At 70.8% G+C, this 225325-nt stretch carries 211 protein-coding genes and 1 pseudogene (2 of these 212 only partly in view); 116 read left to right on the top strand and 96 right to left on the bottom strand.

The annotated features are described in order from the left end of the window. The 3 genes in view from hemG to KFLA_RS18505 are tightly spaced (each overlapping or abutting the next) and all read left to right on the top strand, a layout consistent with a single transcriptional unit that may run on beyond the window. On the top strand, positions 1–228 hold the 3' portion of the coding sequence (gene hemG / locus KFLA_RS18515; RefSeq protein ID WP_012921339.1) for a protoporphyrinogen oxidase. It extends 1248 nt beyond the left edge of the window; 228 of the gene's 1476 nt are visible here — the last part of the coding sequence; its start codon lies off the left edge, out of view; its stop codon occupies positions 226–228. Continuing rightward, a complete protein-coding gene (gene hemQ / locus KFLA_RS18510; RefSeq protein WP_012921338.1) occupies positions 225–959 on the top strand; it encodes a hydrogen peroxide-dependent heme synthase in 735 nt (244 codons plus the stop codon). The genes hemG and hemQ overlap by 4 nt, the downstream gene beginning before the upstream one ends. After that, positions 959–1339 carry a VOC family protein gene (locus KFLA_RS18505; RefSeq protein ID WP_012921337.1) on the top strand — a complete coding sequence of 127 codons (381 nt, stop codon included), beginning with the start codon at positions 959–961 and terminating at the stop codon, positions 1337–1339. Before hemQ ends, KFLA_RS18505 begins: the two co-directional genes overlap by 1 nt. A 210-nt stretch (positions 1340–1549) precedes the next feature. Here the strand turns inward: KFLA_RS18505 and msrB are convergent, their stop codons facing one another. The 3 genes from msrB to KFLA_RS18490 form a co-directional block, all read right to left on the bottom strand. Further along, a complete protein-coding gene (gene msrB / locus KFLA_RS18500; RefSeq protein WP_012921336.1) occupies positions 1550–1966 on the bottom strand; it encodes a peptide-methionine (R)-S-oxide reductase MsrB in 417 nt (138 codons plus the stop codon). A 134-nt stretch (positions 1967–2100) separates the two neighbouring features. Then, on the bottom strand, positions 2101–4512 hold the full coding sequence (locus KFLA_RS18495) for a lamin tail domain-containing protein (RefSeq protein ID WP_012921335.1): 2412 nt from the start codon (positions 4510–4512) through the stop codon (positions 2101–2103). Between the two features lie 215 nt (positions 4513–4727). Then, positions 4728–6320 carry a M4 family metallopeptidase gene (locus KFLA_RS18490; RefSeq protein ID WP_012921334.1) on the bottom strand — a complete coding sequence of 531 codons (1593 nt, stop codon included), beginning with the start codon at positions 6318–6320 and terminating at the stop codon, positions 4728–4730. Positions 6321–6482: 162 nt separating this feature from the next. Between KFLA_RS18490 and ligD the strand changes: the two genes are divergently transcribed. Next, entirely contained in the window at positions 6483–7541 is a 1059-nt protein-coding gene (gene ligD / locus KFLA_RS18485) for a non-homologous end-joining DNA ligase (RefSeq protein ID WP_012921333.1), read from the top strand. 11 nt (positions 7542–7552) lie between these two features. Here the strand turns inward: ligD and KFLA_RS18480 are convergent, their stop codons facing one another. The 3 genes from KFLA_RS18480 to KFLA_RS18470 form a co-directional block, all read right to left on the bottom strand. After that, positions 7553–8911: a neutral zinc metallopeptidase gene (locus KFLA_RS18480; protein ID WP_012921332.1), complete on the bottom strand. Its 1359-nt coding sequence runs from the start codon at positions 8909–8911 to the stop codon at positions 7553–7555. 60 nt (positions 8912–8971) lie between these two features. Next, positions 8972–9736: an SDR family oxidoreductase gene (locus KFLA_RS18475; protein ID WP_012921331.1), complete on the bottom strand. Its 765-nt coding sequence runs from the start codon at positions 9734–9736 to the stop codon at positions 8972–8974. Positions 9737–9913: 177 nt separating this feature from the next. Further along, a complete protein-coding gene (locus KFLA_RS18470) occupies positions 9914–10756 on the bottom strand; it encodes an SURF1 family cytochrome oxidase biogenesis protein (protein ID WP_237706536.1) in 843 nt (280 codons plus the stop codon). 67 nt (positions 10757–10823) lie between these two features. Between KFLA_RS18470 and moaA the strand changes: the two genes are divergently transcribed. Continuing rightward, the gene (gene moaA, locus KFLA_RS18465; protein WP_012921329.1) at positions 10824–11834 is read left to right on the top strand and encodes a GTP 3',8-cyclase MoaA; all 1011 of its coding nucleotides are present in this window, start codon (positions 10824–10826) and stop codon (positions 11832–11834) included. Between the two features lie 51 nt (positions 11835–11885). Here moaA and KFLA_RS18460 read toward each other — a convergent pair whose 3' ends face one another. Together KFLA_RS18460 and KFLA_RS18455 are read right to left on the bottom strand one after the other, a co-directional pair. Then, positions 11886–12176, bottom strand: coding sequence for a hypothetical protein (locus KFLA_RS18460; RefSeq protein ID WP_337466337.1), 291 nt, complete (start codon positions 12174–12176; stop codon positions 11886–11888). Between the two features lie 153 nt (positions 12177–12329). Then, positions 12330–12689, bottom strand: coding sequence for a DUF3099 domain-containing protein (locus KFLA_RS18455; protein ID WP_012921327.1), 360 nt, complete (start codon positions 12687–12689; stop codon positions 12330–12332). A gap of 67 nt (positions 12690–12756) precedes the next feature. Between KFLA_RS18455 and KFLA_RS18450 the strand changes: the two genes are divergently transcribed. The 5 genes from KFLA_RS18450 to KFLA_RS18430 all read left to right on the top strand — a co-directional run bounded on the left by KFLA_RS18450 (position 12757) and on the right by KFLA_RS18430 (position 17150). Continuing rightward, positions 12757–12969 (top strand): dodecin, encoded by a 213-nt coding sequence (locus KFLA_RS18450; RefSeq protein WP_012921326.1) that lies wholly within the window; start codon positions 12757–12759, stop codon positions 12967–12969. Between the two features lie 78 nt (positions 12970–13047). Next, complete coding sequence (gene fabG, locus KFLA_RS18445) at positions 13048–13752, top strand: 3-oxoacyl-[acyl-carrier-protein] reductase (RefSeq protein WP_012921325.1); 705 nt, start codon at positions 13048–13050, stop codon at positions 13750–13752. Positions 13753–13793: 41 nt separating this feature from the next. Then, positions 13794–14564: an enoyl-ACP reductase FabI gene (fabI, locus tag KFLA_RS18440; RefSeq protein WP_012921324.1), complete on the top strand. Its 771-nt coding sequence runs from the start codon at positions 13794–13796 to the stop codon at positions 14562–14564. Further along, positions 14564–16255 carry a Mur ligase family protein gene (locus KFLA_RS18435; RefSeq protein ID WP_012921323.1) on the top strand — a complete coding sequence of 564 codons (1692 nt, stop codon included), beginning with the start codon at positions 14564–14566 and terminating at the stop codon, positions 16253–16255. Before fabI ends, KFLA_RS18435 begins: the two co-directional genes overlap by 1 nt. Positions 16256–16289: 34 nt before the next feature. Next, a complete protein-coding gene (locus tag KFLA_RS18430) occupies positions 16290–17150 on the top strand; it encodes a hypothetical protein (RefSeq protein WP_012921322.1) in 861 nt (286 codons plus the stop codon). 31 nt (positions 17151–17181) lie between these two features. On the opposite strand, the gene KFLA_RS18425 is transcribed toward KFLA_RS18430, so the two are convergent. The 8 genes from KFLA_RS18425 to KFLA_RS18390 form a co-directional block, all read right to left on the bottom strand. Continuing rightward, on the bottom strand, positions 17182–18384 hold the full coding sequence (locus KFLA_RS18425; protein ID WP_012921321.1) for a Dyp-type peroxidase: 1203 nt from the start codon (positions 18382–18384) through the stop codon (positions 17182–17184). Then, the gene (locus tag KFLA_RS18420) at positions 18381–18923 is read right to left on the bottom strand and encodes a copper chaperone PCu(A)C (protein WP_012921320.1); all 543 of its coding nucleotides are present in this window, start codon (positions 18921–18923) and stop codon (positions 18381–18383) included. Before KFLA_RS18420 ends, KFLA_RS18425 begins: the two co-directional genes overlap by 4 nt. A 131-nt stretch (positions 18924–19054) precedes the next feature. Further along, positions 19055–21916: a cyanophycin synthetase gene (gene cphA, locus KFLA_RS18415; protein WP_012921319.1), complete on the bottom strand. Its 2862-nt coding sequence runs from the start codon at positions 21914–21916 to the stop codon at positions 19055–19057. Then, a complete protein-coding gene (locus tag KFLA_RS18410; protein ID WP_012921318.1) occupies positions 21913–22980 on the bottom strand; it encodes a cyanophycinase in 1068 nt (355 codons plus the stop codon). Before KFLA_RS18410 ends, cphA begins: the two co-directional genes overlap by 4 nt. Positions 22981–23041: 61 nt before the next feature. Continuing rightward, positions 23042–24448 (bottom strand): glycoside hydrolase family 16 protein, encoded by a 1407-nt coding sequence (locus tag KFLA_RS18405; protein WP_012921317.1) that lies wholly within the window; start codon positions 24446–24448, stop codon positions 23042–23044. 114 nt (positions 24449–24562) lie between these two features. Continuing rightward, positions 24563–25480, bottom strand: a complete 918-nt coding sequence (locus KFLA_RS18400; RefSeq protein WP_012921316.1) for a GNAT family N-acetyltransferase — start codon at positions 25478–25480, stop codon at positions 24563–24565. A 79-nt stretch (positions 25481–25559) separates the two neighbouring features. Continuing rightward, positions 25560–26771 (bottom strand): phosphoserine phosphatase SerB, encoded by a 1212-nt coding sequence (gene serB / locus KFLA_RS18395; RefSeq protein WP_012921315.1) that lies wholly within the window; start codon positions 26769–26771, stop codon positions 25560–25562. 280 nt (positions 26772–27051) lie between these two features. Further along, positions 27052–27786 carry a hypothetical protein gene (locus KFLA_RS18390; RefSeq protein WP_012921314.1) on the bottom strand — a complete coding sequence of 245 codons (735 nt, stop codon included), beginning with the start codon at positions 27784–27786 and terminating at the stop codon, positions 27052–27054. An 88-nt stretch (positions 27787–27874) separates the two neighbouring features. Between KFLA_RS18390 and KFLA_RS18385 the strand changes: the two genes are divergently transcribed. The 4 genes from KFLA_RS18385 (at position 27875) to KFLA_RS18370 (ending at position 31488) form a co-directional block, all read left to right on the top strand. Continuing rightward, complete coding sequence (locus tag KFLA_RS18385; protein ID WP_012921313.1) at positions 27875–28657, top strand: ABC transporter ATP-binding protein; 783 nt, start codon at positions 27875–27877, stop codon at positions 28655–28657. Between the two features lie 112 nt (positions 28658–28769). Further along, entirely contained in the window at positions 28770–29309 is a 540-nt protein-coding gene (locus KFLA_RS18380) for an NfeD family protein (RefSeq protein ID WP_012921312.1), read from the top strand. An 85-nt stretch (positions 29310–29394) separates the two neighbouring features. Beyond that, on the top strand, positions 29395–30540 hold the full coding sequence (locus KFLA_RS18375; protein ID WP_012921311.1) for an SPFH domain-containing protein: 1146 nt from the start codon (positions 29395–29397) through the stop codon (positions 30538–30540). Between the two features lie 201 nt (positions 30541–30741). Continuing rightward, positions 30742–31488, top strand: coding sequence for a sulfite exporter TauE/SafE family protein (locus tag KFLA_RS18370; RefSeq protein ID WP_012921310.1), 747 nt, complete (start codon positions 30742–30744; stop codon positions 31486–31488). A 39-nt stretch (positions 31489–31527) separates the two neighbouring features. Here the strand turns inward: KFLA_RS18370 and KFLA_RS18365 are convergent, their stop codons facing one another. Beyond that, positions 31528–32181 carry a TetR/AcrR family transcriptional regulator gene (locus tag KFLA_RS18365; protein WP_012921309.1) on the bottom strand — a complete coding sequence of 218 codons (654 nt, stop codon included), beginning with the start codon at positions 32179–32181 and terminating at the stop codon, positions 31528–31530. 101 nt (positions 32182–32282) lie between these two features. On the opposite strand from KFLA_RS18365, the gene KFLA_RS18360 reads away from it, so the two are divergent. Then, entirely contained in the window at positions 32283–33236 is a 954-nt protein-coding gene (locus KFLA_RS18360) for a quinone oxidoreductase family protein (RefSeq protein WP_012921308.1), read from the top strand. 29 nt (positions 33237–33265) lie between these two features. Further along, positions 33266–33697, top strand: coding sequence for an organic hydroperoxide resistance protein (locus tag KFLA_RS18355; protein ID WP_012921307.1), 432 nt, complete (start codon positions 33266–33268; stop codon positions 33695–33697). A 248-nt stretch (positions 33698–33945) separates the two neighbouring features. Here KFLA_RS18355 and KFLA_RS18350 read toward each other — a convergent pair whose 3' ends face one another. The 3 genes from KFLA_RS18350 to KFLA_RS18340 form a co-directional block, all read right to left on the bottom strand. Then, the gene (locus tag KFLA_RS18350) at positions 33946–34812 is read right to left on the bottom strand and encodes a helix-turn-helix domain-containing protein (RefSeq protein WP_012921306.1); all 867 of its coding nucleotides are present in this window, start codon (positions 34810–34812) and stop codon (positions 33946–33948) included. A gap of 124 nt (positions 34813–34936) precedes the next feature. Next, positions 34937–35473 carry a YbaK/EbsC family protein gene (locus tag KFLA_RS18345; protein WP_012921305.1) on the bottom strand — a complete coding sequence of 179 codons (537 nt, stop codon included), beginning with the start codon at positions 35471–35473 and terminating at the stop codon, positions 34937–34939. Further along, positions 35473–35772, bottom strand: coding sequence for a GNAT family N-acetyltransferase (locus KFLA_RS18340; RefSeq protein ID WP_012921304.1), 300 nt, complete (start codon positions 35770–35772; stop codon positions 35473–35475). Before KFLA_RS18340 ends, KFLA_RS18345 begins: the two co-directional genes overlap by 1 nt. A 119-nt stretch (positions 35773–35891) precedes the next feature. Between KFLA_RS18340 and KFLA_RS18335 the strand changes: the two genes are divergently transcribed. The 12 genes from KFLA_RS18335 to KFLA_RS18280 all read left to right on the top strand — a co-directional run bounded on the left by KFLA_RS18335 (position 35892) and on the right by KFLA_RS18280 (position 48285). Then, positions 35892–37496: an MFS transporter gene (locus KFLA_RS18335; protein WP_012921303.1), complete on the top strand. Its 1605-nt coding sequence runs from the start codon at positions 35892–35894 to the stop codon at positions 37494–37496. Between the two features lie 10 nt (positions 37497–37506). After that, the gene (locus KFLA_RS18330; protein ID WP_012921302.1) at positions 37507–38967 is read left to right on the top strand and encodes a cobyric acid synthase; all 1461 of its coding nucleotides are present in this window, start codon (positions 37507–37509) and stop codon (positions 38965–38967) included. 31 nt (positions 38968–38998) lie between these two features. Further along, positions 38999–39562, top strand: a complete 564-nt coding sequence (locus KFLA_RS18325; protein WP_012921301.1) for a DinB family protein — start codon at positions 38999–39001, stop codon at positions 39560–39562. Positions 39563–39613: 51 nt separating this feature from the next. Further along, on the top strand, positions 39614–40744 hold the full coding sequence (locus tag KFLA_RS18320; RefSeq protein ID WP_012921300.1) for a CaiB/BaiF CoA transferase family protein: 1131 nt from the start codon (positions 39614–39616) through the stop codon (positions 40742–40744). A gap of 11 nt (positions 40745–40755) precedes the next feature. Beyond that, positions 40756–41898 (top strand): acyl-CoA dehydrogenase family protein, encoded by a 1143-nt coding sequence (locus KFLA_RS18315; protein ID WP_012921299.1) that lies wholly within the window; start codon positions 40756–40758, stop codon positions 41896–41898. A gap of 51 nt (positions 41899–41949) precedes the next feature. Continuing rightward, positions 41950–43395 (top strand): AAA family ATPase, encoded by a 1446-nt coding sequence (locus tag KFLA_RS18310; protein ID WP_012921298.1) that lies wholly within the window; start codon positions 41950–41952, stop codon positions 43393–43395. 92 nt (positions 43396–43487) lie between these two features. Then, the gene (locus KFLA_RS18305) at positions 43488–44084 is read left to right on the top strand and encodes a sulfite oxidase-like oxidoreductase (protein WP_012921297.1); all 597 of its coding nucleotides are present in this window, start codon (positions 43488–43490) and stop codon (positions 44082–44084) included. Then, positions 44054–44806, top strand: a complete 753-nt coding sequence (locus KFLA_RS18300) for a ferredoxin reductase (protein ID WP_012921296.1) — start codon at positions 44054–44056, stop codon at positions 44804–44806. Before KFLA_RS18305 ends, KFLA_RS18300 begins: the two co-directional genes overlap by 31 nt. Next, on the top strand, positions 44803–45078 hold the full coding sequence (locus KFLA_RS18295; protein ID WP_012921295.1) for a DUF6510 family protein: 276 nt from the start codon (positions 44803–44805) through the stop codon (positions 45076–45078). Before KFLA_RS18300 ends, KFLA_RS18295 begins: the two co-directional genes overlap by 4 nt. A 140-nt stretch (positions 45079–45218) precedes the next feature. Continuing rightward, a complete protein-coding gene (locus KFLA_RS18290; protein WP_012921294.1) occupies positions 45219–46280 on the top strand; it encodes a substrate-binding domain-containing protein in 1062 nt (353 codons plus the stop codon). Continuing rightward, complete coding sequence (locus KFLA_RS18285; RefSeq protein WP_012921293.1) at positions 46280–47062, top strand: ATP-binding cassette domain-containing protein; 783 nt, start codon at positions 46280–46282, stop codon at positions 47060–47062. The genes KFLA_RS18290 and KFLA_RS18285 overlap by 1 nt, the downstream gene beginning before the upstream one ends. Next, positions 47059–48285: a sugar ABC transporter permease gene (locus tag KFLA_RS18280; protein ID WP_012921292.1), complete on the top strand. Its 1227-nt coding sequence runs from the start codon at positions 47059–47061 to the stop codon at positions 48283–48285. The genes KFLA_RS18285 and KFLA_RS18280 overlap by 4 nt, the downstream gene beginning before the upstream one ends. Positions 48286–48321: 36 nt before the next feature. Here the strand turns inward: KFLA_RS18280 and KFLA_RS18275 are convergent, their stop codons facing one another. Then, positions 48322–49083, bottom strand: coding sequence for a MerR family transcriptional regulator (locus KFLA_RS18275; RefSeq protein WP_049797595.1), 762 nt, complete (start codon positions 49081–49083; stop codon positions 48322–48324). An 87-nt stretch (positions 49084–49170) separates the two neighbouring features. Here KFLA_RS18275 and KFLA_RS18270 point away from each other — a divergent pair, with 87 nt between their 5' ends. Both KFLA_RS18270 and KFLA_RS18265 read left to right on the top strand, forming a co-directional pair. Further along, complete coding sequence (locus KFLA_RS18270) at positions 49171–50388, top strand: acetyl-CoA C-acetyltransferase (protein ID WP_012921290.1); 1218 nt, start codon at positions 49171–49173, stop codon at positions 50386–50388. After that, entirely contained in the window at positions 50385–52526 is a 2142-nt protein-coding gene (locus KFLA_RS18265; RefSeq protein ID WP_012921289.1) for a 3-hydroxyacyl-CoA dehydrogenase NAD-binding domain-containing protein, read from the top strand. Before KFLA_RS18270 ends, KFLA_RS18265 begins: the two co-directional genes overlap by 4 nt. A gap of 89 nt (positions 52527–52615) precedes the next feature. Here the strand turns inward: KFLA_RS18265 and KFLA_RS18260 are convergent, their stop codons facing one another. Beyond that, on the bottom strand, positions 52616–53146 hold the full coding sequence (locus KFLA_RS18260; protein ID WP_012921288.1) for a YbhB/YbcL family Raf kinase inhibitor-like protein: 531 nt from the start codon (positions 53144–53146) through the stop codon (positions 52616–52618). 161 nt (positions 53147–53307) lie between these two features. Here KFLA_RS18260 and cobT point away from each other — a divergent pair, with 161 nt between their 5' ends. From cobT to KFLA_RS18240, 4 genes are read left to right on the top strand one after another with little or no spacing between them, the layout of a single operon-like run. Further along, on the top strand, positions 53308–54402 hold the full coding sequence (gene cobT / locus KFLA_RS18255; RefSeq protein ID WP_012921287.1) for a nicotinate-nucleotide--dimethylbenzimidazole phosphoribosyltransferase: 1095 nt from the start codon (positions 53308–53310) through the stop codon (positions 54400–54402). Next, on the top strand, positions 54399–55643 hold the full coding sequence (gene cobA, locus KFLA_RS18250) for a uroporphyrinogen-III C-methyltransferase (RefSeq protein WP_012921286.1): 1245 nt from the start codon (positions 54399–54401) through the stop codon (positions 55641–55643). The genes cobT and cobA overlap by 4 nt, the downstream gene beginning before the upstream one ends. Continuing rightward, positions 55634–56446, top strand: coding sequence for a TrmH family RNA methyltransferase (locus KFLA_RS18245; RefSeq protein WP_148257005.1), 813 nt, complete (start codon positions 55634–55636; stop codon positions 56444–56446). The genes cobA and KFLA_RS18245 overlap by 10 nt, the downstream gene beginning before the upstream one ends. Before the next feature lie 17 nt (positions 56447–56463). Then, a complete protein-coding gene (locus tag KFLA_RS18240) occupies positions 56464–57000 on the top strand; it encodes a GNAT family N-acetyltransferase (RefSeq protein WP_012921284.1) in 537 nt (178 codons plus the stop codon). Here KFLA_RS18240 and KFLA_RS18235 read toward each other — a convergent pair. From KFLA_RS18235 to KFLA_RS18225, 3 genes are all read right to left on the bottom strand, one after another. Continuing rightward, positions 56993–58030: a LacI family DNA-binding transcriptional regulator gene (locus KFLA_RS18235; protein WP_012921283.1), complete on the bottom strand. Its 1038-nt coding sequence runs from the start codon at positions 58028–58030 to the stop codon at positions 56993–56995. The genes KFLA_RS18240 and KFLA_RS18235 overlap by 8 nt on opposite strands. Positions 58031–58330: 300 nt before the next feature. After that, the gene (def, locus tag KFLA_RS18230) at positions 58331–58936 is read right to left on the bottom strand and encodes a peptide deformylase (protein WP_012921282.1); all 606 of its coding nucleotides are present in this window, start codon (positions 58934–58936) and stop codon (positions 58331–58333) included. A 145-nt stretch (positions 58937–59081) separates the two neighbouring features. Beyond that, positions 59082–59897: an LLM class F420-dependent oxidoreductase gene (locus KFLA_RS18225; protein WP_012921281.1), complete on the bottom strand. Its 816-nt coding sequence runs from the start codon at positions 59895–59897 to the stop codon at positions 59082–59084. Positions 59898–59965: 68 nt separating this feature from the next. On the opposite strand from KFLA_RS18225, the gene KFLA_RS18220 reads away from it, so the two are divergent. Beyond that, on the top strand, positions 59966–61339 hold the full coding sequence (locus KFLA_RS18220) for an AAA family ATPase (protein ID WP_012921280.1): 1374 nt from the start codon (positions 59966–59968) through the stop codon (positions 61337–61339). A gap of 57 nt (positions 61340–61396) precedes the next feature. On the opposite strand, the gene KFLA_RS18215 is transcribed toward KFLA_RS18220, so the two are convergent. Then, positions 61397–61732: a winged helix-turn-helix transcriptional regulator gene (locus KFLA_RS18215; protein ID WP_012921279.1), complete on the bottom strand. Its 336-nt coding sequence runs from the start codon at positions 61730–61732 to the stop codon at positions 61397–61399. Positions 61733–61824: 92 nt separating this feature from the next. On the opposite strand from KFLA_RS18215, the gene KFLA_RS18210 reads away from it, so the two are divergent. Together KFLA_RS18210 and KFLA_RS18205 are read left to right on the top strand one after the other, a co-directional pair. Beyond that, positions 61825–62457: an NADPH-dependent F420 reductase gene (locus KFLA_RS18210; protein ID WP_012921278.1), complete on the top strand. Its 633-nt coding sequence runs from the start codon at positions 61825–61827 to the stop codon at positions 62455–62457. Positions 62458–62466: 9 nt separating this feature from the next. Further along, positions 62467–63453 (top strand): SMP-30/gluconolactonase/LRE family protein, encoded by a 987-nt coding sequence (locus KFLA_RS18205; protein ID WP_012921277.1) that lies wholly within the window; start codon positions 62467–62469, stop codon positions 63451–63453. A gap of 131 nt (positions 63454–63584) precedes the next feature. Here the strand turns inward: KFLA_RS18205 and KFLA_RS18200 are convergent, their stop codons facing one another. Beyond that, positions 63585–65387, bottom strand: coding sequence for a BCCT family transporter (locus tag KFLA_RS18200; protein WP_012921276.1), 1803 nt, complete (start codon positions 65385–65387; stop codon positions 63585–63587). Positions 65388–65528: 141 nt separating this feature from the next. On the opposite strand from KFLA_RS18200, the gene KFLA_RS18195 reads away from it, so the two are divergent. Then, positions 65529–66386: an LLM class flavin-dependent oxidoreductase gene (locus KFLA_RS18195; protein WP_012921275.1), complete on the top strand. Its 858-nt coding sequence runs from the start codon at positions 65529–65531 to the stop codon at positions 66384–66386. Here KFLA_RS18195 and KFLA_RS18190 read toward each other — a convergent pair. Together KFLA_RS18190 and KFLA_RS18185 are read right to left on the bottom strand one after the other, a co-directional pair. Beyond that, entirely contained in the window at positions 66364–66876 is a 513-nt protein-coding gene (locus KFLA_RS18190; protein ID WP_012921274.1) for a DUF6328 family protein, read from the bottom strand. The two genes, KFLA_RS18195 and KFLA_RS18190, sit on opposite strands and share 23 nt — an antisense overlap. Positions 66877–67028: 152 nt before the next feature. Further along, positions 67029–67232 carry a cold-shock protein gene (locus tag KFLA_RS18185; RefSeq protein WP_012921273.1) on the bottom strand — a complete coding sequence of 68 codons (204 nt, stop codon included), beginning with the start codon at positions 67230–67232 and terminating at the stop codon, positions 67029–67031. Between the two features lie 483 nt (positions 67233–67715). Here KFLA_RS18185 and KFLA_RS18180 point away from each other — a divergent pair, with 483 nt between their 5' ends. Next, a complete protein-coding gene (locus tag KFLA_RS18180) occupies positions 67716–67994 on the top strand; it encodes a protealysin inhibitor emfourin (protein WP_012921272.1) in 279 nt (92 codons plus the stop codon). Positions 67995–68049: 55 nt separating this feature from the next. Here KFLA_RS18180 and KFLA_RS18175 read toward each other — a convergent pair whose 3' ends face one another. Together KFLA_RS18175 and KFLA_RS18170 are read right to left on the bottom strand one after the other, a co-directional pair. After that, entirely contained in the window at positions 68050–69675 is a 1626-nt protein-coding gene (locus KFLA_RS18175; protein WP_012921271.1) for a beta-N-acetylhexosaminidase, read from the bottom strand. Between the two features lie 57 nt (positions 69676–69732). After that, positions 69733–70497, bottom strand: a complete 765-nt coding sequence (locus tag KFLA_RS18170; protein WP_012921270.1) for a fructosamine kinase family protein — start codon at positions 70495–70497, stop codon at positions 69733–69735. Between the two features lie 244 nt (positions 70498–70741). Here KFLA_RS18170 and KFLA_RS18165 point away from each other — a divergent pair, with 244 nt between their 5' ends. After that, the gene (locus tag KFLA_RS18165) at positions 70742–71158 is read left to right on the top strand and encodes a VOC family protein (RefSeq protein WP_012921269.1); all 417 of its coding nucleotides are present in this window, start codon (positions 70742–70744) and stop codon (positions 71156–71158) included. 109 nt (positions 71159–71267) lie between these two features. Here KFLA_RS18165 and KFLA_RS18160 read toward each other — a convergent pair whose 3' ends face one another. Beyond that, on the bottom strand, positions 71268–72059 hold the full coding sequence (locus tag KFLA_RS18160) for a phytanoyl-CoA dioxygenase family protein (protein WP_012921268.1): 792 nt from the start codon (positions 72057–72059) through the stop codon (positions 71268–71270). 93 nt (positions 72060–72152) lie between these two features. Between KFLA_RS18160 and KFLA_RS18155 the strand changes: the two genes are divergently transcribed. Both KFLA_RS18155 and KFLA_RS38915 read left to right on the top strand, forming a co-directional pair. Continuing rightward, on the top strand, positions 72153–73001 hold the full coding sequence (locus tag KFLA_RS18155; protein ID WP_012921267.1) for a helix-turn-helix transcriptional regulator: 849 nt from the start codon (positions 72153–72155) through the stop codon (positions 72999–73001). Positions 73002–73416: 415 nt separating this feature from the next. Beyond that, complete coding sequence (locus tag KFLA_RS38915) at positions 73417–75708, top strand: discoidin domain-containing protein (protein ID WP_012921266.1); 2292 nt, start codon at positions 73417–73419, stop codon at positions 75706–75708. 46 nt (positions 75709–75754) lie between these two features. Here KFLA_RS38915 and hrpA read toward each other — a convergent pair whose 3' ends face one another. Beyond that, positions 75755–79687 carry an ATP-dependent RNA helicase HrpA gene (gene hrpA / locus KFLA_RS18145; protein ID WP_012921265.1) on the bottom strand — a complete coding sequence of 1311 codons (3933 nt, stop codon included), beginning with the start codon at positions 79685–79687 and terminating at the stop codon, positions 75755–75757. 405 nt (positions 79688–80092) lie between these two features. Between hrpA and KFLA_RS18140 the strand changes: the two genes are divergently transcribed. Continuing rightward, a complete protein-coding gene (locus KFLA_RS18140) occupies positions 80093–81268 on the top strand; it encodes a hypothetical protein (RefSeq protein ID WP_012921264.1) in 1176 nt (391 codons plus the stop codon). 57 nt (positions 81269–81325) lie between these two features. Here KFLA_RS18140 and KFLA_RS18135 read toward each other — a convergent pair whose 3' ends face one another. The 4 genes from KFLA_RS18135 to KFLA_RS18120 form a co-directional block, all read right to left on the bottom strand. Next, positions 81326–81730 carry a universal stress protein gene (locus tag KFLA_RS18135; RefSeq protein WP_012921263.1) on the bottom strand — a complete coding sequence of 135 codons (405 nt, stop codon included), beginning with the start codon at positions 81728–81730 and terminating at the stop codon, positions 81326–81328. Positions 81731–81856: 126 nt separating this feature from the next. Beyond that, positions 81857–83440 (bottom strand): tripartite tricarboxylate transporter permease, encoded by a 1584-nt coding sequence (locus tag KFLA_RS18130; protein ID WP_012921262.1) that lies wholly within the window; start codon positions 83438–83440, stop codon positions 81857–81859. After that, positions 83437–84066, bottom strand: a complete 630-nt coding sequence (locus KFLA_RS18125; RefSeq protein ID WP_012921261.1) for a tripartite tricarboxylate transporter TctB family protein — start codon at positions 84064–84066, stop codon at positions 83437–83439. Before KFLA_RS18125 ends, KFLA_RS18130 begins: the two co-directional genes overlap by 4 nt. Then, positions 84063–85058 (bottom strand): Bug family tripartite tricarboxylate transporter substrate binding protein, encoded by a 996-nt coding sequence (locus KFLA_RS18120; protein WP_012921260.1) that lies wholly within the window; start codon positions 85056–85058, stop codon positions 84063–84065. The genes KFLA_RS18125 and KFLA_RS18120 overlap by 4 nt, the downstream gene beginning before the upstream one ends. A gap of 143 nt (positions 85059–85201) precedes the next feature. Between KFLA_RS18120 and KFLA_RS18115 the strand changes: the two genes are divergently transcribed. The 5 genes from KFLA_RS18115 to KFLA_RS39535 are packed head-to-tail and all read left to right on the top strand — an operon-like array spanning position 85202 to position 89157. After that, a complete protein-coding gene (locus KFLA_RS18115; RefSeq protein WP_012921259.1) occupies positions 85202–86050 on the top strand; it encodes an IclR family transcriptional regulator in 849 nt (282 codons plus the stop codon). A 55-nt stretch (positions 86051–86105) separates the two neighbouring features. Further along, the gene (locus KFLA_RS18110) at positions 86106–87437 is read left to right on the top strand and encodes a CaiB/BaiF CoA transferase family protein (RefSeq protein WP_237706535.1); all 1332 of its coding nucleotides are present in this window, start codon (positions 86106–86108) and stop codon (positions 87435–87437) included. Further along, positions 87434–88240 (top strand): citryl-CoA lyase, encoded by an 807-nt coding sequence (locus tag KFLA_RS18105; RefSeq protein WP_012921257.1) that lies wholly within the window; start codon positions 87434–87436, stop codon positions 88238–88240. Before KFLA_RS18110 ends, KFLA_RS18105 begins: the two co-directional genes overlap by 4 nt. Positions 88241–88298: 58 nt before the next feature. After that, complete coding sequence (locus KFLA_RS39540; protein WP_148256667.1) at positions 88299–88712, top strand: serine hydrolase; 414 nt, start codon at positions 88299–88301, stop codon at positions 88710–88712. Then, complete coding sequence (locus tag KFLA_RS39535; RefSeq protein ID WP_049797371.1) at positions 88645–89157, top strand: serine hydrolase; 513 nt, start codon at positions 88645–88647, stop codon at positions 89155–89157. The genes KFLA_RS39540 and KFLA_RS39535 overlap by 68 nt, the downstream gene beginning before the upstream one ends. 1 nt (position 89158) lies before the next feature. Here the strand turns inward: KFLA_RS39535 and KFLA_RS18095 are convergent, their stop codons facing one another. Genes KFLA_RS18095 through KFLA_RS18085 form a run of 3 tightly spaced genes read right to left on the bottom strand, consistent with a single transcriptional unit; the run spans position 89159 to position 92476 of the window. Next, on the bottom strand, positions 89159–90790 hold the full coding sequence (locus KFLA_RS18095; RefSeq protein ID WP_237706534.1) for an AMP-binding protein: 1632 nt from the start codon (positions 90788–90790) through the stop codon (positions 89159–89161). Continuing rightward, the gene (locus tag KFLA_RS18090; protein WP_012921255.1) at positions 90787–91662 is read right to left on the bottom strand and encodes an SDR family NAD(P)-dependent oxidoreductase; all 876 of its coding nucleotides are present in this window, start codon (positions 91660–91662) and stop codon (positions 90787–90789) included. Before KFLA_RS18090 ends, KFLA_RS18095 begins: the two co-directional genes overlap by 4 nt. Before the next feature lie 10 nt (positions 91663–91672). Further along, positions 91673–92476 (bottom strand): alpha/beta fold hydrolase, encoded by an 804-nt coding sequence (locus KFLA_RS18085; RefSeq protein ID WP_012921254.1) that lies wholly within the window; start codon positions 92474–92476, stop codon positions 91673–91675. Between the two features lie 109 nt (positions 92477–92585). Between KFLA_RS18085 and KFLA_RS18080 the strand changes: the two genes are divergently transcribed. Then, positions 92586–93713 (top strand): M24 family metallopeptidase, encoded by a 1128-nt coding sequence (locus tag KFLA_RS18080; RefSeq protein ID WP_012921253.1) that lies wholly within the window; start codon positions 92586–92588, stop codon positions 93711–93713. Here KFLA_RS18080 and KFLA_RS18075 read toward each other — a convergent pair. Then, complete coding sequence (locus KFLA_RS18075; protein ID WP_012921252.1) at positions 93710–94684, bottom strand: GlxA family transcriptional regulator; 975 nt, start codon at positions 94682–94684, stop codon at positions 93710–93712. The two genes, KFLA_RS18080 and KFLA_RS18075, sit on opposite strands and share 4 nt — an antisense overlap. Before the next feature lie 70 nt (positions 94685–94754). Between KFLA_RS18075 and KFLA_RS18070 the strand changes: the two genes are divergently transcribed. From KFLA_RS18070 to KFLA_RS18060, 3 genes are all read left to right on the top strand, one after another. Further along, the gene (locus KFLA_RS18070) at positions 94755–96029 is read left to right on the top strand and encodes an MFS transporter (protein ID WP_237706533.1); all 1275 of its coding nucleotides are present in this window, start codon (positions 94755–94757) and stop codon (positions 96027–96029) included. Between the two features lie 70 nt (positions 96030–96099). Next, complete coding sequence (gene soxR, locus KFLA_RS18065; RefSeq protein WP_012921250.1) at positions 96100–96627, top strand: redox-sensitive transcriptional activator SoxR; 528 nt, start codon at positions 96100–96102, stop codon at positions 96625–96627. Between the two features lie 89 nt (positions 96628–96716). Continuing rightward, entirely contained in the window at positions 96717–98837 is a 2121-nt protein-coding gene (locus KFLA_RS18060) for a RecQ family ATP-dependent DNA helicase (protein ID WP_012921249.1), read from the top strand. 35 nt (positions 98838–98872) lie between these two features. Here the strand turns inward: KFLA_RS18060 and KFLA_RS18055 are convergent, their stop codons facing one another. Both KFLA_RS18055 and KFLA_RS18050 read right to left on the bottom strand, forming a co-directional pair. Next, complete coding sequence (locus tag KFLA_RS18055; RefSeq protein ID WP_012921248.1) at positions 98873–99184, bottom strand: hypothetical protein; 312 nt, start codon at positions 99182–99184, stop codon at positions 98873–98875. Between the two features lie 3 nt (positions 99185–99187). Further along, positions 99188–100021, bottom strand: coding sequence for an ArsR/SmtB family transcription factor (locus KFLA_RS18050; protein WP_237706532.1), 834 nt, complete (start codon positions 100019–100021; stop codon positions 99188–99190). Between the two features lie 99 nt (positions 100022–100120). Here KFLA_RS18050 and KFLA_RS18045 point away from each other — a divergent pair, with 99 nt between their 5' ends. The 3 genes from KFLA_RS18045 to KFLA_RS18035 are packed head-to-tail and all read left to right on the top strand — an operon-like array spanning position 100121 to position 103324. Then, positions 100121–101710: an SDR family oxidoreductase gene (locus KFLA_RS18045; RefSeq protein WP_012921246.1), complete on the top strand. Its 1590-nt coding sequence runs from the start codon at positions 100121–100123 to the stop codon at positions 101708–101710. 21 nt (positions 101711–101731) lie between these two features. Next, positions 101732–102520: a GNAT family N-acetyltransferase gene (locus KFLA_RS18040; RefSeq protein WP_012921245.1), complete on the top strand. Its 789-nt coding sequence runs from the start codon at positions 101732–101734 to the stop codon at positions 102518–102520. A 54-nt stretch (positions 102521–102574) separates the two neighbouring features. Next, the gene (locus KFLA_RS18035) at positions 102575–103324 is read left to right on the top strand and encodes an SDR family NAD(P)-dependent oxidoreductase (protein ID WP_012921244.1); all 750 of its coding nucleotides are present in this window, start codon (positions 102575–102577) and stop codon (positions 103322–103324) included. Positions 103325–103368: 44 nt separating this feature from the next. On the opposite strand, the gene KFLA_RS18030 is transcribed toward KFLA_RS18035, so the two are convergent. After that, complete coding sequence (locus KFLA_RS18030) at positions 103369–104946, bottom strand: adenylate/guanylate cyclase domain-containing protein (RefSeq protein ID WP_012921243.1); 1578 nt, start codon at positions 104944–104946, stop codon at positions 103369–103371. A 218-nt stretch (positions 104947–105164) separates the two neighbouring features. Between KFLA_RS18030 and KFLA_RS37100 the strand changes: the two genes are divergently transcribed. The 3 genes from KFLA_RS37100 to KFLA_RS18020 all read left to right on the top strand — a co-directional run bounded on the left by KFLA_RS37100 (position 105165) and on the right by KFLA_RS18020 (position 107609). Next, entirely contained in the window at positions 105165–106328 is a 1164-nt protein-coding gene (locus KFLA_RS37100; protein WP_049797370.1) for a M1 family aminopeptidase/hydrolase, read from the top strand. After that, the gene (locus tag KFLA_RS38350; RefSeq protein ID WP_049797369.1) at positions 106246–106938 is read left to right on the top strand and encodes a leukotriene A4 hydrolase C-terminal domain-containing protein; all 693 of its coding nucleotides are present in this window, start codon (positions 106246–106248) and stop codon (positions 106936–106938) included. Before KFLA_RS37100 ends, KFLA_RS38350 begins: the two co-directional genes overlap by 83 nt. A 143-nt stretch (positions 106939–107081) precedes the next feature. Continuing rightward, complete coding sequence (locus KFLA_RS18020; protein ID WP_012921242.1) at positions 107082–107609, top strand: TrmH family RNA methyltransferase; 528 nt, start codon at positions 107082–107084, stop codon at positions 107607–107609. Here KFLA_RS18020 and KFLA_RS18015 read toward each other — a convergent pair. The 3 genes from KFLA_RS18015 to KFLA_RS18005 all read right to left on the bottom strand — a co-directional run bounded on the left by KFLA_RS18015 (position 107602) and on the right by KFLA_RS18005 (position 111018). Beyond that, positions 107602–108489 (bottom strand): GNAT family N-acetyltransferase, encoded by an 888-nt coding sequence (locus KFLA_RS18015; RefSeq protein WP_012921241.1) that lies wholly within the window; start codon positions 108487–108489, stop codon positions 107602–107604. The genes KFLA_RS18020 and KFLA_RS18015 overlap by 8 nt on opposite strands. 76 nt (positions 108490–108565) lie before the next feature. Then, positions 108566–110338: a gamma-glutamyltransferase family protein gene (locus KFLA_RS18010; RefSeq protein WP_012921240.1), complete on the bottom strand. Its 1773-nt coding sequence runs from the start codon at positions 110336–110338 to the stop codon at positions 108566–108568. Between the two features lie 128 nt (positions 110339–110466). Further along, positions 110467–111018, bottom strand: a complete 552-nt coding sequence (locus KFLA_RS18005) for a M15 family metallopeptidase (RefSeq protein ID WP_237706531.1) — start codon at positions 111016–111018, stop codon at positions 110467–110469. A gap of 147 nt (positions 111019–111165) precedes the next feature. Here KFLA_RS18005 and KFLA_RS18000 point away from each other — a divergent pair, with 147 nt between their 5' ends. Together KFLA_RS18000 and KFLA_RS17995 are read left to right on the top strand one after the other, a co-directional pair. Next, positions 111166–111861 (top strand): response regulator transcription factor, encoded by a 696-nt coding sequence (locus tag KFLA_RS18000; RefSeq protein ID WP_041289380.1) that lies wholly within the window; start codon positions 111166–111168, stop codon positions 111859–111861. Further along, a complete protein-coding gene (locus tag KFLA_RS17995; RefSeq protein ID WP_012921237.1) occupies positions 111854–113080 on the top strand; it encodes a sensor histidine kinase in 1227 nt (408 codons plus the stop codon). The genes KFLA_RS18000 and KFLA_RS17995 overlap by 8 nt, the downstream gene beginning before the upstream one ends. Here the strand turns inward: KFLA_RS17995 and KFLA_RS17990 are convergent. The 9 genes from KFLA_RS17990 to KFLA_RS17950 form a co-directional block, all read right to left on the bottom strand. Then, positions 113012–113488, bottom strand: coding sequence for a GNAT family N-acetyltransferase (locus KFLA_RS17990; protein ID WP_012921236.1), 477 nt, complete (start codon positions 113486–113488; stop codon positions 113012–113014). The genes KFLA_RS17995 and KFLA_RS17990 overlap by 69 nt on opposite strands. A 38-nt stretch (positions 113489–113526) precedes the next feature. After that, positions 113527–114636, bottom strand: coding sequence for an undecaprenyldiphospho-muramoylpentapeptide beta-N-acetylglucosaminyltransferase (murG, locus tag KFLA_RS17985; RefSeq protein WP_041290213.1), 1110 nt, complete (start codon positions 114634–114636; stop codon positions 113527–113529). Positions 114637–114708: 72 nt separating this feature from the next. After that, the gene (gene vanX / locus KFLA_RS17980; RefSeq protein ID WP_012921234.1) at positions 114709–115317 is read right to left on the bottom strand and encodes a D-Ala-D-Ala dipeptidase VanX; all 609 of its coding nucleotides are present in this window, start codon (positions 115315–115317) and stop codon (positions 114709–114711) included. After that, the gene (vanA, locus tag KFLA_RS17975) at positions 115314–116342 is read right to left on the bottom strand and encodes a D-alanine--(R)-lactate ligase (protein WP_012921233.1); all 1029 of its coding nucleotides are present in this window, start codon (positions 116340–116342) and stop codon (positions 115314–115316) included. Before vanA ends, vanX begins: the two co-directional genes overlap by 4 nt. After that, the gene (locus tag KFLA_RS17970; protein WP_420167154.1) at positions 116339–117391 is read right to left on the bottom strand and encodes a D-isomer specific 2-hydroxyacid dehydrogenase family protein; all 1053 of its coding nucleotides are present in this window, start codon (positions 117389–117391) and stop codon (positions 116339–116341) included. The genes vanA and KFLA_RS17970 overlap by 4 nt, the downstream gene beginning before the upstream one ends. A gap of 248 nt (positions 117392–117639) precedes the next feature. Continuing rightward, positions 117640–118146: a GNAT family N-acetyltransferase gene (locus tag KFLA_RS17965; RefSeq protein ID WP_012921231.1), complete on the bottom strand. Its 507-nt coding sequence runs from the start codon at positions 118144–118146 to the stop codon at positions 117640–117642. Positions 118147–118302: 156 nt separating this feature from the next. After that, positions 118303–119598, bottom strand: a complete 1296-nt coding sequence (locus tag KFLA_RS17960; RefSeq protein WP_012921230.1) for an SWIM zinc finger family protein — start codon at positions 119596–119598, stop codon at positions 118303–118305. Continuing rightward, positions 119595–122471: a DEAD/DEAH box helicase gene (locus tag KFLA_RS17955; protein WP_237706874.1), complete on the bottom strand. Its 2877-nt coding sequence runs from the start codon at positions 122469–122471 to the stop codon at positions 119595–119597. Before KFLA_RS17955 ends, KFLA_RS17960 begins: the two co-directional genes overlap by 4 nt. A gap of 87 nt (positions 122472–122558) precedes the next feature. Further along, positions 122559–124442, bottom strand: coding sequence for an ABC transporter ATP-binding protein (locus KFLA_RS17950; RefSeq protein WP_012921228.1), 1884 nt, complete (start codon positions 124440–124442; stop codon positions 122559–122561). 197 nt (positions 124443–124639) lie between these two features. On the opposite strand from KFLA_RS17950, the gene KFLA_RS17945 reads away from it, so the two are divergent. From KFLA_RS17945 to KFLA_RS17925, 5 genes are all read left to right on the top strand, one after another. Beyond that, positions 124640–125395 carry a TetR/AcrR family transcriptional regulator gene (locus KFLA_RS17945; protein WP_012921227.1) on the top strand — a complete coding sequence of 252 codons (756 nt, stop codon included), beginning with the start codon at positions 124640–124642 and terminating at the stop codon, positions 125393–125395. A gap of 59 nt (positions 125396–125454) precedes the next feature. Further along, a complete protein-coding gene (locus tag KFLA_RS17940; protein WP_237706530.1) occupies positions 125455–126060 on the top strand; it encodes a TetR/AcrR family transcriptional regulator in 606 nt (201 codons plus the stop codon). Then, positions 126060–127793: an ABC transporter ATP-binding protein gene (locus KFLA_RS17935; RefSeq protein ID WP_012921225.1), complete on the top strand. Its 1734-nt coding sequence runs from the start codon at positions 126060–126062 to the stop codon at positions 127791–127793. The genes KFLA_RS17940 and KFLA_RS17935 overlap by 1 nt, the downstream gene beginning before the upstream one ends. Continuing rightward, a complete protein-coding gene (locus tag KFLA_RS17930; RefSeq protein WP_012921224.1) occupies positions 127790–129847 on the top strand; it encodes an ABC transporter ATP-binding protein in 2058 nt (685 codons plus the stop codon). The genes KFLA_RS17935 and KFLA_RS17930 overlap by 4 nt, the downstream gene beginning before the upstream one ends. Positions 129848–130039: 192 nt before the next feature. Then, entirely contained in the window at positions 130040–130933 is an 894-nt protein-coding gene (locus KFLA_RS17925; protein ID WP_012921223.1) for an RNA polymerase sigma-70 factor, read from the top strand. A gap of 16 nt (positions 130934–130949) precedes the next feature. Here the strand turns inward: KFLA_RS17925 and KFLA_RS17920 are convergent, their stop codons facing one another. Beyond that, positions 130950–132155, bottom strand: a complete 1206-nt coding sequence (locus KFLA_RS17920) for a M20 metallopeptidase family protein (protein ID WP_012921222.1) — start codon at positions 132153–132155, stop codon at positions 130950–130952. A gap of 49 nt (positions 132156–132204) precedes the next feature. Next, on the bottom strand, positions 132205–133131 hold the full coding sequence (locus KFLA_RS17915; RefSeq protein WP_012921221.1) for a 5'-3' exonuclease: 927 nt from the start codon (positions 133129–133131) through the stop codon (positions 132205–132207). A gap of 83 nt (positions 133132–133214) precedes the next feature. On the opposite strand from KFLA_RS17915, the gene KFLA_RS17910 reads away from it, so the two are divergent. After that, complete coding sequence (locus KFLA_RS17910; protein WP_041290212.1) at positions 133215–133655, top strand: Lrp/AsnC family transcriptional regulator; 441 nt, start codon at positions 133215–133217, stop codon at positions 133653–133655. On the opposite strand, the gene KFLA_RS17905 is transcribed toward KFLA_RS17910, so the two are convergent. After that, positions 133652–134341 (bottom strand): class I SAM-dependent methyltransferase, encoded by a 690-nt coding sequence (locus tag KFLA_RS17905; RefSeq protein ID WP_012921219.1) that lies wholly within the window; start codon positions 134339–134341, stop codon positions 133652–133654. The two genes, KFLA_RS17910 and KFLA_RS17905, sit on opposite strands and share 4 nt — an antisense overlap. Before the next feature lie 101 nt (positions 134342–134442). After that, positions 134443–135915 carry a KamA family radical SAM protein gene (locus tag KFLA_RS17900; protein ID WP_012921218.1) on the bottom strand — a complete coding sequence of 491 codons (1473 nt, stop codon included), beginning with the start codon at positions 135913–135915 and terminating at the stop codon, positions 134443–134445. A gap of 154 nt (positions 135916–136069) precedes the next feature. On the opposite strand from KFLA_RS17900, the gene kdd reads away from it, so the two are divergent. The 7 genes from kdd to KFLA_RS17865 all read left to right on the top strand — a co-directional run bounded on the left by kdd (position 136070) and on the right by KFLA_RS17865 (position 144192). After that, positions 136070–137122: an L-erythro-3,5-diaminohexanoate dehydrogenase gene (gene kdd / locus KFLA_RS17895; RefSeq protein ID WP_012921217.1), complete on the top strand. Its 1053-nt coding sequence runs from the start codon at positions 136070–136072 to the stop codon at positions 137120–137122. Between the two features lie 3 nt (positions 137123–137125). Further along, positions 137126–138727, top strand: coding sequence for an amidohydrolase (locus tag KFLA_RS17890; RefSeq protein WP_012921216.1), 1602 nt, complete (start codon positions 137126–137128; stop codon positions 138725–138727). Further along, positions 138724–140292, top strand: coding sequence for a lysine 5,6-aminomutase subunit alpha (kamD, locus tag KFLA_RS17885; RefSeq protein WP_012921215.1), 1569 nt, complete (start codon positions 138724–138726; stop codon positions 140290–140292). Before KFLA_RS17890 ends, kamD begins: the two co-directional genes overlap by 4 nt. Beyond that, entirely contained in the window at positions 140289–141047 is a 759-nt protein-coding gene (gene kamE, locus KFLA_RS17880) for a lysine 5,6-aminomutase subunit beta (RefSeq protein ID WP_012921214.1), read from the top strand. The genes kamD and kamE overlap by 4 nt, the downstream gene beginning before the upstream one ends. After that, the gene (gene kal / locus KFLA_RS17875; RefSeq protein ID WP_012921213.1) at positions 141044–141433 is read left to right on the top strand and encodes a 3-aminobutyryl-CoA ammonia lyase; all 390 of its coding nucleotides are present in this window, start codon (positions 141044–141046) and stop codon (positions 141431–141433) included. The genes kamE and kal overlap by 4 nt, the downstream gene beginning before the upstream one ends. A 599-nt stretch (positions 141434–142032) precedes the next feature. Beyond that, positions 142033–143601, top strand: a complete 1569-nt coding sequence (gene lnt / locus KFLA_RS17870) for an apolipoprotein N-acyltransferase (protein ID WP_012921212.1) — start codon at positions 142033–142035, stop codon at positions 143599–143601. A 33-nt stretch (positions 143602–143634) separates the two neighbouring features. After that, the gene (locus tag KFLA_RS17865) at positions 143635–144192 is read left to right on the top strand and encodes an FxsA family protein (protein WP_012921211.1); all 558 of its coding nucleotides are present in this window, start codon (positions 143635–143637) and stop codon (positions 144190–144192) included. Positions 144193–144565: 373 nt separating this feature from the next. Here KFLA_RS17865 and KFLA_RS17860 read toward each other — a convergent pair whose 3' ends face one another. The 3 genes from KFLA_RS17860 to KFLA_RS17850 form a co-directional block, all read right to left on the bottom strand. After that, positions 144566–144952, bottom strand: a complete 387-nt coding sequence (locus KFLA_RS17860; protein WP_012921210.1) for an RNA polymerase-binding protein RbpA — start codon at positions 144950–144952, stop codon at positions 144566–144568. A 220-nt stretch (positions 144953–145172) separates the two neighbouring features. Beyond that, positions 145173–146546, bottom strand: a complete 1374-nt coding sequence (locus tag KFLA_RS17855; RefSeq protein ID WP_012921209.1) for an MFS transporter — start codon at positions 146544–146546, stop codon at positions 145173–145175. Positions 146547–146599: 53 nt separating this feature from the next. Then, on the bottom strand, positions 146600–147352 hold the full coding sequence (locus KFLA_RS17850) for a glycerophosphodiester phosphodiesterase family protein (protein ID WP_012921208.1): 753 nt from the start codon (positions 147350–147352) through the stop codon (positions 146600–146602). Positions 147353–147378: 26 nt separating this feature from the next. Here KFLA_RS17850 and KFLA_RS17845 point away from each other — a divergent pair, with 26 nt between their 5' ends. After that, the gene (locus tag KFLA_RS17845; RefSeq protein WP_012921207.1) at positions 147379–148512 is read left to right on the top strand and encodes an aminotransferase class V-fold PLP-dependent enzyme; all 1134 of its coding nucleotides are present in this window, start codon (positions 147379–147381) and stop codon (positions 148510–148512) included. Here the strand turns inward: KFLA_RS17845 and KFLA_RS17840 are convergent. Then, positions 148473–149156, bottom strand: coding sequence for a GntR family transcriptional regulator (locus KFLA_RS17840; RefSeq protein ID WP_012921206.1), 684 nt, complete (start codon positions 149154–149156; stop codon positions 148473–148475). The genes KFLA_RS17845 and KFLA_RS17840 overlap by 40 nt on opposite strands. Before the next feature lie 104 nt (positions 149157–149260). On the opposite strand from KFLA_RS17840, the gene KFLA_RS17835 reads away from it, so the two are divergent. From KFLA_RS17835 to KFLA_RS17795, 9 genes are all read left to right on the top strand, one after another. Next, positions 149261–150106, top strand: coding sequence for an NAD(P)-dependent oxidoreductase (locus tag KFLA_RS17835; RefSeq protein ID WP_012921205.1), 846 nt, complete (start codon positions 149261–149263; stop codon positions 150104–150106). Continuing rightward, on the top strand, positions 150103–151014 hold the full coding sequence (locus KFLA_RS17830) for a carbohydrate ABC transporter permease (protein ID WP_012921204.1): 912 nt from the start codon (positions 150103–150105) through the stop codon (positions 151012–151014). Before KFLA_RS17835 ends, KFLA_RS17830 begins: the two co-directional genes overlap by 4 nt. Further along, positions 151011–151892: a carbohydrate ABC transporter permease gene (locus KFLA_RS17825; protein WP_012921203.1), complete on the top strand. Its 882-nt coding sequence runs from the start codon at positions 151011–151013 to the stop codon at positions 151890–151892. Before KFLA_RS17830 ends, KFLA_RS17825 begins: the two co-directional genes overlap by 4 nt. A gap of 14 nt (positions 151893–151906) precedes the next feature. Beyond that, complete coding sequence (locus KFLA_RS17820; protein ID WP_012921202.1) at positions 151907–153247, top strand: ABC transporter substrate-binding protein; 1341 nt, start codon at positions 151907–151909, stop codon at positions 153245–153247. Beyond that, positions 153247–154398 carry a CaiB/BaiF CoA transferase family protein gene (locus KFLA_RS17815; RefSeq protein WP_012921201.1) on the top strand — a complete coding sequence of 384 codons (1152 nt, stop codon included), beginning with the start codon at positions 153247–153249 and terminating at the stop codon, positions 154396–154398. Before KFLA_RS17820 ends, KFLA_RS17815 begins: the two co-directional genes overlap by 1 nt. After that, positions 154395–155168 (top strand): enoyl-CoA hydratase, encoded by a 774-nt coding sequence (locus tag KFLA_RS17810; protein ID WP_012921200.1) that lies wholly within the window; start codon positions 154395–154397, stop codon positions 155166–155168. Before KFLA_RS17815 ends, KFLA_RS17810 begins: the two co-directional genes overlap by 4 nt. Further along, positions 155165–156031 carry an amidohydrolase family protein gene (locus KFLA_RS17805; RefSeq protein ID WP_012921199.1) on the top strand — a complete coding sequence of 289 codons (867 nt, stop codon included), beginning with the start codon at positions 155165–155167 and terminating at the stop codon, positions 156029–156031. The genes KFLA_RS17810 and KFLA_RS17805 overlap by 4 nt, the downstream gene beginning before the upstream one ends. After that, the gene (locus KFLA_RS17800) at positions 156028–156771 is read left to right on the top strand and encodes an RraA family protein (RefSeq protein ID WP_012921198.1); all 744 of its coding nucleotides are present in this window, start codon (positions 156028–156030) and stop codon (positions 156769–156771) included. The genes KFLA_RS17805 and KFLA_RS17800 overlap by 4 nt, the downstream gene beginning before the upstream one ends. A gap of 68 nt (positions 156772–156839) precedes the next feature. Further along, positions 156840–157478 (top strand): class I SAM-dependent DNA methyltransferase, encoded by a 639-nt coding sequence (locus KFLA_RS17795; RefSeq protein ID WP_012921197.1) that lies wholly within the window; start codon positions 156840–156842, stop codon positions 157476–157478. 40 nt (positions 157479–157518) lie between these two features. Here KFLA_RS17795 and KFLA_RS17790 read toward each other — a convergent pair whose 3' ends face one another. The 4 genes from KFLA_RS17790 to KFLA_RS17775 form a co-directional block, all read right to left on the bottom strand. Next, on the bottom strand, positions 157519–158367 hold the full coding sequence (locus KFLA_RS17790; RefSeq protein WP_012921196.1) for a carbohydrate ABC transporter permease: 849 nt from the start codon (positions 158365–158367) through the stop codon (positions 157519–157521). Between the two features lie 103 nt (positions 158368–158470). After that, on the bottom strand, positions 158471–159397 hold the full coding sequence (locus tag KFLA_RS17785; RefSeq protein WP_237706529.1) for a carbohydrate ABC transporter permease: 927 nt from the start codon (positions 159395–159397) through the stop codon (positions 158471–158473). A gap of 5 nt (positions 159398–159402) precedes the next feature. Further along, positions 159403–160725, bottom strand: a complete 1323-nt coding sequence (locus tag KFLA_RS17780; protein ID WP_012921194.1) for an ABC transporter substrate-binding protein — start codon at positions 160723–160725, stop codon at positions 159403–159405. A gap of 63 nt (positions 160726–160788) precedes the next feature. Beyond that, entirely contained in the window at positions 160789–163581 is a 2793-nt protein-coding gene (locus KFLA_RS17775) for an alpha-L-rhamnosidase (protein WP_012921193.1), read from the bottom strand. Positions 163582–163763: 182 nt separating this feature from the next. Here KFLA_RS17775 and KFLA_RS17770 point away from each other — a divergent pair, with 182 nt between their 5' ends. Then, complete coding sequence (locus KFLA_RS17770) at positions 163764–164708, top strand: helix-turn-helix transcriptional regulator (RefSeq protein ID WP_012921192.1); 945 nt, start codon at positions 163764–163766, stop codon at positions 164706–164708. On the opposite strand, the gene KFLA_RS17765 is transcribed toward KFLA_RS17770, so the two are convergent. Then, positions 164632–165333, bottom strand: a complete 702-nt coding sequence (locus tag KFLA_RS17765) for a TetR/AcrR family transcriptional regulator (protein ID WP_012921191.1) — start codon at positions 165331–165333, stop codon at positions 164632–164634. The genes KFLA_RS17770 and KFLA_RS17765 overlap by 77 nt on opposite strands. Before the next feature lie 94 nt (positions 165334–165427). Between KFLA_RS17765 and KFLA_RS17760 the strand changes: the two genes are divergently transcribed. Then, complete coding sequence (locus tag KFLA_RS17760; RefSeq protein ID WP_012921190.1) at positions 165428–166672, top strand: FAD-dependent monooxygenase; 1245 nt, start codon at positions 165428–165430, stop codon at positions 166670–166672. Here the strand turns inward: KFLA_RS17760 and KFLA_RS36250 are convergent. Beyond that, entirely contained in the window at positions 166557–167183 is a 627-nt protein-coding gene (locus tag KFLA_RS36250) for a DUF2867 domain-containing protein (RefSeq protein WP_012921189.1), read from the bottom strand. The genes KFLA_RS17760 and KFLA_RS36250 overlap by 116 nt on opposite strands. A 105-nt stretch (positions 167184–167288) precedes the next feature. Between KFLA_RS36250 and KFLA_RS17750 the strand changes: the two genes are divergently transcribed. After that, positions 167289–167846, top strand: a complete 558-nt coding sequence (locus KFLA_RS17750) for a TetR/AcrR family transcriptional regulator (RefSeq protein ID WP_012921188.1) — start codon at positions 167289–167291, stop codon at positions 167844–167846. A 2-nt stretch (positions 167847–167848) separates the two neighbouring features. Here the strand turns inward: KFLA_RS17750 and KFLA_RS17745 are convergent, their stop codons facing one another. Further along, on the bottom strand, positions 167849–168307 hold the full coding sequence (locus KFLA_RS17745) for a PGPGW domain-containing protein (RefSeq protein ID WP_237706528.1): 459 nt from the start codon (positions 168305–168307) through the stop codon (positions 167849–167851). Between the two features lie 108 nt (positions 168308–168415). Next, positions 168416–170530, bottom strand: coding sequence for a peptidoglycan DD-metalloendopeptidase family protein (locus KFLA_RS17740; RefSeq protein ID WP_012921186.1), 2115 nt, complete (start codon positions 170528–170530; stop codon positions 168416–168418). A gap of 179 nt (positions 170531–170709) precedes the next feature. On the opposite strand from KFLA_RS17740, the gene lpdA reads away from it, so the two are divergent. Next, positions 170710–172107, top strand: coding sequence for a dihydrolipoyl dehydrogenase (gene lpdA / locus KFLA_RS17735; protein WP_012921184.1), 1398 nt, complete (start codon positions 170710–170712; stop codon positions 172105–172107). 80 nt (positions 172108–172187) lie between these two features. Here the strand turns inward: lpdA and KFLA_RS17730 are convergent, their stop codons facing one another. Further along, entirely contained in the window at positions 172188–172931 is a 744-nt protein-coding gene (locus tag KFLA_RS17730; protein ID WP_237706527.1) for a metallophosphoesterase, read from the bottom strand. Between the two features lie 231 nt (positions 172932–173162). Between KFLA_RS17730 and KFLA_RS17725 the strand changes: the two genes are divergently transcribed. From KFLA_RS17725 to KFLA_RS17695, 7 genes are all read left to right on the top strand, one after another. Continuing rightward, complete coding sequence (locus KFLA_RS17725) at positions 173163–174194, top strand: energy-coupling factor ABC transporter permease (protein ID WP_012921182.1); 1032 nt, start codon at positions 173163–173165, stop codon at positions 174192–174194. A gap of 28 nt (positions 174195–174222) precedes the next feature. Continuing rightward, positions 174223–174990 (top strand): cobalt ECF transporter T component CbiQ, encoded by a 768-nt coding sequence (gene cbiQ, locus KFLA_RS17720; RefSeq protein WP_012921181.1) that lies wholly within the window; start codon positions 174223–174225, stop codon positions 174988–174990. Then, the gene (locus KFLA_RS17715; RefSeq protein WP_012921180.1) at positions 174987–175757 is read left to right on the top strand and encodes an energy-coupling factor ABC transporter ATP-binding protein; all 771 of its coding nucleotides are present in this window, start codon (positions 174987–174989) and stop codon (positions 175755–175757) included. The genes cbiQ and KFLA_RS17715 overlap by 4 nt, the downstream gene beginning before the upstream one ends. Before the next feature lie 77 nt (positions 175758–175834). After that, complete coding sequence (locus KFLA_RS17710) at positions 175835–176530, top strand: DUF998 domain-containing protein (protein ID WP_012921179.1); 696 nt, start codon at positions 175835–175837, stop codon at positions 176528–176530. Between the two features lie 141 nt (positions 176531–176671). After that, positions 176672–177460, top strand: coding sequence for an SGNH/GDSL hydrolase family protein (locus KFLA_RS17705; protein ID WP_012921178.1), 789 nt, complete (start codon positions 176672–176674; stop codon positions 177458–177460). A gap of 520 nt (positions 177461–177980) precedes the next feature. Then, entirely contained in the window at positions 177981–180287 is a 2307-nt protein-coding gene (locus tag KFLA_RS17700; protein ID WP_012921177.1) for a M4 family metallopeptidase, read from the top strand. A gap of 79 nt (positions 180288–180366) precedes the next feature. Continuing rightward, positions 180367–181194 (top strand): SRPBCC family protein, encoded by an 828-nt coding sequence (locus KFLA_RS17695; RefSeq protein WP_012921176.1) that lies wholly within the window; start codon positions 180367–180369, stop codon positions 181192–181194. A 31-nt stretch (positions 181195–181225) separates the two neighbouring features. Here the strand turns inward: KFLA_RS17695 and KFLA_RS17690 are convergent, their stop codons facing one another. Both KFLA_RS17690 and KFLA_RS17685 read right to left on the bottom strand, forming a co-directional pair. After that, positions 181226–182518, bottom strand: a complete 1293-nt coding sequence (locus KFLA_RS17690; RefSeq protein WP_012921175.1) for an MFS transporter — start codon at positions 182516–182518, stop codon at positions 181226–181228. Continuing rightward, entirely contained in the window at positions 182515–183738 is a 1224-nt protein-coding gene (locus KFLA_RS17685; protein WP_012921174.1) for an aminotransferase class V-fold PLP-dependent enzyme, read from the bottom strand. The genes KFLA_RS17690 and KFLA_RS17685 overlap by 4 nt, the downstream gene beginning before the upstream one ends. Here KFLA_RS17685 and KFLA_RS17680 point away from each other — a divergent pair. Further along, a complete protein-coding gene (locus KFLA_RS17680; protein ID WP_012921173.1) occupies positions 183737–185131 on the top strand; it encodes an aminotransferase-like domain-containing protein in 1395 nt (464 codons plus the stop codon). The two genes, KFLA_RS17685 and KFLA_RS17680, sit on opposite strands and share 2 nt — an antisense overlap. A 10-nt stretch (positions 185132–185141) precedes the next feature. On the opposite strand, the gene KFLA_RS17675 is transcribed toward KFLA_RS17680, so the two are convergent. Beyond that, entirely contained in the window at positions 185142–185957 is an 816-nt protein-coding gene (locus KFLA_RS17675) for an NAD(P)H-binding protein (protein ID WP_012921172.1), read from the bottom strand. 87 nt (positions 185958–186044) lie between these two features. Between KFLA_RS17675 and KFLA_RS17670 the strand changes: the two genes are divergently transcribed. Beyond that, a complete protein-coding gene (locus KFLA_RS17670) occupies positions 186045–186467 on the top strand; it encodes a winged helix-turn-helix transcriptional regulator (protein ID WP_012921171.1) in 423 nt (140 codons plus the stop codon). 137 nt (positions 186468–186604) lie between these two features. On the opposite strand, the gene KFLA_RS17665 is transcribed toward KFLA_RS17670, so the two are convergent. Next, entirely contained in the window at positions 186605–188902 is a 2298-nt protein-coding gene (locus KFLA_RS17665; RefSeq protein ID WP_012921170.1) for an ATP-binding cassette domain-containing protein, read from the bottom strand. Positions 188903–189010: 108 nt separating this feature from the next. Next, on the bottom strand, positions 189011–189562 hold the full coding sequence (locus KFLA_RS17660; RefSeq protein ID WP_012921169.1) for a MarR family winged helix-turn-helix transcriptional regulator: 552 nt from the start codon (positions 189560–189562) through the stop codon (positions 189011–189013). A gap of 55 nt (positions 189563–189617) precedes the next feature. On the opposite strand from KFLA_RS17660, the gene KFLA_RS17655 reads away from it, so the two are divergent. From KFLA_RS17655 to KFLA_RS17635, 5 genes are all read left to right on the top strand, one after another. Beyond that, positions 189618–190334 (top strand): SDR family NAD(P)-dependent oxidoreductase, encoded by a 717-nt coding sequence (locus tag KFLA_RS17655; protein ID WP_012921168.1) that lies wholly within the window; start codon positions 189618–189620, stop codon positions 190332–190334. A 71-nt stretch (positions 190335–190405) separates the two neighbouring features. Next, on the top strand, positions 190406–191452 hold the full coding sequence (locus KFLA_RS17650; RefSeq protein ID WP_012921167.1) for a LacI family DNA-binding transcriptional regulator: 1047 nt from the start codon (positions 190406–190408) through the stop codon (positions 191450–191452). A gap of 93 nt (positions 191453–191545) precedes the next feature. Continuing rightward, positions 191546–192847: an extracellular solute-binding protein gene (locus KFLA_RS17645; protein ID WP_012921166.1), complete on the top strand. Its 1302-nt coding sequence runs from the start codon at positions 191546–191548 to the stop codon at positions 192845–192847. Between the two features lie 21 nt (positions 192848–192868). After that, the gene (locus KFLA_RS17640; protein WP_012921165.1) at positions 192869–193813 is read left to right on the top strand and encodes a carbohydrate ABC transporter permease; all 945 of its coding nucleotides are present in this window, start codon (positions 192869–192871) and stop codon (positions 193811–193813) included. Positions 193814–193889: 76 nt separating this feature from the next. Then, complete coding sequence (locus KFLA_RS17635) at positions 193890–194795, top strand: carbohydrate ABC transporter permease (protein ID WP_012921164.1); 906 nt, start codon at positions 193890–193892, stop codon at positions 194793–194795. 597 nt (positions 194796–195392) lie between these two features. Here the strand turns inward: KFLA_RS17635 and KFLA_RS17630 are convergent. Further along, positions 195393–195734: a YciI family protein gene (locus tag KFLA_RS17630; protein WP_202797234.1), complete on the bottom strand. Its 342-nt coding sequence runs from the start codon at positions 195732–195734 to the stop codon at positions 195393–195395. Positions 195735–195849: 115 nt separating this feature from the next. Here KFLA_RS17630 and KFLA_RS17625 point away from each other — a divergent pair, with 115 nt between their 5' ends. From KFLA_RS17625 to KFLA_RS17615, 3 genes are all read left to right on the top strand, one after another. Beyond that, positions 195850–196638 carry a putative protein N(5)-glutamine methyltransferase gene (locus KFLA_RS17625; protein WP_012921162.1) on the top strand — a complete coding sequence of 263 codons (789 nt, stop codon included), beginning with the start codon at positions 195850–195852 and terminating at the stop codon, positions 196636–196638. A 26-nt stretch (positions 196639–196664) separates the two neighbouring features. After that, a complete protein-coding gene (locus tag KFLA_RS17620; RefSeq protein ID WP_012921161.1) occupies positions 196665–197141 on the top strand; it encodes a GNAT family N-acetyltransferase in 477 nt (158 codons plus the stop codon). A 64-nt stretch (positions 197142–197205) separates the two neighbouring features. Next, the gene (locus KFLA_RS17615; protein WP_337466335.1) at positions 197206–197589 is read left to right on the top strand and encodes a VOC family protein; all 384 of its coding nucleotides are present in this window, start codon (positions 197206–197208) and stop codon (positions 197587–197589) included. Positions 197590–197697: 108 nt separating this feature from the next. Here KFLA_RS17615 and KFLA_RS17610 read toward each other — a convergent pair whose 3' ends face one another. After that, positions 197698–199704, bottom strand: a complete 2007-nt coding sequence (locus KFLA_RS17610) for an elongation factor G (RefSeq protein ID WP_012921159.1) — start codon at positions 199702–199704, stop codon at positions 197698–197700. Positions 199705–199946: 242 nt separating this feature from the next. Between KFLA_RS17610 and KFLA_RS39680 the strand changes: the two are divergent. Next, a pseudogene (locus KFLA_RS39680) lies at positions 199947–200528 on the top strand (phosphotransferase); the annotation flags it as partial. Positions 200529–200657: 129 nt separating this feature from the next. Here KFLA_RS39680 and pyrH read toward each other — a convergent pair. Continuing rightward, positions 200658–201470: a UMP kinase gene (gene pyrH, locus KFLA_RS17600; protein WP_012921157.1), complete on the bottom strand. Its 813-nt coding sequence runs from the start codon at positions 201468–201470 to the stop codon at positions 200658–200660. 52 nt (positions 201471–201522) lie between these two features. After that, entirely contained in the window at positions 201523–202479 is a 957-nt protein-coding gene (locus KFLA_RS17595) for a tyrosine-type recombinase/integrase (RefSeq protein WP_012921156.1), read from the bottom strand. 489 nt (positions 202480–202968) lie between these two features. Here KFLA_RS17595 and KFLA_RS17590 point away from each other — a divergent pair, with 489 nt between their 5' ends. Further along, on the top strand, positions 202969–203472 hold the full coding sequence (locus KFLA_RS17590; protein WP_012921155.1) for a VOC family protein: 504 nt from the start codon (positions 202969–202971) through the stop codon (positions 203470–203472). A gap of 60 nt (positions 203473–203532) precedes the next feature. Here the strand turns inward: KFLA_RS17590 and KFLA_RS17585 are convergent, their stop codons facing one another. The 6 genes from KFLA_RS17585 to KFLA_RS17560 all read right to left on the bottom strand — a co-directional run bounded on the left by KFLA_RS17585 (position 203533) and on the right by KFLA_RS17560 (position 208382). Then, positions 203533–204288 (bottom strand): class I SAM-dependent methyltransferase, encoded by a 756-nt coding sequence (locus KFLA_RS17585; RefSeq protein ID WP_012921154.1) that lies wholly within the window; start codon positions 204286–204288, stop codon positions 203533–203535. Between the two features lie 190 nt (positions 204289–204478). Further along, positions 204479–205063, bottom strand: a complete 585-nt coding sequence (locus tag KFLA_RS17580; protein ID WP_012921153.1) for a GNAT family protein — start codon at positions 205061–205063, stop codon at positions 204479–204481. Between the two features lie 11 nt (positions 205064–205074). Then, positions 205075–205782 (bottom strand): VOC family protein, encoded by a 708-nt coding sequence (locus tag KFLA_RS17575; protein ID WP_012921152.1) that lies wholly within the window; start codon positions 205780–205782, stop codon positions 205075–205077. Positions 205783–205836: 54 nt separating this feature from the next. Beyond that, the gene (locus KFLA_RS17570; protein WP_012921151.1) at positions 205837–206544 is read right to left on the bottom strand and encodes a class I SAM-dependent methyltransferase; all 708 of its coding nucleotides are present in this window, start codon (positions 206542–206544) and stop codon (positions 205837–205839) included. A gap of 98 nt (positions 206545–206642) precedes the next feature. Beyond that, positions 206643–207644 carry an aldo/keto reductase gene (locus KFLA_RS17565; protein ID WP_012921150.1) on the bottom strand — a complete coding sequence of 334 codons (1002 nt, stop codon included), beginning with the start codon at positions 207642–207644 and terminating at the stop codon, positions 206643–206645. A 93-nt stretch (positions 207645–207737) separates the two neighbouring features. Further along, positions 207738–208382, bottom strand: coding sequence for a GNAT family N-acetyltransferase (locus KFLA_RS17560; protein WP_012921149.1), 645 nt, complete (start codon positions 208380–208382; stop codon positions 207738–207740). Positions 208383–208747: 365 nt separating this feature from the next. Here KFLA_RS17560 and KFLA_RS17555 point away from each other — a divergent pair, with 365 nt between their 5' ends. Together KFLA_RS17555 and KFLA_RS17550 are read left to right on the top strand one after the other, a co-directional pair. Continuing rightward, positions 208748–209467: a VOC family protein gene (locus tag KFLA_RS17555; RefSeq protein WP_012921148.1), complete on the top strand. Its 720-nt coding sequence runs from the start codon at positions 208748–208750 to the stop codon at positions 209465–209467. A 116-nt stretch (positions 209468–209583) separates the two neighbouring features. After that, a complete protein-coding gene (locus KFLA_RS17550) occupies positions 209584–209880 on the top strand; it encodes a hypothetical protein (RefSeq protein WP_012921147.1) in 297 nt (98 codons plus the stop codon). Here the strand turns inward: KFLA_RS17550 and KFLA_RS17545 are convergent. Continuing rightward, complete coding sequence (locus tag KFLA_RS17545; protein WP_012921146.1) at positions 209858–210619, bottom strand: class I SAM-dependent methyltransferase; 762 nt, start codon at positions 210617–210619, stop codon at positions 209858–209860. The two genes, KFLA_RS17550 and KFLA_RS17545, sit on opposite strands and share 23 nt — an antisense overlap. Before the next feature lie 84 nt (positions 210620–210703). Here KFLA_RS17545 and KFLA_RS17540 point away from each other — a divergent pair, with 84 nt between their 5' ends. The 3 genes from KFLA_RS17540 to KFLA_RS39350 all read left to right on the top strand — a co-directional run bounded on the left by KFLA_RS17540 (position 210704) and on the right by KFLA_RS39350 (position 213897). Beyond that, positions 210704–211834 carry a winged helix DNA-binding domain-containing protein gene (locus tag KFLA_RS17540; RefSeq protein WP_012921145.1) on the top strand — a complete coding sequence of 377 codons (1131 nt, stop codon included), beginning with the start codon at positions 210704–210706 and terminating at the stop codon, positions 211832–211834. A gap of 45 nt (positions 211835–211879) precedes the next feature. After that, complete coding sequence (locus tag KFLA_RS17535) at positions 211880–212854, top strand: helix-turn-helix transcriptional regulator (protein WP_012921144.1); 975 nt, start codon at positions 211880–211882, stop codon at positions 212852–212854. A gap of 122 nt (positions 212855–212976) precedes the next feature. Further along, positions 212977–213897 (top strand): LppU/SCO3897 family protein, encoded by a 921-nt coding sequence (locus KFLA_RS39350; RefSeq protein ID WP_012921143.1) that lies wholly within the window; start codon positions 212977–212979, stop codon positions 213895–213897. Between the two features lie 49 nt (positions 213898–213946). Here KFLA_RS39350 and KFLA_RS17525 read toward each other — a convergent pair whose 3' ends face one another. Continuing rightward, on the bottom strand, positions 213947–214378 hold the full coding sequence (locus KFLA_RS17525) for a nucleoside deaminase (protein ID WP_012921142.1): 432 nt from the start codon (positions 214376–214378) through the stop codon (positions 213947–213949). Continuing rightward, positions 214375–215232 carry an LLM class flavin-dependent oxidoreductase gene (locus KFLA_RS17520; RefSeq protein WP_012921141.1) on the bottom strand — a complete coding sequence of 286 codons (858 nt, stop codon included), beginning with the start codon at positions 215230–215232 and terminating at the stop codon, positions 214375–214377. The genes KFLA_RS17525 and KFLA_RS17520 overlap by 4 nt, the downstream gene beginning before the upstream one ends. A gap of 93 nt (positions 215233–215325) precedes the next feature. Between KFLA_RS17520 and KFLA_RS17515 the strand changes: the two genes are divergently transcribed. Beyond that, positions 215326–215784, top strand: coding sequence for an Lrp/AsnC family transcriptional regulator (locus KFLA_RS17515; protein ID WP_012921140.1), 459 nt, complete (start codon positions 215326–215328; stop codon positions 215782–215784). Further along, entirely contained in the window at positions 215784–216632 is an 849-nt protein-coding gene (locus tag KFLA_RS17510; RefSeq protein WP_012921139.1) for a hypothetical protein, read from the top strand. The genes KFLA_RS17515 and KFLA_RS17510 overlap by 1 nt, the downstream gene beginning before the upstream one ends. A gap of 220 nt (positions 216633–216852) precedes the next feature. Here the strand turns inward: KFLA_RS17510 and KFLA_RS17505 are convergent, their stop codons facing one another. Next, on the bottom strand, positions 216853–217293 hold the full coding sequence (locus tag KFLA_RS17505) for an OsmC family protein (protein ID WP_012921137.1): 441 nt from the start codon (positions 217291–217293) through the stop codon (positions 216853–216855). A 31-nt stretch (positions 217294–217324) separates the two neighbouring features. Continuing rightward, complete coding sequence (locus KFLA_RS17500; protein WP_012921136.1) at positions 217325–217975, bottom strand: SDR family oxidoreductase; 651 nt, start codon at positions 217973–217975, stop codon at positions 217325–217327. A 43-nt stretch (positions 217976–218018) separates the two neighbouring features. Here KFLA_RS17500 and KFLA_RS17495 point away from each other — a divergent pair, with 43 nt between their 5' ends. Next, positions 218019–218861, top strand: a complete 843-nt coding sequence (locus KFLA_RS17495; protein ID WP_012921135.1) for an alpha/beta fold hydrolase — start codon at positions 218019–218021, stop codon at positions 218859–218861. Positions 218862–218913: 52 nt separating this feature from the next. On the opposite strand, the gene KFLA_RS17490 is transcribed toward KFLA_RS17495, so the two are convergent. Then, entirely contained in the window at positions 218914–220116 is a 1203-nt protein-coding gene (locus tag KFLA_RS17490) for a helix-turn-helix transcriptional regulator (RefSeq protein ID WP_012921134.1), read from the bottom strand. 381 nt (positions 220117–220497) lie between these two features. Here KFLA_RS17490 and KFLA_RS17485 point away from each other — a divergent pair, with 381 nt between their 5' ends. After that, positions 220498–221418, top strand: a complete 921-nt coding sequence (locus KFLA_RS17485) for a threonine/serine dehydratase (RefSeq protein ID WP_041289373.1) — start codon at positions 220498–220500, stop codon at positions 221416–221418. Positions 221419–221547: 129 nt separating this feature from the next. Continuing rightward, on the top strand, positions 221548–221712 hold the full coding sequence (locus tag KFLA_RS37970; protein ID WP_012921132.1) for a hypothetical protein: 165 nt from the start codon (positions 221548–221550) through the stop codon (positions 221710–221712). Positions 221713–221766: 54 nt separating this feature from the next. On the opposite strand, the gene KFLA_RS17480 is transcribed toward KFLA_RS37970, so the two are convergent. Further along, a complete protein-coding gene (locus tag KFLA_RS17480; RefSeq protein WP_012921131.1) occupies positions 221767–224907 on the bottom strand; it encodes an efflux RND transporter permease subunit in 3141 nt (1046 codons plus the stop codon). Between the two features lie 24 nt (positions 224908–224931). After that, positions 224932–225325 carry the 3' portion of an efflux RND transporter periplasmic adaptor subunit gene (locus KFLA_RS17475; RefSeq protein ID WP_012921130.1) on the bottom strand. It continues 62 nt past the right edge of the window, so 394 of the gene's 456 nt are visible here — the last part of the coding sequence; its start codon lies off the right edge, out of view — the gene reads right to left on this strand; the stop codon is at positions 224932–224934.

Raw genomic sequence — 225325 nt, 5'->3', positions numbered from 1 at the left:
GTCGTCGGCGCGTTGGTGTCCCGGTGGGGTGGCGGGCTTCCGCAGTACGCCGTCGGGCACCTGGACCGGATCGACCGGGTGGAGGCCGCGGTCGCCGAGCAGCCCGGACTGGCGGTCTGCGGCGCGGCGTACCGGGGGGTCGGGATCGCGGCGTGCGTGGCCTCGGCCGGCCGGGCGGTCACCCGGGTGCGGAGCCACCTGGACGCATTGGCGACAATGGGATCGTGACCGAGACGCCAGCAGCCGATCAGGCCGAGACCACGCAGCCCGCCAAGCCCAAGGCCCGCGAGCTGAACACCGTGATCCGGTACACCATGTGGTCCGTTTTCAAGGTCGAGTCGCCGCTCGGGGACGCCGACCGCGAGGAACTGACCGCCGAGCTGACCGACCTGGTCGGCAAGCTCGCCGCCGACGACGTGGTGATCCGCGGCTGGTACGACGTGGAGGGCTTCCGCGCCGACGCCGACTTCCTGGTCTGGTGGCACGCGCCGACCTCGGACGCGCTGCAGACGGCGTACCACGCGCTGCGCCGGTCGAGGCTCGGTCGGCACCTGGCGCCGGTCTGGTCCCAGCTCGCGCTGCACCGGCCGGCCGAGTTCAACAAGAGCCACATCCCGGCGTTCCTGGCCGACGAGGAGGCCCGCGGCTACGTCTGCGTGTACCCGTTCGTGCGGTCCTACGAGTGGTACCTGCTGCCGGACGAGCAGCGCCGGTTCATGCTGGCCGAGCACGGCAAGATGGCCCGCGGCTACCCCGACGTCCGGGCCAACACGGTCGCGTCGTTCGCGCTCGGCGACTACGAGTGGATGCTGGCCTTCGAGGCCGACGAGCTGCACCGGATCGTCGACCTGATGCGCGACCTGCGCGCCTCGACCGCGCGACGGCACGTGCGCGAGGAGGTCCCGTTCTACACCGGCAAGCGGACCGAGCTCGGCGAGCTGGTCGGCAACCTGTCCTGATGGTGCAGCGCAAGGCGTTCCCGGTCCTGTACGTCGGCAACGTGCGCCGGTCGATCGCCTTCTACGGCCTGCTCGGCTACGAGGTGGTCTACCAGTTCCCGCTCGAGGGTGAGCCGCACTACGTCGGCCTGGAGCGCGGCGAATCGTCGCTCGGTCTGGCCGACACCAGCTGGCCCGAGGCACAGCTCGGCATCACCGTCGGCACCGCGCCGCGGTTCGAGCTGTTCGTGTACGTCGACGACGTGGAGGCGCAGGTGGAGCTCCTGCGCGAGGCCGGCTACCAGATCGTCCAGGAGCCGGCGAACATGCCGTGGGGCGAACGCCAGGCCTACGCCTTCGACCCCGACCACAACCCGGTCGCCCTCGCCACCCCGATCTGAGCCGCGCCCCGCACAACCTCCCGCAGCAGCCGCAGTACCGGGCCCCGCACAACCTCCCGCAGCGCGCCGCAGTACCGGCCCCGCCCCTTTCAGGGGTTAACCCGCCAGCTGCAGGGTTGGCCCGCCGAAATCCGAGGGGCCAACCCTGCACTTGGTGGGTCAACCCCTCAGATGGGGGAGCGCGGCGTGCGGCGGCGAGCCGGGGTGGGATCAGGCCGGGTCGAGCGTGAGGCTGACGGAGTTGATGCAGTAGCGCAGGTCGGTCGGGGTGCCGTAGCCCTCGCCCTCGAAGACGTGGCCGAGGTGGGAGCCGCAGTTGGCGCAGCGGACCTCGACGCGCTTCATGCCGAGCGCGGTGTCCTCGATGTACTCGACCCGGTCCTCGGCCAGCGGGGCGAAGAACGACGGCCAGCCGCAGTGCGAGTCGAACTTGGTCTCGCTGCGGAACAGCTCCGCCTCGCAGGCCCGGCAGCGGTACACGCCGACCGTCTTGGTGTCGGTGTACTCACCGGTGAACGGCCGCTCGGTGCCCGCCTTGCGCAGGACCTGGTACTCCGCCGGGGACAACTGCGCCCGCCACTGCTCGTCGGTCTTCTCGATCGCGTACTGCTTGGTGCCGTCGGTCACGTGCCTGTACCTCCTCAGGGAAAGGAGCCGGATCCGCAGGGGAACCGGCTCCTTCCCATTATCGGCGGCCGGGCAAGCGAAACCCCGCCCGGCCGCCGGACGTCACCGGCCCGTAACCGTCGCCGTGAGCGTGCTCACCGGTACCACGACGGCAGCGGCACCACCCGGACCACCTGCGGGTCGTGGTCGCTGATCTGGTCGGGGAACTCCGCGTTCATGTGCACGATGTCGTACGACGACGCCAGCCGCAGGTTCTGCGAGATCAGGATCTGGTCGAGGATCTGGCTGTTGCCCTCGAACACGTAGCTGTACCGCTCCTTGGCCGGCAGCGTGCGCGGCAGGCTGGTCAGCGTGGTCCGGCCCGAGCCGACCAGGATGTCGGTGGTCGTGCTGAACTCGAAGTCGTTGATGTCGCCGAGCACGATCACGTTGGCGCCGCGGTCCTTGGCCAGGATCTGGTCGACGAACCCGCGCACGGACCGCGCCTGCTCGTGCCGCTTCGCCGCCGAGGACTGGACCGGCGGCTGGGTGCGGCCCCAGAGCGGGTCGTCGCCGCCCTTGGAGCTGAAGTGGTTGACCACCACGAACAGGCTCTGGCCGTGCCAGCTGAACTCGCCGGCCAACGGCACCCGGGCGGACGCCCAGGCCGGGTTGGCCGGGTCGACGCGGCCGGGGGAGGCGCTCAGGTGCGGCCGGCCGAACTTGTCGGCGGTGACCGCGGTCGCGGTGGTCGAGCCGCCGCCGGGCCGGTCGACGAACTTCACCGGCCGGTCGGTGCGGTACATGAACGCGACCCGGATGTTGCCACCCGGCTCACCGCCCTCCTCGCCGTCGACCGGATCGATCTGCCGCCAGGCGTACTTCGGGCCGCCGGCCGCGCGGATCGCCGCCGCCAGGGTGTTCAGGGTGAGGTCCGCGCCGGTGCTGCCCGAGTTCGTCGCGCCGTCGTTGTCCTGCACTTCCTCGAGGGCGAGGATGTCGGGTGAGGCGAGGTTCTTCACCACCGCCTGGGCCAGCCCGTCGAACTTGGCGGGACCGTCGGACGGGTCCAGGTTCTCCACGTTGAACGTCGCCACCGAGACCTGCAACGCCGAGGAGGGAGCCGTCCTCTCGCGCGTGATGCCACCGTCGATCACGGTCGGGGTCCGCGTGACGAGGAACTTGAAGTTGCCGAAACCGTAGTCCAGAACGCCGGTCACCGTGCTGCTGTCGGGGCCGACGAGGGTGTCCCCGGTCTTCGCGTCGGGGACGGGAGCCAGCAGGTCGTCCAGCAGAACCCGCTCCGGGTTGCTGTCGGTCTTCTGCAGCACGATGCCGCCGCGGATCGTCCGGACGCCGGAACCGGCCGGCACGACCGACAGTTCACGGAACGAGCTGATCGGGCCGGTGACCTCGGGCCGGTCGATGCCGAGCCACATGCCCTCCAGCGACTCCCAGAAGTCGATGCCGTCGGTGGCGGGCTGGAAGGTGCCGGTCGTCTCCACGTCACCGGTGGAGTCGTCGTCGATCACGGTCGACGGAGGTACCCGGCCGCCCGGGCCGACGATGGTCGGAGCGGGGACGGCGCCGGCGCCCCCACCGGGCGTGGTGACGGTGACCTTCGGGTTCGTCAGCTCGGTCGTGGTCAGGTTGTCGGTGCCGCCCGAGCCGCCGGGACGGAACTCGGTGACCGTGCCCTGCACGCTCACGGCGTCACCGACCGCGACCGCCGGGGCCGAGCTGGTGAACACGAACAGGCCCTCGCTGGTCGCCGGGTCGGCGTCCGGCTGGGTGTCCTGGAACCAGAATCCGTTGCCGCTCTTCGCGGTGACCACGCCGGTGACGTCGCCGACCAGCTTGCCGTTCAGCGGGGACCGGTGCGCGGCGCCCTGGATGTCGTGGATCTTCGCCGGCACCGGGTCCGGGTCGGGCGGCGTGCTGGTGAGGGTCTTCGGCGACGGGTTGACCGCGGCGAAGTCGCTCGCGTTGTTGTCGCTGTCGGTGGTCGGCACCTTGCGGGTCACCGAGGTGGTGTTCGAGGGGCCCGGCGCGGGGGAGCCCTCGGCGTCGTTGGCGCCGCCGTAACCGACGAAGTCGACCACGCCGTTCGCGGTCGCGCAGCCCGTCGTACAGGTCAGGCTGGTGGTCGAGGTGACCAGGGCGACCTTGCCGGAGCTGGCGGACATGTTCACGCCGCCGACGACGTCGGCCTCCGGCAGCGGCTGGCCGGTGGTGCCGCCGGCCAGCCTGGCGAGGTAGACCCCGCCGGGCGCGATGGACCCGGTCAGGGCGACCTTGTTCGACCAGGAGACACCCGCGGACGACGCGTACTGGATCGACCAGCCGGTCAGGTCGACCGGGGAGGTGCTGTTGTTGGTCAGCTCGACGAAGTCGTTCTGGTACGGCGCGCCGGTGTTCCCGCCACCGCCGTACACCTCGGTGATGACCACGGTGGACGAGGCGGCCTGTGCCGAGGACGCCGCGATGGCGACCGCGCCCGGCAGGACGAGAGCGGAGGTGACCACGAGGGCGCCCAGGCGGCGCCGTGATCGGATCTGGGCAGACATGAGCCGGATTCTCACACCCGGACCGGACCGCGCCAAGGTCCAGCACATGAACACCTGGTACGCCGCCCGAACGCGAGGGTGATCCTGCGCGGCCATCCACGCCGCGCCGGTGGGGTGCTCGTTCGCCGGTCCTGTCCGCCCCAGTGGGACAGGACCGGCGAACGTCCAACGATCAGCTGATCAAGACCGTGTTGCGGATCAGTTGTCGCCGGCGATCAGTTGACGCTCACTGCCGACCAGGCGGCGGCCACCGCGGCCCGCTCGGTACTGGTCGCGCCGTACAGGTCGGTGGCCGCGTTCAGGGTCGCGGTCCGGGCCTGGGCGTAGTTGGTGCTGGTGGTCATGTAGGCGGTCAGCGCGCGATACCAGATCTTGCCGAGCTTGGCTTGGCCGATGCCGGTCAGCGTGCTGCCGTTGCAGGTGGTCGAGTCGTGCGGCAGGCCGCCGAAGTCACGAGGACCACTGCCCTCGGCCAGCAGGTACGCGAAGTGGTTCGCGACCCCGGACGAGTAGTGCACGTCGAGGTTGCCGATGCCGGCGTACCAGCAGTCCTTGGACTGGCCGTCCCGGCTCGGCTTGTCCATGTACCGCAGGGCGGGGCGGTCCTTCATGATCTCCTCGCCGATGTAGTAGTCGCCCGGGTCCTGGGCGTTGTTCGCGGCGAACTCCACCAGCGTGCCGAAGATGTCGCTGGTCGCCTCGTTCAGGCCGCCGGACTCCCCGGAGTACGTGAGGTTCGCGGTCGCCGTGGTGACGCCGTGCGACATCTCGTGGCCGGCCACGTCGATCGACACCAGCGGCCCGGCCGTCACGCCGTCGCCGTCGCCGTAGGTCATCTGCTTGCCGTCCCAGAACGCGTTCACGTAGTTGGTGCCGTAGTGCACCCGGCTCGGTACGCCCCGGCCGTCGTTGAAGATGCCGTTGCGGCCGTGGTTGAGCTTGAAGTAGTCGAACGTCTGGGCCGCGCCGTAGTGCGCGTCGACGGCGGCCGTGGCGCGATCGGCCATCGTCCCGCTGCCCCAGTGGTTGTCCGCGTCGGTGAACCGGCTGGGCGTCGGGCAACCGAAGCCGAACACCTGGCACAGGATCGAGTCCGTCTTGTTGTTCGCGTCGGCGGTGAAGCCGTTGCCACGGGCCGGGTCGGTCAGCGTGAAGCCGCCGGTCGCGGGGGTGGAGTCGATCGGCACCGTGCCGCTGTAAAGGCTCTGCCCGTCGCCGGTGGCGGTGTGGATGTGCTGCTCGGTGACGAGCTTGGCGCCGGTCAGTGCGTCCACGGTGGTGGTGAGGTGGCTCGGGGTCCCGTCGGCCTGCGTACCGCCGGAGGTGACCAGGTAGGCGAGCCGGGGTGCGCCCTTGCGGGCCTCGATCACCAGGGACGGCCTGGCCTCGGCCCGGTGGCCACGGGCCAGCGCCTTGGCGGTGGCGGTGGCCACCGAGATCTTCGGGGTGCGACCGACGGTCGCGGTGCGGTCCAGGGTCAGGCTGACGTCCTTCCAGGCGCCGTCCTTGGCCTGGTGCACGACGACGTCGCCGCCGAGCACCTTCAGGCCGCCGATGCTGCGGTCCATCCGGACGTGGCTGGTGCCGTCGGGGTCCACGATCACGTCCCGGACGGCGAAGGTGTCGGCCGTGGTGGCGCGCAGCGGGCCGAGGTGCTGGCCGATCGCGGCCTTGGCCCGGGCGACCGCGGTGGCGGGGGTCGGGGCGGGATCGGCCTGCGGGGCGCCGGTGGCGGTACCGGTTCCGAGTCCGAGAGCGGTGGCGGTCGCCAGTGCGGTGGCAGCGGCGAACAGGGCGGATCTGTTCATCCTCGCGCTCCTTCAAGAGTGTTCCCGGGGGCCTCACGCCCCAGGAACGAGGTGCAGGCACGTTACCGCTCGGTCACCGAGGGTGGCCAGAGCTCACGAAAACTTCGCCTTTCCGCGCGCTGACCACGGTTTTGGTCCGTGCCGGGCGGTAGCGTCCACGACATGGCGGCGACCAAGGCAATCGAGCTGGAGATCGCGGGACGCACGGTCCGGGTGAGCAACCCGGACAAGCCGTACTTCGCGGACCGCGGGCTGACCAAGCTGGACATCGTGAACTACTTCGTCGCGGTCGGCGACGGCATTCTCGGCGCGCTCCGGGACCGGCCGACCACGCTGGAGCGCTGGCCCGGCGGCTGGTTCGAAGGTGCGAAGTTGTCCACCCGGATGGACAACAAGGGCGACGCGTTCTACCAGAAGCGGGTCGCCAAGGGCGCGCCCGACTGGGTGGAGACCGCGACCATCACCTTCCCCAGCGGCCGGCCCGCCGACGAGGTCTGCCCGACCGAGCTGGCGGTGGTCGCCTGGGCCGTCAACCTCGGCACGCTGACGTTCCACCCGTGGCCGGTCCGGCGGCCGGAGCTGGACCACCCCGACCAGTTGCGCATCGACCTCGACCCGCAGCCGGGCACGGACTTCAAGAGCGCGGTTGCCGTCGCGCCCGCGCTGCGCGAGCTGCTCGCCGAGCACGGCCTGGAGGGTTATCCGAAGACGTCCGGCGGCCGCGGCCTGCACGTGTACGTGCCGATCGAGCCGCGCTGGACCTTCGTCGAGGCCCGGCGGGCGGTGATCGCGGTCGGCCGCGAGCTGTCCCGCCGGCTGCCCGAGCAGGTCACGGTGAACTGGTGGAAGGAAGAACGCGGCGAACGCGTCTTCATCGACTTCAACCAGATGGCGCGGGACCGGACCATCGCCTCGGCGTACTCGGTCCGGCCGAACGCGCGCGCCCGGGTGTCGGCGCCGCTGCGCTGGGAGGAGCTCGACGACGTCGTACCGGACGACTTCGACGTGCTGACCATGCCGGCCCGCTTCGCCGAGGTCGGCGACCTGCACGCCGCGGTCGGGACGCAGGCGTTCTCGCTGGAGTCCCTGCTGGAGCTGTCGGCCAAGCACGAGCGCGACCACGGCGAGGGCGACCTGCCGTACCCGCCGGAGTACCCGAAGATGCCGGGGGAGCCCAAGCGGGTGCAGCCGTCCAAGGACCGCGACCGGCCGAAGGACTGATCCCACCCGCGCTAGACGCAGCCGGAGAGGTTCTCGAACAGGCCGGTGCGCAGGGACCTGGTCCGGGCGAAGGCGCCGCCGCGGTCCATCGAGCGGGCGTCGTCGGTGAAGCTGGCCGCGACGATCGCGGTCAGCGCTTCGTCCAGATCGCCCGGCGACAGCGGCGAGCGAGCCAGGTTCTCGCCCGCGAGGGAGGCGATCCAGGCGCCGGTGAAGCAGTCGCGCTGCAGACCTGCGCGCTGCCCGGCGGTTTCCAGGCCGGCCTGGTTCTGAGCGGCTTCCGCCCAGGCGTCACCGAGAGCGGCGCCCGTGCCGAGGTCGCCGATCTGCTCGTGCACGGACAGCAGCCGCGGCACGCTCCAGTCGATCGTCGTACTGGCCGGGCAGTAGTCGGCGGCGAGTCCGGTGGGGTCTTGCCCGCTGGGGCACTCGGGTACGTCGGTGCTGTCGGCCGGCCTGACCGTCGGCGGCTGGAAGGTCCCGCCGTCGGCGAGCCGTGGCAGCACCGCCGTCCAGTACGAGTCCAGGCTGTCGGTCAGCACCTGGACCGCCTGCTCGAACGGCAGGTCGCCGCCGGTCTCCGCCTCCGCCTGCGTACGGAACGGCAGTTCGGTGGTGACCACGCCCTCGGTCGGCAGCTTGGCGCAGCGACCGGCGCCCTGCTCGTAGCCGGTCTGGAAGGCGTTGACCCGGTCGAAGCCCAGACCGTGAGCCTGCGGAGCGGTGGCCGCACGGCCAGGCTGGTCTCGCAGCGTCAGCACGGTCGCGACCGCGCTGTCCAAGGCGCCGTCGCTCAGCGAGACCGGGTCCTCGGTCGACGTCTCGGCGAAGCGCGTCCAGGAACCGGCGAAGCAGTCGGCCTGCAGTTCCTGCACCACCGACGGCGCGTCGATGCCGGCGCGGGCCTGGACGGCGTGGCCGACCTCGTGGGCGAGCACGATCGCGGGGGCGATGCCGCCGTACCGCTCGGACAGCTGGGGAAACAGGGTGGCGGCGTCCCAGGCGATGTAGTCGTCGGAGCCACCGCAGTAGAAGGCGTTGCCGCGCAGATCCTCGTACGTCTGGGTCTGACCGCCACAGCTGAACGCCGGGCTGTCGGGTGTTTTCGGCTGGAACCCACCGGCCAGCGCCTCGAAGTCCTGCTGGTAGACGGCCGGCAGCTCCCGGGCCCAGTAGCTGAGCAGGGACTGCCGAGCAGCGTCCGCGACGTCATTCGTCCGCGGTGTCGCTCGACCCAGTTGGACTTGATCGAGGGCTTCGTCATCAGGCTGGCCGATGTTGACCACCGCGACCACAGCCGCCAAGGCCAGTACGACAGCCATCAGCAAGAAAGTGCCGGCAGCACCTCGCTCGTTCCGTCCAGCGCCCACTGTCGCTCCCTCCGCCCGCCCCGACCACGGAGGTACCCGCGAAAGCCCCGCGCAACCAGCTCAGATTGTGCGCAGCGCCCCGCCGTCGACCGGAATCATCACACCGGTCAGGTACGACGCGGCCGGCGACAGCACGAACGCCGCCACCCGGCCGAACTCCTCGGGATTGCCGTAGCGGCGCAGCGGGATCGTCTTCTCCGCCGACCGGCGGGCGACCTCCGGGTCGCCCCCCTTGGAGTCCAGCTCGCGGACCCGGTCGGTGGCGATCTTGCCCGGCAGCAGGCCGTTGACGCGCACGCCGTTCGGGCCGAGCTCGTCGGCGAGGGTCTTGGCGACCATCGCCAGGCCGGGCCGCAGGCCGTTGGAGATCGCCAGCCCGGGAATCGGCGAGCGCACCGACGAGGACAGCACGAACGCGATCGAGGTGCCGTCGGCGCCGGCCCGGGCGACCGAGCGGGCGATCCGCAGACCGCCGAGAAAGACGCTGTCGAACGCGGCCCGCCAGTCGTCCTCTTCGGTGTCCAGCGCGGTGCCCGCCGGCGGTCCGCCGACGCTGATCAGCGCGCCGTGCAGCACGCCCCACTTGGCGATGGCCGTGGCGGCCAGCCGCTCGGCGCTCTCCGGGTCGGCGTTGTCGACCGGGATGCCGACGACCTGGTCGCCCAGTTCGTCGGCGGCCCGCGTGATCGCCTGCTCGTTGCGGCTGGAGATCACCAGCCGGGCGCCTTCGGCGGCGAGAACCCGCGCGGTGGCCAGTCCGAGCCCACCGCTGGCGCCGGTGACGATGTAGGTGCGATCGCGAAGTCCGAGGTCCACGGCGTCCATCCTGCCGTACTCCGCCCGGTCCTGCTGGCGGCCACCTGGCCGCAGGTGCCCCGTGTCTCAGCTCGTGGACCACCGTCTCGCCCGGTTACGGGGGTTTCGAGACCGATCAGTCCGTCCGGGGCGCCGCAGCGCCCGACACGCCGACGACCCGTTGACACTCGGTTGCGATCGGCAACCTCAGGGCGCAGGCGGTACGCCGTTGTCCTGCTCGCGATCGGCCGTGGTCCCGGCCGGCACCGGTTCGGAGTCCGGCGTACGGTCCGGCGAGCCATTCGGTGTGGCGTCGGCCGGGGCGTCGTCGCGCTGGACGTCCTGGCGCGAGAAGTAGACCAGGCCGCCGATCGCGAGCAGGGCGAAGAAGAACCACTGCAGCCCGTAGAAGAAGTGCGGCCCGTCGTCGACCTCCGGGCCGGGCAACGTGGCGAAGGCAGGATCCGCGGCCGGCTGCTGCTGCTCGACTGCGAGGTAGCCGTCGTAGAGCTTCAGGCCGAGTGCGGCGGCGTACCCGGGCCCGCTGATGAGGCGTGCGGTGCCGTCGACCGGAGTCCCGCCGCTGGTGCTTCCGCCCTGCTCGCTGCGCCGCAGCCGGCCGGTGACGGTGACCTCCCCGGCCGGCACCGGCGGGATGGTGGCCGGCGCGAGCTCGGAACCCTGGCGGGCCAGGAAGCCGCGGTTGACCAGGAGGGCGGTCCCGTCGGGCAGCACCAGCGGCGTCACGATCTCGAAACCGGGCCGGTCCCTGACGTTGCGGTACCGGACGACGACCTGCTTGGCGGCGTCGTAGCGTCCGGACACGACCGCCGTCCGCCAGTCGTGCTGCCGGCCGACCACGTGATCGGGCCCGACGATCTCGGTCAGCGGCGCCGGGGCGGCGGCCAGGTTCGTCCGGGTGACGTCGTTGCGGTCCTTGCGCTCGTCGAGGCGGTGGAACTGCCAGCGGCCGAGCTGAACGCAGGCGCCGGAGAGAACCAGGATCACCAGCGCGGTGCCGATCCAGCGGGGATTCATCAAACGACGCACCCCTCGAACTTAGGCCATGACCTGGAACACACCAGCGCCGCCACCCGCCGCACCGTACGCTGGAGGCGTGACGACAACCCCGCAGTCAGGTCTGGCCGACAACTACGGCCGGGTCGCGACGGACCTCAGGGTCTCCCTGACGGACCGCTGCAACCTGCGCTGCACCTACTGCATGCCCGAGGAGGGCCTCGACTGGCTCGCCAAACCCGAGCTGCTGACCGACGACGAAATCGTCCGGCTGGTCTCGGTGGCGGTCACCCGGCTCGGCGTCGACGAGATCCGCTTCACCGGCGGTGAGCCACTGCTGCGGCGCGGTCTGGTTGGCATCGTCGAGCGGACCACCAGCCTCCAGCCGCGGCCTCAGGTGTCTCTGACCACCAACGGCATCGGTCTGGCCCGGCAGGCCGAGGCGCTGCGCGCGGCCGGCCTGGACCGGGTCAACGTCAGTCTCGACACCATCCGGCAGGACACGTTCCAGCAGCTGACCCGCCGGGACCGGCTGAACGACGTACTGGCCGGGCTGGCGGCGGCGCACGCGGCCGGCATGGCGCCGGTGAAGGTCAACGCGGTGCTGATGCGGGGGGTGAACGACGAGCACGCCCCCGAGCTGCTGCAGTACTGCCTGGACCACGACTACGAGCTGCGGTTCATCGAGCAGATGCCACTGGACGCCCAGCACGGCTGGGACCGGTCGACGATGATCACCGCCGACGAGATCCTCGCCCGGCTGAGCGAGCAGTTCACGCTGACGCCGACCGACGCGGCGACCCGGGGCAGCGCGCCGGCCGAGTCGTTCACGGTCAACGGCGGACCGGCGACCGTGGGCATCATCGCCAGCGTCACCCGCCCGTTCTGCGGCGACTGCGACCGGGTCCGGCTGACCGCCGACGGGCAGGTCCGCGACTGCTTGTTCGCCCGCAAGGAGTCGGACCTGCGGACCGCGTTGCGGGCCGGCGCCGACGACGACGAACTGGCCGCGGCGTGGCGAACGGCAATGCGCGGCAAACTGCCCGGTCACGGGATCGCGGATCCGTCGTTCCTGCAGCCGGTCCGGCCGATGTCCGCGATCGGCGGCTAGGGCGCGGCTGCCAATCCGGGTCGGCGAAATCTGAACCGGAAATTTACTTTTTCACCCGTGATGTTCGTCGCTGTTGTTCTCACCGGTGAAAGGCTCGACCTCTCGCAGGAATGACCGGGCCCCGAGGAAGTCGCTCAACGACTGCTTGTGCTGATCGCACGCCAGCCATGTCTTGCGCCGGTCGGGGGTGTGGATCTTGGGGTTGTTCCACAGCAGGGCCCAGCGGGCCGAAGCGCCGCATCCCTTGGCAGAGCAGACGGACGCCAGTACTTGTTCGCTCATCGCCGAGATCTCCTGGAACCGGTCGTGGTGGTCACCCGGCAATTGTTCCTGACCACTCAATAATCAAAAGCGTGGGCAAAATGAAGCGACGTCGGACAGCCACGGGGGGAGCCGTCCGACGCCGCATCAAGTCCCTGAATTCCAACAGTGAACTTCAGAGCACGCGGGAGATTCTGACACGAATCACTCGTGAGAATCCAGTCCCGACGCGGATCACTTTTCGGTGTCGCCGCGTTGTCCCTGACCGGGCTGGTAATCACCCGATACGACGATGCCCGGCCGGGGGTCCAGCTCGGGCCGCGGCGGCGGCTCGTAGGCCTCGGCGCCGGCCAGTTTGCGGCCCTGGTGCGCGTTGGCCAGCACCACCGCCACCGACGGCAGGAAGACCGCGCCGACGAGGAACATCCACCGCCACGGCGACGGCGTCAGCACCGCCAGCACGAAGCAGACGATGCGCAGCGACATCATCCAGGCATAGCGGGCGATCCGGCTCTCCAGGTCCACCGAGCGGCCGGGTTGGGCACTCGTCACCGAGATCACCGTCGCGTCGGCCGGTTCACGTCGTCGGGGCATCTATTCTCCTCACCACAGACCACGGTACGCCGCAGTTCCAACGCGGCCGGCAGCGAGGGAGAACGCGATGACAGATCGGACCTACCGGGTGACCGAGATCGTCGGCACGTCCAAGGACGGCGTCGACCAGGCGATCCAGAACGCGATCGGCCGGGCCGGGGAGACGCTGCGCCACCTCGACTGGTTCGAGGTGACCCAGATCCGCGGCCACATCGTCGACAACCGCATCGACCACTACCAGGTCGGCCTCAAGGTCGGTTTCCGGCTCGAGGACTCCTGACCCGTACGCCGCCGGTCCCGGACCGGGCGATAGCGTTCGTGCCGCAGCGTGCGGTTCACCTAGTGAGGAGATGTGTTCGTGGCTAGATCGGTACTCGTCACCGGCGGCAACCGAGGGATCGGCTACTCGATCGCGAGCGCCTTCAAGGCGGCCGGCGACCAGGTCGCCGTCACCTACCGCAGCGGGGAGCCGCCGGAGGGCTTCCTGGGCGTGAAGTGCGACGTCACCGACGCCGAGCAGGTGGAGGCCGCGTTCGAGACGATCCAGGCCGAGCACGGCCCGGTCGAGGTGCTGGTCGCCAACGCCGGCATCACCCGCGACACGCTGCTGCTGCGGATGTCCGACGAGGACTGGGACGCGGTCATCGACACCAACCTGACCGGCTCCTTCCGGGTCGCCAAGCGGGCCGCCAAGGGCATGCTGCGGCTGCGCAAGGGCCGGATCGTGTTCATCTCCTCGGTGGTCGGCCTGCTCGGCTCGCCCGGCCAGGTGAACTACGCGGCCAGCAAGTCCGGCCTGATCGGCATGGCCCGGTCGATGGCGCGCGAGCTGGGCAGCCGCGGCATCACCGCGAACGTCGTCGCGCCGGGCTTCGTCGAGACCGACATGACCGCGGTGCTGCCGGAGGAGACCCAGAAGCAGTACCTGGGCCAGATCCCGCTCGGCCGGTTCGGCTCGACCGACGAGATCGCCCACGCGGTGCGCTGGATCGCCTCCGAGGAGGCCGGCTACATCACCGGTGCGGTGATCCCGGTCGACGGCGGCATCGGCATGGGCCACTGACCACTTCTCACCCCCGACCAGTCATCCAGAAAGGGACGCCGGTGGGCATCCTCGACGGCAAGCGGATCCTCGTCGCCGGAGTCACGCTCGACTCCTCGATCGGTTTCGCCACCGCCAAGGTCGCGCAGGAACAGGGCGCGACCGTGCTGATCTCGAACTTCGGCCGCGCGCTGAGCATCACCCGGCGGATCGCGAAACGCCTGCCGCAGGAACCGCCGGTGCTCGAGCTCGACGTGACCGACGCCGAGCACCTGGCCGCTCTGCCGGACCGGATCCGCGAGCACGTGGACGGCCTGGACGGCGTCGTGCACTCCATCGCGTACGGGAACCCGGAGACGATTCTCGGCGGCAAGTTCCTGGACGGCCCGTGGGACGACGTGTCCCGCGCGGTGCACGTCTCGGCGTACAGCCTCAAGGCGCTGGCGGTGACCTGCGCGCCGCTGATGAGCCGCGGCGGCAGCATCGTCGGGCTCACCTTCGACGCCACCGTGGCGTGGCCGGGCTACGACTGGATGGGGGTGGCCAAGGCCGCGCTGGAGTCCACCTCGCGCTACCTGGCGCGTGACCTCGGCCCGCAGGGGATCCGCTGCAACCTGGTCTCGGCCGGGCCGCTGAAGACGCTGGCCGCCAAGGCGATCCCGGGGTTCGAGAAGTTCGAGGAGCCGTGGCTGGACCGGGCCCCGCTGGGCTGGGACCCGTCCGACCTGGCGCCGACCGGCAGGACGATCGTCGGGCTGCTCAGCGACTTCTTCCCGGCCACCACCGGCGAGATCGTGCACGTCGACGGCGGCTACCACGCGATGGGTGCCTAGTGGCCACGTCCCTGGTGGAGCTTCGCGTCCTCGACGGCGCCAACCTCTACTTCAGCCGCGCGGCGGTCAAGCTCACGCTGGACCTGACCGCGCTGATCGACGCCCCGGCACCGACCGCGAAGGCGTACGCGTCGGCGCTCGGCCTCGGCGCCACCCGGCCGGGCCGGATCGGGTCCGGCTTCCGGCAGCGGTTCGCGATCCGGGTCGCCGGGCACGTCGTCCGGCGCATCGCCCGGGAGGCCGGCATCGGCCGGATCGGTGTCCGGGTCCGGCCCGAGACCGACGTGCACCGGCTGGTGATCGCGTTCCCGTGGGCGCACGAGCAGCGCGCCCGGGCGCTGGGCCAGGCGATCGTCGACGTGATCGACGCCTTCGGCACCGACCCCGAGCAGCTGACCGCGCTGGTCGCGGCGGTCGGTGAGCGGGTCCGCACCGAGCCGGCCGGCGACCCGCCGCCGACCCTGCGGCCCAAGGTCCCGGTGGTCGCGGTGACCGGCACCAACGGCAAGACGACGACGTCGCGGATGATCGCCCACATCGGCCGCGCGGCCGGCCTGCACGTCGGCTGGTCCAGCACCGACGGCGTGTACTTCGACGGCGAGCTGGTCGAGTACGGCGACTTCTCCGGCCCGAGCGGCGCCGGCCGGGTGCTGTCCCAGCCGGGCATCCAGCTGGCCGTCACCGAGACCGCCCGCGGCGGCATCCTGCGGCGCGGTATCGGGGTAGCCACCAACGACGTCTCGGTGGTCACCAACGTCTCCGCGGACCACCTCGGCCTGGGCGGCATCGACACCGTCGACCAGCTGGCCGAGGTGAAGGCGGTGATCACCAAGATCACCCGGCCGCGGGGCTGGTGCGTGGTGAACGGCGACGACCCGCGGACGTTCGCGATGCGGCTGGGCTCACCGGCCAAGAGCTGGGTGTTCTCCCGCGACCCCGACTCGCCGTCGATCCGGACGGTGCTGGACGAGGGCGGCCGGGCGACCACGGTGCTGGACGGGTTCGTCACCGTGCTGGACAACGCCAGCGACGCCGAGCCGCTGGTCAAGGTGGTCGACATCCCGATGACGCTGTCCGGGCTGTCCCACTACAACGTCGAGAACGCGCTGGCCGCGGCCTCGGCGGCGCTCGGCCTGGGGCTGCCGCGCGCGGCGGTGATCGAGGGCCTGACCTCGTTCTCGCCGAACGAGAACAACCCCGGCCGGATGAACATGTACTCGCTGCGCGACTTCACCGTGGTGATCGACCTGGCGCACAACGAGGCCGGGCTCGAGGCGCTGCTGGAGATCATGAACGGCGTCCGCCGGCCCGGCGGGCGGTTGCTGCTGGCGCTGGGTTCGCCGGGCGACCGGTCCGACGAGATGGTCAGCGCGATGGGCGCGATCGGTGCCCGAGGCGCCGACCGGGTGGTGATCGGCCACAAGGACACCTACCTGCGCGGCCGGCCCTCGGCCGAGCTGGACGCGGTGTTCCGGGAGGGAACGAGTTCGGTCGGCGTCGACGACGTCCCGTCGTACCCGACCGAGCTGGACGCGGCCAAGGCACTGGTCGCCGAGGCCGGTCCCGGTGACGTGGTCGCGGTGATGTCGTTGCAGGATCGGGCGAGTCTTGACGCCTGGTTGCAGGACGAGGGGGCTACGGTCGATACCCCGGAGACCTTGAAGAGCAAGGTGGAGCGGGCCCAGCACTAACCCCGACCCCCGGCCGGGGACGGAACGGGGTGCGATGCGCTATCTGTGGGCTGTCCCGGCGGCGGTGATCGGCTGGTTCGTGGCTGGTTTCGCGGCGAGCTACCTGGCCGGGTTGCCGGCCGGGGCCACCACCTTCGTCCCGGGGACCGCCGCCCGGCTGGATCTGCTCGTCCTGGGCGGGTTCGCCGGGGGAGTGGCGGCCGGGTTCCTGCTCGGCAGGCTGCGCATCGCCGGCCCGGTGGTGCTGGTCGTTGCCGCGGGCACGTGGTGGCTGAGCGGGAACTCACCGGCTGAACGCGACCTGCTGATCACGTTGCTGGTGGCAAGTGCCGTCGGCGCCTTCTTCGGTGCCCTCGGCACCCGTAGCTCGGTTGTTGCCGCAGTCGCCCTGACTCTCCCGTTCGCCTGGTACGCCGTACGCCCGGCCGCGGAGCTGGCGGAGTGGCGTTGGCTCTGGCAGCTCAACGGACTGCTGATCGCCGTCGGACTCGCGACGATCCTGTACCTGTGCTGCTGGCGACGGGGCTGGCGGTCGGCGTATTACTGGCCGCTGGTGTCAGCCGCCTTCCTGGTCTCCTTCGCCGTGGTGGATGCTGTCCGAGCGGTCGCATCCGCCGCGGGGCGGCCGGCGGACGAGGTGGCCGACGTGGGCACCGAGGGCTTCTTCCAGGCCTTCGAGCCGCTGCTGCGCGACTACTGGCCCTGGATGGTGCTCGCGGTCCTGCTGGCGATTCCGATGACCGCGCTCAAGCTGCGCGCGCTCCCGCCGGCTCCGCCTCCACCCGACCCGTACGCCGACCGCCCGAACGACGCGGTCCTGTCCAGCGACCTCGACTGGATCGACCAGCTGGACCCCGAGCCCCGGTCCCTACCCCGCCGCCAGCCCGTCGGCTGACCGGCCGGGAGTGCTCGAGCCGGCTGAGTCGTCAGCTCAGCAAGCGCTGAGCCAGCCAGCCGCCTTCGCGGAACCCCGGCGGAACCGCGAAGACGGCGGAGCCGATCGTTGTCGTCCACTCGTTCAGCGCGTCGGCGGCGTCCAGGCGGGCGAGCATCGGCAGGAACTGTCCGGCCACGTCCGCCTGGTAGCTGAGGAAGATCAGCCCGCTTTCGCGGGTCGCGCCCGTGTCGTGCACGTAGTTCAGGCCCTTGCGGAAGATACGGCGGCCGTCGTTCACGCTGTGGTGGGACAGCCGGGCGTGGGCGTTCTCGGCGATCAGCAGCCGGCCGTCCGCGTCGCGGGCCTCCAGATCGAGCTCGTCGTGCTCGGCCGTACCGTTCAGCGGGGCTCCGGTGGACAGCTTCCGGCCGACCGCGCGCTCCTGCTCGGAACGGGTCAGCTCGTCCCAGGTGTCCAGGTTCATCGTGATCCGGCGGACCACGAGCGTCGTACCGCCGGTGAACCACTCCGGTCCCGTGGCCCACACGGTGGCACCGAACTCGGGGCTGCCGGCGGCCGGGTTGCCGGTGCCGTCGACCTGGCCGAAGAGATTGCGGCCGGTCACCGGCTTGCCGTCCGGACCGGTTCCGTTCCAGAAGCCGGTCTGCCGCCACACAGCTTTTGCGAACGGCGCCGCGTCCGCCACCAGCCGCCGTACGGCGTGCACGACGCTGACCGCGTCGTCGGCGCCGACCAGGATCAGCAGGTCGCCCCCGGACCAGGCGGGCAGCAGCCGGTCGTGCCGCATCACCGGCAGAGCGTCGAGCCCGCGCGGCTTGGCCGTCGTCAGTCCCGGCAAGGTGAAGACGCGCGGGCCGAGACCGACCGTGACGGTCAGCGCGGCGTTCGGCACCGCCAGCTCGGGTGCGGTGTCGCCGGGCGCGGGCCGGCCGGCGGTCAGCGCGACGATGTCCGCGGTCCACAACCGCATCAACCGGCCGAGCGCGGCACGGTCCGTGCTGCCGAGCAGGTTCAGCGCGACGAGCTCGGCGTGCTTGGGGGTAGCCGCGGCGACGGCCGGCTGGTGGTCGCCGTACGGACTGAGGTCGCGGGCCACTACCGGCTCGGCAGCGTGCGGGGTCTCTTTGCCCAGGGCAACAGTGCCACCGGTGACGGCGGCCCCCGCGGCGGCAGCTCCGGCGTACCCGAGAAGCTGCCGCCGCGACGGCCGGCGGGAGCTCGGTCCGGTCAAGAGGAAGGAGTCGGCGTCGGGGAGGGGTGGTAGTGCTCCTCCTCCTCGGTGAAGGCCTTCACCGGCACGGTCAGGTCGTGGCTGCTGCCGTCGGAGAACTTCAGCGTGAGCGGGACCTCGTCACCCGGCCGCAACGGCTGCTTGAGCTGCATCAGCATCACGTGGTCGCCGCTCGGCGCCAGATGCGCGTGCGACCCGGCCGGTACGGCGATGCCGCCGGCTTTCTCCTGCATCGCCATCTTGCCGTCCCGCATCGCCATCTCGTGCAGCTGGACCAGCCCGGCCACCGGGGAGGTTGCCGCCGTCAACTTGATCTCGCGGTCGCCGGGATTGGTCAGCGCCATGAACGCCGCCGTCATCGTGGTGTCCTTGGCGCCGGCCGTCGCACGCACCCAGGCGTCCTCGACGAGCACGCTCGGCGTACTGGCCTGAGCCGCCGGGTTCCCCGCGGACGCCGCCGCCGGGTCACCGGAACCGCACGAGGACAGCAGGAGGGGGAGGGCGACGGCGATACACGCCGTCAGCAACTTCTTCTTCACGGACAGGCCAACGAGACGCCGCCGGGCCGAGTTCCCGGGTGAGCGGGGACACGCGGTGTGTCCCCGCTCACGCACGGTCTAGTGTGTGTCTCCCAGTTCCCCGCCTACTGCGCGGAACTGGGAGACACCCCTTAGGGCGTTGACGTCTCGGCGTCCCCGTCCGGACGGACGAAGTCGGGGTCGCCGCCCTCGTCGCCGGACCGGGCCCCGGCCTGGGCCAGGTGCGAGACGGACTCCAGCTCGGACAGCACCGACTGGTGCTGGTCGACGCAGAGCACCACGAGGTCGCCCCGGTTCGACCGGGTCAGCGCGTGCCGGACGGCGTCCAGCTCCTCGAGCACGGTCTCCACCGACCGGCACCGCGCGCCCTGGGCGATCGCGGCCCGGACGCCCTCCACGATCAGCTCTGCCGACTCACCCCGCCGGCGTCCACGCAGCCGGGTGTCCTCACGGACCAGTACGACGTCGAAGTGCTGCGCCGCCACCTCGCCCAGCTCGCGCATGTCGTCGTCGCGCCGGTCGCCGGCGGTCGCGATCACGCCGATCCGGGACGGGCGGCCGACCTCCGACGACGCGCCGAGACTCTCGCCCAGCTTGTCCACGAAGTCACCGAGCATCCGCATCGCCGGCGCGTTGTGGCAGTAGTCGACGATCACGTGCCGGCCGTCGACCTCGATCTCGTTCAGCCGGCCCGGCGACAGGTAGTACGAGGTGTTGAACGTGCGCAGGCCCTGCCGGATGTCGTGCAGCGGCGCGCCCGCCGCGAACGCCGCCGCGGCCGCGGCCATCACGTTCTGCACGTTCATCATCGCCCGGCCACCGAACGTTGCCGGCAGCAAGTGTGTCCAGGCCAGCTGCATCGACCGGCGGCCGTGCTTCATGATGATCATGTCGCCCAGCTCGGACCGCTCCAGCACGACCGCCCGGCCGCCGCGCCGGCAGTGGCCCTCGATGTACTCCCGGACCTCACTGCCCGCCTCGGCGGTGCTGAACCACACCACCTGGCCGGAGCACTTGCGGCGCATCTTGCGCACCAGCGGGTCGTCCGCGTTCAGCACGGCGAACCCGTCCCGCGGCACCGCCTCGACCAGCACCGCCTTGACGTCGGCCAGCTGCTCCAGCGTGTCGACGCCGCGCAGCCCGAGGTGGTCGGGCTGGATGTTCAGCACCACGGCGACGTCGTTGCGCTCGTAGCCGAGGCCCTCGCGCAGGATGCCGCCGCGGGCGACCTCGAACACCGCGAAGTCGACCCGCGGGTTCTGCAGCACCATCCGGGCCGACTTCGGGCCGGACGCGTCCGCCCGGATCACCAGCCGCTCGTCGATCACGACGCCGTCGGTCGAGGTCATGCCGACCTTGCGGCCGAGGCCCTTGAAGACGTGGCTGATCATCCGCGCGGTGGTGGTCTTGCCGTTCGTGCCGGTCACCGCGACGATCGGGATCCGGCTGGTCGACCCGGGCGGGAACAGCATGTCGACGACCGGCTTGGCGATGTACTGCGGTTCGCCGATCGTCGGGTTGGTGTGCATCCGGAAGCCCGGCGCCGCGTTCACCTCGCAGATCGCGCCGCCGGTCTCGCGCACCGGCTGGGTGATGTCGGGGCAGATGAAGTCGATGCCGGCGATGTCCAGCCCGATCATCCGGGCCGCCTCCTCGGCGATCTCGACGTTCTCCGGGTGCGCCTCCAGGGTGCGGTCGATCGAGATGCCGCCGGTGGACATGTTGCCGGTCAGCGTCAGCTTGACCATGGTGTCCTCGGGCGGCACGTCGTCCAGCTCGAAGCCCTGGCTGCGGACCAGCTCGCGGGCCGCGGCGTTCACCGTGATCCGGGTCAGGATCTTCTCGTGCCCGACCCCGCGCCGCGGGTCGGCGTTGGTGATCTCGACCAGCTCGGCGACCGTGTGCACGCCGTCGCCGACCACGTGCGCCGGGACGCGCTCGGCGATCGCCTCCATCCGGCCGTTGATGATCAGGCACCGGTAGTCGCGGCCGGTGACGAAGTTCTCCACGATCACCCAGCCGCGCCGGGACTGCTCGGCGGCGATCGGGAACGCCGCGCGCACGTCGTCCGGGCCCTGCAGGTTCAGGCAGACGCCGCGGCCGTGGTTGCCGTCCAGCGGCTTGCACACCACCGGGTAGCCGATCTTGTTCGCCACCGTGACGGCGTCCTCGACCGTGCGGACCGAGTCCGACCGCGGGACCGGCAGGCCGGCCGAGGCGAGCAGCCGGGTGGTCAGGTCCTTGTCGCCGGCCACGTCGACGGCGATCGAGCCGGTCTCCGAGGTCATCGTGGCGCGGATCCGCTTGGCGTACACGCCCTGGCCGAGCTGTACCAGGCTGGCCTTGTTCAGCCGGATCCACGGGATGTCGCGCGAGGTCGCCTCGTCCACGATCGCCTGCGTCGACGGGCCGAACGCGGTCCGCTCGGCCTGCTTGATGAAGCGCTCGAGCTCGGTGGTGAAGTCGAAGTCCGGGTCGGGCTGGACCAGGTGGTTGACGAACCGGACGGCGAGCTCGCCGGCGGCCAGGCCGACCGCCTCGTCGGCGTAGGCGTAGATGATGTTGTACCGGCCGGGCACACCCTTGACCTGCCGGGTCTTGCCGCGCCGCATGTCGTGGCCGGCCTCCTGCTGCAGCTGCAGGGCGACGTGCTCGGCGATGTGGCCGAGCCAGGTGCCTTCGTTCAGCCGCTCGATGAAACCGCCCTTGCGGCCGCGCGAGCAGTGGTGCTGGTCGAGCCGCGGCAGGTCGGCGAGCAGGTGCTCGGTGAAGCCGTCGATCGTGTTCGACGGGAAGTTCTCCAGCGAGCCGAGATCGACCACCAGGTGGATCGCCGGCTCGTAGCTCCAGATGTTCGCGCCGCGGTAGACCCGGGTCTCGATGATCTTGAGGTCCGGGCTGGGCGCGCCCTGCCGGCGGGCGACGTGCTGCTCGGCCAGGTCGTCGTGCTGGTCGTCGTTCTGGTGGTCGTTCCGGGCGGCGGTGTCACTCATACGGTCGTCCCACTGTCGTCTCGTGGCTCGGTGTCTGGTCGGCTGAGTTCGGCGCCCGCGCCCAGCGGCTCGGTCGCCTCCGGTCTGGACCCGGCCGCGGAGACCCGTCGGGACACCCGCTTGCCGCTGCGCCGCTTGTGCTCGGCGTAGTACCGCGGGGAGACCCCTTCGGCGGCGATGTCGCGGGCCAGTTTGCGCAGGTCGGCCTCGGCCGCCTCGATCTCGGCCAGCTCCTCGGCCGGCGGCTGCGGCCCGTACGAGAGCAGGGCCCGCGCGCGCAGGTCGAAGGTGGCGCTGGCCGGCAGCACGTGCAGCACGACACCCGAGGCGAGAATGGCCTCGGACCGCTTGGCGTAGTGCGCGTTCGAGGTGATCCGGCTGCCGTCGAAGATCGTCACCGCGCCGCGACCGACCACCTCGAGATGGGTGCCGCGGACAACTGCCGCGGTGTCCTCGTCCACGCCGATGCCGAGCAGCCCGGGGGACTGCGCGACCAACGAGAGCAGTCGGCCGTACCGGTTGCGCTGGGCGAAGTGCTGGTCGACGATCGCGCCCTGGACCAGGCCGAGCCCTCCGGCCAGCTGAGTCATCCGCTGCCGCGGGGTGGCGCCGGAGCGGCCGAAGGCGATCATGTGCTCGGCCAGGATGCTCGCGCCGGCCGACGTGCCGCCGACCGCGGCGCCCCGCTTGTGCGCGGCGGTGACGGCCCGGCCGAACGCCGTACCGGTGACCACGCCGCTGAGCTTGAGCTGGTTGCCGCCGGTCATGAAGATGCCGGTGGCGCTGTCCAGCGGCTCGATGAACGCCGGGTCGTCGGCGTCCTCGCGGTTCTCCGGCCGGACCCCGACCACACTGGCCGCGCCGAGCGCGGCGAACAGCGCGGAGTACACGTCGACGACGTCAGGCCCGAGCGCCGACGCGGTCGGCACCACGACGATCCGCGCCTTCGGCCCACCGGCCGCCTCGACGAACTCCTGCAGCACGGTGCGCTTCTTCAGCTTGTCCTCGGCGCCGCCGATCGCGAAGAGAGCACCCGGCCCGCTGCTCACCACCTGTTCAGACATAGCCGAAGAATAGGTGCTGTGGGCCCGCCGGCTGATCGACGGGCCCACCGCGGCGGTTCGGTCAGTGGCCGAAGGTGAACCAGTTGACGTTGACGAAGTCGGCCGGCTGGCCGCTGGTGAAGGTCAGGTAGACGTCGTGCACCCCGGTGACCCCGGAGATGTTGGCCGGGATCGAGCGCCAGCTCTGCCAGCCGCCGGTGTTGCCGACCGCGAAGCTGCCGATCGGCGCGCTGGTCCTGCTGCCGAGCCGGACCTCGACCAGGCCGCTGACCCCGCCGCCGGCACCCGAGGCGACTCGGGCGACGAACTGGCGGGCCGGCGTACTGCCGAAGTCGATGCCCCGGTAGAGGGCCCAGTCACCGTTGCCGAGCTGGCTCAGGTTCTGCCCGCCGCCGCTGTCGGTCGTGGTCTCCACACCGACACCGCCCTGCGCGCCGTACGCCTCGGCCTGCAGCGTCGTGTACGCCGAACTGCCGCCCGGCGGCGGGGTGGTCGGCGGGGGCGTGGTCGGCGGGTTGGTGCCGCCGCCGCGGGTGGTGACAGCGACGTAGTCGACGATCATCGGCCGGTCCGGCACGGTCTCGGGCCGGGGCGTCGGACCACCGAGCGCGTCGGGGAAGGCACCGCCCATCGCGACGTTCAGCAGGATGAAGTAGCCGGCGTGCGAGGTCATGTTGGTCCAGGTGTCCGCCGGAAGCTGGGCCTGGGTGATCTTGTGGTACTCCTGCCCGTCGACGTACCAGCGCAGCTCGTTGGGGGAGATGCTGGTGTCCCACTCGAATCGGTAGGTGTGGAACGCGGACTGGCAGCTCGCGCCCGGGCAGACCCGGCTGGCGCCGAGGCCGCTGGTCTCGTTGCACGGGCCGCCGGGGTTGACGCCGCAGTGCAGCACGGCCCAGACCGAGTTGATCCCGTTGACGTTCTCCATGATGTCGAACTCGCCGATGGCCGGCCAGTTCCAGTAGTTGCCGCGGTACGGCTGGCCGAGCGCCCAGAACGCGGGCCAGTAGCCGAGCGCCGCGTTGCCGGTGACGTTGGGCATCTGGATCCGGCCCTCGATCGCCAGGACGCCGCCGGACGGCGGCTTGAAGTTGCTGCGCTGGGTCTCGATCCGGCCCGACGTCCAGTTGCCGGCACTGTCGCGCCGCGGGGTGATCCGCAGGTTGCCGGTGCCGTCGAGGGAGACGTTGTTCGGGCTGTTGGTGTAGTTCTGGATCTCGCCGGTGCCCCAGTTGGCCGGGCCGCCGGGATAACCGTGACCGGTGTCGATGATCCAGTTCGCGCTGGACGGCAGTGAGCCGCTCGGTCCGTCGAAGTCGTCGGACCAGACGGTGGTCCAGCCGGGCGGGGGCGGTGGCACGCTGGCCTGTGCGGCGATGGTCAGCGGCACGGCGACGAGCACCGGGATGAACAGCGCGCTGAGCAGGGTGCGCAGGCGGGTGGACCGTGTGTTCGGGCGGGAACGCATCTGAACCTCCCATTCGTGGCCGGCGCCTCACCAGGAGCGGGCCGGCCGGGGCTTACGCCTATGTGAGCGCTCTCATGGCCAGGAGTCAACACCTCGTCACGATCTGGTCGCCGATCAGCCGGCGGCGCGCACCCGCCCGCGGTAGACCGTCGTACTGCGGCGGACCGACATGCCGAGGCGTTCGTACATCGCGAGGGCGCCGGTGTCCGAGTGGGTCCACAGCGTCAGGTTGTGCTTGCCCTGCGCCCGGAAACCTCGGGCGGCGATCGCCAGCAGCGCCCTCGCCAGCCCGCGTCCTCGCTGGTCCTTGCGGACAGCGACTTGCTCGACGTACCCGTCGTCGGGATCGGGCAGGTCCAGGCAGAGCGCCGCGCCCACCAGTTCCCCGCCCGCGAACGCAACCGGCGAGAGGGCCGGGGCGAAGCTCGCCCGCTCGATGCTGAGCCGCGCCCACTCCTCGTACGACTTGCGCCGCGGCTGCCACTCGTCGAAGGCGTCCTCGATCAGCTGGTACGCCGCCCGCGCTTCGTCCGGCTGGAACGGCCGGACGGTGAAACCCTCCGGCAGTTCGACGGACACCTCGGCCACGGGCATCTCCAGCTGCCAGTTCTTCGCCAGCACTTCGTACCCGCGCGAGCGCAGCAGCTCGGTCCCGGCCCGGTCCTTGTCGTCGACGTTCTGCGCCAGCCAGTCGGTGCCGACCTCCGCCGCCCTGGCTTCGGTCCAGTCCAGCAGCGCACTGCCGATCCCGTGGCCGCGGAACGCCGGGGCCACGTCGATCTGCGCCCGGCGCCCGCGGTTGATCCAGGCCCACGCAGTCAGCTGTCCGTCGGGGGCGTGCACGACCAGGCTGTCGACCGCCGCGTCCAGGCCGGGCCGGGTCAGCGACGCCTCGATGCCGTCGGCACCGGTCTCGGTCCGTCCGAGGAGCTCACGCTCCACCGCGCCGACCAGTGCGTGCACCGCCGGTACGTCGGCCGTCGTCGCCGGCCGTGCGGTGAACGGCTCCGGCAGTACGAGGTGAGGCGCCATGGACGCGATCCTGCCTGCCTTGATCGAGCGAGGGCAAACCGGTTCGGCGGAGGTTGCCGCTTCCTGCAGCGACCGCGGTTCAGTCCGGGGCGTCGGCGGCTTCGACTTCCTCGCGGGAGATGCCGAGCAGGTAGAGAATGGTGTCCAGGTAGGGCACGCTCAGGTGCGTGTCGGCGGCGTCGCGGACGACCGGCTTGGCGTTGAAGGCGACGCCGAGGCCGGCCGCGGCGAGCATGTCGAGGTCGTTGGCGCCGTCGCCGATCGCGACCGTCTGGGACAACGGCGTACTGGCCGCCGCGGCGAACCGGCGCAGCGCGACCGCCTTGCCGGCCCGGTCGACGATGTCGCCGACGACCTGGCCGGTGAGCTTGCCGTCGACGATCTCCAGCTCGTTGGCCGCCGCGTAGTCGATGCCGAGGTCGGCCGCGATCTGGTCGGTGATCTGGCTGAACCCGCCGCTGACGATGGCGAACTGGTACCCGAGCCGCTTCAAAGTGCGGACCAGCGTCCGGGCGCCGGGCGCGAGCTGGATCGCGGCGTACACCTCGTCCAGCGCGGACGCCGGCAGCCCCTCCAGGGTCGCGACCCGGTGCCGCAGGGACTCGGCGAAGTCGAGCTCACCGCGCATCGCCTGCTCAGTGACCGCGGCGACCTCCTCCAGCCGGCCGGCGTGCGCCGCGAGCATCTCGATCACCTCGCCCTGGATCAGGGTCGAGTCGACGTCCATCACGATCAGTCGCTTGGCCCGCCGGTACAGTCCGCCGGCCTGGACGGCGACGTCGAGGCCGTGCCGGACCCCTTCGAGCGCGAGCACCGGCCGCAGCGCGTCGGTGTCGGCGCCGGACACGGCGATCTCGACCGCGGTCACCGGGTAGCGCGCCATCCGGCTGATCCGGTCGATGTTCGCGCCGGTGTCGGCGATCCGGCCGGCGATGGCGGCGAAGCCCTGCGCGGTCAGCGGACTGCCGATCACGGTGACGTGGGTACGGCCCTTGCGGCGCGGCTCGTTGTCGCCGACACCTTTTTTCACGTCGATGTCGACGCCGAGCACGTCGGCGAGCTCCTTGAGCTCCTTCTTCAACTCCTTGTGGTCCCGTGGCGCGGACAGCAGGACGCCGAGCAGCAGCCGGCCCCGCAGCACGACCTGCTCGGCGTCGATCACCTCGAGCCCGCGGCCGGCGATCGTCGACAGCACGGCGGACGTCAGGCCCGGGCGGTCCGTCCCGGTCAACGTGACCAGCAGGGTCGGGCGGTCCAGCGGGGGCGTCTCGTGCTCAGCCTGTCCAGTCATCGCACCGCAGACGCTACCCAAACCCTCCCGCCGGCTGGACACGCGGTCCACATCCCGGCCCCGCTCCGCCCGACCCCTTCCACCCAGCCCTCGCCCCGGTCTCCGCCGCTGCCGCACTCTGATGGGTTAACCCGCCAAGCGCAGGGTTGGCCCACCAGAATCCGATGGGCCAACCCTGCATCTGGTGGGTTGACCCATCAGAGTGCGCGGGGCGGGGAGGGGCCGACGGGGCAGGGGGCAGGCGACGGGGCGGGGTGGCGGGGCGGGGTGACGGGGAAGGTCAGTGGGGGGCGGGCGGGGCGCAGGCGGCTACCAGGGCTCGGCGGGCGGCGGCGGCGAGTTCGGTGAGGGCGCGGCGGCGGGCGTCGGCCTCGGCGCCGGTGACCGCCGCGCCGTCGTCCTCGAGCGCGGCGTCGGCGATCGCCAGGCAGCGCCGGGCGGTGGCCGCCGCCTTCACCGCGCGGGCTTCGTAGCCGGGGGCAAGGTCGTCGCCGCGACCCTGGCCGATCTTGCGGATGTCGATCAGCGCGTCCGCGACCTCCGGCTTCCACCGCGCGACGTCCAGCGCGGCCAGCGACTCGGCCGCCTCGATCAGCGCCGCCCGCAGGCCTCGGTCGGCCTCGCCGAGGTCGGCCGGCGGCGGGGACTGCGCGGTCAGCACCGACCACTGCACCGCCGGCCCGACGTACGCCGGAACCAGCCCGATCCCCGCGCCGGACAGCACGACCGCCTCGCCCGCTTCCAGCGCGGACTCGTTGAACGCCGGCGGCCCGGCCAGCCCGATCGGATCGCCCGGGACCGGGAGGGCCAGATGGGCCTCGCGAGCACCCGCGGCGCGCAGCAGGTTCAGCGCGACCGGCAGGGTCGCGGGCGACGGGTGTGCCGGCAGACCGGCCACGTGGTGGCCGACGTCGTCGCCGAGAATCTTGTGCGCGGCGGTGTCCGGGTCGCACGCACCGGCGAGCATCGCGTTCGTCCACACGGTGAAACGCACCGAGGCGGCAGTGGTCAGCACGCCGATCAGTGTCCCATCCGGCCCACGGCGCGCCGACACCCCCAGGGTCCTCGCGGGCGGTCCGCGGCCACCCCGTAGGTTTTGCCCCATGACTGCAGTGGTGGAGCTGGCCGGCATCACGATCGTGCGGGGCGGGTCGCGTCTGCTCGACGGGATCGACTGGACCGTCGACGAGACCGACCGCTGGGTGATCATCGGCCCGAACGGCGCCGGCAAGACCACGCTGCTGCAGGTGCTGGCCGCCCAGATGCACCCGACGGCCGGCGTCGCCGGGCTGCTCGGCGAGGTGCTCGGCGCCGTCGACGTGTTCGAGCTGCGGCCGCGGATCGGCCTGACCAGCGCGGCCCTGGCCGACCGGCTGCCGAAGGGTGAGCGGGTCTCCGACGTCGTCGTCTCCGCCTCGTACGCCGTACTCGGTCGCTGGCGCGAGGAGTACGACGAGCTGGACCACCAACGGGCCAAAGAACTACTGACCGAGCTGGGCATCGGCCACCTCGCCGACCGCACCTTCGGCACGCTGTCCGAAGGAGAGCGCAAGCGGGTGCAGATCGCCCGCGCGCTGATGACCGATCCCGAGCTGATGCTGCTCGACGAGCCCGCGGCCGGTCTGGATCTGACCGGGCGCGAGCAGCTGGTCCGGTCGCTCAGCTCGATCGCGACGGCCGAGGGCGCGCCGGCGATGGTGCTGGTGACGCACCACGTCGAGGAGATTCCGCCGGGCTTCACCCACGCGCTGCTGCTCAAGCAGGGCCGGCTGGTCGCGGCCGGCCCCATCGACCAGGCCCTCACCGCGGAAACGCTGAGCGAGACCTTCGACCTCGCACTCACCCTCGAGCACAGCGACGGCCGGTACTCCGCCCGCGCCCTCTGAGCACCGGCCACCACCGCGAGCCGCCGACCACGGTCGCCGGCTGGTGCGATCGCTTTTGCGCGCGCGCCGACGGAGTACTGTCGGAGGTACCTCTCGCGGATAGGCTTGGCAAATGATGGATTGGCTGCGGGACAACGTCTGGGCGGCATGGCTCGGAATCGCCGTCGTGCTCGGCCTCGCGGAGCTGGCGACCCTCGACTTCACCTTGCTGATGCTGGCCGCCGGCGCGCTGGCCGCGACCGGTGCGGCGGCCGTCTTTCCCGGCCTGCTCTGGCTGCAGATCGTCGTCGGTCTGCTGACCGCGGCCGCGATGCTCGGCGCGATCCGTCCGCTGCTGGTGCGCAAGATCCACCACGGTGTGGAGATGAAGACCGGCTCCCAGCACGTGGTCGGGCGGACCGGCGTCGTGGTCAAGGAGATCCACCCCGACAGCGTCGGCTCGATCCGGCTCGGCGGTGAGCTGTGGACCGCGCGGCCGTTCGACGACCTGACCACGATCGCGCCCGGGACGCGGGTCGAGGTGATGCAGATCGACGGCGCGACCGCGGTGGTGTACCCGGTCGGCCTGCCGCTCGGTCACCACCAGGGCGAGCTCGACCGGCCGGACAGCCCGCAGGCGGACGCGAAGCCGGACTCCGACCCGCCGCGCTGAGGCCGGATCGTGAGGGAACCGGACTGGGCAGTGGCCCGTCGGTAGGAAAGACTGTCCGTCCTGAATCGTTCGAGTGGAGGGTCACGTGGAAGCGTTCCTCATCGTGCTGGCACTGGTAGCGCTACTGGTGGTCGTCACGCTGGTCAAGTCCGTCCGGGTCGTGCAGCAGCAGACCGTCGGCATCGTGGAACGGTTCGGGAAGTTCAAGGTCGGCCTGCAGCCCGGCCTGAACCTGCTGACCCCGTTCGTCGACAAGGTGCGCTACACGATCGACATGCGCGAGCAGGTCGTCGCGTTCCCGCCGCAGGGCGTCATCACCGAGGACAACCTGATGGTGTCGATCGACTCGGTCATCTACTTCCAGGTCAACGACCCGGTGCGCGCGACGTACGAGATCTCCAACTACATCCAGGCGATCGAGCAGCTGACGATGACGACGCTGCGCAACATCATCGGTGGCATGGACCTGGAGCAGACGCTGACGTCGCGCGAGGAGATCAACGAGAAGCTGCGGTACGTGCTGGACGAGGCGACCGGCAAGTGGGGCATCCGGGTGAACCGGGTGGAGCTGCGCTCGATCGACCCGCCGCCGTCGATCCAGGACTCGATGGAGAAGCAGATGCGCGCCGACCGCGACAAGCGGGCCGCGATCCTCACCGCCGAAGGTATGCGGCAGTCGGCCGTGCTGTCGGCCGAGGGCCAGAAGCAGTCCGCGATCCTGACCGCCCAGGGTGACAAGGAGTCCCGCATCCTGCGCGCGCAGGCCGAGCGCGAGGCCCGGATCCTCAAGGCGCAGGGTGAGGCGCAGGCCATCACCACGGTCTTCAACGCGATCCACGCCGGCAAGCCGGACCAGGGCCTGCTGGCCTACCAGTACCTGCAGATGCTGCCGTCGATCGCCCAGGGCGACTCGAACAAGCTGTGGATCATCCCGAGCGAGATCGGCAAGGCGATGGAGGGCCTCGGCAGCGCCGTCGGCCAGATCGCCGGCATCCCGCAGAAGGCCGAGGGGCCGTTCCCGGAGCCGGGCGAGGTGCAGCAGGACGAGCCGGCCGCCGAGCTGACGAGTACGCCGGACGCCGCGGTGGCCGAGGCCGACAACGCCGTGCAGGAGGCGATCGCCGCGGCACAGAACGCGGCCGTCAGCTCCCGGGCCGCGCAGCAGAGTCCGGCCGTCACCGCGACCGCCGAGCCGCAGGTCCCGCCGGCGGAGCCGCCGCCGGCCCGCTGACCCCAAGCGCCGAACGGCCCGGCGCCCTAGGGCGCCCGGCCGGCACTGTCCCGGCCCGGCACTCACCCCACGGTGAGTGCCGGGCCGCGTGACGTCACGGCGGCTCGGCGTTCTGCTGGGTGTGACCTTCACGTCAACTGAGCGCTCAGTGACCGGACGGACCAACCGGCACCAGGGTCAGGTGCGTAGAGTCGTGCAGCGATGACATGGTTCGAGGCGCTGTTCGTCCTGGTGGCGGGTGTGGGCGCGGGCACGATCAACGCGGTGGTGGGCTCGGGCACGTTGCTCACCTTCCCCGCGCTGCTGGCCGTCGGCATCCCCCCGGTGCTGGCGAACGTGAGCAACAGCGTCGGCCTGTCACCCGGTACGGCGGCCGGCGCGATCGGGTACCGCCGGGAGCTGGAGGGCCAGCGCGGGCGGATGCTCCGGCTGGTACCGGCCTCGTTGCTCGGCGGCATTCTCGGCGGAGTCCTGCTGCTGACCCTGCCGGACTCCGCGTTCGGCGCCATCGTGCCGATCCTCATCCTGCTCGGCTGCCTGCTGGTCGCCTTCCAGCCCTGGCTGTCGCAGTGGATCAGCGTGCCCGAGCACACCCATCGCGGCGCCTGGTGGGTGATCCCGGCCGTCTTCGCCACCGGCGTGTACGGCGGGTACTTCGGCGCCGCCCAGGGCGTGCTGCTGATGGCCGTGCTGGGACTCGGCCTGGACGCGAACCTGCAACGGATGAACGCGTTGAAGAACGTGCTGGCCACGGCGGTGAACACCGTCGCCGCCATCTTGTTCATCATCGTCGCCGACGTCGACTGGCTCGCAGCCGGCCTGATCGCGGTCGGCTCGACCATCGGCGGCTTCGTCGGCGCCCGCTACGGCCGCAAGCTGCCGCCGGTCGCGCTGCGCGGGCTGATCGTGGTGATCGGCATCGTCGCGATCGTCACCTTGCTGCTCTGACCCGCCGCGTCCGCGTCCGCCGGTCCGGCCCGGTGAATCTCAGCCGGCCGCCTTCGCCGCGAGGCCGGCGAGCAGCAGGTCGAGTCCGTAGTCGAACTGGTCGTCGCCGCCGGTCGTCCTGGCCAGCTCCGGCGCCAGCGCCACCACGACCGGGAACTCGGTCGCCGGCAACGCCTCCATCGTCGTCCGCAGCCGCCGCCAGGCCTCCGGGTCGCGCCGCTCGGCCGCCATTTGGATCTCCCACGAGGTCGCCCCGAGCACGAAGGTGAACAGCGTCGTGTGGGTCCGGGCGGCCGTCTCGTTGTCGAACCCGGCGTCCCGCAGTACGCCGAGCAGGCCCTCGGCGACCCGAGCCGTCTCGTGCCCGCTCAGCGGCCGGCTCGCCAGTAGTTGCGCAAGGCAAGGATGTTCCAGCATCAGCCGGCGTAGTCCCCGGCAGACCGCACGAACCTGGTCCGGCCACGAGGCGCCAGCGGGAACCGGCGGCACCAGCGCCATCAGGTGGTCGCGGACGGCGTCGTACAGGTCGTCCTTGTTGCGGAAGTAGGTGTAGAGCGCCATCGGGCCGACGCCGAGCTCAGCCGCCAGGCCGCGCAAGCTGAACGCGTCGGTGCCGCGGGCCTCCATCAGGTCCAATGCGGTCCGCACGATCAGCTCGGCGTTCAGCGTGTTACGCGGGGTTCTTGTCGCCATCGTCACGTTCTCCTCCGTTAACGTACACTGTATTGTACGGTGTAAGGAGAGCGACCGGACACACCCGGATGCCCGAGAACGACGCGGAGAGGATGCCCAGCGTGCGTGCTGTACAGATCACCGAGTTCGGCGGACCAGAGGTGCTGCGGGTCAGCGAGGTCGACGCGCCGCAGGTGGGCCGGGGGCAGGTGCTGATCACCGTCGACCGGGCCGGCATCAACTACGCCGACACCCACCAGGTGGAGAACAGCTACCTGTCCAAGACCGAGCTGCCGCTGATTCCGGGCGGCGAGGTCGTCGGCCGGACCGCCGACGGCCGCCGAGTTGTCGCGCTGCTCGGCTCGGGCGGTTATGCCGAGCAGGCGGTCGCGCACGCGCCGTACGCGTTCGACGTTCCCGACGGCGTGAGCGACGGTGACGCGCTCGCGCTCGTTCTGCAGGGCACGACGGCTTGGCACCTGTTGAAGACCTCGACTCACCTGCAAGAGGGCGAGTCCGTGCTCGTGCACGCCGGGGCCGGGGGAGTGGGGTCGCTGGCGGTCCAGCTCGCCAAGCTGTGGGGCGCCGGCCGGGTGATCGCGACGGCGTCGTCGGAGGACAAGCGCCAGCAGGTCGTGAAGCTCGGCGCGGACGTCGCCGTCGACGGCAGTCCCGAGGGGCTGAAGGACCGGATCGTCGAGGCGAACGGCGGCCGGCCGGTCGACGTCGTGCTGGAGATGGTCGGTGGCCGCACGTTCGACGAGTCGTTCGACGCGCTGGCCCGGTTCGGCCGGCTGGTCACCTTCGGTGCGGCGTCGCGGGAGTCGGCCGCCGCGATCGCGCCGAGCCGGCTGATGAAGGGTTCGAAGACGATCGCCGGGTTCTGGCTGGCGGACTGCTTCAAGACCCCGGCGCTGCTCGGCGACCCGCTGCGCGAGCTGTTCGACCTGACCGTGGCGGGCCGGTTGCGTCCGCTCGTCGGTGGCGAGTACCCGCTGTCCGAGGTCGCCACCGCGCACGAGGACCTGCGGGCCCGCCGGACCGTCGGCAAGCTCGTGCTCGACCCCACCCGCTGAATCCGCGCCACCCCGAGGAGACGTTCCGCATGACGATCGCAGTCGAGAAGGTCGTGTACACCGCCCGTGCCACCGCCGAAGGGGGCCGGGAGGGGCACACCGCCAGCGACGACGGCAAGCTCGACGTCACCGTCGCGCCGCCGAAGGAGATGGGCGGCAACGGCGAGGGCACGAATCCCGAGCAACTGTTCGCGGCGGGTTTCGCGTCCTGCTTCCACAGCGCGCTGAAGCTGGTCGCCCGCAGGGCCCGCCAGGACAGCGAGGGCTCGACGGTCACCGCCGAGGTCGGCATCGGCCCGGTCAACGGCGGCGCCGCCTACGGGCTGGAGGTCGCGCTGGTGGTCAGCCTGCCCGGCGTCGAGCGCGTGATCGCCGAGGAGCTGGTCGCCAAGGCGCACCAGGTCTGCCCGTACTCGAACGCCACCCGCGGCAACATCAAGGTCGACCTCACCCTCGCCTGAACCCCCCACCCCCGCATGCGCCACGCCCACAAGCTGGAGGGATAACCCTCCACCTTGTGGGTCTGCCGTCGGCATGCGGAGGTAGAACCCACCAGGACCCGGGATATCCCCTTGTCTGGGGAAGCGGAGGCGGGAGAGCGGGGTAGGGGCAGGGCGGCGGGAGCGGTACGCCGGCCGGCTGGGGGCTGCGTATTCTCCGGCGCCGCCGCGCACCCGGGCGAGTGCCTGCCGGGTCGCCGCGTCCTGTCTCAGGCGAGGCGTTCCAGCGCTTCGAGCAGCAGGCGCTCGGTGTCGGCCACCGGGGCCGCCGCGATGCTCAGCGCGTCCATGATCGCGGCGTACTCGTCGAGATCCTCCACCTTGTCCAGGTACAGCGCGCTCGCCGCGTGCTCGATGTACACCACGTCCGGCAGGTCGCCCTCGGGGAAGCGCAGGATGCTGAACGCGCCACCGGCGCCCGGGTAACCGACGCTGCTGAACGGCATCACCTGGAGTGTGACGTTCGGCAGCTTCGCCATCTTGATCAGGTGCTCGACCTGCTCGGCCATCGCCTGCCGGCCCCCGATCGGCCGGTGCAGCACCGCCTCGTCGATGACGACCCACAGCTTGAGCGGGTTCGACCGGGTCAGGATCTGCTGCCGGGTGACCCTCAGCGCGACCCGCTGGTCGATCTCCTCCTGCGGCAGGTAGGACTTGCCGAGCTGGACGACGGCGCGGGCGTAGTTCTCGGTCTGCAGCAGGCCCGGCACGAACAGCACCTCGTAGGTGCGGATCAGCTTGGCGGCGACCTCGAGTCCGACGTAGTTGGCGAACCAGGCCGGCATCACGTCGCCGTACCGGGACCACCAGCCGGGGTTGTTCGCGGCGCGGGCCAGGTCCATCAACCGGTCGCGCTCGCGCGTGTCGGTCAGGCCGTAGAGCTCGAGCAGGTCCTGCACGTCGCGTTCCTTGAAGCCGACCCGGCCGAGCTCCATCCGGCTCACCTTGGACTCCGACGAGCGGATCTGCCAGCCCGCCTCGGCCCGGCTGATGCCGGCGGCCTCGCGCATCCGGCGCAGGTGGCCGCCGAGCATGATGCGCAGAGCGGTCGGTCCGCCGTCGTCCCCGCCGGCCATGGTCACGCCGTCACCCCGCTCTCCCCAGCACTGCCCACGCTCTGCCCCGGGGTGGGCGGCCGCCACCGCTCATCCGGACATCCGATGGTATCGGTCCTGGACCGATCTGGCGCGCAGTTCCGGGTCAGGCCACGGGCGCGGCGAGGGCGAGCACGGTGGCGGCGGGCAGCTTGGCCAGGTCGGCGCCGTCGACCAGCAGCTTCGACCCGCGCACGCCGCTGCCGATGACGACCGGCCCGGCCTGCGCGACCGCCTCGTCGACCAGCACCGGCCAGTCGGCCGGAACGCCGATCGCGGTGATGCCGCCGTACTCCATGCCGGTCGAGCCGACGGCGTCGTCCTGCGCCGCGAAGGAGATCTTGCGGACCCCGAGGTGCTTGCGGACCACGCCGTTCACGTCGGCGCGGTGCGTCGCCAGCACCAGCACAGCGGCGTACGTCGACTCGCCGGCGCGCTTGCCGTGCACGACGACGCAGTTCGCGGACGCCGCCAGCGGTACGTCGTACTCGGCGCAGAAGGCGGCGGTGTCGGCCAGCGTCGGATCGATCGGCGCCGCGTACGCCGGCAGGTCGCCGAGCGCCGCGCGGACCGGTTCGGCCAGCAGCTCCGGGACTTCGTGCGCCGGTTGCCAGTCGAGGGTTCCGAGCTGGGGTGCCGGCATCACCGGCCCGCCTCGGCGACCAGGTCGGCGTACTCGGGGTGCTTCTCGAGGTACTGCTGGTAGTACGGGCAGGCGGGCCGGACCTGCAGGCCGGCTTGCCGCGCCTCGTCCAGCGACTGGCTCGCGATCCGGCCGGCGACGCCGTGGCCCTGGTACTCCGGCAGCGTCTCGGCGTGCAGGAAGGTGATCAGCCCTTCGGTCCGCCGGTAGTCCACGAATCCCATCAGGCCGCCGTTCGCGTCCCTGGCCTCGTACCGGTTCTGCTCCTTCGCGTCCACCACGGTGAGCTCGTTGTCCATGCCGCCACTCTATCCAGCGCCGCCGAGGTGACCGCGGGTCGACGGGGGTTTGCACCGTGCGACTGCCGGGGACCTGCCCCGACGGAAAACTGCAGACCGGCCGGGAGGAGAGGCGGGGTATGAGCGAACACGTGCTGGAGGAGGGCAAGGCGATACCGAGCCTGGTCCCGGCCCGGATGGACCGGCTGCCGTGGACCCGGTTCCACTGGATGATCGTCGTCGGTCTGGGCGTCTCCTGGATCCTGGACGGTCTGGAGATCCAGCTGGTCTCGCTGGTCGGCAACGTGCTGAAGGAGGGCGAGACGCTCGGGCTGACCACCGCGCAGGTGGGTCTGCTCGCCTCGATCTACCTGGCCGGCGAGGTGGTCGGCGCGCTGTTCTTCGGCCGGCTGACCGACCGCTGGGGCCGCCGGAACCTGTTCATCATCACCTTGATGGTCTACCTGCTCGCCTCCGGCGCGGCCGGCCTGACCTGGGACTTCTGGTCGATGGCGGTCTGCCGGTTCATCGCCGGCATGGGCATCGGCGGCGAGTACGCCGCGATCAACTCCGCGATCGACGAGCTGATCCCGTCGAAGTACCGCGGCCGGGTCGACATCGGCATCAACGGCACCTACTGGGGCGGTGCCCTGATCGGTTCGGCGATCGGCCTGGTGCTGCTCAACGACGACCTGGTGCCGATCGAGTGGGGCTGGCGGCTGTGCTTCCTGATCGGCCCGGTGCTGGGCCTGATGATCATCTACCTGCGCCGGCACATCCCGGAGAGCCCGCGCTGGCTGATGACGCACGGCCGGGTCGAGGAGGCCGAGGCCACTGTCGACCGGATCGAGCAGACCGTGCGCCGGCAGGGTGGGCAGCTGCGCGAGGTCGGCGACGACGAGGCGATCAACGTGGTCGACTACCCGCCGGTGACGTACCGCGAGATCGCCCGGGTGATGCTGCGCGACTACCGCAGCCGCTCGTTCCTCGGCTTCTCGATGATGGTCACCCAGGCCTTTCTCTACAACGCGATCTTCTTCACCTACGCGCTGGTGCTGAAGGCGTACTTCGGCTTGGACGACTCCAGCATCGCGCTGTACTTCTTCCCGTTCGCGATCGGCAACCTGGCCGGTCCGCTGCTGCTCGGCCACCTGTTCGACACCGTCGGCCGGCGCAAGATGATCCTGGCGACGTACTCGATCTCGGCGGTCGTGCTGTTCGTCACCGCGCTGCTGTTCAACGCGGGCGCGCTGACCGCGGTCACGCTGACCGGGCTGTGGTGCGTCGTGTTCTTTTTCGCCTCCGCCGGCGCCTCCTCGGCGTACCTGACGGTCAGCGAGATCTTCCCGATCGAGCTGCGCGGTCAGGCGATCTCGTTCTTCTTCGCGATCTCGCAGCTCACCGGTGGTGTGGTGGCGCCGTTCCTGTTCGCGTCGCTGATCGGCGAGGGGGAGAACCCGGCCCGCGGCCCGTTGACCGTCGGCTACGTCATCGGCGCGGCCGTGATGCTGATCGGCGGTCTGATCGCGTGGTTCTTCGGTGTCGACGCCGAGCAGCAGTCGCTGGAGAACATCGCCAAGCCGTTGTCGGCCCGCGAGCGTGCCTCGTCCACCCGGTTCCAGGGCTCGTCCCCGCGGCTGCCCAGCACCGACGCCCAGGGCCGCCGGATCACACCGGTCCTGCCGCCGGACGAGCAGGGCGACGACGACCCGGCCGGTCCCGCCGGGCGGGAGGACCGCACCTAAGCTTTGCGGGGTGAACTCGCTGCTGATCGCCGGGACGACCTCCGACGCGGGCAAGACGACCGTGGTGACGGGGTTGTGCCGGTGGTTGGCGCGGCAAGGGGTGCGGGTCGCCCCGTTCAAGGCGCAGAACATGTCGAACAACTCGATGGTCTGCGCGGACGGGGCGGAGATCGGCCGGGCGCAGTGGATCCAGGCGGTCGCGGCCGGCGCGGCGCCGGAGGCCGCGATGAACCCGGTGCTGCTGAAGCCCGGCAGCGACCGGCGCAGCCACGTCGTACTGATGGGGGAGCCGTGGGGCGAGCTGACCGCCCGCGGCTTCCTGACCGAACGGGCCGAACTGGCCAAGGCGGCGTTCGCGGCGTACGACGACCTCGCGTCCCGGTACGACGTGGTGGTCAGCGAGGGGGCGGGCAGTCCGACCGAGATCAACCTGCGGCAGTCCGACTACGTGAACATGGGGCTGGCCCGGCACGCGCAGGCGCCGGTGGTGGTGGTCGGGGACATCGATCGCGGTGGGGTGTTCGCCTCGATGTTCGGCACGGTGGCCTTGCTCTCGACCGACGACCAGCGGCTGGTCAGCGGGTTCGTGGTGAACAAGTTCCGCGGTGACGTCTCGCTGCTGCGGCCCGGCATCGACATGCTCACCGGCGTCACCGGCCGTCCGACGTACGGCGTGCTGCCGTGGCTGCCGGACCTGTGGCTGGACTCCGAGGACGCGCTGGACCTTCCGGCCCGGCGGACGAGCACCGACGGCGACGTGCTGACGATCGCGGTGGTGCGGTTCCCGCGGATCAGCAACTTCACCGACCTGGACGCGCTGGCCGTCGAGCCGACCACCAGTGTCTTCTTCACCGCCGGCCCGGCCGAGGTGCGCGACGCGGACCTGGTCGTGCTGCCGGGCTCGCGGGCGACGACCGCCGACCTGGCCTGGTTGCGGGAGCACGGGCTGGCCGACGCGGTCCAGGCCCGGGTCGCGGCGGGGCGGCCGGTGCTCGGGATCTGCGGTGGCTACCAGATGCTCGGCGGCATGATCGACGACCCGTACGGCGTCGAGAGCGGCGGGCGGCACACCGGGCTGGGGTTGTTGCCGGTAGCCACCGAGTTCGCCGCGGCCAAGGTGCTCGCCCGGCCGGCGCGGACGGCGTACGAGATCCATCACGGGGTGGTGGCGCAGACCGCCGAGGCGGACGACTTCCCGGGCGGGTGCCGCAGCGGGGTGGTGTGGGGCACGATCTGGCACGGGCTGCTGGACGACGACGCGGCCCGGCACCGGTTCCTCGGCGAGATCGCCGCGCTGACCGGCAAGCCGGCGCCGGACGGCACGGTCTCCTTCGCCGGGCTGCGGGAGCGTCGCCTGGACCGGCTGGCCGACGCGATCGACGAGCACCTGGACACCGCTGCGCTGATGACGCTGATCGAGAAGGGTGCTCCGGCCGACCTGCGGTTCGTCCCACCCGGCGCTCCCGGCTGACTTGTCGGTGGGCTGCGTTAGCGTCCCGGGCATGGATCTCAAGGCTGTGCTGCACGAGTACCTGCGGGCGTCCCGGGCGTTGATGCTCACCAAGCTCGAAGGGCTGAGCGAGTACGACATGCGCCGGCCGCTCGTGCCGTCCGCTACCAATCTGCTCGGCCTGGTGAAACACCTCGCCGGCCTCGAGTACACCTATCTCGGCACGAGCCTGGGCCGGCCGCCGGCGGAGAAGCTCGCCTGGGAGGAGGACGGCTCGATCTGGGACGGCGCCGACATGTGGGCCGCGCCGACCGAGTCGAGCGAGTACTTGACCGGTCTGTACCTGCGGGCCTGTGAGCACGGCGACCGCAGCCTCACCGAGCTGGAGCTGGACTCGCCGGCCGAGGTCGCGCACTGGCCCGAGGACCGCCGGCACACGACGCTCGGCGTGCTGCTGGTCCGGATGGTCGACGAGACAGCCCACCACGCCGGGCATGCCGACATCGTTCGCGAACTCATCGACGGCAAGGGCGGCGCGGACGCGGACATGCTCGACGACACCGGCTGGCGGGCATACCACGGCAAGGTCCAGGCGGCGGCCGACGCGTTTCGCTGACGGCTGCCGATGACTTGACGACTGTGACAGTTGAACTGTCACAATGGCGGCATGGGTCCACTCAGCGGGGTGAAGGTCGTCGAGCTGGCTGGGCTGGGCCCGGCGCCGTTCGGCTGCATGCTGCTGGCCGAGCTCGGCGCGGACGTCCTGCGGGTGGAGCGGCCGGGCGGCGGGCTCGCGATGGGGCCGCCTGAGCTGGAGCTGGTCAACCGAGGACGGCGCAGTGTAGCGCTGGATCTGAAGAAGCCTGAGGCTGTTGCCGCCGTGCTGCAGCTGGTCGCCAAGGCCGACGTGCTGGTCGAGGGATTCCGGCCGGGCGTCGCCGAGCGGCTCGGACTGGGCCCGGAGCACTGCCACGCGGTCAACCGGCGGCTGGTCTACGGGCGGATGACCGGGTGGGGCCAGGACGGTCCGCTCGCGCAGGCGGCCGGGCACGACATCGACTACCTTGCGGTGTCGGGTGCGCTGCACGCGATCGGCCGCGCCGGCGGGCCGCCGCAGGTGCCGGCCAATCTGCTCGGGGACTTCGCGGGCGGCTCGCTGTACCTCGTGGTCGGCGTGCTGGCTGCGTTGGTGGAGGCGCGGAGCAGCGGTGAGGGCCAGGTGGTCGACGCGGCGATCGTGGACGGCGCCGCCCACCTCACCACGATGCTGCTCGGCGCTCTCGCGGGCGGCGCGTGGACGCAGGATCGCGGTACGAACCTGCTGGACACCGGGGCGCCGTTCTACGACGTGTACGAGACGTCCGACGGCAAGCACGTGAGCGTCGGCGCGATCGAGCCGCAGTTCTACGACGAACTGGTCCGGTTGCTCGGCGTCGACGCGCCGGACCGGACCGATCCCGCGACGTGGCCCGAGTTGCGCGAGCTCTTCACCAAGACCTTCGCGCAACGGACACAGGCCGAGTGGATCGACATCTTCGACGGCTCGGACGCCTGCGTCGCGCCGGTGCTGCCGTTGGCCGGCGAGCACCCGCACCTGGCGGCCCGGGGGACCTTCGTGGACAAGGACGGCGTACGGCAGGCCGCCCCGGCGCCGCGGTTCTCCCGGACGCCGACCGAGCTCGGTGAACCGCCCGCCCGTCCGGGGCAGCACACCCGCGAGGCGTTGACCGAGTGGGGTCTGGCGAACGTCGACGAACTGCTGCGCTCCGGCGCCGCGGTCCAGGCCGAGACGAACTGAGGAGACCGCCCGTGCGCCGTCAGCTGTTCGACGCCGATCACGACGCCTTCCGGGAGACCGTGCGCGCGTTCTGCGCCCAGGAGATCGTGCCGCACCACGACCGCTGGGAGGAGGCCGGCATCGTGCCGCGCGAGCTGTGGACGGCCGCGGGCGCCGCGGGGCTGCTCGGGTTCATGATGCCGCCCGAGTACGGCGGGGGCGGCGTCCGGGACTTCCGGTTCAACGCCGTGCTGATCGAGGAGCTGACCCGGGCCCGCGCGAGCGGCGTCGGATTCACCATTCACACCGACATCAACTCGGCGTACCTGCTGGACTACGCCTCCGACGAGCAGAAGGCGCGCTGGTTGCCGTCGTTCTGCAGCGGCGAGACGGTGACCGCGATCGCGATGACCGAGCCCGGCGCGGGCAGCGACCTGCAGGGGATCCGGACCACCGCCGTGCGCGACGGCGACCAGTACGTGCTGAACGGGCAGAAGACGTTCATCTCCAACGGCATCCTGGCCGACCTGGTGATCGTGGTCGCCAAGACCGATCCGGAGGCCGGCTACCAGGGCATCTCGCTGCTGGTGGTGGAGCGCGGCATGGCCGGCTTCGAGCGCGGCCGGAACCTGGACAAGATCGGCCTCAAGGCGCAGGACACCGCCGAGCTGTTCTTCGACGACGTCCGGGTGCCGGCCGCGAACCTGCTCGGCGAGCAGGGCCAGGGGTTCGTCTACCTGATGGAGAAGCTGCCGCAGGAACGGCTCACCATCGCCGTCGTCGCCGCGGCCGCCTGCGAGAACGTGCTGGAGTCGACCCTGCAGTACGTCAAGGACCGCAAGGCGTTCGGCCGCCCGATCGGCTCGTTCCAGAACAGCCGCTTCGTGCTGGCCGAGCTGGCCACCGAGACCCAGATCGCCCGCGTCTTCGTCGACCGCTGCATCGAGGAGCTGACCGCCGGCACCCTCACCGTCAGCGAGGCCGCGATGGCCAAGTGGTGGACCACCGAGCTGCAGAAGAAGGTCGTCGACCGCTGCCTGCAGCTGTACGGCGGCTACGGCTTCATGACCGAGTACCCGATCGCCAAGGCCTACCTCGACACCCGCGTCCAGACCATCGACGGCGGCACCACCGAGATCATGAAAGAGATCATCGGGCGCACCCTGGGCGTGTGAGTTAATGTAGATGCAATCTACGTAGACTGCATCTACAGATAGGGGGTGCTGGTGTCCGACTTCATCGGCCGCCGCGACGAACTCGCTGTGCTGGACAAGCGACTCGCGCGCGTGATGACCGACGGCAGAGGCCTCGCGGTCGCGATCCGGGGTCGCCGCCAAGTCGGTAAGTCCCGGCTGGTGCAGGAGTTCTGCGATCGCGCGGCCAGGCCCTACGTCTTTTCGACCGCCACCAAAGGAGCCTCGCCGGTCGAGGCGGCGGACACGTTCCTGGCCGACCTGCGGGATTCGACCCTGCCGACCGATCCAGAACTGGTCCCGCGATCGGCCGCGGGCAGTTGGCCGGACGTGTGGCGCGCGCTCGCGGCGGCCGTTCCGCCGGAGCCCTGCATCGTCGTACTGGACGAAGTGCCCTGGCTCGCGGAGCAGGACGGCCTTTTCGACGGGGCGTTGCAGACCGCCTGGGACCGGTTGTTGTCCACGAAGCCCGTGCTCCTCCTCCTGCTGGGCAGCGATCTGCACATGATGGAGCGATTGACGGCGTACGACAGGCCGTTCCACGGGCGTGCGGACAATCTCGTGCTGGGACCGCTCAATCCGGCCGAGGCCGGTGCGGCGACCGGGCTCACGGGGGCCGACGCGATCGACGCCCAGTTGGTCTCGGGTGGACTGCCCGGCATTCTGCGCAGCTGGCCGGCGGGAACGCCGGCGCTCGAGTTCCTCCGGACCGAGACGGCCGACCCGGCATCCGCGGTCTTCAGCGTCCCGGAGACCGCACTGCTGGCCGAGTTCCCGAACCCGGACCTGTCCCGGCGGGTGATCGAAGCCGTCGGCTTCGGTGAGCGGACGCATCCGAACATTGCCGCGGCTGCCGGGAGCCGGGACGGCGGTCTGGCGTCCGGAACGCTCTCGCCGCTGCTCCAACGCCTGACTCGGGAGAAGCGGGTGCTGGCCGCCGATGAGCCGCTGTCGACGACACCGGGCAAGCCGACGCTCTACCGGATCGCCGACAGCAACCTTCGCCTGTACCTGGGTGTGCTTCGAGCGGCCCACGAACAGGCTCGCCGGGGCCGGCCGGAAGCGGCGTTCCGGCTGATCGAACGGCGCTGGACCAGTTGGCGCGGACGAGCGGTCGAACCAGTCGTCCGGGAAGCCCTCGAGCTGGCCGCCCTCGCCGGGGCGCTGCCCTGGCCCGATGTCGAGAGGGTCGGTGGATGGTGGAACCGCCGGTTCGATCCCGAGCTCGATCTGGTCGGCGCCGACCGTGCGCCGATCGCCCGCCGGGTCGACTTCGCCGGCTCGGTGAAGTGGCTCGGTACGCCGTACGACCGGCACGACCTGCGGGAGCTCACCCACGCGGCGCGTGCTGTTCCGGGGTTCGACGCCGGGGCCGCTGGACTTGTCGTCGTGTCGTTGAGCGGATTGTCCTCCGACCTTCGCCGGGCCGACGTGGATCTCGTCTGGACGGCCGACGACGTCGCCGCCGCGTGGGCTTAGTCGCTGCCGGTGACGTTGTCGGTGTGCTGTGCTGGGCCGCGGGTAGTCGTGCCAGACTGCGGGCAGTACTTCCAGTTCGAGGAGGTTCGCTGATGGGCATCGTGTCGCCGGGGTTCACCGGGCGTCGTCGTGGTGGGTCGGACCTGCCGCCGGGGCAGTACCTGACCCGGGATTTCCCGGTGCTGTCGGCGGGGCCGACGCCGCACGTGCTGCCGGAGCACTGGGAGTTCAGCATCACCACCGAGACCGGTGAGGTGCACAAGTGGGACTGGGCCGCGTTCCAGGCGCTGCCGAGTGAGGAGATCACCCGGGACATCCACTGCGTGACGCGGTGGTCGAAGCTGGAGACGGACTGGAAGGGCGTCTCGCTCGACACCCTGCTCGCGGACGTGGAGACCGGCGCCGACTTCGCGATGGCGCACAGCTACGGCGGCTACACCACGAACCTGCCGCTGGAGGACCTGCTCGACGGGCAGGCCTGGGTGGCGTACGAGTTCGACGGCGAGCCGCTGGGCGCCGAGCACGGTGGCCCGGCCCGGCTGCTGGTGCCGCACCTGTACTTCTGGAAGAGCGCCAAGTGGGTCCGCGGCCTGGTGCTGTCCGACACCGACGACCTCGGGTTCTGGGAGAGCGCGGGCTACCACGAGTACGGAGATCCATGGAAAGAACAGCGCTACGCCGGCGACTGACCTGGCAGACCGGCACCGTCACGCAGGTACGTGAGGAGACCTCGACCGCCCGGACGATCGTGCTCGACCTGCCGGACTGGCCGGGCCACCTGGCCGGGCAGCACCTGGACGTCCGGCTCACCGCGCCGGACGGGTACCGCGCGTCCCGGTCGTACTCGATCGCGTCCGCGTGGACCGGCGAGGGGGTCGAGCTGACCGTCGAGCAGGTCCCGGACGGAGAGGTCTCGCCGTACCTGGTGGAGGTGCTGAAGGTCGGCGACCCGCTGGAGGTCCGCGGTCCGGTCGGCGGCTGGTTCGTCTGGCGGCCCGAGGACACCGGGCCGGTGCAGCTGATCGGTGGCGGCTCGGGCGTCGTCCCGCTGATGGCGATGCTGCGCACCCACGCGCACGCCGCCAGTACGACGCCGGTCCGCCTCCTGTACTCCGTCCGCCGGCCGGCCTCGGTGATCTACCGACCGGACCTGAAGGACCTGGCCGCGTCCGACGACGTCGACGTGACCTTCGTCTACACCCGGGAGGCCCCGCCGGGCGAGCCCCGGGTCGGCCGGATCGACGCCGAGCTGCTCGCCGCGAAGGCGTTCGGGCCGGCCGACGACCCGACCACGTACGTCTGCGGGCCGACGCCGTTCGTCGAGGCGGTCGCCGATCTGCTGGTCGCCGCCGGGCACGACCCGAGCAAGGTGAGAACCGAACGTTTCGGACCGACAGGAGGACCCCGATGAGCGCCGATGTCCCGACCCACCTGGACGGCAACGCGGCCGCGGGTGCGCTGCGCGAGCTGTTCGCCGTCGACGTCACCACGGCGATCGCCCGGTGCGCCGGCTGCGGCCGCACCGGCGTCTTCGCCGAAGCCCGCCTGTACGCCGACGCGCCCGGCCTGGTCGCCCGTTGCCCAGGCTGCGAGGACGTGCTGCTGCGCGTGGTCACCACACCGAGCGACACGTACTTCGACCTGCGCGGGCTGACCTACCTCAGGCTGCCCAACACTCCCTGAGCAGCACCGAAGCGGCCCGGACGATCCTGTCCGGGCCGCTTCGTGCTGTACCGGGACCTTGACAGCTCCGTCACCCATACGCTTGGGTTCTTCACACCTAATCATGGGAAATTAACACGAGCTGGTGAGAGGCGGGCCGCATGAGGTTCCGGGTGATGGCAGCGGCGGCAGCGGTGCTGCTCACAACGACGACCGTGGCCTGCGGGGCCGAGAACGAGCCCGGCGGTGGTGGCGGCGGAGACGCGAAGATCGCCTTCTTGATGCCCGACATCGCCTCGACCCGCTACGAGCAGTTCGACGCCCCACTGTTCAAGGCGAAGATCAAGGAACTCTGTGCGGGCTGCGAGGTGCTCTACCAGAACGCCGGGGCCGACCCGGCCAAGCAGCAGCAGCAGGCCAACTCGATGCTCGCCCAAGGCGTGAAGGCACTCGTGATCGACCCGGTCGACTCCGCCGCCGCGGCCTCGATCGTGCAGGCCGCCCAGGGCCAGGGCGTGCCGGTGATCGCCTACGACCGGCCGATCCCGGACAAGAAGGCCGACTACTACGTCTCGTTCGACAACGAGAAGATCGGTCAGCTGATCGCCCAGTCGCTGGTCGACGAGCTGAAGGCGAGCAAGGCCACCGGCGGCATCCTGCAGGTCAACGGCTCACCCACCGACGCCGCGGCCGGGCTGATCAAGAAGGGCATTCACAGCGCCGTCGACCCGAGCGGGTTCAAGCTGCTGGCCGAGTTCGACACGCCGGGCTGGCAGCCGCCGAAGGCCCAGGAGTGGGTCAGCGGCCAGATCACCCGGTTCCCGCACCAGATCGCCGGCGTGGTCGCCGCCAACGACGGCACCGGCGGCGCGGCGATCGCCGCCTTCAAGGCGGCCGGCGCGAAGGTGCCGCCGGTGACCGGCAACGACGCCGAGCTCGCCGCGATCCAGCGGGTGATCGCCGGCGACCAGTTCAACACCATCTCCAAGCCGATCAAGACCGTCGCCGACGCCGCCGCGGTGGTCGCGCACGAGTTCGCCCAGGGCAAGAAGCCGGCCGGCAAGACCACACTGTTCGACACGCCCTCGGAGCTGTTCACGCCGACCGTGGTGACCCGGGCCACCGTGGCCGACGTGCTCGGGGCGCCGGACTTCGCGCTGAAGGTCGCCGACGTCTGCACGCCGGAGTACAAGGCGGCCTGCGACAAGCTCGGGATCAAGTGATGGCTGTTCTCGAGCTCCGGGGGATCAGCAAGAACTTCGGCGCCGTCGCGGCGCTGACCGACGTCGACCTGAGCGTCGACGCCGGTCAGGTGGTCGCGATCGTCGGCGACAACGGCGCCGGCAAGTCGACGCTGGTCAAGGTGCTGTCCGGCGTGCACGCGCCGGACGCCGGCACGATCCTGTTCGAGGGCCGGGAGGTGACCGTCAACGGGCCGGCCGCGGCGCACAGGCTCGGCATCGCCACCGTCTTCCAGGACCTCGCGCTGTGCGAGAACCTGAGCGTCGTCGAGAACCTCTTCCTCGGCCGCGAGCTCGGTCCGTACCGGCTGGACGACGTGGCGATGGAGGTCCGCTCCTGGGAGCTGCTGCGGCAGTTGTCGGCCAAGCTCCCGGCGGTCCGGATCCCGGTCGCGTCGCTGTCCGGCGGGCAGCGGCAGACCGTCGCGATCGCGCGGTCGCTGCTGGGCGACCCGAAAGTGGTCGTGCTCGACGAGCCGACCGCGGCGCTCGGGGTCGCGCAGACCACCGAGGTGCTCAACCTGATCGAGCGGCTGCGGGAGAACGGGCACGGCGTGGTGATGATCAGCCACAACATGGCCGACGTCCGGGCCGTCGCGGACCAGGTGGCGGTGCTGCGGCTCGGCCGGTCGAACGGCGTGTTCGACGCCCGCACCACCTCGTCGGAGCAGCTGATCGCCGCGATCACCGGTGCGTCGGACAACGTGGTGACACAGCGCGCGGCCCGGCGGCAGGACGGCGTACGGGAAGGAGCGCGGGGATGACCGCGATGGATCTGAGCGACGAGCGCCTGCGGCAACGACCGGGCCTGCGCGGGTACGGCGCGAGCCTGCTCGACCGGATCCGCTCCGGTGAGCTCGGCATGATCCCGGTCGTCGCCGGCCTGGTGGTGATCTGGACGGTGCTGCAGGTCCTCAACCCGATCTTCCTGTCCAGCACCAACCTGGTGAACCTGACGATGGAGTGCGTGCCCGTCGGCATCGTTGCGCTCGGCATCGTCTGTGTGCTGCTGGTCGGCCAGATCGACCTGTCGGTCGGCTCGATCAGCGGGTTGTCGGCGGCGATCATGGCCGTGCTGTTCGTGAACCAGAGCTGGCCGGCCTGGATCGCGGTGCTGACCGCGGTCGCGGCCGGGATCGGGATCGGGCTGCTCTACTCGCTCGTGCACAACCGGGTCGGCATCCCGAGCTTCGTGATCACGCTGGCCGGTCTGCTGTCGTTCCTCGGGCTGCAGCTGAAGGCGCTCGGCACGTCGGGATCGGTCAACCTGCCGTACGACTCGGCGCTGGTGCGGTTCGCCCAGCTCTGGTTCGTGCCGGCCTGGTTGTCGTACGTGCTGGTGGTGGCGGCGGCCGCGGGGCTGTTCGTGGTCGGGTACCTGCACGCGAGCAAGCGGCGCACGGCAGGGCTGTCGGCGCGCTCGTTGCGTTTCCTGCTCGTGCGCAGCGGGCTGCTGCTGGCCGGCCTGGGCTTCGCGGTCTGGTACCTGAACCGCACCCGCGGGGTCGGCTGGATGTTCGTGCTCTTCGTCGCGCTCGCCCTGCTGCTGCACTACGGCCTGACCTCGACCAAGTGGGGCAAGTCCCTGTACGCCGTCGGCGGCAACGTCGAGGCCGCCCGTCGGGCGGGCATCAACGTGAACCTGGTCTACACCTCGGCCTTCGTGCTCTGTACGACGCTCGCCGCGGTCGGCGGCATCCTGGCCGCGGCCCGGCTGGCAGCGGCCAACCAGAGCAGCGGCGGCGGAGACGTCAACCTGAACGCGATCGCCGCCGCGGTGATCGGCGGCACGAGCCTGTTCGGCGGCCGTGGTACGGCGTTCGCCGCGGTGCTCGGCATCCTGGTGATCCAGTCCATCTCCAGCGGCCTGACCCTGCTCAGCCTGGACTCGTCCTACCGGTTCTTCGTCACCGGCGTGGTGCTGCTGCTCGCCGTCGGCGTCGACTCGCTCGCCCGCCGCTCCCGCGCCAGCCACGGCCGGGGCTGACGGCGACCGCGCCGACCGCCGCTGGGGGAGCGGCGGTCAGCGGCGGGGCTTGGTGCGCGAGCGACGGATCGTGTCGCGCTGGGTCTCGCCGACGGCGCGCTCGTAGGCCAGCACCAGCCCCTGGATCGTCACCGGCTTGAAGCGCTCGACCAACTGGCGGATGTGCTCGGGCGGACCGCCGGAGTCGCGGTAGTGCGGCCAGACCTTGGTGCGGAACACCTCGGTCAGTTCCTCGGCGATCGCCCGGCCGTGGTCGGCGAAGATCCGGCCGGCGGCGAGCACCGCGTCGACCGGCAGGTCGAGGTCGAGCAGCTCGACGCCGAGACTGAGGTGCGCGGTCGCGACCTGGAAGACGTCCTCGTCGGGCGTCGGCTCGACCACCCCGAGCGCGACCAGCATCTCGATGTCGTCGTCGGTCAGCTCCCGCCCGGTCCGCCGGACGAGCGCCGCCCGGTCGAGCGTCTCGGGCAGGTCGCGCATCCACGGCGTGAGCAGCGTCCGGTGCAGCGCGATGTCCTGCGGCGAGGCGTCGCTGGGAATGCGGTCCAGGTAGCCCTCGATCGCGGAGAGGGTGAACCCGTGCGCCTGCAGCTCGCGGACGAGGTCCAGCCGGGCGATGTGCTCGGGGCCGTAGTAGCCGACCCGGCCGCGGCGTACCGGCGGCGGGATCAGGCCGCGGCCGGCGTAGAACCGCAGCGTCCGCACGGTCATCCCGACCCGGGCCGACAGTTCGTCGACGGTGAGCGTCGCCTCGTCCGGGCTGAGGTCCGACCTGGATTCCGCGCGTGATTCCGGCATGGCGCAGATCATAGGGGCCGGGCTTGACGATTGTGACACCATCGCTGTCACAATCGGTCTGTCCACCTCAGACGACGGGATGCCCCCATGACCGAAGCCTTCCTGTACGACGCGATCAGGACTCCCCGCGGCAAGGGCAAGCCGTCCGGCGCCCTGCACGAGGTGAAGCCGATCCAGCTGGTCACCGGCCTGCTCACGGAGCTGCGCAGCCGGCATCCCGAGCTGGACCCGGCCGCCGTCGACGACGTTGTGCTCGGTGTCGTCACGCCGATCGGCGACCAGGGCATGGACATCGCCCGAACGGCGGTCCTCGCGGCCGGCTACCCGCAGACCACCGGCGGCGTGCAGCTCAACCGGTTCTGCGCGTCCGGTCTGGAGGCGGTCAACCAGGCGGCCCAGCGGGTCCGGTCCGGCTGGGAGGACTTCATTCTCGCCGGCGGCGTCGAGTCGATGTCGCGGGTGCCGATGGGCTCCGACGGCGGTGCCTGGGCGATGGACCCGGAGACCGCGCTGCAGACCGGTTTCGTCCCGCAGGGCGTCAGTGCCGACCTGATCGCGACCATCGACGGGTTCTCCCGCACCGATGTCGACGCGTACGCCGCCGAGTCGCACGCGCGCGCCGCGAAGGCCTGGGCGAACGGCCACTTCGCCCGCTCGGTGGTCCCGGTCGCCGACCGCAACGGATTGCCGATCCTCGACCACGACCAGCTCGTCCGGCCGGGCACGACGGTCGAGACGCTGGCCGGGCTGCCGCCGTCGTTCGCGGCGATCGGGGAGCACGGCGGCTTCGACGCGGTCGCGCTGGAGAAGTACGTGACGGTGGAGCGGATCGAGCACGTGCACCACGCCGGCAACTCGTCCGGCATCGTGGACGGCGCCGCACTGGTGGCCGTGGGCAACGAGAAGGCCGGTGAGGCGCTCGGTCGGGCGCCGCGTGGACGGGTGGTGGCGACCGGGGTCAGCGGGGCCGATCCCACGATCATGCTGACCGGGCCGGCTCCGGCCGCCCGCAAGGCGCTGGCCAAGGCCGGCCTCGAGGTCGGCGACATCGACCTGTTCGAGATGAACGAGGCGTTCGCGGCGGCGGTGCTGCACTTCATGGCCGACCTGGGCGTGCCGCACGAGGTGGTGAACGTGAACGGTGGCGCGATCGCGCTCGGCCACCCGCTCGGCGCCACCGGCGCGATCCTGATCGGCACCCTGCTGGACGAGCTGGAGCGGCGCGAGCTCCGCTACGGTCTGGCGACCCTGTGCGTCGGCGGCGGGATGGGCGTCGCGACCGTCATCGAGAGGCTGGCGGCATGATCTCCTGGACGGAAGCCGACGGGATCGTCACGCTGACGATGGACGACCCGGACGCCTCGGCGAACACCATGAACGCGGCCTACGTCGCGGCGATGGGTGCCACCGTCGAGCGGCTGCAGGCCGAGAAGGACACGCTGAAGGGCGTCCTGGTCACCAGTGCCAAGCCGACCTTCTTCGCCGGGGGCAACCTGCGGATGCTGTCGCAGGTCCAGCCGGAGGACGCGGCCGAGCTGTTCGAGACGCTGGAGGAGGTCAAGCGCCAGCTCCGGGCGCTGGAGACCCTGGGCGTGCCGGTCGTCGCGGCGATCAACGGCACCGCGCTCGGCGGCGGCCTGGAGATCGCGCTCGCCTGCCACCACCGGATCGTCGCCGACGACCCGCGGATCGAGCTCGGCGTGCCGGAAGTGACACTCGGTCTGCTGCCCGGCGGAGGCGGCGTCACCCGCACGGTCCGGGTGCTCGGGCTGCAGGACGCGCTGACGAAGGTGCTGCTGCAGGGGCAGCGGATGAAGCCGGCGCACGCGCGGTCGGTCGGCGTCGTCGACGAGGTCGTGCCCGTCGACGACCTGCTGCCGGCGGCGTACCGGTTCATCGAGGCGTACGACGGCGACGCCCGGCAGCCCTGGGACCGCGACGGCCACAAGCTTCCCGGCGGTACGCCGTCCTCCCCGAAGCTGGCCGCGTTCCTGCCCGCCTTCCCGGCGAACCTGCGCAAACAGCTCAAGGGCGCGCCCTACCCGGCGCCGCGGGCGATCATGAGCGCGGCCGTCGAGGGCAGCCAGGTCGACTTCGCCACCGCGAGCCGGATCGAGTCGCGGTACTTCGTCTCGCTGGCCACCGGGCAGATCGCCAAGAACATGATCAACGCGTTCTTCTTCGAGCTGCAGGCGATCAACGCCGGCGCGTCCCGCCCGGCCGGCGTACCGCAGTACGGCGCGCGCAAGGTCGGGGTGCTCGGCGCCGGGATGATGGGCGCCGGCATCGCCTACGAGTGCGCTCGCGCCGGCCTCGAGGTGGTGCTCAAGGACGTCACGCTCCAGGCCGCCGAGCAGGGCAAGGCGTACTCCGAGAAGCTGCTCGCCGAGCAGTTGCAGAAGGGCCGCACGACCACCGAGAAGGTGGCGCAGCTGCTGAGCCGGATCACGCCGGCCGCCGACCCGAACGAGCTGGCCGGGTGCGACGTGGTGATCGAGGCGGTGTTCGAGAGCGAGGAGCTGAAGCAGCAGGTCTTCGCCGAGATCGCCGGCGTGGTGGACCCGGACGCGCTGCTGTGCTCGAACACCTCCACGCTGCCGATCACCTCGCTGGCCGGCGGGATCGACCGGCCGGAGGACTTCCTCGGCATGCACTTCTTCTCGCCGGTCGACCGGATGCCGCTGGTCGAGCTGATCGTCGGGCAGCAGACGTCGGACCGCGCGCTGGCCCGGGCGTACGACGTGGTCCGGCAGCTGCGGAAGACGCCGATCGTGGTCAACGACAGCCGCGGCTTCTTCACCTCGCGGGTGTTCGGCACGCTGGTGATGGAGGGCGCCGCGCTGGTCGGTGAAGGTGTCTCCCCGGTCACCGTCGAGCGGGCCGCGACCCAGATGGGCTTCCCGGCGCCGCCGTTGGCGCTGCTGGACGAGGTGACCCTGACGCTGCCGCAGAAGATCCGCGACGCCGCGCGGGCGGCCGGGGACAACGCCGGCGCCTTCGACGACCACCCGGGCATGGCGGTCACCGATCGGCTGGTGAACGAGTTCGACCGGCGCGGCAAGGCCGCCGGCGCGGGCTTCTACGACTACCCGGCCGACGGGCCGAAGCAGCTTTGGCCGGGCCTGCGGCAGCACTTCGGCGGCGGCACCGACGTACCGTTCGCGGACCTGCAGGAGCGGCTGACGTTCGCGATGTCGCTGGAGACGGTGAAGTGCCTCGACGAGGGCGTGCTGCGCTCGGTCGCGGACGCGAACATCGGCTCGATCCTCGGCATTGGCTTCCCGCCGTTGCACGGGGGCGCGCTGCAGTACATCACCGCGTACGCCGGTGGGCTGCCCGGCTTCGTCGCCCGCGCGCGCGAGCTGGCCGCGGCGTACGGGCCCCGCTTCTCGCCGCCCGCACTGCTCGTCCGCAAGGCGGAGGCGGGGGAGACGTTCGGCTGAGCTCGAGCGCCGGGTGCTTGGACAGCAAGCGGGGACCGTGAACAAGTTCTAACCTGTTCACGGTCCCCAGTCGGTGTCCGAGGTCGTCGCTACTCGGCGGTCTGGTAGACCGGTGTGACGATCGCCCGGGCGAGCGTGTGGAAGGCGAGGTTGAAGCTCACCACGGCCGCGCTGGCCTGCTCGTCGACGTCCAGCTTCTCGACGTCCAGGGCGTGCACCACGAAGTAGTACCGGTGCGCCGGGTCGCCGGCCGGCGGGGCCGCGCCGCCGTAGTTCTTGGTGCCGTAGTCGTTGCGGACGTGGAACGCGCCGTTGCTCAGCCGCTCGGTCGCGCCGGCGCCGGCCGGCAGCTCGGTGACGTCGGCGGGCAGGTTGACCAGCACCCAGTGCCAGAAGCCGGACGGCGTCGGCGCGTCGGGGTCGAAGCAGGTCACCACGAAGCCCTTGGTCTCGGCCGGGAAACCGGACCAGCTGAGCTGCGGCGACGTGTTGCCACCGGCAAAGACCTGGGCGTCGTCCAGCGGCTCGCCGGCGGAGAAGTCGGTGCTGGTGACGGTGAACGATCCGACCTGCGGCAGCAGGCTGTACGGGTCCGGTGCGACCGGCCGTTCGAGCGACATCGGTGATCCTCCGGGATCTCGCGTGCGGGTGGGCGGGGTGTGGTGATTCCGACATTACTGTCCACGGTGAGCGGACTCCGGCCGGGGCACCGCCGCGGAGATGCGAAGATCGGAGCTGGCCGGGGTCCAGCCGGCCGCCGACGACACGTGGAGGACCTGCGGTGGAGGAGTACCTGGCCCGGATCGGGCCGGCCGATGAGGCGGCGATGCGCGCCGCCACGCAGCGTCAGCGGCTGCTGACCAAACCGGCCGGATCGCTCGGCGTGCTGGAGGACCTGTCCGTGCGGGTCGCCGGGATGACCGGCGGCGCGGCCGGCGTACCGGCGCCGGCGGTGGTGGCGGTGTTCGCCGCCGACCACGGCGTGCACGCGCAAGGGGTCTCGCCGTGGCCGCAGGAGGTGACCGCCGCCATGCTGGCGAACTTCGCCGCGGGCGGCGCCGCGGTGAACGCGTTCGCCGCGAACAACGGGGTCGACGTCCGGGTGGTCGACGTCGGCGTGGCCACCGACGTGGACGAGCTGGACATCGTGCACGCCAAGGTCCGGGCCGGCACGCGCGACCTGTCCGTCGGTCCGGCGCTGACCGCCGACGAGGTGCTGGCCGCGGTGCGGGTCGGGTTCGAGCTGGCGGACCAGCTGGTCGCCGACGGGTACCGCTGCCTGCTGACCGGCGACATGGGCATCGCAAACACGACCGCCTCGGCCGCGCTGATCGCGACCTTCACCGGCGCCACCGCCGCCGACGTGACCGGGCGGGGGACCGGGATCGACGACGCGACACTGGCGCACAAGACCGAGGTGGTGCGGGCGGCGCTGGATCGGCACGAGGTGCCGGCGTCGGACCCGCTCAGCGCGCTCGCGGCGTACGGCGGGCTGGAGCATGCGGCGCTCGCCGGCTACATCCTGGGCGGCGCGGCGAACAAGGTGCCGGTGATCCTCGACGGCGTGATCGCCGGCGCGGCCGCGCTGGTCGCGCAGGCGCTGCACCCGGCGGTCGTCGAGTACTGCGTGGCGGGTCATCGCTCCGCGGAGCCGGGTCACGCTGTCGCCCTGAAGGCGCTGGGGCTGCAGCCGCTCGTCGACCTCGACCTGCGGCTGGGTGAGGGGACCGGCGCGGTGCTCGCCTACCCGATCCTCACCTGCGCGGTCCGCGCCCTGGCCCAGATGGCCACCTTCGAGTCGGCCGGCATCTCCTCCGGCGACGAAGACGCCGCCGAGGCCGGATCGTCGGCCGCGGAGCGGGAGGGAGACGCGTGAGCGAGCCTGCGCCGTACTTGTCGGGGCTGGTGCTGACCGGCCGTCGGGTGGTTGTCGTCGGCGGTGGCGGCGTGGCGCAGCGGCGGTTGCCGCGGCTGCTGGAGACCGGCGCGCAGATCGACGTGATCTCCCCCGCGATCACCCCGACCATCGAAGGCCTGCTGACCAACCCCGACCTGCGCTGGGTCGAGCGCGGCTACGCACCCGGCGATCTGGAAGGTGCCTGGTACGTCGTGGTCGCCACCGACGACGACGCGGTGAACGACCAGGTCTCGGCCGAGGCGGAGCAGCGGCGGATCTTCTGCGTCCGCTCCGACGACCGCTCCCGCGCGACCGCCTGGACCCCGGCGTCCGGGCAGCACGACCACGTCACCGTCGGTGTGCTCGGCGCGGGCGACCACCGCCGGTCGGCCGCCGTCCGCGACGCGATCCTGGAGGAGCTGCGGACCGGTGCGCTCGGCGCCCGCGACTCGCTGGACAAGAAGCCGGGGGTGTACCTGGTCGGCGGCGGTCCCGGTGATCCCGACCTGATCACTGTGCGCGGCCGCCGGCTGCTCGCCGAGGCGGACGTCGTCGTCGCGGACCGCCTCGCCCCGCAGCAGCTGCTCGACGAACTGCACTCCGACGTCGAGCTGATCGACGCCGCGAAACTGCCGCGCGGACGGTCGGCGCAGCAGGAGGAGATCAACCGGATCCTGGTCGAGCGCGCGCAGCAGGGCAAGCTGGTCGTTCGGCTCAAGGGCGGCGACCCGTACGTCTTCGGCCGCGGCTTCGAGGAAGCGATCGCGTGTGCCGAGGCCGGCGTGCAGTGGACGGTCGTGCCCGGCATCACCAGCTCGATCTCGGTGCCCGCGGTCTCGGGCATCCCGGTCACCCACCGCGGCGTCACCCACGAGTTCACGGTCGTCTCCGGCCACATCCCGCCGGACCACCCCGACTCCCTGGTCAACTGGCCCGCGCTCGCGCAGCTGAACGGCACGCTGGTGCTGCTGATGGCCGTCGAGAACCTGCCGAAGATCGCCGCCACGTTGACCGCTCACGGGCGGGCGTCGACCACTCCCGCCGCGGTCATCGCCGACGGCACACTGCCGGGGCAGCGCATGGTGACGGCCGACCTGGGCACCATCGCCGCGACGGTCGAGCAGGCCGGGATCGGCGCACCGGCGATCGTCGTCATCGGCAACGTCGTCGCGGTCGCGGCGTCGGTCCTGCGGGAGACCGTGGTCGAGGAATCCCGGTGATCGTCGAGGTCGACCAGGCCGACGACCCGCGGCTGGCGGACTACGTGCAGCTGCGGGAGGTCAACCTGCGCCGCCTGCTCGAGGAGGAGCACGGGCTGTTCATCGCCGAGGGCGACAAGGTGATCCGGCGGGCGGCCGACGCGGGGTACGAGCCGCGGTCGTTCCTGCTCGCGCCGCGCTGGCTCGACACGCTGGCCGACGTGCTCGAGAAGTGGCCGGAGGCACCGGTCTACCTGGTCTCGGCGGAGCTGGCCGAGCAGGTCACCGGGTTCCACGTGCACCGCGGCGCTCTGGCGTCGTACCGGCGGCAGGCTCCGGCCGACCTCGACACCCTGCTCGCGGGCGTGACCCACGGCCGGATCGCGATCTTCGACGACATCGTCGACCACACGAACGTCGGCGCGGGCTTCCGGGCCGCCGCCGCGCTGGGGGTGGACGCGGTGCTGGTCAGCCCGACCTGCGCGGATCCGCTCTACCGCCGGTCGGTGAAGGTCTCGATGGGCACGGTCTTCCAGGTGCCGTGGACCAGGGTGGCCAGCTGGCCGGGCGCGCTCGACCAGCTCCGGGAGCACGGCTTCGTCACGGCCGCCTTCGCGCTCACCGACGACTCGATCAGCCTGGACGAGCTGGCCGCCCGGCGCGACGCCAAGCTCGCGCTGATCTTCGGCACCGAAGGCCACGGCCTGAGCCCGCACGTCCTCCGGCAGACCGACCTCACCGTCAAGATCCCGATGGCCGGCGGCGTCGACTCCCTCAACGTGGCCTCGTCGGCAGCGGTAGCCTTTTACGCCACCCGGCCTTGACCCACTGTGAGGGCGCGATGCGTACGACGGACCGTCTGCTGCTGAGACCCTTCCAGGACAGCGACCTGGAGCCGTGGGCCGCCCTCAACACCGACCCCGAGGTCGTGCGCTACCTCGGCGGCGAACCACTGAGCCGGGCCCAGTCCGACCGGATCGCCGAGCAGGTGAACGCCCAGTACGCCGCCGAGGGGATCGGCTTCCTGGCCGTCGAGCGACAGTCCGACGGCGCGTTCGTCGGCGCCTGCGGCCTGACGTTCGAGCAGTGGTACCCGGAGGAACTGCAGATCGGCTGGCGACTGGCCCGGGCGTACTGGGGGCACGGCTACGCGACGGAGGCAGCCGCCGCCTGGCTCGACCACGCCTTCACCGACGTCGGCCGGGACCGGGTGCTCTCCGTCACCGACACCCCGAACGTCCGCAGCATCGCGGTGATGCGCCGCCTCGGGATGACCTTCGACCACACCGCCGTACTGGCGGAGGACGGCGTCGAGTTCGACGCGACGGTCTACTCGATCACCGCGGACGCCTGGCGCACCGCGAACAGGATCAACTGAGCAGGCGGGGCGTGCTCGCGCGGACGACCGGGTACGCCGGCACGGTGCGGCGGGTCGGTTCCGGGTCGGGCGTGGTCGCGCGGTAGACGGCTTCCTCGGCGACGGCGTCGAGGGCGACGTGCACGGTGGTCAACGCCGGTACGACGTCGCGCAGGGTGGTGATGTCGTCGAAGCCGGCGACGCCGATGTCCTCGGGGATCCGCAGGCCGCGTTCGCGCAGACCGGCCAGCGCGCCGAGCGCCATGTCGTCGGTGACGGCGAACACCAGCTGCAGGTCGCGCAGCTCGTCGTTGCTCAGCCCGAGCACGACGTCACGCGCGCCGACCCAGCTGAACTGCGGATGCCGCACCCGCGCCCCCGCGACGCCGGCGTCCGCCAGGCCGTGCACGAATCCCTCCACCCGGCGTCGCATGGACAGCAGGGGAGTGTCGCTGCCGAGCACCAGGCAGCGGCGGTAACCGATCCCCGCCAACTCGCGCGCGAGCTGCCGGGCGCCCTCGTGGTTGTCGAAGTCCACGGTGTCGAAGGGCAGGTCGCTGCGGCTGATCAGCACGACGCGCCCGCCGGTCTCCTCGTACCGGCGCAGCTCGTCGACGAGAGGCTGCTCCGACGGCGGGTCGACGGACCCGCTGCCGGCCAGGATGATCGCCCGGGGCTGCTGGCCGCGCAGCTCGCGGACCAGGTCGAGCTCGCGATCGGCCCGCCGCTCGGTGACCGCGATCGACACGTGCAGCCCGACGGCCTCGGCCTGCTTGAGGATCTCGGCCGCCAGCGCACCGAAGTACGGGTCGGAGATCAGGCTGGTCACCAGCGCGATCGTGCGGGAGGTGCCGCGGGCCATCGCCTGAGCCGGCAGGTTCGGCGTGTAGCCGAGGGCGCGAGCGGCCTCGAGCACCCGTTCGCGGTAGCTCTCGGCGACCTTGCGGGCGCTGCCGTTGAGCACCCGCGAGGCGGTCGGCTGCGACACCCCCGCCGCCCGCGCGACGTCGTCGAGCGTGACCGGCCGCTTGGGCCCGGACTCGCTGCGCATCGACGGCACCCGGGCAGCCTAGCGGCGAAAACGGCTGGACACTCCTGGTGGGATGAACGCATGCGAAAAGTCCTCGCCGCCGCCCCGCCTCCGACCTTGTGCACGGCTCGGCCATCGGCGATGTCGGTATGCGGCTGAACCGTGCACAGAGTCGGCGTGGCAGCGCAGGTGCGCCGAGATCGTGCACGGCTCAGTCGTTCGTACGGGGCGCAGGCGGCTGGACCGTGCTCGAAGTCGCGGCGGCGAGGGGCACCGACGTGATCGGGTTCGGCGAGCGAACGTCCTGCTGTTGGCGACCGGCTACTCGCTGACCGGGTCGTCCTCGTGCGACTCGGCGTTCAGCATGGGGGAGACGGGCCAGTCGGCCGGGTAGTCCGGGGCCAGTTCCTCGGCCTCGGCGAAGAGGCGCTTCTTGTACTTGCGGGAGAGGCGGTCGCCGAACACCATGCCCTGGGTGTGGTCGGTCTCGTGCTGCAGGCACCGGGCCAGCAGGCCGTTGCCCTCGTAGCTGACCGGGTTGCCGTGCTCGTCGACGCCGGTGACCTTCGCGTAGTCCGGCCGGGCGCACTTGGTGAAGGCGCCGGGCAGCGACAGGCAGCCCTCCTCGCCCTCGTCCAGGTGGCGGTCCTTGCCCTCGGGCAGTTCGAGCTTCGGGTTGCAGACCACGCCCTGGTGCCGGACGCCGTCGCGGTCCGGGCAGTCGAACACGAACAGCTGCAGGTCGACCCCGACCTGGTTCGCGGCCAGCCCGACGCCCTCGGCCGCGTTCATCGTCGCGACCATGTCGGCGACGAGCTTGTGCAGGTCGTCGCCGAAGTCGGTGACCGGCTGGTTGACCCGGTGCATGACGTCCTCACCCCAGCGGGTGATGGGCAGCACCGAACCGTTCGTAGGCAGCGTAGGCATGGCCGAAATCCTAGCGAAGCACCCGTTCCACCCAGGCGCCCGGTACGCCGTCCGCGACGACCGCACGGGGCAGCGCCGACCCGGCGGGACAGGCCGCGCCCGGGCCGCTGGAGCAGGTGCTCACGCGGCCCGGGCGGCCAGGTGGTCAGCCCTTGTTGACCTCGTCCCGCCAGGCGACCCACTCGCGGACCAGGCCGAGGTCGTAGTCCGGCCCGGACGTGCTGATCGTGAACAGCCGGGTGCCGACGTCGAGCAGCGACTTGCCGACCTCCTCGGGCGACTTGTCCCCGACCCCGGCCGAGCGCTCGATCTCGCCGGGGTCGCGGCCGATCGTGCGGCAGTGCCCGTCGAGCACCTCGTGCTTGTGCGCGATCGTCTCGGCGTCGCCGAAGCCGTGCCAGATGTTCGCGTGCTGGGCGACCAGCTTCAGCGTCTTCTTCTCGCCGCCGCCGCCGATCAGCACCGGGATGTCGCGGGTCGGTCGCGGGTTGAGCCTGGCCCACCGGCGCTCGATCCGCGGCAGTGCCTCGCCGAGCGCGTCCAGCCGGCCGCCCGCGGTGCCGAACTCGTAGCCGTACTCGTCGTAGTCCTTCTCGAACCAGCCGGACCCGATGCCGAAGATCAGTCGGCCGTCGCTGATGTGGTCGACCGTGCGGGCCATGTCGGCGAGCAGGTCGGGGTTGCGGTAGGAGTTGCAGGTCACCAGCGCGCCGAACTCGATCCGCTCGGTCGCCTCGGCCCAGGCGGCCAGCATCGTCCAGGCCTCGAAGTGCAGGCCCTCGGGCTCACCGGACAGCGGGTAGAAGTGGTCCCAGTTGAACGCCACGTCGACGCCGAGCTCCTCGACCGCGGCGACGGCGCGGCGGATGTCGGCGTACTGCGCGTGCTGGGGCTGGATCTGCACACCGATGCGGACCGGGAAGGCGGCGTAGGGGCGATCGGTGGACTCGGTCGATGTCATGCTGGAAATCCTAACGGCTGTTGCGGAGGACCCTCCGGTACGGCCGCGCTACGGACTGGGGGCCGGCGATGACCGAGCAGGACGACCAGATCTCCGAGTTCGCCCGGTTGTTCCGCGGCTTTCTCGAGCGGATGCAGGGCACCCCGGCCGGCGTCGGCCGGGAGAACCTGTACGACCGGCTCGAGGCGCACCTGGGGGCCGGGCCTCAGGACCTGCCGGTGGTCACCTCCGCGTTCCCGCCGTTCGACTTGCCGAACGTGCACGTCGCGCTGGAGCGGTGGTTCGACGAGTTCGAGGTGATCGGCATGGTCGGCACCGACCGCGGGCACCACTCGCTGGCCGAGTTGCTGGAGCTGGCCACCGCGCACCAGTTGGGCGTCGGCGCCGTGGACTACCAGCGCATCTCGGTCGACGTGGGCGTCGAGATGGACTGCGTCGCCTTCGGCTTCTACCTCGGCCGGCAGGGCGACGACCGGTACGTCGCGTTGCTGCGCGCCGCCAATCCGCAGTACGGGCGGATGACCGTGCAGCTGGAGGTGCTGGCGACGTCCAAGGAGGGGGGCGAGCGGTTCCTGTCGGCACTGCCGGAGCTGATCCGCGAGCACAACGTCTTCCGCGGCAAGGTGGTGTCGTTCGAGGGGCACGACTTCGGGCACGGAGTCGGACCGTTCCGGCTGCATCCGCGACCGGGCGTCTCGCGTGACGACGTGGTGCTGCCGGACGGAGTGCTGGAGCGGGTCGAGCGCGAGGTGATCGGGGTCGCCGAGCACCGGGAGACCCTGCTGAGCCAGGGACAGCACCTGCGTCGGGGAGTGCTGCTGTACGGGCCGCCGGGAACGGGCAAGACCCACACCGTGCGGTACCTGCTGTCCCGGCTGCCGCAGTTCACGGTGGTGCTGCTGGCCGGGCGCAGCATCATGTACATCGGTGACGCTTGCGCCCTGGCGCGCAAGCTGGAACCGGCGCTCGTCGTCCTGGAGGACTGCGACCTGATCGCCGAGTCGCGCGACATCACGCGCGGCGGGGAGAACCCGTTGCTGTTCCAGGTGCTCAACGAGATGGACGGGCTGGCCGAGGACGCGGACGTGGCGTTCCTGCTGACCACCAATCGCGCCGACATCCTGGAACCGGCGCTCGCCCAGCGTCCCGGCCGGGTCGACCTCGCCGTCGAGGTCCCGCTGCCCGACGCACCCGGCCGAAGCCGCCTGCTCGCGCTGTACGGCCCGTCGCTCGAGGTCAGCGCCGGTGTCGTCGACGAGATCGTCAGCCGGACCGAGGGCACCACCGCGTCCTTCGCCAAGGAACTCGTCCGCCGCGCCGTCCTGCTCGCCGCGGAGAACGGCACCACGCCCGGCGACGCCGAGCTGCACGCCGCCGCAACCGAGCTCCTGTCCGCCCGCGACACCCTCACCCGCCGCCTCCTCGGCACGACCGAGGGGTAGAAGGCGCCCCCCGACGCAGCGCGACCGAGGGGTGGGAGGCCGCCACCCGGTGGAGGGTCAGCCGGAGTGCTGTGCCTCCAGCACGGTCGCGGCGTGCCGGTCTGCCCACTCGCCCAACGCCCGGATCGGAACCAGGAGATCCTGGCCGGCGGAGGTCAGCGAGTACTCCACCCGCGGCGGCGCCTCGGCGTACCGGCGGCGCTCGACCACGCGATGCTGCTCGAGCCGCCGGAGCGTCTCGGTGAGCACCTTCGGGCTGATCCCGCCGATCTTCCGCCGCAGCTCGACCGGCCGGGCCGGACCGTAGGACAGCGCGTAGATGACCACCATCGGCCAGGTCCCGCTGAGCAGATCGGCAGCGACCCGCGCCTGGCAGTCTGCGTAGAACTTCACTGCTCCAGTGTGCCCGTTCCGTTCGGCACCTGAAGGTGCCTTTCGCAGTGGCTAGCGTCCATCGCTCCAGATCACCACGACGGGAGTACGACATGCGGATCGGAATTCTGGGCAACGGCCGGATGGCCGAGGCGCTGGGTGGGCAGTGGGCGAGGGCCGGGCACGAGATCGTCATCGGCGGCCGGGCGCCGCGGCGCGCGGCGGAGCTGGCGGAACGGATCGGGGCGGCAGCAGGGACGTTGCAGGAAGCAACGAGATTCGGCGCGCTGACGCTGCTCGCCGTACCGGCCGGTGCGGCGCTCGAAACGCTGCGAGTCGTGGGTGCTGCCGACGGCAGTCTGCGCGGCCGGGTGCTGGTCGACTGCACGAACGCGGTGCTGCACCGCGGCGTGGCGATGACCGTTGACGCGATGGCCGAGACGATCAGCGAGTACGCCGTGGGCGCCCGGGTGGTGAAGGCGTTCAACCTCGCGGCCGACAGCGTCTGGCGGTCGGCGCCGCACGACTTCGACGGCCGCCCACTCGGCGTGCCGCTGTGTGGCGACGACGACGTCGCGGTCGAGCAGGTCGCCGTACTGGCCCGTGACCTGGGGTGCGAGCCGGTGAAGGCGGGTGGGTTGGCACGTGCCCGGTTGCTGGAGGCAACAGCGGCGTTCGCGATCGGCGTCTGGTTCGCCGGGGCAGACACGCGCGCGCTGTTCCCGCCGCTGGAGAACGCCTTCTAGGCTCAGGGCATGAAATCGAGCATCGATCCGGTCCGCTGGACCCCTCCGCCCGCGCCGCCGGCCCGGCAGCCGCGGCACCTCGACGTCCAGACGGTCGCGCTGCCCGGCGCGGGACCCGAGGACACGCTGATCGACGAGGACGGCAGCGTGCTGACCGGTCTGCTCGACGGCCGCATCCTGCGGGTGAGCGCCGACGGCCGGACGATCAGCACGCTTGCCGACACCGGCGGCCGGCCGCTCGGGCTGGAGTGGCTCGCGGACGGCAAGGTGCTGGTCTGCGACGCCAACCGCGGCCTGCTCACGCTCGACCGCGACGGCCGGATCGCCACCTTGCTCGGCGAGGTCGACGGCCGGCCGATGCGGTTCTGCAACAACGCCGACGTCACCGACGACGGCACGATCTACTTCACCGACTCCTCGACCCGGTTCGGCATCGACGAGTGGATGGCCGACCTGCTGGAGCACTCCTGCACCGGCAGCCTCTACCGGCTCACCCCGGACGGCGAGGTGACCCGGCTCGTGTCCGGGCGCGCCTTCCCGAACGGCGTGGCGCTGAGCGGCGACCAGCAGACGCTGTTCTTCGCCGAGACCGGCGGCTACGGGCTCTACAAGCTGGACCTCACCAGCCCCGGCGCAGAGCCCGAGCTGGTGGTGGCGATCCCGGGGCTGCCGGACAACATCGCCCGCGGCTCGGACGGCCTGATCTGGGTCGCGATCGGTTCACCGCGCAACGCCCTGCTCGACCGGCTGCTGCCGAAGCCGCCGATCCTGCGCAAGGCGATCTGGGCCCTGCCGGAGGCGGTCAAACCGAAGGCGGCCGACGTGATCGAGATCCAGGCGTACGACGACGCCGGCCGCCTGGTGCACGACCTGCGCGGCACCCATCCCGACTTCCACATGCCGACCGGCGTCCGCGAACGCGACGGCAAGGTCTGGCTCAGCAGCATCGGCACCACCCGTCTCGCCACCTTCCCCACCCCACCCGTCACCACTTGAGGGGACAACCCGCCAAGTAGTGGGTTCTGCCCCCGCATGCGGAGGTAGAACCCGCCCTTCCCGGGGATATCTCCTCGAACGCCGGGGACATCTCCTCGAACGGGCGAGTACGGCGTACGCGCGCCGCCGGCTCAGCGGTCCTCGGCGGGCGGCTGCGGGCGCGGCGGCGGGACCTGACCGCGCGGCTGCGGCGGCTCGGGAATCCGAGTGCCGGCGGCGTCGTCCGTGGCGCCGGTGACCACCAGGGAGAAGTCGTCGCCGTGCGCGGTCACGCCCTCGATCACCGCCGCCTCGACCGCCTCGGTGCCGATCTCCCGGCGCAGCATCAGCGGGTCGGTGCGCAGGTCCTTGGCCAGCGCGACCGCCAGCCCGACCATCACCAGCGCGAACGGCAGCGCCGCGACGATCGTCAGGTTCTGCAGTCCCTGCAGCGCCTCCGAACCGCCTCCACCGACCAGCAGCATCACCGCCGCGACGGCACCGGTCAGCACGCCCCAGAAGATCACCAGCGGCTTCCTCGGTTCGATCGCGCCGCGCTCGGACAGCGTGCCCATCACGATCGACGCGGCGTCCGCGCCGGAGACGAAGAAGATCGCCACCAGCACGACCACCAGCACGGTGGTCACCGACGGGAGTGGGAACTGCTCAAGCATCCCGAACAGCTGACCCTCCGAGGTCGACTGCCCGGCGATGTCCACCCCGTTGCGCTGGGTGTCGATCGCTGCGCCGCCGAAGACGCAGAACCAGACCAGGCTGACCAGCGACGGGACCAGCAGGACGCCGGTGACGAACTGCCGGATGGTCCGGCCGCGGCTGATCCGGGCGATGAACATGCCGACGAACGGGGTCCAGGAGATCCACCAGGCCCAGTAGAAGACGGTCCAGCCGGACAGCCACTCGGCCATCGCGTCGCCGCCGCTGGCTTCGGTCCGGGCGGCCATGTCGGCCAGGTCGCGGAAGTAGTCGCCGATCGCGGTCGGCACCAGGTTGAGGATCAGCACCGTCGGCCCGACCACGAAGACGAAGGCGGCCAGCACGACCGCGAGCACCATGTTGATGTTCGACAGCCACTGGATGCCCTTGGCAACGCCGGACACCGCCGAGGCGACGAAGGCGGCGGTCAGTACCGCGATCACGCCGACCAGGATGCCGTTGCCGGTCCGGTCCATCCAGCCGAGGATCTGCACGCCGGAGCCGATCTGCAGCGCGCCGAGCCCGAGCGAGGCGGCTGAGCCGAACAGCGTCGCGAAGATGGCCAGGCTGTCGATCACCTTGCCGACCGGTCCCTCGGTCCGCCGTCCGAGCAGCGGCGCGAACGCCGAGCTGATCAGCTGCGAGCGGCCGCGCCGGAAGGTGCCGTAGGCAATCGCTATGCCGACCACCGCGTAGATCGCCCACGGGTGCAGGGTCCAGTGGAACAGCGTCGTCGCCATCGCGGTCTGCAGCGCCGCGGACGAGCCGGCCTGGCTGGTGCCCGGCGGGGGAGCGGTGAAGTGGGACAGCGGTTCGCTGACGCCGTAGAACATCAGGCCGATGCCCATTCCGGCGCTGAACATCATCGCCACCCAGGACACCGTCCGGAACTCGGGCTGCTCGTCGTCCGCGCCGAGCGGGATCCGTCCGTACCGGCCGGCCGCCAGCCAGATCACGTAGACGACGACGCCGGAGGCGAGAAGCACGAACAGCCAGCCGGCGTGGTGCTCGACCCAGGTGAGAGCCGAGCCGGACGCCGTACCGAGGCCGGTCGCGTCGGCGAATCCCCAGGCCACGAAGGCCAGGGCGATCACTGCGGTGACGCCGAAGACGACCCGGTCCAGGCCCGCGCCGCGACTTCGGCTGCCGGGTGGTGGCGGGGTCGCGAGCGCGGGGTGCTCGCTGCTGTGGTCCGAGGATGACTCGGGGGACACGTGCCGGCTGTCGAAATCGATCGCCACGGTTGCTCCACGCCTCGCTGCGGCGCGCCTCCTTCTCAGAGTTCTGGGGGACTGCCGTACGACCGTGCCGAAGATCGGGGCGAAATGCAACTATCGTGTGGTCGGCGCCACAGCACTGCCGGACCGGCTACTGTGCCGTGCATGCGTTTCGGAATCACGATCCTGCCGGAGTACCGCTGGTCCGAGGCGGCGCCGAGATGGCGCGGCGCCGAGCAGCTCGGCTTCGACCACGTCTGGACCTACGACCATCTCACCTGGAGCGGCCTGCAGGACTCACCCTGGTACGGCACGGTGCCCACGCTCACCGCGGCGGCGCTGGTCACCTCCCGGGTGAGGCTCGGCACGTTCGTCACCTCGCCCAACTTCCGCCACCCGCTGACGCTGACCCGGGACATCCTCGCCCTGGACGACGTGTCGGACGGGCGGTTCGTGTGCGGCATCGGCTCCGGCGGCGGCATCGACTCGACCATTCTCGGCGGTCCCGAGCTCACCCCGCGGCAGAAGGTCGACCGGCTGGCCGAGTTCACCGAGCTGCTCGACCGGCTGCTGACCACCGACCGCGTCGACTTCGACGGCGAGTACTTCCGGACCCGCAACGGCCGCACCCTGCCTGGTTGCGTCCAGCAACCGCGCGTCCCGTTCGTGATGGCCGCGAACGGACCGCGCTCCCTGCGCCTGGTGACCCGGTACGGCGCCGGATGGGTGACCACCGGCCGCAAGTCCGACGACCACGAGACCTGGTTCGCCTCGGTCGCCGAGCTCAGCCGGCGGCTGGACGACGTCCTGGCGGGCCGGCCCTTCGACCGCTACCTGTCGCTCGACTCGCACCGGTACGCGCTGAGCAGCGCCGACGCCTTCGAGGACGCGGCCGGCCGGGCCGCGGAGCTCGGCTTCACCGACGTCATCACCCACTGGCCCCGCGCCGACGGCGTCTACGCGGGCAGCGAGGCGGTGCTGGAGAAGGTGGCGAGCGAGGTCATTCCTCGTCTTCGCGCCTAGACCGGCGGACGTAGACCGGCAGCGCGTACCAGAACAGGACGAACAGCCCGAGCACGATCGCGACGGCGACGATCGCGGTCGCCCGGTCCAGCACCACGTCGAGCGCGAGCAGCACACCGCCGCACATGGACAGGATGAGGAACGCCATGCCCGCGCTGGCCAGGTGGTGGGCCATCGGCACCAGCCGGTCGCGCAGCCGTTGCTGGAAGACCATCCGGTGGAACGACACCGGCGCGAGGAACAGGCAGACGGCCAGGGCGCAGGCGAGCAGCGTGCCGGCGAAGACGTCGTGGGTGAACTCGTCGGCGTCCTGGAACCGCGGCTGGAAGGCGATGCTGAGCAGGAACGCGAACAGGATCTGGGTGCCGGTCTGGGCCAGCCGCAGCTCCTGGAGCAGTTCGTTCCAGTGCCGGTCGAGGCGTTCGCCCTCGTCCTCGTGGTCCCGGGAGTAGTTCCCGGTGGCGGTGTCAGGGCGGTTCTGCTGGGTCATCGGTCTCCTCGGACTGCGGCTGCTCCATAGGTACCCCATCCGGAGCGCCGGGGAAACCGCGCCGCACCGGCCGGGCCGGGACGGCAGAAGGGCCGCACACCGGCTGGTGTGCGGCCCTTCCGTCAGTACGAGAAGGGTCTGACCCTGACGGATCAGATCGGGCGGATGTTCTCCGCCTGCAGGCCCTTCTGGCCCTGGGTGATCTCGAACTCGACGCGCTGGTTCTCGTCCAGCGAGCGGAAGCCCGAGGTCTGGATGGCCGAGTAGTGCGCGAACACGTCCGCGCCACCGTCATCCGGGGTGATGAAGCCGAAGCCCTTGTCAGCGTTGAACCACTTGACAGTACCGACAGCCATTTGTGTCTATCTCCTTGATGGCTTGTAACAAACCGCGACCCACACCTCATGAGCCACGTGTCGCCGAAAGGCCCCAGACGACAAAACCGGCCATGCAGCACAGCGAAAGTCAATGGGAGTCCAAAACTGCAACGCGACAACTGTAGCCGATTCGGGGCCCTGGGGAAGGGGTGACCAGGAACACGTGTCGCGTAAAGTTGCCGCCTGCCACACTGCGTGACCGGACCCTGACGGCGCTGTGACGGCTCGTTGCCGGATCGTCGCGGGGCCGTGCGGCCGACGAAGCCCCCGGCGACCTGCTGATTCGTGCCTCGACCCGTTTCCGTGCGCGTTTCCGGTCCCCGGCCGGCGACGGTCCGGCCGCCTGTACGCCGGGTGATGGCGGCCGGGACGCCGTTGTTTTCTTCGGCGTGTCGCGCAGACCTGGACAGGACCGGCCGGACCGGTCAAGGTTTGGGCAGACGTCCACCCGGGGAGTGTTCGGTGTTTCTCAAAGTCAGTCGCAGCGGTGGTTTCGCCGGCATCCTGGCCGCCGGCGAGCTCGACACCACGGCCGAGCCCGACGCCGTCCGGCTGGAGCAGGTCGCGGCGCGGCTGGCCGGCCGGCCGCCAGGCACCGGACGTCCCCAGCCCGACCGGTACGTGTACCGGCTGGAGCTGCGTGAGCACGCCGAGGCCGAGCCAACCGAGTTGACGGTCGCCGAGCAGGACCTCGACCAGGACGCGGCCTGGCTGCTGGACCGGGTGCTGACGCAGGAGTAGGCCCCGGAACGCGGAGACGCGTCCGGGGCCTGATCCTGCGGCCTGTCAGGTGAGGTCAGCGCCAGGCGATCTCCGGCGCCCGGAAGAAGTTCACGCTGAGGGTGTCCCACCGCGAGCCCTGACCTGCCAGGCGGTCCTTGTAGCTGGTCCAGTCCAGCGCGGAGGCCGGCGACCAGCCGAGTTCGGCGATGCCCGGCAGCCGGGGGAACGCCATGTACTCGAGCTTGTCCAGGTCGTCCAGCGTCTCGGTCCAGATCGGCGCCTCGACGCCGGCGATCGCGCTCTCCGGCAGGTTGGGGATCAGCGTCGACGGGTTCCACTCGTACGACTTCTGCACGCTGACCAGCCCGGCCCAGGACAGCCCGTACGGCGTACTGGCGTCGTACTTCATGTCCAGGTACGCCCGGTTCGCCGGGGACAGCACGACCTGGGCGCCCTGGGCCGCGGCCTTGCGGGCGAGTTCCCGCGAGCGGGCGTCGTCGGTGCCCCAGTACTGCGCGATGCTGCCGGCCGGGAGCGGTGTCTCGGCGATCTCCTGCCAGCCCATCACCCGCTTGCCCTGCTGGGTGACCAGCGCCGCCGCCTTCGGCACGAACGTGAGGTAGTCCGAGTGCGGGGTCGAGTGCGCCTCGTCACCGCCGAGGTGCAGCACGTCACCGGGGTTCTGCTCGGCCACCTCGCGGAACACGTCGCCCAGGAAGTCGTAGGTGAGGTCCTTGCCGACGCACAGCGAGCTGAAGCCGACACTGGTCCCGGTGTAGAGCGGGGGAGCGACGCCGTCGCAGTTCAGTTCGGCGTACGAGGCTAGGGCCGCGTTGGTGTGGCCAGGGGTGTCGATCTCGGGGATGACGGTCATGTAGTGGTCGGCGGCGTACTGGACCAGGCTGGCGTACTCCGCCTTGCTGTAGGAGCCGCCGGGTGTGCCACCGACCTCCAGGCTACCGCCGTACGTCGTGAGCCGGGGCCAGCTGTCCACCTGGATCCGCCAGCCCTGGTCGTCCGACAGGTGCAGGTGGAGCTTGTTCAGCTTGTAGAGCGAGGCGAGGTCGATGTAGCGCTTCACCTCCGCCACGGAGAAGAAATGCCGGGACACGTCGAGCATCGCTCCGCGGTAGCTGTAGCGGGGCGAGTCGGCGATCGACGTGCCGCTGATCCGCCAGGGGCCGGCCTGCCGGGTCTTCGCGTCGGCCTTGGCGGGCAGGAGCTGGCGCAGGGTGGTCACGCCCCGGTAGAGACCCTCAGGAGTCGCCGCCACCACGCTCAGGACCGAGCGGTCGGCGCGCAGCCGGTAGCCCTCGGCCCCCAGTGAGGCTGGGCCGTTGGTGGAGAGCTTCACGTCGGTCAGCCCGGGCAATGCGGGCAGGACCGGCAATCGGTAGCCGGTGGAACGGCGTAGCTGAGTGGTGAGGCCGTCGGCGATCTTCTTGGCTGCTCGGCTCTCGGCGGCGCTCGACTCGAGGCCGACAACGCTCCAGGGCTGCAGTGCGAAGGTCTGACCCGGCAGAGCGTGCTGAGTGGCGGGCTTTGGAATCAGAGCGGGAGCAGAGGGCGCTCCTGCCTGCTGGCTGACGGTGGGCAGGGCTGATGCCGAGCTCGGGGCGGTGAATGGAGTCGCCAGCAGGGCGGCTGCGGCAAGACCGGCCAGGATGACCTGACGACGGGGGCGGGCGAGTCGTGTCATGACCGGAAGTGTTCGCGTGCTCACTGTCCGAGTCAAGATTTCAGACAGCACTCTGCATTAGTAGTGGTGGGCGACTGCGAGCGCCCGGGGTACGTACGCGGCGCCGAACATCACCACATGGGTCAGCAGCGGGTGGAGCCGGTGGAGGTCGACGCGCTCTCGCCAGCCGTCCGTGAGGGGGTGAACCTCGTTGTAGGCGCGCAAGACGCGCTCAAGCTGCGGCATGCCGAACAGGCCGAGCATGGCGAGGTCGGTCTCGCGGTGGCCGCCGTGGGCCGCCGGGTCGATCAGGTGGACGCCGTCGGGGCACCAGACCACGTTGCCGGACCACAGGTCGCCGTGGAGCCGGCTCGGCCGCTCCGACGCGTCGTCGTACGCGCCGCTCTCCAGCTTGGCGCACAGCCGCTCGAACACTTTCAGGCGGCGGTCGTCGATCGTGCCCGCGTCGTACGCCGACCGCAGGTACGGCCGCAGCCGCAGGTTCGCGTAGAACTCGCCCCACGCCTCCAGCGGCCGCAGGCTGTGCGGCAGCTCGATCGTGCCGATGTAGCCGTCGGTCTGCCAGCCGTCCGGCGGTACGCCGTACCAGCGGGCGCCGGCGTCGTGGGTGACCGCCAGCAGGCGACCGAACTCGTCCGCGGCCCTGCCGGTCGGTGGCACGGTCTCCAGCCGTGGCGTGGCCAGGTGGGTGGCGGAGACCTCCAGCGGCTGCACCACCGTGACGCCGCCGGGAACCGAGAGCCAGCGCAGTCCGGCGGCCTCGAAGAAGCCCGGGGGTGCGTCGAACCGTTGCTTCACGAACGCGGCGGGCGGCACGGTCATGACGGCACTCTGCCAGGTTCGGCCCGTCACCGCCGCCCGGACCCCGAGCCGGAGTCGGGTGGGAGCCGGGCGGCGGCCGGGCGGACGGGATGCGGTCCGCCGGGGCGATCGGCCTGACGCGTCAACGAGGCGTGTCGCAAGATGCGCGCGGCACCCTGGACCTGTCATCGTTGGCGGCCGGGCCTCCGACCAGGACGGGCCCGATGGCCGGGAGTTACTCCGGACAAAGGAAGCTGGAGGACAGATGACGCAGGTGGCAGAGCAGCCGGGCAGTACTGCCGGGCGGCTCGGCTCGGTGGTGCTGGACTGCCCGGACCCACTCGAGCTCGCCCGGTTCTACTCGACGCTGTTCGGTCTGGAGATCGACGAGCACGGTGACGACGACTGGCGCAGCCTCAGCACGCCCGGGTCGACGTTGGGCTTCCCGACGCTCTCCTTCCGGCGCTCGGAGGACTACGTCCCGGCCACCTGGCCGGGGACCGACGCGCAGGAGCTGCATCTCGACCTGATCGTCGAGGACCTGTCCAGCGGGCACGCGGCCGTGGTCGCGCTCGGCGCGGAGCCGCTCGACCCGGTCGACGCCCCGCCGGCGGAGAACGAGCGCGGCTGGCGGGTCTACGCCGACCCGGCGGGACACCCGTTTCGGATCTGCCTGGAGTGAGCCTGCTCCGGTGCGGCTGACCACCGCGCCACAAGCACCGCGACCGGCCGGCGTACCCCCCACGGGAACGCCGGCCGGTCGCTGTTCGGCGCGCGGCCGAGGGACGGCGTCAGATCCACTCGGAGCGCCCGGCGAAGGGGTAGTGGCGCCCTTCGACGTAGCGGGGGCGGGGCTGGTAGCTGTTGACGCCCGGCGCGCCCTGCAGATGGAAGGCGCTCGGGTACGGCACCTCCGGATCGGTGATCCGGGTCGAGGTCGGGATGTAGCGGATGGTCAACCCGCAGCGCCGGTCCGGCGAGGTGTTGGCGTTGCTGCCGTGCACGATGTTCGGGTGGTGCACCTCGACGTCGCCGGGCGCGAGCACGATGTCGACCGCCTGCGACTCGTCCACCTCGACCGCGATCTCCTTGCCGAGCACGCTCTCCACACTGGTGTTGTCGCGCATCTGCGCGACCGGGCCGAGGTGGCTGCCGGGAATCACCCGGACGCACCCGTTGCGCGGAGTCGAGTGGTCGACCGCCAGCCAGAGCGTCACCACGCTCATCGGGTCCAGCGGCCAGAACGCCGCGTCCTGGTGCCAGAGCACGGGCTGCCCGGAGTACGGCGGCTTCGAGATGTAGTGCGACGCGAACAGCGCCAGGTCGGGGCCGACGAACAGCGCGGCGATCTCCAGCAGTCGCGGATCGCTCACCAGCCGGACCCAGAACGGGTCGTCGCGCAGGAAGACGTGCCCGAGCTGCTCCGGCCGGACATCGGGATGGCGCGCCTGCAGCCAGTCCACGTGGTCGTTCACCTCGTTGATCAGGTTCCGGTCGAGCACGTCCCGGAACACGACGTACCCGTCGCGCTGGTACGCCGCCAGGGCTTGCTCGCCGACCTGCTGCTCCGCTGTTGAAGTCATCGGGATTCCCTTCGCCTGGTCCTGCCTAGATCGTCGGCGGACCGGGGGTTTCGGCACTAGCAGCTGACTGACGCGAACTTGTACTCTCTTGAGGTGGCTCAGACCCTGCGGTTCGAGTGGTCGGCGCTCGGCCGGCCGTACCACGCGGCCCGGGTCCGGTTCGCCGCGCGGGCGCGGGACTCCGAGCTGCACACCCATGCCGACTTCCACGAGCTGATGGGCGTCGTCTCCGGGCGCGGCGAGCACCTGTTGCCGACCGGCACACTGCCGTTGGACGCCGGCGACGTCGTTCTGGTTCGGCCGCGGGACCGGCACGCGATCCGCGGTGCGGCCCCGGACGGGCTGGAGTTCGTCAACGTCGCGTTCCCGAGCTCGGCGTGGCAGGGTTTTCTCAATCTGACCCGCACCAACCCGACCGGCAGCTGGGACGCCGCCCGGCAGCCGGTCACGTTTCGCCCGCACGACTCGGCGGCGGCGATCGCGGTGTTCGAGAGCGCGCTCTCCCGTTTCCAGGCCGAGCCCGCGGCCTTCGACCTGCTGCGGTTCTGGATCGACCTGCTGCCGCTGGTGTCGCCCGAGGAGTTGCCGGCTCGCCCCGGCAACGCCGCTCCCGGCTGGCTCACCGCGGCCTGCACGGCGATGCGCGCCGAGGAGAACCTGCGCGGGGGAGTGCCGCGCCTGCTGGAGCTCGCGGGGGTGAGCGCGGCCCACCTGTCCCGCTCGCTGCGCGCGGCGTACGGGACGACGCCGACCGCCTTCGTCACCGACCTCCGGCTCGAGCAGGCGGCGGCATTGCTGGCGGCAACCACCGACCCGATCGCCGAGATCGCCGCCCGGTGCGGGTTCAGCAGCCAGTCGTACTTCACCCGCTGCTTCACCGCCGCCCACCAGGTCTCCCCGCGGACCTTCCGCCACCGGGCCCAGCGCGCCTTCGTCCCGTAGCTGTTTTGCTGTTGTGGCGGCCGCTGATCCAGGGGTCGCGCCGGCCCGCTGACGCGGCCGACCCGCCGCCGCGCCGACCCGCTCACCCCCCGATCCGCTGGCCCGCTGACGCCCCGACCCGCTGACAGCCGACCCGCTGGCCCGCCGCCGCGCCGCCGTGCCGGCCCCCCGAACCCCCCGAATCCCCGACCTGCTGGCCCGCCGCCGCGCCGACCCGCTGACCCGCCGACGACCGGGCAGGCCGACTCGTCGGCGAGTTCCGGAACCACGCTCAGGGAACGTTCCCTTGACACCGCGTCCCGAGCGGTTCACTCTCTCAGAGAGCGCTCTCTCACCCCTGCAGGAAGTCAGCCCGCCGCGGTCGATCACCGCGGTGCGCGGATGCCGCCCCGTCCACTTCTTGATTGGTCACGCCATGATCTTCAGCTCGCGCGCTGGTGCGCGCTCTCCGGTGCTGCTGCGCCGGTCCCTTGCCCTTGCCTCGGCCGGTCTGCTGCTGGCCGGCGCCGTCGTCGCCTCTGGTGAAGCCGACACCGCCGAAGCCGCCACCCCGCCGACCACCCACGTCCCGACCCAGCAGCGGGCCGCCGCGGCCTGCGGTACGACGAACCTCGCCCAGGGCCGCCCGGCCACCGCCTCTTCCACCGAGAACGCCGGCCTGCCCGCCTCCGCCGCGGTCGACGGCAACCCCGGAACGCGCTGGGGGAGCGCGTTCTCGGATCCGCAGTGGCTGCAGATCGACCTCGGCGCGAGCACGCCGATCTGCCAGCTCGTGCTCAGCTGGGAGGCGGCGTACGGGCGGGCGTTCCGGGTGGAGGTCTCGGACAACGCGTCCACCTGGAGCCAGGTGTACGCGACCACTTCCGGCGCCGGCGGCACGCAGACCCTCGACGTGACCGGCACCGGCCGCTACGTCCGGATCACCGGCACCCAGCGTGGGACCGGTTACGGCTACTCGTTGTGGGAGGTCACCGTGCGCGGTTCCGACGGAGGCACCGGCCCGGTGGTGCCGCCGACCGATCCGCGGAACCCCGACTTCGGGCCGAACGTCTCGGTCTTCAGCCCGAGCACGCCGCAGGCGGAGATGCAGAACCGGCTGAACCAGATCGCCGCCGAGATGCACACCAACCAGTTCGGCACCCAGCGGTACGCCGCGCTCTGGAAGCCCGGCACCTACACCGCCGACGTGAACCTCGGCTTCTACACCCAGGTCGCCGGCCTCGGCCTGTCCCCGGACGACGTCAACCTGAACGGCCACGTGCGGGTCGAGGCCGACTGGCTGCAGCAGGGCGACAACCCGAACAACTTGGGCAACGCCACGCAGAACTTCTGGCGGTCCGCCGAGAACCTGGCCGTCACCACGCCGCCCGGCCAGATCGAGCGCTGGGCCGTTTCGCAGGCGGCGCCGTACCGGCGCATGCACCTCAAGGGCGCGCCGGAGATCCAGCTCTGGAACGGCGGCGACGGCTGGGCCAGCGGCGGCCTGTTCGCCGACACCAAGATCGACGGCCGGGTGGTCTCCGGCTCCCAGCAGCAGTGGCTGTCGCGCAACTCCGAGTTCGGCAACGGCTGGGCCGGCTCGGTCTGGAACATGGTCTTCGTCGGCACCAGGGGTGCACCGCCGCACAACTTCCCGAACCCCTCGCACACCGTGATCGGCCAGACCCCGCAGATGCGGGAGAAGCCGTTTCTGTACTTCGATGCGGCCGGCAACTACAACGTGTTCGTTCCCGCGCTGCGCAGCAACACCGTCGGTACCAGCTGGTCCAACGGCCCGGCCGCCGGCTCGTCGATCAGCCTGAGCCAGTTCTACGTGGTCAAGCCCGGCGCCTCGGTCGCCACGATCAACGCCGCGCTCGACCAGGGCAAGCACCTGCTGTTCACGCCGGGCGTGTACCACCTGAACGACACGATCCGGGTCACCCGCGCCGACACCGTCGTCCTGGGACTCGGCCTGGCCACGCTGGTTCCCGACACCGGCAAGGCGGCGATCACCGTCGCCGACGTCGGCGGCGTGAAGCTGGCCGGCGTGCTGGTCGACGCCGGCGCGGTCAACTCGCCGGTCCTGATCCAGGTCGGCCCGCGCGGCTCGTCGGCCAACCACGCCGCGAACCCGACCTCGCTGCACGACGTGTACGCCCGGATCGGCGGCGCCCACGTCGGCAGGGCGACCGTGAGCGTGGAGGTGAACAGCAACAACGTGATCGGTGACCACCTCTGGCTGTGGCGCGGCGACCACGGCGAGGGCATCGGCTGGGACCTCAACACCGCCGCCAACGGACTCGTCGTCAACGGCAACAACGTCACGATGCACGGCCTGTTCGTCGAGCACTACCAGGAGTACGAGGTGTTGTGGAACGGCAACCACGGCCGCACGTACTTCTTCCAGAACGAGTTCCCGTACGACGTCCCGAACCAGGCCTCCTGGTCGAGTGGGCCCGGCACCCAGGGCTGGGCGGCGTACAAGGTCGCGAACCACGTCACCAACCACGAGGCGTGGGGTGTCGGCAGCTACTCGTTCTTCAACACGAACCCGTCGATCGTGGCGTCTCGTTCCTTCGAGGTCCCGGACACCCCGGGGGTCCGCTTCCACAGTCTGGTCTCGGTCTCCCTCGGCGGCGTCGGCACGATCGCCAACGTCATCAACAACACCGGCGGCACCGCGAACGCCGCCACCCAGCAGCGGTACGTCACGAACTACCCGTGACGAGCGGTGGCCCGCCGGCTCGACCGGCGGGCCACGTCCGAGCAGGTCACGCCGTAGCGAGCGCCTTGCGGATCCGCTTCTCCGAGACCGGGTACGGCGTACCGATGGTCTGGGCGAACAGGCTGATCCGCAGCTCCTCGAGCATCCAGCGCACCTCGAGCAGCTCCGGGCTCGGGTACTTGCCGGCCGGTACGGCGCGCAGCCGGGCCTGGTACTCGTCGGTGAGGGTCTGCACGATCGCCATCCCGGACCGGTCGCGCATCGCGTTCGCGGCGATCTTGTCCAGCCGCTGCTCGATCCCGCGCAGGTAGCGGATCAGGTCAGGCAGCCGCTGGGCGCCGGTCTCGGTGATGAAGCCGCGGTGCACCAGCGACTCCAGCTGGCCACGCACGTCGGAGAGCGCGGCCAGCAACGCCGGGCTGGACGACCGCGAGATCTGCTTGTCGACCGTGCGCGCGTGCGCGAGCACCTGCTCGACCTGCCGCAGGATCGCCAGCACCGTGTCGGCGAGCTCGGACCGGACCGCGTCGCGCAGGATCGAGAACGCGGTCAGGTTCCATGCCGGGCCGCCGGCCGCCGCCATCAGCTGATCGATCGCCGCGGAGACGGCGTCGTCGAGCAGGTCGCCGACGTTGCGGTGCGGGCCGGCCATCAGCGTCATCTTCTGCTGGTTCGTCAGGTGGCGCTGGACCACGTCGATGACCGAGGGCATGGTGAGCAGCAGCAGCTTGCGGGTACCGTTCCACATCGCCGCGGCCTGGTCGCGTTCGGTCTCCTGCAACCGGATGGCCACCGTCTTGCCCTCGTCGACCAGCGCCGGGTAGCCGGCCACGGTGAGACCGTTGCGGTGCTCGGAGAAGCTGCGCGGCAGGTCGCCGAAGGTCCAGTCGGTCAGCCCGGCGCGTTCCAGCCCGCTGACCGCCGTGGCCGCGACCTTCGAGATCGCCGCCGTCGTCCTCGGCTTCAGCCGTTCCTTGAGCCGCGCAAGATCCTTGCCCTCGGCCACCGCCTTGCCGTGGTCGTCGACCACCCGGAAGGTCATCCGCAGGTGCTCGGGCACCCGGCTCCAGTCCCAGTCCGACGGTTCGATCACCACGTCGCGCAGGTTACGCAGCTCGCGGGCGAGCGCGTCGGTGAGCGGGCCGGACGACGGATCCAGGTGCGGCAGCACCTGGCGGGCGTGGTCCGGGGCCGGCACGATGTTGCGCCGGATGGCCTTCGGCAACGACTTGATCAGCGTGGTGACCAGTTCCTCGCGGAAGCCAGGAACGCTCCACTCGAAGCCGTCGGCGGTCACCTGGTTCAGCACCAGCAGCGGGATGTGCACGGTGACACCGTCCGCGTCGGTGCCGGGCTCGAACGCGTAGGTGAGGTCGAAGGTCATCCCGTTCTGCGTCCACCGCAGCGGGAACTCCTCCTCCTTGACCTCCGCGCCCTCGCGGACCACCAGCGACCGCTCGAAGTCGAGCAGGTCGGGGTCGCGCTGCCGCGCCTTTTTCCACCAGGTGTCGAAGTGCCGGCCGGTGACCACCTCGGCGCCGATCCGCTCGTCGTAGAACGCGAACAGCGTCTCGTCGTCGACCAGCAGGTCACGCCGCCGGGTGCGTTCCTCCAGCTCCTCGACCTCCGCGATCAGCCGGCGGTTCTCGTGCCAGAACTTGTGGTGGGTGTCCCAGTCACCCTCGACCAGCGCGTTGCGGATGAACAGCTCGCGCGACACCTCGGGATCGACCGAGCCGTAGTTGATCTTGCGCCGGGCCACGATCGGTACGCCGTACAGGGTGACCTTCTCGTAGGCCATCACCGCGCCGGCCTTGCGTTCCCAGTGCGGCTCCGAGTAGCTGCGCTTGATCAGGTGACCGGCCAGGTCCTCGGCCCACTCGGGCTCGATCTTGGCGTTCACCCGGGCCCACAGCCGCGACGTCTCGACCAACTCGGCGGCCATCACGAACTGCGGCGGCTTCTTGAACAGCCCCGAGCCGGGAAAGATCGCGAACTTGGTGCCGCGGGCCCCGAGGTACTGGTGCTGGTTGGCCGGGTCCTTCATGCCGAGGTGGGACAGCAGGCCGGCCAGCAGCGAGACGTGCACGCTCTGCGGGTCGGCCGGCTCGCCGGAGTTCAGCGTGACGCCGATCTGCCCGGCGACCTGGCGCAGCTGGGCGAAGATGTCCTGCCACTCGCGCACCCGCAGGTAGTTCAGGTACTCCGCGCGGCACATCCGGCGGAACTGGTTGCCGGACAGCTCCTTCTGCTGCTTCTTGAGGTAGTTCCAGAGGTTGAGGAAACCGAGGAAGTCCGACGTCGGGTCGCGGAAGCGGGCGTGCTGCTGGGTGGCCTGCGCCTCGGCGTCGGTCGGCCGCTCGCGCGGGTCCTGGATGGACAGCGCGGCGGCGATCACCATCACCTCGCGCACGCAGCCGTGCTTGTCCGCCTCGACCACCATCCGGGCCAGCCGCGGGTCGAGCGGGATCTGCGCCAGCTGCCGGCCGACGTCGGTGAGCCGTCGGTTGCGGTCGGTCCTGCGGGTGCTGTCGATCGCGCCGAGCTCGGTCAGCAGCTGCACGCCGTCGGTGATGCTGCGCCGGTCCGGCTCGTCGATGAACGGGAACGCGGCGATGTCGCCGAGCCCGATCGAGGTCATCTGCAGGATCACCGAGGCCAGGTTGGTGCGCAGGATCTCCGGATCGGTGAACTCCGGCCGGCTGTCGAAGTGCTCCTCGGAGTACAGCCGGATGCAGATGCCGTCGCTGGTCCGGCCGCAGCGGCCCTTGCGCTGGTTGGCGCTGGCCTGGGAGACCGGCTCGATCGGCAGGTGCTGGACCTTGGTGCGATGGCTGTAGCGGGAGATCCGGGCGGTGCCGGGATCGATCACGTACTTGATGCCGGGAACCGTCAGCGAGGTCTCGGCGACGTTCGTGGCCAGCACGATCCGGCGGTTGCCGTGCGGCTGGAAGACCCGGTGCTGCTCGGCGTTGGACAGCCGGGCGTACAGCGGCAGCACCTCCACCGCGCCGGGCCGGCCGCGCTGCTGGGCGAACTTGTCGTTCAGCGCGTCGGCGGTGTCGCGGATCTCCCGCTCACCGCTGAGGAACACCAGGATGTCGCCGGGCGCCTCGACCATCAGCTCGTCGACGGCGTCCAGGATCGCCTGGGTCTGGTCGCGGTCGAGGGTGGCCGGGTCGTCGGGGTCGTTGACCGGGCGGTACCGGACCTCGACCGGGTAGGTGCGCCCGGACACCTCGACGATCGGCGCCGGCTTGCCCTCGGCATCGCTGAAGTGCTCGGCGAAGCGCTCGGGGTCGATCGTCGCCGAGGTGATGACCACCTTGAGGTCGGGCCGGCGGGGGAGCAGCTGCTTGAGGTAGCCCAGGATGAAGTCGATGTTCAGGCTGCGCTCGTGCGCCTCGTCGATGATCAGGGTGTCGTACCGGCTGAGGTCGCGGTCGCGCTGCAGCTCGTTGAGCAGGATGCCGTCGGTCATCAGCTTCACCAGAGAGCGCTCACTGACCTTGTCGGTGAAGCGCACCGCGTAGCCGATCGTGTCGCCCAGCTCGGTACCGAGCTCTTCCGCGATCCGCTCCGCGACGGTCCGCGCCGCGAGCCGGCGGGGCTGGGTGTGCCCGATCAGGCCCTGCACCCCGCGGCCGAGCTCGAGGCAGATCTTCGGGATCTGGGTGGTCTTGCCGGAGCCGGTCTCGCCGGCGATCACGACGACCTGGTGGTCACGGATCGCGGCGGCGATGTCGTCCTTGAGCTGGCTGACCGGCAGCTCCTCGGGATAGCTGATCTCCGGTACGGCGAGCCGGCGCAACTCGACCCGGTGCTCGGCCTGCTCGATCGCGGCGAGCATGCCCTGGAGAGCCTGAGAGCGCTTCCCGGGCTCGCGCGCCGTCCGCACTCGCTCCAGCCGGCGGCCCAGCTGCTCTCGGTCGTGGACCGTCAACTGCTCCAGCCGCGGCAGCAACTCGGCCACGGTCACGCCGGCCTCGTTCTCATCCGCCTCGGGCCGTCCGCTCGACGGCCGCCCGCCCCGCCGGCGCGGTCGCCGTCGGCGAGCAGCGTCCTGGCCGGGACCGGCGGACGCAGCAGGGTTCTGGCCGGGACCGGTGGAAGCAGCGGGGTCCTGGACGGGACCGGTGGAAGTGTCAGCGGCTGGGGAAGGACTCGGGGACTCGGTCCGGGCATCAGGCATGGCACCGACCAGTTTAGGCGGCCCGCCCCACCCGCTCACGCGGATTTCGCCCGCGCCCCGCCGCCGGCCCGGTCAGGGTGCCGGCACGCCGTCACGTCAACGGTGGTAACGGTCACGGAAAGACACGCCCGGCCCGGTTGTGAAGTTGCCCTGAGCACCGCTCTACTGGGTCCCCGGCGAAGGGAGCTGGCGATGGCCACGCAGGGGATGACAGGGGACAGCGTCGGCGATCAACCGCCGACGCCGGCCGACAAGTTCGAGCAGACGCTGCTGCGGGCCGCGGCGGTCGTGCTCGGCGTGGGACTGCTGGCGGCGGTGCTGTACGCCGTACCGCGCAGTCCGGGCAGCGCGTTCGGCGTCATCGGCGCCGCGGTCGCGACGGCCGGCGCGGCCGCGGCGTGCGGCGGCGTGCTGGGCTTCCTCTTCGGAATCCCGAAAACGCTGCAGTCCGACCAGCTGGACGGCAAGGCGGTGCGCTACCTGGCCAACACCAACCTGGAGGAGATCTCCGACTGGCTGACCAAGATCATCGTCGGCGTCGGACTGATCCAGATCGCGACCCTGCCGGCCGCGCTCCGCCGGCTCGGCAACTGGCTCGGCCCGCTGTTCGGCGGCGAACCGCACAGCCCGGCCTTCGCGATCGTGTACGCCGGGTACTTCGCGGTGAGCGCGTTCCTGCTGCTCTACCTGTGGACGCGGTCGCGGCTGCGCGGTGTGCTGCAGGCCGCGGACGCCGACCTGACCGAGAAGATCGAGGGAGTGCTGACCCAGCGCGGGGACGCCAACGCGGACGCGCTCTCTCTGGTCGAGCGCCAGCTCACCGGGCAGAACCCGCCCTCGCAGCAGGAGCTCGACCAGGCGATCCGCAGGGCGACGCCGGAATGGCTGGTGCAGATCTTCCGGCTCGCCGAGGACCAGCGGCACACCACCTGGCGCAGCGACAAGGCCGCGATGGAACGCACGATCCCGGTGTTCCGTGCGCTCATCGCCCGGGACACGGCGCAGCAGTTCCCCCGGCACTTCGCCTCGCTCGGCTACGCGCTGAAGGACTCCCCGATGCCGCGGTACGCGGAGGCCGAGCAGGCGCTGAGCACGGCGATCTCGGTCCGGGACCGGCGCGGACGGTTCGGCGGGACCGGCATGATGGAGTGGAACCGCGCCGTCTGCCGGATCCTGCTCGACCCGGCGTACGCCGTCGGCAGGCCGTCGGCACCTGACGTGCAGGCCGCGATCGGCGCCGATCTGCGGGTCGCGGCCGACCGGTTGCCGAGGCACTTCCTCACCACGTCCACCGAGGCGAACGATCACCGGGCCGCCGTCAGCCGGTGGATCGAGCTGAACGGGCTGGAGGTCGCGCCCACCGGCTGATCGCGGGGCCGCGTCGTCGGTCGCGGTCCTGACCCGGCGCGGCGTTGCCCCGACAGGTCAGTCGCGGGGGCTGGGCACCTTGACGGCGAGCACGGGGACGGGGGACTCGAGCAGGACGCGTTGGGCGGTGCTGCCGAGAATGAGTTTGCCGACCGGGCTGCGGCGGCGCAGGCCGAGCACGATCAGCGCGACGTCGTCGGCCGCGGCCGCCTTCAGCAGTTCGGCCGCGACATCGCCGGAGCCGACCGCCTGCTGGATGGTCACCTCGACGCCGCGCTCCCGCAGCTTCGCCTCTGCCGCGGCCAGCTCGTCGGCGTTGGCGTACCGGTTGTCGACGTAGGCGTCGCCGCGGCTGGTGTTCAGCAGCAGCACCCCCGCCCCGCGCAGCTCGGCTTCGGCAGCGGCCGCGGTCAGCGCGGCCTCTCCTTCGGGGGTGGGCACGTAGCCGACGAGGATCTTCACAGCTCACACTCTCCCATCAGTCGGACCTGCACCACTCACCAAGCACCCGCCGGCCGTGCGAGTTCCGCTCGGTCGGCCTGACCGGACCCAGGTGAAGGGCGGTTGGTGAGTGGTGCAGGTGCGGCATCAGTCGTCCTCGCCGAAGGTGAGCCGGTCCCGGGTCGGCTGGGTGCCGCGCACCCGCGCCACCAGCCGCGGCAGGTACGGCACGAACAGCGCGAGCACGGTCAGCAGGATGATGATCAGGCTGAGCGGCCGGGTGAAGAAGACGCCGGCGTCGCCGTTGGAGATGACCAGCGCGCGCCGGAACTGCTCCTCCATCGTCGGGCCGAGGATCACCCCGAGAATGACCGGCGCGATCGGGAAGTCGAGCTTGCGCATGAAGAAGCCGGCCACCCCGATCAGCAGCGCCATCAGCACCTCGTAGCCCGACCCGGACAGCGAGTAGACGCCGAGGCAGGCGAAGACCAGGATTCCGGCGTACAGCAGCGGGCGCGGCACCTTGAGCACCTGGACCCAGATCTGGATCAGCGGCAGGTTCATGATCAGCAGGATCAGGTTGCCGATGTAGAGCGAGGCGATCAGCGTCCAGACCAGCGTGCCCTCGTCCTCGAACAGCTGCGGACCCGGCTGCACGTTGAAGATCTGGAACGCCGCGAGCATCACGGCCGCCGTCGCCGAGGTCGGCAGACCCAGCGTCAGCAGTGGCACCAGCACGCCGGAGAACGACGCGTTGTTGGCCGCCTCCGGTCCCGCGACGCCCTCGATCGCGCCGTCGCCGAACTCGTCGGGGTGCTGCCGGCCGGCCCGTCGCGCTCGCTTCCGGGCCCGCCGCCGCTCGATCGTGTACGACAGGAACGTCGGGACCTCGGCGCCGCCGGACGGGATCGCGCCGAACGGGAAGCCCAGCGCCGTACCGCGCAGCCAGGGAGCCCAGGACCGGGACCAGTCGGCCTTGTTCAGGTATCCGGTGCGCAGCCGGCCCTTCTCCAGCACGGCCGGGCGGTCCGGCGTACTGCGCAGCTTCGACGCGACGTGCAGCGTTTCCCCGATCGCGAAGAGCCCGACGATCACGATCACCACGTCGACACCGTCGAGCAGGCGCAGGGTGCCGAAGGTGTAGCGCTGGGCGCCGGACAGGCTGTCCAGACCGATCAGCCCGATGAACAGCCCGACCGTCAGCGACAGCAGGCCGCGGACCAGCGAACTGCCGACCAGCGCGGTCACCGCGACCATCGCCAGCAACGTGATCGCGAAGTAGTCGGTGGCCTGGAAGTTGCTCGCCAGGCTGCCGATCGGCTTGGCCACGAACGTCAGCAGCACGGTGGAGATGGTGCCGGCGATGAAGGACCCGATCGCCGCGGTCGCGAGTGCGGCCCGGGCCCGGCCCTTGAGCGCCATCTTGTGGCCCTCGATCGCGGTCGCCACCGAGGCCGACTCACCGGGGGTGTTGATCAGGATCGAGGTGGTCGAGCCGCCGTACATCGCGCCGTAGTAGATGCCGGCGAACATGATGAAGGCGCCGATCGGGTCGGTGAAGTTGAACGTGATCGGCAGCAGCAGCGCGATGGTCAGCGCCGGGCCGATCCCGGGCAGGATGCCGACCAGCATGCCGAGGGTGACGCCGAGCACGGCCCAGAGCAGGTTCATCGGGTCGAGCACGGTGCCGAAGCCGTTCAGCAGGTCGTTGATCACGGCGTGCGGGATCACAGGCCGAGCACCCCCTCCGGCAGCGAGATGTCGAGGAACTGGGTGAACGCGACGTAGACGACGACCGTCAGCACCACCGCGACGATCGCGTCCCGGGGCACCTGGCGGCTGCCGAGCACGCGGGCGGTGGCGAAGAACAGCAGCGCGGTCGCGATCAGGTAGCCGAGCGGGACGACGAGGAACGCGTAGAGCACGAGCAGGGCCGAGACGGCGACCGGTTCGAACCAGCTGCGCTCGGTCACCCCGGCGGTGGCCGGGTCGGCCTTGGGCACCTCGGCCGACGTTGCTTCCAGGGACTCGGCCGAGACCGGGTCGGCGGCCGGCGTACGCCGCGGCGTCCGGGGAGCGCGCAGGCCTTCGACCAGGTAGCCGATCGACAGCAGCAGCCAGGCGGACGTGACCAGCAGCGGGAAGAATCGCGGGCCCTGCGGGTCGAGTCCCTTCGGGCTGCGGATGTCGAACACGCCCACCAGGAACGTGCCGGCCAGGACGATCAGGACGACGGCCGCGACGATCCGGACCAGCCGGGACGCCTCGACCTCGACGTCGGCGGTGCGGACCGGCTCGGAAACCTGCTCGTCGTCCTGGTCGGTCCGGATCGGTTCGGACTCGGCGGCGGTGCTCATACGATCCCCAGTTCTCGCAGCAGGGCCTCGACCCGGGTGGTCTCGTCGGCGATGAACTGCTTCGCCTCGTCGCCGGTCCGAAAGAAGTCGGTCCAGCCCTGCTTCTTGCGGATCTCGGCCCACTCGGGGGAGGAGTTGACCTTGGTGACGAACTCGATCAGCCGTTGCCGGTCGGCCTCCGGGATGTCCGGCGGCGCGACGATCGCGCGCCAGTTCAGCACCTCGGTGTCGTAGCCCTCGGACTTCAGCGTCGGCAGCTGCTTGCCGCCGACCGTCATCGGCTCGGTCCCGGTGGTGGCCAGCACCCGCATCTTGCCGGCGGCGATCTGCTCCTCGAACTCGCTCAGGCCGGACACACCGACGGTGACGTCGCCGGACAGGATCGCCGCGGTCGCCTCGCCGCCGCCGGAGTAGCTGATGTACTTGACCTTCGACGGGTCCCCGCCGGCGGTCTTCACCAGGACCCCCGCGGCGATGTGGTCGGTGCCGCCGATGGTGCCGCCGCCCCAGGAGACCGAGGCGGGATCGGCCTGGTACTTCGCGACCAGATCCTTGAGCGACCTGATCGGCGAGTCGGCCTTCACCACGAAGACCTCCTGCTCGGCCGTCAGGGTGGCGATCGGCGTGGTCTCGGAGATCGTGATCTGGGACTGGTTCAGGGTCAGCGCGCCGACCATCACCAGGCCGGTGATCATCAGCGTGTGCGGGTCCTTGCGGTTCTTGGTGACCAGCCTGGAAATGCCGACGGCACCGCCGGCTCCGGTCACGTTCACCACCGACACCGAGCGGTCGGGCAGGAAGTTGTCCTCCTGGATCACGTGCTGGAACTGCCGGGCGGTCAGGTCCCAGCCGCCGCCGGGAGCGGCCGGCACCATGATCTCGACGTTGCGGGACGGGAAGTCGCCGGCCACGCTGCCGCCTTCCAGGGCGGAGCAGCCGGACAGCAGCAAGCTCACGGTCAGCCCGGTGGCGACGAGTGCCTTTCGCGACATGGGGTACCTCCTTCAGGCGCGCGGGGTGGGGTGGCCTGGATCACTGGACCGTAGCAGCATTCCACCAGGAGGTACAGAGATTCCGTTCTGCGGACCAGCGGGTTATCGTCGTGGTCAGGGCGACGACCTGCGAGAGGGGCGGCATGACGGACGCGGACGGTGTGCCTTCTCGGCGCGTCGACGACGAGGCGGGTGTCGAGCGCGACCAGCGCGAAGAAGCGGTGCGGGAGCTGCCGGGAGTCCGCAGCGTGCACCGGGCGCTGGACCTGCTGGAGCGCTTCGACGACGAGCACCCGACCTGGACGCTGGCGGAGCTGACCAACGCCAGCAAGTTGCCCAAGACAACGGTGCTGCGGCTGGTGTCGACGCTGGAGCAGCGGGGGCTGGTGGCCGCGATCGGGCCCGGGCGCTACGCGATCGGTCCTGGCTTCCTGCGCTGGTCCCGGCTGAGCAGCGCCAGCATGGAGATCCCGCCGTCCGTCCGCTCCGCAATGGGCAAGCTGGCCGCCGACACGGGGGAGACGGCCAACCTGTACATCCGGGTCGGGCGGACACGGGTCTGCCTGGCGCAGGCACCGGGCTCGTTGAGCGTGCGGCACTCGATCGCGGTCGGGTCGGCGCTGCCGCTGTGGGGCGGTGCCGCGTCGAAGGTGCTGCTCAGCGACCCGCCGGTGCTGGCGGCCGACCCGTCGGTGATCGACGAGGTGGCCGCGGAGTCGCCGTACGGCAGTGACTTCCCGAAGAAGCTGCGCGCTGCCGCGGCCGCGACCGGGGAACGCGGCTTCGCGATCACGCACGGAGAGCGCGAGCTCGGCGCGTCCGGGGTGTCCGCCCCGGTGCTGCGGCCGGACGGGCGGGTGGTCGGGGCGGTCGGGGTCGGCGGGCCGACGACGCGGTTCAACGAGGAGCGGCTGCCGGCGTACGTGCAGGCTGTCCGGCGGTGCGCACGGACCATCGCAGCCACCGGATGGAGCGGTTTCAGTGCCTCCTGAGGATGCGGAGCACGGGTGCTCAGGGGTTGCGGCCGATCTGCTCGCGGGAGTACGGGTGCTGGATCTGACGAACGTGCTCGCCGGGCCGTTCGCGGGGTATCAGCTGGGCCTCATGGGCGCCGACGTGGTGAAGGTGGAGGTGCCGGCCGGCGGTGACCTGGCCCGCAGTCTCGGCGCGGATCCGGAGCTGAGCGCGCGCGGGCTGGGCATCTCGTTCCTCGCGCAGAACGGCGGGAAGCGCTCCCTCACCCTGGATTTGAAGAAGCCGGCCGGGCGCGAGGTGTTCGAACGTCTGGTCCGCGATGCCGACGTGCTGCTGGAGAACTTCCGGCCGGGGGTGCTGTCCCGCCTCGGCTTCGGCTGGGACGTGCTGCACGCACTGAACGAGCAGCTCGTGTACTGCGCGGTGTCCGGGTTCGGGCAGACCGGGCCGATGCGCGGGCGGCCGGCGTACGACCAGATCATCCAGGGCCTGTCCGGAATCATGAGCGTGACCGGGACGCCGGAGACCGCCCCGACGCGGACCGGCTTCCCGATCGCCGACACGCTCGGTGGCTACGCGGCGGCCTTCGCGATCTCGGCGGCGCTGGTGAAACGCAGCCGGACCGGTGTCGGCAGCTACCTGGACGTGTCGATGCTGGAGACGGCCGTCGCCGCGATGGGCTGGGTGGTGTCCGACTACCTCGTCGGCGGCCGGGAACCGCGGGCCATGGGCAACGAGAACGCGACCTCGGCCCCGTCCGGCACCTTCGCCACCGCCGACGGCGAGCTCAACATCGCGGCGAACAAGCAGGAGCAGTACGTCGAGCTGTGCGGGGTCCTCGGCCGGCCGGAGCTGATCGCCGACGAACGCTTCGCGACCCGGGAGTCCCGCAAGCAGCATCGGGCCGTCCTGAAGGCCGAGCTGGAGAAGACGCTGAGAGAGCGCTCTGCCGCCGAGTGGGACGAGCTGCTGGCGACCACCGGCGTACCGGTGGCTCCGGTGCTGACCGTGCCCGCAGCCCTCGCCCTGGACCAGCTGACCGAACGCCAACTCCTGCATGAAGTTCCGATGCCACCGGCAACAAAGGTCGCCGCCAGTCCGGGACCGCCGGATCGCGCTGATCGCCAGGGCCGCGAGCGGGGGAGTGGGACGCTGGGCAGTGGTGTGCCGGGTGGCGCCGGGCGGGCCGACTCCCGGCACGAACCCGCCGAGACGGAGACGCAGCCCCGAGAGAGCGGGGAGCGCTCTCTGAGGGTGCTCGGGAGCAGTGTGCACGTGGACGGACGGCCGGTTGGGCCTGCGGGGCGGCCGCCGGCGTTGGGCGAGCACGTCGACGAGGTGCTCGGGGGCCTCGGCTACTCGGCGGAGGAGATCGCAGAGCTGCGGGTGGAAGGAGTCGTATGAACGAGTCAGTGGGGGACTGGTGGTCCACCGGCATCACCGACATTCAGCCGGGTTCCATCCGATTGCGCGGTTACCCGATCCAGGACCTGATCGGGTCGGTCAGCTACCCGCAGATGGTGTGGCTCATGGTCCGCGGCGAGCTCCCGTCCGCCGCCGAGGCCGAACTCCTGGAGCTCACCCTTGTAGCTGCCGTTGACCACGGCCCCCAAGCGCCTTCGATCGCTGCCGCCCGTATGGCCGCCTCCTGCGGTCTCGACCTCAACAACGCGATGGCCACCGGCGTGAATTTGCTCGGCGATGTCCACGGTGGTGCGGGCCAGCAGTGCCTGGAGGTCCTCCACCGACTCCGGGCCGAGGTCGAGTCCGGCGAGTCTCCGGAGTCGGCGGCCCGCGCCCTCGTCACGGAGTACAAGGCCCGCAAGGCGTTCATCCCCGGCTTCGGCCACCGCTGGCACCCCCACGACCCGCGCCGCGACCCCCTGATCACCGCCCTGGGCAGAGCAGTAGAAGCCGGCACCGTCTCCGGCACCTACCTGACCCTCGCCCTGGCCCTCGAGACGGTCCTGGCCGAAGGTTCCAAGCCCGTCCCGATGAACGTCGACGGCGCCACCGCCGCCATCTACGCCGAGCTCGGCTTCGCCCCCGAACTCGCCCGCGGCCTGTTCGTCCTGTCTCGTTCCGTAGGCCTGCTCGCCCACGCCTGGGAACAACACAACGAACCCACCCGCATCAAAGGCCCCCTGCCCAAGGGCATCAATCCGACCTACACCGGCCCGGGCCCCCGCTCCCTGCCCGAGAACTGACCAGCCACCAGCCCGCCTCGGAGCTGTCATCTGCTCGGATCTGCGGCAGAGTGTGCTGATGCCGGTCACCGAGCATCTCCAGCACGTGCTCGACGAGCTCATCGCGGCCGGCGCCGCCGGAGCCCTGCTGCACTACCGCGACCAGGACGGCTGCTGGTACGGGTCGAGCGGAGTGGCCGAACTGGGCACCGGACGTCAGGTCGACCCGGCGGGCCACTTCCGGATCGGGAGCGTCACCAAGACCTTCACCGCGACCGTCGTGCTGCAGTTGGTCGGTGAGGGCGTTCTCTCGGTGGACGACCCGATCGATCGATGGCTGCCCGGCCTGGTGCCGGATGGGGACGAAATCACCCTTGGCCAGCTCCTGAACCACACGAGCGGCATTCAACATCCTGTTCGGCCTCGTGATCGAGGCAGCCGCCCGTCAGTCGTACGGGACGGAGCTGCAGCAGCGCATCCTCGCTCCGCTTGAGCTGCGTCAGACCTACCTCCCCAACGGTGAGATGGAGCTACCCGAGCCGCACGCCCGCGGCTACCTGCCGGTCAACGGCGAGCTCGTGGACATCACCAACTTCGACCCATCCCAGGCCTGGGCAGCAGGTGCGATCGTGTCGACCGCAGCGGATCTCAACCGCTTCTACGCCGCGCTTCTCACCGGTGTGCTGCTCAGCCCGGCAGAGCTCGAAACGCTGCAGTCGACAGTGCCAACGGACGCTGCCTATCACCGTGGCGGTTGCGGTGTCAGCCGGCTGGAACTGCCTGATCTGACGGTCTGGGGACACTCCGGCGGGATCTTCGGCTATCGCACGTGGAGCTATCACTCCGGTGACGCAGCGCGGCAGCTGACGCTGTCGTTGGCGTGCGCCCACGGTGCGCCTCCCGAGACCTACGCCTTGCTCGGAGACGTTTTCCGGTGAATCAAGGCTGGGGCAGGTCGCGCTTGAGGACCTTGCCGGTGGCGGTGCGAGGGAGGCTGTCGACGACCACGATCTCGCGGGGTGCCTTGAAGCGGGCGAGGTTCCTGCGGACGTGGTCGATGAGGTCGTCGGCGATGGCCGGCGTCGGTGTGCGAAGCACGACGTACGCGATCAGGCGCTGGCCGAACTGCTCGTCCGGTACGCCGACGGCGGCGGCGTCCTCGACGGCCGGGTGGGCGAGCAGGCAGTGCTCGACCTCGGCGGGATACACGTTCTCGCCGCCGGAGACGATCATGTCGTCCTCGCGGCCGTCGACGAACAGCCGGCCGGTGGTGTCCAGATGACCGAGGTCGCCGGTGCTCATCCGGCCGTCGACCACGACTTTGCTGGTGCCGTCGGAGTAGCCGCCGAAGACCAGTCCGCCGCCGGCGAAGATTCGCCCGGTCCGGCCGGCCGGCAGCGGGCGGTTGTCGGGGTCGAGGATGCGGATGGAGCTGCCGAGACACGGCCGGCCGACGGTTCCCGGCGCTTCGAGCAGATCCGCGGACGACGCGATGGTGGCGATGCCGATCTCGCTCGACCCGTACGCGTCGCACAGCACCGGGCCGAACCGTGCGATGAACTGCCCGGCCAGCGTCGGCGGCAACGCGGAAGCGCCGGACACGACGGACCGCAGCGACGTCAGGTCGTGCTGCGCGACCTCGTCCGCGGGGATGTCGAGCATGCGTTGCAGCATCACCGGTACGGCGATCACCGAGCCGGCCCGGTTCGCGGCGACGGCGGCGAGCACCGCCGTGGCGTCGTACCGGCGGGTGAGCACGAGGGGTGAGCCGAGGAACAGCGCGAGCATCGAGTTCAGCAGTCCGAGACCGTGGAAGAGCGGCGGGCAGATCACCATCGGCTCACCCGCACGCAGGCCGAAGCGTTGCAGAGCGGTCACCGTCAGCCCGGCGAGCCCGAGCGCGGTCGGAGCGCGCGGCGCGGCCTTCGGCGTACCGGTGGTGCCGGAGGTGAGGATCGTGATGTGCCCCGGCCGATCCGGAGGCGGCGGCTCCGGAGCGTCGGGCGCGGCCAGCGCGTCGAGCCCGCTCTCGCCATCGCTCCACGCCACGACCCGCGGCACGTCGAAGTCGACGGCGAACTCCTCGTCGTGCACCAGCAGGTCCGGCCGGTGCTTGTCCAGTACGGCGGCCAGCTGCGGCCGCGCGAACTCGGTGTTCACGAACAGCACGTCCGCGCCCAGCCGGGACGCCGCCAGCGTCGCGGCCAGGAAGTACCGGTGGTTCCGGCACAGCACCGCGACCTTGCCCCCGGCAACGATCCCGTACTCCGCCCGCAGGCCGGCCGCGATCCCGGCGACCCAGCGATCCAGCTCGCGGTAGGTCAGCCGGCCCTGCTCGTCGATCACCCCCGCCCGGTCGGGGAAGCGGATCGCTGCGATCGCCCCGAGCGCGGCCATCGACTGGCCCCAGCGCCGCAGCGCCCGCTCGATCCCGGGCAGCCGCCCCGGACCGACCGACCGCCAGACCCCGGACCGGATCAACGCCGCCGACACCCCGCCTACCTCGACCGCACCCCGCACCAGCGCCTCCGGCGGTCGCCAAGGCCCGATCGGCCGGACCGGCGGCCTCACGACGGTGGCTTCCGCGTCGACGTGCGCCGGAAGTACGCCTCGAACAGGCGGTCCGTCGGCACCCGCAGGAGGTTGCCCAGCGCCTCGGCCGGCCGCACGAACGGCGGTGTGATGTTGTTCGGCCGGTCTGCGACCGCGCGGCAGACCTGGTCGGCCGCCTGCTCCGGGGTCAGCCCCGGCATCCTGTTCAGCAACGGCGTCGGCTCGCTCATCCGCGTGTGCACCAACCCCATGTACACCGTCGACGTCGTCACCCCGTCGTGCCGCAGCTCCTGCGAGATGCACCGCAACCACACGTCGAACGCGCTCTTGGACGCCAGGTACGCCGACCACCTGGCCAGCGGCGGCGTGCGCACCCCGGCGGTCGACACGTTCACGATGTGCCCCGTCCGGCGCTCGCGCATCGACGGCAGCAGTTCGAGCACGAGCTTGGCCGGGCCCAGGTAGTTGACCGAGTTCGTCCGCTCGATGTCGTGGAACCGCTGGTACGAGTCTGCGACCGACCGCCGGATCGACTTCCCGGCGTTGCTGACCAGCACGTCGACACCGCCGTGATCCCTGAGCACCTCGGTGACCAGCCGCTCGATCGCGGCCGGATCGGCCAAGTTCGCCGGGTGGACCCGCGCCCGGCCGCCCGCCGTACGGATCTCCGTCGCGACAGCCTGCAACTGAGCGGCCGTGCGCGCCACCAGCAGCACGGTCGCACCGGCCGCGGCCAACCGCTTGGCCGTCGCCTCGCCGATCCCGTACGACGCCCCGGTGACCAGGACGACCTTGTCCCGGACGGCCGTCGTGAGCCGGTCGTCGGTGACCCCGCCGCAGCCGTTGACCAGCGCGACGAGCAGTGGCCATCCCGGCGGGCGTTTGTCCATGGCACCGACATTACCGGCTGGTAGATTCCAGCGATACCCTGCGCAGCCAGTCGCGCAGCAGAACCGCGAACAGCTCCGGCTGCTCGATCTGCAAGTTGTGCCCGGCCGCGTCCAGGACGGCGTACGTCGCGCGCGGGTAGTGCGGCAGCAGCGGCCACTGGTCCTCGTACCCGGTGGAGGAGTCCTGGCGTCCGCACAGGATCAGCGTCGGCCGCTCGTACGCCGGACCGCTCTCCGGCGGCGTCGTCAGCGTCCAGTTCTGGCGGATCCTGCCCATCGCCTCGGTGTCGGCCAGCTCCAGCCCGGGCAGCACGTCGTCGAGGAAGGCGCGCAGAGTCTCCGCGGTCTGGACGACGGTGATCTCGGTGAAGTCGGCCGCGACCTGCTCGGTCAACCCGTCCAGCAACGACGCATCGGATCGCAGGACGACGTGGTCGGGCACCGTGCGCTCGGCGTGCTCGACGGCCACCCCGATCGGGCAGATCAGCCCGAGACCCAGCACCTGCTCCGGCCGGCGGGCCACCAGACCGCGCGCGAGGTAGCCGCCGTACGACTCGCCCAGCAGGAGGAACGGCTCGGTGCCGATTTCGTCGTCCACGAAAGACAGCAGCGCGTCGAGCATCCCGTCGGAGCTGTCGATCGATCCCGCCGGGCTGCGGCCCATGCCCGGTAGATCAGGGTAGATCCGCCGGTAGCCGGGCAGATCGGTGAAGACCGGCTCCAGGCATCCGCTCATCAGGCGGTGGTCGGGGGTCCAGCCGTGCACGGCCAGTACCGGCACGCCCTCGCCGCAGCTGAGGTGGTGAAGGGTCATCGCGGCCTCCTGAGATCGACGGGCTGCAGTTCTAACAGGCGGCGGGGACAGTTCCGGCGCGGCGACGGCGAAGCCGGTCCGACGGCGGCGCTGACCTAGAGTCGGTTGCATGTCACGACGCTCTCTGCACCAGAACGCTCCCGCGCCTGCCGTTCTTCGCGCCCGCCTGGACCGTGCCCGCGAGGTCGCTGCCGGGACCGGGCTGGTGATCGCGCCCGGTTCCGACCTGCGGTACCTGCTCGGCCAGGGCGGCGGTTCGTTCGAGCGGCTCACCGCGCTGGTGCTGCCGGCCGACGGCGTGCCCGCGCTCGTCGTACCGAAGCTCGAGGGTCCCGGGTACGCCGATGTGCCGCTGGCCGAGCTGGGCGTGGAAGTGCTTACCTGGGTCGACGGCGACAACGCGTACGCCCTGGTCGCCGACCGGCTGGGCAGGCCCGAGCGGGTGGCGGTCAGCGACTTCGCTCCCGCCCTGCACGTGCTGGCGTTGCGTGACGCGCTGCCGGCGGCCGAGCAGGTGCTGGCCGGTCCGATCGTCCGGGAGCTGCGGATGCGCAAGGACGCGACCGAGATCGCGGAACTCCGCGCGGCCGGCGCAGCGATCGACCGGGTGCACGCCCGCGTTCCCGAGTTTCTCCGGGCCGGCCGCACCGAGGCGGAGGTCGGCGCGGACCTCGCGGCGGCGATCGTCGAGGAAGGGCACGTGGTGGCGGACTTCGTGATCGTCGGCTCCGGGCCGAACGGCGCCAGCCCGCACCACGACGTGTCCGACCGGGTGATCGAGACCGGCGACGTGGTCGTGGTCGACATCGGGGGACCACTGGACTCCGGCTACAACTCCGACTCCACCCGGACCTACGCGGTCGGCGAGCCGCGGGACCCGGACGTGGCCGCGACGTACGCCGTACTGCAGGAAGCGCAGCAGGCGGCGGTCACCGCCGTGCGGCCCGGAGTCACGGCCGAGTCCATCGACCGGGCCGCCCGTGAGGTGATCGAGCAGGCCGGGTTCGGGCAGTACTTCATCCACCGGACCGGTCACGGCATCGGCCTCGACGTGCACGAGGAGCCGTACGTTGTCGCGGGCAACGAACTCGTGCTGGAGCCGGGCATGGCGTTCAGCGTCGAGCCCGGCATCTACCAGCCCGGGCGGTGGGGCGCGCGGATCGAGGACATCGTCATCGTCACCGACGACGGCGTGGAGTCGGTCAACCAGCGCCCGCACGACCTGGCCGTCGTCTAAGTGGCTCGGAAGGTCTTGCGGTAGGCGAGCGGCGAGACGCCCAGGTCGTTGCGCAGGTGATGGCGCAGCGAGGCGGCGGTGCCAAGTCCGGCGACCTGGGCGACCCGGTCCACGGACAGATCGGTCGTCTCCAGCAGTTGGCAGGCGTGCCGGACCCGCTGCTGGAGCAGCCAGGTGCCGGGGGACTGGCCGGTCTCGGCCTTGAAGCGACGGCTGAAGGTGCGCACGCTCATCCGCGCATAGGACGCCATCGCGCCCAGGGTGAGCTCCTCGCCGAGCCGGTCCAGTGCCCACGCCCGGGTCGGCGCGGTGCCGTCGGAGCCCTCGTCCGGTACGACGCGCTCGATGAATTGCGACTGGCCGCCGTCACGCCACGGCGGCACGACGCAGTGCCGCGCGGCGCGGTTCGCGGCCTCGCTGCCGAAGTCGCTGCGGATCAGGTGCAGGCAGAGGTCGACGCCCGCGGCCAGACCGGCCGAGGTGATCACGTCGCCGTCGTCGATGAACAGCAGGTCCTCGTCGAGCTTGACCTGAGGATAGAGGTCCCGGAACAACGCAGCGCGACACCAGTGCGTGGTGGCCGGCCGACCGTCCAGCAGACCGGCCGCGGCCAGCACGAACGCGCCCGTGCAGATCGAGGCCATCCTGGTCCCTGGACGGATCAGCGCGAGCGCCTGGGCGACGTCGGCCGGCAGGGTGCCCTCGCGCCGCGGCTGGGGGATGTACGTGCCCGGGATGATCACGGTGTCCGCCCACGCGAGCGCCTCGGCGCCGTGGTCGGGAACGAGCGTGTAGCCCGCGCTGGACCGGACCGGTTCCGGCCGGACACCGCACACCCGGACGTCGTACAGCGGCTTGCCGTCGGCCCGGCGCGCGGCGCCGAGCACGGTCGACGGGATGGTCAGGTCGAAGCCGACCACCGGTTCGAGAGCCAGGACGGCGACGCGGTGCGGAATGCTGGAAACGGCCATGGCCAGATCTTGTCACATGGTGGCAATCAGGCCACTGTTTCGGTGGTGCCGGGTCCTGCACACTCGCTGGGTGACCGAGATCCTGGAGAAGAAGACGGTCGGGCTGCACCGCGCCTGGGCCGTCGCCGCTGTCGGCTTCGTCACCCTGATCGGTGCCGCTGGATTCCGCTCGGTGCCCAGCGTGCTGCTCGACCCGCTGCACGAGGAGTTCGGCTGGTCGCACGCCACGATCTCGGCCGCGATCTCGATCAACCTGCTGCTCTACGGGCTGATCTCGCCGTTCGCGGCCGCGCTGATGGACCGGCTCGGTCTGCGGAAGGTGGTCAGCGGCGCGCTGGTGCTGATCGCGCTCGGCAGCGGGCTGACCGTGTTCATGTCGTCGTCCTGGCAACTGCTGCTGTGCTGGGGGTTTCTGGTCGGCATCGGCACCGGGTCGATGTCGCTGGCGTTCGTGGCGACGATCACCGGCCGCTGGTTCGTCCGCCGCCGCGGTCTGGTCACCGGGCTGCTGACTGCCGCGGGCGCGACCGGCCAACTGGTGTTCCTGCCGCTCATCGCGATGCTGGCCACGTCGTACGGGTGGCGGGTGCCGGCGCTGGTGGCTGCGGCGGCCGCGCTTGCGGTGGTGCCGCTGGTGCTGCTGTTCCTGCGCGACTACCCGAGTGACGTGGGACTGACGGCGTACGGGGCGCCGGAGGGGAGTACGGCCGGCCAGCGGGTCGTTGCGACCGGGAGCAGCGCGCTGCGGGCGTTGACGGCTCTTCGAACGGCGGCGCGGCGGCCGGCGTTCTGGCTGCTCGCGGGCGGCTTCGCGATCTGCGGCGCCTCGACGAACGGACTGGTCGGCACGCACTTCGTCACCGCCGCGCACGACCACGGCATGCCGGTGACCACGGCGGCGTCGCTGCTGGCGCTCGTCGGTGTCTTCGACGTCGGCGGAACGATCATCTCGGGCTGGCTGACGGACCGGTGGGACCCGCGCTTCCTGCTGATCGCGTACTACTCGCTGCGCGGGCTGTCGTTGCTGGTGCTGCCGTCGCTGCTCGGGCCGACCGCGCAGCCGAGTGTCTGGGTGTTCATCATCTTCTACGGCCTGGACTGGGTGGCGACGGTGCCGCCGACGGTCGCGCTGTGCCGCGAGTGGTTCGGGGTGGACGGGCCGATCGTGTTCGGCTGGGTGTTCGCCTCCCACCAGGTCGGGGCGGCGATCGCGGCCACCGGCGCGGGAGCGATCCGGGACGCACAGGGCGACTACAACCTGGCCTGGTACCTGGCCGGTGGGCTGTGCGCGGCGGCGGCGCTGATGTCGGCGAGCATCGGGCGCCGGCTGGAACCGGCGGTCTGAGGGACGGACCCGCTGGAGCCGGGAGCCGGTTCTCCGCTAGCCTCGACCATGGTTGAGGTAAGGAGCGGGCGTGGACATCGAACCGGGTGAGCTGACCGTCGGGCAGCTGTCCGAGCGCAGCGGCGTCGCGATCTCGGCGCTGCACTTCTACGAGCGCCAGAACCTGATCGTCAGCCGCCGCACCTCGGGCAACCAGCGGCGGTACAAGCGCGACACCTTGCGGCGGGTGGCGCTGATCCGGATCGCGCAGCGGGTCGGCATCCCGCTCGCCGAGGTGGCGGCGATCCTCGCGCTGCTGCCGGACAACCGCACGCCCACGCGGCAGGACTGGGAGCGCATCTCCGAGTGCTGGCAGGCCGAGCTGGACCGGCGGATCGTGCAACTCGAGCAGCTCCGCGACGACTTCAAGGACTGCGTCGGCTGCGGCTGCCTGTCCCTCGACCGCTGCGGCCTGGCCAACCCGTACGACGCACTTGCGGCAGCCGGAGCCGGACCCCGGCGGTTGCTCGACACGTCGGGTCAGCCGTGCCACCCGGGTGAGTCCTGTACCCCGCCGAACGGCGCCTCGCCCGACGGCGTCTGCCAGGCCAGCGCCTGACTGCTGCTTCGCCGAGCCGTCGGCCGGTTTTCCACAGCTCGGGCGTCGCCGTCGGCGCAGTGGGGGTGCGGCGGTCTAGGGTCGTCGACATGGGTGATGCGCTGAAACTGTCGGACGACCGGGCCACAACCGCCGCGCGAGTGATTCACGCGATCGCGGGCGAGGGCGCCCGGCTGCGGGACGACCAGGAGACGGCGGTCGCCGCGCTCTGCGAGCCGAACGCGCGCGTCCTCGTCGTCCAGGCGACCGGTTGGGGCAAGTCCGCGGTCTACTGGGCCGCGACCGCGATCCGCCGCTCCGAGGGCGCCGGCCCGACGCTGGTCGTCTCGCCGTTGCTCTCGCTGATGCGCGACCAGGTCGCCGCCGCGGCCCGCGCCGGGCTCCGGGGCGCCACCCTGAACTCGTCGAACGTCGACGAGTGGTCCTCGATCGAGAACGATCTGCGCACCGGCGCGATCGACGTGCTGCTCGTCTCCCCGGAGCGCCTCGCCAACCCGGGCTTCGGCCGTCGCGTGCTCGACGGACTGGCCGGCCAGATCGGCCTGCTGGTGATCGACGAGGCGCACGCGGTCTCGGACTGGGGTCACGACTTCCGGCCGGACTACCGCCGCGTGTCCGACGTACTGCAGAAGCTGAATCCGCAGACCCCGGTCCTCGCGACGACAGCGACGGCCAACGCCCGCGTGACCGACGACGTGGCTCACCAGCTCGGCGCCTCGACCCTCGTGCTGCGCGGACCGCTCGCGCGCTCGAGCCTGCAGCTGGCCGTGGTCGACGCGCTGTCGCCGCTGGACCGCTTCGCCTGGGTGGTCGACCACCTGCCGAAGCTGCCGGGCTCGGGCATCGTCTACACGCTGACCGTGTCCGACGCGCAGCGCCTGGCCGCCGCGATCCAGGAGGTGCACGGACCGACGACGCCGGTCGCGGCGTACACGGGTGGACTGGAGGCGGGGGAGCGGGAGAGCCTGGAGGACGCGCTCCGGGAGAACCGGCTGAAGGCACTGGTCGCGACCTCCGCGCTCGGCATGGGGTACGACAAGCCCGACCTCGGATTCGTCGTGCATGTGGGGTCGCCGCCGTCGCCGGTGTCGTACTACCAGCAGGTCGGCCGTGCGGGCCGAGGCATCGACCACGCGGTCGTCGCGCTGCTGCCGTCGGACGCCGACGCGGGGGTGTGGGACTACTTCGCGACCGCGACGATCCCGGTGCCGGAGCAGGTGAACCGGCTGCTCGCCGGGCTCGCGGTGTACGGGCCGGACCAGCCCGCGACCGTGCCGTCGTTGGAGGCCGAGACCGGGCTGCGCCGCGGCCGGGTGGAGCTGATGCTGAAGCAGCTGGCCGTGGACGGCGCGGTCGAGCGGGTCGAGCGCGGCTGGCTGCGGACGGAGGCCGAGTGGAGCTTCGACGCCGAGCACTACGACGGCATCGTCGCGGTACGCCGCCGGGAGGCCGACATCATGCGCGCCTACACCCGCGGCGAGCGTTGCCTGATGCAACTTCTCCAGGAGTCGCTGGACGACCCGACGGCCGAACCGTGCGGACGCTGCTCGGTGTGTCTCGGGCTGCTGCCGGAGCCGCTGACGGCCCGCCCGGACGCGGAGACCGTGCAGGCGATCACCCGGTTGCTGCGCGGGGAGACGCACGTGCTGGAGCCGCGGAAGATGTGGCCCGGCGGTGCGTTCGGTGCCAAGGGCAAGATCCCGCCCGCGCTGCTGGCCGACCCGGGCCGCACGATCGTGTACGCCGACGCGCCGGAGTGGCGCGAGGTGCTCCGGGCGACGTTCGGCGGCGATGCGCCGGACCCGGCCGCTCTGGACGCGTTGAAGGCGGGGTGTGTCGCGGCGCTGTCCCGCTGGAAGGACGCGTGGTCGCGACGGCCCGAGGTCGTGGTGCCGCTGGCGGCGGCCGGCCACCGGGAGCTCACCACCTCGGTCGCGGACCACCTCGCGGAGATCGGCCGCCTGGACCGGACCGAGCTGGCGGTGAATCCGGCCGGCTTCCGCGACGACCTGTCGTCGGCCGAGGAAGCGAAGGTCTGGCGCGATGCGATCGAGGTGGAAGGAGCGACGGCGCAGGCGGTCGCAGGCCGGTCGGTCCTGCTGGTGGTCGACGCGTCGTCCTCGCAGTGGCCGATCACCGTCGCCGCCGCCAAGCTCCGCGAGGCCGGCGCCGCCGCCGTCCTGCCGCTGCTGATCCACCGAAGGCCGTAAGTCGGGGTCCGCCCGCACCACGAAGCGGCTCCTGGTCAGCCGGGATCGGTGAACGAGATCGGCTTGCCGGTGGCGTGGGCATAGGCGATCTCCTTGCGCGTGGACTCGCCGAGGTACCCGCCGGGGTTGACGACCAGGACCCGGTCAGCCAGGTCGATCTTGCGCAGGTGGAGGGCGCCCAGCGCGGTCTTCTGCTCGTCGGTGATCTCGTGATCGTCGGCGCGCGGGAAGACGCCCGGCGCGACGACGATGACGCCTGCGAAGGTCAGATCACGGTTCGCCGCATCCATCTCGACCGCGAACCGGGTTGAGCCGCAGATGCAGACGATCTCAGGTCGGTCGGTCACGGCTCAGTGCTTCGGGTCGACCGGGAAACCGTCAGTCTGCGGTTCGGGCTTGGCCTCCAGGAGGGACTTGAGGTCGGACAGCAGCTGGGGCCAGCCCTCGTCGATCATCGCGCGGAGCTTGCTGCCGGGCTCGAAACCGGTGTGGATCACCGTCAGCTTCACCTGCTCGCCCACCGGTTCCAGGTCGAAGCTCACCTGCGACAGCGGCTCCGCACTGGTGGCTGCGAAGTCCTCGTCGCTGAGCTCGACAGCCTTCGCGAACTCCGGTGTGATCACGTGCCAGGTGTAGGCGAGTCGCCGGTACGGATCGTGCTCCAGCACTCTTTGGCCCTCGCCGGCCATCGTCACGTCGCCCATCCGCCAGGTGATCGGTGAGCCGACCCGCCAGTCGGTCTCGTGCTGCACTCCCCAGTACTGCTGGGTGAACTCCGGATCGGTCAGCGCCTGCCACAACCGCTCGGGCGTCGTCCGGATGTAGGTGGTGTAGACGAAGTCGTTGTCGCTCATGCTGCTGTGCTCCAATGCGCTCTTGAGGTCGGCGAACAGCTGGACCCGCCGACGGTCGTACCGGGTGATCCAGCGGTCGGCGATGGCGTTGATCGGCTCGGCGTTGAGGTGGTGCAACTTCTCCCGGCCGCGCCGGACGGTGGTGACGAGGTTCGCGGCCTCCAGCACGGCCAGGTGCTTGCTGACCGACTGACGGGTCATCTCCAGGCCTGCGCACAGCTCGCGCAGGGTCTGTCCGTTGCGTTCGTTGAGCCCGTCCAGCAGGCGCCGGCGACTCGGATCTGCGAGAGCCCGGAACACGTCGTCCATCGCGCTGTCCATCCTGATCATGCAACCGTGTGGCTGCATGAATGACAATAGGCAGCCGCGCGGCTGCCTGTCAAAGGCCGAGGTCGGCATGATCTCGGCGCGAACGGGCACCGCTGAGGGGTGACCCCACCGCCGCCCGCCACCGGGCCCTCCCGCTCCGCGCAACCCAAGGCCGACCCCGGTCAGAAACTCGCGCTCGTCACCGGGGTGACCGGCTACATCGGAGGACGGCTGGTGCCGGAGTTGCTGACGGCGGGTTACCGGGTCCGCGCGATGGCGCGCAATCCCCGCCGGCTGGAGGACCGCGACTGGTACGACGAGGTCGAGATCGTCGAGGCCGACGCCGGCGAGCGGTACCAGGTGCAGGCCGCGCTCGAAGGCGTCGACGTCGCGTTCTACCTGATCCACGCGCTCGGTACCGGCAAGAAGTTCGAGGCGCGTGACCGGCACACCGCGCGGACGTTCGGAGCGGCTGCCCGCCGGGCGGGCGTCGGACGGATCGTCTACCTCGGCGGCCTTTATCCCGACGGCGAGGAACTGTCGCCGCACCTGGGGTCGCGGCGCGAGGTGGGAGAGATCCTGCTCGCCTCGGGCGTTCCGACGACCGTGCTGCGGGCGGCGGTGATTCTCGGGTCGGGCTCCGCGTCGTTCGAGATGCTGCGGTACCTGACCGATCGGCTGCCGGTGATGGTGACGCCGCGCTGGCTCGCCACCCGGATCCAGCCGATCGCCGTACGGGACGTGCTGCACTACCTGGTCGGCAGCGCGTCGATGCCGACCGAGGTCAACCGCGGCTTCGACATCGGCGGACCGGACGTGCTCACCTACCGCGACATGATGCAGCGGTACGCCCACCTCGCCGGCCTCAAGCCGCGGCGAATCGTCACGCTGCCGCTGCTCACTCCGTCGCTGTCCAGCCACTGGGTCGGCCTGGTCACGCCGGTGCCGAACAGCATCGCCCGGCCGCTGGTCGACAGTCTGATCCACGAGGTGATCTGCAAGGAGCACGACATCGCGGAGTACGTGCCTGATCCGGCGCCGGGGCTGATCGGCTTCGACCAGGCCGTCGAGCTGGCGCTGAAGCGGGTGCAGGAACTCGATGTCACCACCAGTTGGGCCTCGGCGGCGATGCCGGGTGCGCCCAGTGACCCGCTGCCGAGTGATCCGGACTGGGCCGGCGGCTCCTTGTTCGTCGACGAACGGGAGAGCGTGGTCGCGGCGAGTCCGGAACGGCTCTGGACCGTGATCGAGGGCATCGGCGGCGGCAACGGCTGGTACTCGTGGCGGCTGGGCTGGTGGGCTCGGGGACTGCTCGACCGGCTCTTCGGCGGGCCGGGGCTGCGGCGTGGCCGGCGCAATCCGCGGGACCTGTCGGTGGGCGATCCGCTCGACTGGTGGCGGGTCGAGGAGCTGGTGGAGCCGAGGCTGCTGCGGCTGCGCGCGGAGATGCGGCTGCCCGGGCTCGCCTGGCTGGAGCTGATCGTGGACGAGGACGACGAGGGCCGCACGGTCTTCCGGCAGAGAGCGCTCTTCCACCCTCGCGGGTTGCCGGGCCAGCTGTACTGGTGGGCGATCAAGCCGTTCCACGGCATCGTGTTCGGCGGCATGCAGCGCAACGTCGCCCAGGCGGCGGAGCAGCCCTCGCCGGGACAGCCCTCGGCCGGGCAGCCCTCGGCGGAGCCGGCCCCGGGCGGACGGAAATCGCCTTGACGCGGTGCCGACGATGGAGACGTGCAGATCAAGAGCCTGGGCTACCGGACCGACCTGCTGCTGCTTCGGCTGAGCGGCAGCGAGCTGACCGATGCCGGCGACCACGTGGTGGTCCGGACGCCGGCCAACCCGACGTTCTGGTGGGGCAACTACCTGCTCTTCCGGTCGCCGTTCGCGCCGGGTGACCTGAGCCGCCGCCTGGAAACCTTCGAGACAGCGTTCCCCGAGGCCCGCCATGTTGCCTTCGGCATCGACTCGGTGGACGGGGTGGTCGGCGCCGACAACGAGCTGCGCGAGGCGGGGTTCGAGATCGAGCGGAGCACGGTGATGACCGCGCAGGCGGTGCTGCCTCCCGCACGGCCGAACACGACCTCGGCGTACCGGTTCCTCGACCGCGACGACGACTGGGAGCAGCTGGTCGGGCTGACGCTGGCCTGCTCGCCGATGGAGATCGAGGGGTACGAGCAGTTCAACCGGCGCAAGGTCGCGGCGGAACGGCGGTTGGTGCAGGACGGGCACGGCCAGTGGTTCGGCGCGTTCGACGGGGACCGGTTGCAGGCGTCGCTCGGGCTGGTCACGGACGGGTCCGGGGTGGCGCGGTTCCAGAACGTGCAGACGCACCCCGACGACCGCAGCCGCGGGATCGCGAGCACGCTGGTCCACCGCGCGTCGACGTACGGGCTGACGGCGCTCGGGGCCGAGACGCTGGTGATGGTGGCCGATCCGGAGTACCTGGCGATCGGTCTCTACCGCGCGCTCGGCTTCGAGGACACCGAGCAGCAGGTCCAGCTCACCCGGCCGGCTCCGTGAGCGCGCTCTTGCAGGTCCCGCCGAGACGGTCCGCGGGCGTGAAAGGGTAGGGGCATGACTGCTGCTGATGCGCGCGGGGTCGCGCTGGTGACGGGTGGAAGCCGGGGGATCGGAGCTGCCACCGCGATCGGCCTGGCCGAGGACGGCTGGGACGTCGGCATCAGCTACCGCACCCGCGCGGACGAGGCCGCCCAGGTGGTCGCGAAGTGCGAGGCTCTCGGCCGCCGGGCCGTCGCTGTTCAGGCCGACGTCGCCGAAGCCGCGGACATCGAGCGCCTCTTCGAGACGGTCGGAGCCGAGCTCGGCCCGATCGGCGCGGTGATCAACAACGCCGGCGTGGTCTCGCCGGCCGCCCGGGTCGACCAGTACGACGTGCAGCGGCTGGAGCGGGTGTTCCGCATCAATGCCATCGGCGCGTTCCTGGTCGCCGGTGCCGCCGTACGCCGGATGTCCACCGCTCACGGCGGCGCGGGCGGGGTGATCGTCAACGTCTCCTCGCGTGGCGCGGTGCTCGGCTCCGCCAACGAGTACGTCGACTACGCCGCCAGCAAGGCCGCCGTCGACACGATGACCGTCGGCCTGGCCAACGAGGTCGCCAAGGAAGGCATCCGCGTCCTCGGCATCCGCCCCGGCCTGATCGAGACCGACATCCACGAGCCCGGCCGGCTCGACCGCCTCGGCGCCACCCCGCCCCTCGGCCGCCCCGGCACGGCCGAGGAGGTCGCCGCCTTGATCGTCTTCGCCGCCTCCGACCGGGCCTCCTACCTGACCGCCTCCATGCTCGACGTCGCCGGCGGCCGCTGAACCCGAGCAGCCCCGCGACGTCGAGGTGACTGGTCGCCAGTCGTTCAGTCGGTGGGGTGGGCCAGGCGGGTGGGGGTGGGGCGGCCTCGGACGGTGACGTCCTCGCCGGGGTGCCAGTGGGTGGCTTCGGTCCGGGCTGCCTGGTCGACGGCGGTCATCGAGGCGACCAGGCGGGCGGGGGTGACCTTGGCGAGCTCGGTCAGCCGGGCCGCCTCGTTGACCGGGTCGCCGATGACGGTGTACTCGTGCCGGCGGACGTCACCGACGGTACCGGCCACGACGATGCCGGCTGTCACCCCGATCCCGGCGGTTGCCTCGGGCAACTCCTCGGCGAGCCGGCGGGCCAGCGTGCGCCCGGTGCGGAGAGCGCTCCCTGCCGCGTCCGGCAGCTCGGTCGGCGCCCCGAAGACCGCCAGCACCGCGTCCCCGGCGAACTTGTTCACGAAGCCGCCGTTGCGGTCGACCTCGTCGACGACGATGCCGAAGAACCGGTTGAGCAGCTGCACCACCTCGGCCGGCGCCCGGGTCGCCGCCAGTTCGGTGGAGCCGACCAGGTCCACGAACAGCACGGCCGTGAACCTCTCCTCACCGCCGAGGGCGTCACTGGTCAACGCCTCGCGCACCACGTCCGCCCCGACGTACCGGCCGAACAGGTCGCGGATCCGCTCGCGTTCGCGCAGCCCGGCCGCCATCTGGTTGAAGCCGGACTGCAGCGAACCCAGCTCGGTGCCGTCGAAGACCGGGATGCTGACGTCCAGGTCGCCGCCGCCGATCACGGTGAGCGCGTTCCGTACCGATCGGACCGGGGCGACGACCGACCTGGCGGAGAGCAGGGTCAGGATCCAGCCGCAGACCAGCACGATGCCGCCCAGCACGAGAATGATCACCGACAGCCGGGTCGCGGAGACGTCGCCCTCGATCAGCGCGATCACGGCGGTCAGCATCAGCCCGAGCACCGGGACCGCCGAGCCGGCCGCCCAGAAGAACACGGTGCGCGCTTTCAGCCCGGCAGCCAGCAGCCGGCGCGGCGGTGCCTGGTCGGCGAGCGCGCGAGCGGCGATCGGGCGCAGCGCGAACTCGGCGAACAGGTACGACGCGGCGCAGGTGACGACGCCGCCGTCCAGGGTGGTGACCAGAACGCGGAGAACGCTCTCTGGTTCCAGAACGAGAGTGAGCGCGGTGAAGACGATCGTCGCCAGCAGCCAGAGCAGGACCTGGATCATGGTCAGCCGCAGCGGCAGCTGCAGGGTGGCGATCTGCTCCTTCCGGGTGGCCGGCCGTTCCTCCAACACCCAGTTGGTCACCCGCAGCGCGAACCGCGTGCTCCAGACCGCGCCGACCAGCAGCGCGAGCACGAAGTACGCCGGGAACGCGATCCAGCGCACCGGCGCCAGCCCGTCGGTGGTCGCCGAGCCGTCGGTGCTCGCCGGCCCGGGCAGCACCCAGACGGCCAGCACGAACACCACCAGGGCACCGATCACGTTCGTGCCGATGGAGAAAAAGGTCAGCAGGATCTGGGCCCGCACCCGCAGCATCCGCGGGCTTTGATCGGCAGGGCCCAGCAACCAGGACCCGAACGGTCTGCGCTGCAGCACCAGCTCAGGACGACTCTCCGGCACCATGGCGACCAGTGTCCTAGGTCAGTGCCTTCCACAACCACTCACCCGCACCTCTCGGCGCGCCCGAGCCAGCCGGCTCGCGAGCGCAGGGGGCGGTTTGGCACGGTGCTGCCCGTGGCTCTAATCGGCCGCGTTGCGGGCAGCCGGCTGGGTAATGTCGTGCGGACGGCCGTCCGCGCAGCACCGCCACGGCGAACGATTCCCTGCTTCAGGAGCCCTCTGTGACCCACGACCGCCACTCCTACGCCGAACCGGGTCTGGTCCGCACCACCCATCTCGCGCTGGAGCTCGACCTCGACTTCACCGCGAAGGTGCTGGCCGGCACCGCGACCCACACACTGGCCTGGAGCGGGCCGGGCGACCGGCTGGTGCTCGACACGCGCGACCTGACCGTGCTCTCGGTCGAGGGCTCGACCGGAGTTGGTTGGGAGCCGCTGGAGCACAGCCTCGGCTACCCGGATGAGGAACTCGGCTCCGCCCTGACCATTCGGACCGCTGCGCACGAGCAGGTGCGGATCAGCTACCGGACCGCTCCGACCGCCACCGGTCTGCAGTGGCTGGAGCCGGAGATGACGGCGGGTGGAGTGCTGCCGTTCATGTTCAGCCAGTCGCAGGCGATCCACGCGCGCAGCTGGGTGCCGGTGCAGGACACTCCCGGTGTCCGGTTCAGCTATGCCGCGCACGTGACCGCTCCGCCCGAGCTGATGGTGCTGATGAGCGCCGACAACGGCACCACGTCACGCCGTACGGGCTCGTACGACGTGGTGATGCCGGAGCCGATTCCGTCGTACCTGCTGGCCATCGCTGCGGGAGACCTGGTGTTCGAGCCGATCGGTGAGCGCTCCGGGGTGTGGGCCGAGCCGGAGATGGCGAAGCGGGCGGCGACCGAGTTCGCCGATACCGAGCAGATGATGCTGGTCACCGAGGCACTGTTCGGCCCGTACCGGTGGGGCCGCTACGACATCCTCGTGCTGCCGCCCTCGTTCCCGTACGGCGGGATGGAGAACCCGCGGATGACGTTCGCGACCCCGACGGTGGTGATCGGCGACAAGTCGCTGGTGAGCGTGGTCGCGCACGAGCTGGCGCACAGCTGGTCCGGCAACCTGGTCACCCAGGACAGCTGGGACGACATCTGGCTGAACGAGGGCTTCACGTCGTACGTCGAGAACCGGATCGTCGAGGCGGTCTACGGGACCGAGCTGGCGGTGATGGAGACCGCGATCAAGCAGCACTCGACGGCGACGCTGGACCCACTCACGCCGGCCGAGCTGGCCGTCGAGCTGCCTGGACTGAACCACGGCGGTGAAGTACCGCGGCACGACCGGGCTGGGGCCGCTGAAGGGCTGCTGGTTCCTGTCCTGGCTGGAAGGGCGGTTCGGGCGTGAGGTGTTCGACCCGTTCCTGCGGGAGTACTTCGACCGGTTCGCGTTCCGCAGCATCAACTCCGCTGATTTCGTGGCGTACCTGCAGGAACGGCTGCTGGGCGTCCTGCCCGGTGTCGTGACGGCGGACGAGGTGGGTGCCTGGCTGGACGCGCCGGGCATTCCGGAGTTCGCCGAGCGCGCGGTGTCGGCCCGCTTCCAGGTCGTCGACCGGCTCAGGGACACCTGGCTGGCCACCGGCGAGGTGCCGGCGGGTGGGAAGAGTTGGACGACGCAGGAGTGGCTGCGCTTCCTCGAACCCGCTCCCGACGTGCTGAGCGTGGATCAGCTGCGGCAGCTGGATCGTGAGTTCGGCCTGACCGGTACGGCGAACGGCGAGATCGCCCGCCGCTGGTACTCGATCGTTGCCGCCAGCGCCTACACCCCGGCGTACGACGAGCTGGCCACGTTCCTGACCCGGGTGGGCCGGATGAAGCTTGTCCTGCCGGTCTATCGTGCGCTCAGCCGGACCGAAGCCGGCCGAGCCTTCGCCACCCAGGTCTTCGCGACCGCCCGCCCCGGCTACCACCCGATCACCACGGCTGCCGTCGAGAAGGTGCTCGCCACGATCTGACTCCTTGGCCCGTGCCCCGCATTCGGCCTACCCTGGTCCTCGATCCAGCTACCGGCGTCCACGACGCCGCCGTCGATGGCCGGGGTGCGCCGCGAAGCACCCGCAACGATGAAGACTTCCGGGAGGACTGTTCCCGTCCGGCGATGAGCGGGCCGCAGGTGCGGACCCGCACCCCGAAGGACCTGCGCCGGCAACGCCGACGCCGCTCGCACACCTGCTGGGACCATCTGCTGGTCGCGCCGCTGTGGCCGATGCACGACGTGAACCTCGGCACTCTGCTGCGCACCTGTGACGCCACCGGCGCCTGTCTGGCGGTGCCGAAGCTGCCGTGGGTTCCCGAGGCGCTGGCCCGCGGCAACACGCTGCGCCGCCGCGCCTGCGTGCACTGGACCGGCCACAACCCGGTGCAGTGGCTGGCCGACCAGCGCAAGCGCGACGACACCACCGTGCTCGGCATCGAGCTGGCCGAGGAGGCCGTGCGGCTGGCGGATCTGCCGCCTGCCCGCCACCGGACGGTCGCTGTGCTGGGACATGAGCGAACGGGCATCCCGCCGGAGGCGCTGGACGAGCTGGACCTGGTGGTGGAGATTCCCATGATCGGCACGGGGGCCAGCCTCAACGTTGCCGTGGCCGGGTCGCTGGTGCTCTATCGGCTGGCCGGGCTCATGTAGACGTCAGGCTGAGGTGGTGCCGGTGGATGCGGTGGATTTCTTGGTAGCCGAGATCGGTGTTCACCTGGCGCATCGCGTGATTGGTGGCGGCGGTGTCGGTGAGCAGGCCCGCGAGGTCCGGGTGGCGGACCATGGTCTGGCGGACCTGCTCGGCCTTGACCCAGCGAGCCAGTCCGTGGCCGCGGTGGCCGGACAAGACCGCCGTGCCGTAGTGCTGGGCGTCGCCGGTACGGTCACCCGGTACGACGAGCTCGGTGAACGCCACCACGTCGCCGGCCGGGTCGACTGCCGCGACGGTCTCCAAGTGATCGCCGCGCTGGGCAACCACGTCGGCGACGTACTTGGTGCGCTCGACGTCCCAGCTCTCCGGCCCGTACGAGATGTCGCCCGTCGGCGCGTCGTTCATCGCGGCGCGAGCGTGGGTGAACGACTCGAGCAGCTCGTCCGGCGGCGGGCCGACCCACGACGTCAGCCGGTACCCGGTGTACGGCCGGGCCAGCACGTCACGCAGTACGGCGCTGTCGATCTCGGCCAGCGACAGCCGCGTGTAGACCAGCTCCAGCCCGACGGTGAACCCCCGTACGGCGAGGAAGTGGTCGCCGGGTGAACCGGCCGCCGCGTCGGCCAGCACAGTCGTGGCCTCGTTCTCGCGGGCACCTCGCACGGCGGCGGCGAGCAGACCCGTGCCGACGCCCTGACGGCGTTCGGCCGGGTGCACCGCGATCTCCAGCTCGGCGAGATGCTGCTGCGTCGGCTTGCTGTTGAGCCGCAGGTACGCCGTACCGAGCGGGTGGTCGCCGGGCCCGGACGCGACCCAGGCGATGCGCCGGCTGAACGGGCGGTAGTCGGGATCGGTCAACGGCGTGATCGTGATGGACAAGGCGTCAACGTATCCAGCCGGACTGCCCTCGGCAACCGGGTTGTCCGCCCGGTCGAGGACCGAGGGGTTCGGTCGGTCACCGGCCGACGGCGTACCCCTGCATGCCGCGGGGGTTCGCTGCGGCCGACAGGACTCCACCGGGTTCACGTGCGACCGCGCACAGGCGGCCGAGGCTCCACGCGTCGGACTCCGTGACGACGTGCCCGCGACCGGCGAGCTCGTCGCGGACAGCTGCTCCGAGCCGGTTCTCGATCACCAGACCCCCCGGCTCGGTCGCTCGCGGGTAGAACGACGAGGGGAAGCCGGTGGTGTGCCAGGCGGGCGCGTCGATCGCCTCCTGCAGCTCCTGACCTCCGGTGAGGTGCCGCAGCAGGAACAGCAACTGCCACTGGTCCTGCTGGTCCCCACCCGGCGACCCACACGCCAGCACCGGTACGCCGTCCCGCAGCACCAGCGTCGGCGTCAACGTCGTGCGCGGCCGGATCCCCGGCGCGAGCGACGACGCGAGCCCTTCTTCCAGCCAGAACATCTGCAGCCGGCTGCCCAGGCAGAACCCGAGCGACGGGATTGTCGGCGACGACTGCAGCCACCCACCGCTGGGAGTGGCCGAGATGACGTTGCCCCACCGGTCGGCCACGTCGACGTGGCAGGTGTCGCCGCGGGTGCCGCCGTCCGCCGCGACGGTCGGTTCCCCGGTCGTCGCGTCGCCCAGCTCCTTGCCCGTGGCAACCGAGGCCAGGGATGGCCTGCGGCCGTCGGGGGATCCCGGCCGCAGCTCCAGCGACGCCTCCGCGCCGATCAGCGCGGCTCGGGAGGCGGCGTACGTGGGGGAGAGCAGGGTCTTGAGCGGTACGTCGGCGGCGTCGCCGTACCAGGCCTCGCGGTCGGCGTACGACAGCTTCATCACCTCGACCGTGGTGTGCACCGCCTCCGCGCTGGTCAGGTCCAGATCGGCGGGGTCGCCCAGCTCGGCCAGGACGGCGAGGGACTGGAGCAGAGCCGGGCCCTGGCCCCATGGACCCGTCTTCGCGACCGTGTGGCCGTGCCAGTCGAGCGTCGCGGCGTCCTCCCAGCTGGCGGTGAAGCCGGCCACGTCCGCGCCGGTGATCAACCCCGCGTGATCCTCTCCGCTGGAGTCGCGGTGCGGCAGCCGGGAGAACTCGTCGATCGCCTCGGCCACGAAGCCCTCACGCCAGGTCACCCGGGCCCGCTCGACCTGAGCGACCAGGTCAGGGCCGGCCCCTTCCGCCGACAGGACCAGACGCTCCAGCGTGTCAGCGTAGGCAGGGTTCTTGATCAGCTCGTTCGGCGCCGGCGGACGGCCGTTCTGCAGCCAAAGCGCGGCGGAGGTCGGCCAGTACTCGGTGAACAGCTCTTGCACGGTCGCCACGGTGTCACCGACCCGGCCGACGGCAGGGTGGCCGTTGCGCGCGTAGTCGATCGCAGGCTCGAGCACTGTGCGCAGTGGCAGAGTCCCGTGATCCCTGAGCAGCAGCAGCCACGCGTCAACCGCTCCCGGTACGGCGGCTGCCAGTGGGCCGGAGCCCGGGATGAGCGAGAGCCCCAGATCGCGGAAGTGCTGGATGGTCGCCCCGGCCGGCGCGACACCCTGTCCGCACAGCACCCGAGGCGTCGGGTCCTCCGCGGTGGCGACGATCGCCGGCACCTCGCCGCCCGGGCCGTTGAGGTGCGGTTCGACCACGTGGAGCACGAAGCCGGCACAGGCGGCCGCGTCGAACGCGTTGCCGCCGAGCTCCAGCATCCGCATCGCCGACTGCGACGCGAGCCAGTGCGTGGACGAGACCATCCCGAACGTGCCGCGCAGCGTGGGCCGGGTGGTGAACGTCATCGAGCAGCTCCTCTGTCCGTGATGCGGCCGGCGGGCCTCGTGCGTGGCGTCCCGCCGAGTGTTCCCTCCCCGACTGTTTCACGCCGACAGCTGCTCGCGTCAGCGCTCGGCGCGTTCGCGACGACGGCCTACTTGCGCATCCGCGGGTCCTGGGTCGGGTCGGCGTACATCCGCGGGCAGCCCCCATCGATCGCCTCGGTGCGCAGCTCGTAGTGCCAGGGTTCGTTCCGGTAGATCTGGCACAGTCCGTACTTCGCGCCGTGCTCGGACAGCCACGCCGTCGCGGCCGCAGGACCGAGGTCGATCGCGTGCCCGGCGACGTGCGGGGAGGTTTCCGGCGTGGCCACCCACCGGGCCGCTTTCTCCTCCGAGCCGTACTTCGCGACCGCGTCCCGCAGCAACTGCTTCTGGTACTCCGGGGACCGCCAGCCGCTGTTGACGGAGAATCTGACCCCGTCGTCCGCGGCGTCCGTCGCCGCGTCGCGCACCGCCCGGAGCAGGCCCGGGTCGAGGTTGGCCACGCCGGGGTACTGGTCGTCGAAGACGCCGGCGCCGTCGGGAAGGGCGCCGTCGTCCGTTGCCGACCCGCCACCGTGGTCGCCGGGACCGGCGTCCCTGAACAGGGGAGCGGCCGACTGGTAGCCGAGGGTGCCGATGATCGCGGCGATGGCGACGATCACACCGACGGAGTACGGTCGGAGCACCCTTCGGGACCTGGTTCCAGCTGCTGCGTGATTCATGCCGCCAGTCAAGGCAACGCGGTGTTGCCGGCCCGTATGTGGTTTTCGATACGCCGCCGATAGGTGCCGGACCGTAGCATCGGGAGCATGCGTGTGCTGGTGGTCGAGGACGAGCAGTATCTGGCAGAGGCCATCCGCGACGGGCTCCGGCTGGAAGCGATCGCGGCCGACATCGCGGGGGACGGCGACACCGCGCTGGAGCTGCTGAGCGTCAACGCCTACGACATCGCCGTGCTGGACCGCGACATTCCCGGCCCCTCCGGCGATGAGGTGGCCGCGAGCATCGTTGCCTCCGGCAGCGGAACCCCCATTCTGATGCTGACCGCCGCGGACCGGCTCGACGACAAGGTGACCGGGTTCGAGCTCGGCGCCGACGACTACCTCACCAAGCCGTTCGAGCTGCAGGAGCTCGTGCTCAGGCTCCGGGCGCTCGACCGCCGGCGGACACACAACAGGCCGCCGGTGCGGGAGATCGCGGGCCTGCGGCTGGACCCGTTCCGCCGGGAGGTCTACCGCGACGGCCGCTACGTCGCGCTGACCCGCAAGCAGTTCGCCGTGCTCGAGGTTCTGGTCGCGGCCGAGGGCGGGGTGATCAGCGCCGAGGAGTTGCTGGAGCGAGCCTGGGACGAGAACGCCGACCCGTTCACCAACGCCGTCCGCATCACGGTCTCCGCACTGCGCAAACGGCTCGGCGAACCCTGGATCATCGCCACCGTGCCCGGCGTCGGCTACCGCATCGCCACCGCACCCGGTGCGGACCGTCCAGGAGCCGAGCGTGGATAGGGAGCCGGGGTGGAGCGTTCGGCTCAAGCTCACCCTCAGCTACGCCGGGTTCCTGATGGTCGCCGGGACCTTGCTGCTCGCGACCGTCTGGGTGTTCCTGCTGCGCTACGTCCCCGAGGTGACGACGCTCTCGCCCGGCGTCCGGCGAACACCTGGTCCCTTGCCCCACATGCCGGACCGCTCGGACCTGTTCGACGCCTTCGTCTGGAAGGCCGCCGCGGCGATGGGATTCCTGCTCGTCTTCGGCCTGCTGGGCGGGTGGATCCTGGCCGGCAGCATGCTCGCGCCGTTGACCCGCATCACCGCCGCCACCCGCCAGGCGGCGAACGGTTCGCTGTCGCACCGGATCCACCTGGAAGGCCAGCAGGACGAGTTCCGCGAGCTCGCCGACGCCTTCGACACCATGCTCGCGCGGCTGGAGGCTCATGACGCCGAGCAGCGCAGGTTCGCCGCCAATGCCTCCCACGAACTGCGCACCCCGCTGGCGATCACGCAGACCTTGCTCGAGGTCGCTCGCAACGACCCCGACCGCGACACCGGCGAGCTGGTCGAACGCCTGCACCTGGTCAACAGCCGGGCGATCGACCTCACCGAAGCGATGCTGCTGCTGAGCCGTGCCAACCAGCGGTCGTTCGCGCCGGAGCACGTCGACCTGTCGCTCGCAGCGGAACAAGCCACCGAAACCCTGCTGCCGCTCGCGGAGGAACGGGGCGTCGCGCTGGAGACCTCCGGCGACATCGCCCCCACCAGCGGCTCGAAGGCGCTGCTGCTGCAGCTGACGACGAATCTCGTGCACAACGCGATCGTGCACAACCTGCCCGAGCACGGCACCGTGTGGGTGACGACCAGCGTTCGGCCCAGGACCGTGGTGCTCACCGTCGAGAACACCGGCGAAACGCTGACCCGGCAGCTGGTCTCCACCCTCACCGAACCGTTCCAGCGCGGCACCGGCCGCGTCCGCGGCGACCACGCGGGCGTCGGCCTCGGTCTGGCGATCGTCAAGAGCATCGCCGAGGCCCACAACGGGGCGCTGACCCTCGATCCCCGTCCCGGCGGCGGTCTCCGCGTCACGGTGGAACTCCCCGCCCGCCGCCGGCGGGCGACCAGCTCCGGCCTGGACCCGCGGCGAGCGGCCGGCGACGGTCGCGCGTCAACGCCGCGGCGGCAGTCGCTCTCCCCGGCGGCCGGTGCCGACGAGATCGCGGAGAAACCGCGATGAGCTGCCCACCTGGTCGAGGTAGCCCAAACGTCGGTAGAACGCGCGCGCGTCCTGGCGGCGGTCGGCGCTGGTGACCTCCATGCGCACGCAGCCACGGCGTACCGCGAAGGCTTCTGCCGCTGCGATCAGGTGACGGCCGATGCCCTGGCCGCGCGCTCGTTCGGAGACGACCAGTGCGGTGATCCGGCCCCAAGAGCCGGGGTGCTCGAAGAACGGGCAGGCGTGGATCGCGACGAGGCCGAGAAGGTTGCCGCGCGCATCGGCTGCGTAGACCGCGCTGGTGGGGTCGTCGTGCCAGATCTGGAGGCGGGCTGCTGTTGTGGCGGGATCGTCCTGGGGATAGCCCAGCTGGTGCAGCAGCTCGTTGACGGACTCGGCGTCGTCGGGCTGTGCCGGTCGGATCTGCATGCGTTCTCCTGCCCCGTCGCAGCTGGTGGGGGTGGTTGTCATGAGGCGGAGCTCCGTCGGTCGGCGATCGTGGTGAGCACGTGGCGTGCCAGCACGTTGTCGGCGTCGGGTGCGCCCGCAGCGGAGGCGCGGGCGGACATGGCCGTGAGCTGCTGAGGATCGTTCAGCAGGGGAATCAGGGTGGTCCCGATCCAGGCCGGGTCGAGGTCTGCGTCGTCGACGAGCAGTGCGCCGCCGGCGCCGACGACCGGTTCGGCGTTGAGCCGCTGCTCCCCGCCGCGCAGCGGCAGCGGGACGTACGCGGCCGGTAAGCCGACGGCGGCCAGCTCGGCGCAGGTCATCGCCCCGGAGCGGCAGATCACGAAGTCTGCCGCGGCGTAGGCGTACTGCATCTCGTCGACGTAGGGAGTCACGACGTACGGCGGCTCAGCCGGATCACCGTCCGGGACCTCGACCACGTGCTGCGACCCGGTGATGTGCAGCACCTGGATGCCGGCCGCGCGCAGCGCCGGGGCCGCGTCGGACACCGCGGCGTTGATCGTCCGCGCGCCTTGCGAACCACCGGTGACCATCAGGACCGGCCCGTCCGGGCGCAGGCCGAACCGCCGCCGAGCCGCGTCCCGCAACGCGCCCCGGTCGAGCCCGGTGATCGCAGGCCGCAGTGGGATCCCGATCGCGGTGGCGTGCGCCAGCCGGACCCCCGGCGCCGCGGTGAACACGTGCGTCGTCATCCGGGCCGCCAGCCGGTTCGCCACTCCGGGCCGGGCGTTCGCCTCGTGGACGACGATCGGCAGACCTTGCCTGCGGGCGGCCAGGTAGGCCGGTGCGGCGACGTAGCCGCCGAAACCCACCACGACCTCGGCCCGCACCCGCTCGAGCACGGCCTCGGCCGCCAGCACCGACTCGCGCAGCTTCCCCGGCGTCTGCAGCAGAGCCGGGCTCAGCGTCCGCGGTAGCGGCACCGGCGGAATGAGCTCCAGCGGGTAGCCGCGGGCCGGAATGAGCGTGGTGTCCAGACCGCGAACGGTGCCGAGGGCGGTGATCTCGGCCGTGGGCTCCAGCCGCCGCAGCGCGTCGGCGAGGTTCATCGCGGGCTCGATGTGCCCGGCCGAGTGGCCGCCGACGACCACGACGCGCGGTGCGGTCACGCCGTGCCGGGCGAGTTCTGCCTCCGCACCGGCGAAGCCGGCCGGATCGGGATGCTGTCGCGCCATGTGTCCTCAGCCGATGCGAAAGTCGAAGTAGTCGTTCGGGTACGGCTCGTCCCTGAGGGTGTAGTGCCACCACTCGGCTGCGTACGCAGCGAAGCCGCAGGACTCCATGACCGAGCGCAGGGACTCCCGGTTCTGCGCTTCGGCCGCGGTGAGGCCCGGAGCGCCGTGGTGCGAGATCGGATCCATCAGGTCGTGGTCACCGCCCATGGCGGCGAGTTCACCGGTGTTTAGGTGGTAGAGCGTCAGGTCGACGCTGCTGCCGCGGCTGTGACCCGACCGGACCGACACGTATCCCTTCGCGAACATCTCGGTCCTGTCGATGTTCGGGTAGTGCCGGAGCTTGGTCCGGCCGTCCTCCGGCTGCCTCGACCAGCGCAGAAAACAGTTCACGGCGCGTTGGGGGCGATATCCGTCCCAGAGCAACAGCCCGAAACCCAGGGACTGCGCCTTGTCCCGTGCGGTGTCCAGGGCCTCGCACAGAGCGTTCGTACCGACAATCCGATTGACCAGGTAGCCGTCGACCGGCTTGCCGGTGAAATTGTCCCAGGTCGCGTACTTGGCGTCCCAGCGCAGTCCGGGCACCACCTCGTCGACGAAAGCGAAACCGGCTCTCATCGCTTGTTGCCCGTCAGTGCCAGCGAGACGACGCGGTCGATCACTTCGCCCATCGACAGTCCTGCGGCGGCCATCATTCTCGGGTAGCGGCTGTACGACGTCAGCCCCGGCAAGGTGTTCACCTCGTTGAGCACGACCGCGCCGTCCTCGGTGAGGAACAGGTCGACGCGCGCCAGGCCGCCGCACCCGAGCGCCCGGTACACGGCCTTGGCGGTGTCCCGAACAAGCGTGCGCGACGCGGCCGGGATGTCGGCGGGAACGATGGCCGTCGAGTTGTCGGAACCGCTCTCGGGCTCACTCTCCTGATGAATCCGGAAGAAGCCGTGCGACAGCGCGATGTGGTCCACCTCGCCGACGACCAGGTCACCACCGTTGCCCAGGACCGCACAGCCGATCTCGCGGCCCACGACAGCTTGCTCGATCAGGACCTTCGAGTCGTACTGGCTCGCCACTTCGACAGCACTCGGCAGGTCGTCCGCCTGGGTCACCTTGCTGACGCCGAACGACGACCCTGACCGGGCCGGCTTCACGAAAACCGGATAGGTCAGGTCGGCGTCGGGGAGTTCCTTGGCCGCGACGGTCCAGAAGTTCGGCGTGGCGATTCCCGCGCTCCGGGCGACGACGTAAGCCAGGGACTTGTCCATGCACAGCGCGGAACTCGGGATGTCGCAGCCGACGTAGGGGATACCGGAGAGCTCCAGCAGGCCCTGGATCGCACCGTCCTCGCCGAGCCTGCCGTGCAGAACGGGCAGCACCACGTCGAGCCTGATCGTCTCGTACCGGCCCTGCTCCAGCACGAGCAGTCCGTGCACGGTGCGGTCCGGTGACAGTACGGCGGGGCGGCCCGTGCCGTTCTCCCAGTCGTCGTCCGGGCCGTCGCAGAGCATCCAGGCGCCGCCTCGGGTGATCCCGACGTAGTACGGCTCGTACCTTTCGGGGTCGAGGCTGCGGGCGACCTCGCGCGCGGACTTGAGCGAGATGGGGTGTTCCTCGGAGACGCCCCCGAACAGAATTCCGATCTTCATATCCACTGCTGCTTTCTGCTCTGGAATTTCACACAGTTGCCGAGGGAGTTCTCCACGGCGTCACTGAGGGCATGGTCGGTGTAGTAGGCGGTGTGCGGACTGATCAGCACGTTGGGCAGGCGCTGCAGCCGCAGCAACAGGTCATGGTCGATGCGGCGGCCGCTGCAGTCGGCGTAGAAGATTCCTTCTTCGCCTTCGAGCACGTCCAGGGCCGCGCCGCCCAACCTGCCGCTTTCCAAGGCCGACAGCAGCGCCTCGGTGTCGAGCAGCGCGCCGCGTCCGGTGTTGACGACGTACGCGCCTTGCTTCAGCTGCTCGATCCGCTGCCGATGCAGGAGGTGGTGGGTCTCGGCTGTCAGCGGGGTGTGCAGCGTGACGATGTCGCTGCGGTGCAGCAGGTCATCGAGAGGTACGTACTCCGCGGCGACCCCCGGGCAGTTGTCGTGGGCAAGGACCAGGCAGCCGAAGCCGCGCAGCCTGTCCACCACGGCGGCGCCGATGCGTCCCGTTCCGACGACCCCGACGGTCAGGTCGCGCAGCTCTTTCCCGCGGACGTCGTTCAACCGGTAGTCGTGGGCGTCCGCCCGGCGGATGGTGGACTTGGCGTGACGCACCGCCATCAGCATCAGCATCAGCGTGTAGTCGGCCACGCTGTCCGGCGAGTACGCGACGTTCTCGACGGTGATGCCGACGCTCTCGGCGTACGTCACGTCGAGGTGGTTGTAGCCGATGCTTCTGGTGGAGATGTAGGTCACGCCGGCCTGGCTGAGCGCATCCAGGATCCGGTGGGTGATGGGTGTCTTGTGGCCGACACTGATGCACCGGTTTCCGGCCGCCAGTTCCACCGTGGCCTCCGACACCGCCGCCTCGGTGATCGTCGGCGCGACGCCGAAGCGAGGCGCCAGTTGCCGGAACAGGACGGCCTCGTCCGGCCCGCATCCGTAGACCGTGACGCCGGTTCCGGGTACGGCCGAGGAGAGCCAGGATGCCAGCGATCGGGTGCGGCGGACCGCTGGTGCTGGTTCGCTGGAGGTCATGCCTCCAGTCAACGCAGCGGGTCGTTGCCGCTCTGTATGGGATTTTCGATATGCCGGCGATATGCCTGCGGTCGCCTATCGGCGGCGTATGGAAAACCGGATACGCGCCGGCAACATCGCGCCTCGTTGACTGCAAGCGTGATCTACTCCGTGTGCCTGCTCGTGCTCGCCGCCGTGTTCGTGATTCGCGTGCTCCGCATCCGGGCACGGCGGCGACGCGCCGACCTAGCTGGTCAGTCGGCGACTCGTTGACGGCACGCTCACTGCTGCCAGGCCGCGGGGTATCGGATCGTGCCGCGGGGGAGTGGCCGGTCCGGAACCAGACCGAGCGCCATGAAGTACGGACCGTCGTACTGGCTGTGGATGCCGAAGGTGGTCGCGGTCCGGAAGCCGAAGCGCGGGTAGTACTCGGCGTGCCCGAGCACGACGACCGTGTGCTCGCCCGCGGCCCGGCCTGCGTCGAGCACCGCCCGGACGACGGCGCCTCCGGCACCCGAGCGCTGGTACTCGGGCAGTACGGCGCAGGGACCGAGGGCGAGCACGGGCGCGTCGTCGACGTGGCAGCGGGTCAGCAGGGCGTGCGCGACGACCTCGCCGGTCGCCGTGGTGGCGACGTACGAGAGACCGGGCAGCCAGGCGACGGGGTCGCGCCGCAGGCGGCTGACGATCGCCGCCTCGTCGGGCCGGCCGAAAGCGCGCAGGTTGACCGCCTCGACAGCCGCGAGGTCAGCGGCGGTCTCGGCGCGGGGGTACCAGGAACTGGACAACGAAGAACCCTTTCGAGCAGGGGGAGTGGGGGTCGATGGAAGGCAGCACGCTGCGCACGGCAGCCGCCGACGGCGCGGTCATCAACCCAACTCCTTGCCCTGATCGAGGTCCGAGCGTCACCGTACCGCGCACCCCTGCTCGCGAGCGCGGGGTTTTCAGGAGCCGTTCGCATCCCGGCTCGTGGTCTCCAGTGCCGGTTCGGTGGCGAAGGCAACCGTCGGGTCGCGATCGGCGGGACCGGCGGGCAGCCATCTGTCGCCGACGAGGTGGTACGGATGCCACCGACCGACCCGGTCGAGCCGCAACTGCCGGCGTACTGCGGCAGCGGTGAGCTGGTTGCCGGAGATCTCCAGCTCGAGCGGCTCGTCGGCCGCCGCCTGCAGCTCCGCCCGGGCCCGCACGAGCTCGCCGCCTTCCGGGATCCACGGGTGCTCCAGGACATCGAGACCCGGCGCGCCGCCGTACCTCCACGCCTGGACGCCGACGCCGAGCTCTTCGGCCCGTCCCGTCGCGTCCACCAGTCGCGGCCGGAGCTCGGGATACTCCGCGGCGAGGCGGACGGCGTCGTGCCACTCGTCGAGGGCCCACGGCACCGGCGCACCGGACAGCAGAGCGCCGAGCTCGGCCCGCGCCCGGCGAGCAGCGTCCAACGCAAGCAGCGGTAGGGAGACCTCGCTCAGCGGCGTCGTGCCGCTCACCACCAGCTCGTCGATCCCGATCCGGCTCGGGACCTCCGGCGGCTCCGGCAGCGACGCGACCGGAGCAACGAACACCTCCGCGGCGAGCTCACCCGCTGCCGACAGCGCGCCGGCCGCATCAGCCGTCGCACCCCCAGCAGCCGCGCCCTCTGTTGTCGCACCCTCGGCCGACACGTCCTGGGCCGTCATCTGGGTCGTCCGCCGCTGCAGGTCGTCGAGCAGGTCCTCACGGGACCGGCCACGCATCAGCAGCAGGATGAACGGGTCGTCGTCGAGCAGCCACGCGACCTGGTAGCAGAGCCCGGCGGCATGCTGGCAGGGCAGCTCCCACGCGTCGCAGCTGCACGACGGGTCGAGGTCACCGATGCCGGGCAGCAGCGGTACGCCGGCATCCTCGGCCGCGGTCACCAGGTCGTGCGGCATGTCGCCGTCGAGCAGCGCGGCGATGTGACCTGCGCGCGCCCCGACCTGGTCGAGGAACCGCGTCCACTCGTCGTCGCTCAACCGGTCGACCAGCACCACCGCCTCGTACCGGTCCTCAGGTGCCTCGACGCTCGCCGCGATCCGACCCGGGCTGACCGTGATCGTGCCGACCTGCCCGGAGTTGGCGAACCGGCGGCCCTTGCGCAGCTGGTCGGAGTCCAGCGAGGTGTCCTCCATCGCCTGCACCCAGGCCTGGGCCCACCACGACCGCCCTCGCGTACTACGCCCACGCTGCGCCGGGAACGGCGCGAATCCTCTGGCGTCGCTCATCGCACCCCACCTCGCAGCTCGACCAGATCGGCCAGCTCGGCGTCGGTCAGCTCGGTGAGCGCGGCCTCGCCGGCGGTGAGCACCGAGTCCGCGAGCGCTCGCTTGCCGGCCAGCATCGCCGCGATCCGGTCCTCGATGGTGCCCTCGGCAATCAACCGGTGGACCTGGACCGGCCGGATCTGGCCGATCCGGTACGCCCGGTCGGTGGCCTGGTCCTCGACCGCCGGGTTCCACCAGCGGTCGTAGTGCACGACGTGGTCGGCCCGGGTCAGGTTCAGCCCGGTGCCGGCGGCCTTGAGCGACAGCAGGAACACCGGGATCTCGCCCGCCTGGAACCGCTCGACCATCTCCTCCCGCTTGCGGACCGGCGTTCCGCCGTGCAACAGCTGGGTCGGGACACCCCGGTCGGCCAGGTGACGTTCGAGCAGCCGCGCCATCTCGACGTACTGGGTGAACACGAGCACGGCGCCGTCCTCGGCGAGGATCGTGCCGAGCAGTTCGTCGAGCAGTTCGAGCTTGCCGGAGCGGCCGGTGAGCTTCGCGCCGGCGGGCTCTTTCAGGTACTGGACCGGGTGGTTGCAGATCTGTTTGAGGCCGGTCAGCAGCTTCACGATCAGGCCGCGGCGGGCCATCGCGTCGCTGGCCCGGACGGCGTCCATCAGCTCGCGCACGGTCGCCTCGTACAGGACCGCCTGCTCGCGGGTGAGGGAGACGGCCTGGTCGGTCTCGGTCTTCGGCGGCAGTTCGGGCGCGATGCCCGGGTCGGACTTGCGCCGGCGGAGCAGGAACGGCCGCACCAGCGTGGCCAGCCGCTCGGCGACCTCCTGGTCCTTGTCGGCCTCGATCGGTATGGCCCACCGGCTGCGGAACGTGCCGAGCCGGCCGAGCAGGCCCGGCGTCGTCCAGTCGAGAATCGCCCAGAGCTCGGACAGGTTGTTCTCGACCGGGGTGCCGGTGAGCGCGACGCGAGCCCGCGCGGGCACGGTCCGCAGCGCTTTGGCCGTGCCGGAGGCCGGGTTCTTGACGTGCTGCGCCTCGTCGGCGACCAGCAGCCCCCACTGGTGCCCGGCCAGCTTCTTCGCGTCCCGGCGCAACGTCCCGTACGTCGTGAGCACGAAGCCGGTGTCGGCGCCGTCCAGGGACCGGCTGGTGCCGTGGAACCGGCGGACCGGCGTACCGGGGGCGAATCGGTGCACCTCGCGCTCCCAGTTGCCGAGCAGGGACGCGGGGCAGACGACGAGCGTCGGGCCGGACGTCTGCTCGGCGGTCTGGCGGTGAAGGTGCAACGAGATCAGCGTGATCGTCTTGCCGAGGCCCATGTCGTCGGCGAGGCAGCCGCCGAGACCGAGCGAGGTCATCCGGACCAGCCACTGCAGGCCGCGCAGCTGGTAGTCGCGCAGGGTGGCTTGCAGGGCGGCGGGTGCCTCCAGCGGCTCGTCGGTGCGGTCGGGATCGGCGATCCGCGCGCGCAGCTCGTCCAGCCACTTGGTCGGTGTGACGGCCACCTGACGGCCGTCGATCTCGGCGGTGCCGGTGAGCGCGGCGCCGAGGGCTTCGATCGCGGTGACCGGCTTGAGGATGCGCTCCCGGGCCTTGCGGGCGAGCTCGGGATCGACCAGCATCCACTGGTCGCGCAGCCGGACCACCGGGCGGGTCGCCTCGGCCAGCTGGTCCATCTCCTGCGCGGTCAGCGGATCGTTGCCGAGGGCCACCTGCCAGCTGAAGTCGAGCGTGGCGCCGCCGCCGAAGAAGCCCGGCAGGTCCGACGGAGCGGTGTCGGGCGTGGTGGTGATCGCAGCGCGAGCGGTGAGCGCGCGACCGAGGCTGCGCGGCCAGTGCAGGTCGATGCCGGCCGCGGCGAGCCGCTGCGCACCGGTGGCGAGCAGGTCGGCGACCTCCTCGTCGGCCAGCTCCATCCGGTCCGGCACCGCCGCGTCGAGCAGCCGGTGCAACGGTGCCCACACCCGCGCCGCGCGCCGGATCGCGAGTGTCGCGTCGATCCGGGCCCGCGGCCCGAAACCCGGGACGTCCCGAGCCCACACGTCCGCGGCGTCCGCCATCACGGTCGGGTCCTTCAAGCTGTGCAACTGCACTGCGGCACGGAACGCCAACCCCTGATCGAGCCCGGTGCCCGCCCGCTGCTCGTCCGCCGGACGGCCGGTGCTCGCGTCCAGCAGATCGATCCGCAGCGAGATCCGTACGCCGGTGTCGAGTCCGGCCGACACCTCGCCGGCCCACGAACGCAATCGCGTCGCCGGCTGCGGCGCCTTCGCCGCGAACAGGCCCGTCCCGTGCGCCTTGGCAGCGGCCGGAGACCGGGGCATGCCGTCGGCCACCGCGTCCAGGAAGGCCCGGACCAGATCCTCGGCGACCGGCAACCGGAACCCGTTCGCGCCCTGGTCCGGCGAAGCGGCTGCTGGTTCGAGCGGGAGCGCCCGGGCCTCAGGCGGCATTGCCTCGGCCAGCTGCACGACGCGGTCGACGTCGGCGGGGTCGAACGGCCCGACCCGCCACGCGTCGTGGCCGGCGGGGGACACACCCGGCAGGAGCCGCCCCCGCGCGACCAGTTGCAGGGCGACGAGCGCGGCCCCGCCCCAGAACGCCGCGGCGGGGTGGGCGCCCGGGCTCTTCCGCGCCCGCCCGAGGACGGCGACCGCATCGCCCACCGGCAGCTCGATCGCGCGGACGACCTGAGCCGCGACTTGGCCGTCGACCGCCGTCACCAGCTCCAGGTCGACGTGCTCACCGACCCCCAGCGGCAACGGCCCTTGCTCCGGATCCCAGAACGCGACCACCCCGTCGCGCGGCGGGTCGGCCGGTCTGAAAACCGCCGCGTACCCCGTCAGCTCGGCCGACACCCCGCCCGCTACCACCGCTGCCAAAGCGGCACCTTCCTATCCGGGAACACCTCCGGTGCGCGGCCGCGCACCGGAGGGACTGACCTCGCTCGACGATGTACCTCAGGACGCGCCGAGCACCACCTCCGGCTCCGCGGCCGGCTGGTCGAACTGAGTCCGGTAGAGCTCCTCGTACCGCCCGCCCGCGGCGAGCAGCTCGGTGTGCGTGCCCTGCTCGACGATGCGGCCGGCCTCGATCACGAGAATCTGGTCCGCGGCCCGGATCGTCGACAACCGGTGCGCGATCACGACCGCGGTCCGGCCCGCCAGCGCCTCGGCCAGCGCCGCCTGGACCGCGGCCTCCGAGGTCGAGTCCAGCGCGGCGGTCGCCTCGTCGAGAATGACCACGCGCGGATGAGCCAGCAGCAGCCGGGCGATCGTCAGCCGTTGCCGCTCACCGCCGGACAGCCGGTAGCCGCGCTCGCCGACCACGGTGTCCAGCTCGTCCGGCAGCGACCGGATGAGGTCGCCCAGCCGGGCCCGGGTGAGCGCGTCCCACAGCTCCTCCTCGGTCGCTTCCGGACGGGCGAGCAGCAGGTTCTCCCGGATCGAGTCGTGGAAGAGGTGGCCGTCCTGGGTGACCATGCCGAGGGTTTCCCGCAGCGACTCCGCCGTCACGTCGCGGACGTCGACGCCGGCCAGCCGGACGGCGCCGGAGTCCACGTCGTACAGGCGGGGGATGAGCTGGGCGATGGTCGACTTGCCGGCGCCGGACGAACCGACCAGAGCGACCATCTGCCCGGGCTCGGCCCGGAACGACACGCCGTGGAGGACCTCCTCGCCGCCCCGGGTGTCGAGCTTGGCGACCTCTTCCAGGGAGGCCAGCGACACCTTGTCGGCCGACGGGTAGGCGAACCGGACGTCGTCGAACTCGACCGAGACCGGGCCGTCCGGCACCCTGCGGGCGTCCGGCTTGTCCTGGATCAGCGGCTTGAGGTCGAGCACCTCGAAGACCCGGTCGAAGCTGACCAGCGCGGTCATCACCTCGAGCCGGGCACTGGCCAGCGCGGTGAGCGGCGAGTACAGCCGGGTGAGCAGCAGAGCCATCGAGACGACCGCGCCGGCGTCCAGCTGACCGCGCAGCGCGTAGAAACCGCCGAGCGCGTAGACGACGGCCAGCGCGAGCGCCGACACCAAGGTGAGCGAGGTGACGAAGAGCCACTGCACCATCGCGGTCCGGACGCCGATGTCGCGCACCCGCTCGGCCCGGACGGCGAACTCGCGCGACTCGCGCACCGGCCGGCCGAACAGCTTGACCAGCGTCGCGCCCGGCGCGGAGAACCGCTCGGTCATCTGGGTGCTCATGGTGGCGTTGTAGTTCGCCGCCTCGCGTTCCAGGGCGGCCAGTTTGTTGCCCATCCGGCGGGCCGGGATCACGAACACCGGCAGCAGCACGAGCGCGAGCAGCGTGATCTGCCAGGACACGCGCAGCATCACCACGAGCGTGAGCACCAGCATGACCAGGTTGCTCACGACCCCGGACAGGGTGTCGCTGAACGCGCGCTGCGCGCCGATGACGTCGTTGTTCAGCCGGGACACCAGCGCGCCGGTCCTGGTCCGGGTGAAGAAGGCGATCGGCATCTTCTGGATGTGGTCGAACACCGCCGTGCGCAGGTCGAGGATCAGCCCCTCACCGATCCGCGCCGACAGCCAGCGGGTGAACAGGCCGATGCCCGCCTCGGCGACCGCGATCAGCGCGATCAGCCCGGCCAGCCACAGCACCGTGCTCACGGCGTTGCCGTCGACGATCGCGTTGACCACCTCACCGGCCAGCACCGGCGTGGCGACCGCGAGCACCGCCGCCACGACGCTGAGCGCGAGGAACGCGATCAGCTGCGACTTGTGCGGCCGGGCGAAGGCGAGGATGCGCCGGAGCGTCTCCTTGGAGAAGGGCCGCTTCTCGTCCTGGGCGTGCATCGCGTGGTACAGCGAGGTCCACGCGGTCATTTCCATGCTCACGGCTGTGCTCCGCAGGTCTGGTCGGAAGGTACGAGGTGTGCCGATGGTCCCGCGGACCACCGACAGTTTCCGACGGTAGAACCTCGACTTTGCTTGAGGTCAACCCGCCGGCGCCGCCGAGGCCCTACTGGGTACGCTGTACGAGGTAACCGCTGGAGTGTAGTCACCGCGGGAGGATTGCGCACATGAATTCGGACTACAGCGGGGGCGGCGACCCGGCCAAAAGCCTCGAACTGCTCTGGGGACTGCAGTCCCGGCCGACCCGCGGCCCCAAGCCCGCGCTCACCGTCGAGCGCGTGGTCGAAGCGGCGGTCCGGATCGCCGACACCGAAGGGCTCGGCGCGACGTCGATGCGCCGGGTCGCCGACGAGCTCGGCGTCGGCGCGATGACGCTGTACCGGTACGTGCCCGGCAAGGGTGAGCTGCTCGACGTGATGCTGGACAGCGTCTACGCCGAGTTCCCGCGCCGTCCGGTGGAGGGGAACTGGCGGGCCAAGCTGGAGGAGGTCGCGCTGGAGAACCGCGAGCTCTACCTGCGCCACCCGTGGATGCTGTACGTCGCGACCAGCCGGCCGCCGCTCGGTCCGGGGCTGATGGCGAAGTACGAGTACGAGCTCGAAGCGGTCGAGGGGATCGGCCTGACCGACGTCGAGATGGACGCCGCGGTCGCGCTCGTGAACGGCTACGTGCACGGCGCCGTACGGAGCGCCGTCGACGCCCAGCGAGTGATCCAGTCGTCCGGCATCACCGACAAGGAGTGGTGGCTGGCGCACGAGCCGCTGCTGGACAAGATCGGCGACGTGCACACGTTCCCGCTCGCCAGCCGGGTCGGCACGACGGTCGGGCAGGAGTTCGACGCGCCGTACGACTCCGACCACGGGTTCGCCTTCGGTCTGGCTCGTGTCCTGGACGGCATCGCGGCGCTGCTCGCGGACCGGTAGGGGCGCACCTGCAGGAAACCTGCTTGTGAGTGAGTGCTCACTCAGTTAGTGTCGCCCGGGTGAGCCCACGAGCGACCCCGATGCCTCCCGACGCCCGCCGCGCGGCGATCGTCGCTGCGGTGCTGCCGCTGCTGGAGGAGCACGGCCCTGACGTCAGCACGCGCCGGCTCGCCGCGGCGGCCGGTGTTGCCGAAGGCACGATCTTCCGTGCGTTCGGCAACAAGGACGCGCTGGTCCAGGCAGTGATGCAGACCGTCTTCGACGCGGGCCCGCTGCTGGCCCTGCTGCGCGACATCGACCCGGGCCTGCCGCTGCGGGAGCGGATGATCGCCGGGGTCGAGATCAGCCAGCGCCGGTTGCGCGCCGTCTTCAAGCTGATGTTCGCGATGCGGCTGCAGCGACCGCCCCAGCTCAAGGGCGCCGATCCCGAGGACGCCGCCCGGCGCAAGGCCGACGCCGAGGAGGTCGACCGGATCTTCGCCGACCTGCTGCGGCCGGACGCCGACCAGCTCCGGTTCACGCCCGAGGAGGTCGTGCACCGGCTCCGGCTGCTCACCTTCTCCGCCACCCACCCACTGATTTCGGACGGTCGGCCGATGACCGCCGAGGAGATCGTCGACTTCACCCTCGACGGTGTCCGCCACCACGAACCCGGGGACCACTGATGCTTCTTCGCCTGTTGCGTACGCACCTGCGTCCGTACGCCGGCAACCTGACCCTGGTGGTCGTCCTGCAGCTGATCGGGACGATCGCCTCCCTCTACCTGCCCAGCCTGAACGCCGACATCATCGACAACGGCGTGGCCAGGGGCGACACCGGCTACATCGTCGGGACCGGTGGCTGGATGCTCGGCGTCAGCCTGGTGCAGATCCTGTGCACCGTGTTCGCCGTCTACTTCGGCGCCAAGACCGCCGCGCTGTTCGGCCGCGACGTCCGGGCCGCGGTCTTCCACCAGGTCGGCAGCTTCTCCGCCCGCGAGGTGAACCAGTTCGGCGCGCCGACGCTGATCTCGCGCAGCACCAACGACGTCACCCAGGTCCAAATGCTGGTGGTCACCACCTGCACGATGCTGGTCTCCGCGCCGATCACGATGGTCGGCGGCATCGTGATGGCGGTCCGCGAGGACGTCGGGCTGTCCTGGCTGGTGGCCGTCGCCGTCCCGTTGCTGGCGGTCTCGATCGGGCTGATCGCCAGCCGGATGGTGCCGCAGTTCCGCGCGATGCAGGTCAACATCGACGGCGTGAACCGGGTGCTGCGCGAGCAGATCACCGGGATCCGGGTGGTGCGCGCGTTCGTCCGCGAGCCGCACGAGATCGAGCGGTTCGGCGCGGCGAACGCGGCGCTCACCGACACCGCCGTACGGGCCGGGCGGCTGATGGCGCTGGTCTTCCCGGTGGTGATGCTGATCCTGAACGCGTCCAGCGTGGCCGTGCTCTGGTTCGGCGCGTCCCGGGTGCAGAGCGGCGCGATGCAGGTCGGTGCCCTGACCGCGTTCATCAGCTACCTGATCCAGATCCTGTTCTCGGTGATGATGGCGACGTTCGTGATGATCATGGTGCCGCGCGCCGCGGTCTGCGCCGACCGGATCAGCGAGGTGCTGAACACCAAGTCGTCGGTCAGCCCGCCGGTCACCCCGATCACCGCCTTCACCGGCCGCGGCGAACTCGTCTTCGAGAACGCCGGCTTCCGGTACCCCGGCGCCGCCGAGCCCGTACTGCGGGATCTCAGCTTCTCCGCGTCGCCGGGGCAGACGACGGCCGTCATCGGCAGCACCGGCGCGGGCAAGACCACGCTGCTGTCGCTGGTGCCGCGCCTGATCGACGCCACTGCCGGCCGGGTCCTGGTGGACGGGGTCGATGTGCGCGACATCGAGCCCGACGCGCTGTGGCGGCGGATCGGCCTGGTGCCGCAACGGCCTTACCTGTTCTCCGGGACGGTCGCCAGCAACCTGCGGTACGGGAATCCGGACGCGACCGACGAGGAGCTGTGGCACGCGCTCGAGATCGCCCAGGGCAAGGACTTCGTCGAGGCGATGCCGGAGCAGCTGAACGCGCCGATCGCCCAGGGCGGCACCAACGTGTCCGGCGGTCAGCGGCAGCGGCTGGCGATCGCCCGGGCGCTGGTGCGCAAGCCGGAGATCTACCTGTTCGACGACTCGTTCTCGGCGCTCGACCTGTCGACCGACGCCAGGCTGCGCGCCGCCTTGGCGCCGGTCACGGCCGACGCGTGCGTGGTGATCGTGGCCCAGCGGGTGTCCACGATCATCGGCGCCGACCAGATCGTCGTTCTCGAGGACGGCGCGATCGTCGGCAAGGGCACGCACGACGAACTGCTCCGCAGCTGTCCGACGTACGTCGAGATCGTGGAGTCCCAGCGTTCCGCGGAGGAGGCAGCATGAGCGAGCAGAAGCCGCCGCCGGTGACCACCGCGGCCGCCGGCCCTACCGAGGAACAGTCCGGCGCGGCGACGGTCAAGGCGACCGAGCGGCCGGTGGCGAACCGGGGATTCGGCCCGCCGGGAGGAATCCCCGGCGACAAGTCGATGAACTTCGGGCCGTCGGCGAAGCGCCTGCTGCGCCGGCTCCGGCCGCACCGGGTGCAGGTGTTCGGCGTCATCCTGCTGGCGATCGGCAGCGTCGGCCTGTCCGTGCTCGGGCCGAAGCTGCTCGGCCGCGCGACCGACATCATCTTCGCCGGCGCCATCGGCAAGACGCTGCCGAGCGGCGCCAGCAAGCAGCAGGTCATCGACGGTCTGCGGGCCCAGGGCAACCACCGGTACGCCGACCTGCTCAGCGGCATCGACCTGATCCCCGGCGTCGGCATCGACTTCGATGCCCTGCGCAACGTGCTGCTGCTGGTGCTCGGCCTGTACGTCGGCGCCTTCCTGCTGTCCTGGCTGCAGGGCTACATCCTGAACGGCGTGGTCCAGCGCACCGTCTTCGAACTGCGGTCCGAGGTCGAGGACAAGCTGAACCGGCTGCCGCTCAGCTACTTCGACGGCGCACCGCGCGGTGAGCTGCTCAGCCGCGTCACCAACGACATCGACAACGTCTCGACCAGCCTGCAGCAGACGCTCAGCCAGCTGCTCACCTCGCTGCTGACGGTGATCGGCGTCGTCACGCTGATGTTCGTGGTGTCGCCGCTGCTGGCGCTGATCGCGCTGGTCACGATCCCGATCTCGATGATCCTCACCGCGGTCATCGCGAAGCGCTCGCAGGCCCGGTTCGTCGCCCAGTGGCGGCACACCGGCGCGCTCAACGCCCAGATCGAGGAGGCTTTCACCGGGCACGAACTGGTCAAGGTGTTCGGCCGGCAGCGCGAGATCGAGGCGAGCTTCGCGCGGAAGAACGAGGAGCTGTACCAGGCAGCGTTCGGCGCGCAGTTCATCTCCGGGCTGATCATGCCGTCGATGATGTTCATCGGAAACCTGAACTACGTGGTGATCGCGGTGGTCGGCGGCCTGCGGGTCGCCTCCGGCACCATGTCGCTGGGTGACGTGCAGGCGTTCATCCAGTACTCCCGGCAGTTCACCCAGCCGCTCACCCAGGTCGCCTCGATGGCGAACCTGCTGCAGTCCGGGGTCGCCTCGGCCGAGCGGGTCTTCGAAGTACTGGACGCCGAGGAGCAGGTGCCGGACGACGCCACCCCGGCGAAGGTGACGCAGGCGCGCGGGCGGGTCGAGTTCGAGCACGTGTCGTTCTCGTACACGCCGGACAGATCGCTGATCAGCGATCTGTCGCTGGTCGCGGAGCCGGGGATGACGGTCGCGATCGTCGGGCCGACCGGGGCCGGCAAGACCACGCTGGTCAACCTCATCATGCGGTTCTACGAGCTCAACGGCGGCCGGATCACCCTGGACGGCGTCGACATCACCGAGCTCACCCGGCACGACCTGCGCTCGCGGATCGGGATGGTGCTGCAGGACACCTGGCTGTTCGGCGGCACCATCCGGGACAACATCCTGTACGGCAACCTGGACGCGACCGAGCAGGACATGCTGGCGGCCGCCAAGGCGACGTACGTGGATCGGTTCGTGCACAGCCTGCCGGACGGGTACGACACGGTGATCGACGAGGAAGGCAGCAACGTCAGCGCCGGCGAGAAGCAGCTGCTCACGATCGCGCGGGCCTTCCTGGCGGATCCGCAACTGCTGATTCTGGACGAGGCGACCAGCTCGGTCGACACCCGCACCGAGGTGCTCGTGCAGCGCGCGATGGCGGCGCTGCGGTCGGACCGGACCAGCTTCGTGATCGCGCACCGGTTGTCGACGATCCGGGACGCGGACCTGATCCTGGTGATGGAGAGCGGCTCGATCGTCGAGCAGGGCACGCATCTGGAGCTGCTGGCTGCGGACGGGGCGTACGCCCGGCTCTACAACGCGCAGTTCGCGGGGGCGATCGTGGACGTGGACCAGGAGGTTGAGGCGGCTCCGGTGGCGGGGGTTCGGGCTTGAGCTTGGCCGGAGGGCGCCGAGGTGGATGGCGCCCTCCGGCTGCTTGCCGCGTGGCCGTCGTTCGCTGCGGGAAGTGCACCGCGATCCCGCGTGATCTGTCTCACGCTGTGTCACAATTCGCTGGTTCCTGGTGTCTTGAGAATGCCTCCGGTGTCGTGAGCCGAGGCGGACAACGCGGCTGAGGAGCCAGAGATGAGCGACGCCACCACCCCGGCGACCGACACGTTTGTTGCCCATCGCAACCTGCTGTTCACGGTCGCCTACGAGATGCTCGGGTCGGCGGCCGACGCCGAGGACGTGTTGCAGGAGACCTGGCTGCGGTGGATCGACGTCGATTTGGACCAGGTACGCGACGAGCGCGCGTACCTGGTCCGGATCACCACCCGGCAGGCGCTCAACCGGCTGCGTACGTTGAAGCGGCGCAAGGAGGCGTACGTCGGGCCGTGGTTGCCCGAACCGCTGCTCACCTCGCCGGACGTGGCCGAGGACGTGGAACTGGCCGAGAGCATGTCGATGGCGCTGCTGCTGGTCCTCGAAACGCTGACGCCGACGGAGCGCGCGGTGTTCGTCCTGCGGGAGGCGTTCGACGTCAGCTACGCGGAGATCGCCGCTGCGGTCGGCAAGACGCCGGCCGCGGTTCGGCAGATCGCGCATCGGGCGCGGCGGCACGTCGAGGCCCGGCGGCCGCGGGCGGCGGTGCCGGCGAGCAGGACCCGGGCGGCGCTGAAGTCGATGCAGCGCGCGCTCGAAACCGGGGACCTGCAGGGGCTGCTCGACGTGCTCGCACCGGACGTCGTGCTGATCGGCGACGGTGGTGGCGTGAAGCAGGCGGCGCTGCGGCCGGTGGTCGGCGCCGACCGGGTGGTCCGGCTGCTGGCCGGTGGTCTCGGCAAGGATCCGGGCGTCATCACGACCGGCCTCACCGAGGTGAACGGCAATCCGGCCCTGCTTCTCCGGCTGGACGGCGAGATCGACGGCATCCTGGCGCTCCGCGTCGAGGACACCGGCGTCACCGGCCTGTACTACGTCCGCAACCCCGCGAAGCTGACCCGGATCGAAACCGAGACCACCCTCACCCTGCGCTGAACCCCGCCGGCCGCGCTCAGCCGCGGGCGATCCGGCGTACGGCGAGCTCGGCGAGCAGGGCCGCACCGTCGGGCAGGACCGAGTCGTCGAAGTCGGCCAAGGGGGAGTGGTTGTCGGCGGCGGCCTCGGGGTCGGTCGCGCCGCAGGCGCTCAGGTTCAGGTAGACGCCGGGGACCTCGTTGAGCACGTAGGACATGTCCTCGGCGCCGCACCGCGGGTTGGCGCGTTCGTGGAAGCGGTCGGCGCCGAACAGGTCGACGATCGTGCCGCGGGCGAACTCGTACTCCGCCGCGTTGTTGACCGTCACCGGGTAGCCGATGTCGTAGCGGACCTCGGCGGTCAGTCCGTGCGCGGCGGCCATCGCCTCGACCAGCCGCGTCGACGTCTCCTGCACCTTCGCCCGGGTCTGCTCGGAGAAGGTCCGGACCGTCGCGTCGAAGACCGCGTCGTCGGGAATGATGTTCTCCTTCGTGCCGCCCGCGATCCGCCCGACGGTGAGCACCACCGGGTCGAACACGTCGAACTGCCGGGTGATCATCGTCTGCAGCGCGGTCACCATCTCGCAGGCCACCGGGATCGGATCCTTGCCCCGGTACGGCGTCGACCCGTGGGTGCCGGCGCCGACGACCCGCACGTGCAGCTGGTCGGCGGCGGCCATGAAGGAGCCGGGCTTGCTGCTCCACCTTCCCAACGGCTCGCGAGCCGCCCCGACGTGCAGACCGTACGCCGCGTCCGCCCGCCGCCCGGCCGCGTCGAGCACGCCCTCGCGGATCATGATCGGGGCGCCGCCGGTGGTCTCCTCACCCGGCTGGAACATGAACACCACGTCGCCGGCGAGCTCGTCGCGCAGCTCGTGCAGGATCTTCGCCGCGCCGACCAAGCCGGCCACGTGCAGATCGTGGCCGCAGGCATGCATCATGCCGAGGTGCCGGGACCTGAACGGCACGTCCACGCGCTCGCTGACCGGCAGCGCGTCCATGTCCCCGCGCAGCAGGACGACCGGACGCGGGCCGGCCGCCGGCGCACGGCCGCGCAGGACGGCGGTGACCGACGTCAGCTCCTTGCCGACGGTGATCTCGAGGTCGAGCCCGTCCAGCGCCTCGAGCACGAGTGCCTGCGTCTTCGGCAGCTCCAGGTCGTACTCCGGGACCTGGTGCAGCGCGCGGCGCAGCTGCACGATGTCGGAACGGAAACGCTCGGCCAGTTCGAGGGTGCGGCTCACTCGGAGGTCCTCCAGGAGTAGGTGATCGGTGCTGTCGGCGCCGTGGTGCTCAGCCGGTGGTTTTCGGCCCGAGGTTCAGCGCGGCCATCACCCGCTGGGCGCTGCCGCCGAGCTCGAGCAGCTCGACCAGGTCGAGCCAGCGCTGCGGGTCGGCCACCTCGGTCGGCAGGTCGGGGTCGAACGCGCTGACCGGCGCGTCGGTCGCCACCGCGACCACCTTCGGTGCGACGTCGAGGTAGTCGGCCGCGTCGAGGATCTTGCGCTTCACCGACGGCGACATCGGCGTCGCCGGGTCGGCCGCGGCCGCCCGGATCTCGGCCAGCCCGCCGTACGCCGTGACCAGTGAGGCGGCGGTCTTCTCGCCGATGCCCTTGACGCCGGGCAGGCCGTCGGAGGCGTCGCCGCGCAGGGTGGCGAAGTCGGCGTACCGGCCGGCCGGGACCTGGTACTTGGCCAGCAGCGCCTTCTCGTCGTACACCTCGGCCCGGCCCACGCCCTTGGCGGCGGTGTAGATCACCCGGACGCCGCGGGTGTCGTCGATCAGCTGGAACAGGTCGCGGTCACCGGTGACCACGTCGACCGGAGTGGTCGCGCGGTGGGACAGGGTGCCGATCACGTCGTCGGCCTCGTGGTCGGGGGCGCCGGCGATGGCGATGCCGAGCGAGTCCAGGCAGGCCCGGATGTAGGGCACCTGGACCTCGAGCCGGTCCGGCACGTCCTCGACCTGCTCGCCGCCGGTGGCGACGTACTCGACCCGCTGCGCCTTGTACGACGGGATCAGCGCGACCCGCCAGGACGGCCGCCAGTTGTCGTCCCAGCACGCCACCAGCTGGGTCGGCCGGTGGTTCTCGACCAGCCGGGCGATGAAGTCGAGCAGCCCGCGGACCGCGTTGGTCGGCGTACCGTCGGCGGCCTTCATCGTGTCCGGCACCCCGAAGAAGGCGCGGAAGTACAGCGAGGCGGTGTCGAGCAGCATCAGCCGCTGGGGCGTCGGCGAAGAGTTCACTGGCATGGGTGGATGCTTTCATGCCGACGGGCGAGGGCAGTAGGGTCTCCAGCGTGGAGGACCTGGATCGCAAGATCGTGCAGTTGCTGGCGTCGGACGGGCGGATGAGCTTCACCGACCTGGGCAAGGCGACCGGCCTGTCCACGTCGGCCGTGCACCAGCGGGTGAAGCGGCTGGAGCAGCGCGGCATCATCCTGGGGTACGCGGCAACCATCGACCACAGCGCGCTGGACCTTCCGCTGACCGCGCTGATCTCGATCCGGCCGATCGACCCGTCGCAGCCCGACGACTCGCCGGAGCGGCTGCGCGACGTGCGCGAGATCGAGTCCTGCTACTCGGTGGCCGGGGACTCCAGCTACGTGCTGATCGTCCGGGTTGCCACGCCCGGCGCGCTGGAGGAGCTGCTGGCCGTGATCCGCGCCCGCGCGAACGTCTCCACCACGACCACGATCGTGCTCAGTACGCCGTACGAACGCCGCCCGCCGGCGCTCTAGCCGCCCGCCGCCTGATCCGCGGCCGGCTCGGCGGTCGTTTTCGCCGCCGGTGCCTCGGTGCTGCTCTTCTGCGCGAAGAACGCCGCGTACCCGCGCCCCGGCCGGTTGCCGGGCTCGGTGAGCTGCGCGGTGACGGTAAGCCCGGCCTTCTCCAGCGCCTCGGTGATCACCTCGGGCCGGTACAGGTAGGCCGTGTAGCTGACCGGCAGCCCGTACGCCTTCTGCGGCTGCAGCGTCTCGTCCTGGCCCGAGTGCGTCCCGATCAGGACCCGCCCGCCCGGCCGCAGGACCCGCGCGAACTCACCGAACAGCCCGGGCAGCTCGGCCCGCGGGATGTGGAACGTCGAGTACCAGGCCAGGACGCCGCCCAGCTCGCCGTCCTTGAACGCCAGGTCGGTCATCGAGCCGATCTCGAACCGCACGCCCGGGCAGTTCTTCCGGGCCAGCTCGACCATCTTCGGCGACAGGTCGATGCCCGACACGTCGCAGCCGACGGCCTTCAGGTAGGCGGTCGTCCGCCCGGCGCCGCAGCCGAGGTCCGCGATCGGGTCGCCGGTCAGCTCGGCGAACGCGGTCAGCATCGCGCGTTCCATCGGGTTGCCGGCCATCCGGTCCTTGACCAGCTCGTGGTAGGCGTCCGCGACGTTGTCGTACGACGACCTCGTGGCGGCAAGGTGTTCGGTCACCAGCGGAGCGTAATCGGCGCCCGGCCGGACGCGACATCCGGGCCGGTCGTCCCGTCGCTGCCGACGACCCCTGCACGCCGGCAGCGACGAGATGCCCCGGATCAGCCGATCTGCAGCAGCTTCTGGGACTCGGCGGCCGAGCGGGAAGCGGCGGCCTGCGCGGTAGCCGCGGCGATCGAGTCGCCGGCGTGGGTGCGCCACCACTCCTGGCCCTCGGCGGGCAGGGTGTCGATCGGGTCGTAGTACTCGTAGGTGCGGTTCAGCGCCTCGGGATCCTGCTGCTCGATGCCGGTGCGGTAGTTCTTCTTCCAGTACGAGATGCCGCGGACCTCGTCGTAGTCGGACAGCTGGTGGACCCAGCGCTTGCCGACGTACGGGACGTCGCAGACGATGCGCGGGGTGGCGAAGCCGGGCAGGTAGCCGAGGATGCCGTGCTGCAGGTGCTGGGCGTCCTTCACCGAGACCCGCCAGTGTTCCGAGAACGGGATCATGTCGCACATGTAGAAGTAGTACGGCGTGATCGTGGCGCCGTCGAGCAGCGCGAAGCACAGGTCGAGCAGCTGCGGGACCGAGTCGTTCACGCCGCGCATCAGCACGCCCTGGTTGCGGACGTCGCGCAGACCCGCGTCGAACATCGCCTTGGTTGCCTCGGCCACCAGCGGCGTGACCGACTGGGCTGCGTTCACGTGGGTGTGCATCGCGACCATCACGCCGCGCTGCCGGGCGATGGTGGCGACCCGCTCGACGCCGGCCCGGACGTCGTCGGACAGCCAGTGCTGCGGCATGCCCATCAGCGCCTTCGTGGCCAGCCGGATGTCACGGATGTTCTCGATCTCCAGCAGGCTGGTCAGGAACGCCTCCAGCCGCGGCCAGGGCATGTTCGCCACGTCGCCGCCGGAGACGACGACGTCGCGCACACCCGGTGTCCGCCGCAGGTAGTCGAGCATGTCGTCCAGCCGCTGCTGCGGCTTGATGGTGAACTTCAGCTTGTCGATCACCGGCGTCGAGTTGCCGACCAGGTCCATCCGGGTGCAGTGCCCGCAGTACTGCGGGCAGGTGGGCAGCACCTCGGCCAGCACCTTCGTCGGGTAGCGGTGGGTCAACCCCTCCGTGGCCCACATCTCGTGCTCGTGCAGCGAGTCCCGGGTCGCGTGCGGGTGCGACGGCCAGTCCGTGCGCCGGTCGGTGAACATCGGCAGCATGTACCGCCGGACCGGATCGGCGTAGAACGCCTCGGTGTAGTCCGCCGCGCCCTGGGGAACGATCGTGTTCAGCATCTGCGGCGGCAGCAGCATCGACATCGTCGCGCGCTCGGCCTGGTCGCGGGTGAGGTCCTCGTAGACGCGTTCCTCGAGCAGGTCGCCCATCACGTCGCGCAGCTGCTTCACGTTCTTCACGCAGTGCGAGCGCTGCCACTGCACCGAACGCCACTCCTCCGCGGTGACGTCCTTCCAGCCGGGCAGCCGGGTCCAGTCCGGCTCGACCAGGTCGGCCCGCCGGTACGCGTACGGCTGGCCGTTTTCCGGTCCTCCGTCGCTGCCGATCAGGTCGGACGGGCTGAGCAGATCGGTCACGAGTCCTCCGGGGGCTCCTCTGGCGATACGGTCATCTGCGAGGATAGCGATAGAACTTCCTCCAGATCCATCAGTATGCCGCAAGATTTCCGTTCAGGATGGTTATCGCTAGTATTTTGCCCGGCCCGTCCGGGCCGCGACCCTTGGAGGTTCCGTGTCGTCGAGTCCCGTCGGACTGCATCGCGTGATCGAACCGGCCGGCGTGCTGCCCCAGGCGGCGGCCCGGCTGGACGCGCATCCCGAGCTCTGGCCGGACGAGGTCCGGATCGCGGTCGAGCGACTCAACCTGGACGCCGCGTCGTACCGCCAGCTGGCCGAGGCGCACGGGCACGACGGCGAGGCGGTCAAGCAGGCCGTGCTCGGCATCGTCGAGCAGCGCGGCAAGATGCAGAACCCGGTCACCGGCTCCGGCGGCATGCTGGTCGGCGTCGTCGACGAGGTCGGCCCGGAGTCGCCGCTCGGCGTCCGGCCGGGGGACCGGGTCGCCACGCTGGTCTCGCTGACCCTGACCCCGTTGCGGATCACCGACGGCCTGCGGCGCTGGGACGGTCGCAGCGAGCAGGTTCCGGCCGAAGGGCACGCGATCCTGTTCGCGCGGTCGATCGTGGCGAAGCTGCCGGACGACCTGGCTCCGGAGCTGTCGCTGGCCGTGATGGACGTGTGCGGCGCCCCCGCGCTGACCGCGCGCGTGGTCGCTCAGTATGTCGACAAAGGCATAAAGCCTGTCGTGTCAGTAGTTGGCGGCGCAGGCAAAAGCGGCTCGCTCTCGCTGGCCGCCGCCCGGCGCGCCGGCGCGTCCCGGACGATCGGCATCGTGCCGGTCGAGGCGGAGCGGGAGCGGCTCGATGCCGCCGGCCTGGCTGACGTGGTCGCGCTGGCCGACGCCCGGGACCCGGTCGCGCTCGCGGCCGCGGTGGAGGCGGCCGGGGGACCGGCGGACCTCACCGTGGTCTGCGTGGACGTGCCGGGCTGCGAGCACGGGGCGGTGCTCGCGACGGCGTCCGGCGGCACGGTGATCTTCTTCTCGATGGCGACCTCGTTCTCCGCCGCCGCGCTCGGCGCCGAAGGGCTGGCGGCCGACGTGACGATGCTGGTCGGCAACGGGTACGTGCCCGGCCACGCCGACTACGCGCTCGAGCTGCTGCGCTCCGAACCAGGTGTCCGGCGGCTCTTCGAGGGCAGGCTGCAGGCGGAGGGGCAGGATTAGCCCGTGCGCACACTTCTGACGAACGGTTCCGTCTACTCACCCGCCGACCCCCACGCGACCGCGATCGCCTTCGACGACGGCGTGGTCAGCTGGCTCGGCGACGACACCGGCGCGGTCTCGTACGCGAGCGGCGCGGACGAGGTGATCGACCTGCGCGGCAAGCTCGTCACGCCGGCGTTCGTCGACGCCCACGTCCATACCGCCCAGACCGGCGCGCTGCTGACCGGCCTCGACCTGGTCGGCGCCACCAGCCTGACCGAGGCTCTCGACCGGCTGTCCAGCTTCGCTGCCACGCTCGGCCCGGACGCCGTGATCGACGGCGCCGGCTGGGACGAGACCCGCTGGCCCGAGGGTCGCCCGCCGGCGGCCGAGGAGCTGGATCGCGCCGCCGGGGGCCGCAAGGTCTACCTGTCCCGCGTCGACGGTCACTCCGGCGTCATCTCCTCCGCACTCGCCGCTGCCGTCGACGGACTGGCCGGGCACGCCGGGTACGACGCGAGCGGCCGGGTGGAACGCGACGCCCACCACGCCGTACGGGATGCGTTGAGTGAGCTGATCGGCCCCGAGCAGCGGCTGGTCGATGCCCGGGCCGCCGTCAAGGCGATGGCCGAGCGGGGGATCGGGGCGTTCCACGAGATGGCGGCGCCGCACATCGGGCCGCTGTGGGAGCTTCCGCTGGTCCGCCAGGCGGCCGAGGAGCTCGGTCTGTCGGCGACCCTCTACTGGGGTGAGCCCGGCGTCTTCGGCAACGTGACGGAGTACGGGCTGGCCGGGCTGGCCGGTGATTTGAACGCCGACGGCGCCCTCGGTTCACGCACCGCCGCGCTGCGGGCGCCGTACGCCGATCGCCCCGACCACCGCGGGCACGCGTACCTGACGGCCGAGCAGATCGCCGAGCACGTCGTCGCGTGCACCGGGAAGGGCGTACAGGCGGGCTTCCACTGCATCGGGGACCTTGCCCTCGACAACATCGCCCGCGGGTTCGAGCTGGCCGCGGAGAAGGTCGGCGTACCGGCCCTGGTCGCCGCCCGGCACCGGCTCGAGCACGTCGAGATGCCGGACGAGGCGGCCATCGCCACCCTCGCCCGATGCGGTGTGGTGGCCAGCGTGCAGCCGATGTTCGACGGTCACTGGGGCGGACCGGACGGCATGTACGCCGAGCGCGTCGGCGACCGCTGGCAGGGCATGAACCCGTTCGGCTCGCTCGCGCGGGCCGGGGTGGTGCTCGCCTTCGGGTCCGACGCGCCGGTGACGGCGTTCGGTGGCTGGCAGGCCGTCCGGGCGGCCGCGTTCCACCACACCGAGAGCGAGCGGATCACCGTGCGGGCCGCCTTCCAGGCGCACACCCGGGGTGGCTGGCGCGCCGCGGGCATCGACGACGCGGGCGTGCTCGCACCAGGCGCCGCCGCGACGTACGCGGTGTGGCAGAGCGACGCGGAGCTGGTCGTGCAGACGCCGGACCAGCGGGTCGCCGCCTGGTCGACCGACCCGCGGGCCGGCGTACCGGTGCTGCCGGACCTCAGTGACGAAGCAGCTGTTCCCAGCTGTCTGCGGACCGCCGTCGGTGGTCGGCCGGTGTACGAATCCGAAGGATGGTCGTCGTGACGCGTGCCGTGAAGAAGCTCGACCTCGACCCGGTCACCGTGCGCAAGGCCCGCAGCCTGGCCCGCAAGGCCGGGCGGCCGATCGTGAACATCGCCCGGCAGCACACGACCGTGTCGGTCGAGCGCGCCGTCCTGCGGCTGGCGGGGCTGGCCGGGGCCGATACCGAGGGCATCCCGTGGGTGAACCGGCTCGCCGACACCGTCCGGGCCGACGTCGGGCTCGAGCACGGGCTGGCGCTGCCGGTCTGGGACGCGCTGGTCCGCGGCGAGGCCGAGGACCTGTCCGTGCTGGCGCAGAAGGCGGCGTCGGGCTCGGTGACGTTCCGGCTGCCGGAGGGACGGGACGCCGTCCGGGCGCGGGCGGCGGCGCGTAAGGCGGCAGCCGCCGGGCTCAAGCGGGTCGACGCGCGGCGGCGGGAGCGGGACCGGCTGATCAAGCGGCACGGTGATCCGGAGCAGCGGCCGTGGATCTACCTGATCGTCGCGACCGGCGACATCTACGAGGACATTCCGCAGGCGCAGGCGGCCGCCCGGGCCGGCGCGGACATCATCGCGGTGATCCGCTCGACCGGGCAGTCGCTGCTCGACTACGTGCCGGAGGGCGCGACCCGGGAGGGCTTCGCCGGGACGTACGCGACGCAGGAGAACTTCCGGCTGATGCGCGCGGCGCTCGACGAGTCGTCGCGCGAGCTGGGCCGCTACATCCGGCTGACCAACTACGCCTCCGGGCTGTGCATGCCGGAGATCGCGACGCTGGCCGGGCTGGAGCGGCTGGACATGATGCTGAACGACTCGATGTACGGCATCCTGTTCCGCGACATCAACCCGATCCGGACCTTCGTCGACCAGCGCTTCAGCCGGCAGATCCACGCCCGCGCCGGAATCATCATCAACACCGGCGAGGACAACTACCTGACCACCGCGGACGCCGTCGAGGCCGCGCACACGGTGACGGTGTCGCAGCTGCTGAACGAGTACTTCGCCAAGGAGGCCGGGCTGCAGGACTGGCAGCTCGGTCTCGGCCACGCCTTCGAGATCACCCCGGAGATCCCGGACTCGTTCCGGCTCGAGCTGGCGCACGCGATGCTGGCCCGACAGCTGTTCCCGGACGCGCCGCTGAAGTGGATGCCGCCGACCCGGCACATGACCGGCGATGTGTTCCGCGGCTACCTGCTGGACGGGTTCTTCAACCTGGCCGGCGCGATGACCGGGCAGGGCATCCTGCTGGTCGGCATGATGACCGAAGCCGTGGTCACCCCGTGGATCTCCGACCGGGACCTGGCGCTGCAGAACGTCCGCTACGTGTTAGGTGCCGCGGGCAACCTTCACGAGGACTTCCACCCGGCGCCTGACGGCTTCATCGCCAACCGGGCCCGGCAGGTGCTGGCGGAGTCGGTGGAGCTGCTGGACACGATCGTCGACGACGGCCTGCTGAACGCGATCGGCGACGGCACCTTCGGGCTGATGAAGCGCCCGCAGGACGCCGGCCGCGGCCTGGACGGCGTGGCGCGGCGCTCCGCGGCGTACTACAACCCGGCGATCGAGCTGCTCGAGGAGGCGCAGTGAGCATCATCAGGCCGTACGGCGACACCACCGGCGACGGCATGGTGCAGCTGTCGTTCACGCTGCCGATCCCGCACGACAAGCGGGCCGAGGGCGCGGCGGTGCAGCTGGCCAACAAGATGGGCATGGACCCGGCACTGGTCGTGCACGCCAAGGCGATGGGCCCGGACTTCACCTTCTTCGTCGTCTACGGCCCGGTGAACCACCTGGTCGACACCGACCAGGTCGAGGTGATCGAGCGCGACTATCCGTTGCTGTCGCCCAAGGACGCCAATCTCGCGATTCGCAAGGGCCTGCGCCGCCGGCTGACCGTGGTCGGCGCCTGCATCGGCACCGACGCGCACACCGTCGGCATCGACGCGATCATGAACATCAAGGGCTTCGCGGGGGAGAAGGGCCTGGAGTACTACCGGGAGCTGAAGGTGGTCAACCTCGGCGCCCAGGTCGCCGTGCCGGAGCTGGTCCGCCGCGCCAAGGCGGAGAAGGCCGACGCGATCCTGGTCTCGCAGGTGGTCACCCAGCGGGAGGCGCACGTGCTGAACACCAAGGAGATGTCGGCCGCCTTCCGGGAGGCCTACCCCGAGGACTCCCGTCCCGTGCTGGTTGCCGGCGGCCCCCGTTTCACCGAGCAGATGGCCGCCGAGCTGGGCGTCGACCGCGTCTTCGGCCGCGGCACCACGCCGGGCGAGGTGGCCAGCTACCTGGTCGACACCCTGGTCACCCGCCGGGTCCGCACCCCGAACAGGAGAAGCGCATGAGCAAGGCCGAGGTCGGCCTGACCGTCACCCACCGCCGCTACGTGCCCTACGGCCACGCGCACTACGCCGGCCACCTGGTCGACGGGGCGTACGTGCTCGGCCTGTTCGGCGACGTCGCGACCGAGCTGTGCATCCGGGCCGACGGCGACGAGGGATTGTTCGCGTCGTACTCCGACGTGCAGTTCCTGCAGCCGCTGCGGGCCGGCGACGTGGTCGAGGTGACCGCGACGATCTCCCGGGTCGGCACCCGGAGCCGCGAGCTCCAGTTCGCCGCGAGCGTGGTGTGCCGGGGGCGGCCGGACAAGTCCGCGTCGGCCGCCGAGGTGCTGGCCGAGCCGTTGCCGATCACCCGCGCGACCGGGACGGTCGTCGTACCGGTCGGGTGACGATTGGTTGCCGTAGGTAACGATCACCTTGCGTGCCGAGACCGCTCTGTAACGTGACCCGGCCGGGCCTGGGCTCGTTGATTCACCGAGCACGGCCAATAGTGTTACAACGCCTTGAAGAGGCGGCGCAGAGGTTGACAGCGCCGCCGCGAGCGAGCATCGTTTTGGGAGTCGTCAGAACACGTTCCCGCAACGGACACACGAAGTTCGGCCACCGGATGATCCCGCGACGCTGACCACGCCAGTGCCAGGCTTGAGTCGACGGGGGCTGAGATCGCCGGTGGACAGCCCCCCGCGGGGCAGAGGTGGAAGAGGCTCGGTACCCAGTAGACAACAGCCGGGCGGCTCGCATCCAGCGGGTCCGCCGGTTGGTCCGAAGGGTCACCGAGCCTCTTTCCTCTCGTTCGGGCCCCGGTTCCTGACTTCGGCCGTAACTGCTCCGGCCCTGGCTTGGCGTGAGCGCTACCGTGGAGTCGCGGTCGGCTCGTCGTGCTCGTGGACACCTCTGCGTCACCGACCGGATCCTTCCGGGTCCGCCGCACGTTGTACCGTCGTGCGACCGGCACGGGCCGGACGGTGAGGCGAGGGGGTACCCGAGAGTGGAGCGGCTGAGGGCTCTGGTGCGGCTGGTGCCGCGGATCCTGGTGGCGGTGGGCGCCGGTGCGTTGCTCGGGCTGGCGTTCGAGCCGCACGACTACCCCTGGCTCGCTGTGGTCGCCGTGCCGCTGTTCCTGGCCGCGCTGAACGGGGTGTCGGTCAAGGGCGGCATCCTGGTCGGTGCCGGGTTCGGCATCACCTACTACGCCGTCCTGGTCCCGTGGCTGAGCGTGATCGGCGGGGACGCCGCGATCGCGCTGGCGATCCTGGAGGGCCTGTTCTACGCCGTCTTCGGCGCGCTGGCGTCCCAGGTGCTCAAGCACAAGCTGTGGATGCTGTGGATCCCGTGCCTGTGGGTCGCCACCGAGTTCGCCACCGCGTCGGTGCCGTTCGGCGGATTCCCGTGGGGGCGGCTGGCCTGGGCGTTCACCGACTCGCCGCTCGGCAGGCTCGCCGCGGTGGTGGGCATCGCCGGCCTGAGCTTCGTCGTCGCGCTGCTCGGCGTGCTGGCCTACGCCGCCGTCCTGCGCCGCCGCAGCGGCTTCGGGCTGCGCGCGGTCGCGCTGGTCGCCGGCCTCGCGATCGTCGGCGTGAGCTTCCTGATCTCGCTGCCCACCGACGGCAACGGCAAGTCGGTCACGGCGGCGATGGTGCAGGGCAACGTGCCGGGCAAGGGCCTGGAGTTCCTCGGCCGCGCCCGGACCGTGACCAAGAACCACGTGACCGCGACGCTGGACCTGCAGAAGCAGGTCGAGGCCGGCTCGCAGGTCAAGCCGGACCTGGTGATCTGGCCGGAGAACTCGACCGACATCGACCCGTACAAGGATCCCGAGACCCGCCGCGACATCGAAACCGCCGTCCAGGCCGTGAAGGTGCCGATCCTGGTCGGCGCGGTGACCGAGGGCCCCGGCCCGAACGAACGCCAGACCACCGGCATCGTCTGGGACCCGGCCACCGGTCCGGGCCAGCGCTACGCGAAGCGGCACCCGGTGCCGTTCGGGGAGTACATCCCGTTCCGCGACCAGCTGCTGCCGTACATCAAGCGGCTGGAGATGGTCGGCCGGCAGACCGCGCCCGGGGTGGGGCCCGGGCTGATGCCGATCAACGGGGTGCTGTACGGCGACCTGATCTGCTTCGAGCTCGCGTACGACAGCGTGGTCTCCGACCTGGCCAAGGGCGGGGCCCAGATCCTCGTCGTGCAGACCAACAACGCGACGTACGGCGGCACCGGGCAGCCGGAGCAGCAGTTCGCGATCACCCGGATGCGGGCGATCGAGACCGGCCGGACGGTGCTGATCGCGTCGACGTCCGGGATCTCCGGCGTGGTCCGCCCGGACGGTACCGTCGAGCACAAGTCGGGGCAGTTCGTGCCCGACGTGTACGTCGCCTCGGTGCCGGTCCGGGACGCGCAGACCCTGGCCACCCGGCTCGGTGGCTGGCCGCAGTGGATCTTGACCGGTCTGGGCATCATCGGAGCGGTGCTGGCGCTGGCCGCTCGCCGTAACCGCCGTCCGGCGGATCCGGGGACTCCGCCGGTCGCGACCCCCAGCGCTGAGAAGGTACCGGTCTGACGTGGTCGGCGCGGAGAGTGGGAGAGGTGCAGCGTGAGCAAGGTGTCCGGTAGTCCCGCGCGGAAGACCCGCGGTCTGCCCTGGTTCGTCGCGGTCGCGCTGCTGGTGGTGCCGATCGTCGAGATCTACGTGCTCATCCAGGTCGGTCAGGTGATCGGTGGCTGGCCCACGGTCGCGCTGCTGCTGGTGGAGAGCGCGCTCGGCGCCTGGCTGATCAAGCGCGAGGGCCGCCGTGCGTGGAACGCCCTGCGCGGGGCGACCGAGACCGGCCGGATGCCCGGCAAGGAGCTCGCCGACGCCGCGCTGCTGCTGGTCGGCGGCACGTTGCTGCTCACGCCCGGCTTCGTCACCGACGTCGTCGGCTTCTTCTTCGTGCTGCCGTTCACCCGCCCGCTGGCTCGCCGGGCGCTGTCGGCGTTCCTGGGCCGCCGGATCGTCGCCCAGCTCGGCGGCAACCCGATCACCGGCTTCATGCCCGGCACCTACCGCCCGCCGACGCCCGACCAGGCCGAGGCCCAGCGCCGCCGCAACGACGACGTCGTCCAGGGCGAGGTCATCGACCCCGACACCCCGCCCCGCCCGACGCCCTGACCCCGGGACAGCCCGTCCGGCCGTCACCAGCCCCACCGATCCGACTTTGAGCACCCGCCAGCCACCGGATCGGCGTACGGGTGGCTGGTGGGTGCTCAAGGTCGTCGTGTGGTTCGTGTCGACTCGGGTGTTGCGACTTTGGGCGCCGGGCAGGCACGGGATCGGCGTACGGGTGGCTGGTGGGTGCTCAAGGTCGTCGTGTGGTCCGTGTCGACTCGGGTGTTGCGACTTTGGGCGCCGGGCAGGCACGGGATCGGCGTACGGGTGGCTGGCGGGTGCTCAAGGTCGGGGGTGGCGCCGGCAGCGTTCGGCCGGACACGGCGAACGGGCCGGACCGCGGGTGCGGTCCGGCCCGTTCTGGGTCGTGCGGGGGTCAGGCGGTGCGCTTGCCCGAGGTGTTGCGGGCCCGGTGCAGGTGCGCCGGGCCGATCTCGCCGTTGCGGAGGAGCTGGACGCGCTCGGCGAGCAGTTCCTCCAGTTCGGAGATGCTCCGGCGCTCACGCAGCATGTCCCAGTGCGTCCGGGCGGGCTTCTCCTGCTTCGGCTCCGGCTTCTCTCCGGTCGACCGAGCGGCTTCGCTGCCGCAGTGTGGGCACTCCCAGACAGCGGGCACCTCGGCGTCGTGCGCCATCGTGACCTCGACCACGTGCCCCCGCGGGCAGTCGTAGCTGATCATCTGGCGCGGCGCGAACTCGACGCCACGGTCGTCCTCGAAGCTGACCCCACCCAGCCCCGAACCACGCAGAACGCGATTAGACATGTCAAACCTCCGAGATTTCGTCATCCGTGCCAACGGTCGGCCGGCTCGGATCATTCCCATTTTGGCATGCCCGAGCCATATGTTCGCACCTGACGAGCGGGGCGTGACCCGCTGTCATCGACCGTTCACGGATCACTGTGTGTCGCGGACCACACTCAGCCGGGCGGCGGCCGCTCACCGTCGGTGGCGACAAGCCTCTATCTCAAGTTCAGGTCGAGGTTCACACGATGGTGGGTTGAGTGTTGCCGGCCTCGGCGATGCCGCGGCGCATGTCGACGCGGGACAGCAGGACCAGGCCGACGACGAAGAACAGCCCGAGTGCGACGATCGCCGGCCGGTAGGAGCCGGTCAGCTGGTGGACCAGCCCGAAGACCAGCGTGCCGAGCCAGGAGGTGCCCCGCTCGCCGGCCTGGTACAGGCTGAAGTACTCCGCCTCGCGGCCCTTCGGGATCAGCTGGCTGTACGCCGACCGGGACAGCGCCTGGGTACCGCCGAGCACGATGCCGATCGCGACGCCCATCGCCAGGAACGGCACGATCTGCCGCTCGGGCAGACCGAAGCCGGCGACCACGATCGCCATCCAGACCACCAGGCCGCCCATGATCGTGCGGTGCGACCCGTACCGGCGGGCGAACCGGCCGAAGCCGATCGCGCCGAAGAACGCGACGAACTGGACCAGCAGGATCGTCGCGATCAGCACCTGGGTCTCGAAGCCGAGCTGCTTCTCGCCGTACGTCGACGAGACCGAGATGACGGTCTGGATGCCGTCGTTGAAGAACAGGTACGCGACCAGGAACAGCAGCGTCATCGGGTACGAGCGCAGGTGCCGCAAGGTCGCGCCGAGCTGGCCGAAGCTCTGCCGGACCATCGAGCCGCCGCCGACCGGGACGACCCCGGCCGGCGGCCGGTTCCGCAGCTTCACGAACGGGACGAAGGTGAAGAACCCCCACCACAGGCCCGCGCTGAGCAGGCTGAGCCGGACGGCGTCGCCCTGGCTCAGGCCGAGCGCGTCGTGCGCGGTGACCACGGCCAGGTTGATCGCGAGCAGGATGAACCCGCCGAGATAGCCGAACGCCCAGGCCCGCGACGACACGTCGTCGCGGTCGTCGGGCGGTGCGATGTCGACCAGGATCGAGTCGTACACCACCATCGACGAGCCCAGACACAGGTTGCCGATGAACAGCAGCAGCGCGCCGAGCGCCCACCGCCCGTCGGTGACGAACACCATGCAGCTGGCCGCGAGCGCGCCGGTCCACGCGAACCCGCACATCAGCACCTTCTTGCGGGGCGACCGGTCCGCGATCGCGCCGACCACCGGCAGGAACAGCGCCGACACCAGCGTCGCCACGGTCACGACGTAGAAGGCGAGCGAGCCGGGCGCGATGCCGAGGCCGAGGATCTCCAGGTTGGTCCGGCACGGGTCGTCCGTCGTCCCGACCCGGCCGCAGGCGGCGGTCTCGGCCACCGAGGTCAGGTACGGCGCGAACAGCACCGTGCCGGTGGTGGTGACGTAGCCGGAGTTCGCCCAGTCGTAGAGACTGAAGCCCCAGTACTCGCGCTTGTCGACGGCCGCCGGGGCGGACAGGAATCCCATGCGGAGGAGTTTGTCAGGAACGGGTTCCTCGCGGTGACGACGCGGATAACACTTCAGCTCCACTGACCTCTGGCCAGCAGAACATCGCGCAGTACGTCGGTGCGGTCGGTGATGATGCCGTCGACGCCGGCGTCGAGCAGCCGGTGCATCGCGGCCGGGTCGTCCACCGTCCAGACGTGCACCTGCTTGCCCAGGGCATGGGCCCGGCGCAGCAACCCCGGCGTCAGCACCCGGATCCGGCCGTAGACCTCGGGAATCTGCAGGCACGCGCCGGGCGAGTCGAGCCGGAACGGCGCGAACCGCAGCCGGGCGATCTCCTGCTGGCCGAACCCGGTCGCCAGCCGCGGACCGAGCTCGCGCCGGATCCGCCGGACCCGGGCCTGGGAGAACGACGAGACGCAGACCCGGTCCACCGTGCCGGTGTCGCGCAGCACGGCGGCGGCCGGACCGACCCCGTTGTCGGCCTTGACGTCCAGGTTGAGCCGGACGCCGGGGAACTGCTCCAGTACGTCGGTCAGCAGCGGGATCGGCTCGTGCCCGTTGATCCGGGCCTTGCGCACCTCCGACCAGGGCAGCTCGGCGATCACGCCGGTCCGGTCGGTGACCCGGTCCAGCCGGTGGTCGTGGAAGGCGACCACGACGCCGTCGCGGGTGGCGTGCAGGTCCGTCTCGAGGTACCGGTAGCCGAGCTGCACCGCGTGCCCGAAGGCCCGCAGCGAGTTCTCGTAGCCGACGTTGTCGGGGTGCAACGCGCCGCCGCGGTGGGCCATCGCGATCGGCCCCTCGTGGTCGAGGTAGGGGTACACACGCGAAAGTATGTACCGTTTGGACGGTGACGGATCTTCGCCCCCGCCCCGACCTGTGGTCCCTCGACCCCGACGTCCTGCACCTGAACCACGGCTCGTTCGGCGCCGTCCCGCGCCGGACCCAGGAGCTGCTGGCCACGCTGCGGGCCGAGACCGAGGCCAATCCGATGCGCTGGTTCCGGTCGGTGGCCGAGCGGCTGGCCGTGAGCCGGCTGGAGCTGGCCCGCTTCCTGCGCACCGACCCGGCCGGCTTCGCGCTGGTGCCGAACGCGAGCGCCGGGGTGACGGCCGCGCTGGCGACCATCCCGATCCGGCCCGGCAGCCGGATCGTGCTGACCAACCACACGTACGGCGCGGTGCTGTTCGCGGCGGAGCGGTTCGCCCGGGCGTTCCAGGCCGAGGTGGTGGTCGTCGACGTGCCGCTGGAGGCCGACGACGACGCGGTGGTGGCGGCGATCGGCGCCGAGCTGGACGAGCGGACCGCGGCGCTGGTGGTCGACCAGATCAGCTCGGCGACCGCGATGGTGTTCCCGATCCGCCGGCTGGTCGAGGTTTGCGACGGCATCCCGGTGATCGTCGACGGCGCGCACGCGCCGGCCCTGCTGGACGCGCCGGCCCAGGACGGCGCCGACTTCTGGACCGGCAACTTCCACAAGTGGCCGGCCGCGCCGCGGGCCACCGCCGGGCTGGTGGTGGCGGAGAAGTGGCGGTCCACGACGCTGCCGCTGATCGTGTCCTGGTCCGAGAACGACGAGCGCCTGCCCGAGCGGTTCGACATGGTCGGCACCGCCGACTACGCCCCGTGGATCGCCGCGCCGGAGTCCCTGCGGGTGCTGGACGAACTGGACTGGCCGGTACGCCGGGCGCAGCTGTCGACGCTGATCGACGAGGCCGCGCAGGTCGTCGCCAAGGCGCTCGGCACCGACCTGCCGGACGTCGTGCACCCGGCCGCGACGATGCGGCTGGTCGAGCTGCCGTTCGCGGACGACCGGTCGCCGAGCGCGGGCGAGGCCTTCAAGGCCCGGGTGTCGCGGGAGCTGAAGGCGGAGATCACGCTGACCGCCTTCGACCAGCGGGTCTTCGTCCGGCTGTCGGCCCACGCCTACAACAGCGCGCGCGACTACGAACTGCTGGCCGAGCGGTTGCCGACGTTGCTCTGAATCTCGCTGAACGACCGCTCGCCGTGCACGGCCAACTCGGCGAGCACCGCAGCCGGGTCGCCGGCCTCGACCAGGTCGAGCAGCTTGCGGTGCCGGGCGACGTGCTCGCTGAGGTCCTCGTAGAAGTGCTCCCGGGCGTACAGGTTGCGCGCCATGCAGAGCAGTAGCTGCTGCTGCACCGATGCGTAGGCCTCATCCAGCCGGCGATGCCCGGCGAGCGCGACCAGCGAGGAGTGGAACCGGTACCCGGCCTGGACGAGGCTGCCGCGGTCCTCCGCGGTGGCGCAGCGCTCCATCTCCAGCAGTGCGTCCCGCGCGGCCTCGAGCCGGGCGGGGGAGCGGACCGGGACGCCGAGCTCGACGGCGAGCCGCTCCAGCGCCGACCGCAGGGTGAGGATCTCGAAGACGTCCTGGTCGGTCAGCGTGGCGACCGTCGAGCCCCGCCGCGGCCGGGTGACGATCAAGCCCTCCTGCTCCAGGACCCGCAGCGCCTCGCGCAGGGGAGGGCGGCTGATCCCGAGCTGCTCGGTGAGGCGCTCCTCGATCAGCCGCTCGCCCTCGGCCAGCTCTCCCGCGAGGATCATCCGCCGGATCGCGTCGGCCGCAAGCTGGACCAGGCTCGGCGACTGCAGCTGCTCTGTCATGAGGCTCATTCTTCCCCGTCGTCTTGTCAGCGTCGATTATCTATTGTAGACAATAGTTCATAGACGGTCTCGCAGAGCATGCGCCGGGCGAACTGGAGGCGTTCGTGGCCCCACCCATCGATCGAACCATCACCGTTGGCTTCGCCGGCCTGGGCAACCTGGGCCGCCCGATGACCGAGGCCCTGGGCCGCGACGGCTGGCAGCTGAAGGTGTACGACCAGGAGCCGGCCAAGGGCGAGGGCCTGGAGCTCGTCGAAGGACCCGCCGAGCTGGCCGGTTGCGCGGTGATCGCGTTGGCCGTGCCGGACGACGAGGCGGTCACCGCGATCCTGACCGAGCTGCTTCCGCTCCTGGCGGCGGAATCAGTGGTGCTGATCCACAGCACGGTCCTGCCGGCGACCGCGCAGCGGCTGGCCCGGCAGGCCGAGGAACACGGCATCGGTCTGCTCGACGTACCGGTCAGCGGGGGAGCGGAGAGAGCGCTCACCGGTTCTCTGACCGTGATGGCCGGTGGCCGGGCCGAGGTGCTGGAGCAGGCGCGGCCGGTGCTCGAATCAGTGGCGGACACCGTGCTGCACGTCGGGCCCGCGGGCGCCGGGGCCGCGGTGAAGCTGGCGAACCAGTTGATGATGTTCGCGGCGCTCGCCGGGGCGCAGGAGGCGCTCGACCTGGCCGGCGCGTACGGCGTACCGGAGCAGACGGTGCTGGACGCGGTCGCCACCAGCACCGGGGATTCGTGGGTCTCCCGGAACTGGGGCTTCTTCGACCGGGTGGCCGCGGCCTACGACACGGCCGGTACGCCGGTCCGGAACCGGCCGTGGAGCAAGGACCTGTGGGACGTGGTCGCCGCGGCCCGGGAGGCCGATGTCCAGGTCCCGCTGGCCGGCCTGCTCGCCCAGCACCTGGCTGACCAGGTCGAGGCGCACGCCCGGAAGGGCAGCGCTTCGTGAGCGCCGCCGTCACGAAGAGCTCGCGGACCGGCCGGGAGGGCCTGACGGCGTACCTGTTCCTGAGTCCGTGGCTGATCGGGATCGTGCTGCTCACGCTCGGCCCGATGCTGTACTCGGCGTACCTGGCGTTCACCAGCTACGACCTGCTCAGCGCGCCGCGGTGGATCGGGCTGGACAACTTCCGCCGGATGTTCACCGCCGACCCGCGCTACCTGTCCTCGGTCAAGGTCACGCTGGTGTACGTCGTGGTGTCGGTGCCGCTGCTGCTGGTCGTGTCGATGGTGCTGGCGCTGCTGCTGAACAAAGGCATCAAGTTCCTGTCCGGCTACCGCGCGCTGTTCTACCTGCCGTCGCTGATGGGCGCCAGCGTCGCGATCGCCGTCCTGTGGCGGCAGATCTTCGGCAGCACCGGGCTGGTGAACCAGGTGCTGAGCCTGTTCGGTATCACCCACGGCAGCTGGGTCGGCAGCCCGGGGACGGCGCTGTGGACGATCGTGACGCTGAACCTGTGGGCCTTCGGCGCGACGATGATCATCTTTCTCGCCGGTCTGCGCCAGGTGCCGGCCGAGTTGCACGAGGCGGCCGCGGTCGACGGCGCCGGGCCGATCCGCCGGTTCTTCAGCGTCACGCTGCCGCTGATGACGCCGCTGATCTTCTTCAACCTGCTGCTCGACACGATCCACGCGTTCCAGGTCTTCACCGGCGCGTTCGTGGTCAGCCGCGGCACCGGCGGCCCGGCCGACTCGACGCTGTTCTACACGTTGTACCTGTACCAGCAGGGCTTCGCCGAGCTGAAGATGGGCTACGCCTCCGCGATGGCCTGGGTGCTGGTGATCGTGCTGGCCGCCTTCACCGGCTTCCTCTTCCTCACCGCCCGCCGGTGGGTCTACTACGGGGACGAGCGATGACGGCCGTGACGGTCGGCGCCCGGCCGCTGTTCGGCCGGCGCCGCAGCCGCAACCCGCTGGTGCTCGCCCTGATCCGGCACGCCGTCCTGATCGCCGTCCTGGTGCTGATGCTCTACCCGGTGGTCTGGATGGTCGCCGCGTCGTTCCGCCCCTCCGCCGAGGTGATGAACAGCCTCGGCCTGTTCTCGAAGAACTACACGCTGGACAACTACCAACAGGGCTGGAGCGCCGGCCAGCTCGACTTCTCCCGCTACTTCCTCAACTCGGTCGCGATCACCGTGCTGTCGATCGCCGGCAACCTGTTCTCCTGCTCGCTGACCGCGTACGCGTTCGCCCGGCTGGAGTTCCCGTTCAAGCGGGTGCTGTTCGGGTTGCTGCTGGCAACGATGCTGCTGCCGTACCACGTCACCCTGGTCCCGCAGTACATCCTGTTCAACGAACTGGCCTGGATGAACACCTACCTGCCGCTGGTGGTGCCCAAGTGGCTCGGTGTGGAGGCGTTTTTCATCTTCCTGATGGTGCAGTTCATCCGCACCCTGCCGCGGGAGCTCGACGACGCGGCCCGGATCGACGGCTGCGGGCACTGGCGCACCTTCAGCCGGATCATCCTGCCGCTGGCCCTGCCGGCCATCGGCACCACCGCGCTGTTCACCTTCATCAACAGCTGGAACGACTTCCTCGGCCCGCTGCTGTACCTGAACCGGCCCGAGCTGTGGACGGTCTCGCTCGGCCTGAACTCGTTCCTCGACGTCACCGGCGAGTCGGCGTACGGGGCGCTGTTCGCCATGTCCACCCTCGCGCTGGCCCCCATCGTCGGCTTCTTCCTCGGTGCGCAGAAGCTGCTGATCGAGGGCGTCGCGACCACCGGCCTCAAATGACCTCTGGAGAACCCATGACACGACGACTCGGTACCGCGGCGCTCGCGTGCGCGGCCCTGCTGGTGGCGGCCGGCTGCAACGGAACATCGGTCGGTAACGGCGCGACCGGCGGCGCGGCCGGCGGGCAGGACGGCAAGGGCGACGTCACCGGCAGCCTGCAGCTGACCTTCTGGGGCGGCGCGAACCGGGCGGCCAAGACCAACGCGGTCGCCGACCTGTTCGTCAAGGCCCACCCCGGCGTCACCATCGACCGGCAGAACGCCGATTTCGGCAGCTACTTCAACAAGCTGAACATCCAGGCGTCCAGCAAGACGCTGCCCTGCGTGATGCAGCTGCAGGGCCGCCAGCTGAACGACTACACCAAGCGCAAGGTGCTGCTGCCGCTGGACCCGATGATCGAGTCCGGCGTGATCAAGGTCGACGACATTCCCCAGGAGGTCGTCGACACCGGCCGCGGCCCGGACGGCAAGCTCTACTTCCTGCCGTACGGCGCGGCGTACGACGCCGTCGGCGTGAACGAGACCCTCGCCCGGCAGGCCGGGATCGGGCTGCCGCCGGACAAGTACGACTGGAAGCAGTACACGGACTGGATCGCGTCGGCCAAGGGCAAGCTGCCCGACGGTGTCTTCGCGGCCGGTGCCCGTGGCGGGCTGCCGAACTACTTCATCGCCTACCAGCTCGCCAACGGCAAGCAGCTGTTCACCGACGACGGCAAGCTCGGGTTCGGCAAGGAGTCGCTGATCGAGTACTGGGAGATGTGGGAGCGGCTGCGCAAGTCCGGCGTGACGATGAGTGCCGACGCCCAGGCCGACGAGCCGCAGGGTGCGGAGCAGAACTTCGTCGCCCAGGGCCGGCTGATGACCGACAGCATGCCGGGCAACGCGCTCACCCCGGCCTCGGCGACGCTGGCCGGCCGGGCCGGCGGCCAGAAGCTGGTCACGCTGCCGATGCCGTCCGGCCCGAGCGGCTCGGGCAACGCGATGTTCACCTCCGGCTTCGCGATCCCGGTGAACTGCGACAACGTGCCGACCGCCGCGGCGTTCATCGACTTCTTCACCAACGACCTGGAGGCGGGCAAGATCTTCAAGTCCGACAACGGCGCGGCCACCAACCGCAAGGTGCTGCAGGCCCAGATCGACGACCCGCAGCTGCCGGCGCTGAAGAAGCACGAGCTGGAGCTGTTCGCGAAGATCGCGGCGAACAAGCCGCCGACGATCCTCTACCCGCCGGGCTACCAGGCCACCTTCGAGAACGCCTTCAGCCGGGCCTACGAGGAGATCGCCTTCGGCAAGAAGACCGTGCAGCAGGCGGCTGACTCGTTCTTCACCGAGGCGAACGCCGGACTGGGTGGCTGATGACCGAGACGCCAGGCGCGCTGGACGGTCTGCGGGTGCTGGACCTGACCCAGGTGATGGCCGGACCGTTCTGCACGATGCTGCTGGCCGACCTGGGCGCGGACGTGATCAAGATCGAGAACCCGGCTGCCGGCGACCAGACCCGCCGGTCCTGGGGCTACGCGGTGCAGGGCGAGGACAGTCGCGCCTTCCTCGCCCTGAACCGCAACAAGCGCAGCGTCTGCCTGGACCTCAAGGCGCCCGGCGACCTGGCGTCGTTCCACCGGCTGGTCACCACCGCCGACGTCGTGGTGGAGAACTTCCGGCCCGGCGTGACCAAGCGCCTCGGGGTGGACTACGAGACGCTGGCCGCGATCAACCCGCGGCTGATCTACGCCAGCGTCTCCGGGTTCGGCCAGACCGGTCCGTACGCCGACCGGCCGGGCTACGACCTGATCGCGCAGGCGATGTCGGGGGTGATGAGCATCACCGGCGCCCCGGGCGGTGAGCCGATGAAGTCCGGGCTGCCGGTCGGCGATCTCGGGGCCGGGCTGTTCTGTGCCTTCGGCATCGTCGCGGCGGTGCACGCCCGGGAGCGCACCGGGGCGGGCCAGTGCGTCGAGACCTCGTTGTTCGAGGCGGCGCTGGCGATGTCGGTCTGGGAGTCGACCGAGTACTGGGCGACCGGCGAGGTGCCGCAGCCGCTCGGATCGGCGAACCGGATGTCGGCGCCGTACCAGGCGCTGCGGACCAAGGACGGCCATCTCACCCTCGGGGCGAACAACGAGCGCCTCTGGCAACGACTCTGCACGGCGCTGGACGTCGCCGACCTGCTCGCCGATCCCCGGTTCGCCACCAACACCGACCGGATGGCGCATCGCGACGAGCTCGCCGCGGCGCTGGAGCAGCGCCTCGCCGCGGCGACCACCGACGAGTGGGTCGCCCGGTTGCTGGCGGCCGGCGTACCGGCCGGGCCGATCCAGGACTACCGGCAGGTCCTGGACGACGACCCGCACGTCAAGGCACGCGGCATGGTCCAGGAGATCGACCACCCGGTCGAGGGCCGGGTCCGGGTGCTGGGGTCGGCGGTCCGGCTGAGTGGGACGCCGGCGCGGATCCGTCGGCATCCACCGTTGCTGGGCGAGCACACCGCGGAGGTGCTCGGCGAATGAGTTCACTGGACGTCGAGCGCGACGGGCCGGTCCTGCGGCTGACGCTGTCGAACCCGGAACGCCGCAACGCGATCACCTGGCCGATGTACGACGGTCTGGCGGCGGTCGAGCCGATGGTCGCCACTGATCCCGGCATCCGGGTCGTGGTCCTGCGCGGAGCCGGTGGCGAGGCGTTCGCGGCCGGCACCGACATCCGGCAGTTCGCGGACTTCGTGACCGGCGAGCAGGGCGTCGAGTACGAGCGACGGATCGCGGCGGTGCTGCGCGGGCTGTTGCGGATCCGGGTGCCGGTGGTCGGCGTGGTCGAGGGGCCGGCGGTCGGTGCCGGTCTCGCGCTCGCGGCTTGCTGCGACCTGGTGGTCGCGACACCCGACGCGGTCTTCGGTGCACCCGTCGCGCGCACCCTCGGCAACACGCTGCCGCCGTTGGTCATCGCGCGGCTCCAGCAGCGGCTGGGTGCGGGCCGGACGATGGCGATGCTGCTCACCGCCCGGTTGCTACCGGCAACCGAAGCGCTGACCGCGGGGTTCGTCACCGAGCTGGTCGCGCGGGACGCTCTGGACCAGCACGTCGAGGACCTGCTGCAGGTCATCTGCGCGAACGCGCCGCTGACGCTGGCGTCGCTGAAGGAGTTCGAACGCCGGATCCTGCGCGACGGCCCGGCCGCGGAGGCGGACGACCTGCTGGCCGAGGTCTACGGCAGCCGCGACTTCCGCGCCGGGGTGCAAGCGTTCCTCGCGCACGAACCGATCGAGTGGGAGGGCCGATGACCGTCGACGCGCACCACCACTTCTGGCAGGTCGCCGCGCAGGAACAACCCTGGCGCGACGAGCGGCACGGCGCTATCGCCCGCGACTACTCGCCCGACGACCTCGCCGCCGAGCTCGCGGTCGCGGGGGTGGAGCGGACGGTGCTGATCCAGTCGGTCGACGAGCCGGCCGAGAACGACCGGCTGCTGCGGTACGCGGCGCAGGCGCCGTACGTCGGCGCGGTCGTCGGCTGGCTTCCACTCGCGGAGCCGCGGACAGCTCGCCGCGAGATCGCCCGGGTGGCGGACGATCTCGGCGGCTTCGCCGGCCGGTTCTCGGGGGTGCGATGCCTGGTGGGCCGGGATCCGCTGGAGTGGCTGAGCAAGCCTGCTGCGGTCGAGCTTTTCCGGGAGCTGGCCGCGGCCGGGATCAGCTGGGACGTCGTACCGGTGACGGCTGAGCAGACGAAGGCGGTGCTCGGGCTCGCGGACGCCGTACCGGAGCTGCGGATCGTGGTCGATCACCTCGGGCGGCCACCGATCGACACCGGCGGCTGGGAGCCGTGGGCCGGTCAGGTGCGGCAGCTGGCTGAGTGCCGCCAGGTGGCGATGAAGGTGTCGCTCGGCATCGACCTGCTCACCGAGCTGCGGCAGTGGCCCGACCTGGAGCGGTACCTGGACCGGGTGGTCGAGTGCTTCGGCGCCCGGCGGCTGATGCTCGCCAGCAACTGGCCCGTCGTCCTGCTGCGCGCCTCGTACGCCGAGGCGTGGTCTCGCCTGCGGACCGCCGTGGAGCACTGCCTGCACGACCCCGACGAACGCACAGCCGTCCTCGGAGGGACGGCTGCCGACTACTACCGGATCAACGGAAAGGTCTCCAGATGACTGTGACCGAGACAGCCGACGCCAACGACCTCGCCAGCCTGTACCGGCACCTGCGAGTGGTGGACGTCGCCGACGCGCTCGACGGCATCGGGTATTTCGACATCGGGTTGATGGCGCCGGACGTGCGGCCGTTGTGGCTGGGCATGAAGTTCTGGGGCCAGGCGGCGACGATCCGCGCGGTGCCGTCGAACCGGCCGATGTGGAAGCTGGACAGCACCCAGGACATCGTCGAGGCGCACCGGATCTGGTTCGAGCAGACCGGCAACGTGAAGCTGCCCGACGACCTGGCGCCGGGGCACGTGGTGGTGATGGACTCCGGCGGCGGCAAGGAGGTCGGCTTCTGGGGGTCGGAGAACGGCATGGGCGCGGTGCACCGCGGCGCGGCCGGCATCGTCACCGACGGGTACTGCCGCGACACCGCCGAGATCGTCGCGCAGCGCACGCCGATCTGCTCGCGAGCCCGCGGCCGGACCATCATCCCGGGCCGGATCAAGGTGGTGGAGACGCAGACCACCATCGCGTGCGGCGGGACGCAGGTCAGCCCGGGGGACATGATCGGCTGCGACGACGACGGCGTCATCGTGGTGCCGGCCGAGGTCGCCGAGGAGGTCGCCGTGCACGCCCGGGCGATCCTGCTCGCCGACATGCGCGCGCGGGCCAAGCACTACCAGGCACTCGGGATCAAGCCCGACAGCTCGATCGATCACGAGGCGGTCGAGCGGTACTACGCGGGGGCCTGAGTCCCGTGCGCGTGCGCCGCCTGGCGGCGGCGCACGCGTGTCGGTGGCGGCTACTAGGGTCTGGCGCCATGAGTTCCTACCTCGACACCACCCGGGCCTCCTACGACACCGTTGCCGCGGACTACCACACGCTGGTGGCGCCGCGGTTCGACGATCCGTTCCACCGGGCGGTGATCGGGCTGCTCGGTGATCTGCTCGCCGCTGGGCAGGGCGGGCCGGTCGGCGATCTGGGCTGCGGGCCCGGCCACGTCACGGCGTACCTGGCGGAGCTCGGGATGGACGCGTTCGGGGTGGACCTGTCGCCGGAGATGGTCGCGGTGGCGCGGACGGAGTACCCGGGGCTGCGGTTCGAGACCGGGTCGCTGCTCGGGCTCGACCTGCCCGACGGTGAGTTGGCCGGCGCTCTGGCGTTCTACTCGCTCGTGCACACCCCGGCCGAGGATCTGCCGACGGCGTTCGCCGAGATCCACCGCGTGCTGGCGCCGGGCGGCCTGTTCCTGTACGCGTTCAAGTCCGGCAACGACCGCTACCACCTGACCCAGGGGTACGGGCACCCGCTGGAGCTCGACGTCTACTGCTACGAGCCGGCCCGGATCCACGAGTTGCTGGCGGCCGCGGGGTTCGGCGAGGTGGCGACGCTGACGCGGCCGGCGCTGGACGGGGAGAAGACAGCGCAGGCGTTCTTGATCGTCCGCAAGCCCCAGTGAACGGGCGGGACCGGTGATCCCGGCCCCGCCCAGCGGCGGCTCAGCCCTTGATGGCGCCGGACGTCATGCCGGCGACGATCTGGCGGTTGAAGAACAGGAACATGATCAGCGGCGGGATCGTGATCAGCAGGATGTTCATGAACAGCAGGTTGTACTGCGTGGTGAACTGACCGGAGAAGTTGTACAGGGTCAGCTGCACGGTCGCGTTCTGGTCGCCGGGCAGGAAGTACAGCGGGTTGACGAAGTCGTTGAACACCGTCACCGACTGCACCACCACGACCGTCACGATCACCGACTTCAGCAGCGGGAAGATCACCTGGAAGAACAGCCGCAACGGGCCGGCGCCGTCGATCACCGCCGCCTCGTCGAGCTCGCGGGGGATGGTCGCGACAAAAGCCCGGAACAGCAGCACGCAGAACGACAGCCCGAACGCGATCTCGATCAGGATCAGCCCGCTCATGGTCCGGAACAGGCCGAACTGCTGCAGCACCCAGATCGTCGGCACCACGGCCGGCGGGATGATCAGCCCGGACAGCACCAGGAAGTTGATGAACGGGTTCCACCGGCTGCGGCGGCGCTGCAGCACGAACCCGGCCATCGCCGCCAGCACGACCATGCCGGTCACGCTGGCCACGGTCAGCACGGTGCTGTTGATGAAGGCGATCACCAGCATGTAGTCGCGGGCCTCGATCACCTCGACGAAGTTCTGCGCGAACCGGAGTTGGTGCGGCCAGGAGAAGTCGAGCAGCGCGGCCTGCTGGCGGTCCTTCACCGCGGTCAGCACGATGAACGCGAACGGCACGACGAACACCACGATGGAGGCCAGGATCGCGACCGCACTGAGCAGGTAGTTGCGGCCCGGTCTGTGGTTGACGAGTTCTGCGGTCACCGGGCCTCCCGGTCTGGACTGAGGAGCGCAGCGACGAGGGAAGACCGGGAGCTGAAGCCCCGGGACCACGCCGGTGCCGGAGGCCCGGCCAAAAGCACGGTGCTCACAGGTCTACCTCCTTGCGGTTGAGGAACCACGACAACGGCAGGACGACCGCCGTGACCACCAAGAACAGCACCACGTTGCCGGCCGTCGACAGGCCGTAGAACCCGGCCTGGTACTGCTTGTAGATCACCGACGCGATCACGTCGGAGGTGAAGCCCGGTCCGCCTCGCGTCATCGCCCAGATCAGGTCGAACGACCGCAGCCCGCCGATCAGCGACAAGATGATCACCGTGACGGTGGCCGGCCGGGACAGCGGCAGCACGATCCGGCGGAACGTGTGCCAGGCCCCGGCCCCGTCGACCCGGGCCGCCTCCAGGTACTCGCGCGGGATCGACACGATGCCCGCGATGTAGATCAGGGTGGCCAGGCCGACGCCCTTCCAGACGTCGACGACCGCCACCGACAGCAGCGCGTACCGCGGGTCGGTCAGCCAGCCGGGCCCGTCGATGCCGATCACGCCCAGCGCGCCGTTGATCAGCCCGCGTTCGGGATTCATCAGCACGGTGAAGGTGAGACCGACGCCGATCGTGCTGACCAGCACCGGGAAGAAGACCACCGACCGCAGGTAGCTGCGGCCGATGACGCGGGAGGTGAGCAGGACGGCGAGCAGCAGCCCGAGCACGACCTTCGAGCCCGACGTGACGACCGCGAAGATCAGCGTGTTGGTGAAACCCTTGACCAGCTGAGGCTCCTGGAAGAACAGCCGGAAGTTCTCCAGCCCGATGAACTTCGACTCGAACAGCGTCCAGCGGGTCAGGCTGAAGTAGAGCGAGGCGAAGGTCGGTACGACGAACAGCACGCCGTAGATGACGGCCGACGGCAGGTAGAACCAGTTCGGGTAGGGGCTGTAGACCTTGCCTCCGGCCGCGCGTGCGGCCCGGGGTGCCTCGGTGCGGGACCGTGGACGGGTGGACGTGATCGCCACTCGCCTCACCAACCCGCCAGTCCGAGTTGCTGGGCCTGCTTCTTGACGTCGTCGTCGTACCGGGCGGCGCCGTCCTTCGCCTTGCGGATGCCCGAGCCGACCTCGACGGTGATCTGCTCCAGCGACGGGCCCTTGACCGGTGAGAGGAACTCCAGCGCGAGGCTCGAGCCGCCGTCCTTGTCCAGGTACGGCTGCATGTCCTTGATCGACCGCGGGACGTCGGACGGAAGTTCGCAGCCGTTGACGGCGTACGGGCCGGTGGGCGAGCCCACGGCGGCCAGCGCTTTGCAGCCGTCCGGGCTGGCGACGAAGGCGAGGAACTTCTTCGCCGCCTCGAGCTTGTCGCCGGTGGTGGTGCTCGGGATGTAGATGCCGGCCGGCGTCCACACGGTCAGGCCGTTCTTGCTCGCGTCGTCACCAGGCAGCGCGAACAGGCCGACGTCCTTGGCCGCGTTCGGGTTGGTCGCGATCATGTCGTTGACCACGCCGGTCAGGATCGGGTAGTGCGCCCCCTTGCCCTGGGCGAGCTGGCGCAGCCCGTCGGGCAGCTTGGCCGAGGCGAAGTCCTTGTTCTGGTAGCCGGCGTCGTGCACCTGCTGGGTGTGCTCGAAGCCCTTCAGAGCCGCCGGCGAGGTGGCGTACTTCGCCTGGTTCTTGGTGTACCGGTCGGCGAAGTCGGGCTCGGCGGCCGCGACGTTGTGGAAGTCGCCGAGCACGAACAGCTGGGAGGTCCAGGTCTCGCCGTAGGTCTGCACCACCGGGGCCACCCCGGAGGCCTTGATCTTGGCGTTGTTGGCCATGAACTCGGCCCAGGTCCGGGGCACCTTCAGCCCGAGCTTGCTGTAGATCGGGATGTTGTAGAGCACCGCCCCGCCCATGAACCCGCCCGACGGTACCCCGTACACCTGGTCGCCGGCGGTCACCGTCTTGGTGAAGTTCTCGTCCAGGTCGCCGATGTAGGGCTGGTCGCTGATCGGCACGAGGTTCTTCTGCGGGGCGATGGCCTGGAACAGCGACCCGGTGTTGTAGAGGAACACGTCGGTCATGTCGCCGGTGGACAGCCGGGTCTTGACGATGTTGTCGCCCTCGGTGCCGCCGGGCCGGCTCTCCACCTTGACGGTGATGTCCGGGTTCTTCGCGGTGAAGTCCTTGCTGAGCTGTTCGGCCTCCTTGATGTCCTGCTCCTGGTTGCCGGTCAGGTAGGTGAGCGTGACCGAGCCGGCGCCGCCTTCGTCGCTCGACCCGAGGCTGCCCGCGCTGCACGCGGTCAAAGCGAGCGTGCAGACCGCGACGACGGCCGGTCCTGTCGTGCCTGGGCGAAATCTCATCATGACCTCCAAGGATGGTGCTGCGTGCTGGTCAGGGGCGGGAAGTCCGGTTCCGTGCGGTGGTCATCGGCCGAGCACGGAGTCGAGCTCGGCCTGCAGGGCTTCGGCGCTGGGGGAGAAGCCACGGGGACTGACGGCGTCGACCAGTTCGGTCGCGGGGTGGTCGAGGTAGCGCTCCAGCCGCCCGGCGAGCTCGGCGTCGTCGGCGACGATCCCGGTCCGGGTCGCCGCGGCGGCGAGCGTCGTCCAGCTCGGCTCGTGGTCAATCAGCTGCCGGATGGTGGCGTCGGCGGGCAGTGGCGGCGTCTCGCCGTACACGTCGTCGGCCGTCCACTCGTGCGTGCCGTGCCCGACCTCGACCGGCGCGCTCTCACCCGGTACGGCGACCCGGGCCCGGGCACCCACCGGCACGGTCACCTCGAGCCGGACCCGGCCGCCGGAGCGGCTCCACGCGACGGCCGCTTCGCCGTACGGCGTGAGGTGGCGGGCCGACGCCTTGGTGAGGTGCGCGGTGAACAGCGGATCGACGACGATCCTGCGGTAGCCGGGATCGCCGGGAGCCAGGCCCGCGACCCGACGGTGCATCCAGTCCGCGACCGCGCCGAGGGCGTAGTGGTTGAACGACGTCATCTGGCCGGGATTGATGCTGCCGTCGGGCAGCATGCTGTCCCAGCGTTCCCACACCGTCGTGGCGTCCATCGTCACGGCGTACAGCCAGGACGGGCAGCCGGTCTCCAGCAGCAGGCGGTACGCCAGGTCGGGATGTCCGGAATCGGCCAGCGCGTCGGCCATCAGCGGCGTACCGACGAAGCCGGTGCTGATCCGGAAGCCGGCGGTCCGGACGAGATCGGCGAGGCGTTCGCCGGCCCGCTTCCGCTGTGCTTCGGTGGGCAGCAGCGCCCACTGCAGCGCCAGCGCGTAGTTGGTCGCGGCATCGCTGAGCACCCGGCCGCTCCCGGTCGTGTACTCCGCGGCGAAGGCCTGCCGGACGCGGGCCGCCAGCTCGGCGTACTCGCGGGCGAGCTCGCCGGCGCCGACCACCTCGGCCGCGAGGGCGACGACCTCCGCGGAGCGGGCCAGGTGGGCGGTGGCCAGTACGTCCGGGTCGGCCTTCGCGCGGAACGGGTCGTCCGGCGGCGCGGTCGGGTCGAGCCAGTCGCCGAACTGGAAGCCGCCCACCCACAGCAGGTCGTCGCCGGCGAGCCCGGCCATCCGGTCCACCCAGGCCCGCATGCTCGGCAGCTGACGGGCCAGCAGACCGGCGTCCCCGGTGCGCTCGTAGAGCACCCAGGGCACGATCGTTGCCGCGTCACCCCAAGCCGCGGTCGCCGGACCGGGCTGCCGGAGCACGTCGGGGACGACGAACGGCACCGACCCGTCCTTGTGCTGCTCGGCGATCAGGTCCGCCAGCCAGTTGGTGAGAAAGCCCGCGGTGTCGAACAGGAAGCTCGCGGTGGGGGAGAAGACCTGGATGTCGCCGGTCCAGCCGAGCCGCTCGTCGCGCTGCGGACAGTCGGTCGGCACGTCGAGGAAGTTGCCGCGCATGCCCCAGACGACGTTCTCGTGGAACCGGTCCAGCAGCGGGTGCGACGACTCGAACCAGCCCGTCCGCCGCAGGTCCGAGCCGACCACGACGGCCTCGACGTCCTCGGCCCGCAGGTCCGGGACGCCGGTGATCTCGGCGTAGCGGAAACCGTGGAACGTCAGCGTCGGCTCCAGCGTGACCTCGTCCGGGCCGGCCAGGACGAAGCTGTCGGTCGCCTTGGCCGTGCGTAGCGGCCGGACCCCGAGCTCGCCGTCCTCGAGCACCTCCGCGTGGCGCAGCACGATCTCGTCACCGGCCGCGCCGCCCCGGACCCGCAACCGCAGCCGGCCGACGACGTTCTGGCCGAAATCGACCAAAGTCTTGCCGGCGGGGGAGGTGGTGACCGCCTTGGCGGGCAGGACGTCGGTGACGCGGACGGGTGGGCCGTCGGGCGCGACCAGCAGACTCAGGTCGGCGTCCAGGACGTCCACCGGTCCCGGCTCGCCGAGCGTGCGGCGCAGGTCGACGTGCTGACCGTCGTACAGGTCGTCGGCCAGCACGTTGGTCTCGCGGGTGGTCCACGTTCCGTCGCTGGCGAGAACCTTCACCTCGCCGGTCGCGGTGGTGACCTCGAGCTGGGCCAGGACGGCCAGCCGGTCGCCGTAGAGGGAGTGTTTGCCGTGGAAGCCGAGCCGGCCGCGGTACCAGCCGTTGCCGACCAGGAGTTCCAGCCGGTTCTCACCCGGCGCGACGAGATCCGTCACGTCGTAGGTCTGGTAGCGCAGCCGTTGCTCGTACGCCGTCCAGCCGGGCGCGAGTTGCTCGTCGCCGACCCGGGTGCCGTTGAGAGTGGGCTCGTAGATCCCGTGCGCGGTCGCGTAGAGCCGGGCCTGCGCGATGTCCGCGGGGAGATCGATCACGCCGCCGATCAGGGGAGCGGGCGCCTCGTGTCCGGCGTTCTCGCGTGGACTGACGAAACGCGCCGTCCAGTCGTCGGCGCTGAGCAGCCCGGCTTCCACGGTGGCCGGGTCGCTCCACTGGCTCCAGTCGCCGTCGCCGCGGACGCGAACCCGCACGGTCGCCGACTCCCGCGCCGCCAGCGGCGTACCGGGCCAGGGCACCAGGACCTGGTCGGCGGAGTCGACGGTGTACTGCTCAGGTGCGGCGTCACCGCGGGCGATCTCCACTTCGTAGCCGGCCTGCCGGTAGTCGTCGGGGGCGGTGGGAACCTGCCAGGACAACCGGGGCGTCGCCGTGCCGATCCCCAGCACCGGGCCGGGGTCGGTGCGGTGCTCGAAGCGGAGACGGGCGGGAGCTGCGGGAAACGACATCGGCACTCCATTCCGGACTGAAACGATTCATCGACGGCGATGACTGAGCGGGGTCGGTTGCGGTACGGGAGGGGGGCGGGAGGTTTCGCCTGTTCCCCGATCTTGGGGCCGGCGCTGGGCCCGGCATAGCCCGCAGTGCACTCGTGGTAGCACAAAATGCACATCGGCTCGTATGTTGGAGCATGCACGAACCGCCGGTCCGGGCGACCCGGACGCTGCTGCACTTCGTCGACGGCACGCTGGCGTACGCGGGCCGCTACCTGCACGAGGACAGCCACGCGGTGCACACCCACAGCTTCTTCGAGGTGGCCGTCGTGATCGGCGGCGACGGCGTGCATCTCAGTCTCGCCGGGCGGCAGCGGTTGACCACGGGCGACGTGGTCCTGCTCCGGCCGGGCGTGTGGCACGGGTACGAGGACTGCCACGATCTGCGGCTCTACAACTGCTGCTTCTCCGCCGACCTGATGCAGCGCGAGCTGGCCTGGACCCGTGAGGACCCGCTGCTCGGCTACCTGCTGTGGACCGGTCCGTTCTCCGCGCAGCGGCGAGGCATGCTCACCACCCACCTCGACGCGGGCACCCTCGCCGAGCTGCTCGACCATCTCGACGGACTGGAGCAGCTGCGCGACCATCCGGTGAGCCTGCACCGCGGTGACATCGTCGGCCGCCTCTCGCTGGTGCTGAGCTGTCTGGCGCGCGCTGTCGCCGACGCCGGCGACAGCCGGGGTGACGGGCACACGCATCCGGCGGTGCTCGACGCGATGCGCAGGATGGAGGCCCGGCCGGCGTACCAGTGGACGCTGACCGAGCTGGCCGACGAGCTGCACCTGGCCCCGGGGTACCTGGTCCGGTTGTTCAAGTCGGCCACCGGTCTACCGCCGATGGCCTACCTGTCACGTCACCGGGTCGAGCTGGCGGCCCATCGCCTGCTGCACACCGACGAGCCGATCAGCCGGATCGGTGAGGCGGTGGGGTGGCCCGACCAGAACTACTTCGCCCGCCGGTTCAAGTCGCACTTCGGCTTGAGCGCGTCCAACTACCGCGCCCTGTTCAGTCACGCGGGCGGCCCGCGGATCGCCCGATCAGCACCTCGAGACCGTCCAGAATCCGCTGCAGGCCGAAGGTGAATCCCGCATTGTGCTGATCGCCGGGGTCGCGCAGCGCCGCCGCCAGGCCCGGAAACCGCTCCGGCTGCTCGGTGACGGCCCGGACCAGAGCTGCGGTGATGTCCTGCTCGGTCACTCCGGTGCTGACGCCGGGAATGGTCAGGGTCTGCTGGGCCGTCGTGCGGACGTGTCCGCTGAGCACGAGGATCATGTCGAGCTGCTCGGTGCCGGAGAGTCCGGTACCGGCCAGGGCAGTCAGGCCGCGGTCGGTCCAGGTCAGCTCGTTCGGACCGATCGGGCGCCGGCCAATCGTTGACTGAAGCAACCATGGGTGCCGCTCGAAGGCCCGGTAGAGGTCGTGCGTCCAGTTCGACAGTGCCTCCCGCCATCCGCTGGCCGGACGCTCGGGCGGCACCCCGACGGCCAGGTCGCTCATCACGGCGACCAGTTCGGCCTTGCCCGGCAGGTAGCGGTAGAGCGCCATCTTGGTGAGGCCGAGCTCGCCGGCCACCCGCTGCATCGACACCGCCTCCAGGCCCTCGGCGTCGGCGACCGCCACCGCGGCCTCGGCGATGCCGGTCAGTGTGGTCGCCGGTTTCGGGCCGCGGCGCGGCGCCGGCTTGCGGTTCCACAGCAGATCGCTCACGCCGGCTCCTCCGGTTGTCATTCCAGCGGAACTGTGTCTACCATACACTTTACTGTGTCCGATGGATACAGTTCCACGTTTCCCGGGAGGTTCCATGCGTAGAGTTCTGATTTCCGGCGCCAGCGTCGCCGGTCCCGCGCTCGCGCTGTGGCTCGGGCGCGCCGGGTACGCCGTGACCGTGGTCGAGCTGGCTCCGGCCCTGCGATCCGGCGGGTACGCGGTCGACTTCCGCGGCGAGTCGCAGCTGCGGGTGCTGCAACGGATGGGTGTGCTGGCCGAGCTGCGTGAGCGGCAGACCGGGGGAAGCCCGATGCGCTTCGTGGACGAGGGTGGCCGGACGTTGCTGCGGCTGCCGCCCGAGTTCGCCGGGGGAGCGCTGGAGGTGTTGCGGTCGGATCTGGCTCAGGTGCTGTACGAGCACAGCCGCGAGCGAGCGGCGTACCGGTTCGGTGACTCGGTGGCGAAGCTGGAGCAGCACGCGAAGGGCGTCGACGTCACGTTCGAGAGTGGCATCGAGGAGACCTACGACCTGGTCGTCGGCGCGGACGGTCTGCACTCGGCGGTACGCCGGATCGCCTTCGGCCCGGAGCGGGACTACGTCCGGCATCTCGGCTACTACGTCGCCGGGTGGGACCTGCCCAACGTCTTCGGCGCGGAGCCGGAGCCGCTGATGTACAACGTGCCGGGCCGGATGGCGAGCTTCGGTGTCAACGCCCGGGATCCGGCCCGGGCCGGCGCCTGGGTGGTCTTCAAGTCGGCTGAGCTGAGCTACGACCGGCGCGATCCAGAGCAGCACAAGCAGCTGGTGCGGGACCACTTCGCCGACCTGGGGTGGCGAGTTCCGGAGCTGCTCGGCGGCCTCGACGCCACGACCGACCTGTACTTCGACTCGATCAGCCGGGTGGACGTGCAACGGTGGTCGACCGGCCGGATCGTGCTGCTGGGCGACGCCGGGTACGGCGCGACCGTCGGCGGGATGGGGACCGGGACCGCGATCCTCGCTGCCTACGTGCTGGCCGGGGAGCTGGCGACCCAGCCGGATCAGGGCGCCGCGTTCTCGGCGTACGAGCGGTTGCTGCGCAAGCCGGTCCGCAGTACCCAGCAGGGCGGCGACCGGACCGGCAAGTTCCTCGCGCCGGGGACTCGCTTCGGCATCGCCGCTCGCAACCGGCTGATGAGCACGCCGCTGCTGCTGAACAGCATGCTGAAAGTCGGCGAGAAGATCAGCGGGGGGATCCCGGTCCCGCAGTATCCGCTCGCTGCTGCGAATCCGCGTCCCAGCCCCGGCCGATCGAGCGCAGGAGGTCGGGGTAGACCCACAGGTAGCGGAACGGCTTGATCAATCTCATGTACGCCGCGCCGAGCGGGCCGTTCGGTTTCACCAGGACCGCCATCTGCCCGCGGTAGCCGCCGGTGCCGTCGGGGACCCATCCCAGGTGCAGCACACCGTGCACCGTCGCGTTCGCGAGCTCGGCCGCCCACTCGTCGTGGGTACGGAACACCGAGCTGAACGGCCCGTCCTCCGTCTCCGGCCCACGAGGACCGGCCAGCAGGTCGGCCGGCAGCCGGTCCCGCAACGTCGGGACCCGCTTTCCGAGACTGGCCTTGTCCTTGTCCCACCCGAACAGAGCTCCGAGCTTCCACCGCAACGCCATCAGGAAGCGGGCCGGCGGCGACGAGAGCAGGAACGGCTCGCCGGGGCGCGGCTCGGAGAACCGGGCCAGCAGCCGCTCGAAGTCGTCCGGGCCACCAGGGGTCGGCAGCGCCCAGACGTCCTCGAGCGCGAAGTCGGGGGTGATCTCGTGCACGCGCCACGGGCGCTCGGTGTGTTCGGTCGGCGGAAGTCTCATCGGTGGGCCCTTCGCAGCAGTCGGCTATACGATGCCGTACACAACGACCGTAGACCGGTCTGTACGGTGGCGTACAGATCGGCGCGATGTGAGAGGAGACACAGCGTGGGTGCGACCCGGACACCGCGCGGCCGCTGGATCGAGCAGGGGCTGCGGATGCTCGCGGCCGGCGGCCCGGAAGCCGTCCGGATCGAGCCGATCGCCCAGGCGCTCGGCGTCACCAAGGGCGGCTTCTACGGCTACTTCAAGAACCGCGACGCGCTGCTCACCGAGATCCTCGACACCTGGGAGCGGGAGACCACCGAGGCGCTCATCGAGCGGGTCGAGAGCGAGGGCGGCGACGCCCGGACCCGGCTGGACCGGCTGTTCACCCTGGTCGCGGCACCGGACGTGCCGGTGACCGGTACCGCCGCCGACCTGGCGATCCGCGACTGGGCCCGGCGCGACGAGCAGGTCGCACGCCGGCTCCAGCGGGTGGACGACCGCCGGATGGACTACCTGCGGCTGCTGTTCGGCGGCATCTGCGAGGACGAGGAGGACGTCGAGGTGCGCAGCCTGCTCGCCTTCACGCTGCGGATCGGCAACTCGTTGGTGGCCGCGCGCCACGGTGAGCGCACGCGCGCGGACGTGCTCGAGCTGACCAGGCAGTGGTTGCTGAGGTAGTCCTACTTCAGCAGCGGAAGCTTGTGCAGGAACGACTCCCAGCTGTCCGGCAGCCAGCCGGGCACGCCCAGCACGGCCAGGTAGAGCCAGATTCCCACCAGGACGCAGACGAACAGCGCGAGCGTCCCGAGCGCCTTCAGCCAGGCCGGCTGCTTGCCCGTCCAGGCGGTGAGCTCCTGGACCCAGCCCTTCACCCGGTACAGCAGCCGCTGGGCCCACTCGAACTCGCTGGCCAGCACGGCCAGACCCGCGATGAACAAGGGAATGCCGCCCGGTCCCGGCAGCCAGCCGGTCAGCGGGGCGGCGATGATCAGCACGCCACCGACCACGCCCACGCCGATCCGGTAGATCGCGTGCTTGCGCGGATCAGCACGGATCCTGCGCCGCCACTCCCAGCGGTCGTCCTGGGCGTCCAGCGTGATGTTGTCGTCCGTGCGGTCCGGACTGGTCTGCTCGGCCACCACCACAGCGTACGTGCTGCAGGGGCTCGTTCCTGGCAACTGTGACCCCTGACTCGGCCCTGAATTCCACCCTGGTCAGGCAGTGTTCACCCGCTGCTCAAACCATGGTCACGCACTGGCAGGGCGGCCGAACTCCCAGTGCCACGGCTCCTCGCGGTTGCCGCCCTGCTTGGCCCACTCCGGGTGCACCCAGCCGTACGCCGCGGCGTTCTGCACCATCCACTGGTGCTGGGCGGTGCCGAACCGGTCGACGCCGCCGCACAGGTCGATGGCGACGCCCCAGCCGTGGTTCGACGTACCGGGCAGGGCGGCGAGCGACGGCTTGCGGCCGTACAGGTCGACCTGGGAGGCGTAGGAGCGGTAGGAGTCGGTGATGCACAGCGCCTTGCCGAAGCGGTTCCGGTAGGCCGTGGCCAGCTGCGAGTAGGCCGCCGCGGCGTCGCAGCGCAGCGAGTGACCGTTGCCGACGGCACAGAGCTTGGACAGCGGGATCATGCCGTTGCTGTAGCCACCCCAGCCCAGACTCGTGCTGCCGGTCGCCAGGAACGACATCGGGTTGACCGGGTCGCCGCCGAGCCGGACCTCGAAGTGCAGGTGCGGGCCGGTCGAGTTGCCTTCATTGCCGACCGCACCGATCTGCTGGCCGGCGGCGACCCGGCTGCCGTCGGCGACAGTGATCGAGCTGAGGTGCGCGTACAGCGTCTCCAGGCCGTTGCCGTGATCGATCCGGACCAGGTTGCCGGCCCAGGCCGGGTGCTCGACCCGGATCGTGCCCGCGGTGACCGCCCGGACCGGCGTACCGGTGGCGGCGGGGAAGTCCTGACCGGTGTGCACGCCGCTGGACCACAGCGCGCCGGACTGGCCGTACGGCGTGCCGATCTCGTACCTGCCGTCGGCCAGCGGCCAGGTCCACGCGCCGCTGCCGACGTCGTACGACGTGGCGGTGTTGCCGCAGCGGAACGCGTACGCCTCGGAGGTCGCGGCCGGGGCAACCTGGGGCTTGACCGGCTTGCCCAGCGTCGGCCGGAGCGCGGCGTACAGGCTGTCCGGGACGGCGGTGACCACGACCGAGCCCTTGCCTTCGTCGGCGGCGATCATCTCGCCACCGTCGAGCGCGATGCCGATGTGGAACAGGCCGACCGAGCGGCTGCCCATCACCAACAGGTCGCCCGGCTGGACCGAGGCGCCCGGCACCTGCTGGTAGTTCGGGTAGACCTTGCCGATCAGGTTCGGCAGCGTCGTGTAGGGCTGCCAGGCGGTCCGGGCGGCGCCGAGGCAGCCGTATTTTTCCGGGCCGGTGGCGGCGACGCCGTACGGCTTGCCGAGCAGGGCGAACGCCTGGTTGACCGCGTGGATCGTCTCGGCCGGCAGCACCCGGACCGCGCGGCCACCGTCGACGACGGAGGCGGCGCCGGGCACCGGCTTGCCGGCGGCGGTCAACGGCTTCAGACCGGCCGGCAGCTTCCCCGGGTTGCGCAGAGCGCTCGCGGCGGGCGCCTTCACCCCGGCGGCCGCGAGCTCGGCCAGATAGGTCTGCCAGCGGGACTTGGCCTGCTGGTTGCGGGTCGACTGCAGCTGCTGCGAGAGCTGGGTGGCGCCGGCCAGGTCGGCGAGCTGGCCCTGCATCGTCATCGCGGCGTTCGCCGCCTTCTGCTGCACCTCCTGGCTCAGCTGACGGGCCTTCGTGGCCGCGGCGTCGGCGGCCTTGCGTTTGGTGGTCGCGTCGTTGGCGGCCGTCCCGGCTGCGTTCTCCGCGGCGCTGGCCGCGTTGTACTGCGCGACCTGGTTGCTGCTGAGCTGCTTGATGGCGGTCTGCCGGTCGGCGATCTCCTGCAGGTTCTCCGCGACGGGGGCCAGGGACCAGAGCATCGACTCGGCGCCCAGCGCGGTCGGGATGCCCAGCTGGTAAGCCTGGGCGGTGAGCAGCCCGAGCTTGCGCCGCTCGGCCTCGGAGCGTGTCTTCTTAGTGGCGGCGAACTGTTCGGCCCGCTTGGCGGCGGCCTCGGTGGCCTGGGCGGTCCGCAGCGCGTTGGTGTAGGCGATGGTGGCCTTGGCGAAGTCGGCCTGCACGGCGGCGGCCTCGGCCTGCAGCTGCTCCAGCGACCGGTTCACGTCGGTCACCGAGGCCGGCGGCGGCGTGGGGTCGTCGGCGTACGCGGGCAGGGCGAAGCCGGCCAGCAGCGTGCCCAGTGCGGCGAACCGCAGCCCGCGCCTGTTCCTCATCCGGCCCCCATCGGCTTCTCGCCCCACGCGCACGAAGGAGGACGGCCCCCGTGCGAGGCCAGCGTAGGCGTCGGCGGGGCCGGGCGGAAGCCCTGCTCACCGATCGTGACCACCACCCGGCCGGGCGCGGGGCGGCCCACCGGCACGGGCAGCTGGCGCGAGGCACTAAAGTTCATCGCATGGCCTCGCACTTTGACGTTGTTGTCCTCGGCGCCGGCCCGGGTGGGTACGTCGCGGCGATCCGCGCCGCCCAGCTCGGGCTCAAGACCGCCATCATCGAGAAGAAGTACTGGGGCGGTGTCTGCCTGAACGTGGGCTGCATCCCGTCCAAGGCGCTGCTGCGCAACGCCGAGCTGGCGCACATCTTCGGCAAGGAGGCGAAGACCTTCGGCATCAGCGGCGAGGTGAGCTTCGACTTCCCGACGGCCGTGCAGCGCAGCCGGAAGGTGGCCGACGGCCGCGTCAAGGGCGTGCACTTCCTGATGAAGAAGAACGGCATCACCGAGTTCGACGGCTGGGGCAGCTTCGTCGACGCCAACACCCTCGACGTCGCGCTGAACGACGGCGCCTCGGAGACCGTCACCTTCGACCACTGCATCATCGCGACCGGCGCGACCACCAAGCTGCTGCCCGGCACCCAGCTGAGCGACCGGGTGGTGACCTACGAGGAGCAGATCCTCACCGAGGAGCTGCCCGGCAGCATCGTGATCGCCGGCGCCGGTGCGATCGGCGTCGAGTTCGCGTACGTGCTGGCCAACTACGGCGTCAAGGTGACGATCGTGGAGTTCCTGGACCGGATCGTCCCGCTGGAGGACGTCGAGGTCTCCAAGGAGCTCGCGAAGGCGTACAAGAAGCTCGGCGTCGACGTGCTCACCTCGACCCGGGTCGACACGATCGACGACTCCGGCGACAAGGTGAAGGTCACCGTCACCGGCAAGGACGGCAACCAGCAGACGCTGGAGGCCGACAAGGTGATGCAGGCGATCGGCTTCCAGCCGCGCGTCGACGGCTACGGCCTGGACAAGATCGGCGTGAAGCTGACCGAGCGCGGCGCGATCGACGTCGACGGCTTCCTGCGCACGAACGTGCCGAACATCTTCGCCATCGGCGACGTGAACGCGAAGCTGATGCTCGCCCACGCCGCCGAGGCGATGGGCGTGATCGCGGCCGAGACCATCGCCGGGCACGAGACGATGGAGCTGGACTACGTGATGATCCCGCGGGCCACCTTCTGCCAGCCCCAGGTCGCCAGCTTCGGCTACACCGAGGAGCAGGCCAAGGAGAAGGGCTACGACGTCAAGGTCGCCAAGTTCCCCTTCACCGCCAACGGCAAGGCGCACGGCCTGGGCGACGCCACCGGTTTCGTCAAGGTGATCAGCGACGCCAAGTACGGCGAGCTGCTGGGCGCCCACCTGATCGGCCCCGAGGTCACCGAGCTGCTGCCCGAGCTCACGCTGGCCCAGAAGTGGGACCTGACCACCAAGGAACTCGCCCGCAACGTGCACGCCCACCCGACCCTGAGCGAAGCCCTGCAGGAGGCCTTCCACGGCCTCGAGGGCCACATGATCAACTTCTGACGCCAGGCTCCGCGCTCACCACGGCGGCGACCACGGGAAGCACACTTCCTGGTGGTCGCCGCCGTTGTCGTGCGGGCCTGCTACGGCAGGTGGACGAACTTGGTGACCACGGCGGCGTCCGGCGTGTGGAGGTGGAGGGCCAGGCCCGGGGGAGCGGTCGGGTCGAGCAAGCCCTGGGCGGCCGCGGGTTCGAACGGCAGCGGGACGGCTGAGCGGATCCCCGGCGCCAGCAGGAGCGGGAGATCGGCGAAGGTCGTGGCGACGCCGTTGTGCAGGTGACCGGCGAACAAGGCGGTGACGGGGTGCCGGCGCAGGACGGCGGCGAACGGCGCGGCGTCCCGCAGCAGCCACTGGTCGATCGCCGGGGCGTGCAGACCGACGGGCGGGTGGTGGAACGCGACAAAAACCGGCCCGTCAGTGGGCTCGGACAGTACCCCGTCCAGCCAGCCGAGGGATTCCGCGGCGAGCTCGCCGTGGTCCTCGCCGGGCACGGTGGTGTCGAGCAGCACGAACCGGGCGCCGCCGACGTCCCGGACCTGGTGCACGGGATGACCGGCGCCGGGGGAGTCGACGTACGCCGTGAGACCGGCGCGGAACGGCTCACTGAGGTCGTGGTTGCCGGGGAGCACGAGCACCGGGACGTCGAAGGCGGCCAGCTCCGCGGCGACCTCGGCGTACTCCGTGCCGTGGTCGGCCAGGTCGCCGGTGACCAGGACGACGTCAACCGGCCGGGTGAACGACCGCACGTACGCCGTCACGCGGCGCAGCCGGTCCTGTGCCTCGGGCGTTCCGTCCAGGTGCGGGTCACTCAAGTGAGCGATCACGAACAATTCTGCTGCCTCCTCGGATAGACCAGCAGGCTAGCCGCCGGCCGGCGCGTCCACCTGGACCCGGTGGACGCGCCGTTGTCGCCGGGACCGGAGGAATTCGCCGCCAGCGCCCCGTGCCGTTGCGGGGGCGACAGGGTAGGCAGCGTGGGTGAACCCGGTGCTGACGCGCCGGTGACCGGCGAGCGATTGTTGCGATCCGGTCGCAGGTGCCTCAAGAATGTGCGCATGCACGTTCCTGACGGGTTCTTCGACGCACCGACGTCGCTGGCGACCGGACTGATCGCGGCCGGTGCCGTCGGGGTCAGCCTGCGGCGCGCCAACCAAGAGATCCGCGAGACCGGGCCGGCGCTGGCCGGGCTGACCGCGGCCTTCGTCTTCGCCGTGCAGATGGTGAACTTCCCGGTCGGCGCCGGCACCAGCGGGCACCTGCTCGGCGGAGTGCTCGCCGCCGCACTGGTCGGTCCGTGGACGGCGGTGCTGGTGATGTCGACCGTGCTGCTCGTGCAGGGACTGCTGTTCGCCGACGGCGGCCTGACCGCGCTCGGCACCAACATCACACTGATGGGACTGGTCACGGTCCTGGTCGGCTACTTCGTCACCCGCGCCCTGATCCAGGTGCTGCCGAAGCGGGTGGGCACCATCGTCCCGTCGGCAGCGCTCGGCGCACTGGTCTCCGTCCCGGCCGCGGCACTCGCCTTCACCGGCCTGTACGCCGCCGGGGGCGCGGTCGAGATCCCGCTCGGCCAACTGATGACCGCGATGGTCGGCTGGCACGTCCTGATCGGGCTCGGTGAGGCGGTGATCACCGCGGCCGTGCTGAGTGCGGTGGTCGCGACCCGTCCCGACCTCGTGTACGCTGCCCGGCACCTGCGCTCCGACCTCGTCCTGGTCGGCGCCGACGGCAACTCCACGACCGTGTCGCCGGACCGGCTGATCGCGGCCAAGCCTGCCGGGCGCAGCCTCGGCGTCGGCGTCGCGGTCACCCTGCTCATCGCCGGCTTCGTCAGCCTGTTCGCGAGCGCGCACCCCGACGGTCTGGAGTTCGTCGGCGGCAAGCTCGGCTTCGAGAGCGCCGCGAAGGACTCCGCGGTGGCCGGCAGCCCGCTCGCCGACTACGGCGTGAGCGGCATCGGCAACGGTCAGGTCTCCGGCGCGCTGGCCGGCATCATCGGCGTGCTGGTCACGATCGCGGTCGGCCTGGCGGTCGCCAAGCTCGCCTCCCTGCGCTCCGCGGCCCGCGCCGACAAGGTCGTTTGATGCCGCCGGCGGTCCGGCTGAGGTCGTCGTGAGCGCTGCCGCCGGGGACGGCCTGCTCGTGCTCACCGGCAGCCGGATCCACCGGTTGCCGGCGCAGGTGAAGATCGTCGCCCTGCTGCTGTTCGTGCTCGCCGTGGTCTCCACCCCGGCCGCCGTCTTCTGGGCCTTCGCGCTGTACGCCGTGCTGCTGGCCGGCTGTGTCGCCATCGCCAAGCTCCCGCTCACGACCGTGCTGCGGCGCCTCGCGGTGGAGACGCCGTTCATCGTGTTCGCGCTGCTGCTGCCGTTCGTGGCGACCGGTCCGAGCGTCGAGGTGCTCGGGGTGTCGCTGTCGCAGTCCGGCGTGCTCGGCGCCTGGAACGTGCTCGCCAAGGGCACACTCGGCGTACTGGCGGCGATCGTGCTGTCGGCGACGACGAGTCCGCGTGACCTGCTCGCCGGGCTCGAGCGGTTGCGGCTGCCGCCGACGCTGGTGGCGATCCTGTCGTTCATGGTCCGCTACCTCGGTGTGGTGTCTGACGACCTGCACCGGATGCGGATCGCCCGCGAGTCGCGCGGGTACGCCGGCGGTCGCGCGGGTCAGCTGACGGCGGTCGCCGGCGGTGTCGGTGCGCTGTTCGTGCGCAGCTTCGAGCGCGGCGAGCGGGTGCACCTGGCGATGCAGTCCCGCGGCTACACCGGGCGGATGCCGCAACTCGCCGTCGGTGGTGCGGGGCGGGCGCAGTGGCTGGAAGGGCTGGCGATGTCCCTGGCGGCGGTGGCCGTGGCGGTCGCGGCTAGGGTGGTCGGCTTGTGAGCGGTCCTTCGATCCACGTCGAGCGTCTGGTCTTCGCCTACCCCGACGGCCGGCAGGCGTTGTTCGGGGTGGACTTCACCGTGCAGCGCGGGGAGCGGGTCGCTTTGCTCGGTCCGAACGGCGCGGGCAAGACGACGTTGGTCCTGCACCTGAACGGCATTCTCGGTTCGGTGGCCGGTGGCACCGGCAGCGGGCGCATCCAGGTCGGGGGCACCGACCTGCACCGCGAGCACCTGCCCGCGATCCGGCGCAAGGTCGGGCTGGTGTTCCAGGATCCCGACGACCAGCTGTTCATGCCGACCGTGCGCGACGACGTCGCCTTCGGGCCGGCGAACCTCGGGCTGCGTGGCGCGGAACTGCGGGACCGGGTGCACGAGGCACTGGTCCAGGTCGGCATGCAGGACCACGCGGACGTCGCACCGCATCATCTGTCGTTCGGTCAGCGTCGCCGGGTCGCCGTCGCCACCGTGCTCGCGATGCGCCCGGAGGTGCTCGTGCTCGACGAGCCGTCGAGCAACCTCGACCCGGCCAGCCGGCGCGAGCTCGCCGACATCCTGTCCGGCCTGGACGTCACGCTGCTGATGATCACCCACGACCTGCCGTACGCCCTGCAGTTGTGCGAGCGCAGCCTGCTGATGGACGACGGCCGCATCGTCGCCGACGGCAAGACCCGCGACCTGCTGGCCGACCAGGCGCTGATGGCCGCTCACCGCCTCGAACTGCCCTACGGCTTCGACCCGCTCTCGGTCCCTGGCCCCGAGCGCTGACGATTTCCCTCCCGGTGTCGATCCCGGCCGCATCCGTCCGACGCGTTGGTGAAACCACCACCCGGAAGGACAGGCCGATGAACACCACCACCGCAGGCTTCCCCACCCCGTCGACCGCCGGTGCTGCGCACGCCGCGGGGTCAGCACAGCCGTCGCCGGCCAGGACGTTGCTCGGACTCGGCGTGCTCGCCGGGCCGCTGAACCTCGTGGTCGTGACCGCCCAGGCGCTCACCCGCGACGGGTTCGACCCCCGCAAGCACGCCGGCAGCATGCTGACGCTCGGCGATCTCGGCTGGATCCAGAGCGCCAACTTCGTCGTCACCGGCGTCCTTGTCGTCCTCGGCGCGCTCGGGCTGCGGCGCAGTGGCGCGCTGGGCAGCACGTGGGCACCTCGGCTGCTGACGGTCTTCGGTCTCGGCACAGTGGCGGCCGGCCTTCTCCTGCCGGACCCGGCGCTCGGCTTCCCGGCCGGAACCCCCGACGGTCAGCCCGTCGCGATGAGCTGGCACGGCGTCGCCCACTTCGCCGCCGGTGGGATCGGCTTCCTCGCCTTCGTGATCGCCTGCGTCGCGATCGGCCGCCGCTTCGCCGCGACCTGCCGGCGCGGTCGGGCAGTCGCCTCGTACGCCACCGGTGTGCTGTTCCTGGCCGCGTTCGCCGGCATCGCGTCCGGTTCCGCGGGCGCCGGGGTCACACTCGCCTTCTGGGCTGCGATCGTGCTCGCCTGGACCTGGCTCGCGGCGACGCTGCAGCACGTCCGGCGTACGGCGTGAGGACGGAAAGCCACCGGAGTTACCGAACTGCCGAACTCATGGTGAATATCCAACCGAAGGCTTGCTTGTCACCGTGTGCTGGGAGATCGTGACTGTCAGTGCTTCTGCGCTCACCCTTCCAGTGCAAAGGCGGTCCGCCCCATGAAGTCCCTCGCCGCTGTGCTCAGTGCCGCCGTCGTCGGCGCGACGGCCCTGTTCAGCCCCACCGTCGCCCAGGCGGCGGCTCCCGACTACGTCGCGCTCGGCGACTCCTACGCCTCCGGTGTCGGCACCCGCACCTACCTGGCCGACAGCGGTGCCTGCCAGCGCTCAACCAAGGCCTACCCGTACGTCGACGCCGCCCGGATCGGCGCCAACCTCACCTTCGTCGCGTGCTCCGGTGCCCGGGTCGCCGACGTCACCGCGAACCAGCTCGGCCCGCTGAACAGCGGCATCGAGTTCGTCACCCTGCAGGTCGGCGGCAACGACGCGGGCTTCTCGTCGGTGATCACCGAGTGCGCCAAGCCGGCCTGGCTGGCCAACTGCGACGGGGCGATCAACACCGCGCAGGCCACCATCAACAACACGCTGCCCGGCCGGCTGACCACGCTCTACGCGACGGTCCGCAGCCGGGCCACCGCCGCGAAGATCGTCGTGGTCGGCTACCCCCGGCTGTTCAACGGCACCGACTGCAACGCCGGCACCTTCTTCAGCGCCGCCGAGATGACCCGGCTGAACCAGACCGCCGACCTGCTCAACGCCAAGATCGGCGCTGCCGCGGGCGCGGCCGGATTCCCGTTCGTGAACCCGACCTCGGCGTTCATCGGCCATGCCGTCTGCGGTAGCCCGGAGTGGATCAACGGCCTGTCGAACCCGGTCAGCGAGTCCTACCACCCGAACACCGCCGGCCAGGCCGGGTACGCCAACCTGGTCGGCCCGCAGCTGACTTGAGCCGGCGCGGACACCGGAAAACCTGCGCGGCACCTCTGATCGTGATGTGATGCAGAGGTGCCGCAGTGGCCTGTCCCAGGGCGTCTCCCCACGCACTCGGGCCACTGGCTTCGACCGTCCGGTGTCCGAGGCCGGCCCCGGAGGGGTGGCCGACGTCGTACGCCGGACGGCCGGCCCGCAGCCGAGGAGCCCGGGCGACCGCGGCTTGCGCCGCACCCCGCTGAGTGCTGAAAAACCCTTACGGCGTTGGCGTTTCGGTGCCGCGACCCAGTTGTGCCAGCACGCTCGGTAGGCAGCCCCGAGCGTGCACGCCCGGGTCGGAAATGACCCTCTGTGAAGCACCGAATCCGTTGGTGTGACATGGGTCACGAGAGGTCGCGAGGCGTCATCGGCGGATGACAGGGTGCAGCCGTCACCCGCATCCGGCCGCGGCATCCCGCGCCGAGGCGGTCGTTACCGGCCGAGGCGAGCTTGGGGCGTGGGGTTCTCCGGCGACACGTAGTACTGGGAGGAAATGCCTGTGAAAGCTCGCACCTGGCTGACCGGCTTAGCAGTCGGCGCAGTCTCACTCAGCCTCACGGTGCCGGGAGTGGCCAACAGCGCCCCGGCTCAGGACCAGGCCACCGCCGCGAGTCCCGAGGTTCGCACCGTCGGGACGCCGAAGGCCGGCGGCGCCGGTCTGGTCACCAAGCGCGACGCCACCGGCCGCGCCCACTCCGTCCGTCCGGCCACTCCACTGAAGGCGCCCGCGTCGGTGAGCACGAAGGCCGGCCGGTCCGCCACCAGCAAGCCCGACGCCGTGGCTGTCGCCAAGGCCCAGGTCACCCAGGTCGCACCGTACTTCGGCGCCCGCCCGGCCGACCTGGTGCCGGACACGAGCACCCTGAACGAGTACGGCTCGCAGGTCCGTTTCCAGCAGGTCATCGACGGCGTCGAGGTGTTCGGCGGGGAGATCGTCACCACCCTGGACAAGTCCGGCGCCCTGGAAGCCGCGAACGGTGAGGTCGCGCTCGCGACGTACGGCAACTTCCCGGCCGCCGACAAGGCCGACGCGGCCAGGACCACCGCGCAGGCGGCCGCCCTCAAGGCTGTCGCGACCCGCGGCAAGCTGGATGCCGGCAAGCTGACCGCGAAGCTGAAGGGTCCGCGCTGGTTCGACCTCAGCCTGATGACCCGCCAGCCGGGCTCGGTCGCCATCCCGGTCTACCTGTACGACGTGACCGGCCCGGGCGACACCCGGTGGCAGGCGATGGTGCACGCGTCGGCCGGTCAGGCGCTGCTCGCCTGGGACCTGACCGAGCACATCAACCGGGTGGTCTGTGACGCGAACCGCGCGATCATCCAGACCGGCGGCGAGGACGTCCGCTGCGGCAAGGCCTTCGCGCCCACCCGCACCGAGGGCCAGGCGCCGTCCGGCGTCGTGGACGTCGACCAGATCTACGAGTACTTCGGCGACACCTCCGACACCTTCGCCTCGATCGGCACGGATCTGACCGAGCTGATCGGCGTCGACTACGGCGACGGCCAGGGCAAGGCGCTGCGCGGCACGGTCCGGATCTGCGTCGACGGCGCGTGCCCGTTCGCCAACGCGTTCTGGAACGGCGAGCAGATGGCCTTCGGCGAGGGGGTCAGCACCGACGACATCACCGGTCACGAACTGGCGCACGGTGTCACCCAGCACACCTCGGCCCTGGCCTACCTGTGGGAGGCGGGCGCGATCAACGAGGCGTTCTCCGACATCTTCGGCGAGTTCGTCGACCTGACCAACGGCAGCAAGGACGACACCGCGGCGAACCGCTGGCAGATGGGCGAGGGCTCCAGCCTCGGCGTGATCCGCAGCATGTCCGACCCGACCCAGTTCGGTCACCCGGACCGGATGCGCAGCGCCCACTGGTTCGACGACGAGTTCTTCCAGGACAACGGCGGCGTGCACCTGAACTCCGGCGTCGGCAACAAGGCGGCGTACCTGATCGCCGACGGCGGTGCCTTCAACGGGCAGAAGCTGCTCGGCATCGGCCTGGCCCGCTCGCAGGTGCTGTGGCACGAGACCCAGAAGGTGCTCACCAGCGGAGCCGACTACGGCGACCTGGCCGAAGGCCTGCGCGCCAGCTGCGCCAAGCTCGCCAAGAAAAAGAAGTCGGGCATGACCAAGGCCGACTGCGCCCAGGTCGAGCTCGCGATCAAGGCCACCGAGATGGACTTCGAGCCGGCCATCGGCAAGCCCGCGCAGGCCCCGGTCTGCGACACCGTTGGCGCGAAGACGAAGAACCTGTTCAAGACCAGCTTCGCGTCGTACCCCGACGGCAAGATCGTGCGCGGTGAGGGCTGGGTGCTCGGCAAGGCCGAGGGCCTCGAGGGCTCGATGGTCGACACGTCGTACTCGCAGGACGGCGACGACTCGATGCTCGGCGTGGTGACCGACCCGGAGGGCTCGATCAGTCTGCAGACCGCGAACGGCACCAAGATCAAGAAGCCGAAGACGTACCTGCGGTTCACCCACGCGTACAACTTCTACAACGTGTTCATCATCTTCGGCGTCCGGACCGGCACGGCCACCCTGGAGTACTCCGACAACGGTGGCGCGACCTGGAAGGACAGCGCTGGGCTGAGCTGGAAGAACGGGCCGACCGTCGACCCGAACTTCGCCGGCGAGCCGGCCGCCTGGCACGGCAACTCCGGGGGCTGGGAGACCAGCCGGCTGGACCTGTCGGAGTTCACCGGCAAGCAGCTGAAGTTCCGCTGGACCGGGCACGGCAAGGACTTCGCCGACCTGATCCCGGGCAACTGGTGGCTGGACAACGCCACTGTCTACACCTGCTCGAAGTGAGCTGACGAAGGCCCGGTGGACCGCGGTTCACCGGGCCTTCTGCTTGTCCCGTATATGCCTTATACGGTATATAAACGGTATGAGTGAAACGCTGACGACCGAGAACGGCCGGACCGTGCTGCGGATGGAGCGCCGGCTGGCGCATCCGCCGGAGAAGGTCTGGCGCGCCCTGACCGATCCGGCCGAGCTGGCGCACTGGTACCCGGCGCTGGTGGAGGCTGACCTGCGGCTCGACGGGCGGATCGTGTTCACCTTCGCCGACGGCGAGGACGACTTCGTCGACGATCCGGACAACACCGGCGTGATCCGCGCCTACGATCCGCCGCGGCTGCTGGAGTTCACCTGGGGGAGCGAGGTGCAGCGCTGGGAAGTGACGCCGACGGCCGAGGGCTGCGTGCTCGCGCTGACCTCGACCTACGACGACCGCGCGAGCTCGGCCAGCCTCACCAGCGGCTGGATCCTGTGCCTGGACGCGCTCGACAAGGCACTCGGCGGAAGTGCGGTACCGCGTGAGCACTACTCCGTTCTGCACGAGCACTTCGTGAAGCAGTTCGGGCTGGACGACGGCGAGCTGCGCGACGACGGCTCGCTGCGCTTCGAGCGGCAACTGACCGCGCCGAAGGAGGAAGTCTGGTCCCGGCTGGCCGGCGGCGCCGAGCCGGCTGCCGGATCACTCCCGCCGGTGGGGTTTGTTGCCAAGGGCATTGATCCGGGGCCGGCGACCGAGGCGGCCGAACCGGCCCGGCTGAGCTATCCGTGGCAGCACGGCACGGTCACCTGGAAGCTGCGCGACGGCAACGGCGGAGCTCGGCTGGTCGTGACCCTGACCGGACCTGCCGCGGAGCACCGTGCCGCGTGGCGCGAGCTGATCGAGTCGCTGGCGGCCGAGGTGGTCACCAGGAGCTGATCGGGCAGCGGCCCGGCGCAGGCGAGCTCGATCAGGCCGGGACCGGCTGGTCGACCGCCGGTGGCGGATCCGGGAACGTCCGCAGCCGGACCACCGGAGACAGCAGCAGCGCCGGCACGACCAGGGCCGAGGCGATGGCGGCGACCGTCAACGCGCCTCGGCCGCCGAGCGCCGCGGACAGCAGACCCGCGGCCAGTCCGCCGAGCGCGCCGCCACCGAACAGCAACGTACGGAACACCGCGGTCATCCGGCCCATGAGCGCCTGCGGAGTCGTCGTCTGGCGCAGGCTCACGATGATCACGCCGGCCACTCCGAGACCGAGGTAGGTCAGGGAGAACGAGACGATGATCGTGGCGATCAGCAACGGCCTCGGCCCGGCAGCCAGGGGGATCAGCGCCGGCCCGAGCAGCAACGTCGACTGCGCGACCAGGTACACCCGGCCGAGCGGGAACCGGGCGATCACCCGTTGCGCGACGACCGCCCCGACCAGGCCGCCGACCGAGGCACAGGCGAACACGAAGCCGAGGGTCCGGGCGCTGAGCCGCAGGTCCTGGCTGCCGTAGAGCAGGAACATCGTCCAGACCGTGACCATCGAGAAGTTGCAGCAGAACCCGATCAGCGCGAGCGCCCGCAGCAGCGGCCGCCCGAACACCCAGCGCACCCCCTCGCGCAGTTCACGACCGGCGTGCCGGCGCTGCTTCGCCGGGACCGGCTCCGGCGTACGGATCAGCAGCAGCGTCACCACCGACACGGCGTACGAGCAGGCGTCGACGACGAGCGCGACCGGCGCGGTCAGCCAGCCGATCAGCAGACCGGCCAGGCCGGGACCGGCGACGTCCGTCGCGGACGAGCTCATGCCGAGCTTCGCGCTCGCCTCGACGTACTGCTTCGGCTCCCGCACCAGCACCGGCACGTACGCCATCCAGCTCACGTCGAACAGCACCGACGCAACGCCGACGGCGGTGGCCATCAGCAACAGAGTGGGCAGGGTCAGCAGGTCGAGCCAGTGCAGCACCGGAATCGCGGCGAGCAGGACCAGCCGGGTGAGATTGGCGCCGAGCATCACTCGCCGGCGCCGCGCCCGGTCCACCCAGACGCCGAAGATCAGCGCGAGCCCGAGATAGGGCAGCAGTTGCAGGAACCGCAGCAGGCCGACCTCCTCGTCGGAGGCGCCGAAGACCTGCAGTGCGGTCAGCGGCAGTGCGAGCGTGGTGACCTGGTTCCCGAGCAGCGACAGCGTCTCGCCGCACCAGAACCGGCGGAAGTCCCGGTTGGCCCACAGCGTCGGCGGGGCAGTGGTTGCCCCGGCGGTTCGTGCGGTCATCGGGTCAGCTCGCGGAACGCGGCGACCACCTGCTCGACCTCGTCCTCGGTGTTGTAGTAGTGCGGTGAGAGCCGCACGCACCAGTCGACGTCCTTGTCCCCGAAGTCGTACTGCGCGAATTCTCGAAAGCTCAGCGCGGAGTTGATGCGCCGGGCGTCCAGCGCCGCCTTGAACTCCTGCGGCTGCCGTCCCTCGACGGCGACGGTGACGAGCGCGCCGAGCCGCCGGCCCCGATCCAGCGCCCGTACGCCGGGCAGCGCGTCCAGCTGGTTCCGCAGCCGCGCCGCCAGATCCGGAGTACGGCGGGAGATCGGGTCCAGGCCGACCCGGCGGGCGTACCGAACGGCTTCCGCGCTGCCGATCACCGCGGCGTACGGGAACTCCCACTCCTCGAAGCGGCTGGCCGTCGGGCTCGGGGTGTAGTTCCCGGGCGTGGTCCAGCGAGCGCCGTGCATGTCGATGAACAGCGGCTCGTACCCGGCCGCGAGCACACGGTCGGAGACGAACAGGAACCCGGTGGCCCGTGGTCCTCGCAGGAACTTGCGGCAGGTCCCGGTGAGAAAGTCGCAGCCGATCCGGGCCACGTCGAGCGGGAGCTGGCCGACCGACTGGCAGGCGTCGACGAGGTACAGCAGCTCCAGCTCGCGGCAGTGCCGCCCGATCTGCTCGATCGGCTGAACGAGCCCGGAGTTGGTCGGGATGTGGGTGGCCGCGACCAGCCGGGGGCGGCGGGAACGCATCAGCGCCGCCATCGCCTCGACGTCGACGCCGCCTTCCGGCAGATCCGGCGCGTGCACGATCTCGACCCCGAACCGGCGGCGCAGCGACAGGAACGCGAGCTGGTTGGAGATGAAGTCGTTCCGGGTGGCGAGGATGACGTCGCCCCGCTCGAACGGGATCGCGGACAGCGCGGTCGCGTACGCGTGGGTGGCACTGCCGGCGAAGGCGACGTTGCCGGGAGCGCAGTTGAGCAGCTCCGCGAGTTCGGTGTAGAAGCTCCGGACCTGGTCGGTCCGCGCGGCCGCCGCCTCGTAGCCGCCGATCTGTGCCTCCAGCTCGAGGTGCTGCAGGACGGCGTTCAGGACCGGGGTGGCGAGCAGCCCGCAGCCGGCGTTGTTGAAGTGAACGACCTGAGCTGTACCAGGAGTGTCGGCGCGCAGAGCTTCCAGGTCCAGTAGCGGTTCCGGAGTGGTCGCAGTAGCGCTAGTGTTCTCTCTCATGAACGAGCGTAGCACTACTGACCGGCTGATCGACGGGCTGCGCGCCGTCGTTCAGCGCTCGGCGCCCGGAGAGAAGCTGCCGAGCAGCCGGGAACTGGTCGACCGGTACCGGGTCGGGCCGGGCACGGTCGCCAGAGTGATCGCTCAGCTCGCGGCGGAAGGCGTCGTCGAGACGCGGCCAGGCAGCGGCACCTTCGTCGCCACGCCGGCCCGGCACGCAGCAGCGCTTCCCGACTTCGGCTGGCAGACCGTTGCCCTGGCCGACCGGGCCGTCGACCCCGGACGGCCGCTCGACAACGCCTGGCCGCCCGGCACGATCCGCCTCGACGGCGGTTACCTGCACCAGTCCTTGCAGCCGGTCCGCGCCCTCAGCAGTGCCCTCGCCCGCGCCGCGCGCCGGCCCGATGCCTGGGACCGTGCGCCGGTGAACGGGTTGCAGTCGTTGCGAGCCGTCTTCGCCGCCTGGTGCGGACCGAGCGTCGCGCCGGACGACGTACTGGTCACCGGCGGCGGTCAGAGTGCGCTGTCGATCGCCTTCCGCGCGATCGCCGCTCCGGGCAGTCCGGTGCTCGTCGAGTCACCGACCTACCCCGGCGCACTCGCCGCCGCTCGCGCCGCCGGTCTGCGCCCGGTGCCGGTGCCGACCGACGCCGAGGGCCTGCGACCCGACCTGCTCGCGGAGGCATTCGCCCGGTCCGGCGCCCGGGTGCTCTACTGCCAGCCGACGTACCAGAACCCGACCGGCGCGGTGCTGTCGGCGGATCGCCGGCGTCAGGTGGTGGAGGTCGCCCGGGCGGCGGGCGCGTTCGTGATCGAGGACGACTTCGCCCGTTTCCTCGGCCACGGTGGTCCGGTCGCCCCACCCGGCCCGCTGCTCAGCGACGATCGCGACGGAACCGTGGTCCTGGTGACCTCGTTGACCAAACCGGCCGCACCGAGCCTGCGGATCGGCGCACTGGTCGCCCGCGGTCCGGTGCGCGAGCGACTGCGTGCCATCCGGCAGGTCGACGACTTCTTCGTCCCCCGCCCGTTGCAGGAAGCGGCTCTCGAACTGATCAGCTCGCCGGCCTGGGAGCGCCACCTGAAAACCCTCGCGACCGCGCTACGTCAACGCTGCCACACGGTCGTCACCGCCTTGGCCGAGCAGCGGCCGGACTGGGCCGTCGACCACCTCCCGGCCGGCGGCCTGCACATCTGGGTGCGGATCCAGACCGACGACCCAGCGGTGGCCGAGGCGGCGCGCGATCTCGGCGTCGCCGTGAGCGCCGGCAGCCGGTACTTCGCCGCCGAGCGCCCCGGCTCCTGGCTGCGCCTCAACTTCGCCGCCACCGCCGACCTCACCGACCTCGTCACCGCCGCCCACCGCCTGGCCCCAGCCAGCCCGTTGCGATGAATCACCCGCGTCAGCGGGCGGCGGGGCGCAGCGCGGCCGCGGTCCGAGTCGCGACGCTGAGCGAGTCGGTGAGTGGTCGACCGAGCAGGTGCGCCAGGTCGGAACTGGTGTTGCTGAGGAACCCGTGGCGAACGCTGGTCGCGATCGAGGCGAGCATCGGCGGCTGGAACGGCAGCAGAGAGTCGTCGGCGAGCAGCCGGGCACGGTACTCGCCCAGCCCGACAGCTCGGTGCTCGACTCCCAACTTCTCGGCGACGTCGGCCGCGGTGATCGGTTCACCCACCAGGTCGTAGGTCTTGCCGGCGTGCGCGGCCGGATCGCCGGCCACGGCGGCTGCGGCCGCGGCCAGGTCCGCCCGCGCCACGGCAGCGAGCGCTCCGTCGCCGAACGCTGATTCCAGGCCGTCGGTGGTCCACCCCAGCAGCGCTCCGAACAGTTCGGCATAGAGCCCGTTGCGCAGGATCGTCCACCCGAGCCCGCTGGCCTTGATCAGCAGCTCGGTCGCCCGGTGGGCGGGCGCGATGGCGAGGTGGTCACCGTCACCGACCAGGCTCGTGTAGACGACGTGACCGACACGGTCGCGCACCGCAGCGTCGAGAACGGCGCGGTGGCGGGCGACCACCTGGTCATCCTCGGCGTACCCCGCCGAGACCAGGACCAGCGTCGAAACACCGGCGAGGTCGAGGCTCGCGGGGTCGTCGAAGTCGAGGCGTCGCTGCCCGTCAGCCGGCGATCGGCTCCCACCCACGGCGGGGATGTGGCGCTCGGCCAACGCGTGCAGCGTGAGGGAGGCGAGCTGTCCGTTCGCGCCGGTGACCATGATCATTGGGGTGCTGTCTCCTACCGTGGTTCTGGTCAGTACCTACGATGAGAGCTTCGACCGGCCCGGGCCGGCCCACAAGGAGGCAGTTTCGTGTCAGTGACGCACACTGGTGTAACCGCTGGAGCCGCCGAGCTCGAGCCGTGCGGACAGCCCGACCACCCCGACTGCGGGATCCGTGACGTGCTCGACCGGGTCGGCGACAAGTGGTCGGTGCTCGTCGTGGTCGAGCTCGCCAACGGGCCGCGGCGCTTCCGGGAGCTCCAGCGCGCCATTGACGGGATCTCCCAGCGCATGCTGACCCTGACGGTGCGCCGCCTCGAGCGAGACGGCCTCGTCCACCGGACCGTCTACCCGACCGTGCCGGCTCAGGTCGACTATCGGCTCACCGAGACCGGCGTCAGCCTGACTCACCTGGTCAAAGCACTCGCCGATTGGTCGCTCGAGCACCGCGCCGACATCGCGCGGGCCCGCGAGTCCTACGACCTCGACCACCCGGACACCGAGATCCGCTGACCGTCGCAGCGTCGACAACCTCCCGCCCCGCAACACCCTCGCCCCACCACCACCACCGGAGCGGTTGCGCGACCTTGAGCACGGCTCGGCCGTTTCCAGCCGCCGAAGACGGCTGAGCCGTGCTCAAGGTCGATGGGTCAGTCGGTCGCGCCGACGTACGCGCGCAGGTGCTCGGCGGTGAGGGAGCCGCTGCTCTCGACCAGGTCGGCCGGGATGCCGGTGAACACGATGCGGCCGCCGTCGTGGCCGGCGCCCGGTCCGAGGTCGATCAGCCAGTCGGCGTGCGCCATCACCGCTTGGTGGTGCTCGATCACGATCACCGTGTTGCCGTCGTCCACCAGCTCGTCGAGCATGCCGAGCAGCTGGTCCACGTCGGCCAGGTGCAGGCCGGTCGTCGGCTCGTCCAGGATGTAGATCGAGCCGCTCTTGCTCATGTTGATCGCCAGCTTCATCCGCTGCCGCTCTCCGCCGGACAAGGTGGTCAGCGGCTGGCCGAGGCTCAGGTAGCCCAGGCCGACCCTCGAGAGCCGGTCCAGGATCGCCCGCGCCGGGCCGGCCGGGAAGAACTCGCGCGCCTCGGTCACCGTCATCCGCAGGACCTCGTTGATGTTCTTCCCGCGCAGCCGGTACGCCAGCACCTCCGGGGTGAACCGGGCCCCGTTGCACTGCTCGCACACCGACGACACCTCGGCCATCATGCCGAGATCGGTGTACACCAGCCCGAGCCCCTTGCAGGTCGTGCAGGCGCCGACCGAGTTCGCGCTGAACAGCCCGGGCTTCACCTTGTTGGCCTTCGCGAACTCCGCCCGGATCGGGTCGAGCAGCCCGGTGTACGTCGCGGGGTTGCTGCGCCGGGAACCGCGGATCGGCTCCTGCCCGGCGACGATCACGCCGTCCCGGCCGGCCAGCGACCCGTGCACCAGCGAGCTCTTGCCCGACCCGGCGACCCCGGTGACGACCGTGAGCACGCCGAGCGGAATGTCGACGCTGACGTCCTGCAAGTTGTGCAGCGAGGCGCCCTCGATCCGCAGGCTGCCCTTAGGCGTCCGGACGTTCTCCCGCAGCGTCACCTTGTGGTCCAGGTACCGGCCGGTCAGCGTGCCGGACCTGGTCAGGCCCTCCAGGTCGCCCGCGTAGCAGAGCCGGCCGCCGGCCAGCCCGGCGCCGGGACCGAGGTCGACGACGTGGTCAGCGATCCGGATCGTCTCCGGTTTGTGCTCGACGACAAGCACGGTGTTGCCCTTGTCCCGCAGCTGCAGCAGCAGGTCGTTCATGCGCTGGATGTCGTGCGGGTGCAGCCCGACCGTCGGCTCGTCGAACACGTAGGTGACATCGGTGAGCGCGGACCCGAGGTGCCGGACCAGCTTCACCCGTTGCGCCTCGCCGCCGGACAGCGTCGACGACTCGCGGTCCAGGCTGAGGTAGCCCAGCCCGATCTCGACCATCGACTGCAGCGTCTCGCGCAGGTTGTCGAGCAACGGACCGACCGACGGATCGGTGATGCCGCGGACGAACTCGGCCAGGTCGCTGATCTGCATCGCGGAGCACTCGGCGATGCCGACGCCGTTGATCCGGACCGCCCGGGCAGCTTCGTTCAGCCGGCTGCCGCCACAGTCCGGGCACTCGGCCAGCTTCAGCGCCCGGTCGGCGAAGGCGCGGGCCTGACTCTGCAGTGCGTCGAGATCCTTGCTGAGGTACTGCCGCTTCACCTTCACCACGAGGCCCTCGAAGGTGAGGTTGCTGGTGCCGACCTTCACCTTGGTCGACGGCTGGTACAGGAACTGCTGCCACTGCTCGGCCGGGTAGTCCCGCAGCGGCAGGTCCGGATCGAACAGCCCGGACTGCGCGAACAGCTGCCAGTACCAGGTGCCGACGCCGAACCCCGGCGCCTTGATCGCGTCCTCGTTCAGCGTACGGTCCCGGTCGACGAGCTCGTCGAGGTCGATCTCGGTGGACTTGCCGAGACCTTCGCAGCCCGGGCACATGCCCTCGGCGCGGTTGAAGCTGAAGGCCGACGGCGGCCCGGCCGGCGGCGTACCGATCCGGCTGAACAGGATCCGCAGCATGGTGTGCGCGTCGGTCGCGGTGCCGACGGTCGAGCGGGCGTTCGCCCCGATCCGCTCCTGGTCGACGATGATCGCCGCGCTCAGGTTGCGCAGCGCGTCGACGTCGGGCCGGGACAGGCTGGGCATGAAGTTCTGGACGAAGGCGGTGTAGGTCTCGTTGATCAGCCGCTGGGACTCCGCGGCGATCGTGTCGAACACCAGGGAGGACTTGCCGGAGCCGGAGACCCCGGTGAAGACGGTCAGGCGGCGCTTGGGGATGTCCAGCGAGACGCCGCTGAGATTGTTCTCCCGGGCGCCCCGCACCTGGATGACGTCGTGGCTGTCGGCGGCCGCGAAGGCGGCCGGCGCGGTCAACTTCGAAGCAGGCATGCCTTCAATCGTCTCATTGAAGCACCCATGAAAGCTTTCCAGCGAGCTGAGCCAAGTTCGCGGTGACGGCCAAGACTCAACCTTCTACGACGTGGTGAAGGCCCAGGTTCACCTCACCTGGCTGCGAACGGCCTCGAGCAGCTCCTCCAAATGGTCGGCGAGCAGGTCGCGTCGCTGTGGTGTCAGCGACGACACCAGCTCCGCCTCCCGGGTCAGGACCTGGTCGACTGTTCGCTCGATCAGGTCGTGCCCGTGCGGAGTGAGCGACACGGTGACGAGCCGGGAGCCGTCCTGCTCGGTGCGTCGGCTGACCAGCCCGGCCTCCTCGGCCCGGCTGACCCGTTGGGAGATCGCGCCGGCCGTGACCAGCGTCCGCGCGGTGAGCTCCCGCGTGCTCAGCTCGTACGGCGGGCCGCTGCGCCGCAGCACGCTGAGCAGGTCCAGCGTGGCCGGGTCGACGCCGAGCTCGGCGAGCAGTCGCCGGCGGTCGTCGGCGAACAACTTGGCCAGCCGCCACAGGGGAGTGACGATGCCGATCGAGTCGGTCGGCACCCCGGGCCGTTCGCGCTGCCAGGCGCGGGCGATCTCCGCCGCCGGATAGTCGCTGGGGGCGTCGAACGGGTACGCGTCGGCCGGCGGCCGGGAGGACTTGTCGGGCATACGGCCATGGTACGTTTAGACCTAAACGTTTAGGCCTAAACGAAAGGGACCCGAGATGGCCAGGACGATCGTGGTGACCGGGGGAGCGACCGGCATCGGCCGGGCCACCGCGGAGCGGTTCCGCGCCGACGGTGACGACGTGGTGATCACCGGCCGCCGCGGCGACGTACTGACCCGGACGGCGGACGAGCTCGGCGCCAAGGCGATCGTCTGCGACGCGGCCGATCCCGCACAGGTCGCCGCGTTCGCCGAGCAGTTGCCGGGGCGGATCGACGTACTGGTGAACAACGCGGGCGGCAACACCGACCTGGAGACTCCGGCCGCGGGGGACGACCTGCAGCGGCTTCGGCGGAACTGGCTGGCCAATTACGAGGCGAACGTGCTGTCGGCGGTTCTCACCACCAGCGCGCTGGCTGCGCGACTCACCACCGCGGTGATCCACCTGGGATCGATCGCCGGGACCCGCGGCGGCGGTTCGTACGGCGCCGCCAAGTCGGCCCTGGCCACCTGGAGCCTGGAGGTCGCGGCCGAGCTCGGTCCGCGCGGAGTCACCTCCAACGTGGTGGCGCCGGGCTACACCGCCGACACCGAGTTCTTCCGCGACCAGCTGACCGACGAGCGCCGCACCTGGTTGCTCGATTCAACGATGACGAAGCGGGCCGGAACGCCGGCCGACGTGGCGGCGGTGATCCACTTCGTCGCCTCCCCGCAGGCCGGCCACGTGACCGGCCAGGTGCTGCACGTCAACGGCGGCGCGCTCACGACGCGGTGAGTTGCCGGCCGCCGTACGGATGACAACGATGGCATCCCCGGCCCGGCCCGAGGGTCGGTGAGAATGGCCCCATGCGTGCCACCGTCAAGGACGTCGCCAAGCTGGCCGGCGTGTCGCCGAAGACGGTGTCGAACGTCATCAACGGCGTGGTGTTCGTCCGCCCGGAGACCCGCGCGCGGGTCGAGAAGGCGCTCAGCGAGCTCGACTACGTGCCCAACCTGAGTGCTCGCGGCCTGCGCAACGGCCGGTCCGGCATGATCGGCCTGGCCCTGCCGGACCTGCTCCGGCCGTACTCCGCCGAGATCACCCACCTGGTCGTCGAGCTGGCGCACGACCGCGGGTGGGGAGTCCAGATCGAGCAGACCGCGGCCGAACCGGACCGCGAGTTCGACCTGCTCTCCAAGGCTCGCGCGCACCAGATCGACGGGCTGGTCCTCAACCCGGTCAACCTCGACGACAGCGCGGTGATGTCGGCCGGTCCGCTGCCGCCGGTCGTGCTGATCGGCGACGTCGAGCAGGACGTGGTCAGCCAGGTTTGCATCGACAACATCGGCGCCGCCCGCGACATGACGCAGCACCTGGTCGACCAGGGCTGCCGCCGCATCGCCGCCGTCGGCACTCCCGAAGCCCCTGGTGGCGCGACCGGGACCGGGCGCGTCGGCGGTCGCACGGACTCCGCCGGTACGGCGGCCGCCAGGCTGCGCGTCATCGGCTACCGCGAGGTCCTCACCCGGGCCGGCCTGCACGACCCGACGCTGGAGATCGCGCTGGACCGGTGGAGCCCGGAAGGCGCGGCGACGGTCGTGGGTCGCTACCTCCAGGCGCACGAACCACCCGACGCGTTCTTCTGCTTCACCGACACGATCGCGACCGGCGCGCTGTCGGCCCTGTGGACCGCCGGCGTGGCCGTGCCCACGGACTGCGCGGTGGCCGGCTTCGACAACATCCTGGAGAGCCGCTACACCGTGCCGCCGCTGACCACCGTCGACTTCGACCGGCGTGCCTTCGTCGGGAGCGCGCTCGACCTGCTCGCCGAGCGGATGGCCGATCCGGCCGCGGCACCCCGGCGGATCGTCGTCCCGCACCGGGTGATCCGGCGGGATAGCACCGCGCAGTAGGTAACGCAAATCAACACAAACCATTACGGTCAGGTCTTGTCAGCGCATTGCAACGATGTAATGATCGGTGCCGCCTGCGAAGGAGACGATCTGATGACAGTGTTCGACCGTCCGCTCTCCCGGCGCCGCCTGCTCTCCGGAGCCGCCGCGCTGGCCGGCGGAGGCCTGCTGCTCGGCTGTACGCCGGGTGCCGGTGACTCCGCGAGCGACCTCAGCTACTGGCACCTGATGAGCGGCGGCGACGGCATCGTGATGGCCGGCCTGGTCGACGCCGTGAACGCGATGAACGCCGGCTTCCGCGCCGAGCAGACCGTGCTCGCCTGGGGTCCGCCGTACTACACCAAGCTCGCGATGGCCTCCGCCGGCGGCCGCGCCCCGGACCTCGCGGTGATGCACGCGTCCCGGATCGCCGGCTACGCGCCCGGCGGCCTGCTGGAGCCGTGGGACGTCGACCTGCTCGCCGAGGTCGGGGTCCGGGAGAGCGACTTCCCGCCGCTGGTCTGGCAGAAGGGCGTGTACGACGGCAAGCTCTACTCGATCGCGCTCGACACCCATCCCTTCGTGCTCTACTACAACACCCAGCACGCGGAGAAGGCCGGCGTCACCGACGCGATCCAGGCGATGAACAGCCCCGAGGCGTTCGTCGAGGTCGCGGCCAAGCTGCAGCGAGTCACCGGCAAGCACGGCCTGTCGTACGGCTACCTCGGTGACGGCTCGCAGATGTGGCGGCTGTTCTACACCCTGTACCGCCAGACCGGCGCCGAGATGAAGCTCGTGCCCGGATCACCGGCGCAGGTCGACGAGGCCGCCGCGGTGAAGGTGCTCGGCTTCGTCCGCTCGCTGCTGAACGACACCATCGCGACCCGCAGCGGCGACGGCGGCACGGCGACCAGCGAGTTCCTGCACGGCGAGAGCGGCCTGTTCTTCGGCGGCGTCTGGGAGCTGCCGGTGCTGAAGGAGTCGAAGCTGCCGTTCGACGCCCGGCCGATCCCCACCCTGTTCGGGCAGCAGGCCGCGTACGCCGACTCGCACACCTTTGTGCTGCCCCGGCAGTCGACGGTGTCGCCGGAACGCCGCCGGCACACCTACCAGCTGGTCGCCGAGCTGCTGAAGCGCTCCGTCACCTGGGCCGGCGCCGGCCACATCCCGGCGTACCAGCCGGTGGTCACGAGCACGGAGTACCAGCAGCTGAAGCCGCAGTCGCACTACGTCGGCATCCCGGCGTACGTGAACTACGACCCGGACGTGTGGTTCAGCGGCGCCGGCAGCGACTTCCACAAGTACTTCGCGGAGAACGTGCAGAACGTCTACCTCGGCAGCGGGGACCCGGCGGCCGGTTTCGACGGGTTCGTCCAGCGGCTGAACAAGCTGCTCGACCGCCCGCAACCGGTCTGAGTGAGGAGAAGGGAGATCGGGATGCCGACAGCTGTCGACAGCCCCGCCACGGCCGGCCTGGTCGTTGCCGGAGGCAACCGGATGGGTGCGGCCCGGGCACGGCGTGACGAATCGCTGACCGGCTGGGCCTTCGCAGCGCCGTTCGCGCTGCTGTTCGTGCTGTTCCTGGTGGTGCCCGCCGTCTACGGCCTGTACCTGAGCTTCACCGGGGAGACGTTGACCGGCGCGAACGGCAAGCTGATCGGGCTGGCCAACTACAGCGAGGCGCTGCAGGACCCCGACATGTGGCGTTCGCTCGGCAACACCTTGTGGTTCACCCTGCTCAGCACGGTCCCGCTGGTGCTGCTGTCGCTGGCGTTCGCGCTGCTGGTGAACCTCGGACTGCCGGGTCGCTGGCTGTGGCGCCTCTCCTTCTTTCTGCCCTACCTGCTCGCCTCCACCGTCGTGGTGCTGTTCTGGAGCTGGATGTACAACCCGAAGCTCGGGCTGATCAACGGCGTGCTCGCCGAGCTGGGCATCGCACCGGTCGCCTGGCTGCAGGACCCGAACGTCGCGATGATCTCGGTCGTGGTGACCACGCTGTGGTGGACCATCGGGTTCAACTTCCTGCTCTACCTCGCCGCGCTGCAGAACATCCCCGAGCAGCAGTTCGAGGCGGCCGCGATCGACGGCGCCGGCAAGTGGCGGCAGCTGTTCTCGATCGTCGTTCCGCAGCTCGCGCCGACCACGGCGCTGATCCTGACCCTGCAGGTGCTGGCCTCGCTGAAGGTGTTCGACCAGATCTACATGCTGACCAACGGCGGCCCGGCCGGATCGACCCGCTCGATCGTGCAGTACATCTACGAGGCCGGCTTCACCGGTTACCGGTTCGGCTACTCCTCGGCGATCTCCTACCTCTTCTTCGCGATCATCGTGCTGGTGTCGATCGCGCAGTACAAGCTGATCAACCGCAGGAGTGCGCCATGAGCGAGCGTAGCGAGTTCATCATCGAGCACAGGGTACGTCGTGTCTCGTCGGCGCCCGGAGCGAAGCGAGGACGCCGATGAGCACGTACACCTTGTCCCGGGGGATCCAGCGCGCCGGGCGGACGGCGTACAAGCAGGGCCACAAACCGGGGGAGAACCCGTGGAGCCTGTCGCGCATGGTGGCGCTGCTGGTGTTGGCGTTCCTGGCCGCGACCTGGCTGGTGCCGTTCGCGTGGGCGGTGCTCACGTCGCTGAAGAGCGAGGCGGACGCCGGCGCGTCGACGCTCAGCCTGTCACCGCCCGACGGCTTCGGCTTCGACGCCTACCGCAAGGTGCTGTCGGCCGGTGAGCTGCCGCTGTGGGCGTGGAACAGCCTGCTGACCTCGGCGGCGATCACCCTGGTCACGGTCGCGACGTCGGCGCTGGCCGGCTACGCCTTCTCCCGGGTCGCCTTCCGCGGCCGGCGCTGGCTGTACGGCGCGATCATCGCCGCCATCATCATCCCGCCGCAGCTGCTGATCGTGCCGTTGTTCCGGCAGATGCTGGCCTTCGACCTGGTCGACACCTACTGGGGCATCATTCTCCCGCAGGCGTTCGCGCCCGCGATGGTGCTGATCCTGAAACGCTTCTTCGACCAGATCCCGGTCGAGCTCGAGGACGCCGCCCGGGTCGACGGCGCGCACCGGCTGCGGGTGTTCTGGTCGATCGTGCTGCCGTTGTCGCGGCCGATCCTGGCCGCGGTCGCGATCTTCGTGTTCATCGGCGCCTGGAACAATTTTCTGTGGCCGTTCATCGTCACCACCGACGCCGACCTGATGACGCTGCCGGTCGGCCTGCAGACGGTGAAGAGCGCCTACGGCCTGCAGTACGCGCAGAACATGGCCTCGGCGATCCTGGCGGCCCTGCCGCTGGTGGTCGTTTTCCTCTTCTTCCAGCGCCAGATCATCAAGGGCATCGCGACCACCGGTTTCGGTGGGCAGTAGCGCGGTGGACATTTGTTCCGGCAGGCGGGAAACCCGACGTCATCCCTTGAAAACGTCGTCACTCTCCGCAAGGCTGCCGTGATCACTCCGATGCGGTGAGGCGTGCCGGGGTGCCGACAACCGTGCACGCGGACGGTGCGGCGAGCCTGCCGTACCGTGCGGACGGTTGCGTTCTGGAACTGTCCCTCGGGGGACCCGAAGAGGAGGGGATCTGTGTCAGCGATGAAGCGGCTCGCCGAGCAGCGCCGTGATGTGAGGAGTCACGGCGCGACAAAGCTCGGCAGGGCCTCGATCCAACCAGCGGTCTGCACCGGCATCCACGAGGTGACCTCGTCGATCCCGGCCGGGCGGCCGCGACGCGTGGCGGTTCTGACCTTGAGCAACGGTCTGACCACCACGCTGCGTCTGCGGGAAGGTACCCAGGTACCGCGCCGAGGCGCGACGGTGTTCGTTCAGGGTGGCTGCGGCAGGGGCGACGAACCCGCCACAGGTGGGGTCACCCTGGCGCCGGCAGGCCCACACTAGAACACCAGGCCGCAGCGACTCGTCGGTCTCAGGTCAACGCCGAGCTGAGCCCGGCAAGTCGCTGACAGCACCTCACTGCTCGAACGCCGTGGTCAACGCCCTCACCTCGACCGGCGAGTACTTCGCCTCTGGCAGCCGGGCGGCCAGCTCGGTCGCGCGCTCCAGGTCGCAGTCCAGCAGGTAGTAGCCCGCCAGCACCTCCTTCGCCTCGGTGAACGGGCCGTCGGTCACGGCCGGCGAACCGTCGAGCAGCTGGACGACGCGCGCCCGCTCCGTGGTCAGCCCGTCGGCGGCGATCAGCTCGCCGCGCTCCCGCGTCTCGGCCAGCACCCCGCGGTGCACGTCGTACACCGTCTCGATGCCCTCGTCCGCCAGCGCCTGCCAGGTCTGTTCGTTGCCGTAGATCAGCAGCATGTACTTCACAGCGCCTCCTCGGTTGCGTTCGAGGGTACGTCGGAGCCGCCGGCGCCGCCTCGACATCGGCTGCCCCGGCTGTCATAGGGTGAACGGCGCTCGTCGAAAGGACCCTGTGACAGCCCTCACCCCCACCTCCGTCGTCAGCACCCTGCGCGCCGCCGGCTGCGTCTTCGCCGAGGACGAGGCGGCGATGATTCTCGCCACCGCGACCGACGATCGGCAGCTCGCGGAGATGGTCGAGCAGCGCGTCGCCGGCCGCCCGCTGGAGCACGTCGTCGGTTGGGCGGAGTTCCGTGGCCTGCGGGTGGCACTCGACGCGGACGTCTTCGTGCCGCGCCGCCGGACCGAGCATCTGGTCGACGAAGCGATTGCGCGCTGCCGTCCAGGAGCCGTGGTGGTCGACCTCTGCTGCGGCTCGGGCGCTCTCGGGCTCGCCCTAGCCTCCGCGGTACCGGGCACCGAGCTCTCTGCCACCGATGTTCACCCGGCCGCGGTGCAGAACGCCCGCCGCAACCTGGCCCCGATCGGCGGCCAGGTCTTCGAGGGCGACCTGTACGCCCGTCTGCCGACCACGCTGCGCGGTCGCGTCGACCTCTTGCTCGCCAACGTCCCGTACGTGCCGAGCGACCAGGTTCGGCTGCTGCCGGCGGAGGCCCGCCTGCACGAACCACTTGTCACGCTGGACGGCGGCTCCGACGGCCTCGACCTGCTCCGCCGGGTCGCAGCCGAGGCCTCGGACTGGCTTGTCCCCGGGGGCCTCGTCGTCACCGAGACGAGCAACGAGCAAGCCGCGATCGCCATCGACGTGTTTCGGCGGCATGGCCTCTCCGCGGTCGTCACCACCGACGCGGACCGCTTCGCGACTACTGTCGTGGCCACCCGGGCCGTGCCCGTGCCCTGAACCCCGACGACCGGAGGCCGCACCCGATGAGCCAACCGAACGTCCGTACCGCGATCGCCGCTGACCTCGACGGCTTGGTCAGCTCGTGCGCTGCCCTCTTCGCCGAGGACGCCGCAGAGCGCGATCACCTCCGGAACGCCGCCTGGCCCGCCACCCACGGCGCCGAGTGGTGCACCGGCCTGCTGGCCGACCCGAACGCTTTGGTGCTGGTGGCAACCACCGGCGACGAGGAAGTCGTCGGCCACCTGATCGGCGGCTTCCGGCCGCCGTCGGAGATGTGGACGGCGTCGCGCGCCGAACTGGTCAGCATGTACGTGCGGCCCGCCGTCCGCGGCGGGGGAGCAGGGGGCCGGCTCATCGACGGCTTCGTCGCGTGGGCCCGCGACCGCGGCGCCGCCCGGCTGGAGGTCAACGCCTACGCCGCCAACGAGAACGCCCTGCGGCTGTACGAGCGGCACGGCTTCCGCCGGCACTCGGTCCAGCTGGTCGCCGACGCTCCCTGAGACGGGCCGGAAACTGTCCGTGGGCGTTGGTAGCGTCCAGGACATGAACGGACTGAATGTTCAGGTGACTTCTGTGACGATCATGGCGCCCGACCCCCGGGCGCTGGCCGAGTTCTACGCGCGCCTGCTGGGTCGTCCGGTGACCACCTCGGAAGGGCCGCGCGAGGGCCACCCGCCGGAGGACGGCTGGGCCCAGCTGCGCGCCGCCGAAGGCACCGGCGAGGTCACGCTGAACTTCGAGTACGAAGAGCAGTGGGCCAAGCCGGTGTGGCCGGCCGAGAAGGGCGCGCAGAACGCGACCCAGCACCTCGACATTGCGGTCGACGACCTGGAAGCGGCGACCGCGCACGCGATCGCGCAGGGCGCGGTGCTCGCCGACTTCCAGCCGCAGGACAGCGTCCGCGTCCTGCTCGACCCGGCCGGTCACCCCTTCTGCCTCTTCACCTGACAGTGCCCCGCCGCGCGTCGCCGCCATGCATTCTCGGTGCCCGCTGACCGCCGGGCTGGCGCGCGAGTTGGACGCCGGCCGACCGGCCGGGCGAGCGTCCTCGCCCGGTCACACCCGGCGCAGCACGTGCAGCAGGTACTCGCGGCGGTTGAGCGGGTCGTGGTCGGTGCGCTCCCGGACCGGGATCGCACCGGTCACCGGCTGGTACCGCTCGAACGCCGACTCCAGCACCCCTTCGCCGCGAGTCAGCGCCGGCAGCTGTTGCTCCAGCTGGTAGACGGCTGCCGCAGGGATCTCGCCCTCCAGCACCGACACGTCTGCGTCGAGCGCGGGTACTCGGGGGATCGCTCGCAGCCGCGCGAGCGCCGCCAGCACAGCGCGCACCGTGTCGGTCGGAATCTCCAGCTGGAAGGCGTGCAGCGGCTCGTGCACCGTGGTCCCGGCCCGGCGTAGAGCCGCCGTCAGCACAAGCGGCGTCAGCAACCGGAAGTCGCCCGCGGTGCTCGACATGCTCTTGTCGAACACCGCGTGCGCGTGACTCTGCCGCGCCGAGTAGCCCGAGTGCGTCATCACCACCCGGCAGTCCGGAATCTGCCAACCGTGCAGTCCCTGCTGCAGCGTCTCGTGCACGGTTTCCTCGACCGCCTTGATGAACGCGTACGGCATCGAGCCGAGCTCGACCTCCAGCTCGAACGTCACCCCGGCACCGGCCGGTGCCGGTTCGACCCGGAGACCGATCGTGGCGAGGAACGGGTTCGGGTCGACCTTGTTGAACTCGACCGCCGCACCGATCCCGTCCAGCCGCTCGATGTGGATCGTGGTGGTCTCCCGGAACGTCACGTCCAGCCCGTACTCCGTGGCCAGCGTCGTCTGGATGACCTCCTTCTGCACCTCGCCGTAGAGCGAGACGAAGGTCTCCTGGCGCAGGTCGTCCTGCCGCAGGTTGATCAACGGGTCCTGCTCGGCGAGCTGGGCCAGCGCGGCCCGAAGGTTGCCACGGTCCGACGCACGCACCGGCAGCACCACGGTCTCCAACGTCGGCGGAGCGAAGAACGCGCTCTCCGGAGCGATCTCACGGACCGGGCCGGCGCCGCTGCCGTCGGTGATCGCGTCGCCGATCCGGATGTCGCCGAGACCCCAGAGCTTGCCGATCTGGCCGGCGGTGACGGTCCGGGCGGTCGCCGTCGCGCCGTCGCCGAACACGCTGATCGCGGTCACCTTCGCGCCCCGGTCGCCGCGGAACCGCACCGTGTCCCGGGTTCGCAGCTCGCCGGCGAACATCCGGACGTACGCGACCTTCTCACCGGCCGGACCGCGCTCCACCTTGAACACCGATCCCGCCACCGGTGCCTCCCGATCGCCTTCGGGCGCCGGCAGCAGCTCGCGGATCCCGGCGATCAGTTGCTCGGTGCCGGCTCCGGTGATCGCCGATCCGAAGTACACCGGGTGCACGAGCGCCCGGCGGGTCTGCTCGGCCAGGCCGGCGCGCAGAGCATCGTAGGAGAGCGCTTTCTCGTTCTCCACATAGGTTTCCAGCAACTGGTCGTCGTGCTCGGCGAGCAGCTCGACCAGGCTGATCGCGAACCCCGGATCACCCGGGCCGTACGGCGTGAAGCTCGCGCCGCGCGTGCCGAGGCCGTCGGTGCGGCCCATCGCGACGACGCCCGTGGACAGCCTGCTCGCGAGATCCCGCAGCAGGGCCTCGTGCCGGGCGCCGCGACGGTCGATCTTGTTGACGAAGATCAGCGTCGGGATGCGCAGGCGTTGCAGCGTGCGCAGCAGGACGCGGGTCTGTGCCTGCACGCCCTCCACCGCCGACACCACCAGCACGGCGCCGTCGAGCACGCCGAGCGCCCGCTCCACCTCGGCGATGAAGTCCGGGTGGCCGGGGGTGTCGATCAGGTTGACGGTGACGTCGCCGATCGCGAACGAGACGACGGCGGACTTGATCGTGATGCCGCGCTGCCGTTCCAGCGCGAGCGAGTCGGTCTGGGTGCTGCCGTCGTCGACGCTGCCGACTTCGTCGATGACCCCGGCGGCGTACAGCAGCCGCTCGGTCAGGCTCGTCTTACCGGCGTCGACATGCGCCAGGATTCCCAGGTTCAGTGCTTTCACGCAGCTTCATGTCCCTCGAACAGGTGTCAGTGCAGAACGGGGTGGACACGAAGCCAGGTCGCATGCCGGCGCTCCTTCACTGGTACCTACGGGACGCTTCCGAGTACACCGCACCCGGCCGCAGTGCGGCAATCGGTTTTCGGTGCCGGGAACGGCGCAGCGTGCTGCTGTGCCGGGCCTCGCAGCATCGGGTTCGCGCTTGACGGACGGGTCTGCACGCTCCACCGGCTAGGGTCGGGTCGGTGATCGACGTCGTGACAGCAGCAGCCGGACGGCTCGGGCCGTTCGTGACGGTCGAGTCCGTGCAGGGTTTCATCGGCAACGAGACGTTCCGCGTCCGCACGAGGGCGGGGGACACGTACCACGTGAAGAGCGGCGCCGCGACCGACGCCGAGGTCCGCGCCTGCCGACTGGCGCGAGCGGCCGGCGTACCGGCTCCCGACATCGTTGCCGACGGCCCCGGCTACCTCGTCCAGCGTGAGGTGGAAGGGCGGCCGGTGAGTGCGACCGACGCTTCCCAGGTGCTGCCGGAGCTTGGTCGTCAGCTTGTGAAGCTGCACGCGGGGCCGGCGGATGGGTACGGCCTCCTCGGCGGGCCGCTGCGTTCGACCTGGGCGGAGGTCCTGCTGGATGCGGTGCGGTCGCTGGTCGGCATCAGTGCTGCCGGTGTGTTGCCCGACGAGCATCGACGACGGCTCGGCGCGCTGGTCGAGCAGGCGAGCGACGAACTCGAACCCGCCAGGCCGGCGTTGCTGCACGGCGACCTGCATCCGCGGCACGTCTACGCGCTCGACGGCGAGCTGACCGCGATCATCGACTGGGGTGACGCCCTGTACGGGGATCCGTTGTTCGACCTCGGACGGTTCTCGCTCGCGGGGGGCCGACGCGACGAACGCCGTACTGGACGGGTACGGACTGACGCCGTCGGACGCGTTGGATCGCACGTTCGGCCTCTACCAGGCGGTCTGGGCGGCGGTGACGGTCCGGATCGAGTACGAGGCGGGTGGGGACTGGATCCAGCCGCACCTCGACACGATCGCGCGCAGCCTGCAGCGACTCAGCTGACCACCGTTCCGACCGGCGTACTGCGGCAGATCGCGGCCGCCGCACCGGGGGGGGTCGATGTCGAAAACGTGCAGCGGGAGCCGGTGGTCGCGGGCCAGGACGAACGCCGACTGGTCCATCACCCGCAGCTGCCGGTCGATCGCCTCCTGGTAGCCCAGCCGCTCGAAGGGTCGCGCCGTCGGCACCTTGTTCGGGTCGGCGTCGTAGATGCCGTCGGCGCCGTTCTTCGCGACCAGCAATCCGTGCGCGCCGAGCTCGATCGCCCGCTGCACGGCCGGGTAGTCCGTGGTGGTGAACGGCTGACCGTTGCCGCAGGCCAGCACCACGATCGAGCCCTTCGCCAGGTGCCGCAGCGCCCGCAGCCGGATGTACGGCTCGGCCAGGTTGTTGATCGGGATCGCCGTCATCAGCCGGACGTCGTACTCGCCGAGCGTCGTCAACCGGCTCCGCAGCAGCACCGCGTTGATCACCGTGCCGAGCATGCCGATGTTGTCCGCCTCGACCCGGTCGATGCCCCACTCCTCGGACCGGTTGCCACGGAACACGTTGCCGCCACCGATCACCACCGCGATCTCCGCCCCGGCGGCCCGGGCGGCCAGCACCTCGGTGGCCAGATGGGTCACCCGGTCGCTGTCGAAGCCGAAGGTGTCGCCGCCGGCGATCGCCTGACCCGACAGCTTGAGCACGAAACGTTTCGTCACTCGCCGCACCTTCCTCAGGGCGCCTGTCGTTGGCAACCGCGCTGCGGCCAGGCTACTCGTCGAGCACCTTGTCGAGGGTCCGGTACGTGCGGTTGCTGGCGGTAGCGGCGCGCTGCTCGCGGCCGGTGGCTTCGATGTAGTTCTGGCTGGTGGCCAGGCTGGCGTGGCCGAGTAGAGCCATGATCTCCGACGCGGTGGCGCCGTCCTCGGCCAGCCGGGTCGCGAAGGTGTGCCGCAGGGCGTGCAAGTTCGCACCGACCGGGACGCGGTCGTGCAGGCCGGCCCACCGATAGCAGGACTTCACCAGGTACTCCAGGCCGCCGCGGCCGATCGGGCTGCCCTCGCGGTCCAGCAGCAGCTTCGCACTGCGGCCGAACCGCTTGCGCGGAAAGCGCCGGGCGCACGAGTCGAGGTACGCCGCGATGATCCGCTCCATGATCGGCTCGACCGGGATCGACCGGTCCCGGCTGCCTTTGCCGTGCACGTGCAGGCGCATCTCACCGGGACGCCCGGCGAGTGAGTCGGCCGTCAGCATGCGCATCTCGGCCGAGCGCAGCCCGGCGACCAGCCCGAGCGCAATCACCAGCACGTCCCGCTCCGGCCACGGATCGCGCCCCCGGCGTACGCCGTCGGCGGCGGCCTGCAACAGGCGCTCCGGGGTGTCCTCACCACGCAGCGGCTTGGGGGACAGGGGAGGGGTCTTCGGCCGTGCCACCGCGCCCATCGGGTTGCCGGCGAGCAGACCGTCGGACACGCAGAAGGTGAGGAACTGGTTCCACGTCGACCAGGCCCGCAGCACCGAACTCTTCGCGTGGCCGTCCGCGAACGCACCGAACGCCGCGCGCAGCGCCGGCGCGGTCAGGTCCTCGACCTGGAGGCTGTCGGGGTCGTCGGTCAGCAGCGCGGTGATGCCGGCGAGGTCGCGGCGGTAGGCGGCGGTGGTGTGCGGGGAGTCCTTCCGCGGCCGCCGGGCGGCGAAGAACGCGGCCTGCGCGTCGAGCACTCTCATACCCGCAGTTCCTACCGGGCGCCACCGACAGTTTGCCCGCGGCCGATCAGCCGCCCCGCCAGAGTTGATTGCTGAGAGCAACCGAATGTCAGAAGTGCTGCATAATGGTGATTATGCATGACAGCATCTCCGCCGAGAGGGGTTCTCACCCCGGCCGGGGGACCGGCTGGATCACGGCCGGCTCGCGATCTCCGCGTCGACGCCCTGGACGGCCGCGGCGGCGTTGAGGCGTCCCGCAACCACTCGGCTAGGCCTGGCTCCAGCGCGTCGAGGTACTCGACGTCGCGGGGATCGGTGACGTACGAGCGCGCGATACAGCGGCGAGGTAGGCATTCATGGCGGTTGCCGGTGCCATGGTTGCCGCGTTCGGCGTACTCGGTCCACTGAGGGCTGGCGCCGCGTCAGGGCCAAGTCGAGAAGAGGACAGTACCTGTCCGCTACCCGCCGTAGCTTTGTGGATGTCAACGACCGCAGCAGAAAGGCACCACCATGAGCTTCGACTCGATCCCGGCCGGCTACACCACCATCACGCCCTGGATGATCTCGCACGACACGAACGCGTTGATGGACTACCTGACCAGGGCGTTCGACGCCGAGGACTGCGGCCGGGTGGTCGACGACCAGGGCGTGATCGGGCACGCGGAGATGCGGATCGGCAACGCGATGGTGATGATGTTCGACTCCCGGCCGGACTGGCCGGTGACGCCGGCGTTCCTGCGGCTGTACGTCGAGGACGCGGCGGCGACCCACCGGCAGGCGGTCGCCGCCGGCGGGACGTCGGTGACCGAGGTGACCGAGCTGTTCTGGGGCGACCAGGTCGGCCGGGTCCGCGACCCGTTCGGCAATCTGTACTGGATCCAGTCCCGGGTCGCCGAGCTGACCGAGGCCGAGATGGCCGAGCGGATGACCGACCCGAAGTACGTCGCGGCGATGCAGTACGTGCAGAGCGCCGACTTCACACCCAGCTGGAACCAAGCGCCGGGAGCACGCTGAAGCCGCCTCCAATAGAGCGCCGATAATGGACATTATGTCAACTACTGGTGGTCCGAGTGGTTATACCTTGCTCGCGACCACCATGTAGTTCTCGGCCTCCAGATCGAACGTGCTCACTTCAGTCCGGAGTCCGACCCGGTGCAGCTCGACTTCGAGTTCCTCGTACCGGTAGGGCCAGCAGGACAGCAGTTCCGAGCGGACAAGAACCGACCCGGTCGCATCAACTTGCGCGATCGCAATCTCGATGTGGTGCTCCTCCTCCCACTGCGGCGCAATCTCCCAGCGGTAGACCACGACGGCATCGCGACCGTTCCGGCGGACGAGTCGGTCACTGATGTCGAGCCGGGAACCTCTGGCCCTCACGAGTTCCCAGGTGCGGGAGGTGAGTACCAAGCGCCCGCCAGGGCTCAGAAGGCGTGACATCGACTCCAGAGCAGCACCCCTGCCGGTCGCGCCCATGGCATGGTGAAGCGAATTGCCGACACAGAACACCATGTCGAACGTGTCGTCCTCGAAATGGTCGGGCAACTCTTCCCAGTTCGCCCGCACAGCCCGGACGGATGCCCCGAACTCCGCAGACAACTCTGCAGTCCGGCGAACCATCGCTTCGCTGGCGTCAGTTGCGACAACCTGCAGGCCACGACCGGCGAGGCCAACCGCCAACTGTCCGGTTCCGCACGAACAGTCGAGCACGTGAGCGTTCGACGGCAGGAGACTGAGGACGTCATCGAACGACGCGGCGAACTCGGCTGGAGGCAACTTTGCCTCTGCGATGAGCCATTCGTACACCTCGGCAAGCACGTCATAGTCCGTCACAACCGCTACCTCCGTTACGCGGCAGAGTCACGATGGGACGTCAGTCCATCAGCGCAGGGAGCCGGGCACCAATGGTTTTCGCAAGGACAACCCGTCCGGGCACGCTCGCGGACAGCGCGAGCTGGTCCGCTCGGTCATTTGCTGGGCGCTGCGTCAAAGAGGTCTCATCTACTCCCCCGGCAGCAACGGCTCATGCCGGATCGACCGTTTTCACCATGACGCAGTTCTTCAGTCCCTTGGGTCGGTCGTAGCTGAAACCGAGCCGCTCGTAGAGCCGACGGGTGCCGTTGTAGAGGAACGACGACGACATCTTCTTGGTCTGGTTGGTCAGGTCGTGCGGATAGCTCTCGACCCGCCCGCCGCCGGCCTGCGCGATCAGGTCGAGCGCACCGGTGATCGCCAGCTCGGTCACGCCCCGTCGCCGGTGCCGCTTGTCCACGAAGACGCAGGTGATGCGGTAGTCGGGATCCGCGGTCTTGGTGGCGTCGTACTGCTTGCGGTGGTGAAGAGTGGGCAACTCGGCCGGAGTGCCGTACTCGGCCCACGCGACAGCCTCGTCGCCGTCCATCACCAGTGCGGCGTGCGCCTGCTCGACGTAGGCCTTCTTCAGAGCTCGGTTGGCCTCCGCGCCCTGGCCGCGCTCGGGCCCGTCGGGGTGGAACCAGATGCACCAGCAGCCCCCGAAGATGCCGTTGTGCCGCTGCACCAGCGCATCGAAGGCCGACCAGGTCGCGGGGCTGAGCGCGGCAATGGTGTACGACGACTCGTCAGCCATGGCCGCACCTTTCAATCGGTTGTCGCGGCGGATGTGTCGACGCAGAGGACTGCCTCGTTGCCGTCCTGGTCGGCGATCACGGTCAGCGAGGGCGCATTGCTGTCGTCGACGACGCTCCCGCCCGCGGCGACGGCGGCGGCGATCCGTTGCTCGGCCACCTCGGGCGCCACGTAGACCTCGATGTGGAACCGCTGACGCGGAGTCCCGTTCTCGTCGGCATCGCCGAACCACAGGTTCGGTACCCGCCCGGTGGCGTCCCGGATCTCGTCGCTGGGGGTTCCGCGCCCCTGGGCCTCGGCGCTCCCGGCCAGCAGGGCGGCCCACACCGGGGCGATGGTGGCGGAGCGGGCGGTGTCGAGACCGAGCTCGATGTGGCTGACCGCGGCCGGGTCGGCGTCGAGCTGGTGGTCGGCGGCGATCTCGGTGATCCGTCGCGCGAGGTCGATGTCCTGCTGAGTCACCCACTCGACGATGTGCTCGGTGCCGTCGTCCTCGCGGTAGACGGCGTCGTCGGTGACGAGCTTGAGGTCGACGTACCCGTTGCCGATCGACACGCGCGGGTGGTGGCCGAGCGCGTCACCCGCGCCGGCCACCGCGGCGACGAACCGTGCGCCGGTGCTGAAGTCGTCAACCAGGTAGCGGGCATGCAGTCCCTGGGCGAGCTTGCGCCAGTCGGCCAGGTCTGCCGCGGCGATCTGCTCACCCTTGAGCATGTCCATAGACGGACCCTAGTCCAGAGTTGGTACGCAGGCTGTCCGGGAGCGGGTTTCTGCTCAGCCGACCGGCCGGGCCTCGAGCACGAAGAAGAGGAAGCAGAGGAACGACGTACGGTCCCCCAGGTCCGGCGGCAGCAGTTCGCGCGGCGTCTCGGGTGAGTACGGCGGCTCGCTGATGACCGAGATCGCGAAGCCGGCCCGGGTGAAAGCGTCGGTCATCGCGTGCAACGGCCGGTGCCAGAAGGTCAGCGATGCGGTGTGGCCGTCGAACGTGTACTCCTCGGTGTACGGCGAGGTCGCGAAGTAGTCGGCCTCCGGGTAGACCACTGGTCGGATCACCGGGTGGTTCACCGAGAGGATCAGGCGGCCACCCGGCTTCAGTACGCGGTGCAGCTCGGCCAAAGGCCCCGACCAGTCCTCGAAGTAGTGCAGCACCAGGGACGCCACCACGTCGTCGAACTCCCCCGTGCCGAACGGCAACGGCGCGGTGAGGTCGGCCAGCAGCACCCTGGCGTCCGTTCCGAGCCGCCGCTGCGCCAGAGCCACCATCTCCGGGCTGGAGTCGAAAGCGGTGATCTGTGCGCCCCGGTCCCGCAGCACGGCCGAGAGCGGTCCCGCGCCGCAGCCGGCGTCCAGGATGCTCCGGCCGCTCACGTCCCCGGCGAGCTCGATGATCGCCGGGCGCGCGTAGTAGGCGTTGAACAGGCCGGACTCGTTCTCCCGCGCGTAGCTCTCGGCGAATGTGTCGTAGTGATCAGCTTTCATGGCGATCCCGTCGTCGGAGTTTGACGTGGACCCTAGAACACTGCGAGGTCGTCGGGTCCGGCCGGCAGCCGCAGCCGGACCCCGCGGACCGGAGGCGGTCAGCGGTTGAAGCCGCGCAGGAGGTCGTACGGGTAGACGGCCGGCTTCTCGCTGACGGTCGTGAGCTGGGCGAGCTGCTCGTCGCTGAGCGACCAGCCGGCTGCGCCGATGTTGTCGGTGTAGTGCTCGAAGGTGCGGGGACCGATGATCGGCGCGGTGACGGGATCGGTCTGGATCAGCCAGCGCAGCGCCACCTGCGCGACACTCCGCCCGGTCTCACCCGCGATCGCGTGCAGCGCGTCGAGCACCGTCCAGGTCCGCTCGTTGGCGTAGTACTCCCACGACTCCAGGAGCCCCCGCTCGGCCGCTGCCGCCACCCGGGTCCCTTCCGGCGGCGCGTCCATCCCCCGGTGGAACCGGCCTGCCAGCCACCCGGCCCGCAACGGGCTCCACGGCATCACGCCGAGGCCTTCGTTGCGGCAGACGGCCAGCAGTTCCCACTCGGCCTCGCGGTCGAGCAGGTTGTACAGCGGTTGCAGCGCGCTGTAGCCGTGCATGCCTGCCCGCCGCGCGATGTCGACGGACTTCTGCAGCTGCCAACCGGTGACGTTGCTGGCTCCCAGGTAGCGAACCTTGCCCGACGTCACCAGGGTGTCCAGCGTGGACAGGGTCTCCTCGATCGGCGTGGCCGTGTCCCACACGTGCGTGTAGTACAGGTCGATGTAGTCGGTGCCGAGGCGGCGCAGACTCGCCTCAACGGCGGCGAGAATGTGCTTGCGGCTCAGTCCGTCGTCGTTCGGTCCCTCCCCCATGGTCCCGTACACCTTGGTGGCGACCACGAGCGCGTCGCGGTCGCGGCCCTTCAGCCACCGGCCGATGACGGCCTCCGACTCCCCCGCGTTGTACACGTCGGCGGTGTCGATGAACGTGCCGCCGGCCTCGACGAACGCGTCGAGCATCCGCACACCGGTCTGCTCGTCGGCCGGGCCACCGAAATGCATCGCTCCCAGGCACACCTCACTGACCTTCAGTCCGGTCCTGCCCAGATTGCGGTACTCCATCGAACCACCCTCTCCGGTGACATCACGAGCTCACGACGCTAGAACCTGGAGTCCACTCCAGGTCAAGTGCGTTGCGCGCTGGTTCGAATGTCGTCAGGACAACGGCAGGAGAGCGTGACAGGCCTCGACATTGTGGAGCTGGATGTCGTCTCGGCGTCGCTGCTCCCAGTTGTCTCTGGTCAGGCGCCAGTGGTTCAGCAGGCCGGGCTCGCCTTGCCGGGTGGCCCAGTCCGAACCGTTCGGCTGGTAGCCGAGCTTCCGTGAGATCGCGTTCGACCCGTGGTTGTCCGTGAAGGCGTCGCTGCTCGCTTCGCTCGCTCCCAGCCCGTCGAACGCGAGGTGCAGGATCGCGGCCCGCATCTCCTGTCCCACCCCGCGTCCGCGGTGGTCGTCGGCCAGCCAGGAGAAGCTGGTGACCGTGCCGAAGGTGCGGAAGTGGACCCCGATGAGGTCCTGCATCCCTACCGGGCGCCCGCCCACGACGACCACGAAGTACAGCCGCCAGGCGTCGGGCTCGACCCGCCCCCGGCCGCGCCAGATCGACCGCAGCCACCGGGCCACCCGGAGCTCTGGATCTGGCTCGTACAACGACATCGGGTCGTCGTACGGCGCTGGGTCGGCGTGCGCCTTGCCGGCCCGGACCACGTCCGCCAGTTCGTCCAGCAGATCGTCGCTGGCAGCCCGCAACTCCACAGCCGGCGTGGTGACGCGTACCGCCAGGAGCGGATGGTTCTTCATGGTGCTGTCCTGCCTTCCGGGTGGGAAGCCGCCGCGGTCAGCAGCATGATGCGTCCGCCCATCGAACTCCACCCGCTCGCGCCGGCGCACCTGGTTTTCACTGCCCCGCTGCTCGGCCGACCTCCGTCGAACACCGTGACAGCCCGGCAAGTGATCCCGCCTTGAGCACCCACCAGCCGAGTTCGCGGCGAATCCGTGGCTGAACGGTGCCCAAAGTCGGCGCCGTGATGTCTCGAGTAGCAGTGTTTCCCGGATCCGTTGCCCGGTCAGCCGAGTGCTGGATAATCGCGTTGCGTGGTACTCCCCCGGCGCTTAGCGTTCGCTTCAGGACGGCCGCCGCCGCGGCGCCGGAATGAGGGAGCGGGATGACGCCCAACCTATTCGCCTTGTGCTTCTTCGCGAACGACCCGCCGGCGCTCGGGCGCTTCTGGTCCGGCGTGCTGGGCTTCGAGTTGGTCCACGACGACGAGGACGTCGTGCTGGTGCCGAACGACGACACCGGGTTCCGGATCCGGTTCAAGGCGACGAGTGAGCCGAAGGCCGGGCCGAACCAGATGCACTTCGACCTCACGAGCACGTCCTTGGAGGACCAGCAGCAGACGGTCGCCAGGGCGCTCGAGCTCGGCGGCCGGCACCACGACGTCGGGCAGCTCCCGGAGGAGGAGCACGTCGTACTGGCCGATCCTGAGGGCAACGAGTTCTGCGTGATCGAGCCGGGCAACAACTTCCTGGCCGACTGCGGCTTCATCGGCGCACTGGCCGGCGACGGGACGCAGGATCTCGGGTACTTCTGGAGCAAGGCGCTGGACTGGCCGCTGGTCTGGGACCAGGACGAGGAGACCGCGATCCGCTCGCCGCACGGTGGCCCGAAGCTCACCTGGGGCGGTCCGCCGCTGGACGTCAGGCAGGGCAGGACCCGCCTGCACTTCGACCTCGCTCCCCCGGCCGACGGCGACCAGCAGGCACAGGCCGACCGCCTGGCCGCCCTCGGCGCGACCCGCATCGACGATGCCCCGTGCGAGCCCACCGGCCTCGCGATGGCCGACCCCGACGGCAACCAGTTCTGCGTCCTGATTCCCCGCTAGGCGGAGTTCAGTGACTCCCCGCCAGGTGGAGTTCAGCCGGTCACGAGCGCCCGTACGCGTCGAGCAAGCGGGCTTCGATGGTTGGGTGCCTCTTCCCCGTCGCGCCGCGGCCGTAGGTGCCCATCGCGCGCATTTCGGTGTGGTTCGACGAGGGCCCAGAGGCCGTTGGCGAGCGCAGGGTTCAGGTGGGGGCCGAGGCCGGCGCCGACGCTGAGGTCCCAGCCGTGGATGACGAGCTCGCCGAGGCGGAAGCGGACGAAGGTGTCGTAGGCGATGTCGCCGATCGGGTGGTGCAGCAGCTGACGCTGGTCGGCGTGCTGGAAGGCGTCGAGTTGGTCGGCGCAGGTGGCGTGGACGGCTGCCAGTGGATCGTCGCCGAGCAGTGGGCCGTCAGACCGGCTTGGTGGTTCTGATGGTGTAGGTGGCTGGGACGAAGGTGCTGCGGGTGAGGCCGGGGTACATGTCGGGCTGGGCGGCCTCGGTGAAGTGGGTCAGCTGGAGGCCGGCGTTGACGAGGCTCATGACGACGTCGCTGACCGGCCAGAGGAAGGCGTCGAACTCGGTGGTGGCTGTCGAGCCGGTGGGGCGCTTCGACTGGTCGTAGGTCTGCGTGGTCGGGAGGTTGCGGCCGAAGTAGTCGACGGTGACCTCGAGGGTGTCGCTGCGGACGGCCAGGACCTCCCAGATCGGGTGGTGCTCGCACAGGAGAAAGGTGCCGCCGGGGCGGAGGCGGGCGGCGACGATCTCGGCCCAGCGGTCGAGGTCGGGCAGCCAGCAGACGACGCCCCAGCTGGAGTAGACGACGTCGAAGTCGGTGAGGTGGGCCGGCAGATCGTAGATGTCGGCGGCAAGGAAACGGGCGTCGGCGCCGGTGGCCTGGGCGAGGGTGTTGGCGGCCGCCACAGCGACGTCGCTGATGTCGACGCCGGTGACCGAGGCGCCGCGGAAGGCCCAGGAGATGGAGTCGGCGCCGTTGGCGCAGGCGAGGTGCAGCATGCGGCGGCCGGCGAGGTCGGGCAGCAGACCGGGTTCGAAGTCGTCGAGGGTGGAGCCGCCGTCGAGGTAGAACCGCGGTGGTGGGGTCGGCCGGGACGGCGCGATCTGGTTCCAGCTGGTGCGGTTGGTGGCCGTGTGCCGGCGGATGGCGTCCACCTACGGACGGTACCCCGGGCTCAGCGGCCGCGCCGACGGGTTTTCGGGGTCCACGCGGCCCGGTGTTCGTGGTGGAATGCGCGGATGGTGCTGACGGAGCGGGAGCTCAATCGGGCGGCGATGGCGCGGCAGATGCTGGTGGCGCGGGAGGCGGTCGGTGTCGAGGACGCCGTACGCCGGGTGGTGGCGGTGCAGGCACAGCACGCGGCCTCGCCGTACGTCGCGCTGTTCAACCGGGTGGCCGGGTTCGATCCCGCGGAGCTGGATCGGGCGTTCGCCGAGCAGCGGGTGGTGAAGGCGAGTCTGCTGCGGATGACTCTGCACGCGGTGTGCGCCGACGAGCACGCGCACTTCCGGGCCGTGATGATGCCGGCGACGGCGACGGCGCGCTTCGCCCAGTCGTTCGCCGCGGGTGGGCTGACCGCCGAGACCAGCCGGGTGCTGGCCGCGGAGCTGCTGCAGTTCGCGAGCGAGCCCAGGACCGGGGCGGAGCTCGAGGCATGGCTCGGTGAGCGGCTCGGGACGGACGCGGCGGCGCAGGTCTGGTGGGCGATGCGGTCGTCCGCGCATCTCCTGCACGCGCCGACCGGCGGCCCGTGGTCGTTCGGGCAGCGGCCGGTGTTTGTCGCCGCGCCCTGGGCGGAGGTGCTGGACGCGGAGAAGGCGACCGAGGTGCTGGTTCGGCGCTATCTGCAGGGCTTCGGTCCGGCGTCGGTCGCTGACATCGCGCAGTTCGCCAAGATCACGCGATCTCGGGTGAAGGTGGCGATCAGCGCGCTCTCCGGCGAGCTCGAGGAACTGAAGGGTCCCGGTGGCGTCACGCTGTACGACGTCCCCGGTGCGCCGCGTCCCGCCGGTGATCTGCCGGTGCCGCCGCGGCTGATGGCGATGTGGGACAGCGTGCTGCTCGCGTACGACGACCGCGGCCGCGTCGTCCCGCCGGAGTACAAGGCGGCGGTGACCCGCACCAACGGTGACGTGCTGCCCACCCTGCTGGTCGACGGGTACGTCGCCGGGGTCTGGCGAGGGGTCGAGAGCGGGATCGAGGCGGCCGCGTTCCAGCACCTGCCGGACGACGTCTGGCAAGGGCTCGCCGCCGAGGCGCGCGCTCTGTCGGAGATGCTGAGAGAGCGCGATCCCAAGCTCTACCGCAGCTACGACCGCTGGTGGAACGACGTCCCCGTGGTCGAGACCCGAGTGCTGGCGACGGGGTGAACAAAGTGCTCACCGGGTGAGCGCTTTGGCTGCGACACTGGGCTCATGCGAGCTGACCGGCTGGTGGCGACCCTGCTGCTGATGCAGGCCCGCGGCCGGGTGACCGCCGCGGAGCTGGCTTCCGAGCTGGAGATCTCGGTGGCGACCGCGCGGCGCGATCTCGAAGCGCTGTCGACGGCCGGCATCCCGGTCTACCCGCAGCCCGGCCGCAACGGCGGCTGGTCGCTGCTCGGGGGTGCGCGAACGGATCTGAGCGGCCTGACCGCGACGGAGGCGCAGGCGCTGTTCCTGCTGGTCGGTCCGGCGGCCGCCATCGCACCCGAGGCGAAGGCCGCGCTGCGCAAGCTCGTCCGGGCGCTACCGGAGAGCTTTCGCGGCGACGCGGAGGCAGCGGCCGAGGCGGTGGTGATCGACCCGGCCGGCTGGGGCGAGCTCGACAAGGCCCGCCCGGTCGTGGTCAACGACCTGCAGCACGCCGTCGTCCGGCGGCTCAAGGTCCGCCTCTCGTACGCCGGACGCCGGGGCGCGCCGCCGTCGGAGCGGCTGGTGGATCCGCTCGGTCTGGTCGCCAAGGACGACGTCTGGTACCTGATCGCGGGGACCGAGAGGGGTCAGCGCACGTTCCGGGTCGATCGGGTGCTGGAGGCAACGGTCACCGACCGGCCGGCGGAGCGGCCGGACGACTTCGACCTGTCGGTGGCGTGGGCCCGGGTGGTCGACGAGATGGAGCAGAACCGGTCGCTGCTCGCGGCGACCGTGGTCATGCAGGAGCGGCACCTGTGGGTGATGCAGGACCGCCTCGGCCGGCACTGCGAGGTGCTCGACTCCCCCGGCAACGGGCTGGTCAAGATCCGGGTCACGGCGCCGAGTCCGTTGATGATCGCGCAGCACCTGGCCGGCTGGGGCGGGTCGATCGAGGTGCTCGACCCGCCGTCGGTGCAGGCGGAGCTGGCCCGGCTCGGCGGCGAGCTGGTCAGCCGGTACGGCAACGATCGGGCACGCAGCGAAGCCGCGCGGTGACAACTCGTCGAGGCAGTCAGAAGGCCGCGGGCCGCAGGGACGCGGAGCCGCTCGATGACCGGGGTGGTGAGTAAGGTCCGGATGTCCCAAAGCTGTCCCGAAGCGAGCAACAGGAAGTATTCGTGACCACCACTCCCCCGCAACCGCCCCAGAGCCCGTACCAGCCCGGCGGCTACGGTCGCCCGCAGGACCAGGTCGGCCAGGCACCGTACCCGCAGTACACCGAGCAGCCCGGCCAGCCCCTGTACGGCCAGCCCCAGCAGTCCCAGCCGCAGTACGGGCAGCCGCAGGCGCCGTACGAGCAGGCACCGCCGTTCGGTCAGCCGCAGGCCGGTCACCCGGGCGGACCGCAGTACGGCCAGCCCCAGTACGGGCAGCCTCAGTACGGCGCTCAGCAGTTCGGGCAGCCCGGGCCGATGCCGCACGGGCCGCAGCCGGGTGCTGTGCAGTGCCGGTTCTGCGGCGCGTTCCCGGCGGCGCAGGCGACCGTGCGCGGGCACGTCGGCCTGCTGGTCGTGATGCGCTTCCTCAAGCTGGAAGGCCCGTTCTGCCGCACCTGCGGGATCGCGACCGTGCGGGAGATGACGTCGAAGAGCATGTGGCAGGGCTGGTGGGGTATCGGTTCCGCAATCGTCAACCCGTTCATCATGCTGTCGAACATCGGTCCGTGGAAGACGTTCAAGGACCTGCCGGAGCCGGCTCCGGGTGCGCCCGGCCGGCCGATGAACCTGGGCAAGCCCCTCTTCCAGCGGCCGGCCGTACTGGGCCTGCTGGTGCCGGTCATGCTGATCGCCGTGATCGTGATCGCCAACCTGGACAGGGCGTCGTCGGCCGAGGCGGGCGCGTGCGTGCAGAACAAGGGCACGATCAGCAACCCGAACGTGAAGGTCGTCGACTGTGGCTCGGCGGAGGCCGAGTTCAAGGTGCTCGGCAAGGTCAGCTCCTCGAACTCCGCGCAGTGCGAGCAGTACCCGGGATACACCGTGGCGTACACCGAGTCGCGCGGCTCCTCGGGCTACACGCTCTGCCTCGGCTCCAAGTAGGACCAACGCGGTAGAGCCCGGCGCGGACTTCGCCGGGCCCTACGTCGCCTCAGCTCTTGTAGTAGTTCTCGACGACGGCTCGCCCCTCGTCGTACAGCGCCGGGCCGTCCTCCGGTACCGGCGCGAACCCGCCGCCGGGCTTCAGCGCGTTGAGCTGGTCGCCGGACAGCGCGTAGACGACCCGGCCCAGGCCGGAGCGTTCGAGGGCGCCGCTGCACATCCGGCACGGCTGGCAGCTGGTGTACATCGTGGTCCCGGCGGCGACGTCCGGGGTGAGGTTCGCGGCCGCCCAGCGGGCCAGCTTCAGCTCGGGATGCGCGGTGATGTCGTTGTCGGTGACGGAGGTGTTGTGGTCCTCCGCGAGCACGGTCCCGTCGGGGCCGGCCAGGAGCGAACCGAACGGCGGGTTGCCCGACTTGTCCGCGGTGGCGGCGAGCTCGATCGCCCGCCGGAGGAAGCCCTCGTCAGCCGTGGTGGTCACAGTTTCTCCGTTTCTGCTGAGCTCAGTTGTGCTTTGACGGTGGACAGCGCCTGCCACGCGACCTCGGGGTGCTCGGTCTCGGCCGGGTCGCCGACGAACGGGTCCAGGACGACAGTGTGCGCTCCGAGCAGGCGCAACTCGTCGAGGTCGGCGAGGATCTGGTCGATCGATCCTTCGCCCGCCCGGCGATCGGTGTCCGGTCGCGGCCGGTCGGTCAGGTGCAGCAGGATCCGCGGGGCGAAGCCCGGAACCGGCCGGCCCTGCTGCTCGGCGACCTGCCGCAGGCACTTCGCGGCGTCGCGCAGCCAGGGCATGGTCTGCCGCAGCGGGTGCCAGGCGGCGCCGTACCGGACGGCTCGACGGGGGCCGGCGTCCATTCCGCCGCCGACCCAGATCGGGAGGCCGTCGGCGCGGTAGTCGTCGGTGTCCTGCCAGGCGGTCGTGACGGTGTCGAGCAGCTCGTCGGTCAGCCGGCCGCGGTGGCGGAACTCGGCACCGAGCGCGGCGAACTCCTGGGCGGCCCAGCCGACACCGACGCCGAGCACGAATCGGCGGCCGCTGAGTTGGTGCAGGTTGGCCGCCATCCGCGCGACCAGCAGCGGGTGCCGGTACGGCGCGATCACCACAGTGGTCCCGAGGCGGATCGTGCTGGTGCTGCCGGCCAGCCAGCTGAGCGTGGTGAACGGCTCGTAGAACGGCGCCGGGTACTGCTCGGCGACGTCGGGCGTGATGACGACGTGGTCCGACATCATCAGCAGGTCGTAGCCGAGCCCCTCGACCGTACGAGCCCAGGCGAGCAGCCGCTCCGGCGTGGCGCCGGGGCCGAAGTTGGGGACGTTCACACCGATTTCCATGGGGTCACGCTATCCAGGCGAGCATCCCCGCTTGAAGGGAGTCTTCACGGAATCCAGTGGCTTTCACCGTTGATCTGTCGGTAGTTTGGCGGGATGACCGAGACTCTGGATCCGACCGACTGGGCCATTCTCGGTGAGCTGCAGCGGGACGGCCGGCTGCCGCTGACCGAGCTGGGCCGACGGGTCAGTCTGAGCGCGTCGGCAACCACCGAGCGGGTCAAGCGGCTGGAGACGCTCGGCGTGATCAGCGGGTACCGCGCCCAGATCAACCTCGCGAGGACCGGGTACGCCGTACTGGCGGTGGTGCGGCTGAAGTATCCCGGCAACAAGCACGAACCGTTGCGCCGGTTGCTGGCCGAGCGGACCGAGATTCTCGAGTGCCTGCGGACCACGGGCGACGACTGCTACGCGCTGAAGGTGGCCGCTGGATCGATGGCGCACCTGGAGCAGTTGGTGAACGAGCTCACCGAGTTCGGCTCCACCACGACGAACCTGGTCTACAGCGAGACCCAGCCGTACCGTGCCCCGGTCGGACCGCCGGCAGTGTCGTGATGGAGGTTCTCGGGATTCCCGTCCCACCGTCGCTGGTCACGTCGTGGGTCGACTGGCTGGCGCCGGATCGGCAGCCCTTCTACGTGACGGCGCGACAGGCGACCGAGTGGGACCTGCCGCTGTCCGACGAGGAACCGGATCCGCAGTTGCGGGACACCTATCGCGTGTACGACCTCGACGGCGAGCTGTGGCGGTCGTGGTTGTCCGAGGCCGAGTTCCTGGCGTTGCCGGATCCGACCCGGGCGAAGCTGGTCCGAGCGCAGACCGAGCACGGGCGGGACGCCGTACCGACGGTGCGGGCGTGGAAGGACGTGCTGGGGCCACGGATCCGGGAGCAGGCCGACGGGCACCGGTTCGTGTGGTGGAAGTCGTTGCTGTCTGCCCCGGACGCGGTGCTGCGGCGGATCGTGAGCGACGAGTTCGAACCGAGCCGGCACACGGAGGTGCAAGCTGAGGTCTGGCGTGACGCCGCGCGGCTGGTGCCTCGCGCCCGGGAGCTGGCCGGGACGTTCGCGCAGGGCAGCGGGCCGAACTGCTTCGGCACGGTGATGGCCGCGTGTGGCGTCGAGGGCGCCGAGTCGCAGTGGGTGCAGCGGCAGCCGTTCGACACCTGGCTGGCCGAGTCGGCGACGCGCGGCGGGCGGGACGGCGTACCGGGGACCGTGCTGGTGTGGCGCTCGTCCGACGGGGCAGTGCAGCACGCGGCGGTGACGCTGGGTTCGGGTTGGGCGTTGCACAAGCCGTCGCAGGCGTGGGCGTCGCCGCGCAAGGTCCGGACGGTCGACGAGATCCTGCGGGCCTCCCGCCGGCACGGCTGGCGACTCCAGCGGCACTCGCTTGACCGCTAGCCTGCCGCGCATGGAGTTCTCGGAGCTGCTGGCACGGGCGCGAGCTGTGCGCGGCAAGTACGCGGCGATGGACGAGTTGGACGAGCACCTCGACCAGGCGGGCTGACGCTCGAGCTGTCCTGGTCGCGACCAGCGAGCGGTGTCGTCTCGGGTGCACCTGCCGGGACCCGGCTGCTGCGCCCGTGATGAGGCGGCGCCCAGGTCCTCGGGGTGCGTTGGGTCAGGCCTCGTCGGACGCGTTGAGGGTGAGGGCCACCGGGGTGCCGAGCTCGACCGTGCGGCTGACGGTGCAGAGGCGGTCGTGGGACATCTTCACCGCGCGCGGTAGCGCCTCGCGGGCCTTGTCACCGGCCTCGCCGGCGGGGAAGTGGATGCTGAACTCGACGGTCAGGTTCTGCATCCGGTTGCCTTGCTCGGCGTCCCGGATCTTGTCGCCGCGCACGACCGCGCGGAACTCGGTCGGCTCGGCGCGCCGGCTGGTCACCACGTCGACGTCGATCGCCGAGCAGGCCCCGATCGCCGCGAGCAGCAGCTCGACCGGGGTGAAGTCGGTGTCGCCGCCGGAGCCGACCGGCAGCGTGCCGCCGCGCTGGTTCTGCACCAGGTACTTGCCGTTCGCGGTGCGCTCGAAGTGCACCTGCCGGAGCGTGTCGTCGCCCATGGAGAGTCGCAATCTGTTGCCAGTGGCAACGTCAGAGGGAGGCCAGCGCGGCGGCGACGGAGGTGTCGCCGGCGATCAGTTCGAGGGTGCGGCCGATCGAGGCCGGGGTGCTGCACAGGCCGGCCAGCACCAGGGCGACGTCGTCGCGCGCGACGCTGCCGGAGCCGGTCCGGCCCGCGAGCAGGACCTGCCCGGTGCCGGGGTCGTCGGTGAGGGCGCCCGGGCGCAGAATCGTCCAGTCCAGGTCGCGTGAGCGCAGGTCGTCCTCGGCGGCGAGCTTCGCCGTGAGGTAGACGGTGAAGGTCTCGTCCGGGTCGAGCTCGGCGATCCGGTCGACGCCCATCGAACCGACCTGGATGTGCCGCCGTACGCCGGCCCGCTCGGCGGCCTCGGCGAACAATGCGGCCGCACCGCGGTCGACGGTGTCCTTGCGGGCGTTGCCGCTGCCCGGGCCGGCGCCCGCGGCGAAGATTGCGACGTCGGCGCCGGCCAGCACGTCGGCGACCGCCGCGACGTCGGCCTGCTCGAGGTCCAGCACGGCGACCTGGCCGCCGGCCTCGGTGACGTCGGCCTCGTGCGCCGGGTTGCGGACCAGGCCGACGACCTGGTGCCCGTCCCCGGCGAGAATCCTGGTCAAGCGCAACGCGATCTGCCCGTGTCCACCCGCTATCACGACTCGCATGCCTGGAGCCTACCCGCCGGGCCGCGACGGGCAGACTGTCACCATGCCCCACGCGACCGCACCCGACGGAACCCGGATCGCCTACCAGCTCGGCGGCCGCGACCCCGGTAACTGCCACGGCGGCCGCGGTCAGGGAGGACTGGAAGGAGCCGACCGCAACGAGCCGCCGTTGCTGCTGCTGGCCGGGCAGTCGAACAACCACCACTGGTGGGATCCGGTCCGAGCCGACTTCGAGGCCGGCCGGCGGACGATCACGCTGGACTACCGCGGCACGGGTGACAGCGACATGCCGGACCGGGTGTACAGCACGACCGGATTCGCCGAGGACGCGGTGGCTGTGCTCGACGACCTCGGCCTGGACCGGGTCGACGTGTACGGAACGTCGATGGGCGGCCGGGTCGCGCAGTGGCTGGCGATCCTGCACCCGGAGCGGGTTCGCGGCCTTGTGCTCGGCTGTACGTCGCCCGGTCGCACGCACGGGTTCGAGCGGAGTCAGGAGATCCGGAGAGCGCTCGCTCACCCGGACCAGACCGCCCGGGATGCCGTTCTGGTCGACCTGATGTACACGCCCGGGTGGGTGGCGCGGAACCCCGGGCCGTACCCGGTCCTCGGCGATGCCGCGATGCCGGCGTACGCGAAGGGGCGGCACCTGGTCGCGAGCAACAGCCACGACGCCTGGGAGGAGCTGCCGTCGATCAAGGCGCCGACCCTCGTGCTGCACGGCACCGACGACGTGTTCAGCCCCGCCGCGAACGCGCAGCTCCTGGCCGATCGCATCCCGCACGCGCGTGCCGAGCTGATCCCTGGAGCGCGGCACGCGTACTTCCACGAGTTCCACTCGCTGGCCGGCCCACTCGTGGACAGGTTCCTTCGCTCGTTCGGCTGACGAACACAGCGGCCCTGCCAGGAACAGTCCCCCGGTGATGGTCGTTGACTGGCTACACCGAGGCGCCCTCAGCCTTGAGCGACTCGTAGGCATCGCGCAGCTCGGCCACCTCTGGCACGCCGTGCGCGTCGATGGCGTTGATCACCTCCCTGGCGCGCCAGTAGTTCGACGGTACGAGCCGACCGGACGTGATGGCTTCCATCGTCGTCGAACTGGCCTCGTCGGGTTCGCCGCTCGCGACCAGGGCAAGGGACAGGTCGAGCCTCGCCGTCGCGGCTCGGCGCGGACGTACTGCGCCGTGCGCCGGGGACTCGAGCTGAGTGAGAACCTGCCGCGCGATTGGAACCGCGCCTGGGTCCCCGAGCCATGAAAGCGTCGTAGCCACGTACGCGTCCGACTTGCCAGGGTCGTACCGGTAATGGTGCTCCGGCTGGTCAGGAACCTCGAGTGGAGCCACGAGGTGTTCGACCCTGGAGAGTACCTCGAGGGTGTCGCGGGTGTGGCCAAGTCGAGCATGCGCCCGGCCTTCCTGAGCCGTGGCCTGGATGAACGCCGAACTGCCCACGGGCGCCGCGGCTTGCGCGGCCTGGCTGAGCTTGATCGCGCGCCGGTAGTCACCATCGGTGACGGCCTGCCAGGCCTCGGTTTCGAGCGCCCATCCCGACAGCTCGGGATGGTCGGCGTGTTCCGCCAGCTGGGCCGCTGTACGGAGTCTTGCCGCTGCTGCCGGCCGGTCGGCCAGGTCGATCGAGCAGGTGGCCGCCAGCAACGAGAGCCAAGACCCGGTCACCACCAGGCGGCGATGTTCGGCGAGGGTCTTTCGGGCGTCGAGCAGCTTGCCGACATAGGTCAGATGACGTCGTACACGGAGCAGAAGCAGATCGGGCTGCACGCGCGGGTAGGCGATCGCCAGCTCATCGACGGCCAGCTCCAACTGCTCGAGCGTCCTACCTCCGACGTCGCTTGCGGCGACCCGCTGCCCTAGCTCGATCGCCTCGGCCTCGTTGGTGTCAGTCGTCGGAGAAGCGATCCGGACGAGGTCATCCAGGTCAGCCAGGCTCAGCCCGAACACGACAGCAAGCCACTGGAGCCAGTAGCGGCGCGGTCGCCGCCGACCCTGCTCCCAACGGCTGATCTTGTTGCGAGTGACGGCCGGGTTCCCGGAAGCCTCCGCAAGGAGCTGGGCGAGCTGGGCTTGGCTGAGATCTCGCTCAGCGCGCAGCTGGGCGATCAAATGGCCGATCCCGCTGTACACTCCGATCCCCTCCGTTGCGGTGGATGGCCACTAGTTTGGCACCTCCCTGCACCCTCCGCACGGAGCACGATTGCGACATGAACGCGAACACGGGGCATCGCGCAGGCGTGGAGTGGTTCAGGCGGACAGAGCCAAGCGACGCCAGAGACTCTGCGTCGCTTCCGGCCGAGCTCGAGCGCGACCCTCGGGGCTGGCCAATCCTCCGGCCCTCGGCTCCCGGGACCTGCGACGGCACGAACCCACTGACTGGTCGGCTCTGCACACTCGGACACCACAGTGGCTATCACAGGGACGCCTTCGGCGCGGAGTGGCTGGATGACTGACTTGCACGTGGCAACAGCCCCTCGGCATCGATCCGGCGAGCCGTGGCAGGGTGGATGCGTGACTGTGACTCTCGACGACATCCAGCAGGCAGCGCACCGCATCGCAGGCCACGTACGCCGTACGCCGGTGCTGGAGGTGTCGCCGACGTGCGTGTTCAAGCTGGAGCTGCTTCAGCACGTCGGCTCGTTCAAGCCGCGCGGTGCTTTCAACCGGCTGCTCAGCGCGAGAGAGCAGGGCGCGCTGACCGGCTCCGGGGTGGTCACCGCGTCGGGCGGCAACGCGGGACTGGCCGTCGCGTACGCCGCCCGTGAGCTCGGCGTGCCGGCCCGGATCTTCGTGCCGGAGAGCGCTCCCGCCGCCAAGATCGCGCGGCTGCGCACCTTGGACGCCGACGTGGTCCAGGTCGGCACGGAGTACGCCGAGGCCTACGTCGCCGCGGTGGAGGCCGGCGAGCAGTCGGGCGCGATGCTGGCCCACGCGTACGACCAGCCGGAGGTGGTCGCGGGGCAGGGAACGCTCGGGCTGGAACTGCTGGAGCAGATTGAAAAGTTCGACACCGTCCTGGTCGCGGTCGGTGGTGGTGGACTGATCGCCGGCATCGCGACCGCGGTCGGTGACCGGGCGAAGGTGGTCGGGGTCGAGCCGGTGCTCGCGCCGACGATGCGGCGCACGCTGGAGGCCGGGGAGCTGGTCGACGTGCCGGTGAGCGGGGTGGCGGCTGATTCGCTCGGTGCGCGACGGCTGGGGTCGCTGGCGTTCGAGGCCGTGCGGAAGTACGGCGTGGAGTCGGTGCTGGTGGAGGAGGACGCGATCGTCGCCGCCCGGACCGAGCTGTGGCGGGAGTACCGGCTTGCGGTGGAGCACGGGGCGGCGGTCACTCAGGCCGCGTTGTCGTCCGGCGCGTACAAGCCGGCGCCCGGTGAGCGGGTCGTGTCGGTGGTCTGCGGTGCGAACACGGATCCAGCAACCCTCGGTTGACGCAGCGGAGTCCTCAGCGGACTCTCAGCAGCGGGAAAGCATGATGGAAAGTGGCGCACCGACGTGCCGTGCTCGACAGGTGCCGGTGCTCCCCGCTGTGTCCGTCCGTCCCGGAAGCCGTGGTTGCCGATGAGCCTCTTGCAAGTGGTCCTCGTCCTCGATGTCGTGCTCCTGGTCGCGCTGACGGCGGTCAGCGCGCTGGCCGAGGCCCGCGGCGCGCGGGACCGCCGCCGCGCCGCCGAGGCCGACTGGGCGCTGCTGCGTTCCTGGCTCGACGAGGCCCCGACGCGCTGACCGCCTGATCCGGCCCCGGAGAGCGCTCCCCCACTGCGCTCTCCGGACGCCGGATCACACCGGTGCGGGCTCCGCCTCCTCACGGCGTTGCCGGCGCGACTTGGCGAAGCGCAGGTAGAACGCGGGCACCACGAACAGGTTCAGCAAGGTCGCGGTGATCAGGCCGCCGAGAATCACCACGGCCATCGGATGCTCGATCTCCTGGCCGGGGATCGAGCCGGACGCCAGCAGCGGGATCAGCGCCAGGCCGGTGGTGAGCACGGTCATCAGGATCGGCACCAGCCGTTCCGTGGCGCCGCGGATGACCAGCTCCGGACCGAACGGCACGCCCTCCTCGCGTTCCAGGTGCTGGCAGTGGCTGATCAGCATGATGCCGTTGCGGGCGACGATGCCGAAGACGGTCAGGAAGCCGACCAGCGAGCCGAGCGAGATCACCCGGGAGCCCGCGTACGCGGCGATCACCCCGCCGACGAGCGCGACCGGCAGGGTCACGAACGTCATCATCGCCAGCCGCCAGCTGCGGTACGACGCCTGGAGCAGCAGCAGGATGCCGACCGCGGCGGCGATCGCGTAGATCAGCAGCCGCTGCTGGGCGGCCTGCCGCTCGGTGTACTCGCCGAGCATCTCGGCGCGGAACTCCAGCGGCATCTCCACCTGCGCCAGCCGGTCCTCGATGTCGGCGACCACCGAGCCCAGGTCCCGGGACCCGTCGAGCTCGGCGCCGACGTCGATGTTGCGGAACAGGTCCTCGTGCTGCACGACGTTCGGGACCGACACGATGCTGATCTCGGTGACGTCCTTGAGCCGGACCTGCCCACCACCGGGCTTGTCGATCAGCAGGTTCTCCAGGTCGGTGACGCTGCGCCGCTTGTCCGGCGGGGTCCACAGCTGCACGTCGTACGCCTTGCCCGCGGTGTAGACGTCGCCGGCCTCCTCACCGGCCATCAGCCAGGCGGCCGCGCGGCGGACGTCGCCGGGTTTGAGGCCGTGCCGCTGGGCGGCGGCCAGGTCGACCTCGACGCGGATCTGCGGAATCGCGTCCTGGAAGTCCACCGAGTGCTTGCCGACGCCGTCGACCTCGCCGACGAGCCGGTTGATCTCCTCGGCCTTGGACCGCAGCTGCTCCAGGTCCTGGCCGAAGATCCGGATCGTGATCGGGTCGCTGGACCCGGTGAGCACCTCGCGGATGCGTTCCTTGAGGTACGTGAGCACGTCGCGGAACACCCCGGGATAGCCGTCGACGACGCCACGCACCGACGCGACGGTCTCGTCGTAGTCGACCGAGGGGTCGACGCTGATCCAGTTCTCCCCGAAGTACACGCCGTGCGGTTCGTCGCCGAGCAGGGCGTTGCCGATGTGGGAGCCGGCGTTGCGCACGCCGGGGATGGTGAGCAGTTCGGCGTTCACCGCCTTGCTGGTGCGGACCTCCTCCTGCAGCGAGATGTCGGGCTTGCCGAGCCAGTGCATGAGGAAGTCGCGTTCTTTGAAGTTGGGCAGCAGCGACTGACCGAGCAGCGGCAGCAGGATCAGCCCGAGCACCGTGGTGAGCGCGACCGCGACGTACCCGAACCGCGGCCGCTTGACCAGCCGGGTGAGGATCTTGTCGTAGCCGCGCTTGAGCGGCGGCACGACCGGCGACTCGCGCTGCTCCAGCGACCGGGGATTGCGGAAGAAGATCAGCGCGAGGGCCGGCGTCACGGTCAGCGCGACCAGCATCGAGGCGAGCAGCGCCAGCGCGTACGACAGCGCGAGCGGCCGGAAGAACGACCCGGACAGCCCGGCCAGCATGAAGATCGGCAGGATCGCGACCACCTCGATCAAGGTGGCGTAGACGATCGCGCTGCGCACCTCCAGCACCGCCTCCAGGATGATTTTGGCGGTCGATCTGGTACTGCCTTCGCTGCGGTGCTGGCGCAGCCGGCGGACGATGTTCTCGACGCCGATGATGGCGTCGTCGACGATGTCGCCCAGGGCTATCACGAAGCCGGCCAGCACCATCGTGTTGATCGTCGTACCGCGGGCGGTGAGGATCAGCAGCGCGGCCAGCAGCGACAGCGGGATCGCGACCACGCTGATCAGCGCGGTCCGCCAGGAGTACAGGAACAGCGCGAGCATCGCGATCATCAGCAGCGCGCCGAGGATCAGCGACCGGGTCAGGTTGTCGATCGCGTCCTCGATGAAGGTGGCCGGGCGGAAGATCGTCGAGTCGATCGCGATGCCCTGCAGACCGGGACGCATCTCGGCCAAGGCCTGCTCGACGCCGCGGGTGACGTCCAGGGTGTTGGCCCAGGGCAACTTCTCGACGATCAGCATCAGGCCGTCGCCCTGGTTGATCACCGCGTCGCCGATCAGCGGCTGGTGGTCGCGCTCGAGGTCGGCGACGTCGCGCAGCCGGATCTGGCGCCCGTCGGCGGTGACGATCGGCAGGCCGGCCAGGTGGTCGTGGTCGACGATCGGGGGCATGTGCCGGATGCCGAGCCGCTGCTCGGTGCCGTCGAGAAAGCCGCCGCGGCCGATGAAGTTGCCGTCGGAGTACTGCTGCAGACCGGCGTCGAGGGCGTCGGCGGTCGCCGTCATCACCGTCTCCAGGGTGACCTTCTGCTGCGCCATCCGCGCCGGGTCGGCCTGCACCTGGAGCATCTCCAGCCGCTCGCCCCAGATCGGGACGTTGGCCACGCCCGGCACCTGCAGCAGCCGGGCGCGGATCTTCCAGTACGCCGTCATCGACAGGTCCATCATGTCGATGCTCGGGTCGGCCGGCGACAGACCGATCTTCAGCACCCGGCTGGTCGCCGAGAGCGGTTGCAGCATCACCGGCGGCGCCGCCCACGTCGGCAGGGTCGGGGTGATCGAGGCGAGTCTTTCGGCGACCAACTGGCGAGCCTCCAGCAGGTCGGTGCCTTCGGCAAACAGCAGCACGACCTGGGACAGCTGCTCGACCGACCGCGACCGGACCGTCTCCACCCCGGGGATCGCGTTGAGCGACTGCTCCATCGGGACCGTGATCAGTTCTTCCACCTCGGTCGGGCCCAGCCCGATGGCGATCGTGTGCACCTCCACCTTCGGCGGCGCGAACTCCGGGAACACGTCGACCGCGGACCGGCCGAGCTGCTGCACGCCGAAGAACATCAGGAAGGCGGTCAGCGCGACGACGAGGAAACGGAACTTCAGACTCGATGCGACGATCCAGCGCATGACAGTGGCCCCTTCACCGGTGCCTCAGTGGCCGACTTCTTCTTCGACGCCGTAGAGCGTCGGCACGCCGACGGTGGCGACCTGGGTGCCGGCGGGTGGCCCGCTGGTCAGGTACGCGAGTCCGTCGGCCTGGCGCTGGATCGTGATCGCGTGCCGCAGGTAGGTGTTGGGTTCGGGATTGGTGTAGACCCACCAGCTGCCCTGGGGATCGACGAACACCGCCGCCCCGGGAACGACCAGCAGGTTCGCTTCCCGGCGGACCGGCGCGGTCGTGATCGACAGCCTGCGGACCGCCGCCTCCTCGAGCAGGATCTTGGGGTGGTCGCTGCCGGCCACCGTCTCCAGGTGGGCGGGCTCGTGCTCGATCTCGTACGAGTCCGCGACCGTACCGGCGCAGCTACCCAGGACGAACGCCAGG

Source organism: Kribbella flavida DSM 17836 (assembly GCF_000024345.1).
GTDB lineage: Bacteria > Actinomycetota > Actinomycetes > Propionibacteriales > Kribbellaceae > Kribbella > Kribbella flavida.
The sequence above is the reverse complement of the archived record's forward strand: the minus strand, read 5'-3'. Positions and strand labels throughout refer to the sequence as shown.

Excerpts from the sequence above, each read along its gene's own strand:
- KFLA_RS18505 (WP_012921337.1), top strand. The coding sequence starts at position 959 with ATGGTGCAGCGCAAGGCGTTCCCGGTCCTGTACGTCGGCAACGTGCGC.
- KFLA_RS18495 (WP_012921335.1), bottom strand. The coding sequence starts at position 4,512 with ATGTCTGCCCAGATCCGATCACGGCGCCGCCTGGGCGCCCTCGTGGTC.
- KFLA_RS18490 (WP_012921334.1), bottom strand. The coding sequence starts at position 6,320 with ATGAACAGATCCGCCCTGTTCGCCGCTGCCACCGCACTGGCGACCGCC.
- ligD (WP_012921333.1), top strand. The coding sequence starts at position 6,483 with ATGGCGGCGACCAAGGCAATCGAGCTGGAGATCGCGGGACGCACGGTC.
- KFLA_RS18475 (WP_012921331.1), bottom strand. The coding sequence starts at position 9,736 with ATGGACGCCGTGGACCTCGGACTTCGCGATCGCACCTACATCGTCACC.
- KFLA_RS18455 (WP_012921327.1), bottom strand. The coding sequence starts at position 12,689 with ATGCCCCGACGACGTGAACCGGCCGACGCGACGGTGATCTCGGTGACG.
- KFLA_RS18450 (WP_012921326.1), top strand. The coding sequence starts at position 12,757 with ATGACAGATCGGACCTACCGGGTGACCGAGATCGTCGGCACGTCCAAG.
- KFLA_RS18430 (WP_012921322.1), top strand. The coding sequence starts at position 16,290 with ATGCGCTATCTGTGGGCTGTCCCGGCGGCGGTGATCGGCTGGTTCGTG.
- cphA (WP_012921319.1), bottom strand. The coding sequence starts at position 21,916 with ATGAGTGACACCGCCGCCCGGAACGACCACCAGAACGACGACCAGCAC.
- KFLA_RS18410 (WP_012921318.1), bottom strand. The coding sequence starts at position 22,980 with ATGTCTGAACAGGTGGTGAGCAGCGGGCCGGGTGCTCTCTTCGCGATC.
- KFLA_RS18405 (WP_012921317.1), bottom strand. The coding sequence starts at position 24,448 with ATGCGTTCCCGCCCGAACACACGGTCCACCCGCCTGCGCACCCTGCTC.
- KFLA_RS18400 (WP_012921316.1), bottom strand. The coding sequence starts at position 25,480 with ATGGCGCCTCACCTCGTACTGCCGGAGCCGTTCACCGCACGGCCGGCG.
- serB (WP_012921315.1), bottom strand. The coding sequence starts at position 26,771 with ATGACTGGACAGGCTGAGCACGAGACGCCCCCGCTGGACCGCCCGACC.
- KFLA_RS18385 (WP_012921313.1), top strand. The coding sequence starts at position 27,875 with ATGACTGCAGTGGTGGAGCTGGCCGGCATCACGATCGTGCGGGGCGGG.
- KFLA_RS18380 (WP_012921312.1), top strand. The coding sequence starts at position 28,770 with ATGATGGATTGGCTGCGGGACAACGTCTGGGCGGCATGGCTCGGAATC.
- KFLA_RS18370 (WP_012921310.1), top strand. The coding sequence starts at position 30,742 with ATGACATGGTTCGAGGCGCTGTTCGTCCTGGTGGCGGGTGTGGGCGCG.
- KFLA_RS18365 (WP_012921309.1), bottom strand. The coding sequence starts at position 32,181 with ATGGCGACAAGAACCCCGCGTAACACGCTGAACGCCGAGCTGATCGTG.
- KFLA_RS18355 (WP_012921307.1), top strand. The coding sequence starts at position 33,266 with ATGACGATCGCAGTCGAGAAGGTCGTGTACACCGCCCGTGCCACCGCC.
- KFLA_RS18350 (WP_012921306.1), bottom strand. The coding sequence starts at position 34,812 with ATGGCCGGCGGGGACGACGGCGGACCGACCGCTCTGCGCATCATGCTC.
- KFLA_RS18345 (WP_012921305.1), bottom strand. The coding sequence starts at position 35,473 with ATGCCGGCACCCCAGCTCGGAACCCTCGACTGGCAACCGGCGCACGAA.
- KFLA_RS18340 (WP_012921304.1), bottom strand. The coding sequence starts at position 35,772 with ATGGACAACGAGCTCACCGTGGTGGACGCGAAGGAGCAGAACCGGTAC.
- KFLA_RS18335 (WP_012921303.1), top strand. The coding sequence starts at position 35,892 with ATGAGCGAACACGTGCTGGAGGAGGGCAAGGCGATACCGAGCCTGGTC.
- KFLA_RS18325 (WP_012921301.1), top strand. The coding sequence starts at position 38,999 with ATGGATCTCAAGGCTGTGCTGCACGAGTACCTGCGGGCGTCCCGGGCG.
- KFLA_RS18320 (WP_012921300.1), top strand. The coding sequence starts at position 39,614 with ATGGGTCCACTCAGCGGGGTGAAGGTCGTCGAGCTGGCTGGGCTGGGC.
- KFLA_RS18305 (WP_012921297.1), top strand. The coding sequence starts at position 43,488 with ATGGGCATCGTGTCGCCGGGGTTCACCGGGCGTCGTCGTGGTGGGTCG.
- KFLA_RS18300 (WP_012921296.1), top strand. The coding sequence starts at position 44,054 with ATGGAAAGAACAGCGCTACGCCGGCGACTGACCTGGCAGACCGGCACC.
- KFLA_RS18295 (WP_012921295.1), top strand. The coding sequence starts at position 44,803 with ATGAGCGCCGATGTCCCGACCCACCTGGACGGCAACGCGGCCGCGGGT.
- KFLA_RS18290 (WP_012921294.1), top strand. The coding sequence starts at position 45,219 with ATGAGGTTCCGGGTGATGGCAGCGGCGGCAGCGGTGCTGCTCACAACG.
- KFLA_RS18285 (WP_012921293.1), top strand. The coding sequence starts at position 46,280 with ATGGCTGTTCTCGAGCTCCGGGGGATCAGCAAGAACTTCGGCGCCGTC.
- KFLA_RS18280 (WP_012921292.1), top strand. The coding sequence starts at position 47,059 with ATGACCGCGATGGATCTGAGCGACGAGCGCCTGCGGCAACGACCGGGC.
- KFLA_RS18275 (WP_049797595.1), bottom strand. The coding sequence starts at position 49,083 with ATGCCGGAATCACGCGCGGAATCCAGGTCGGACCTCAGCCCGGACGAG.
- KFLA_RS18270 (WP_012921290.1), top strand. The coding sequence starts at position 49,171 with ATGACCGAAGCCTTCCTGTACGACGCGATCAGGACTCCCCGCGGCAAG.
- KFLA_RS18265 (WP_012921289.1), top strand. The coding sequence starts at position 50,385 with ATGATCTCCTGGACGGAAGCCGACGGGATCGTCACGCTGACGATGGAC.
- KFLA_RS18260 (WP_012921288.1), bottom strand. The coding sequence starts at position 53,146 with ATGTCGCTCGAACGGCCGGTCGCACCGGACCCGTACAGCCTGCTGCCG.
- KFLA_RS18240 (WP_012921284.1), top strand. The coding sequence starts at position 56,464 with ATGCGTACGACGGACCGTCTGCTGCTGAGACCCTTCCAGGACAGCGAC.
- KFLA_RS18235 (WP_012921283.1), bottom strand. The coding sequence starts at position 58,030 with ATGCGCAGCGAGTCCGGGCCCAAGCGGCCGGTCACGCTCGACGACGTC.
- def (WP_012921282.1), bottom strand. The coding sequence starts at position 58,936 with ATGCCTACGCTGCCTACGAACGGTTCGGTGCTGCCCATCACCCGCTGG.
- KFLA_RS18225 (WP_012921281.1), bottom strand. The coding sequence starts at position 59,897 with ATGACATCGACCGAGTCCACCGATCGCCCCTACGCCGCCTTCCCGGTC.
- KFLA_RS18220 (WP_012921280.1), top strand. The coding sequence starts at position 59,966 with ATGACCGAGCAGGACGACCAGATCTCCGAGTTCGCCCGGTTGTTCCGC.
- KFLA_RS18210 (WP_012921278.1), top strand. The coding sequence starts at position 61,825 with ATGCGGATCGGAATTCTGGGCAACGGCCGGATGGCCGAGGCGCTGGGT.
- KFLA_RS18205 (WP_012921277.1), top strand. The coding sequence starts at position 62,467 with ATGAAATCGAGCATCGATCCGGTCCGCTGGACCCCTCCGCCCGCGCCG.
- KFLA_RS18195 (WP_012921275.1), top strand. The coding sequence starts at position 65,529 with ATGCGTTTCGGAATCACGATCCTGCCGGAGTACCGCTGGTCCGAGGCG.
- KFLA_RS18190 (WP_012921274.1), bottom strand. The coding sequence starts at position 66,876 with ATGACCCAGCAGAACCGCCCTGACACCGCCACCGGGAACTACTCCCGG.
- KFLA_RS18185 (WP_012921273.1), bottom strand. The coding sequence starts at position 67,232 with ATGGCTGTCGGTACTGTCAAGTGGTTCAACGCTGACAAGGGCTTCGGC.
- KFLA_RS18175 (WP_012921271.1), bottom strand. The coding sequence starts at position 69,675 with ATGACACGACTCGCCCGCCCCCGTCGTCAGGTCATCCTGGCCGGTCTT.
- KFLA_RS18170 (WP_012921270.1), bottom strand. The coding sequence starts at position 70,497 with ATGACCGTGCCGCCCGCCGCGTTCGTGAAGCAACGGTTCGACGCACCC.
- KFLA_RS18165 (WP_012921269.1), top strand. The coding sequence starts at position 70,742 with ATGACGCAGGTGGCAGAGCAGCCGGGCAGTACTGCCGGGCGGCTCGGC.
- KFLA_RS18160 (WP_012921268.1), bottom strand. The coding sequence starts at position 72,059 with ATGACTTCAACAGCGGAGCAGCAGGTCGGCGAGCAAGCCCTGGCGGCG.
- KFLA_RS38915 (WP_012921266.1), top strand. The coding sequence starts at position 73,417 with ATGATCTTCAGCTCGCGCGCTGGTGCGCGCTCTCCGGTGCTGCTGCGC.
- KFLA_RS18140 (WP_012921264.1), top strand. The coding sequence starts at position 80,093 with ATGGCCACGCAGGGGATGACAGGGGACAGCGTCGGCGATCAACCGCCG.
- KFLA_RS18125 (WP_012921261.1), bottom strand. The coding sequence starts at position 84,066 with ATGAGCACCGCCGCCGAGTCCGAACCGATCCGGACCGACCAGGACGAC.
- KFLA_RS18120 (WP_012921260.1), bottom strand. The coding sequence starts at position 85,058 with ATGTCGCGAAAGGCACTCGTCGCCACCGGGCTGACCGTGAGCTTGCTG.
- KFLA_RS18115 (WP_012921259.1), top strand. The coding sequence starts at position 85,202 with ATGACGGACGCGGACGGTGTGCCTTCTCGGCGCGTCGACGACGAGGCG.
- KFLA_RS18105 (WP_012921257.1), top strand. The coding sequence starts at position 87,434 with ATGAACGAGTCAGTGGGGGACTGGTGGTCCACCGGCATCACCGACATT.
- KFLA_RS39540 (WP_148256667.1), top strand. The coding sequence starts at position 88,299 with ATGCCGGTCACCGAGCATCTCCAGCACGTGCTCGACGAGCTCATCGCG.
- KFLA_RS18090 (WP_012921255.1), bottom strand. The coding sequence starts at position 91,662 with ATGGACAAACGCCCGCCGGGATGGCCACTGCTCGTCGCGCTGGTCAAC.
- KFLA_RS18085 (WP_012921254.1), bottom strand. The coding sequence starts at position 92,476 with ATGACCCTTCACCACCTCAGCTGCGGCGAGGGCGTGCCGGTACTGGCC.
- KFLA_RS18080 (WP_012921253.1), top strand. The coding sequence starts at position 92,586 with ATGTCACGACGCTCTCTGCACCAGAACGCTCCCGCGCCTGCCGTTCTT.
- KFLA_RS18075 (WP_012921252.1), bottom strand. The coding sequence starts at position 94,684 with ATGGCCGTTTCCAGCATTCCGCACCGCGTCGCCGTCCTGGCTCTCGAA.
- KFLA_RS18060 (WP_012921249.1), top strand. The coding sequence starts at position 96,717 with ATGGGTGATGCGCTGAAACTGTCGGACGACCGGGCCACAACCGCCGCG.
- KFLA_RS18050 (WP_237706532.1), bottom strand. The coding sequence starts at position 100,021 with ATGATCAGGATGGACAGCGCGATGGACGACGTGTTCCGGGCTCTCGCA.
- KFLA_RS18035 (WP_012921244.1), top strand. The coding sequence starts at position 102,575 with ATGACTGCTGCTGATGCGCGCGGGGTCGCGCTGGTGACGGGTGGAAGC.
- KFLA_RS18030 (WP_012921243.1), bottom strand. The coding sequence starts at position 104,946 with ATGGTGCCGGAGAGTCGTCCTGAGCTGGTGCTGCAGCGCAGACCGTTC.
- KFLA_RS18020 (WP_012921242.1), top strand. The coding sequence starts at position 107,082 with ATGAGCGGGCCGCAGGTGCGGACCCGCACCCCGAAGGACCTGCGCCGG.
- KFLA_RS18010 (WP_012921240.1), bottom strand. The coding sequence starts at position 110,338 with ATGACGTTCACCACCCGGCCCACGCTGCGCGGCACGTTCGGGATGGTC.
- KFLA_RS18000 (WP_041289380.1), top strand. The coding sequence starts at position 111,166 with ATGCGTGTGCTGGTGGTCGAGGACGAGCAGTATCTGGCAGAGGCCATC.
- KFLA_RS17990 (WP_012921236.1), bottom strand. The coding sequence starts at position 113,488 with ATGCAGATCCGACCGGCACAGCCCGACGACGCCGAGTCCGTCAACGAG.
- vanX (WP_012921234.1), bottom strand. The coding sequence starts at position 115,317 with ATGAGAGCCGGTTTCGCTTTCGTCGACGAGGTGGTGCCCGGACTGCGC.
- vanA (WP_012921233.1), bottom strand. The coding sequence starts at position 116,342 with ATGAAGATCGGAATTCTGTTCGGGGGCGTCTCCGAGGAACACCCCATC.
- KFLA_RS17960 (WP_012921230.1), bottom strand. The coding sequence starts at position 119,598 with ATGAGCGACGCCAGAGGATTCGCGCCGTTCCCGGCGCAGCGTGGGCGT.
- KFLA_RS17950 (WP_012921228.1), bottom strand. The coding sequence starts at position 124,442 with ATGACCGCGTGGACCTCGCTGTACCACGCGATGCACGCCCAGGACGAG.
- KFLA_RS17945 (WP_012921227.1), top strand. The coding sequence starts at position 124,640 with ATGAATTCGGACTACAGCGGGGGCGGCGACCCGGCCAAAAGCCTCGAA.
- KFLA_RS17935 (WP_012921225.1), top strand. The coding sequence starts at position 126,060 with ATGCTTCTTCGCCTGTTGCGTACGCACCTGCGTCCGTACGCCGGCAAC.
- KFLA_RS17930 (WP_012921224.1), top strand. The coding sequence starts at position 127,790 with ATGAGCGAGCAGAAGCCGCCGCCGGTGACCACCGCGGCCGCCGGCCCT.
- KFLA_RS17925 (WP_012921223.1), top strand. The coding sequence starts at position 130,040 with ATGAGCGACGCCACCACCCCGGCGACCGACACGTTTGTTGCCCATCGC.
- KFLA_RS17915 (WP_012921221.1), bottom strand. The coding sequence starts at position 133,131 with ATGCTGCTCGACACCGCCTCGCTGTACTTCCGCGCCTTCTTCGGGGTG.
- kal (WP_012921213.1), top strand. The coding sequence starts at position 141,044 with ATGAGCAAGGCCGAGGTCGGCCTGACCGTCACCCACCGCCGCTACGTG.
- KFLA_RS17860 (WP_012921210.1), bottom strand. The coding sequence starts at position 144,952 with ATGTCTAATCGCGTTCTGCGTGGTTCGGGGCTGGGTGGGGTCAGCTTC.
- KFLA_RS17855 (WP_012921209.1), bottom strand. The coding sequence starts at position 146,546 with ATGGGATTCCTGTCCGCCCCGGCGGCCGTCGACAAGCGCGAGTACTGG.
- KFLA_RS17840 (WP_012921206.1), bottom strand. The coding sequence starts at position 149,156 with ATGACAGAGCAGCTGCAGTCGCCGAGCCTGGTCCAGCTTGCGGCCGAC.
- KFLA_RS17825 (WP_012921203.1), top strand. The coding sequence starts at position 151,011 with ATGACGGCCGTGACGGTCGGCGCCCGGCCGCTGTTCGGCCGGCGCCGC.
- KFLA_RS17820 (WP_012921202.1), top strand. The coding sequence starts at position 151,907 with ATGACACGACGACTCGGTACCGCGGCGCTCGCGTGCGCGGCCCTGCTG.
- KFLA_RS17815 (WP_012921201.1), top strand. The coding sequence starts at position 153,247 with ATGACCGAGACGCCAGGCGCGCTGGACGGTCTGCGGGTGCTGGACCTG.
- KFLA_RS17810 (WP_012921200.1), top strand. The coding sequence starts at position 154,395 with ATGAGTTCACTGGACGTCGAGCGCGACGGGCCGGTCCTGCGGCTGACG.
- KFLA_RS17805 (WP_012921199.1), top strand. The coding sequence starts at position 155,165 with ATGACCGTCGACGCGCACCACCACTTCTGGCAGGTCGCCGCGCAGGAA.
- KFLA_RS17800 (WP_012921198.1), top strand. The coding sequence starts at position 156,028 with ATGACTGTGACCGAGACAGCCGACGCCAACGACCTCGCCAGCCTGTAC.
- KFLA_RS17795 (WP_012921197.1), top strand. The coding sequence starts at position 156,840 with ATGAGTTCCTACCTCGACACCACCCGGGCCTCCTACGACACCGTTGCC.
- KFLA_RS17780 (WP_012921194.1), bottom strand. The coding sequence starts at position 160,725 with ATGAGATTTCGCCCAGGCACGACAGGACCGGCCGTCGTCGCGGTCTGC.
- KFLA_RS17775 (WP_012921193.1), bottom strand. The coding sequence starts at position 163,581 with ATGTCGTTTCCCGCAGCTCCCGCCCGTCTCCGCTTCGAGCACCGCACC.
- KFLA_RS17770 (WP_012921192.1), top strand. The coding sequence starts at position 163,764 with ATGCACGAACCGCCGGTCCGGGCGACCCGGACGCTGCTGCACTTCGTC.
- KFLA_RS17760 (WP_012921190.1), top strand. The coding sequence starts at position 165,428 with ATGCGTAGAGTTCTGATTTCCGGCGCCAGCGTCGCCGGTCCCGCGCTC.
- KFLA_RS36250 (WP_012921189.1), bottom strand. The coding sequence starts at position 167,183 with ATGAGACTTCCGCCGACCGAACACACCGAGCGCCCGTGGCGCGTGCAC.
- KFLA_RS17740 (WP_012921186.1), bottom strand. The coding sequence starts at position 170,530 with ATGAGGAACAGGCGCGGGCTGCGGTTCGCCGCACTGGGCACGCTGCTG.
- lpdA (WP_012921184.1), top strand. The coding sequence starts at position 170,710 with ATGGCCTCGCACTTTGACGTTGTTGTCCTCGGCGCCGGCCCGGGTGGG.
- KFLA_RS17725 (WP_012921182.1), top strand. The coding sequence starts at position 173,163 with ATGCACGTTCCTGACGGGTTCTTCGACGCACCGACGTCGCTGGCGACC.
- KFLA_RS17710 (WP_012921179.1), top strand. The coding sequence starts at position 175,835 with ATGAACACCACCACCGCAGGCTTCCCCACCCCGTCGACCGCCGGTGCT.
- KFLA_RS17705 (WP_012921178.1), top strand. The coding sequence starts at position 176,672 with ATGAAGTCCCTCGCCGCTGTGCTCAGTGCCGCCGTCGTCGGCGCGACG.
- KFLA_RS17695 (WP_012921176.1), top strand. The coding sequence starts at position 180,367 with ATGAGTGAAACGCTGACGACCGAGAACGGCCGGACCGTGCTGCGGATG.
- KFLA_RS17690 (WP_012921175.1), bottom strand. The coding sequence starts at position 182,518 with ATGACCGCACGAACCGCCGGGGCAACCACTGCCCCGCCGACGCTGTGG.
- KFLA_RS17680 (WP_012921173.1), top strand. The coding sequence starts at position 183,737 with ATGAACGAGCGTAGCACTACTGACCGGCTGATCGACGGGCTGCGCGCC.
- KFLA_RS17685 (WP_012921174.1), bottom strand. The coding sequence starts at position 183,738 with ATGAGAGAGAACACTAGCGCTACTGCGACCACTCCGGAACCGCTACTG.
- KFLA_RS17675 (WP_012921172.1), bottom strand. The coding sequence starts at position 185,957 with ATGATCATGGTCACCGGCGCGAACGGACAGCTCGCCTCCCTCACGCTG.
- KFLA_RS17665 (WP_012921170.1), bottom strand. The coding sequence starts at position 188,902 with ATGCCTGCTTCGAAGTTGACCGCGCCGGCCGCCTTCGCGGCCGCCGAC.
- KFLA_RS17660 (WP_012921169.1), bottom strand. The coding sequence starts at position 189,562 with ATGCCCGACAAGTCCTCCCGGCCGCCGGCCGACGCGTACCCGTTCGAC.
- KFLA_RS17655 (WP_012921168.1), top strand. The coding sequence starts at position 189,618 with ATGGCCAGGACGATCGTGGTGACCGGGGGAGCGACCGGCATCGGCCGG.
- KFLA_RS17650 (WP_012921167.1), top strand. The coding sequence starts at position 190,406 with ATGCGTGCCACCGTCAAGGACGTCGCCAAGCTGGCCGGCGTGTCGCCG.
- KFLA_RS17645 (WP_012921166.1), top strand. The coding sequence starts at position 191,546 with ATGACAGTGTTCGACCGTCCGCTCTCCCGGCGCCGCCTGCTCTCCGGA.
- KFLA_RS17640 (WP_012921165.1), top strand. The coding sequence starts at position 192,869 with ATGCCGACAGCTGTCGACAGCCCCGCCACGGCCGGCCTGGTCGTTGCC.
- KFLA_RS17635 (WP_012921164.1), top strand. The coding sequence starts at position 193,890 with ATGAGCACGTACACCTTGTCCCGGGGGATCCAGCGCGCCGGGCGGACG.
- KFLA_RS17630 (WP_202797234.1), bottom strand. The coding sequence starts at position 195,734 with ATGCTGCTGATCTACGGCAACGAACAGACCTGGCAGGCGCTGGCGGAC.
- KFLA_RS17620 (WP_012921161.1), top strand. The coding sequence starts at position 196,665 with ATGAGCCAACCGAACGTCCGTACCGCGATCGCCGCTGACCTCGACGGC.
- KFLA_RS17595 (WP_012921156.1), bottom strand. The coding sequence starts at position 202,479 with ATGAGAGTGCTCGACGCGCAGGCCGCGTTCTTCGCCGCCCGGCGGCCG.
- KFLA_RS17590 (WP_012921155.1), top strand. The coding sequence starts at position 202,969 with ATGAGCTTCGACTCGATCCCGGCCGGCTACACCACCATCACGCCCTGG.
- KFLA_RS17580 (WP_012921153.1), bottom strand. The coding sequence starts at position 205,063 with ATGGCTGACGAGTCGTCGTACACCATTGCCGCGCTCAGCCCCGCGACC.
- KFLA_RS17575 (WP_012921152.1), bottom strand. The coding sequence starts at position 205,782 with ATGGACATGCTCAAGGGTGAGCAGATCGCCGCGGCAGACCTGGCCGAC.
- KFLA_RS17570 (WP_012921151.1), bottom strand. The coding sequence starts at position 206,544 with ATGAAAGCTGATCACTACGACACATTCGCCGAGAGCTACGCGCGGGAG.
- KFLA_RS17565 (WP_012921150.1), bottom strand. The coding sequence starts at position 207,644 with ATGGAGTACCGCAATCTGGGCAGGACCGGACTGAAGGTCAGTGAGGTG.
- KFLA_RS17560 (WP_012921149.1), bottom strand. The coding sequence starts at position 208,382 with ATGAAGAACCATCCGCTCCTGGCGGTACGCGTCACCACGCCGGCTGTG.
- KFLA_RS17555 (WP_012921148.1), top strand. The coding sequence starts at position 208,748 with ATGACGCCCAACCTATTCGCCTTGTGCTTCTTCGCGAACGACCCGCCG.
- KFLA_RS17540 (WP_012921145.1), top strand. The coding sequence starts at position 210,704 with ATGGTGCTGACGGAGCGGGAGCTCAATCGGGCGGCGATGGCGCGGCAG.
- KFLA_RS17535 (WP_012921144.1), top strand. The coding sequence starts at position 211,880 with ATGCGAGCTGACCGGCTGGTGGCGACCCTGCTGCTGATGCAGGCCCGC.
- KFLA_RS17520 (WP_012921141.1), bottom strand. The coding sequence starts at position 215,232 with ATGGAAATCGGTGTGAACGTCCCCAACTTCGGCCCCGGCGCCACGCCG.
- KFLA_RS17515 (WP_012921140.1), top strand. The coding sequence starts at position 215,326 with ATGACCGAGACTCTGGATCCGACCGACTGGGCCATTCTCGGTGAGCTG.
- KFLA_RS17510 (WP_012921139.1), top strand. The coding sequence starts at position 215,784 with ATGGAGGTTCTCGGGATTCCCGTCCCACCGTCGCTGGTCACGTCGTGG.
- KFLA_RS17505 (WP_012921137.1), bottom strand. The coding sequence starts at position 217,293 with ATGGGCGACGACACGCTCCGGCAGGTGCACTTCGAGCGCACCGCGAAC.
- KFLA_RS17500 (WP_012921136.1), bottom strand. The coding sequence starts at position 217,975 with ATGCGAGTCGTGATAGCGGGTGGACACGGGCAGATCGCGTTGCGCTTG.
- KFLA_RS17495 (WP_012921135.1), top strand. The coding sequence starts at position 218,019 with ATGCCCCACGCGACCGCACCCGACGGAACCCGGATCGCCTACCAGCTC.
- KFLA_RS37970 (WP_012921132.1), top strand. The coding sequence starts at position 221,548 with ATGAGCCTCTTGCAAGTGGTCCTCGTCCTCGATGTCGTGCTCCTGGTC.
- KFLA_RS17480 (WP_012921131.1), bottom strand. The coding sequence starts at position 224,907 with ATGCGCTGGATCGTCGCATCGAGTCTGAAGTTCCGTTTCCTCGTCGTC.